The 228,498-nt window shown below is 73.7% G+C and carries 196 protein-coding genes, 1 tRNA gene, 1 other RNA gene, 5 pseudogenes and 3 riboswitches (2 of these 206 cut by a window edge); of the genes and pseudogenes, 110 read left to right on the top strand and 93 right to left on the bottom strand.

Annotated features, from left to right (window positions below):
• Both OIM89_RS23485 and OIM89_RS23480 read right to left on the bottom strand, forming a co-directional pair.
• Positions 1-1,286 carry the 5' portion of an NYN domain-containing protein gene (locus tag OIM89_RS23485; protein ID WP_030697056.1) on the bottom strand. Its footprint begins 94 nt before the window's first position, so 1,286 of the gene's 1,380 nt are visible here — the first part of the coding sequence; it begins with the start codon at positions 1,284-1,286; its stop codon lies beyond the left edge, outside the window.
• A 34-nt stretch (positions 1,287-1,320) separates the two neighbouring features.
• Positions 1,321-1,560: a hypothetical protein gene (locus OIM89_RS23480; RefSeq protein ID WP_003947634.1), complete on the bottom strand. Its 240-nt coding sequence runs from the start codon at positions 1,558-1,560 to the stop codon at positions 1,321-1,323.
• Between the two features lie 226 nt (positions 1,561-1,786).
• On the opposite strand from OIM89_RS23480, the gene OIM89_RS23475 reads away from it, so the two are divergent.
• The 7 genes from OIM89_RS23475 (at position 1,787) to OIM89_RS23445 (ending at position 8,158) form a co-directional block, all read left to right on the top strand.
• A complete protein-coding gene (locus OIM89_RS23475; RefSeq protein ID WP_151169743.1) occupies positions 1,787-2,524 on the top strand; it encodes a rhomboid family intramembrane serine protease in 738 nt (245 codons plus the stop codon).
• Entirely contained in the window at positions 2,521-2,802 is a 282-nt protein-coding gene (locus OIM89_RS23470; RefSeq protein WP_003947636.1) for an Lrp/AsnC family transcriptional regulator, read from the top strand. Before OIM89_RS23475 ends, OIM89_RS23470 begins: the two co-directional genes overlap by 4 nt.
• A 119-nt stretch (positions 2,803-2,921) precedes the next feature.
• Positions 2,922-3,266 (top strand): hypothetical protein, encoded by a 345-nt coding sequence (locus OIM89_RS23465; RefSeq protein WP_030697058.1) that lies wholly within the window; start codon positions 2,922-2,924, stop codon positions 3,264-3,266.
• Entirely contained in the window at positions 3,253-4,725 is a 1,473-nt protein-coding gene (locus tag OIM89_RS23460; protein ID WP_226965129.1) for a sensor histidine kinase, read from the top strand. Before OIM89_RS23465 ends, OIM89_RS23460 begins: the two co-directional genes overlap by 14 nt.
• Positions 4,722-5,387: a response regulator transcription factor gene (locus OIM89_RS23455; protein WP_030697060.1), complete on the top strand. Its 666-nt coding sequence runs from the start codon at positions 4,722-4,724 to the stop codon at positions 5,385-5,387. The genes OIM89_RS23460 and OIM89_RS23455 overlap by 4 nt, the downstream gene beginning before the upstream one ends.
• Positions 5,388-5,463: 76 nt before the next feature.
• The gene (locus OIM89_RS23450; protein ID WP_030697061.1) at positions 5,464-6,876 is read left to right on the top strand and encodes an SLC13 family permease; all 1,413 of its coding nucleotides are present in this window, start codon (positions 5,464-5,466) and stop codon (positions 6,874-6,876) included.
• Between the two features lie 55 nt (positions 6,877-6,931).
• Positions 6,932-8,158 carry a glycerate kinase gene (locus OIM89_RS23445; RefSeq protein ID WP_047470769.1) on the top strand — a complete coding sequence of 409 codons (1,227 nt, stop codon included), beginning with the start codon at positions 6,932-6,934 and terminating at the stop codon, positions 8,156-8,158.
• Here the strand turns inward: OIM89_RS23445 and OIM89_RS23440 are convergent.
• From OIM89_RS23440 to OIM89_RS23415, 6 genes are all read right to left on the bottom strand, one after another.
• Positions 8,119-9,483 carry an aminotransferase class V-fold PLP-dependent enzyme gene (locus OIM89_RS23440; protein WP_264491602.1) on the bottom strand — a complete coding sequence of 455 codons (1,365 nt, stop codon included), beginning with the start codon at positions 9,481-9,483 and terminating at the stop codon, positions 8,119-8,121. The genes OIM89_RS23445 and OIM89_RS23440 overlap by 40 nt on opposite strands.
• Positions 9,484-9,754: 271 nt before the next feature.
• Positions 9,755-9,871: riboswitch (SAM riboswitch) on the bottom strand.
• Positions 9,872-9,987: 116 nt separating this feature from the next.
• Entirely contained in the window at positions 9,988-11,052 is a 1,065-nt protein-coding gene (trpD, locus tag OIM89_RS23435) for an anthranilate phosphoribosyltransferase (RefSeq protein WP_030697064.1), read from the bottom strand.
• Between the two features lie 132 nt (positions 11,053-11,184).
• Positions 11,185-12,825 (bottom strand): cytochrome b, encoded by a 1,641-nt coding sequence (locus OIM89_RS23430; protein WP_030697065.1) that lies wholly within the window; start codon positions 12,823-12,825, stop codon positions 11,185-11,187.
• Positions 12,822-13,874 carry a ubiquinol-cytochrome c reductase iron-sulfur subunit gene (locus tag OIM89_RS23425; RefSeq protein WP_030697066.1) on the bottom strand — a complete coding sequence of 351 codons (1,053 nt, stop codon included), beginning with the start codon at positions 13,872-13,874 and terminating at the stop codon, positions 12,822-12,824. The genes OIM89_RS23430 and OIM89_RS23425 overlap by 4 nt, the downstream gene beginning before the upstream one ends.
• The gene (locus OIM89_RS23420) at positions 13,871-14,680 is read right to left on the bottom strand and encodes a c-type cytochrome (RefSeq protein ID WP_030697067.1); all 810 of its coding nucleotides are present in this window, start codon (positions 14,678-14,680) and stop codon (positions 13,871-13,873) included. Before OIM89_RS23420 ends, OIM89_RS23425 begins: the two co-directional genes overlap by 4 nt.
• Before the next feature lie 75 nt (positions 14,681-14,755).
• The gene (locus OIM89_RS23415) at positions 14,756-15,376 is read right to left on the bottom strand and encodes a heme-copper oxidase subunit III (protein WP_003947648.1); all 621 of its coding nucleotides are present in this window, start codon (positions 15,374-15,376) and stop codon (positions 14,756-14,758) included.
• 298 nt (positions 15,377-15,674) lie between these two features.
• Here OIM89_RS23415 and OIM89_RS23410 point away from each other — a divergent pair, with 298 nt between their 5' ends.
• Complete coding sequence (locus tag OIM89_RS23410) at positions 15,675-16,076, top strand: hypothetical protein (RefSeq protein WP_030697068.1); 402 nt, start codon at positions 15,675-15,677, stop codon at positions 16,074-16,076.
• A gap of 121 nt (positions 16,077-16,197) precedes the next feature.
• Here OIM89_RS23410 and OIM89_RS23405 read toward each other — a convergent pair whose 3' ends face one another.
• The 4 genes from OIM89_RS23405 to coxB form a co-directional block, all read right to left on the bottom strand.
• Positions 16,198-17,460: a L,D-transpeptidase gene (locus tag OIM89_RS23405; protein WP_264491601.1), complete on the bottom strand. Its 1,263-nt coding sequence runs from the start codon at positions 17,458-17,460 to the stop codon at positions 16,198-16,200.
• 140 nt (positions 17,461-17,600) lie between these two features.
• Positions 17,601-17,999, bottom strand: a complete 399-nt coding sequence (locus OIM89_RS23400; RefSeq protein WP_030697070.1) for a cytochrome c oxidase subunit 4 — start codon at positions 17,997-17,999, stop codon at positions 17,601-17,603.
• Positions 17,996-19,732: a cytochrome c oxidase subunit I gene (gene ctaD, locus OIM89_RS23395; protein ID WP_030697071.1), complete on the bottom strand. Its 1,737-nt coding sequence runs from the start codon at positions 19,730-19,732 to the stop codon at positions 17,996-17,998. Before ctaD ends, OIM89_RS23400 begins: the two co-directional genes overlap by 4 nt.
• A complete protein-coding gene (coxB, locus tag OIM89_RS23390; RefSeq protein WP_030697072.1) occupies positions 19,729-20,694 on the bottom strand; it encodes a cytochrome c oxidase subunit II in 966 nt (321 codons plus the stop codon). The genes ctaD and coxB overlap by 4 nt, the downstream gene beginning before the upstream one ends.
• A gap of 434 nt (positions 20,695-21,128) precedes the next feature.
• On the opposite strand from coxB, the gene OIM89_RS23385 reads away from it, so the two are divergent.
• Positions 21,129-22,505 (top strand): cysteine desulfurase/sulfurtransferase TusA family protein, encoded by a 1,377-nt coding sequence (locus tag OIM89_RS23385; protein WP_151169737.1) that lies wholly within the window; start codon positions 21,129-21,131, stop codon positions 22,503-22,505.
• Between the two features lie 46 nt (positions 22,506-22,551).
• Here the strand turns inward: OIM89_RS23385 and OIM89_RS23380 are convergent, their stop codons facing one another.
• Complete coding sequence (locus OIM89_RS23380; RefSeq protein ID WP_030697074.1) at positions 22,552-23,526, bottom strand: carbohydrate kinase family protein; 975 nt, start codon at positions 23,524-23,526, stop codon at positions 22,552-22,554.
• Positions 23,527-23,701: 175 nt separating this feature from the next.
• On the opposite strand from OIM89_RS23380, the gene OIM89_RS23375 reads away from it, so the two are divergent.
• From OIM89_RS23375 to OIM89_RS23365, 3 genes are all read left to right on the top strand, one after another.
• Positions 23,702-23,911, top strand: a complete 210-nt coding sequence (locus tag OIM89_RS23375) for a hypothetical protein (protein ID WP_030697075.1) — start codon at positions 23,702-23,704, stop codon at positions 23,909-23,911.
• A 154-nt stretch (positions 23,912-24,065) separates the two neighbouring features.
• Positions 24,066-25,511, top strand: a complete 1,446-nt coding sequence (locus tag OIM89_RS23370; RefSeq protein WP_226965130.1) for a hypothetical protein — start codon at positions 24,066-24,068, stop codon at positions 25,509-25,511.
• Between the two features lie 134 nt (positions 25,512-25,645).
• Positions 25,646-26,674, top strand: coding sequence for a sodium:calcium antiporter (locus tag OIM89_RS23365; RefSeq protein WP_030697077.1), 1,029 nt, complete (start codon positions 25,646-25,648; stop codon positions 26,672-26,674).
• A 590-nt stretch (positions 26,675-27,264) separates the two neighbouring features.
• On the opposite strand, the gene OIM89_RS23360 is transcribed toward OIM89_RS23365, so the two are convergent.
• A complete protein-coding gene (locus OIM89_RS23360) occupies positions 27,265-27,621 on the bottom strand; it encodes an iron-sulfur cluster assembly accessory protein (RefSeq protein WP_003947659.1) in 357 nt (118 codons plus the stop codon).
• A 314-nt stretch (positions 27,622-27,935) separates the two neighbouring features.
• On the opposite strand from OIM89_RS23360, the gene nadA reads away from it, so the two are divergent.
• Positions 27,936-29,138, top strand: a complete 1,203-nt coding sequence (gene nadA, locus OIM89_RS23355; protein ID WP_008406954.1) for a quinolinate synthase NadA — start codon at positions 27,936-27,938, stop codon at positions 29,136-29,138.
• 121 nt (positions 29,139-29,259) lie between these two features.
• Here the strand turns inward: nadA and OIM89_RS23350 are convergent, their stop codons facing one another.
• From OIM89_RS23350 to OIM89_RS23330, 5 genes are all read right to left on the bottom strand, one after another.
• Positions 29,260-32,442, bottom strand: a complete 3,183-nt coding sequence (locus tag OIM89_RS23350) for an efflux RND transporter permease subunit (RefSeq protein ID WP_151169735.1) — start codon at positions 32,440-32,442, stop codon at positions 29,260-29,262.
• A gap of 264 nt (positions 32,443-32,706) precedes the next feature.
• Positions 32,707-33,390, bottom strand: coding sequence for a response regulator (locus tag OIM89_RS23345; protein WP_030697080.1), 684 nt, complete (start codon positions 33,388-33,390; stop codon positions 32,707-32,709).
• Positions 33,387-34,715, bottom strand: a complete 1,329-nt coding sequence (locus OIM89_RS23340; protein ID WP_051727152.1) for a sensor histidine kinase — start codon at positions 34,713-34,715, stop codon at positions 33,387-33,389. The genes OIM89_RS23345 and OIM89_RS23340 overlap by 4 nt, the downstream gene beginning before the upstream one ends.
• 186 nt (positions 34,716-34,901) lie before the next feature.
• Positions 34,902-35,180 carry a PspA-associated protein PspAA gene (gene pspAA, locus OIM89_RS23335; protein ID WP_030697082.1) on the bottom strand — a complete coding sequence of 93 codons (279 nt, stop codon included), beginning with the start codon at positions 35,178-35,180 and terminating at the stop codon, positions 34,902-34,904.
• A gap of 17 nt (positions 35,181-35,197) precedes the next feature.
• The gene (locus tag OIM89_RS23330; protein ID WP_030697083.1) at positions 35,198-35,974 is read right to left on the bottom strand and encodes a PspA/IM30 family protein; all 777 of its coding nucleotides are present in this window, start codon (positions 35,972-35,974) and stop codon (positions 35,198-35,200) included.
• 285 nt (positions 35,975-36,259) lie between these two features.
• Here OIM89_RS23330 and OIM89_RS23325 point away from each other — a divergent pair, with 285 nt between their 5' ends.
• Together OIM89_RS23325 and OIM89_RS23320 are read left to right on the top strand one after the other, a co-directional pair.
• Positions 36,260-36,880 (top strand): DUF3043 domain-containing protein, encoded by a 621-nt coding sequence (locus tag OIM89_RS23325; RefSeq protein WP_264491600.1) that lies wholly within the window; start codon positions 36,260-36,262, stop codon positions 36,878-36,880.
• Positions 36,881-37,074: 194 nt separating this feature from the next.
• The gene (locus OIM89_RS23320) at positions 37,075-37,776 is read left to right on the top strand and encodes a class I SAM-dependent methyltransferase (protein ID WP_217467608.1); all 702 of its coding nucleotides are present in this window, start codon (positions 37,075-37,077) and stop codon (positions 37,774-37,776) included.
• Positions 37,777-37,854: 78 nt separating this feature from the next.
• Here OIM89_RS23320 and OIM89_RS23315 read toward each other — a convergent pair whose 3' ends face one another.
• Positions 37,855-38,070: a hypothetical protein gene (locus OIM89_RS23315; RefSeq protein WP_003947667.1), complete on the bottom strand. Its 216-nt coding sequence runs from the start codon at positions 38,068-38,070 to the stop codon at positions 37,855-37,857.
• Between the two features lie 153 nt (positions 38,071-38,223).
• On the opposite strand from OIM89_RS23315, the gene OIM89_RS23310 reads away from it, so the two are divergent.
• Positions 38,224-39,477, top strand: a complete 1,254-nt coding sequence (locus OIM89_RS23310) for a bifunctional adenosylcobinamide kinase/adenosylcobinamide-phosphate guanylyltransferase (RefSeq protein WP_030697086.1) — start codon at positions 38,224-38,226, stop codon at positions 39,475-39,477.
• Here OIM89_RS23310 and OIM89_RS23305 read toward each other — a convergent pair.
• On the bottom strand, positions 39,467-40,330 hold the full coding sequence (locus tag OIM89_RS23305; protein WP_229360127.1) for a methyltransferase domain-containing protein: 864 nt from the start codon (positions 40,328-40,330) through the stop codon (positions 39,467-39,469). The genes OIM89_RS23310 and OIM89_RS23305 overlap by 11 nt on opposite strands.
• A gap of 408 nt (positions 40,331-40,738) precedes the next feature.
• On the opposite strand from OIM89_RS23305, the gene cobT reads away from it, so the two are divergent.
• On the top strand, positions 40,739-41,872 hold the full coding sequence (gene cobT, locus OIM89_RS23300; RefSeq protein ID WP_151169733.1) for a nicotinate-nucleotide--dimethylbenzimidazole phosphoribosyltransferase: 1,134 nt from the start codon (positions 40,739-40,741) through the stop codon (positions 41,870-41,872).
• 249 nt (positions 41,873-42,121) lie between these two features.
• Here the strand turns inward: cobT and OIM89_RS23295 are convergent, their stop codons facing one another.
• Positions 42,122-42,892 carry a hypothetical protein gene (locus tag OIM89_RS23295; RefSeq protein WP_030697089.1) on the bottom strand — a complete coding sequence of 257 codons (771 nt, stop codon included), beginning with the start codon at positions 42,890-42,892 and terminating at the stop codon, positions 42,122-42,124.
• A gap of 86 nt (positions 42,893-42,978) precedes the next feature.
• Between OIM89_RS23295 and OIM89_RS23290 the strand changes: the two genes are divergently transcribed.
• The 8 genes from OIM89_RS23290 (at position 42,979) to OIM89_RS23255 (ending at position 54,956) form a co-directional block, all read left to right on the top strand.
• A complete protein-coding gene (locus OIM89_RS23290; protein ID WP_264491599.1) occupies positions 42,979-43,797 on the top strand; it encodes an adenosylcobinamide-GDP ribazoletransferase in 819 nt (272 codons plus the stop codon).
• 193 nt (positions 43,798-43,990) lie between these two features.
• Positions 43,991-45,532, top strand: coding sequence for a leucyl aminopeptidase (locus OIM89_RS23285; RefSeq protein WP_030697091.1), 1,542 nt, complete (start codon positions 43,991-43,993; stop codon positions 45,530-45,532).
• A 303-nt stretch (positions 45,533-45,835) separates the two neighbouring features.
• Positions 45,836-47,224 (top strand): dihydrolipoyl dehydrogenase, encoded by a 1,389-nt coding sequence (gene lpdA / locus OIM89_RS23280; RefSeq protein WP_264491598.1) that lies wholly within the window; start codon positions 45,836-45,838, stop codon positions 47,222-47,224.
• Between the two features lie 60 nt (positions 47,225-47,284).
• Positions 47,285-49,057 (top strand): 2-oxoglutarate dehydrogenase, E2 component, dihydrolipoamide succinyltransferase, encoded by a 1,773-nt coding sequence (gene sucB, locus OIM89_RS23275; protein ID WP_030697092.1) that lies wholly within the window; start codon positions 47,285-47,287, stop codon positions 49,055-49,057.
• A gap of 204 nt (positions 49,058-49,261) precedes the next feature.
• On the top strand, positions 49,262-49,885 hold the full coding sequence (locus tag OIM89_RS23270; RefSeq protein WP_003947677.1) for a GntR family transcriptional regulator: 624 nt from the start codon (positions 49,262-49,264) through the stop codon (positions 49,883-49,885).
• A 398-nt stretch (positions 49,886-50,283) separates the two neighbouring features.
• The gene (gene aceE, locus OIM89_RS23265; RefSeq protein WP_030697093.1) at positions 50,284-52,989 is read left to right on the top strand and encodes a pyruvate dehydrogenase (acetyl-transferring), homodimeric type; all 2,706 of its coding nucleotides are present in this window, start codon (positions 50,284-50,286) and stop codon (positions 52,987-52,989) included.
• A gap of 159 nt (positions 52,990-53,148) precedes the next feature.
• Entirely contained in the window at positions 53,149-53,979 is an 831-nt protein-coding gene (locus OIM89_RS23260; protein WP_030697094.1) for a VOC family protein, read from the top strand.
• Entirely contained in the window at positions 53,979-54,956 is a 978-nt protein-coding gene (locus tag OIM89_RS23255; protein ID WP_030697095.1) for a helix-turn-helix transcriptional regulator, read from the top strand. The genes OIM89_RS23260 and OIM89_RS23255 overlap by 1 nt, the downstream gene beginning before the upstream one ends.
• A 16-nt stretch (positions 54,957-54,972) precedes the next feature.
• Here the strand turns inward: OIM89_RS23255 and OIM89_RS23250 are convergent.
• A pseudogene (locus OIM89_RS23250) lies at positions 54,973-55,875 on the bottom strand (SDR family oxidoreductase); the annotation flags it as partial.
• 392 nt (positions 55,876-56,267) lie between these two features.
• Here OIM89_RS23250 and OIM89_RS23245 point away from each other — a divergent pair.
• Positions 56,268-56,786 (top strand): DUF4240 domain-containing protein, encoded by a 519-nt coding sequence (locus tag OIM89_RS23245; protein ID WP_010637399.1) that lies wholly within the window; start codon positions 56,268-56,270, stop codon positions 56,784-56,786.
• Positions 56,787-56,817: 31 nt separating this feature from the next.
• Here OIM89_RS23245 and OIM89_RS23240 read toward each other — a convergent pair whose 3' ends face one another.
• The 3 genes from OIM89_RS23240 to OIM89_RS23230 form a co-directional block, all read right to left on the bottom strand.
• Positions 56,818-58,038 (bottom strand): PP2C family protein-serine/threonine phosphatase, encoded by a 1,221-nt coding sequence (locus OIM89_RS23240; RefSeq protein WP_030697097.1) that lies wholly within the window; start codon positions 58,036-58,038, stop codon positions 56,818-56,820.
• Positions 58,039-58,188: 150 nt separating this feature from the next.
• A complete protein-coding gene (locus OIM89_RS23235; protein WP_030697098.1) occupies positions 58,189-59,517 on the bottom strand; it encodes an NAD(P)/FAD-dependent oxidoreductase in 1,329 nt (442 codons plus the stop codon).
• A 196-nt stretch (positions 59,518-59,713) separates the two neighbouring features.
• Entirely contained in the window at positions 59,714-60,604 is an 891-nt protein-coding gene (locus OIM89_RS23230) for a TIGR01777 family oxidoreductase (protein ID WP_175457184.1), read from the bottom strand.
• A gap of 59 nt (positions 60,605-60,663) precedes the next feature.
• Here OIM89_RS23230 and OIM89_RS23225 point away from each other — a divergent pair, with 59 nt between their 5' ends.
• Positions 60,664-61,149 (top strand): GNAT family N-acetyltransferase, encoded by a 486-nt coding sequence (locus tag OIM89_RS23225; protein WP_030697100.1) that lies wholly within the window; start codon positions 60,664-60,666, stop codon positions 61,147-61,149.
• A 43-nt stretch (positions 61,150-61,192) separates the two neighbouring features.
• Here OIM89_RS23225 and OIM89_RS23220 read toward each other — a convergent pair whose 3' ends face one another.
• Positions 61,193-62,671 carry a hypothetical protein gene (locus OIM89_RS23220; protein ID WP_030697101.1) on the bottom strand — a complete coding sequence of 493 codons (1,479 nt, stop codon included), beginning with the start codon at positions 62,669-62,671 and terminating at the stop codon, positions 61,193-61,195.
• A 204-nt stretch (positions 62,672-62,875) separates the two neighbouring features.
• On the opposite strand from OIM89_RS23220, the gene lipB reads away from it, so the two are divergent.
• The 4 genes from lipB to OIM89_RS23200 all read left to right on the top strand — a co-directional run bounded on the left by lipB (position 62,876) and on the right by OIM89_RS23200 (position 66,220).
• Positions 62,876-63,706 (top strand): lipoyl(octanoyl) transferase LipB, encoded by an 831-nt coding sequence (gene lipB, locus OIM89_RS23215; RefSeq protein ID WP_047470747.1) that lies wholly within the window; start codon positions 62,876-62,878, stop codon positions 63,704-63,706.
• A gap of 172 nt (positions 63,707-63,878) precedes the next feature.
• The gene (locus tag OIM89_RS23210; RefSeq protein WP_003947689.1) at positions 63,879-64,859 is read left to right on the top strand and encodes a lipoyl synthase; all 981 of its coding nucleotides are present in this window, start codon (positions 63,879-63,881) and stop codon (positions 64,857-64,859) included.
• 325 nt (positions 64,860-65,184) lie between these two features.
• Positions 65,185-65,418 (top strand): hypothetical protein, encoded by a 234-nt coding sequence (locus tag OIM89_RS23205; RefSeq protein WP_023419772.1) that lies wholly within the window; start codon positions 65,185-65,187, stop codon positions 65,416-65,418.
• A 103-nt stretch (positions 65,419-65,521) separates the two neighbouring features.
• Positions 65,522-66,220, top strand: coding sequence for a DUF4191 domain-containing protein (locus tag OIM89_RS23200; RefSeq protein ID WP_023419771.1), 699 nt, complete (start codon positions 65,522-65,524; stop codon positions 66,218-66,220).
• A gap of 102 nt (positions 66,221-66,322) precedes the next feature.
• Here the strand turns inward: OIM89_RS23200 and OIM89_RS23195 are convergent, their stop codons facing one another.
• The gene (locus OIM89_RS23195; protein WP_078858221.1) at positions 66,323-66,790 is read right to left on the bottom strand and encodes an RDD family protein; all 468 of its coding nucleotides are present in this window, start codon (positions 66,788-66,790) and stop codon (positions 66,323-66,325) included.
• Positions 66,791-67,022: 232 nt separating this feature from the next.
• Between OIM89_RS23195 and glnA (OIM89_RS23190) the strand changes: the two genes are divergently transcribed.
• A complete protein-coding gene (gene glnA, locus OIM89_RS23190) occupies positions 67,023-68,432 on the top strand; it encodes a type I glutamate--ammonia ligase (protein WP_023419769.1) in 1,410 nt (469 codons plus the stop codon).
• Positions 68,433-68,596: 164 nt separating this feature from the next.
• Complete coding sequence (locus tag OIM89_RS23185; RefSeq protein WP_030697106.1) at positions 68,597-70,039, top strand: hypothetical protein; 1,443 nt, start codon at positions 68,597-68,599, stop codon at positions 70,037-70,039.
• Between the two features lie 224 nt (positions 70,040-70,263).
• Here OIM89_RS23185 and OIM89_RS23180 read toward each other — a convergent pair whose 3' ends face one another.
• Positions 70,264-70,944, bottom strand: coding sequence for a ScbR family autoregulator-binding transcription factor (locus OIM89_RS23180; RefSeq protein ID WP_030697107.1), 681 nt, complete (start codon positions 70,942-70,944; stop codon positions 70,264-70,266).
• A gap of 526 nt (positions 70,945-71,470) precedes the next feature.
• Here OIM89_RS23180 and OIM89_RS23175 point away from each other — a divergent pair.
• Complete coding sequence (locus tag OIM89_RS23175) at positions 71,471-72,208, top strand: HAD family hydrolase (protein ID WP_047470741.1); 738 nt, start codon at positions 71,471-71,473, stop codon at positions 72,206-72,208.
• A gap of 48 nt (positions 72,209-72,256) precedes the next feature.
• On the opposite strand, the gene dhaL is transcribed toward OIM89_RS23175, so the two are convergent.
• Together dhaL and OIM89_RS23165 are read right to left on the bottom strand one after the other, a co-directional pair.
• Positions 72,257-72,919: a dihydroxyacetone kinase subunit DhaL gene (gene dhaL / locus OIM89_RS23170; RefSeq protein WP_030697109.1), complete on the bottom strand. Its 663-nt coding sequence runs from the start codon at positions 72,917-72,919 to the stop codon at positions 72,257-72,259.
• A gap of 58 nt (positions 72,920-72,977) precedes the next feature.
• Positions 72,978-73,970: a dihydroxyacetone kinase subunit DhaK gene (locus OIM89_RS23165; protein ID WP_247860982.1), complete on the bottom strand. Its 993-nt coding sequence runs from the start codon at positions 73,968-73,970 to the stop codon at positions 72,978-72,980.
• A 359-nt stretch (positions 73,971-74,329) separates the two neighbouring features.
• On the opposite strand from OIM89_RS23165, the gene OIM89_RS23160 reads away from it, so the two are divergent.
• Together OIM89_RS23160 and OIM89_RS23155 are read left to right on the top strand one after the other, a co-directional pair.
• The gene (locus tag OIM89_RS23160) at positions 74,330-75,187 is read left to right on the top strand and encodes a hypothetical protein (RefSeq protein WP_175457190.1); all 858 of its coding nucleotides are present in this window, start codon (positions 74,330-74,332) and stop codon (positions 75,185-75,187) included.
• A 382-nt stretch (positions 75,188-75,569) separates the two neighbouring features.
• Positions 75,570-75,821, top strand: coding sequence for a hypothetical protein (locus OIM89_RS23155; RefSeq protein WP_037665261.1), 252 nt, complete (start codon positions 75,570-75,572; stop codon positions 75,819-75,821).
• Positions 75,822-76,132: 311 nt separating this feature from the next.
• Here the strand turns inward: OIM89_RS23155 and ppk2 are convergent, their stop codons facing one another.
• Positions 76,133-77,131 (bottom strand): polyphosphate kinase 2, encoded by a 999-nt coding sequence (ppk2, locus tag OIM89_RS23150; protein ID WP_030697112.1) that lies wholly within the window; start codon positions 77,129-77,131, stop codon positions 76,133-76,135.
• 233 nt (positions 77,132-77,364) lie between these two features.
• Here ppk2 and OIM89_RS23145 point away from each other — a divergent pair, with 233 nt between their 5' ends.
• From OIM89_RS23145 to OIM89_RS23125, 5 genes are all read left to right on the top strand, one after another.
• Positions 77,365-78,576, top strand: coding sequence for a phospholipase D-like domain-containing protein (locus tag OIM89_RS23145; protein ID WP_030697113.1), 1,212 nt, complete (start codon positions 77,365-77,367; stop codon positions 78,574-78,576).
• A gap of 152 nt (positions 78,577-78,728) precedes the next feature.
• Positions 78,729-79,397, top strand: coding sequence for a DoxX family membrane protein (locus OIM89_RS23140; protein ID WP_030697114.1), 669 nt, complete (start codon positions 78,729-78,731; stop codon positions 79,395-79,397).
• A gap of 144 nt (positions 79,398-79,541) precedes the next feature.
• Positions 79,542-80,780, top strand: coding sequence for a bifunctional cobalt-precorrin-7 (C(5))-methyltransferase/cobalt-precorrin-6B (C(15))-methyltransferase (locus OIM89_RS23135; RefSeq protein ID WP_047470730.1), 1,239 nt, complete (start codon positions 79,542-79,544; stop codon positions 80,778-80,780).
• 66 nt (positions 80,781-80,846) lie between these two features.
• Positions 80,847-81,599, top strand: a complete 753-nt coding sequence (gene cobM, locus OIM89_RS23130) for a precorrin-4 C(11)-methyltransferase (RefSeq protein WP_030697116.1) — start codon at positions 80,847-80,849, stop codon at positions 81,597-81,599.
• Positions 81,583-82,353, top strand: coding sequence for a cobalt-precorrin-6A reductase (locus tag OIM89_RS23125; RefSeq protein WP_030697117.1), 771 nt, complete (start codon positions 81,583-81,585; stop codon positions 82,351-82,353). Before cobM ends, OIM89_RS23125 begins: the two co-directional genes overlap by 17 nt.
• Positions 82,354-82,485: 132 nt before the next feature.
• On the opposite strand, the gene OIM89_RS23120 is transcribed toward OIM89_RS23125, so the two are convergent.
• The 3 genes and pseudogenes from OIM89_RS23120 to cobG all read right to left on the bottom strand — a co-directional run.
• Complete coding sequence (locus OIM89_RS23120) at positions 82,486-84,051, bottom strand: precorrin-2 C(20)-methyltransferase (RefSeq protein ID WP_047470728.1); 1,566 nt, start codon at positions 84,049-84,051, stop codon at positions 82,486-82,488.
• Complete coding sequence (locus tag OIM89_RS23115) at positions 84,048-84,674, bottom strand: precorrin-8X methylmutase (RefSeq protein ID WP_030697119.1); 627 nt, start codon at positions 84,672-84,674, stop codon at positions 84,048-84,050. Before OIM89_RS23115 ends, OIM89_RS23120 begins: the two co-directional genes overlap by 4 nt.
• A 222-nt stretch (positions 84,675-84,896) precedes the next feature.
• Positions 84,897-86,003, bottom strand: a pseudogene (gene cobG, locus OIM89_RS23110) (precorrin-3B synthase); the annotation flags it as partial.
• 421 nt (positions 86,004-86,424) lie between these two features.
• Positions 86,425-86,502: riboswitch (cobalamin riboswitch) on the top strand.
• A gap of 54 nt (positions 86,503-86,556) precedes the next feature.
• Here cobG and cobN point away from each other — a divergent pair.
• The 5 genes from cobN to OIM89_RS23085 all read left to right on the top strand — a co-directional run bounded on the left by cobN (position 86,557) and on the right by OIM89_RS23085 (position 96,924).
• Positions 86,557-90,165, top strand: a complete 3,609-nt coding sequence (gene cobN / locus OIM89_RS23105) for a cobaltochelatase subunit CobN (RefSeq protein WP_030697121.1) — start codon at positions 86,557-86,559, stop codon at positions 90,163-90,165.
• Between the two features lie 156 nt (positions 90,166-90,321).
• Entirely contained in the window at positions 90,322-92,166 is a 1,845-nt protein-coding gene (locus OIM89_RS23100; protein WP_151169715.1) for a methylmalonyl-CoA mutase family protein, read from the top strand.
• Positions 92,166-94,376 (top strand): methylmalonyl-CoA mutase, encoded by a 2,211-nt coding sequence (gene scpA / locus OIM89_RS23095; RefSeq protein ID WP_030697123.1) that lies wholly within the window; start codon positions 92,166-92,168, stop codon positions 94,374-94,376. Before OIM89_RS23100 ends, scpA begins: the two co-directional genes overlap by 1 nt.
• Before the next feature lie 11 nt (positions 94,377-94,387).
• On the top strand, positions 94,388-95,386 hold the full coding sequence (meaB, locus tag OIM89_RS23090) for a methylmalonyl Co-A mutase-associated GTPase MeaB (protein WP_030697124.1): 999 nt from the start codon (positions 94,388-94,390) through the stop codon (positions 95,384-95,386).
• A gap of 161 nt (positions 95,387-95,547) precedes the next feature.
• Entirely contained in the window at positions 95,548-96,924 is a 1,377-nt protein-coding gene (locus OIM89_RS23085; protein ID WP_030697125.1) for an NAD-dependent succinate-semialdehyde dehydrogenase, read from the top strand.
• Positions 96,925-96,992: 68 nt separating this feature from the next.
• On the opposite strand, the gene OIM89_RS23080 is transcribed toward OIM89_RS23085, so the two are convergent.
• Complete coding sequence (locus OIM89_RS23080; protein WP_264491597.1) at positions 96,993-97,298, bottom strand: hypothetical protein; 306 nt, start codon at positions 97,296-97,298, stop codon at positions 96,993-96,995.
• A gap of 188 nt (positions 97,299-97,486) precedes the next feature.
• Between OIM89_RS23080 and OIM89_RS23075 the strand changes: the two genes are divergently transcribed.
• Positions 97,487-97,861 carry an arsenate reductase family protein gene (locus OIM89_RS23075; protein ID WP_047470721.1) on the top strand — a complete coding sequence of 125 codons (375 nt, stop codon included), beginning with the start codon at positions 97,487-97,489 and terminating at the stop codon, positions 97,859-97,861.
• A gap of 21 nt (positions 97,862-97,882) precedes the next feature.
• Here OIM89_RS23075 and OIM89_RS23070 read toward each other — a convergent pair whose 3' ends face one another.
• Positions 97,883-98,800 (bottom strand): Gfo/Idh/MocA family protein, encoded by a 918-nt coding sequence (locus tag OIM89_RS23070; RefSeq protein ID WP_151169711.1) that lies wholly within the window; start codon positions 98,798-98,800, stop codon positions 97,883-97,885.
• Between the two features lie 98 nt (positions 98,801-98,898).
• Here OIM89_RS23070 and OIM89_RS23065 point away from each other — a divergent pair, with 98 nt between their 5' ends.
• The 6 genes from OIM89_RS23065 (at position 98,899) to OIM89_RS23040 (ending at position 106,523) form a co-directional block, all read left to right on the top strand.
• Positions 98,899-100,188, top strand: a complete 1,290-nt coding sequence (locus tag OIM89_RS23065; protein WP_264491596.1) for an NB-ARC domain-containing protein — start codon at positions 98,899-98,901, stop codon at positions 100,186-100,188.
• A 20-nt stretch (positions 100,189-100,208) separates the two neighbouring features.
• A complete protein-coding gene (locus OIM89_RS23060) occupies positions 100,209-102,431 on the top strand; it encodes a hypothetical protein (RefSeq protein ID WP_264491595.1) in 2,223 nt (740 codons plus the stop codon).
• Between the two features lie 109 nt (positions 102,432-102,540).
• Complete coding sequence (locus OIM89_RS23055; RefSeq protein WP_238469708.1) at positions 102,541-103,257, top strand: DUF4333 domain-containing protein; 717 nt, start codon at positions 102,541-102,543, stop codon at positions 103,255-103,257.
• A 142-nt stretch (positions 103,258-103,399) separates the two neighbouring features.
• Positions 103,400-104,419 (top strand): glutamine synthetase, encoded by a 1,020-nt coding sequence (gene glnII / locus OIM89_RS23050; protein ID WP_030699708.1) that lies wholly within the window; start codon positions 103,400-103,402, stop codon positions 104,417-104,419.
• Between the two features lie 396 nt (positions 104,420-104,815).
• The gene (locus OIM89_RS23045; RefSeq protein WP_030699707.1) at positions 104,816-105,451 is read left to right on the top strand and encodes a winged helix-turn-helix domain-containing protein; all 636 of its coding nucleotides are present in this window, start codon (positions 104,816-104,818) and stop codon (positions 105,449-105,451) included.
• A gap of 61 nt (positions 105,452-105,512) precedes the next feature.
• Positions 105,513-106,523, top strand: a complete 1,011-nt coding sequence (locus tag OIM89_RS23040; RefSeq protein ID WP_030699706.1) for an NAD-dependent epimerase/dehydratase family protein — start codon at positions 105,513-105,515, stop codon at positions 106,521-106,523.
• 408 nt (positions 106,524-106,931) lie between these two features.
• Here OIM89_RS23040 and OIM89_RS23035 read toward each other — a convergent pair whose 3' ends face one another.
• Positions 106,932-107,330, bottom strand: coding sequence for a hypothetical protein (locus OIM89_RS23035; RefSeq protein ID WP_175458425.1), 399 nt, complete (start codon positions 107,328-107,330; stop codon positions 106,932-106,934).
• Positions 107,331-107,580: 250 nt separating this feature from the next.
• Between OIM89_RS23035 and OIM89_RS23030 the strand changes: the two are divergent.
• Positions 107,581-107,793: pseudogene (locus OIM89_RS23030) on the top strand (helix-turn-helix domain-containing protein); the annotation flags it as partial.
• A 98-nt stretch (positions 107,794-107,891) separates the two neighbouring features.
• Here OIM89_RS23030 and OIM89_RS30070 read toward each other — a convergent pair.
• Entirely contained in the window at positions 107,892-108,278 is a 387-nt protein-coding gene (locus tag OIM89_RS30070; protein ID WP_413747420.1) for an IS5 family transposase, read from the bottom strand.
• 54 nt (positions 108,279-108,332) lie between these two features.
• Positions 108,333-108,818, bottom strand: a complete 486-nt coding sequence (locus tag OIM89_RS23025) for a GNAT family N-acetyltransferase (RefSeq protein WP_264491594.1) — start codon at positions 108,816-108,818, stop codon at positions 108,333-108,335.
• Positions 108,819-108,957: 139 nt separating this feature from the next.
• On the opposite strand from OIM89_RS23025, the gene OIM89_RS23020 reads away from it, so the two are divergent.
• The 3 genes from OIM89_RS23020 (at position 108,958) to OIM89_RS23010 (ending at position 111,903) form a co-directional block, all read left to right on the top strand.
• Positions 108,958-109,884, top strand: coding sequence for a metal-dependent hydrolase (locus tag OIM89_RS23020; protein ID WP_030699703.1), 927 nt, complete (start codon positions 108,958-108,960; stop codon positions 109,882-109,884).
• A complete protein-coding gene (locus OIM89_RS23015) occupies positions 109,884-110,966 on the top strand; it encodes a PDR/VanB family oxidoreductase (RefSeq protein WP_264491593.1) in 1,083 nt (360 codons plus the stop codon). Before OIM89_RS23020 ends, OIM89_RS23015 begins: the two co-directional genes overlap by 1 nt.
• Positions 110,967-111,150: 184 nt before the next feature.
• Complete coding sequence (locus OIM89_RS23010; protein ID WP_107070019.1) at positions 111,151-111,903, top strand: TetR/AcrR family transcriptional regulator; 753 nt, start codon at positions 111,151-111,153, stop codon at positions 111,901-111,903.
• A gap of 4 nt (positions 111,904-111,907) precedes the next feature.
• Here the strand turns inward: OIM89_RS23010 and OIM89_RS23005 are convergent, their stop codons facing one another.
• The 8 genes from OIM89_RS23005 to OIM89_RS22970 form a co-directional block, all read right to left on the bottom strand.
• Positions 111,908-112,099: a GNAT family N-acetyltransferase gene (locus tag OIM89_RS23005; RefSeq protein ID WP_238469712.1), complete on the bottom strand. Its 192-nt coding sequence runs from the start codon at positions 112,097-112,099 to the stop codon at positions 111,908-111,910.
• Between the two features lie 74 nt (positions 112,100-112,173).
• Positions 112,174-114,849, bottom strand: a complete 2,676-nt coding sequence (locus tag OIM89_RS23000) for an alpha-1,6-glucosidase domain-containing protein (RefSeq protein ID WP_264491592.1) — start codon at positions 114,847-114,849, stop codon at positions 112,174-112,176.
• Positions 114,850-114,959: 110 nt separating this feature from the next.
• Positions 114,960-116,660, bottom strand: coding sequence for a carbohydrate-binding module family 20 domain-containing protein (locus OIM89_RS22995; RefSeq protein ID WP_030699699.1), 1,701 nt, complete (start codon positions 116,658-116,660; stop codon positions 114,960-114,962).
• 196 nt (positions 116,661-116,856) lie between these two features.
• Positions 116,857-117,951 (bottom strand): LacI family DNA-binding transcriptional regulator, encoded by a 1,095-nt coding sequence (locus OIM89_RS22990; RefSeq protein WP_264491591.1) that lies wholly within the window; start codon positions 117,949-117,951, stop codon positions 116,857-116,859.
• Positions 117,936-119,597, bottom strand: a complete 1,662-nt coding sequence (locus tag OIM89_RS22985) for a glycoside hydrolase family 13 protein (protein WP_030699697.1) — start codon at positions 119,595-119,597, stop codon at positions 117,936-117,938. Before OIM89_RS22985 ends, OIM89_RS22990 begins: the two co-directional genes overlap by 16 nt.
• A 43-nt stretch (positions 119,598-119,640) precedes the next feature.
• Positions 119,641-120,477, bottom strand: coding sequence for a sugar ABC transporter permease (locus OIM89_RS22980; RefSeq protein WP_181844024.1), 837 nt, complete (start codon positions 120,475-120,477; stop codon positions 119,641-119,643).
• A gap of 2 nt (positions 120,478-120,479) precedes the next feature.
• Positions 120,480-121,490 carry a carbohydrate ABC transporter permease gene (locus OIM89_RS22975; RefSeq protein WP_003947731.1) on the bottom strand — a complete coding sequence of 337 codons (1,011 nt, stop codon included), beginning with the start codon at positions 121,488-121,490 and terminating at the stop codon, positions 120,480-120,482.
• A gap of 83 nt (positions 121,491-121,573) precedes the next feature.
• A complete protein-coding gene (locus tag OIM89_RS22970) occupies positions 121,574-122,857 on the bottom strand; it encodes an extracellular solute-binding protein (RefSeq protein WP_030699694.1) in 1,284 nt (427 codons plus the stop codon).
• Between the two features lie 328 nt (positions 122,858-123,185).
• On the opposite strand from OIM89_RS22970, the gene OIM89_RS22965 reads away from it, so the two are divergent.
• From OIM89_RS22965 to OIM89_RS22955, 3 genes are all read left to right on the top strand, one after another.
• A complete protein-coding gene (locus OIM89_RS22965) occupies positions 123,186-124,259 on the top strand; it encodes a LacI family DNA-binding transcriptional regulator (RefSeq protein ID WP_030699693.1) in 1,074 nt (357 codons plus the stop codon).
• 68 nt (positions 124,260-124,327) lie between these two features.
• On the top strand, positions 124,328-125,350 hold the full coding sequence (locus tag OIM89_RS22960; protein WP_226965141.1) for a phosphatase PAP2 family protein: 1,023 nt from the start codon (positions 124,328-124,330) through the stop codon (positions 125,348-125,350).
• 216 nt (positions 125,351-125,566) lie between these two features.
• Positions 125,567-125,980: a hypothetical protein gene (locus tag OIM89_RS22955; RefSeq protein ID WP_030699076.1), complete on the top strand. Its 414-nt coding sequence runs from the start codon at positions 125,567-125,569 to the stop codon at positions 125,978-125,980.
• Between the two features lie 17 nt (positions 125,981-125,997).
• Here OIM89_RS22955 and OIM89_RS22950 read toward each other — a convergent pair whose 3' ends face one another.
• A complete protein-coding gene (locus OIM89_RS22950) occupies positions 125,998-127,578 on the bottom strand; it encodes an amidohydrolase (protein ID WP_264491590.1) in 1,581 nt (526 codons plus the stop codon).
• 31 nt (positions 127,579-127,609) lie between these two features.
• Positions 127,610-129,093: pseudogene (locus OIM89_RS22945) on the bottom strand (APC family permease).
• Positions 129,094-129,271: 178 nt separating this feature from the next.
• Here OIM89_RS22945 and OIM89_RS22940 point away from each other — a divergent pair.
• Entirely contained in the window at positions 129,272-129,886 is a 615-nt protein-coding gene (locus OIM89_RS22940; protein ID WP_030699078.1) for a TetR/AcrR family transcriptional regulator, read from the top strand.
• A gap of 158 nt (positions 129,887-130,044) precedes the next feature.
• Here OIM89_RS22940 and OIM89_RS22935 read toward each other — a convergent pair whose 3' ends face one another.
• Positions 130,045-130,344 (bottom strand): hypothetical protein, encoded by a 300-nt coding sequence (locus tag OIM89_RS22935; RefSeq protein ID WP_226965143.1) that lies wholly within the window; start codon positions 130,342-130,344, stop codon positions 130,045-130,047.
• 450 nt (positions 130,345-130,794) lie between these two features.
• Positions 130,795-133,800: a bifunctional [glutamine synthetase] adenylyltransferase/[glutamine synthetase]-adenylyl-L-tyrosine phosphorylase gene (locus OIM89_RS22930; RefSeq protein ID WP_030699079.1), complete on the bottom strand. Its 3,006-nt coding sequence runs from the start codon at positions 133,798-133,800 to the stop codon at positions 130,795-130,797.
• Positions 133,801-134,080: 280 nt separating this feature from the next.
• Between OIM89_RS22930 and OIM89_RS22925 the strand changes: the two genes are divergently transcribed.
• Positions 134,081-134,671 (top strand): pyridoxamine 5'-phosphate oxidase family protein, encoded by a 591-nt coding sequence (locus OIM89_RS22925; RefSeq protein WP_195731115.1) that lies wholly within the window; start codon positions 134,081-134,083, stop codon positions 134,669-134,671.
• A 239-nt stretch (positions 134,672-134,910) separates the two neighbouring features.
• Here OIM89_RS22925 and OIM89_RS22920 read toward each other — a convergent pair whose 3' ends face one another.
• Entirely contained in the window at positions 134,911-136,500 is a 1,590-nt protein-coding gene (locus tag OIM89_RS22920; RefSeq protein WP_030699081.1) for an MDR family MFS transporter, read from the bottom strand.
• Positions 136,501-136,619: 119 nt separating this feature from the next.
• Between OIM89_RS22920 and OIM89_RS22915 the strand changes: the two genes are divergently transcribed.
• Positions 136,620-137,243 (top strand): TetR/AcrR family transcriptional regulator, encoded by a 624-nt coding sequence (locus tag OIM89_RS22915; RefSeq protein WP_030699082.1) that lies wholly within the window; start codon positions 136,620-136,622, stop codon positions 137,241-137,243.
• A 73-nt stretch (positions 137,244-137,316) separates the two neighbouring features.
• Here the strand turns inward: OIM89_RS22915 and OIM89_RS22910 are convergent, their stop codons facing one another.
• From OIM89_RS22910 to glnA (OIM89_RS22900), 3 genes are all read right to left on the bottom strand, one after another.
• The gene (locus OIM89_RS22910; protein WP_030699083.1) at positions 137,317-137,688 is read right to left on the bottom strand and encodes a hypothetical protein; all 372 of its coding nucleotides are present in this window, start codon (positions 137,686-137,688) and stop codon (positions 137,317-137,319) included.
• Positions 137,689-137,702: 14 nt separating this feature from the next.
• Positions 137,703-138,956, bottom strand: a complete 1,254-nt coding sequence (locus OIM89_RS22905; protein ID WP_078951743.1) for a transcriptional regulator — start codon at positions 138,954-138,956, stop codon at positions 137,703-137,705.
• A 732-nt stretch (positions 138,957-139,688) separates the two neighbouring features.
• Positions 139,689-141,050 (bottom strand): type I glutamate--ammonia ligase, encoded by a 1,362-nt coding sequence (gene glnA, locus OIM89_RS22900; protein WP_003947745.1) that lies wholly within the window; start codon positions 141,048-141,050, stop codon positions 139,689-139,691.
• A 176-nt stretch (positions 141,051-141,226) separates the two neighbouring features.
• Here glnA (OIM89_RS22900) and OIM89_RS22895 point away from each other — a divergent pair, with 176 nt between their 5' ends.
• The 5 genes from OIM89_RS22895 to OIM89_RS22875 all read left to right on the top strand — a co-directional run bounded on the left by OIM89_RS22895 (position 141,227) and on the right by OIM89_RS22875 (position 146,596).
• Entirely contained in the window at positions 141,227-141,895 is a 669-nt protein-coding gene (locus OIM89_RS22895) for a DUF3105 domain-containing protein (RefSeq protein WP_195731113.1), read from the top strand.
• Entirely contained in the window at positions 141,892-142,515 is a 624-nt protein-coding gene (locus OIM89_RS22890) for a DUF305 domain-containing protein (protein ID WP_030699086.1), read from the top strand. The genes OIM89_RS22895 and OIM89_RS22890 overlap by 4 nt, the downstream gene beginning before the upstream one ends.
• Before the next feature lie 51 nt (positions 142,516-142,566).
• Complete coding sequence (locus OIM89_RS22885; protein WP_030699087.1) at positions 142,567-143,025, top strand: DUF6153 family protein; 459 nt, start codon at positions 142,567-142,569, stop codon at positions 143,023-143,025.
• A gap of 98 nt (positions 143,026-143,123) precedes the next feature.
• A complete protein-coding gene (locus OIM89_RS22880; RefSeq protein ID WP_047471058.1) occupies positions 143,124-144,734 on the top strand; it encodes a multicopper oxidase family protein in 1,611 nt (536 codons plus the stop codon).
• A gap of 104 nt (positions 144,735-144,838) precedes the next feature.
• On the top strand, positions 144,839-146,596 hold the full coding sequence (locus OIM89_RS22875) for an NAD+ synthase (RefSeq protein WP_047471055.1): 1,758 nt from the start codon (positions 144,839-144,841) through the stop codon (positions 146,594-146,596).
• 81 nt (positions 146,597-146,677) lie between these two features.
• Here the strand turns inward: OIM89_RS22875 and OIM89_RS22870 are convergent, their stop codons facing one another.
• A complete protein-coding gene (locus OIM89_RS22870; RefSeq protein ID WP_030699090.1) occupies positions 146,678-147,406 on the bottom strand; it encodes a C39 family peptidase in 729 nt (242 codons plus the stop codon).
• 137 nt (positions 147,407-147,543) lie between these two features.
• Positions 147,544-148,569 carry an endonuclease/exonuclease/phosphatase family protein gene (locus OIM89_RS22865; RefSeq protein WP_047471053.1) on the bottom strand — a complete coding sequence of 342 codons (1,026 nt, stop codon included), beginning with the start codon at positions 148,567-148,569 and terminating at the stop codon, positions 147,544-147,546.
• A gap of 338 nt (positions 148,570-148,907) precedes the next feature.
• On the opposite strand from OIM89_RS22865, the gene panB reads away from it, so the two are divergent.
• Positions 148,908-149,774, top strand: coding sequence for a 3-methyl-2-oxobutanoate hydroxymethyltransferase (gene panB / locus OIM89_RS22860; protein ID WP_030699092.1), 867 nt, complete (start codon positions 148,908-148,910; stop codon positions 149,772-149,774).
• Positions 149,775-149,998: 224 nt separating this feature from the next.
• Complete coding sequence (locus OIM89_RS22855; RefSeq protein ID WP_226965144.1) at positions 149,999-150,799, top strand: site-2 protease family protein; 801 nt, start codon at positions 149,999-150,001, stop codon at positions 150,797-150,799.
• 6 nt (positions 150,800-150,805) lie between these two features.
• On the opposite strand, the gene OIM89_RS22850 is transcribed toward OIM89_RS22855, so the two are convergent.
• The 3 genes from OIM89_RS22850 to OIM89_RS22840 form a co-directional block, all read right to left on the bottom strand.
• A complete protein-coding gene (locus OIM89_RS22850; RefSeq protein ID WP_030699094.1) occupies positions 150,806-151,000 on the bottom strand; it encodes a hypothetical protein in 195 nt (64 codons plus the stop codon).
• Positions 151,001-151,096: 96 nt separating this feature from the next.
• Positions 151,097-151,813: an NADPH-dependent F420 reductase gene (npdG, locus tag OIM89_RS22845; protein ID WP_151169684.1), complete on the bottom strand. Its 717-nt coding sequence runs from the start codon at positions 151,811-151,813 to the stop codon at positions 151,097-151,099.
• Between the two features lie 90 nt (positions 151,814-151,903).
• Entirely contained in the window at positions 151,904-152,158 is a 255-nt protein-coding gene (locus OIM89_RS22840) for a hypothetical protein (RefSeq protein ID WP_151169682.1), read from the bottom strand.
• A gap of 80 nt (positions 152,159-152,238) precedes the next feature.
• Between OIM89_RS22840 and map the strand changes: the two genes are divergently transcribed.
• Both map and OIM89_RS22830 read left to right on the top strand, forming a co-directional pair.
• Positions 152,239-153,096, top strand: a complete 858-nt coding sequence (map, locus tag OIM89_RS22835; RefSeq protein WP_030699097.1) for a type I methionyl aminopeptidase — start codon at positions 152,239-152,241, stop codon at positions 153,094-153,096.
• A 217-nt stretch (positions 153,097-153,313) separates the two neighbouring features.
• Positions 153,314-153,976 (top strand): heme oxygenase (biliverdin-producing), encoded by a 663-nt coding sequence (locus OIM89_RS22830; protein ID WP_030699098.1) that lies wholly within the window; start codon positions 153,314-153,316, stop codon positions 153,974-153,976.
• A gap of 90 nt (positions 153,977-154,066) precedes the next feature.
• Here OIM89_RS22830 and OIM89_RS22825 read toward each other — a convergent pair whose 3' ends face one another.
• From OIM89_RS22825 to OIM89_RS22815, 3 genes are all read right to left on the bottom strand, one after another.
• On the bottom strand, positions 154,067-154,723 hold the full coding sequence (locus tag OIM89_RS22825) for a PhzF family phenazine biosynthesis protein (RefSeq protein ID WP_030699099.1): 657 nt from the start codon (positions 154,721-154,723) through the stop codon (positions 154,067-154,069).
• A gap of 173 nt (positions 154,724-154,896) precedes the next feature.
• Entirely contained in the window at positions 154,897-156,444 is a 1,548-nt protein-coding gene (locus tag OIM89_RS22820; RefSeq protein ID WP_226965145.1) for an HtaA domain-containing protein, read from the bottom strand.
• A 128-nt stretch (positions 156,445-156,572) separates the two neighbouring features.
• The gene (locus OIM89_RS22815) at positions 156,573-158,015 is read right to left on the bottom strand and encodes an HtaA domain-containing protein (RefSeq protein WP_264491589.1); all 1,443 of its coding nucleotides are present in this window, start codon (positions 158,013-158,015) and stop codon (positions 156,573-156,575) included.
• Between the two features lie 101 nt (positions 158,016-158,116).
• Here OIM89_RS22815 and OIM89_RS22810 point away from each other — a divergent pair, with 101 nt between their 5' ends.
• From OIM89_RS22810 to OIM89_RS22795, 4 genes are all read left to right on the top strand, one after another.
• The gene (locus OIM89_RS22810; RefSeq protein ID WP_175457930.1) at positions 158,117-159,151 is read left to right on the top strand and encodes a heme/hemin ABC transporter substrate-binding protein; all 1,035 of its coding nucleotides are present in this window, start codon (positions 158,117-158,119) and stop codon (positions 159,149-159,151) included.
• Complete coding sequence (locus tag OIM89_RS22805) at positions 159,148-160,263, top strand: FecCD family ABC transporter permease (RefSeq protein ID WP_257204281.1); 1,116 nt, start codon at positions 159,148-159,150, stop codon at positions 160,261-160,263. Before OIM89_RS22810 ends, OIM89_RS22805 begins: the two co-directional genes overlap by 4 nt.
• Positions 160,260-161,105, top strand: coding sequence for a heme ABC transporter ATP-binding protein (locus tag OIM89_RS22800; protein ID WP_264491588.1), 846 nt, complete (start codon positions 160,260-160,262; stop codon positions 161,103-161,105). Before OIM89_RS22805 ends, OIM89_RS22800 begins: the two co-directional genes overlap by 4 nt.
• Before the next feature lie 143 nt (positions 161,106-161,248).
• The gene (locus OIM89_RS22795) at positions 161,249-162,223 is read left to right on the top strand and encodes a hypothetical protein (RefSeq protein ID WP_151170468.1); all 975 of its coding nucleotides are present in this window, start codon (positions 161,249-161,251) and stop codon (positions 162,221-162,223) included.
• Between the two features lie 86 nt (positions 162,224-162,309).
• Here OIM89_RS22795 and OIM89_RS22790 read toward each other — a convergent pair whose 3' ends face one another.
• Both OIM89_RS22790 and OIM89_RS22785 read right to left on the bottom strand, forming a co-directional pair.
• On the bottom strand, positions 162,310-163,038 hold the full coding sequence (locus OIM89_RS22790) for a bifunctional DNA primase/polymerase (protein ID WP_175457928.1): 729 nt from the start codon (positions 163,036-163,038) through the stop codon (positions 162,310-162,312).
• A gap of 163 nt (positions 163,039-163,201) precedes the next feature.
• A complete protein-coding gene (locus OIM89_RS22785; protein WP_030699107.1) occupies positions 163,202-163,834 on the bottom strand; it encodes a TetR/AcrR family transcriptional regulator in 633 nt (210 codons plus the stop codon).
• Between the two features lie 176 nt (positions 163,835-164,010).
• Between OIM89_RS22785 and ddaH the strand changes: the two genes are divergently transcribed.
• Positions 164,011-164,826 (top strand): dimethylargininase, encoded by an 816-nt coding sequence (gene ddaH, locus OIM89_RS22780; RefSeq protein ID WP_151169669.1) that lies wholly within the window; start codon positions 164,011-164,013, stop codon positions 164,824-164,826.
• Between the two features lie 22 nt (positions 164,827-164,848).
• On the opposite strand, the gene OIM89_RS22775 is transcribed toward ddaH, so the two are convergent.
• The 3 genes from OIM89_RS22775 to OIM89_RS22765 form a co-directional block, all read right to left on the bottom strand.
• Entirely contained in the window at positions 164,849-165,880 is a 1,032-nt protein-coding gene (locus OIM89_RS22775; RefSeq protein ID WP_030699109.1) for a small ribosomal subunit Rsm22 family protein, read from the bottom strand.
• A gap of 49 nt (positions 165,881-165,929) precedes the next feature.
• Positions 165,930-166,943, bottom strand: coding sequence for a serine hydrolase domain-containing protein (locus OIM89_RS22770; RefSeq protein ID WP_264491587.1), 1,014 nt, complete (start codon positions 166,941-166,943; stop codon positions 165,930-165,932).
• Positions 166,944-167,068: 125 nt separating this feature from the next.
• Entirely contained in the window at positions 167,069-168,406 is a 1,338-nt protein-coding gene (locus OIM89_RS22765; protein ID WP_030699111.1) for a multidrug effflux MFS transporter, read from the bottom strand.
• Positions 168,407-168,638: 232 nt separating this feature from the next.
• On the opposite strand from OIM89_RS22765, the gene OIM89_RS22760 reads away from it, so the two are divergent.
• From OIM89_RS22760 to OIM89_RS22725, 8 genes are all read left to right on the top strand, one after another.
• On the top strand, positions 168,639-169,637 hold the full coding sequence (locus OIM89_RS22760) for a Gfo/Idh/MocA family protein (protein ID WP_047471033.1): 999 nt from the start codon (positions 168,639-168,641) through the stop codon (positions 169,635-169,637).
• Between the two features lie 120 nt (positions 169,638-169,757).
• On the top strand, positions 169,758-171,170 hold the full coding sequence (locus tag OIM89_RS22755; protein WP_030699113.1) for a glutamate decarboxylase: 1,413 nt from the start codon (positions 169,758-169,760) through the stop codon (positions 171,168-171,170).
• A 133-nt stretch (positions 171,171-171,303) separates the two neighbouring features.
• Positions 171,304-173,115, top strand: coding sequence for a hypothetical protein (locus tag OIM89_RS22750; RefSeq protein ID WP_257204280.1), 1,812 nt, complete (start codon positions 171,304-171,306; stop codon positions 173,113-173,115).
• 31 nt (positions 173,116-173,146) lie between these two features.
• On the top strand, positions 173,147-173,926 hold the full coding sequence (locus OIM89_RS22745) for an SDR family oxidoreductase (protein ID WP_151169659.1): 780 nt from the start codon (positions 173,147-173,149) through the stop codon (positions 173,924-173,926).
• A gap of 133 nt (positions 173,927-174,059) precedes the next feature.
• Positions 174,060-174,524, top strand: coding sequence for a lamin tail domain-containing protein (locus OIM89_RS22740; protein ID WP_030698470.1), 465 nt, complete (start codon positions 174,060-174,062; stop codon positions 174,522-174,524).
• An 85-nt stretch (positions 174,525-174,609) separates the two neighbouring features.
• Entirely contained in the window at positions 174,610-175,524 is a 915-nt protein-coding gene (locus tag OIM89_RS22735) for a PhzF family phenazine biosynthesis protein (protein ID WP_175457924.1), read from the top strand.
• A gap of 61 nt (positions 175,525-175,585) precedes the next feature.
• Positions 175,586-176,359: a methyltransferase gene (locus OIM89_RS22730; RefSeq protein ID WP_257204277.1), complete on the top strand. Its 774-nt coding sequence runs from the start codon at positions 175,586-175,588 to the stop codon at positions 176,357-176,359.
• A 46-nt stretch (positions 176,360-176,405) separates the two neighbouring features.
• The gene (locus tag OIM89_RS22725; protein ID WP_264491586.1) at positions 176,406-178,466 is read left to right on the top strand and encodes a propionyl-CoA synthetase; all 2,061 of its coding nucleotides are present in this window, start codon (positions 176,406-176,408) and stop codon (positions 178,464-178,466) included.
• Here OIM89_RS22725 and OIM89_RS22720 read toward each other — a convergent pair.
• The 5 genes from OIM89_RS22720 to OIM89_RS22700 all read right to left on the bottom strand — a co-directional run bounded on the left by OIM89_RS22720 (position 178,463) and on the right by OIM89_RS22700 (position 181,675).
• Complete coding sequence (locus OIM89_RS22720; RefSeq protein WP_229360120.1) at positions 178,463-178,693, bottom strand: hypothetical protein; 231 nt, start codon at positions 178,691-178,693, stop codon at positions 178,463-178,465. The two genes, OIM89_RS22725 and OIM89_RS22720, sit on opposite strands and share 4 nt — an antisense overlap.
• A gap of 73 nt (positions 178,694-178,766) precedes the next feature.
• A complete protein-coding gene (locus OIM89_RS22715) occupies positions 178,767-179,762 on the bottom strand; it encodes an Acg family FMN-binding oxidoreductase (protein ID WP_047471082.1) in 996 nt (331 codons plus the stop codon).
• 71 nt (positions 179,763-179,833) lie between these two features.
• Positions 179,834-180,175 carry a winged helix-turn-helix transcriptional regulator gene (locus OIM89_RS22710; protein WP_030698464.1) on the bottom strand — a complete coding sequence of 114 codons (342 nt, stop codon included), beginning with the start codon at positions 180,173-180,175 and terminating at the stop codon, positions 179,834-179,836.
• Positions 180,176-180,178: 3 nt separating this feature from the next.
• Positions 180,179-180,745 carry an NADPH-dependent FMN reductase gene (locus OIM89_RS22705; protein WP_030698463.1) on the bottom strand — a complete coding sequence of 189 codons (567 nt, stop codon included), beginning with the start codon at positions 180,743-180,745 and terminating at the stop codon, positions 180,179-180,181.
• Between the two features lie 96 nt (positions 180,746-180,841).
• Positions 180,842-181,675 carry a hypothetical protein gene (locus tag OIM89_RS22700; protein ID WP_195731099.1) on the bottom strand — a complete coding sequence of 278 codons (834 nt, stop codon included), beginning with the start codon at positions 181,673-181,675 and terminating at the stop codon, positions 180,842-180,844.
• 117 nt (positions 181,676-181,792) lie between these two features.
• Here OIM89_RS22700 and OIM89_RS22695 point away from each other — a divergent pair, with 117 nt between their 5' ends.
• Complete coding sequence (locus tag OIM89_RS22695; RefSeq protein ID WP_229360119.1) at positions 181,793-182,128, top strand: hypothetical protein; 336 nt, start codon at positions 181,793-181,795, stop codon at positions 182,126-182,128.
• Between the two features lie 55 nt (positions 182,129-182,183).
• Here the strand turns inward: OIM89_RS22695 and OIM89_RS22690 are convergent, their stop codons facing one another.
• Positions 182,184-182,525: an RICIN domain-containing protein gene (locus tag OIM89_RS22690; RefSeq protein WP_078858014.1), complete on the bottom strand. Its 342-nt coding sequence runs from the start codon at positions 182,523-182,525 to the stop codon at positions 182,184-182,186.
• A 1,254-nt stretch (positions 182,526-183,779) separates the two neighbouring features.
• Positions 183,780-184,181, bottom strand: an RNA gene (rnpB, locus tag OIM89_RS22685) — RNase P RNA component class A.
• Between the two features lie 134 nt (positions 184,182-184,315).
• Here rnpB and yaaA point away from each other — a divergent pair.
• The 3 genes from yaaA (at position 184,316) to OIM89_RS22670 (ending at position 186,079) form a co-directional block, all read left to right on the top strand.
• Positions 184,316-185,122: a peroxide stress protein YaaA gene (gene yaaA / locus OIM89_RS22680; protein WP_030698459.1), complete on the top strand. Its 807-nt coding sequence runs from the start codon at positions 184,316-184,318 to the stop codon at positions 185,120-185,122.
• 79 nt (positions 185,123-185,201) lie between these two features.
• Positions 185,202-185,852 carry a bifunctional 4-hydroxy-2-oxoglutarate aldolase/2-dehydro-3-deoxy-phosphogluconate aldolase gene (gene eda / locus OIM89_RS22675; RefSeq protein WP_264491585.1) on the top strand — a complete coding sequence of 217 codons (651 nt, stop codon included), beginning with the start codon at positions 185,202-185,204 and terminating at the stop codon, positions 185,850-185,852.
• Between the two features lie 98 nt (positions 185,853-185,950).
• The gene (locus OIM89_RS22670) at positions 185,951-186,079 is read left to right on the top strand and encodes an LPFR motif small protein (RefSeq protein WP_023419677.1); all 129 of its coding nucleotides are present in this window, start codon (positions 185,951-185,953) and stop codon (positions 186,077-186,079) included.
• A gap of 67 nt (positions 186,080-186,146) precedes the next feature.
• Here OIM89_RS22670 and OIM89_RS22665 read toward each other — a convergent pair whose 3' ends face one another.
• Genes OIM89_RS22665 through OIM89_RS22655 form a run of 3 tightly spaced genes read right to left on the bottom strand, consistent with a single transcriptional unit; the run spans position 186,147 to position 188,862 of the window.
• Positions 186,147-187,256 carry a bifunctional RNase H/acid phosphatase gene (locus OIM89_RS22665; RefSeq protein ID WP_030698457.1) on the bottom strand — a complete coding sequence of 370 codons (1,110 nt, stop codon included), beginning with the start codon at positions 187,254-187,256 and terminating at the stop codon, positions 186,147-186,149.
• Entirely contained in the window at positions 187,256-187,999 is a 744-nt protein-coding gene (locus OIM89_RS22660) for a zinc ribbon domain-containing protein (RefSeq protein WP_225930555.1), read from the bottom strand. Before OIM89_RS22660 ends, OIM89_RS22665 begins: the two co-directional genes overlap by 1 nt.
• Positions 187,996-188,862 (bottom strand): Nif3-like dinuclear metal center hexameric protein, encoded by an 867-nt coding sequence (locus OIM89_RS22655; protein ID WP_078858013.1) that lies wholly within the window; start codon positions 188,860-188,862, stop codon positions 187,996-187,998. The genes OIM89_RS22660 and OIM89_RS22655 overlap by 4 nt, the downstream gene beginning before the upstream one ends.
• Before the next feature lie 263 nt (positions 188,863-189,125).
• Here OIM89_RS22655 and OIM89_RS22650 point away from each other — a divergent pair, with 263 nt between their 5' ends.
• Entirely contained in the window at positions 189,126-190,235 is a 1,110-nt protein-coding gene (locus OIM89_RS22650) for a hypothetical protein (protein ID WP_030698454.1), read from the top strand.
• Positions 190,236-190,281: 46 nt separating this feature from the next.
• The gene (locus OIM89_RS22645; protein ID WP_175510532.1) at positions 190,282-190,446 is read left to right on the top strand and encodes a hypothetical protein; all 165 of its coding nucleotides are present in this window, start codon (positions 190,282-190,284) and stop codon (positions 190,444-190,446) included.
• A gap of 252 nt (positions 190,447-190,698) precedes the next feature.
• Here OIM89_RS22645 and OIM89_RS22640 read toward each other — a convergent pair whose 3' ends face one another.
• The 4 genes from OIM89_RS22640 to OIM89_RS22625 form a co-directional block, all read right to left on the bottom strand.
• Positions 190,699-192,252, bottom strand: coding sequence for an MFS transporter (locus tag OIM89_RS22640; RefSeq protein ID WP_264491584.1), 1,554 nt, complete (start codon positions 192,250-192,252; stop codon positions 190,699-190,701).
• A gap of 324 nt (positions 192,253-192,576) precedes the next feature.
• Positions 192,577-193,743 carry a hypothetical protein gene (locus OIM89_RS22635; protein WP_264491583.1) on the bottom strand — a complete coding sequence of 389 codons (1,167 nt, stop codon included), beginning with the start codon at positions 193,741-193,743 and terminating at the stop codon, positions 192,577-192,579.
• A gap of 194 nt (positions 193,744-193,937) precedes the next feature.
• Positions 193,938-195,131 carry an acyl-CoA dehydrogenase family protein gene (locus tag OIM89_RS22630; RefSeq protein ID WP_030698451.1) on the bottom strand — a complete coding sequence of 398 codons (1,194 nt, stop codon included), beginning with the start codon at positions 195,129-195,131 and terminating at the stop codon, positions 193,938-193,940.
• A 65-nt stretch (positions 195,132-195,196) separates the two neighbouring features.
• On the bottom strand, positions 195,197-196,420 hold the full coding sequence (locus OIM89_RS22625; protein WP_217466966.1) for a CaiB/BaiF CoA transferase family protein: 1,224 nt from the start codon (positions 196,418-196,420) through the stop codon (positions 195,197-195,199).
• A 324-nt stretch (positions 196,421-196,744) separates the two neighbouring features.
• On the opposite strand from OIM89_RS22625, the gene OIM89_RS22620 reads away from it, so the two are divergent.
• The 4 genes from OIM89_RS22620 (at position 196,745) to OIM89_RS22605 (ending at position 201,303) form a co-directional block, all read left to right on the top strand.
• Entirely contained in the window at positions 196,745-198,511 is a 1,767-nt protein-coding gene (locus OIM89_RS22620; protein WP_264491582.1) for an MFS transporter, read from the top strand.
• 92 nt (positions 198,512-198,603) lie between these two features.
• On the top strand, positions 198,604-199,269 hold the full coding sequence (locus OIM89_RS22615; RefSeq protein WP_030698448.1) for a class I SAM-dependent methyltransferase: 666 nt from the start codon (positions 198,604-198,606) through the stop codon (positions 199,267-199,269).
• A 70-nt stretch (positions 199,270-199,339) separates the two neighbouring features.
• Positions 199,340-200,245, top strand: coding sequence for an N-acetylmuramoyl-L-alanine amidase (locus OIM89_RS22610; RefSeq protein WP_030698447.1), 906 nt, complete (start codon positions 199,340-199,342; stop codon positions 200,243-200,245).
• A gap of 191 nt (positions 200,246-200,436) precedes the next feature.
• Positions 200,437-201,303 (top strand): hypothetical protein, encoded by an 867-nt coding sequence (locus OIM89_RS22605; protein ID WP_030698446.1) that lies wholly within the window; start codon positions 200,437-200,439, stop codon positions 201,301-201,303.
• Between the two features lie 82 nt (positions 201,304-201,385).
• Here OIM89_RS22605 and OIM89_RS22600 read toward each other — a convergent pair whose 3' ends face one another.
• From OIM89_RS22600 to OIM89_RS22590, 3 genes are read right to left on the bottom strand one after another with little or no spacing between them, the layout of a single operon-like run.
• On the bottom strand, positions 201,386-202,453 hold the full coding sequence (locus tag OIM89_RS22600) for a prenyltransferase (protein ID WP_030698445.1): 1,068 nt from the start codon (positions 202,451-202,453) through the stop codon (positions 201,386-201,388).
• Positions 202,450-203,184, bottom strand: coding sequence for a class I SAM-dependent methyltransferase (locus OIM89_RS22595; RefSeq protein WP_018894467.1), 735 nt, complete (start codon positions 203,182-203,184; stop codon positions 202,450-202,452). The genes OIM89_RS22600 and OIM89_RS22595 overlap by 4 nt, the downstream gene beginning before the upstream one ends.
• Positions 203,178-204,572, bottom strand: coding sequence for a glycosyltransferase family 4 protein (locus OIM89_RS22590; RefSeq protein ID WP_030698444.1), 1,395 nt, complete (start codon positions 204,570-204,572; stop codon positions 203,178-203,180). Before OIM89_RS22590 ends, OIM89_RS22595 begins: the two co-directional genes overlap by 7 nt.
• Positions 204,573-204,807: 235 nt before the next feature.
• Positions 204,808-204,947: riboswitch (cobalamin riboswitch) on the top strand.
• A 108-nt stretch (positions 204,948-205,055) separates the two neighbouring features.
• On the opposite strand from OIM89_RS22590, the gene OIM89_RS22585 reads away from it, so the two are divergent.
• From OIM89_RS22585 to OIM89_RS22560, 6 genes and pseudogenes are all read left to right on the top strand, one after another.
• A complete protein-coding gene (locus OIM89_RS22585; protein ID WP_030698443.1) occupies positions 205,056-206,291 on the top strand; it encodes a prenyltransferase/squalene oxidase repeat-containing protein in 1,236 nt (411 codons plus the stop codon).
• On the top strand, positions 206,288-207,001 hold the full coding sequence (locus tag OIM89_RS22580; protein ID WP_030698442.1) for an SCO2322 family protein: 714 nt from the start codon (positions 206,288-206,290) through the stop codon (positions 206,999-207,001). The genes OIM89_RS22585 and OIM89_RS22580 overlap by 4 nt, the downstream gene beginning before the upstream one ends.
• 13 nt (positions 207,002-207,014) lie before the next feature.
• On the top strand, positions 207,015-208,148 hold the full coding sequence (locus OIM89_RS22575; RefSeq protein WP_030698441.1) for a CbiQ family ECF transporter T component: 1,134 nt from the start codon (positions 207,015-207,017) through the stop codon (positions 208,146-208,148).
• Between the two features lie 64 nt (positions 208,149-208,212).
• Positions 208,213-209,928: pseudogene (locus tag OIM89_RS22570) on the top strand (ABC transporter ATP-binding protein); the annotation flags it as partial.
• Positions 209,929-210,479: 551 nt separating this feature from the next.
• The gene (locus tag OIM89_RS22565) at positions 210,480-211,436 is read left to right on the top strand and encodes an ECF transporter S component (protein WP_226965618.1); all 957 of its coding nucleotides are present in this window, start codon (positions 210,480-210,482) and stop codon (positions 211,434-211,436) included.
• A 334-nt stretch (positions 211,437-211,770) separates the two neighbouring features.
• Positions 211,771-212,163, top strand: a complete 393-nt coding sequence (locus tag OIM89_RS22560; protein ID WP_372587984.1) for a transglycosylase SLT domain-containing protein — start codon at positions 211,771-211,773, stop codon at positions 212,161-212,163.
• Between the two features lie 169 nt (positions 212,164-212,332).
• On the opposite strand, the gene OIM89_RS22555 is transcribed toward OIM89_RS22560, so the two are convergent.
• Entirely contained in the window at positions 212,333-214,426 is a 2,094-nt protein-coding gene (locus OIM89_RS22555; protein ID WP_226965619.1) for a bifunctional glycosyltransferase 87/phosphatase PAP2 family protein, read from the bottom strand.
• 151 nt (positions 214,427-214,577) lie between these two features.
• Positions 214,578-215,669, bottom strand: a complete 1,092-nt coding sequence (locus OIM89_RS22550) for a serpin family protein (protein ID WP_264491802.1) — start codon at positions 215,667-215,669, stop codon at positions 214,578-214,580.
• Between the two features lie 377 nt (positions 215,670-216,046).
• On the opposite strand from OIM89_RS22550, the gene OIM89_RS22545 reads away from it, so the two are divergent.
• Entirely contained in the window at positions 216,047-216,403 is a 357-nt protein-coding gene (locus OIM89_RS22545) for an antibiotic biosynthesis monooxygenase family protein (protein WP_003947822.1), read from the top strand.
• 134 nt (positions 216,404-216,537) lie between these two features.
• On the top strand, positions 216,538-217,086 hold the full coding sequence (locus OIM89_RS22540; RefSeq protein ID WP_195731094.1) for a GNAT family N-acetyltransferase: 549 nt from the start codon (positions 216,538-216,540) through the stop codon (positions 217,084-217,086).
• Between the two features lie 16 nt (positions 217,087-217,102).
• Here OIM89_RS22540 and OIM89_RS22535 read toward each other — a convergent pair whose 3' ends face one another.
• Positions 217,103-219,163, bottom strand: coding sequence for an MDR family MFS transporter (locus tag OIM89_RS22535; protein ID WP_047465551.1), 2,061 nt, complete (start codon positions 219,161-219,163; stop codon positions 217,103-217,105).
• A gap of 208 nt (positions 219,164-219,371) precedes the next feature.
• On the opposite strand from OIM89_RS22535, the gene OIM89_RS22530 reads away from it, so the two are divergent.
• Positions 219,372-220,457, top strand: coding sequence for a peptidoglycan-binding domain-containing protein (locus OIM89_RS22530; protein WP_047465549.1), 1,086 nt, complete (start codon positions 219,372-219,374; stop codon positions 220,455-220,457).
• A gap of 51 nt (positions 220,458-220,508) precedes the next feature.
• Here the strand turns inward: OIM89_RS22530 and OIM89_RS22525 are convergent, their stop codons facing one another.
• Both OIM89_RS22525 and OIM89_RS22520 read right to left on the bottom strand, forming a co-directional pair.
• A complete protein-coding gene (locus OIM89_RS22525) occupies positions 220,509-221,174 on the bottom strand; it encodes an HAD-IA family hydrolase (RefSeq protein WP_047465547.1) in 666 nt (221 codons plus the stop codon).
• Between the two features lie 179 nt (positions 221,175-221,353).
• Positions 221,354-221,767 (bottom strand): SgcJ/EcaC family oxidoreductase, encoded by a 414-nt coding sequence (locus OIM89_RS22520; protein ID WP_030698432.1) that lies wholly within the window; start codon positions 221,765-221,767, stop codon positions 221,354-221,356.
• A 382-nt stretch (positions 221,768-222,149) separates the two neighbouring features.
• Between OIM89_RS22520 and OIM89_RS22515 the strand changes: the two genes are divergently transcribed.
• The 3 genes from OIM89_RS22515 to OIM89_RS22505 all read left to right on the top strand — a co-directional run bounded on the left by OIM89_RS22515 (position 222,150) and on the right by OIM89_RS22505 (position 225,708).
• A complete protein-coding gene (locus OIM89_RS22515) occupies positions 222,150-222,803 on the top strand; it encodes an HNH endonuclease family protein (RefSeq protein ID WP_264491581.1) in 654 nt (217 codons plus the stop codon).
• Between the two features lie 135 nt (positions 222,804-222,938).
• The gene (locus OIM89_RS22510; protein ID WP_030698430.1) at positions 222,939-224,606 is read left to right on the top strand and encodes an alkaline phosphatase D family protein; all 1,668 of its coding nucleotides are present in this window, start codon (positions 222,939-222,941) and stop codon (positions 224,604-224,606) included.
• Positions 224,607-225,258: 652 nt separating this feature from the next.
• The gene (locus OIM89_RS22505; RefSeq protein WP_030698429.1) at positions 225,259-225,708 is read left to right on the top strand and encodes a DoxX family protein; all 450 of its coding nucleotides are present in this window, start codon (positions 225,259-225,261) and stop codon (positions 225,706-225,708) included.
• A 68-nt stretch (positions 225,709-225,776) separates the two neighbouring features.
• Here the strand turns inward: OIM89_RS22505 and OIM89_RS22500 are convergent, their stop codons facing one another.
• Entirely contained in the window at positions 225,777-226,418 is a 642-nt protein-coding gene (locus OIM89_RS22500) for a superoxide dismutase family protein (RefSeq protein ID WP_030698428.1), read from the bottom strand.
• A 256-nt stretch (positions 226,419-226,674) separates the two neighbouring features.
• Between OIM89_RS22500 and OIM89_RS22495 the strand changes: the two genes are divergently transcribed.
• Positions 226,675-227,289: a DedA family protein gene (locus OIM89_RS22495; protein ID WP_030698427.1), complete on the top strand. Its 615-nt coding sequence runs from the start codon at positions 226,675-226,677 to the stop codon at positions 227,287-227,289.
• A gap of 53 nt (positions 227,290-227,342) precedes the next feature.
• The gene (locus tag OIM89_RS22490; protein ID WP_030698426.1) at positions 227,343-227,579 is read left to right on the top strand and encodes a DUF2277 domain-containing protein; all 237 of its coding nucleotides are present in this window, start codon (positions 227,343-227,345) and stop codon (positions 227,577-227,579) included.
• 127 nt (positions 227,580-227,706) lie between these two features.
• Here the strand turns inward: OIM89_RS22490 and OIM89_RS22485 are convergent.
• Positions 227,707-227,781 (bottom strand) — tRNA-Val (locus tag OIM89_RS22485).
• A 276-nt stretch (positions 227,782-228,057) separates the two neighbouring features.
• Here OIM89_RS22485 and OIM89_RS22480 point away from each other — a divergent pair.
• Positions 228,058-228,498, top strand: partial view of a DUF4097 family beta strand repeat-containing protein gene (locus OIM89_RS22480; protein ID WP_030698425.1) — the 5' portion only. It continues 339 nt past the right edge of the window; the window shows 441 of its 780 coding nt (coding positions 1-441); it begins with the start codon at positions 228,058-228,060; the stop codon falls past the right edge of the window.

The following is a 228,498-nucleotide window of genomic DNA, read 5'->3' as shown; positions in this document are numbered from 1 at the left end:
ACCACGGTCACCGGACGCCCCTCCGGCTCGGCCCGCACCAGCTGGCGGATCAGCTCGTCGGCGGTCACCCCCGGCTTGCTGAAGAGGACCCGCACCCCGCGCGGCGGCGCCAGCAGCACCGGCGCGGCCAGTTCGGCGCCGTCGAAGACGCAGGTGACCTCGGCGCCGGTCTGCGCGGCGAGCGTCGAGAGGCCGCCGAGCAACCGCAGCCGCTGCTTCTCCAGCGGCATCGTGGGATAGCCGGTCTTGGTCACGTTGTAGCCGTCGACCACCAGATGGGCCTGGGGCAGCGCCAGCAACTGGTCGAGGACGGCCGGGTCGTGCTCGGAGAGGGCGCGGGCCGCGATGTCCTTCGGTGTCATCCGGCCCGGCTCCACCGCGTCCACGGTGTCGGCCGGGTGGATGCCGGCGGGCGGCAGCGCCAGTTCCCTGCGCAGCCCCTGGGAGGCCTCCAGCACGGTGTCCAGGAGGAGCCGCACCCGCATGTCCTCGATGCTGCGCCCCTCGCGGGCCGCCTTGCGGCTGGCCTCCAGCGCCGCCTCGGACTCGGCCAGCCGGGCCTTGAGCCGGCGGCTCTCGCTGTCGGCGGCGGAGAGCTGGGCGGCGGTCTCGGCCCGTACCTCCTCGGTGCGGGCCTCGGCCTTGCGGACGGCGGCCTCGCCGCGCTTGATGTCGCTGTGGGCGCTGCGCAGCTTGCGGTGGAGCGCGTCGGCCTGCTTGCGCGCCTGGTCGAGTTCGGCGCGCAGCCGCTCGGTCTCGGTACGGACCTGGGCGCGGGCCGCGTCGCGCTCCTCGCGGAGCCGGGCCACCTCGGCGCGGGCGCGCTCGCCGCCGCGCTCGGCGTCGGCGCGCTGCGCCTCCTCGCCGCCGGCGGTGACCAGCTTGACCCAGCCGGCCGGGCGCAGCACGTAGGCGGCGGCCGCCACGTCGAGCGGGTCGGCGGCGGGCGGCGCGGTACCGGCCTCCAGGGCGGCGGCCAGCTCGGCCTGGTTCTCCCGCAGCCGCTCGCCGACCCGCTGGCGGAAGAGCGGCTCGTGCTCCAGGGCTGCGGCCAGCGCGTTCCCGGCGAACTTGACGCGGCGGCTGGGGGTGAACCGGGCGTACTGCCGCAGCGGCGCCGGGAGTTCGCTCGGGGTGAGGGAGCCGAACCCCTCGGAGGCGAGGGCGATGACCCGGTGGCGTACGGGCTCCGGCAGGGGGCGGTCGAGGCATTCGTCCGCCGTCTCGCCGCCTTCGGGGCCGTCCGCTCCCGAGGTGGAGCCGGCGGGCCGCGCACCGTCCGTCATCGAGTCACCCCATCGCCGTGCGGGTGCCGCTCCCTCAGGAGCCGGCGCCCGGCCTGTCCACCAGTTCGATCTGGTCCACCGCGTTGCACCAGCGGCAGCGGACCGAGTCGATCGTCTCACTGACGACCTCGGTCTCCTCGACGTTCGGCACTCCGGCCAGGTCGAGGTGGACGTACTCGACGACCTTGGAGGAGCGGGTCACGTCGAAGCGCGTGAGGTTGCCGCAGAGCGTGCAGCGCCAGCGGGTCTCGGTGGTGGGCTGGGGAACCGTCATCGTGGCTGTCCTTGGTGTCACTCGGTGTCGCTACTGCTTCTGCCGCGACCACGCTGTCGCCTGCGCTGGTGTCGTCGCCACCACGTGGCGCCACCGCGACCGGGTCGCGGTACGTCCGTGCCGCCTGACGCCGCAACCCTACGGCCTGCCCGGGCCCCCCGCGGGCCGCCCCGGGCACCGGCGAGGCGGTATGCGTGGTTTGCGACGGTTACGCCATGATCTGATCATGATCGTGACACGGTTCGGCTCCCTGCGGACGGCGGCCCGGCGGCTGACGGGGCGCGGCCACCCCGTCACGTACGGCCTGATCGCCCTCTGCGCGATCGTCTTCCTGCTCGGGCCGGTCTCCGGGTTCACCACCGCGTACGGCACGGGCGAGCGGCTGGTCGCGGCGCAGTACGCCTACTACGACCGCTGGGGGGTGATCCCCGCCGAGCTGTTCCGGGGCCGGGCCGAGGAGGCGCTGACCCCGCTGACCGCGCTCTTCGTGCACGGGGGCTGGCTGCACCTGCTCGGCAACCTGCTCTTCCTGCACGTCTTCGGCGGCATGCTGGAGGAGCGGATGGGCCCGGTCCGCTACCTGCTCTTCTACCTCGGCTGCGGCTACCTGGCCCTGCTCGGCTACGCGGCCGCCTTCGCCGACTCCGCCCAGCCCCTGGTGGGGGCCTCCGGGGCGATCTCGGCGGTGCTCGGCGCCTTCCTCCACGTCCTGCCCAAGGCACGGGTCACCACGCTGCTGCCCTTCCTCCTCTTCCTCCCCGTGCGGGTGCCGGCCTGGGTGGTGCTGCCGTTCTGGGCGGCGCTCCAGTGGATCGCGGCCGGGCGCGGCGGCGAGGGCCCGGGCGTGGCCTACCTGGCACACCTCATCGGATTCGCGCTGGGGTTCCTGTATGCGTGGACCCGTTCGGGGTCGCTTAGAGTGAGGACCCCAGCGACGGCCACCGAGGGAGACAGCAAACCGTGATCACCGCGATCGTGCTCATCAAGACCAGCGTGGACCGCATTCCCGAGATCGCCGAGGCCATCGCCGCGCTGGACAACGTCAGCGAGGTGTTCTCGGTGACCGGCACCTACGACCTGATCGCCATGGTGCGGGTACCCCGCCACGACGACCTGGCCGACGTGATCCCCGGCCGGATCAGCAAGATCGAGGGCGTCGAGGGCACCGACACCCACGTGGCCTTCCGCACCTACTCCCAGCACGACCTCGAGGCCGCCTTCGCCATCGGCCTCGACAGCTGACCTCGGACGCGGCGGCCGGCACACCGCCGGCCGCGCGCACCAGCACGTGACGGCGAAGATGAAGAAACCCTCATCCGGCCTTCATCCCCACCGCAGGGTGGCCCCGGCAGGCTGCGGGCATGGCCTTCTCCCACCGGGTGGCGACCCTCGCCGCCGTCGTCGCGATACCGCTGGCCATCGCGGCGACCAGCTTCGCGCTCACCGACAGCCCCGACCCGCCCGCACCGCCGGCCCGGGTGGAGATGGAGAGCGGCTCGCCCTCCCCCGCCCCCTCGGGCACGCAGGAGAGCGGCGGCCCGTCACCCTCCGCCGAGGACGGCCGCGATGACGGCCGCGACCCCTCCGCCCGGCCCTCCGGCTCCCCCTCCCCGAGCGGCTCGGACGACGACGGGGACGACGACCGGGACGACAACGGCCCCGACCGCGACGACGACCGGGACGACCGCGACGGTGACGACGGCTGACTCCGTCCCGCACCGGATATCCGCCCGGGTCCGCATCCTGCTCTGGCTGCTGGTCGTCATGGCCGTCGCCCTGGCGGCGGTGGCCGCGACGACCCGGTCCATCCTGCTGCGGGACGTCGACCACCGGGTGGAGCGGCTCCTCGCCCAGGAGACGGGCGAGTTCACCGCCTTCTTCGAACGCGGCGTGGACCCCTCCACCGGCACCCGCTTCCGCGACCCGGAACGCCTGCTGCGGGTCTTCCTGGAACGCCAGTACGCCGACCCGGGCGAGGAGTTGATCGGCCTGGTCGGCCGCACCGGCGGCCGGGGACCCGCCCAGCTCACCCAGGGCCGCGAGATACCCGTCCGGCTGCCCCTGCACCGGGACGCCGACGCGCGGGCCGCCGTCCTCGCCTCCCCGCACCGCTCCGGCACGCTGGACCGCCCCGAGGGCGAGATCCGCTGGGCCAAGGTGCGGGTGGTCCCCGGCGGCGGCGCCCCGGAGGCTGCCTTCGTCGTCGCCTTCCACCCCGAGCGGGAGCGGGAGGAGGCGAACACCGTCTTCCAGATCCTGCTCGCCATCTCGGCCGTCGCCCTGCTGCTGACCTGCGGCATCGGCTGGGCCGTCGCCGGTCGCATCCTGGCCCCGGTCCGGCTGGTGACCACGACAGCGGCCCAGCTCACCGAACAGGACCTGACCCGGCGCATCCCGGTCCGCGGTCACGACGACATCGCGGCGCTGGCGGGCACCTTCAACGCCATGCTGGACCGGCTGGAGCGGGCCTTCGCCGCCCAGCGCCAGTTCGTCGACGACGCCGGGCACGAGCTGCGCACCCCCATCACCATCGTCCGGGGCCACCTGGAACTGATGGGCGACGACCCGGCCGAGCGCGAGGAGACGGTCCGCCTGGTCACCGACGAACTCGACCGGATGAGCCGGATCGTGGAGGACCTGCTGCTCCTCGCCAAGTCCGAACGCCCCGACTTCGTCACCCCCGGCCCGGTCCGCCTCGCCGAGCTCACCGCCGACGTCTACGTCAAGGCCCGCACCCTGGGCGAGCGCGACTGGGTCCTCGACGGCCACACCGACCTGCGCCCGGACCGCCCCGACGACGACCTCGTCCACCTCGACGAGCAGCGCGTCACCCAGGCCATGGTCCAGCTCGCCCAGAACGCCGTACAGCACACCGTGCAGGGCGCCCGGATCACCGTCGGCTCCCGCACCCTCGCCAACTCCACGACGGAGCTGTACGTCGCCGACACCGGGCCCGGCGTCCAGCCGCAGGACGCCGAGGTCATCTTCGAACGGTTCCGGCGCGGCACCGCCCGGCGCGGCGCCCGGGGCAGCGGGGCCGGGCTCGGCCTCGCCATCGTCCGGGCCATCGCCGAGGGCCACCCCGGCGGCCGGGTCGAACTGCGCTCGCCCGAGTCGGGCGGCGCCACCTTCGTCCTCGTACTGGAAAGGGCCACCACGCCGTGAACCGGATACTCATCGTCGAGGACGAGGAGCGCATCGCCTCCTTCATCGAGAAGGGGCTGCGCGCCAACGGCTTCACCACCACGGTCGCCGCCGACGGGGAGAGCGCCCACGACTACGCCCTCACCGGCGGCTTCGACCTGGTCCTGCTGGACATCGGGCTGCCCGGCCGGGACGGCTTCACCGTCCTGCGCGACCTGCGCGAGGCCCGGGTGACGGCGCCGGTGATCGTGCTGACCGCCCGGGACTCCGTACGGGACACGGTGGCCGGGCTGGAGGGCGGGGCCGACGACTGGATGACCAAGCCGTTCCGGTTCGAGGAGCTGCTGGCCCGGGTGCGGCTGCGGCTGCGCACCGCCGCCCGGGCGCCGGAGGTGACGGTGCTGCGGTGCGGCGAGGTCACCCTCGACCTGCGCACCCGGCGGGCCCGTTCCGGCGAGGAGACGGTCGACCTGACGGCCCGCGAGTTCGTCCTGCTGGAGCTGTTCCTGCGCCATCCCGGCCAGGTCCTGGCCCGCGAGCAGATCCTCTCCCAGGTCTGGGGGTACGACTTCGACCCGGGCTCCAACATCGTCGACGTCTACGTACGCGCCCTGCGCCGCAAGCTCGGCGCCCACCGGATCGAGACGGTGCGCGGAATGGGGTACCGGCTGCCGCAGGGGTGACCGGGGCCGGGGCCGCATGAGACTTCCTTCATGACGGCCTCATGGGCGGCTCACCCCCGCCGCCCAGGCTGAACGGGTGACCCTGACTCTCCGCCAGGCCGCGCTGTGGTGCGCGGCGCTGAGCGTCTGCGCCCTGCTCCTCGTCCCCGGCCAGTTCCCCGGCCTGACCGGCGAGGGGCGGCTGACGCTCGGCGTCTTCGTCCTCGCCACCGCCGCCTGGATCGCCGGCCCGGTGGACGACACCTACGTCGCGCTCGGCGCCGGGCTCGCCCTCACCGTGACCGGCGTGATCAGCAGCGACGCCCTCTTCGGCACCCTCGGCGACGACACCGTCTGGCTGCTGATCTGCGCCTTCGTGCTGGCCGCCGCGGTGGGCAGGACCGGGCTCGCGGGCCGGGCGGCGGCTTTCCTGGTGAGCGGTGCCCGCTCGGTGCGCCAACTGGTCCACCTGACCACCGCCGCGCTGGTCGTCACCGCCTTCGCCGTCCCGGCCACCTCGGGCCGGGCCGCCCTCGCCCTGCCGGTCTTCCTGGCGCTCGCCAAGGTGCTGAGCGACCGGCGCCGGGTGGTGGTGATGCTGGCGCTGCTCTTCCCCACCGTCATCCTGCTGTCGGCGGTGGCCACGCTGATCGGTGCCGGCGCCCACCTCATCACCGTCTCGGTGCTCTGGGAGGCCACCGGGGAGCGGATCGGCTTCACCGAGTGGCTGCTGCTGGGGCTCCCCCTCGCCATCGCCTCCTCCCACCTCGCCGCCGAGGCGGTCCTGCTGACCACCACCCGGCGCGCCGACCGCAAGGGCCCGGTGCGGATCGGCGCGGACGACATCCAGCAGCACAGCGACTCCCCGGTGACCGGTCCCCTCTCCCCCGCCGAGGCCCGCTGCGCCCTGCTGCTCACCACCGTGGTGGTGCTCTGGTGCAGCGAGCCCCTGCACCGGGTGCCCCCGGCGGTGGTCGCGCTGATCGGCGCGGTGGTCGCCGCCTCCCCGGCGCTGGGCACGGTCCGGATGAAGGACGCGCTGCGCACCGTGCCCTGGTCGCTGCTGCTCTTCATGGCCGCGACGATGGCGATGGGCATCGCGCTGGCCGACTCGGGCGCGGCCCGCTGGCTGGTCGGCGGGGTGCCGCTGGACGTACCGCCGTGGGCCTTCCTCGCCGTGGTGATCGGGGTCAGCACGGCGGCCCACCTGGTCCTCCAGTCCCGCTCGGCCCGGTCCAGCGTGCTGGTCCCGCTGGTGGTGGCCGCCGCCGCGGGCGCCGGGGTCAACCCGGTCGCGGCCGCCCTCGCCTCCACCGCCGCAGCGGGCTTCTGCCACACCCTGCCCGCCTCCGCGAAGCCGGTGACGCTCTTCGCCGGGATACCGGACACCCCCACGTACACCCCGCGCGACCTGCTGCGGCTCTCGGCGCTGCTCGCGCCGCTGACCGCCCTGCTGGTGCTGGCCTTCGCCCTCGCGGTGTGGCCGCTGCTCGGCGTGCCCGTCTCCTGACGGCCGCGCGCCTCTCCCCCACACCGTCCTGTCCGCCCGATCCCCGGGAGTCACCGTGCCGCAGTACCCGACCCGTTTCGCCGTCGCCCCCAGCGGATTCAAGGAGTCCCTCTCCGCTCCGGAGGCGGCCCGCGCCATCGCCGCCGGCATCCACCGGGTGGTCCCCGACGCCGAGGTGGACCTGATCCCGCTGGTCGACGGCGGCGAGGGCACCGCCGAGGCACTGGCCGAGGCGGCGGGCGGCCGGCTCCTCCACCGCACCGCCACCGGCCCCGTGGGCGCCCCGGTGCCGACTCACTTCGCTCTGCTCCCCGACTCCACGGCGGTGGTGGAGATGGCCGCCGTCGCGGGCCTCGCCCTGGTCCCCCGCACCGCCCGCGACCCCGGCCGCACCACCACCCGCGGCGTCGGCGAACTGATCACCGCCGCCCTCGACGCCGGCGCCACCCGCGTCCTGGTCGGCTGCGGCGACTCCGGTACGTCCGACGGGGGCGCCGGCGCGCTCCAGGCTCTGGGCGCCCGCCTCCTGGACGCCGAGGGGCGCGAACTGGGACCGGGCGGCGTGGAGTTGTCACGCCTGGCACGGATCGACACGGCCGGGCTCGACCCCCGGCTGGCCCGCGCCGGGATCAAGGTGGCCTGCAACCCGTACAACGTGCTCTGCGGGGAGCGGGGCGTGGCGCGGGTCTTCGGTCCGCAGAAGGGGGCCTCGCCCGAGCGGGTCGAGCAGCTGGCGGCCGGTCTGGAGCGGTGGGCGGCGGTGCTGGCCCGGGATGTGGCACCGGGCCGCTGCCGCCTCGCCGACCTCCGGCTGGACGCCGGTACGGGCGCCTCCGGCGGGCTCGGGGCGGGGCTCGCCGCCCTCGGGGCCGAGCTGCGGCCCCGCTTCGAGGTGCTGCTCGGGCGGCTCGACCTGGACGTCCGGCTGGCCCGGGCCGACCTGGTGGTGACCGCCGAGGGCGCCCTCGACGCGCAGACCCCGCGCGGCAAGGTGCCCGCCGAGGTGGCCCGCCGCGCCAAGCTCTCCGGCCGCCCGGTGCTGGCGCTGGCCGGAACCCTCGGCGAGGGCCACGGCCAGGTACCCGGCGTGGACGCCTGCAGCGGCATCCTGCCCGCGCCGGTGGGGCTGGCGGAGGCGCTGGGCCGGGGCGCGGAGTTCCTCACCGACGCCACCGAGCGGGCCCTGCGGATGGTTTTGCTCGGGGCACGGCTCGGCCCGGTCGCGGCGGCCGCCGCCGTCGTTCAGACGGCCGGGACCCAGCGCCCGTCGACGGTGCGGTAGTCCAGGCGGGCGCCGGTGGTGACCAGTTCGCGGACGGCGCCGAGGAACCGCTCGACGTGCTCCTCGGGCGTCCCCGCCCCGAAGCTGACCCGGACCGCGCTGAGCGCCTGCCCGTCGGTCTCCTGGGGCGCACCGCACTCGCCGGGCTCGGTCCGCTCCGCCTCCAGCAGGGTGCGCACCAGCGGGTGGGCGCAGAAGAGGCCGTCGCGGACGCCGATGCCGTACTCGGCGGAGAGGGCGGCGGCCAGGTGCGAGCTGTGCCAGCCCTCGGCCGTGAAGGAGACCACGCCCACCCGGTCGGCGCCGGCCCCGAAGAGGTTCAGGACGCGGATGCCGGGCAGTTCCGCGAGGCCGGTCAGCAGCCGCTCCAGCAGCGCCTCCTCGCGGACGGCCAGCTGCTCCTGCCCCGCTTCGGTGAGCGCGGTGCAGGCGGCGGCGACGGCGTAGGCGCCGATGACGTTGGGCGAGCCGGCCTCGTGCCGGGCCGCGCCGGTGTGCCAGGAGACCTCCACCCCGCCGTCCTCGGCGCGGGTGACGGTCCGGCTGGCCCCGCCCCCGGCGAGGTACGGCTCGGCGGCGCGCAGCCAGTCGGCGCGTCCGGCCAGCACCCCGGAGCCGAACGGCGCGTACAGCTTGTGACCGGAGAAGGCGACCCAGTCGACGTCCAGCTCGGTCAGCGAGACGGGCCGGTGCGGGGCGAGCTGGGCGGCGTCCAGGACGATGCGGGCGCCGTGCGCGTGGGTGGCGGCGGCCAGTTCGCGGACCGGCCAGATCTCCCCGGTGACGTTGGAGGCGCCGGTGACGCAGACCAGCGCCGGGCCGTACGGGTCGCGGGCGGCGAGGGCCCGCTCCAGGGTGCGGACGGCCTCGTCGTGGCTGCGGGGCGCGTCGAGGACGGTGAGGCGGGCGGAGCGCCAGGGCAGCAGTGCGGCGTGGTGCTCGGTCTCGAAGACGAAGACCTCGCACCCCTCGGGAAGGGCGCCGGCCAGCAGGTTGAGGGAGTCGGTGGTGGAGCGGGTGAAGAGGAGTTCGTCGTCGGGGCGGCAGCCGAGGAAGGCGGCGACGGTGGCCCTGCTCTTCTCGAAGAGGTCGGTGGAGAGCTGGGAGAGGTGCCCGGCCCCCCGGTGGACGCTGCCGTAGTAGGGGGCGTAGGCGGCCACGTCGTCCCAGACCCGCTGGAGGGCGGGGGCGCTGGCGGCGTAGTCGAGGGCGGCGTAGGTGCGCTCCCCGCCGGTGGCGAGGGGGACGGTCACGTCAGCGCCCAGAACGGGCAGCGGGGCACAAATCGTCGGTTCGGCGACGGCGTGGACGGCGGTGGCGGTCATGGGTACTCCCGGAGCGGTGCGCGGCGGGGCGCGTGGCGACGCCCGGCGGCGAGGACGGAGAAGGGGGTGCGAGGTGGGGGGCAACCGCGGCCCGGGTCCCGGGAGTCACCCGGGAAGTACGGCGTCACTGCCCTCGCGGCCGAAGGCCGCGGGGAGAAAAGAAGAGAGGGACGCCGTCGGGCCGGCCGGCCCTAACGCATTCGCTTGCTCACGAGAACCGCTCCCTCGAAGGACCAGGACCCCTGGACACTCGCCCCGACGGGGCGCGAGGGGTCCGCGCTTGCCGCGGACGGTCTGACCGCGGCCTGGTCTTCACCCGGGGCACCCCGCCACGGACGGAGGGTTGCCGGACAGCGGGCCGGGGCCGTAGTCGCTGTCACTCATGACCTGCCAGCATCTTGCCACACCGGGCGGAACACGCAAGGCGCGGTCCGTCATGCGGACCGCGCCTCGGCGGTGCGGATACTCAACGGCCGCCTGCGGGCCGCGACTTGGGGTGCGGCCTCACCGGTGGGAGGCCGCCACCCAGCGCTCCAGGGCCGCCTGGGCGCGGCCGGAGTCCAGCGACTCGGCGGCCAGCCGCATCCCGTCGGCGATGCGCTCGGTCAGCGGCGCGGCCGAGGGGCGCAGGGCCGCGAGGGCCGCGGCGGAGTTGAGCAGGACGGCGTCCCGGACGGGGCCCTTCTCGCCCGCCAGGAGTCTGCGCGCCACATCGGCGTTGTACGAGGCGTCGGCGCCGCGCAGCGCCTCCACCGGCACCAGTTCGATGCCGACGTCGCGCGGGTCGAAGGTCTCCTCGCGCACCTCGCCGCCGCCGACCAGCCAGACCCGGGAGGTGGCGGTGGTGGTCAGCTCGTCGAGCCCGTCGTCGCCCCGGAAGACCAGCGCCGAGGAGCCGCGTTCGGCGAGGACGCCGGCGATGATCGGCGCCATCCGCGCGTCGGCGACCCCGGTGGCCTGGGCGCGGACCCGGGCCGGGTTGGTGAGCGGTCCCAGGAAGTTGAAGACCGTGCGGATGCCCAGTTCCTTGCGGGCCGGGGCGACGTGCCGCAGCGCCGGGTGGAAGCGGACCGCGAAACAGAAGGTGATCCCGGCCTCCTCCGCGACCTCGGCGACCCGGCCGGGGGCCAGCTCCAGATTGACGCCGAGCTTCTCCAGCACGTCGGAGGCGCCCGAGGCCGAGGAGGCGGCCCGGTTGCCGTGCTTGACGACCTTGGCGCCCGTCCCCGCGATCACGATGGCGGACATGGTGGAGATGTTGACCGTACGGGCGCCGTCGCCGCCGGTGCCGACGATGTCGACGCTCTCGCCGGGCACCTCGATGGTGCGGGCGTGCGCGTACATCCCGTGGACCAGGCCGCTGATCTCCTGGACCGTCTCGCCCTTGGCCCGCAGCGCGACCGCGAAGCCGGCGATCTGGGCGTCGGTGGCCTCGCCGCGCATGATGCGGTCCATCGCCCAGGCGGTGGCGTCGGCGCTCTGGTCACGTCCCTCCAGCAGGCCGTTGAGCACCTCCGGCCAGGAACGGACCGCCGTGGTGTCGCCTCCAGCGGGTTGCGCAGCGCTCATGGTCGCTCCTGGTTCGTCTCGAACTGCGGGATGGTCCATACCCTAACCAAGCCCGGCAACGGCCTGGGGCCCCGTCCAGCGAATGGACGGGGCCCCAGGCGTGGCGATCAGTCGGTCAGGGTGGCGCGGAGATCAGTGGTGGCCGTGGCCTTCCTGGATCTCCTTGTACTCCTCGGCGGTCGGCTTGGGGATCTGGGTCCCCTCGCCGAAGTACGCCTGGGAGAGCTTGGCCCTGAGCTTCTCGCCGCCCTTGACCTTGCGCTCGACACCGTTCTCGTCGACCGTCGGGCCGATCTCGACCGGCTTGTACTGCTCGTGCTGGGTGAGGGTGTGCAGCTGCTCCTGGCTGAGCGGCTCGTGGACCTCGATGAACTCACCGTGCGGAAGCCGCTTGATGATGCCGGACTCGCGTCCGTGCAGCACCTTCTCGGCGTCGCGCCGCTGGAGACCCAGGCAGATCCGCTTGGTCACGATGAAGGCGATGACCGGTCCGGCGAAGAAGCCGATCCGGACGAACCAGGTGATCGCGTTGATCGAGAGGTGGAAGTGGGTCGCCCAGAGGTCGTTTCCACCACCCACCAGCGTGATCATGTACATCGTGATCCAGGCGACGCCGAGCGCGGTACGCGTCGGTGCGTTGCGCGGGCGGTCCAGCAGGTGGTGCTCGCGCTTGTCACCGGTGATCCAGGACTCGATGAACGGATAGACCGCCATCGCGCCCAGCACCAGACCGAAGACCACCAGCGGGATGAAGACACCCAGGACCAGCGTGTGGCCCCAGAGGTTGATCTCCCAGCCAGGCATCACGCGGACCAGGCCCTCGGCGAAGCCCATGTACCAGTCCGGCTGGGCGCCGGTACCCACCATGTCCGGCCGGTACGGGCCGATCGTCCAGATCGGGTTGATCGTCGCGATGGCGGCGACCGCCGCGATGACACCGAAGACCAGGAAGAAGAAGCCTCCGGCCTTCGCCATGTAGACCGGCATGAGCGGCATGCCCACGACGTTCTTCTCGGTCCGGCCGGGACCGGGGAACTGCGTGTGCTTGTGGTAGAAGACCAGGATCAGGTGGGCCACCACGAGGCCGAGCATGATGCCCGGCAGCAGCAGGATGTGGATCGAGTAGAACCTGGCCACGAAGTCCGTGCCGGGGAACTCGCCGCCGAACAGGAACATCGAGATGTAGGTACCGACGATCGGCACCGACAGGATCGCGCCCTGGGTGAACCGGACACCGGTGCCCGACAGCAGGTCGTCCGGGAGCGAGTAGCCGGTGAAACCGGTGAACATGCCGAGGACGAAGAGCAGGAAGCCGAACAGCCAGTTGATCTCACGCGGCTTGCGGAAGGCGCCCGTGAAGAAGACGCGCATCATGTGCACGAACATGCCGGCGAGGAAGATCAGCGCGGCCCAGTGGTGGATCTGCCGGATGAGCAGACCACCGCGGACCTCGAAGCTGATGTCGAGCGTCGAGGCGTACGCCTCGGACATCAGCACGCCCTGCATCGGCGCGTAGACGCCGTGGTACTCCACCTCGTTCATCGACGGGTGGAAGAACAGCGTCAGGTACACACCCGTGAGGATGATGATGATGAAGCTGTAGAGGCAGATCTCGCCGAGCATGAAGGACCAGTGGTCCGGGAAGACCTTGCGCAGGTTGGCCTTGGCGAGGGAGTAGATCCCCAGCCGGCCGTCTGCCCAGTCCGCCACCCGCTCGCCCGCGGGAGCCTTGCCCCGCTGCTCATTGGCAGGCGCTGTGGTCGTGTTACTCATCCGCGCTCCCAGAAGGCAGGACCGACGGGCTCATCGAAGTCGCCGAGGGCTTCAAGGTAGCCCTCGTCGTTCACGCCGATGTGCAGCTGCGGCAGGGCATGTCCGGCGGGGCCGAAGATCACCCGGGCACCGTCGGAGAGGTCGAAGGTGGACTGGTGGCACGGGCAGAGCGCGTGGTGCGTCTGCTGCTCGTAGAGGCTGATGGGGCAGCCGACGTGCGTGCAGATCTTGGAGAAGGCCACGATGCCCTCGTGCGACCAGTCGAGCTCGCGCTTGTCCTTGATGTCCTCCGGCTGGAGCCGGACGATCATCAGGGCGGCCTTGGCGATCTCGTTCATGAAGCCGTGGTCGTGCTCCTCCAGGCCCTCGGGCTTGGCGAAGGTCAGCGAGCCGACCGCGATGTCCTCGGGACGCAGCGGCTCACCCGTGTTCATGTTGACCAGGGCCTTGCCCTTGCCCCACAGGGTGTGGCGCAGCTTGTCCTCGGGGAGCGGACCGAGGTCGCGCAGGAGGACGACGCCGGAGAGCGGCACCATGGCCAGCGCGCCGAACATGGTGTTGCGGATGAGCTTGCGACGGCCCAGGACCGAATCCTCGGCGCCCTGCTTGAAGTCGTTGAGGACCTTGGCCTTGACCTCGGGCTCGGCCGAGATCGGGTGCCGGTCGTCGGCGATCTCCACGTCCGACATCAGGGTGCGCGCCCAGTGGACGGCGCCCGCGCCGATGCAGAACAGCGCCACGGCGAGGGTCAGGCCCAGGGAGAAGTTGAGGGCGCTGACCTTGCCGATGGGCCAGATGTGGACGATCTTGTCGACCGGGAAGATCACGAAGCACGCGATGAACCCGATGGTCGCCAGCATCGACACCGTGAAGAGCAGGGCGACGGTCCGCTCGGACCGCTTGGCGGTCCGCTCGTCCAGGTCCTGCTGCCGGGCCTCGTGAGGGGGCAGGCCGGGGTCGGCGAACGGGTCGTCCGCCACGGCCACCGCGCCGTGCGCGGAGTCCTGCTTCGTCGGCAGGTTCTCTTCAGAATTCTCTTGGCTGCTCATGACTTCTTGGCCTTTGCGGTCCGGGCGGCGACCCAGATGGCCACGGCGATCAGGGTGCCGAGGCCGAAGATCCACGCGAAGAGTCCTTCGGCCACCGGGCCGATACCGCCCAGCTTCAGACCGCCGGGGTTCTCGGACTTGTCGCTGTTGACCGTCTGGAGGTACGCGACGACGTCCTTCTTCTCCTGCTCGGGCAGGACCGTGTCCGGGAAGGACGGCATGTTCTGCGGGCCGGTCTGCATGGCCTCGTAGATGTGCTTGGGGCTCACGTCCGTGAGGTCGGGCGCGTACTTGCCGTTGGTGAGCGCACCGCCCTCGCCGGTGAAGTTGTGGCACTGCGCGCAGTTGTTGCGGAACAGTGTGCCGCCGTTGGCGATGTCGGCGCCCTCGGGGCTGTACTGCTTGGCGGTCGGCGTCGTGGGGCCGGCGCCGAGCGAGGCGATGTAGGCCGCCATCTGGTCGATCTCGGCCTGGGTGTAGATCGCCGGCTTGGCCGGTGCCTGGGCGCCGGGCTGCTGGAGCGGCATCCGGCCGGTGCCGACCTGGAAGTCGACCGCGGCCGATCCCACGCCGACCAGGCTCGGACCGTCAGAGCTGCCCTGACCGCCGGTGCCGTGGCAGCTGGAGCAGCCCACGGCGTAGAGCTTCTTGCCCTCCTCGATGGCGAGGGACTGGGCGGTTTCTTCGGCCTGCGCCTTGTCCGCGGGTGCGAACGCGGTGTACAGCCCCCCGGTGGCCGCCAGCGCGAGGAGTAGGACGACGAACGCCGCCAGCGGATGGCGTCGTCGTGCGGAGAGCTTTTTCACGGATTACCCCGGTGTCAGGATCTTCTGCGTCGATGCTTCTGGGCAGTGGGACTTCGTACGAAGTACGAGACCTAATTACTTGATCATGTAGATCGTGGCGAAGAGGCCGATCCAGACGACATCGACGAAGTGCCAGTAGTAGGACACGACGATGGCGGACGTGGCCTGTTCGTGGGTGAACCTCCTGGCCGCGTAGGTGCGGCCGAGGACGGCAAGGAAGGCGAACAAACCGCCCAGCACGTGCAGTCCGTGGAAGCCGGTGGTCAGGTAGAACACGGAGCCGTACGGGTCCGAGGAGATGGTGAGCCCCTCGTGCTTGACCAGCTCGGTGTACTCGAGTACCTGACCGCCGATGAAGATCGCACCCATGATGAAGGTCACGATGAACCACATCCGGAGCTTCTTCACGTCCCCGCGCTCGGCGGCGAAGACGCCGAGCTGGCAGGTGACTGAGGAGAGCACCAGGATGGAGGTGTTGGTGAGCGAGAACGGGAAGTTCAGGCTGTCCGCCATTTCCTTCCAGTGATCCGGCCCGGTCACCGATCGCAGGGTGAAGTACATCGCGAAGAGGGCCGCGAAGAACATCAGCTCGGAACTCAGCCAGATGATGGTGCCCACACTGGTGAGGTTCGGCCGATTGACCGTCGGGTGCGCGTGCCCTGTTTCTACTGTCGTTGCTGTCGCCACGACCGACATTATGTCGGTCCCTTATCCCGCCCTCACTCCGGGGGGTGCCGTTCGGAGTGTCAGCCCTCCCTGCCCAGCTCGAACGGCCCATCGCCGAGGCTGTCGGACCGGTGTTGACGGGGTGTCGGACGGAGTAGCATCCGCGCATCGGCCCCGCCCGCAGGGCGGCCCCCGGGAGACCCCGGTGCGGCCCAGGGGTGGGCCGGTGCCGCACGGCCTCCGGCACGGCCGCGTACGCCCCGTGGGGCGGGTCCGCCGGGGGTGGCAAGACCGCAGGGCCCGAAGACACCGACGTCACGGAGGAACCATGCAGGCGACCGCCACGGTGCTGGTCTACAGCGACAATTCCGCCACCCGCGAGCAGGTCCGGCTGGCGGCGGGCCGCAGGCCGGCGGCGGACGTCCCCCCGGTGCGGTTCGTGGAGTGCGCGACCCTCCCGGCCGTCCTCAAGGAGCTGGAGCACGGCGGCGTGGACGCCTGCGTGCTGGACGGCGAGACCGCCCCGATCGGGGGCATGGGCGTGTGCAGGCAGCTCAAGGACGAGATCTTCCAGTGCCCGCCGGTGCTGCTGCTCATGGGCCGCCCGCAGGACGCCTGGCTGGCCACCTGGAGCCGCGCCGACGCGGCCGTGACGCTGCCGGTGGAGCCGGTGGAGTTCGCCGAGGCGCTGGCGGCCCTGCTGCGGCCGCGCAAGCCCGTCACGGCCTGAGTCCGGGCGCGGGGCCACTCGTAAGAGTGATCTTCCTCGCTTCTGGAGCCGTACGACCGCCGCGAGGGGCGGCCCGGGAGATCCGGGCCGCCCCTCGCGGCGTGTCGGGCGCGTCACGCGCTCAGATCCGGGGACTGAGGCGGTCGGCGGGCCCGGGGGCCTTGCCGGGCGGCGCCTCGGGGGCGTTGGCGCTGCCGGCCTTCCACTCCGCCCAGTCGACGTTCCAGTCGCCGAAGCCGTTGCCGAACGGGTCCATGTCCTCGCCGATGCTGTTGACGACGTGGACCAGGTCGCCCTCGCGGACCGTCTCGAAGAACCAGGCGGCGTTCTTCGTGCTCATCCCGACGCAGCCGTGGCTGACGTTGGCCGAGCCGTGCGAGCCCACCGACCAGGGCGCGGCGTGCACGTACTCGCCGCTCCAGGTGACCCGGGTCGCGTAGTACACCGGCAGGTCGTACGACTCGGAGCTGCCCGCGGCGATGCCCACCGAGGTGCCGCGCATCCGGACGAAGTACTCCTTGCCGAGCACCACCTTGACGCCGTTGCGGGTGGCGAAGCCGGGCTTGCCGGTGGTGACCGGGAGGGTGGTCAGCTCCTCGCCGTCCTTGAAGACCGTCATGGCGTGCCGGGAGGCGTCGACGACGGCCTCTATCTTGCTGCCCGTGCGGATCGTCAGGGGCTTGCCCGCGGCCCCGCGGACCTTGTCGGTGACCCGGACGCCGCCGAGTTCGCTGCGGGCCGTCACGGTGGCGTTGGCGGGCCAGTACTCCTTGGGCCGGTAGTGCAGCGTCTTGCTGTCCACCCAGTACCAGCCGCCGGTCTCCACGGCCGGTTTCGAGGTGACCTTCAGGGAGTTCTCGACCACCGCGCGGGCCTTGCGGTCCTCGACGGGGGCGTTGAGCTCGGCCACGATCGGCTGCCCGACGCCGTAGGTGCCCTTCTCGGGGCCGAAGGTGACCTTGAGGCGCTTGTCCTTGCCCTTGCCCTGCGCGGCGGTGTCGAAGGTCATCGTGCGCCGCCCTGGGCCCCCGTCGCCGTTCTCGGTGGAGGCGGTGACGGTGTAGCGGGCGGCGGCGGCCAGCGGGCCGGTGGTACGCCAGCGGGTGCCGTCGGCGGAGAGTTCGCCGGCGACCCGGCGTCCGGAGGCGTCGACGGCGACGACGTCGGTCAGCCGCCCCTTGCCGGTGGCGGTGACCTCCAGGGGCTTGTCCGGGTCGGCCTTGGCGCGGCCGCCGGCGCTGATGGCGACGTCCTGGGCCGCGTCGTACGGCGCGGCCGCGAGCGGGTGGGTCTCGGAGCTCCCGCATGCCGTGGCCCCGGCCCCGAGGGCGACCACCAGCACGGTGCAGCTCAGAACCGTACGGATTCGCGGAGTGTGGCTCATGTCCACACCGTAGGAACGGACAGGGCGCCCGGCCCGGCGGGTTGGGCCGTTCGGGTGCGGGAACGCCGTCAGGCCCGGCCCCTCCGCGAGGGAGGTGCCGGGCCTGACGGGCCGCCGGGGCGGCGGGGTTCAGCGAGGTGTCACTGGTTCTGGTTCTCGCCTCGGTAGTACTCGTAGATCCATCCCCAGAGTCCGATGAGGAGCATCGGGGCGGAGAAGAACATGAGCCACCAGTCGAAGACGACGCCCAGGAAGAGCAGGGAACCGCCGATGCCGAGGGAGAGCGGCTGCCAGCTGTGCGGGCTGAAGAAGCCCACTTCGCCGGCCTCGTCCGCGACCTCCGCCTCCTTGTCGTCCTGCGCCATCGCGTCGACCCGCCGGGCGGTGAACGCCAGGTAGAAGCCGACCATGATGGAGAGGCCGAAGGCGAGGAAGAGTGCCGTCGTCCCGGCGGGCTCCCGCGACCAGAGGCCGTAGACCACGGCCACGAGCAGGATGAAGGCGCTCAGCCAGATGAACATCTTGCCCTGGATCTTCACTTGCCTGCCTCCTTGGTGCCCGCGACGGCCTTGGGCTGCGGGTCGTGGTCCTCAAGGTGGTCGATGGCGGCGATCTCAGGGTGGTGCAGGTCGAACGCCGGGGATTCCGAACGGATACGCGGCAGCGTGAGGAAGTTGTGCCGCGGCGGCGGGCAGGAGGTCGCCCACTCCAGCGAACGGCCGTAGCCCCACGGGTCGTCCACCTCGATCTTCTTGCCGTACTTGGCGGTCTTCCAGACGTTGTAGAAGAACGGCAGCAGCGACAGGCCGAGCAGGAACGAGCTGATCGTCGAGACCGTGTTCAGGGCGGTGAAGCCGTCGGCGGCCAGGTAGTCCGGGTACCGGCGGGGCATGCCCTCGGCACCCAGCCAGTGCTGGACCAGGAAGGTGCCGTGGAAGCCGATGAACAGCGTCCAGAAGGTGATCTTGCCGAGCCGCTCGTCCAGCATCTTGCCGGTGAACTTCGGCCACCAGAAGTGGAATCCGGCGAACATCGCGAAGACCACGGTGCCGAAGACGACGTAGTGGAAGTGCGCGACGACGAAGTACGAGTCCGAGACGTGGAAGTCCAGCGGCGGGGAGGCCAGGATGACGCCGGTCAGGCCACCGAAGAGGAAGGTGACCAGGAAGCCGACCGACCACAGCATCGGGTTCTCGAAGGACAAGGAGCCCTTCCACATGGTGCCGATCCAGTTGAAGAACTTCACACCGGTCGGTACCGCGATCAGGAAGGTCATGAAGGAGAAGAACGGCAACAGAACGCCGCCGGTGACGTACATGTGGTGCGCCCACACCGTCACGGAGAGACCGGCGATCGCGATCGTCGCGCCGACCAGACCCATGTAGCCGAAGATCGGCTTCCGCGAGAACACCGGGATGATCTCGGAGACGATGCCGAAGAACGGCAGGGCGATGATGTACACCTCTGGATGCCCGAAGAACCAGAAGAGGTGTTGCCAGAGCAGTGCTCCGCCGTTCTCCGGGCTGAAGATCTGCGCCCCGAACTTGCGGTCCGCCTCCAGGGCGAACAGCGCGGCGGCCAGGACCGGGAAGGCCAGCAGCACCAGGACACCGGTGAGCAGGACGTTCCAGGTGAAGATCGGCATGCGGAACATCGTCATGCCGGGCGCGCGCATGCAGATGATCGTGGTGATGAAGTTGACCGAACCGAGGATCGTGCCGAAGCCCGAGAGGGCCAGACCCATGATCCACATGTCGGCGCCGACACCCGGCGAGCGGACGGCGTCCGACAGCGGGGAGTAGGCGAACCAGCCGAAGTCGGCCGCACCCTGCGGGGTGAGGAAGCCGGCCACCGCGATCAGCGAGCCGAAGAGGTAGAGCCAGTAGGCGAACATGTTCAGCCGCGGGAACGCCACGTCGGGCGCACCGATCTGGAGCGGCATGATCCAGTTCGCGAAACCGTTGAAGAGGGGCGTCGCGAACATCAGCAGCATGATCGTGCCGTGCATCGTGAACGCCTGGTTGAACTGCTCGTTCGAGATGATCTGCGTGCCGGGCCTGGCCAGCTCGGCGCGCATCACCAGGGCCATCAGGCCGCCGATGCAGAAGAAGGCGAACGAGGTGACCAGGTACAGCGTGCCGATCGTCTTGTGGTCGGTGGTGGTCAGCCACTTCACGACGACATTGCCCGGCTGCTTGCGGCGAACCGGCAGCTCGTTCTCGTACGAGTCGTCAGCTGCGGCGTCACCCTGGGGTTCGTTGAGGATGCTCACAGTTGGTTCTTCTCCGAGTTCCTGGCCGGGTCCGTCTGCTCGATGCCGGCCGGGACGAACCCGGTCTGGCCCTTCTCCCGGAGCTCCTCAAGGTGCTGCTGGTAGCGCTCGGGAGACACGACCTTGACATTGAAGAGCATGCGGGAGTGGTCGACGCCGCAGAGCTCGGCGCACTTGCCCATGAAGGTGCCCTCCTTGTTGGGGGTCACCTCGAAGGAGTTGGTGTGGCCGGGGATGACGTCCTGCTTCATCAGGAACGGGACCACCCAGAAGGAGTGGATGACGTCCCGCGAGGTCAGCACGAAGCGGACCTTCTCGCCCTTGGGGAGCCACAGGGTCGGGCCCGGGTTGCCGTTCTGCGGGTTGCGCTCGCCGGGGGTACCGACGGCGTGGACGCCCTCGGCTCCCTCGGGGAACGCGCCCTTGAAGCGGTCCGGGATGGCCTTGAGGTCCTTGTCCTTGGCCGCGTCACCGGTGGACGGGTCGCCGTCCACGTCCTCGACGTAGTTGAAGGCCCAGCTCCACTGGAAGCCGACCACGTTGATGGTGTGGGCGGGCTCGTCGGAGAGCTCGAGCAGCTTCGACTCGTCGCGGGCGGTGAAGAAGAAGAACACCGAGACGATGAGGACGGGAACCACGGTGTACAGCGCCTCGAGCGGCATGTTGTACCGGGTCTGCGGGGGTACCTCGATCTTGGTGCGCGTCCGCCGGTAGGCGAAGCAGGCCCAGAGGATCAACGCCCACACGAGGACACCCGTGACGAGCGCAGCCGCCCAGGAGCCCTGCCAGAGGGAGAGGATGATCGGTGCCTCTTCGGTCACCGGAGTGGGCATACCAAGACGGGGGAAGTCCTCGTATGTGCAACCGGTGGCGGTTGCCAGGATCAGGCCCGCAGTCAGCACCTGCGGCAGCTTCCGCCGCATCGGGCGCCGCGACGAGCGGTCGGAGCCGTTGGGACTCACGTAGCGCCTTCCCGAGAGTCTCGCCCGCGCGGTCGGGTGCGGCCTCCACGCTGGTCGGTCGCCGGCCCTGCGGCGGGCAGGGGATTGGATGTTTATGCGGACCAAACCCTACTGGACTCGATTTGGGGCCGCGCGGGGAGGGTGCCCAACGCGCCGTGCCGCACCCCGAAGGGGTGGAATCCGTACGGAATCCCGGCGCCTTTCTCCCATCTGACACCCCTTCCGCCCAACACCACCGCTCCCTCCACTCCCCTGGCCCACCTTGTTCTCCCGCGGGCGCGCGCGAGGACACCGGGCCCCCTGTGAAGCTGTGAAGCCCGGCCGGCGACTGAGGCCACCCCACCCCGGGCCCACGGGACGGCCACGTGAGAACCGGCGAGCCACACTCTTCCCCCCGGGGCGCCGGCCCCATCCCGCGGGGTTAGCGTGACGCCGTGCCCTACTTCGACGCGGCGTCGGCCGCCCCCCTGCATCCGACGGCCCGCCAGGCCCTCCTGGCCTCCCTCGACGAGGGCTGGGCCGACCCGGCCCGCCTCTACCGGGAGGGCCGCCGCGCCCGCCTCCTCCTGGACGCCGCCCGCGAGAGCGCGGCCGAGTCGGTGGGCTGCCGCCCGGACGAGCTGGTTTTCACTCCTTCGGGGACACAGGCCGTCCACTCCGGCATGGCCGGCGCCCTGGCGGGCCGCCGCCGCGTCGGCCGCCACCTCGTCGTCTCCGAGGTCGAACACTCCTCGGTCCTGCACACGGCCGAGTCCTTCGAGGCCGAGGGCGGCGAGGTCGACCGGGTCGGCGTGGAGAGCACCGGCCGCGTCCCGGCCCAGGCCTTCGCCGCCGCCCTGCGCGCCGACACCGCGCTGGCCTGCCTCCAGTCGGCCAACCACGAGGTGGGCACCGCCCAGCCGGTGGAGGAGGTGGCCGAAGCCTGCCGGGCGGCCACGGTCCCGCTGCTGGTGGACGCCGCCCAGTCGCTCCCCTGGGGCCCGGTCCCCGGCCCGTGGTCCCTGCTGACCGGCAGCGCCCACAAGTGGGGCGGCCCGCCCGGGGTGGGACTGCTGGCGGTGCGCAAGGGGACGCGGTTCGCGCCGCGGGGTCCGGCGGACGAGCGGGAGTCGGGCCGCGCCCCCGGCTTCGGCAACCTCCCGGCGGTGGTCGCGGCGGCGGCCTCGCTCCGGGCGGTACGCGCCGAGGCGGAGGCCGAAGGGGTGCGGCTGCGGGAGCTGGTGGACCGGATCAGGCTGCGGCTGCCGGAGCTGGTGGACGACATGGAGGTGGTCGGCGACCCGGTGCACCGGCTGCCGCACCTGGTCACCTTCTCCTGCCTCTACGTCGACGGCGAGGCCCTCCTGCACGAGCTGGACCGGGCCGGCTTCGCCGTCTCCTCGGGCTCGTCCTGCACCTCCTCGACACTGACGCCCAGCCATGTGCTGCGGGCGATGGGCGTACTGAGCGAGGGGAACGTCCGGGTGTCGCTGCCGCACGGGACGCCCGCCACCGACGTGGACCACTTCCTCACGGTGCTGCCGGAGGCGGTCCGCGCGGTCCGGGCCCGGCTGGGGGCGCCCGGCGCCGAACCGCCGGCCGTCGAGGAGGCCCTGGTGGTGGACGCGCTCGGACGCCGCTGCCCGATCCCGGTGATCGAGCTGGCCAAGGTGATCGACCGGGTCCCGGTGGGCGGCACCGTCACCGTGCTGAGCGACGACGAGGCGGCCCGGCTCGACATCCCCGCCTGGTGCAGGATGCGCGAGCAGGAGTACGTCGGCGAGGAGCCGGCCGTCCGGGGCACCGCCTACCAGGTGCGGCGGCGGGTCTGAGCCGGGGCCGGGCGGCGGGTGCGAGCCGCCGCCCGGCCGGTGCGGCTCAGACCAGGTGGGCCTGGACCTCGGCGGCGGCGTCGTGGCCGTACGCCTTGGTGAAGCGGTCCATGAAGGGGACCCGGCCGAGGGTGTACTCCTGGGTGCCGACGGTCTCGATGACCAGGGTGGCGAGCATGCAGCCGACCTGGGCGGCGCGCTCCAGGGAGACGCCCCAGGACAGGCCGGAGAGGAAGCCGGCGCGGAAGGCGTCGCCGACGCCGGTCGGGTCGGCCTTGGTCTCCTCCTCGGGCACGCCGACCTCGACCGGGTCGGTACCGGCGCGCTCGATGCGTACGCCGCGCGAGCCGAGGGTGGTGACGCGGTGGCCGACACGGCCCAGGATCTCCTCGTCGCTCCAGCCGGTCTTCGACTCGATGAGGCCCTTCTCGTACTCGTTGGAGAAGAGGTAGGTGGCGCCGTCGAGGAGGGTGCGGATCTCCGCGCCGTCCATCCGCGCGATCTGCTGGGAGAAGTCGGCGGCGAACGGGATGTTCCGGCTGCGGCACTCCTCGGTGTGGCGGAGCATCGCCTCGGGGTCGTCGGCGCCGATGAGGACGAGGTCGAGGCCGCCGACCCGCTCGGCGACGGCCTGGAGCTCGATGAGGCGGGCCTCGCTCATGGCACCGGTGTAGAAGGAGCCGATCTGGTTGTGGTCGGCGTCGGTGGTGCAGACGAAGCGCGCGGTGTGCAGCACCTCGGAGATGCGGACCGAGCCGGTGTCGACGCCGTGCCGGTCGAGCCAGGCCCGGTACTCGTCGAAGTCGGCCCCCGCCGCGCCGACCAGGACGGGCGCGGTGCCGAGCTGGCCCATGCCGAAGCAGATGTTGGCCGCGACCCCGCCACGCCGGACGTCGAGCTGGTCGACGAGGAAGGAGAGCGAGACCGTGTGGAGCTGGTCGGCGACGAGCTGGTCGGCGAAGCGGCCGGGGAAGGTCATCAGGTGGTCGGTGGCGATGGAGCCGGTGACAGCGATACGCACGGCGGGTCTGCTCCCTGCGAGGGGTGGGGGGCGGCGGGCGCCCGGGCGGGTGACGCGGAGTTCGGTCGGTTCACGCTATCCGCTGGCCCCTGCCGGGCCCAAGGCGACGCGAATCGACGAAACTACCCGATAGTAGGGCTTTCCTCTCCGGAGAGGACATGCCTACGGTGCAGATATGTCGAACCAGAGCGTCAAGGACGCCGGCCCCCTCGAGCTGGACCACGGTTTCGAAGTACTGCGTGGCGACTGCGCCCGCATGTCCAAGGACTGGCCCGCCCCGCACGGCGCGCCCCGCACCACGGTCCCCCTCTCCGCGATCCACGGCGTCCGCGTGACCCCGGCCTCGGTGCGCCTGATCGACGGCATGTCGGAGTACGGCGACTAGACCGGCACGCGCTCCCGCCTCCCTCTTCCGGCCCCACGGGAACCGACTTCCGCTCCGCCCCGTCCCACCGGCGTCCCCAACAGGGGGACACCGGTGACGGCCGGCCCTTCCCCGGGGAAGGCCGTACGGACAGTCCAGGCGAAGGAGCGATGCGGTGAGCACCGAGCGATCCGACCAGGAGCAGGAACGGCCCAGGCGGCGTTCCCCGATGGCCGTTGCCTCGGTGGCGGCAGCCGTCCTGATCGTGGGCGGCGGAGGAGCCTACCTGGTGACCGCGGCCGCCTCCGGCGACGCGAAGGACGGCGGGCAGCCGGCCGGCGCGGACGCGGGCGGCACCCCTCCCCCGCTGGAGCTGGACGGCCACACCCGGGGCGTGGCCCCCGGTGAACCGGACCCGGGAGGCGGCCTCTACCAGGCGAAGGGGAAGCTGCCCGAGGGCCCGGGCGAGGCGGCCGTCCAGCGGTTCGAGGGACCGCGCGAGGCAGACGTGGCGAAGCTGGCGAAGGCGCTCGGCGTCTCCGGCGAGCCGCGCACCGAGGGCGGCAGCTGGCTGGTGGGCACGGCCAAGGACGGCCAGGGCCCGCTGCTGCGGGTCAACAAGCAGGCGCCCGGCACCTGGAGCTTCCAGGGCCACACCGTGCCGCACGGTGACGACTGCCCCCAGGGCAAGATGTGCGCCAACTCCTCCGACGGCGGCAAGGAAGACGACCCGGTCGGCGAGAAGGCGGCGAAGAGCGCGGCCGTCCCCGTACTGAAGGCACTCGGTCAGGACGACGCCAAGCTCGACGCCGGCCAGGTCTCGGGCGGGGTCCGGGTGGTCAACGCCCAGCCGGTGGTGGACGGCCTGCCGACGTACGGCTGGAGCACCGGCGTACGCGTGGCCCCGGACGGCTCCCTGGTCGGCGGCAGCGGGCAGCTCTCCGAGCCGGTGAAGGGCGACACCTATCCGGTGCTGACCGCGAAGCAGGCGCTCGCCCAGCTCAACGGCGCCTCGAAGGGCGACGGCAAGGTCGGCATCGGCGGCTGCGCCAGCGCGGCCCCGCTCGACGGCGACGGGTCGGCCGACGGTTCCGCTCCCCCGAAGGACCCGTGCACGCCGGGCGGTGACGCGCCGGAGCGCGAGCCGGTGGCGGTGCGCGGGGCGGTCTTCGGCCTCTCCGCCCAGTTCGTCTCCGGCCGCCAGGCGCTGGTCCCGTCCTGGCTCTTCGAGGTACGCCCCGAGGGCCACGACCGCTCGCACACGGTGACCCGCCCGGCCGTCGTCCCCGAGTACCTGGCCCCGGCCCCGACGCCGGAGCAGCCGGGCACCGACCCCGGCGCCACCCCCGACCAGGACCGCAAGCTGTCCCAGGCCGAGTCCTACCGCGCCGACGGCAAGGAACTGACCGTCCGCTTCTGGGGCGGGGTCTGCGAGAAGTACACGGCCGAGGCCGAGGAGAAGTCCGGCAGCGTCACGGTCCGGATCACCGGCGAGCCGCAGGATCCCGGCAAGGTCTGCGTGAAGATGGCCAAGCAGCTCACGGCGAAGGTGACCCTGGACGAGCCCCTCGGCGACCGCAAGGTCATCGGCGAGGACGGCTCGGCGGTCCCGCGCGACTGAGACGTGCCAGACACCTCCTAGCCGTATTGACCCGCACCGGTGAACCCTCGTCCCTTCGGTGTGGCGCCCGCCCGGCACCGGGCACCCAGTGAGGAAACGGGCGTCGACCACCGGACGGGGCGAGGGTGCCGGACATGCTGGCCGGAGAGTGGCCACTGGGCTGGAGCGTCGTGGTGGTGTGCCTGGCCGGGGCCCTGACGGTGGCGTGCAGTGTGCGGCTGGCGGGGCTCGGGGACGTACTGGCCGACCGTACGGGCTGGGGCGAGGCGCTCTTCGGGGCGGTCCTCTTCGGCCTGGTGACCTCGCTCTCCGGCATCGTGATGACGGCGGTGAGCGCCGCCGACGGCCAGCCGGAGCTGGCGTACAGCAACGCGGTCGGCGGGATCGCGGCGCAGACGCTGGCGGTGGTCGCGGCCGACGCCTTCTACCGGCGGGTCAATCTGGAACACGCCGCCGCCTCGCTCCAGAACCTCCTCTTCGGCTGCCTGCTGACCGGGCTGCTGGGGCTGGCGCTGATGGCCTCGTTCAGCCCGGACGTGACGGTGGCCGGGGTGCACCCGGCCTCGTTCGTGCTGATCCTCTTCTACCTGGGCGGCCTGCACCTGATCCACAAGAACACCGAGCCGATGTGGCGAGCGGTACGCACCCGGGAGACCGTCTGGGACGTACCGCAGAGCGACGGCGCGTTCGCCCTCCGGTCCACCCCCCGCCTCTGGGCCGAGTTCGTGGTCATCGCCGGGATCGTGGTCGTCGCCGGATGGGCCGTCACCCAGGCCGCCGAGGGCATCCTGTCGGCGACCACCCTGCGCGCGGGCTTCGTCGGCGCGGTGATCCTGGGCGTCATCAACGGCCTCCCGGAAGCGGTCACCTCGATCGCCGCCGTCCGCCGCGGCGCCATCACCCTCGCCTTCGCCGCCATCATCGGCGGCAACTCCCTCGACGTCCTCAACCTGGCCGTAGGCGACTTCGCCTACCGCGCCGGCTCCCTCTACCACGCCGCCGGCAACGACGAACTCTTCCTCACCAGCGCCGCCCTGGTCATGACCACTGTCGTCCTCGGCGGCCTCCTCATCCGCCAGGAACGCGGCTGGTTCCGCCTGGGGTTCGACGGAGCGCTGCTGGTGGTGATCTACGCGGCTACGATCACGATCTTGGCGTTCTGAGGGGGCGGGGTCGGGCAGGGCAGAGCTGATTCTGGGTGGCCGTTGGTAGGCCCGCTGGCGCGGGGAGCACGGTCACGGTGCCCTCGGCGGTGCTGGTGAGCTGGGGACCACCCCCGCATACGCGGGGACCACTCTCCATGACCTGCGGCTTTACCTACCGACCCAGCCCATTCCTGCAAGCTTGCCAGATCGCGACGTTTGGCTCGAAAGCCACATAACACCCCCCTCGCCCACCTGACGCTCCACCCTCCCTCCCCCAGAGCCCTCAGCGCAACCAGCCTTCGCACTCACAGCCCGGAAGGAGCCACCCCGGTTCACCCCGAAGCCCCGTACGCCGCACACCGCACACACCGAAGACCAGGCCGCACCACCCTCACCCGGCAGCCGACCCGCTACCACCACATGCCCAGCAGAGAACCGCAAGGCAACACCCAGCCCCTCATCCACGACACGCAGGCCCAGCCGACCACGAAGCCCCCATACAAGCCCGGCCGGCGCTTGAGGCCACCGAGCCCGGCCGGCAAGTGAGGCCAGCCCAACAAAAAAGCGGTGCCCCACCGGAGTGGGGCACCGCCTCTTGGCGAAGCGACTCAGCTGAAGGAGTCACCGCAGGCGCAGGAGCCCGTGGCGTTGGGGTTGTCGATGGTGAACCCCTGCTTCTCGATGGTGTCGACGAAGTCGATGGAGGCGCCGCCGAGGTACGGGGCGCTCATCCGGTCGGTGACGACCTTGACTCCGCCGAAGTCCTTGACGACGTCCCCGTCGAGCGAACGCTCGTCGAAGAACAGCTGGTAGCGAAGGCCGGAGCACCCACCGGGCTGGACCGCCACGCGCAGCGCCAGATCCTCACGACCTTCCTGGTCGAGCAGGGCCTTGACCTTGGCCGCGGCGGCGTCGGACAGGAGAATGCCGTCACTCACGGTGGTCTTCTCGTCCTGAACGGACATCTACATCGCTCCCGGGTTGTACGGACTGCTTGCCGACTATGGGCAACTGCCGGTGAGGCCGGAACATTCCGCATCCGGCCTGTTTGTTTTCCGGCGCGTGCCGTGCGGGCCACTGGGCCCGGCCACGGCGGGGGTCCGGCCGGTCTCTTCATGCTCGCACACGGGGCGCCGGTACGGCACGGGGCAGGGGGCCGGGCAGCGGGGGATGCGTCACAGTGACGCGAGCGGCATCGTCAAAGTGACATTATGCGGTTATGATAGATAACGTCAATTAGACGAAAAGGCTCGTCTGCAGAACAGAAAGGGTGCGTGACGTGACCACCGCCCAGCCCCGCACCGACCTCGACGTGCAGCCGACGCCCCTCGCTCTGCTGCTGCTCGGCCGTGAGGCCGACCCCGCGAGCGAGCGCGGCGTCGACTGCCCCGGGGACCTGCCCTCCCCGTCCGACCCCGACCTGGTGGCGCGCGCCCGCGCGGCCAAGGAGAAGCTCGGGGACAAGGTCTTCGTCCTCGGTCACCACTACCAGCGCGACGAGGTCATCCAGTTCGCCGACGTCACGGGTGACTCCTTCAAGCTCGCCCGGGACGCCGCCGCGCGGCCCGAGGCGGAGTACATCGTCTTCTGCGGCGTGCACTTCATGGCCGAGTCGGCGGACATCCTCACCTCCGACGAGCAGAAGGTGGTCCTCCCCGACCTGGCGGCGGGCTGCTCGATGGCCGACATGGCCACGGCCGAGCAGGTCGCCGAGTGCTGGGACGTGCTGAGCGAGGCGGGCGTCGCGGACCAGGTGGTCCCGGTCGCGTACATGAACTCCTCGGCGGACATCAAGGCGTTCACCGGCAAGCACGGCGGCACCATCTGCACGTCGTCCAACGCCAAGCGGGCGCTGGAGTGGGCCTTCGAGCAGGGCCAGGACCCGGCCACCACCAAGATCCTCTTCCTGCCCGACCAGCACCTCGGGCGCAACACCGCCGTCCGCGACCTCGGCATGTCCCTGGAGGACTGCGTCGTCTACAACCCGCACAAGCCCAACGGCGGCCTCACCGCCGAGCAGCTGCGGGACGCGCGGATGATCCTGTGGCGCGGCCACTGCTCGGTGCACGGCCGGTTCTCGCTGGAGTCGGTCGAGGACGTACGCGCCCGGGTCCCCGGGGTCAACGTCCTGGTGCACCCGGAGTGCAAGCACGAGGTGGTGGCCGCCGCCGACCTGGTCGGGTCGACGGAGTACATCATCAAGACGCTGGAGGCGGCGCCGCGCGGCTCGAAGTGGGCGATCGGTACCGAACTGAACCTGGTCCGGCGGCTGGCGAACCGTTTCGCCGAGGAGGACAAGGAGATCGTCTTCCTCGACCGCACGGTCTGCTTCTGCTCGACCATGAACCGGATCGACCTGCCGCACCTGGTGTGGACCCTGGAGTCGCTGGCCGAGGGCACCCTGGTCAACCGCATCGAGGTCGACAAGGAGACCGAGGACTTCGCCAAGCTGGCGCTGGAGCGGATGCTGGCGCTGCCGTAGGGACGCCTGAGTCCCGGAGTGCCGGAGCCCCCCTCGCCCATGAGGCGAGGGGGGCTCCGGCTTGCGTCTCGAGGGCGCCCCGGTGCGGGGACGCCCTCGGTCCGGTCGGTGCGGGCAGAGGTCAGGACCTGGCGGGTTCCGGGGTCTGTTCCTCGGCCGGGGCCTCGCCCTGCTCGGGCACGTTCGCCTGGCCGCCGCGCTTGGCGGCCTTCTTCGCCGCGCGGCGCTCCTTGCGGAGTTCGACCATGGCGTAGAGCGTCGGGACCAGGACCAGGGTGAGGACCGTGGAGGTGATGAGGCCGCCGATGACCACGACGGCGAGGGGCTGGGCGATGAAGCCGCCTTCGCCGGTGACGCCGAGGGCCATCGGGATCAGGGCGAAGATCGTCGCCAGGGCGGTCATGAGGATGGGGCGGAAGCGGTGCCGGCCGCCCTCGATGACGGCCTCGATGATGCCGTAGCCCTTGTCGCGGTACTGGTTGATCAGGTCGATCAGCACGATCGCGTTGGTGACCACGATGCCGATCAGCATCAGCATGCCGATCATCGCCGGGACGCCCATCGGGGTGCCGGTGGCGATGAGCAGACCGACCGCGCCGGTCGCCGCGAACGGGATGGAGACCAGCAGGATCAGCGGCTGCACCAGGGAGCGGAAGGTCGCGACCAGGAGCATGAAGACGATCGCGATGGCCGCGAGCATCGCCAGGCCCAGCTGGCCGAAGGCCTCGTCCTGGTCGGCGGAGACGCCGCCGATGGTGGCGGTGGCGCCCTCCGGGAGCTCCAGCGCGTTGATCTTCGTCTGGAGTTCCGCGGTGACCGCGCCGGTGTTGTCGGCGGTCGGGCGGGCGGTGACGGTGGCGGCCCGGGAGCCGTCGATCCGGGTCATCGAGACCGGGCCGTCGACCAGCGCCACGTCGGCGATCTGGCCGAGCTTCACCGGGCCGAGCGGCAGGGCGCGCAGTGCGGCGAGGGTCTCGGCGGGCTTCGCCGACTTCACCACGATGTCGCGCTCGGCGTCGTCCAGGACGACCTGCCCGGCGGTGGTGCCGCGGACCGACTGGGCGACGACCTGGCCGAGGCTGGCGTCGGTGAACCCGGCCGCGGCGGCCTTCTCGTTGGCGCGCACGGAGATCCGCGGGACGCTCTGGGAGAGGTCGCTCTGCACGTCGGTCACGTCGTCCAGCTTGGCGACCTCCTCGCGGACCTGCTCGGAGGCCTTGGCGAGGACGTCGGCCTCGGAGGCCTTGACGACGACGCTCAGGTCCTGGCTGGCGAAGCCGTCGCCGGCCGCCACACGGGTGTCGCCGATGCCGTCGAGGCCGGCGAGGCCCTTGTCGAGGGCCTTCTGCACGGTCTCCGAGGAGGCGGAGTCGGCGAGCTTGATCTGGTACGACGCCTGGTTGGTGTCGGTGCCGCCGCCGAAGGCCGCCATGAAGCCGGAGGAGCCGATGGTGACCTGGTAGTCCTCGACGCCCTCGGTCTCCTTCAGCAGCGCCTCGACCTTCTTGGCGGCCTCGTCGGTCGCCGCGAGGCTGGTGCCGGGGGCCAGCTCCTGCTTGACGGAGAGGACCTCCTGCTCGCCCTGGTCGAAGAAGTTGGTCTTCAGCAGCGGGGCCATGCCGAAGGTGCCGAGCAGCACCGCGACGGCGATGGCGAGGCTGGTGAGCCGGCGCCGGGTGGCGAACTTCAGGATCGGTACGTAGAGGCGCTGGAGGCGGCTCTTGGCCTCCTTCTCCTCGGCGGCGGCGCGGGCCGCCTCGGCGTCCTCGGGGGTGCCCTTGGGGGCGCGCAGGAACCAGAAGGAGAGGACCGGGACCACGGTCAGCGAGACCAGCAGCGAGGCGAGCAGCGCGGCGGTGACGGTGAGCGAGAACGAACCGAACAGCTCGCCGACCATGCCTCCGACGAGGCCGATCGGCAGGAAGACGGCGACCGTGGTGAGGGTCGCGGAGGTGACCGCTCCGGCGACCTCCTTGACGGCGGTGAGGATCGCCTCCTTGCGCTCCTCGCCGTAGCCGAGGTGCCGCTTGATGTTCTCCAGGACCACGATCGAGTCGTCGACGACGCGGCCGATGGCGATGGTGAGCGCGCCCAGCGTCAGCATGTTGAGCGACAGGTCGCGGGTCCACAGCACGATCAGCGCGAGCACCACGGAGAGCGGGATGGAGACCGCGGTGACCAGGGTGGAGCGGACCGAGGCGAGGAAGATCAGGATGATCACGACGGCGAAGACCAGGCCGAGGGCGCCTTCGGTGGTCAGCCCCTCGATGGACTTGGCGACCGCCGGGCCCTGGTCGCTGACGACGGTCAGCTCGGAGGAGCCGCCGAGGTCGGCGCGGAGCTCGGGGAGCTTCTCGGCGACCGCGTCGGAGATGGCGACGGCGCTGCCGTCCCGGTCCATGGTGACGACGACGGCGAGGCTGGGCTCGCCGTTGGTGCGGGTCAGCGAGGTGGCCGTGGCCTGCTGCTGCTCGACCTTGGCGACCGAGCCGAGGCGGACCGGCGCGGGGGCCTTGCCGGTGTCGCCGGGGCCCGCCTGGGCACCCGGGCCGCCGCCCGCGGCGGGGGCGATCCGCAGGTCCTCGATCTGCTTCACCGAGGTGAAGCCGCCGCCGACCTGGACGGTGCGGTTCTCGCCCTTCTCGTCGAAGGAGCCGGCCGGTACGGTCGCGCCGGCGGCCTGGAGGGCCTGGACGAGGTCGGCGCTGCTCAGGCCGGCCTTGGCGAGGTCGGCGTCGTCGGGGGTGACGGCGATCTGGAGGTCGCGGACGCCGTCCACGGAGACCTGGCCGACGCCGTCGATCGATTCGAGGGAGGGGATGACGGTCCGCTCCAGCTGTCCGGCGAGGGCCTGCTGGTCCTTCTCGGAGGTGACGGCGAGCACCACGGTCGGGATGTCGTCGGTGGAACCGGCGATGACCTGCGGGTCGACGTCGTCCGGCAGCATCGCGCGGGAGCGGTTGACGGCCTGCTGGATGTCGGCGACGAGTTGCTGGGAGTCGGCGGAGCCGAAGTCGAACTGGGCCATGAGGACGGCGTTGCCCTCGCTGGCGGTGGCGGTGATGCCGGTGATGCCCTCGACGGCGTCGATGGACTTCTCCAGCGGTTCCACGACCTGCTTCTCGACCACGTCGGGCGAGGCGCCGGGGTAGGGCGCGAGGACGGACACCATGGGCAGTTCGATGGAGGGGAGCAGCTGCTGTTTGAGCTGCGGGATGGCTATCGCGCCGAAGAGCAGCGCGATGATCGACATCAGACCTATCAGGGCCCGTTGCGCGAGGCTGAACCGGGACAGCCAGGACATGGTGGTGTCGCTCCTCAAGTGGCGTGCTGGGCAACGGCGTCGGCCGCACAGGGCCGTCCGTGAGCGGCCTCGCGGACCCGCCGGTGAGGGCCGCGACCGCGCCCCCCGCTCCACGATGGGCGACGGTGGCGGATGGTGGGGCCGCTTCCGGGCGGATTTCTCGGCCGCCCCGTACTGCGGGCGCAGTAGGAGTGGTACACCTCGGGGTTTATCCCACGCCCTGGTGCGTCCCGGAGGCGGGGTGGGGGACGGCGGGCGGCCGGTTCAGGCGGTGCGGGGGCGTACGAGGCCCGTCTCGTAGGCGGTGACGACGAGTTGGGCGCGGTCCCGGGCGCCGAGTTTGGCCATGGCCCGGTTGACGTGGGTCTTGACGGTGAGTGGGCTGACCTGGAGGCGGCCGGCTATCTCGTCGTTGGAGAGGCCGCCCGCGACGTGGACGAGGACCTCGCGTTCGCGGCCGGTGAGGGCGGCGAGCCGCTCCTCGCTCGCGCCGGGACGCTCGTCGGCGGCGTGGCCGGACTGGGCGAGGAACGAGGCGATGAGGCCCTTGGTGGCGGCCGGGGAGAGCAGGGCCTCGCCCGCGTGGGCGACGCGGATGGCGCCGAGCAGCTCGGCGGGCTCGGAGCCCTTGCCGAGGAAGCCGGAGGCCCCGGCGCGCAGGGCGCGGACCACGTACTCGTCGACCTCGAAGGTGGTCAGCATGACCACCCGGACGCTGTCGAGGGCCGGGTCGGCGCTGATCAGCCGGGTGGCGGCGAGGCCGTCGGTGCCGGGCATCCGGATGTCCATGAGGACGACGTCCGGGCGGGCGGTGCGGGCCAGTTCGAGGGCCTGGGCGCCGTCGGCGGCCTCGCCGACGACCTCCATGTCGGGTTCGGAGTCGACGAGCACCCGGAAGGCGCTGCGCAGCAGGGCCTGGTCGTCGGCGAGCAGCACCCTGATGGTCATCGGCCGTCCTTCGGTGCGTGGTTCCGCGCCGGAGGTACGGACGCGGGCGGGCGGTTCGCGGGGGCGGCGCCCTGGGCGGGCAGGATCGCATGGACCCGGAAGCCCCCGCCGAAGCGGGGCCCGGCCGTGCAGGTGCCGCCGAGCGCGGTGACGCGTTCGCGCATGCCGAGCAGGCCGTGGCCGCCGCCGGGGGGCGGTTCGGCGGGGGCGGCGCCCAGGGTGGGCGCGGCGGTGGGGCCGCCGTCCAGGACGGTGATCTCGACCTGCCCGTCCACGGGGACGATGCTGACCTCGGCGCGGGCGCCGGGCCCGGCGTGCTTGTGGACGTTGGTCAGCGCCTCCTGCACCACCCGGTACGCGGCGAGGTCGACGGCGGCCGGCAGCGGGTCGCCCCGGTCGGGGCAGGCGATCTCGACCGGCAGGCCGGCGTTGCGGAACCGTTCGGCCAGGTCGTCGAGGCGGGCGAGGCCGGGCGCCGGTTCGGTGGGGGCCTCGGGGTCGCCGCTCTGGCGGAGCAGGCCGACGGTGGCCCGGAGTTCGTCGAGCGCGGAGCGGCTGGCCTCGCGGACGTGGGCCAGGGCCTCCTTGGCCTGGTCGGGCCTGCGGTCCATGACGTGGGCGGCGACGCCTGCCTGGACGTTGACCAGGGCGATGTGGTGGGCGACGACGTCGTGCAGGTCGCGGGCGATCCGCAGCCGCTCCTCGGCGACCCGCCGGCGGGCCTCCTCCTCGCGGGTGCGTTCGGCCCGGTCGGCCCGCTCGTGGATGGCGCTGATGTACGCCCGCCTGCTGCGCACGGCGTCCCCCGCGGCGGCGGCGAGGCCCAGCCAGGCGAAGACACCGAAGTTCTCCTGGGCGTACCAGGGCAGGTTGCCGCAGAGCATGGCCCCGGCGGTGAGGCCGGCCGAGGTGAGCAGGCCGATCCGCCAGGTGGTGGGGCGGTCGGTGCGGGCGGCGACGGTGTAGAGGGCGACGGCGGCGCTCATCACGACGGGGGTGCGCGGGTCGCTGGAGACCAGGACCGCGAGCGAGGCGGCGGAGGTCGCGGCGAGCACCGTGCGGGGGGCCCGGCGGCGCAGGACGAGGGCGGCGGCGCCGAGGGCCATCAGGGTGAAACCGGTGGCGCCGGGCGGTGCGGCCTGCCAGGTGGGGCCGTCCGGGTGGTGCGGGTCGGTCAGCGAGGACGCCAGCATGCAGAGGAGGACGCCCGCGGCGAGGACCGCGTCGACCAGCCGGGGGTGGGCGCGGGCCTTCCGGCGCAGGCGGGCGTAGGCGCGGCGCGGGGGTGCGGCGGGGGTGGTGAGGGTGGTGGGGGTCGGGCTCACGGGCCCCTCCGGGGTGCGCTGGCGGTACCGCTCGGCCCGGCCGGGCCGTCTCGCAGCCCTGGTGCGGCGGTGTGCGCACGCCGTGCCGGGGGTGGTGTCATTCTGCCTGAACGCAGGGCGCCCCCCGGCCGTCGGGCCGGGGGGCGTCGCGCGCTGCGGGTCCGCGGTGCGGGTCCGTGGTGGTGTTCAGCCGGGGATGAGGCCGTCGTCGCTGAGGAGTGCGCGGACCTCTTCGAGGCTGGCCTCGGGGGCCGGGAGGATCAACTCGGACGGCTCCAGGGAGTCGTCGGGGAGCGGGGTGCCCAGCTCGCGGACCTTGTCCAGGAGTGCGGTGAGGGTGGCGCGGAAGCCCGGTCCGTCGCCGCTCTCCATCTCGGTGAGCAGTTCGTCGTCCAACGCGTTCAGCTCGGCGAAGTGGCTGTCGGCCAGCTTCACCTGTCCCTCGCCCATGATCCGTACGATCACGACGCCCTCCTCGGCGCTCAGTTCTTCTCGAAGCGGGGGGTGTCCTCCGGCTGCTGCCGGTCCTTCTCGCCCTCGGCACCGCCCTCGATGGCCTGCTGGCCGCCCGACGGACCGCCGGCCAGCTCGGCCTTCATCCGCTGGAGTTCCAGCTCCACATCACTACCACCGGAGAGGCGGTCCAGCTCCAGCTGGATGTCGTCCTTCTGGAGGCCGGACTGGTCGTCGAGGGCGCCGGAGGCGAGCAGCTCGTCGATGGCGCCGGAGCGGGCCTGGAGCTGGGCGGTCTTGTCCTCGGCGCGCTGGATGGCCACGCCGACGTCGCTCATCTCCTCGGAGATGCCGGAGAAGGACTCCGCGATCCGGGTCTGCGCCTGGGCCGCGGTGTAGGTGGCCTTGATCGTCTCCTTCTTGGTGCGGAAGGCGTCGACCTTGGCCTGGAGCCGCTGGGCCGCCAGGGTGAGCTTCTCCTCCTCGCCCTGGAGCGTCTGGTGCTGCGTCTCCAGGTCGGAGATCTGCCCCTGGAGCGCGGCGCGGCGGGAGAGGGCCTCGCGGGCGAGGTCCTCCCGGCCCAGCGCCAGCGCCTTGCGGCCCTGGCCCTCCAGGTCGGAGGACTTCTTCTGGAGCTGGTTGAGCTGAAGCTCCAGGCGCTTGCGCGAGGTCGCCACGTCGGCGACGCCCCGGCGGACCTTCTGGAGCAGCTCCAGCTGCTTCTGGTACGAGTAGTCGAGGGTCTCGCGCGGGTCCTCGGCCCGGTCAAGGGCCTTGTTCGCCTTCGCGCGGAAGATCATCCCCATACGCTTCATGACACCGCTCATGGGCTTCGCGCGCCCCCTTCTGACGGACTCCAGCTCAGAACACCAACAGAACCCACCCTACGGGCCCTGCCTCCATTACCGCACTGTCCGAGCGCCGATGCGCTCCTCCGCAAGGACGAGTGCGGGCCGCGCCGCTCCGGCGCGAGGAGTAGCGGCGGGCTCCCGCACCCGGGCAAAGCACCGGTAAACCACCGGCACGTCCCCGTACGCCCCGGAATCGGGACGTGGTGTGTTGCGGGATCGTTCCCCGCGGCCCTGGGGTCCATGCGCCCGCACACCGTACGCTTGGGTTTTGTGTTCCGTAGCCGTGCGAATAGCGAGAAGGCGCCCGCCGCGCAGGCGGCCCCTTCCACAGAGCCCCGTGACCCGCAGGCCCCCAAGGGCCGCCCGACCCCCAAGCGTGCGCAGGCCCAGTCCCAGCGGCGCAGCGTGACCAACACGCAGATGTCCCGCAAGGAGGCGTCGCGCAAGCAGCGTGACGCCCGGCGGGCCGAGATGGCACGCCAGCGCGAGGCGCTGAACAACGGCGACGATCGGTACCTGCCCGCTCGCGACAAGGGGCCGGTGCGCAAGTTCGCCCGGAACTACGTCGACTCGCGGTTCGCGGTCGCCGAGTTCTTCCTGCCGTTCGCGGTGGTCATCCTGATCCTCAGCATGATCCGGGTGCCGCAGCTCCAGAACATCGCGCTGCTGCTGTGGATGGCGCTGATCGTGCTGATCGTGATCGACTCCGTCGTCACCGGCATGAAGCTGAAGCGCGCCCTGCGCGAGCGGTTCGAGGGCCAGCCGATGAAGGGCGCCGTGATGTACGCCCTGATGCGCACCCTCCAGATGCGCCGTCTGCGCCTGCCGAAGCCGATGGTCAAGCGCGGGGAGCAGCCCTGAGCACCCACACCGCGGAGCCGCCCGCCGGCGGTCCCGGTGTGCCGCCGCCGGCCCCCGCCTCCGCCGCGCACGAGGACCCGCGCCGCGTCCTGGCGCGGCTGGCGGCCGTTCCGGCGCAGGCGGGTCCCGAGCGGCTGGGCGACGTGCTCGTGCCGCCCGCCGGGGAGGGCCTGCGGGAGCGGGTCCGGTGTGAGCTGGTCGCGCGCCAGCTCGACGAGCAGCTGGCGGCGCGGTTCGCCGTGGGCCGCCGGCTGCGGGTGCTCGACGTCGGCATGGGCGAGGGCCGCCAGGCGCTGCGCCTCGCCCGCCTGGGCCACCAGGTGACCGGGGTGGAGTCGGACCCGGCGCTGGTCGCGGCGGCCGAGGAGGCGCTGGCGAGGGAGCCCGAGGGCATCCGGGAACGGTTCCGCCCGGTGGTGGGCGACGGGCACGAGACCGGGGTGCACTTCCTGCCGGGCAGTTTCGACGTGGTGCTCTGCCACGGCGTGCTGATGCGGGTCGAGTCGCCGGACGCGCTCCTCGCGGGCCTCGGCCGGATGCTCGCCCCCGGCGGCCTGCTCTCGCTGCTGGTGCGCAACGCGGACGCGCTCGCCCTGTGCGCCGGCCTCGCCGGTGACTGGCGCGGGGCGCTGGACGCCTTCGGCGCGGAGTCCACCGCCGAGGGCCCGGTCCGCGCGGACCGGCTCGCCCCGCTGACCGCGGCGCTGGCCGGGATCGGCGCGCCGCTGGAGCGGTGGTACGGGGTGCGGGTGCTGTCCGGCCGGGCCTCGGACGGGCCCGTTCCGGTGAACGAGGCCGAGTTCCAGGCGCTGCTGGCCGCCGAGGAGCGGGCGGGGCGCACGGACCCGTACCGCTCGGTGGCGGCCCTGCTGCACCTCTGCGGGGTGCGCGGCTGACGCCGTCCCGCCCGCGTACGCCCGCGGCCCGCCGCCCCTTTCCGGGGAGGCGGGCCGCGGGCGTACGCCCCGGGGCGGTCAGGCCGTCTGGGCCTCGCTGAGGCTCATCGGGCCGTAGATCTCGGTGGTGTCCTCGAAGAGGCGGACCTGTTCGACGCCGCCTTCGAGGAGTTCCTTCCAGTACTCGCCGAGCCAGGACTCGGCGTCACCCTGCGTGCTGAACTCGTCGGGCTCCACGGAGGGGCTGACCTCCGTCCCGTCGGCCTTCTCGAACCGCCATGTCCACGGCACCATGTTCTGCCTCCCGAGCGTCCGGTTGTCCGGGCAGCGTAGACGAGCGGGAGCGGGCGCGGGGGGTGTACGCACGGCGTACGCCCCGCCGAGACGTCGTCCACGTCACACGGGCGGGACATGCGGCCCGGCGGCGGACACGGCAGGATCGGGGCCGTGGAACTGACTCTGCTCGGCACCGGGGCACCCGAGGGCCTGCCCCGCCCGGACTGCCCGTGCGCCGCGTGCGCGACCGCTCTCGGCGACGAGGCCCGCGCGGCGACCGCGCTGCTGGTCGACGGGTCGCTGCTGCTGGACCTCACCCCGGGCATCGCCTTCGCCGCCGCCCGCGCCGGGCAGAACCTCGGCCAGGTCCGGCAGGTGCTCCTCTCCCACCCGCACGACGGGCCCGCGATGGAGATCCCGGCCGGGCTGCCGCAGCCCGCCCGGGTGCCGGACGGGCGGGAGCTGACGCTGATCAGCGGGCAGCGGGTGCGGGCGGTGGCCACGGACGCGCCCGGCACCGGCTACGAGGTGACGGGCCACGACGGCGAGCGGCTCCTGTACCTGCCGCCGGGGGCGGCCGCCGCGGGGACCAGCGGCCCGGAGGCGACGGCCGCGCCGTACGACACCGTGCTGATGGACGTCCTGGGCCGGCCGGACGCGTTGGCGCGGCTGCGGGAGGCCGGGGCGGTCACCCCCGACACCGACGTGCTCGCCGTCCACCTCGGCCACGACGTCCCGGCGGGCCGCGAGACGGTACGCCGGCTGACGGCGGCCGGGGCCCGCGCGGTCCCCGACGGCACCCGGATCACCGTCGGCCCGCCCCCCGCTCCCGGCGTACGCGGACTCGCCGCCGGCACCGGCCCCGCCCCGGCCCGGCCCCCGCTCCCCCGCCGCACCCTGGTCCTCGGCGGCGCCCGCTCCGGCAAGTCCCTGGAGGCCGAACGGCGGCTGGCCGCCTGGCCGGAGGTGCTGTACGTGGCGACCGGCGGCACCCGCGACGGGGACCGGGAGTGGGCCGCCCGCGTCTCCCTCCACCGGGAGCGGCGGCCCGCCTCGTGGCGTACGGCCGAGACCTGCGACCTGGTGCCGCTGCTCGCCGAGGAGGGTCCGCCGCTGCTGCTGGACTGCCTCTCGCTCTGGCTGACGGACGCCATGGACCGGGCCGACGCCTGGGACGACGCGGCCTGGGCGGGCGGTGGGGAGCGTGAACTGCGCGAGCGGTGCGCCGAGTTGGCCGACGCCGTCCGTACCACCCGGCGGACCGTGGTCGCCGTCTCCAACGAGGTCGGCTCCGGCATCGTCCCGGCGACCGCGGCCGGGCGCCGCTACCGCGACGAACTGGGCCGCCTCAACGCCGCCGTGGCCGCCGAGTGCGAGCACGTCCTGCTGGTCGTCGCGGGCCAGCCCCTCCCGCTCAAGGGCTGAGCGGCGGCCGCCGGGCCACGATCCGCCAGGCGTTGGCGAGGCCGGTACGGCGCAGCAGGGGCGCGAGCAGACGGTCGGCACCCCGTGCGGCCCGCGCCCCGGGCAGCCCGGCCGCCGCCCGCAGCGCGTCGAGGGTGCGCGGCACGTGCCCGGCGACCCGGTCGACCGCGAGGACGTCGAACTTCAGCCCCGCGAGCAGCTCCCGCACCGCCTCGACGGTGGGCTGGGGGCGGGCCGCGCAGTGCGGCAGGCACCAGGGGCCGAGCAGCCTCGCCGTACGGCAGCCGGGGTCGGGCGCCTCCACCAGCAGCAGCCCGCCGGGACGCAACACCCGCCGGGCCGCCGCGAGTTCGGCCGCCCGGTCGGGGCAGTCGCCCAGCTGGTGCAGCAGCCCCACCACGTCGTACCGCCCGGCCAGCTCCCCCGCGAGCAGCGGCAGCGTCCCCCGGTACGCCTCGTCGAGCGCCCCGTCCGCGCGGGCCCGCTCCACCTCCTCGCCGAGCCCGGTCCCGTCGAACGCCGTGTAGGGCAGGAGGGGACGGGCGGCCGCCGCGAACCGGCCGTCGCCCGCGCCCACGTCGAGCCAGCTCTCGGGCTCCCCGTACGCCGTCATGGACCGGACCAGCTGCCGCACCCGCCCCGCCTCGCGCACCGCCGCCCAGCCGCGCCGGGCGCACTCCGGGTGCGGGGGTCTGCGCTGCTCGGCCTCCCAGGCCAGGCCGTCGGTGGAGACGGGCTCCCCGGAGGGCGGCTCGTCGGCCGGGACCACCTGGTGGGCGGGGAGCAGGAGCGCCAACGGGTCACCGAGGGCGCCGGAGTCGGTGGGGGCGCCGGCGGGAGGAGGCGCCGTCACCTGAGTTCCGGTGGCCGGAGTCTGACCGCGCGTGCCCCTCGGAGCCGCCGGGGGCACCGCTCCTTCGGGCCCCCACGGCGCCTCCCCTGCCGGGCCCAGCAGACCCACCAGGTCGCCCCAGTCGTCGTCGGGGCGGCGAGCCGGCGCGGGCTCGCGGGGTGCGGAGGCGGGGGGCTGGGGAAGCGACATGGGCGGGTGCCTTCCGTGGGCGGGGCGGTGGGGCGCGTCCCCGTGCCGGAGACCCGGGGCGCGAACACCCGCATTCCGGCGCGAAAGGGGCACCGCCGCCCAGCCTTCCGCGCCCGGCGGCCCGGTGCAACGACCGGCCGTGCGAGGGTCGCGGGGAGTCGTCCGGGCGGGGGCTCCCGGGCGAGGGCACCGGGGCACGCTGCCGGTACTGTTCGGCGAATGAGCGCGCTGAATCTCGACGACTTCTCCGACCTGATCAAGCGTCCCGACAGCACGGTCCGCCGCGCCGCCGAGGAGCGCCGGGAGCGGCTGGCGGTGCCGCCCGGAGCCCTGGGGCGCCTGGACGAACTGGGCGAGTGGCTGGCGGCGGCCCGCGCCGAGGTGCCGGTGGCGCCGGTCGAGCGGCCCCGCGTGGTGCTGTTCGCCGCCGACCACGGGGTGGCCGGGCTGGAGGTCTCCGCGCGCCCTGCGGGTACCGCCGAGGCGCTGGTCCGGGCGGTGCTGGCGGGCGAGGCCCCGGTGGCGGTCCTCGCCGACCGGCTGGGGGTGCCGGTCCGGGTGGTGGACGTGGCGGTGGACTGCGATCCCGGCACCCTCCCCGCCGAGGTGGTGCGCCACCGGGTCCGCCGGGGCTCGGGCGTGATCGACCGCGAGGACGCGCTGACCGCCGGGGAGGCCGAACGCGCCTTCCGCGCGGGGATGGCCGTCGCCGACGAGGAGGCCGACGCCGGCACCGACCTGGTGGTCCTCGGTGACCTGAGCGTCGGCGGCACGACCGTCGCCGCGACCCTGATCGCGGCGCTCTGCGGCACGGACGCCTCCGTGGTCACCGGCCGGGGCGGGCTGCCCATCGACGACCTGGCCTGGATGCGCAAGTGCGCCGCGATCCGGGACGCGCTGCGCCGGGCCCGCCCGGTCCTCGGTGACCAGCTCGAACTGCTGGCCGCGGTGGGCGGCGCCGACCTCGCCGCGCTCACCGGCTTCCTGCTCCAGAGCGCGGTCCGCCGTACGCCGGTGATCCTGGACGGCGTCGTCACCTCGGCGGCCGCCCTGGTCGCCCAGCGGGTCGCCTTCCGCGCCCCCGACTGGTGGGTCTGCGGCCAGGTCTCCGGCGAGCCCGGCCAGGCCAAGGCCCTGGACCGCCTCGCCATGGAGCCCCTTCTCGACCAGGGCGTACGCGTCGGCGAGGGCCTGGGCGCCCTCCTGGCCCTCCCCCTCGTCCAGGCCGCGGCAGCCCTGTCCGGCACCCTGCCCGAGCAGCAGCCGGCGCCCGAGGGCGAGGCCGGCCCGGCGCCGGAGGCCGCCGACGAGCCGGCCGGGGAGAGCGGGCTGCTGAAGAAGGCGGAGGGCTGAGCGGGGCCTCCGAGGGGCACTGACCCCGGGTCAGCGCCCCGCCCCGCCCCGTACAGCCCCGCCAGGTCCCCCGAGCGCGCCGGCGCGGACCAGCGGGTCTATCCGGAGTCGGTGGTGGAGCGGGGGGAGGCGGGCCGGCGGCTCGACGTGCTGATCGGGCCCGCAGCCCACCCGGAGGGGGCCGCCTGCCCGGCCTCGCCGGACCGGGGCGCGCCCCGGCGGCCGGCCTCCGTCTGAGGAGCCCGCAGGTCACTTCCGCGCGCGTCTCCCCGCCCCCGAGGCCGTCGGGTCCGGGGCCCCGCCGATGAGGTTCTCCAGGCGGTGGCGCGGCCCCGCCCAGCGGCGGTCGCGGCGGTAGTACCGCAGGGTGGCGCGGGCCCGGGTGCGGTGGCGGTCGCGGTAGAGGCGGCGGGCCCAGAAGGAGTCGGGGCGGGCCAGGCGGACGGCGCCGACGAGGGCCAGCAGCGGGACGAGGACGCCGAGTACCGCCATCCGGGGCTTGCCCTTGAGCAGGGCGAGGACGACGAAGCAGAAGTTGACCAGGGTCCCGACGAGGACGCCGGTGCGGCCGTCGTGCTCCTCGGGCCCGACGTCGGCGACGCCCAGCGGCGAGAACCCGGCCAGCACCAGCACGCCGAGGGCCGCGGCCATCACCACCACCTCGACGCTCTGCCGCCCCTGCTCGGTCCAGTACACGTCCGAGAGGTGCAGGATGAGCGCGAACTCGTCCAGGACGAGACCGGCGCCGACGCCGAAGACGACGGCGGCGATCCCCGCGCCGACGCCGTGCCGGCCGCTGCCGACCGCGCAGAAGCCGCCGGCCACCATGAGCAGGACCCCGGGCACCGCGTGGTGGATGTGCAGCCCGCCGGGGGTGAGGTTGTGGAAGGGGCCTTTGCCCGCGCGGATCAGCCGGGTGATGCCGCGCACCACGACGAAGGCCAGGATGAAGGCGGCCAGCGCCAGCAGCAGCGGCAGCTTGCCCGGGTCGATGATGTTCCGGTCCCACCAGGCCCCCATGCCGCTCCCTTCCGGCCGGCGGCCCCGCGCGGGCGGCGGCCGAGCGCCTGTTCCTCGGTCTACCGCACCCCGCTACGCTTCGCGCGATGAGCGAGACGCCTTTGCCCCCGCCCCCCGGCCACCCGCCGCGCGCCTCCGTCGCCGACGGGCTGCGCTTCGCCTTCGGCACGCTCACCGCGCTGCCGGTCCGGGCCGGCCGCTGGGACCGGGCCGCCGCCCGGGCCGGGATGGCCGCGGCGCCGCTGGCCGGGCTGGTCCTGGCGCTGGCGGGGGCCGCGCTCGCCTGGCCGCTGCTGCGGCTGGGGGCGGGCCCGCTGCTGGTCGCCGTGGTGAGCGTGGCCGTACCCGCCGCGCTCACCCGGGGGCTGCACCTGGACGGCCTCGCCGACACCGCCGACGGGCTGGGCAGCGGCCGGCCGCCCGAGGGGGCGCTGGCGGTCATGAAGCGCTCGGACATCGGCCCGTTCGGCGTGGTCACGCTGGTGCTGGTGGTGCTGGCGCAGGTGGCGGCGGTGGCGCAGCTGTACGGGCACGGCTGGGCGGCCGGGGCGACCGGCACGGCCGTCGCCGCGGTGACCGGCCGCCTCGCCCTCACCCTCGCCTCCCGGCCCTCGGTGCCCCCGGCCCGCCCCGAGGGGCTGGGCGCGGCCGTCGCCGGTACGGTCCCGGCCGGCCTGGCCACCACCGTCGCCGGGGCGGTGCTGGTGGCGGCGGTCCTCGCCGGGCTGCAGGACGGGGTGCTGGGCGCGGTGCGGGCGGGGCTGGCGGTGGCGGTGGGGCTCGCGGCGGCCGAGGTGCTGCTGCGGCACACGGTGCGGCGGTTCGGGGGCGTGACGGGCGACGTGTTCGGCGCGTTGGAGGAGACGGCGCTGACCGCCGCGCTCCTGGTCCTGACCTTCGGCTGACCCGGGCCGGGACCGGCCGGGGCGGCCTCCGTCGAATCAGGTCGATATGCCGCCTGTCGCGAGCTTCGTCACGGAGCGTAGGCTCGGGCCCGGGCCGTGGCCGGTCCGCCTGGACGCCGGGCGGGGGCCCCTGGGCTCCGCCCGAACCGGCCTCATCGGCACTGGAACTCAACGGAAGCGAGATTTCACCACCGTGACTGCTCTCACTCTCAGCTCCTCCGACGCGGCGACCCTGCGCGCCGACGTCCTCGTCGTGGGTGTGGCCAAGGGCCCCGACGGTCCCGTCCCCGCCTCCGGTTCGGAGGCCGTCGCCGAGGCGTTCGACGGCGGGCTCGCCACCGTGCTGGAGACCCTGGGCGCGACCGGCGCCGAGGGCGAGACCACCAAGCTCCCCGTCTCGGGCCTGAAGGCCCCGCTGGTCCTCGCGGTGGGCCTCGGCCCGGTGCCCGCGAACGGCGAGGAGTACGACGCCGAGGCGCTGCGTCGTGCCGCCGGCACCGCCGCCCGCACCCTGAACGGGACCAAGAAGGCCGGGTTCGCCCTGCCGCTCGCCTCCGCCGAGGCGGTCGCCGCGGTGGCCGAGGGCGCGCTGCTCGGCGCGTACGCCTTCACCGCGTACAAGAGCGACGACGCCAAGGCCGGCAAGGGCAAGGGCGCGAAGAAGGGCGCCGGCAAGGGTCCGCTGGGCGAGGTGGCGCTGCTCGGCGCCAAGGCGCTCGGCAAGGCGGCCAAGACGGCCGTGGAGCGCGCGGTCGCCCTCGCCGAGGAGATGAACCGCGCCCGCGACCTGGTCAACACCCCGCCGAACGACCTGTACCCGGAGTCCTTCGCCGCCGTGGCCACCGCCGCAGGCAAGGAGCACGGCGTCAAGGTCACGGTCACCGACGACAAGGCGCTCCTCAAGGGCGGCTTCGGCGGCCTGACCGGCGTCGGCCAGGGCGCGGCCCACGGCCCTCGCCTGGTGAAGCTCGCCTACACCCACCCGAAGGCGGAGAAGAGCCTCGCCTTCGTCGGCAAGGGCATCACCTACGACTCGGGCGGCATCTCGCTCAAGCCGGCCGGCCACAACGAGACGATGAAGTGCGACATGGCCGGCGCGGCCGCCGTCTTCGCCGCCGTGATCACCGCGGCCCGGCTCGGCCTGAAGGTCAACGTCACCGGCTGGCTGGCGCTGGCCGAGAACATGCCCTCGGGCACCGCCACCCGCCCCGGCGACGTGCTGCGGATGTACGGCGGCAAGACCGTCGAGGTGCTCAACACCGACGCCGAGGGCCGCCTGGTGCTGGCCGACGCGATCGTCAAGGCCTCCGAGGAGAAGCCGGACGCGATCGTGGACGTGGCGACGCTGACCGGCGCCATGGTGGTGGCGCTCGGCAACCGCACCTTCGGCGTGATGGGCAACGACGACGCCTTCCGCACCGCCGTCCACGAGCTGGCCGAGGAGGCGGGCGAGCCGGCCTGGCCGATGCCGTTCCCGGAGGAACTGCGCAAGGGACTGGACTCCTCGGTGGCCGACATGGCCAACGTCGGCGGCCGGATGGGCGGCGGCATGGCGGCCGGCGTCTTCCTCAACGAGTTCGTCGGCGAGGGCATCACCTGGGCCCACCTCGACATCGCGGGCCCCGCCTTCAACGAGGCCGGCCCCTTCGGCTACACGCCCAAGGGCGCCACCGGCTCGGCCGTCCGCACCCTGGTGTCGCTGGCCGAGCGGACCGCCGCCGGCGAGCTGGGCTGACCCGCGCCGGGGCCGGGCGCGCCGCCCGGCCCCGGCGGCGCCGCCTCCCTCCCGGCCCGCCCGCCGGATTGCGGACGGTCCGGGAGGGAAGGGGCGTACGGGGCGGACGTGAGACGCGCGACAACCGGGCCCGAGGCCGGGCCCCGCGTCCCGCCGCCCCTCAACAAGTGCGAAGATGGGTTCTCGGCAGGACAGGGCCCCACCACAGGGCCGTCAGACAAGCGGCCGAACACGAGCCGGGCCGCCGGTTCACACCCCGGGCACGGGGACCGGCACACGGCGCATATGCATGGAGGACGTGACGTGGCGAACGACGCCAGCACCGTTTTCGACCTAGTGATCCTCGGCGGCGGTAGCGGCGGTTACGCCGCGGCTCTGCGCGCCTCCCAGCTGGGTCTTGACGTCGCCCTGATCGAGAAGGGCAAGGTCGGCGGCACCTGCCTGCACAACGGCTGCATCCCCACGAAGGCCCTGCTGCACGCCGGCGAGGTCGCCGACCAGACCCGTGAGTCGGCGCAGTTCGGCGTGAAGGCCACCTTCGAGGGCATCGACATCGAGGCCGTCCACAAGTACAAAAACGATGTGATCTCGGGCCTGTACAAGGGCCTTCAGGGACTCATCGCCTCGCGGAAGGTCACCTACATCGAGGGCGAGGGCCGGCTCTCCTCGCCGACCTCGGTCGACGTGGACGGCCGCCGTGTCGAGGGCCGCCACGTGCTGCTCGCGACGGGCTCCGTCCCGAAGTCGGTGCCGGGCCTGGACATCGACGGCGACCGCATCATCTCCTCGGACCACGCGCTGAAGCTGAACCGCGTGCCGAAGTCGGCGATCATCCTGGGCGGCGGCGTCATCGGCGTCGAGTTCGCCTCGGCGTGGAAGTCGTTCGGCACCGAGATCACCGTGATCGAGGGCCTGAAGCACCTGGTCCCGGCCGAGGACGAGAACAGCTCGAAGCTGCTGGAGCGGGCGTTCCGCAAGCGGGGCATCAAGTTCAACCTCGGCACCTTCTTCGACAAGGCCGAGTACACCCAGGACGGCGTGCGGGTCACCCTCGCCGACGGCAAGACCTTCGAGGCGGAGGTCCTGCTGGTCGCCATCGGCCGCGGCCCGGTCTCGCAGGGTCTGGGCTACGAGGAGGCCGGCGTCGCCATGGACCGCGGCTACGTCCTGGTCGACGAGTACATGCGCACCAACGTCGAGACCGTCTCGGCCGTCGGTGACCTGGTCCCCACCCTCCAGCTCGCGCACGTCGGCTTCGCCGAGGGCATCCTGGTGGCGGAGCGGCTCGCGGGCGAGCGGCCCGTGCCGATCGACTACGACGGTGTGCCGCGCGTGACGTACTGCCACCCCGAGGTCGCCTCCGTGGGCATCTCCGAGGCCAAGGCCAAGGAGATCTACGGCGCGGACAAGGTCGTCGCCCTCAAGTACAACCTCGCGGGCAACGGCAAGAGCAAGATCCTGAAGACCGCGGGCGAGATCAAGCTCGTCCAGGTCAAGGACGGTGCCGTGGTCGGCGTCCACATGGTCGGCGACCGCATGGGCGAGCAGGTCGGCGAGGCCCAGCTCATCTACAACTGGGAGGCGCTCCCCGCCGAGGTCGCCCAGCTCATCCACGCCCACCCGACGCAGAACGAGGCGCTCGGCGAAGCGCACCTGGCCCTCGCGGGCAAGCCGCTGCACTCGCACGACTGACCGTGCCCGGGCGCGAGACGACCACAGACTTCCGCACATTCGTAAGGAGCACCTGAAACCATGGCGGTTTCCGTAACCCTTCCGGCGCTCGGCGAGAGCGTCACCGAGGGCACTGTCACCCGCTGGCTCAAGGCCGAGGGCGAGCGCGTCGAGGTCGACGAGCCGCTGCTGGAGGTCTCGACCGACAAGGTCGACACCGAGATCCCCTCGCCCTCCGCCGGCGTCCTCTCCTCCATCAAGGTCGCCGAGGACGAGACGGTCGAGGTCGGCGCCGAGCTGGCCGTCATCGACGACGGCTCCGGTGACACCGAGGCCGGCCAGGAGCCCGCTCCGGCCCAGCAGGAGGCGCCGGCTCCCGAGCCGCAGGAGCCGGCCGCTGCCGCTCCCTCCACCGAGTCCGAGGCCCCGGCCCCCGCCCCCACCGCCGACTCCGCCCAGGGCGGCGGCTCGGCCGAGGGCACCGACGTGACCCTGCCGGCGCTCGGCGAGTCCGTCACCGAGGGCACCGTCACCCGCTGGCTCAAGGAGGTCGGCGACTCCGTCGAGGTCGACGAGCCGCTGCTGGAGGTCTCGACCGACAAGGTCGACACCGAGATCCCCGCCCCCGTCGCCGGTGTCCTCCTGGAGATCACCGTCGGTGAGGACGAGACCGCCGAGGTCGGCGCCAAGCTCGCCGTCATCGGCGCTCCCGGCGCCTCCGCCCCGGCCGCCCCGAAGGCCGAGGAGAAGCCCGCCGAGGCCCCCGCCCCGGCCGCCGAGGAGAAGCCGGCTCCGGCGCAGCCCGCGGCCCCGGCCGCGCCCACCGAGGCGCCGGCCGAGACCGAGAAGCCCGCCCCCGCCCCGGCGAAGCCCGCCCCGGCTCCGGCCCAGCCCGCCGCCTCCGCTCCCGTCCCGGCCTCCGGTGGCGAGGGCGCGTACGTGACGCCGCTGGTGCGCAAGCTGGCCTCGGAGAACAACGTCGACCTGGGCTCGGTCAAGGGCACCGGCGTCGGCGGCCGTATCCGCAAGCAGGACGTGCTCGCCGCCGCGGAGGCCGCCAAGGCTCCCGCCCCGGCCGCCGCCCCCGCCGCTCCGGCCGCCGCCAAGGCGCCGAAGCTGGAGGCGTCCCCGCTGCGCGGCCAGACGGTCAAGATGACCCGCATGCGCAAGGTCATCGGCGACAACATGATGAAGGCCCTGCACTCGCAGGCGCAGCTCACCACGGTGGTCGAGGTCGACATCACCCGCCTGATGAAGCTGCGCGGCCAGGCCAAGGACGCCTTCGCCGCCCGTGAGGGCGTCAAGCTGTCCCCGATGCCGTTCTTCGTCAAGGCCGCCGCCCAGGCGCTGAAGGCCCACCCGGTCGTCAACGCCCGGATCAACGACGACGAAGGCACCATCACGTACTTCGACTCGGAGAACATCGGCATCGCCGTGGACGCCGAGAAGGGTCTGATGACGCCGGTCATCAAGGGTGCGGGCGACCTGAACATCGCCGGTATCGCGAAGAAGACCGCCGAGCTGGCCGGCAAGGCCCGCTCCGGCGGCCTGACCCCGGACGACATGTCCGGTGCCACCTTCACGATCAGCAACACCGGCTCGCGCGGTGCCCTGTTCGACACGGTCATCGTGCCGCCGAACCAGGCCGCCATCCTGGGCATCGGTGCCACCGTCAAGCGCCCCGTGGTCATCGACCACCCGGAGCTGGGCGAGACCATCGCGGTGCGCAACATGACGTACCTGTCGCTCTCCTACGACCACCGTCTGGTGGACGGCGCCGACGCCGCCCGCTACCTGACCTCGGTCAAGGCGATCCTGGAGGCCGGCGAGTTCGAGGTCGACCTGGGTCTGTGACCCCCGGGACCCCTGCGGTCCCATCAGGTGGACAACGGGTGTAAGGCTCGTCTCACCTGCGCGTACGCCCCCGTCCGGAGCCTTCCGGGCGGGGGCGCCGCCGTATTGTCATAGGGTCAACGCCCCTTGGGGCCGTGTCCGCGAGGGGACTCGTGCGCGACACCGTCCCCCGGGGACGGCACACCTTGCCGAAGGAGTCCCCCCATGACCGCACCCGTCGTCCACAGCTTGCGCGAGCAGATCCGCGAGCACATCGTCGACGGGATCGTCAGTGGCCGCTGGAAGCCCGGCGAGCGCATCGTGGAACGCCGTATCGCGGTCGAGCTGGAGGTCAGCCAGACGCCGGTACGCGAGGCGCTGCGCGAGCTGGAGACGCTGCGGCTCATCGAGTCGGCGCCGAACAAAGGCGTCCGGGTCCGCGACCTGACCGCCGCCGACCTGGAGGAGATCTACCCGGTGCGGGCGGGCCTGGAGCAGATCGCGGCGGAGCTGGCGGCGCCCCGGCTGGCGGCGGACGTCTCGGTGCTGGAGCCCTCGGTGGCGGCGCTGTACGAGGCGGACCGGCTGGCCGACGGGGAGAGCCAGGTGCGGCACACCGTCGCCTTCCACCGGGAACTGGTGCGGGCGGCGGGCAACAGCGTGCTGCTGCACACCTGGGAGGGGCTGGGCATCGAGGTCTTCACCGCCCTCTCCATCCGCTGGCTCGGCACCCACCAGCAGGCGTACGCCGAGGAGCACCAGGCACTGGTGGACGCGTTCCGCGCGCAGGACCCGGACATCGGGCATCTGGTGAAGTCGCACGTCCTGGGCTGCGCGCCCCGGGCCTGATCCGCCCCCTTCGAAAAGCAGCTCCCCGACGAGAACGGCCCCCTCCCGCGGGGCCGTTCTCGCGTTCGGCACCCGCTCGCCGGGGGCTCCCCCGCCCGTTCGCGCTGGAGCGGCGCCCGGAGCCGGCCGCGCGCCCCCATTCCGGCCCCCACCTGCGAAAACAAGGCACGCGGTGCCTTGAACATGGGCACTCGATGCCAATTTCTTGGTTCTGAGAAGTTTTTCCCTTCAACCCTTTGATCGATCATCGATCAGCGGATTACAGTTCCCTCGGACTCCCACCCGGAATCCACTCGCCCTGTCCTGCCAAAGACCTTGGGCACCCCCACCCAACCCCTTACCGACAAGGGACCCTCCTGCCCCCGCGGGAGCGCCCTTCGACTCCGGAAGGCGGCGACATGACCGACCCCCGCACCCTCCAGCCGAGCGAGCTCGACCAGCTCCCGGACCGCGACCCGCAGGAGACCACCGAGTGGCTGGACTCCCTGAAGGCGGTCACCGACGCCGCCGGACCGCACCGCGCCGCGTACCTGATGCGGCGCACCCTGGAGGGCGCCGAGGGCGCGGGCGTCTCGCTGCCCAAGCTCCTGGAGACGGACTACGTCAACACCATCCCCACCTCGGCCGAGCCGGAGTTCGCTCCCGGCACGGACGAGACGATGGAGCGCCGCATCGCCGCCTGGAACCGGTGGAACGCGGCCGCGATGGTCACCCGCGGCTCGAAGTACGGCGTCGGCGGCCACATCGCCACCTTCGCCTCCGCCGCCTGGCTCTACGAGACCGGGTTCAACCACTTCTTCCGCGGCAAGGAGGGTGACGGCTCCGGCGACCAGCTCTACATCCAGGGCCACGCCTCCCCCGGCATCTACGCCCGCGCCTTCCTCGACGGCCGGATCGGAGAGGACCAGCTCGACCACTTCCGGCGCGAGTCCGGCGGCAACGGCCTCCCCTCGTACCCGCACCCGCGCCGTCTGCCGTGGCTCTGGGAGTTCCCGACCGTCTCGATGGGGCTCGGCCCGCTCTCCGCGATCTACCAGGCGCGATTCAACCGCTACCTGACCAGCCGCGGCATCAAGGACGTCTCCGACTCCCACGTGTGGGCCTTCCTCGGTGACGGCGAGATGGACGAGCCCGAGTCGACGGCGGCCCTGGGGCTCGCCTCCCGCGAGGGCCTGGACAACCTCACCTTCGTCATCAACTGCAACCTGCAGCGCCTCGACGGCCCGGTCCGCGCCAACTTCAAGATCGTCCAGGAGCTGGAGGCCCAGTTCCGCGGCGCCGGCTGGAACGTCGTGAAGTCGCTGTGGGGCTCCGCCTGGGACGAGCTGTTCCAGCTCGACGTCACCGGCGCGCTCGTCCGCCGCCTGCGCGAGGTGCCGGACGCCCAGTTCCAGACGTACCAGACGCGGGACGCGGCCTACATCCGCGAGCACTTCTTCGGCGCCGAGCCGGCCCTCGTCGAGCTGGCCAAGCTGATCAGCGACGACAAGATCAGCGAGTGTTTCCACCGCTCGCGCGGCGGCCACGAGCCCCGCAAGGTCTACGCGGCGTACCGCGCGGCCCTCGCCCACAAGGGCGCGCCGACGGTGATCCTCGCCCAGACCGTCAAGGGCTTCACCCTCGGCAAGGGCTTCGAGTCCAAGAACGCCAACCACCAGATGAAGAAGCTGACGGTGGACGAGTTCAAGGACATGCGGGACCTGCTGGAGCTGCCGATCCCGGACAGCGCCTTCGCCGACGGCCAGGTGCCCTACGGCCACCCGGGCGCCGACTCCCCCGAGGTCCGCTACCTCACCGAGCGCCGCGCCGCCCTCGGCGGCCCCGCCCCGGCCCGCCGCACGCAGCCGGTCGCGCCGCTGCCCGCCCCGGCCGACAAGGCGTTCGCCGCCTTCGACAAGGGCTCCGGCTCGCAGTCGGTCGCCACCACCATGGCCTTCGTCCGCCTCGTCAAGGACCTGGTCCGCGACAAGGAGACCGGCAAGCGCTGGGTGCCGATCGTCCCCGACGAGGCGCGCACCTTCGGCATGGAGTCGCTCTTCCCCTCCCTCGGCATCTACTCGCCGAAGGGCCAGACGTACGAGCCGGTCGACCGCGACCAGCTCATGTACTACAAGGAAGCCGTCAACGGCCAGATCCTCAACGAGGGCATCACCGAGGCCGGCTCGATGGCCGACTTCATCGCCGCCGCCTCCGCGTACTCCACGCACGGCGAGCCGATGATCCCCTTCTACATCTTCTACTCGATGTTCGGCTGGCAGCGGACCGCCGACCAGATGTGGCAGCTCGCCGACCAGCTCGGCCGCGGCTTCCTCGTCGGTGCCACCGCCGGACGCACCACCCTGACCGGTGAGGGGCTCCAGCACGCCGACGGCCACTCGCCGGTGATCGCCGCGACCAACCCGGCCGCGCTCAGCTACGACCCGGCCTTCGCCTACGAGGTCGCCGCGATCGTCAAGGAGGGGCTGCGCCGCATGTACGGCGAGGCCACCCCCGAGGAGGACCGCGACGTCTTCTACTACCTCACGGTCTACAACGAGCCGATGCCGCAGCCGGCCAAGCCCGCCGGTGTCGACGAGGGCATCCTGCGCGGCCTGTACCGCTTCAACACGGCCGAGTCGGCCGGCGTCGAGGTGGCCGCCGCAGGCGCCCCGCGCATCCAGCTGCTCGGCTCCGGCACCGCCATCCACTGGGCGCTCCAGGCCCAGAAGATGCTGGCCGAGGAGTGGGGCGTGGCCGCCGACGTGTGGTCCGCGACCTCCTTCACGGAGCTGCGCCGCGACGCCCTGGAGGCCGACGAGGCCCTGCTCCGCGGCGAGCAGCGGGAGCCGTACGTCCGCCAGGTGCTGGCCGACGCCGAGGGCCCGGTCCTCGCGGTCACCGACTACATGCGCCAGGTACCGGACCAGATCGCGCAGTGGGTCGAGCAGGACTGGTCCTCGCTGGGCGCGGACGGCTTCGGCCTCTCCGACACCCGTGAGGGTGCCCGCCGCCACTTCGGCGTCGACGCCGAGTCGGTCGTGGTCGCCGCGCTGGCCCAGCTGGCCCGCCGCGGCGAGGTCCCGGCCCGCTCGGTCAAGGAGGCCCGCGAGCGGTACGGTCTCTGACCTGCGTGAACACTGAGGGGCGGGGCTCCGGGATCTCCCGGGGTGCCGCCCTTCGGCGTGCTCGGCCGCTCGCGTAGATCCTTTTGCCGGTCGGCGCGGCGCGTGCGTGAATGAACCTCTGACCACGCCACGGCACCCGGACCGTACGGGGGTTCACCCATGAAGACCTGGAACGTCCCGTCGGCCCCGTGCTGGGCCGACCTCTCCGCGGCGGACCCCCGGGCCGCCGCCGGTTTCTACGCGCGGCTCTTCGGCTGGGAGCTGGGCGAGGTGCCCGGCCTCGACGGCTACCGGGCCTTCCTCAGCGAGGGCGCGCCCGTCGGCGGGCTCGGGCCGCGCCGCCCCGGGCGCCGCCCCTCCGTCTGGCGCCCGTACTTCGTGGCCGGCCCGGACGGCACCGGCGAGAGCCCGGCCGAACGGGTGGCCCTGGCCCGGGGGAAGGTGCTGGGCGAGCCGGTCGAGGTGCCCGGCGTCTGCCGCGCGACGCTCTGCGCGGACAGCTCCGGCGCGGTCTTCGGGCTGTGGGAGCCGGACGGGCACCAGGGGTTCGGCCGGGTCAACGCCCCCGGCTCCCCCGCCTGGCTCGACCTGGCCACCACCGACCCGGACGGTTCGCGCGGCTTCTACACCGAGGTCTTCGGCTGGCAGGCCCGCCGGGCGGCGCCGGGCGCGGGCTTCCCGTACACCGAGTGGAGCCTCGGCGGTCAGCCGTTCGGCGGCATGACGCCGATCACGGAGGCGTTCCCGGCGGGGACGGTGCCGCGCTGGCTGGTCTACGTCGCGGTCCGCGACTGCGACGCGGCCGCCGCACGGGGGGCCAGGCTCGGCGCCAACGTGCTGCTCCCCCCGACCACCATCGAGCCGGGCCGCTTCAGCGTGCTGGCCGATCCGCAGGGCGCGATGTTCGCGGTGATCGCGCTGGCCCGGGAGGAGTCCGGCGAGGGGCGCCCGGCGACGGGCGGGGAGCGGGCGGCGGCCATCATGGGCTGATGCGTGCCGCCCGTCTGATCCGTATGGTCCTGCTGCTCCAGTCCCGCCCCCGGATGACCGCCGCCGAGCTGGCCGGGGAGCTGGAGGTGAGCGAGCGGACGGTCGCGCGGGACGCGGAGGCGCTCTCCGAGGCGGGCATCCCGGTCTACGCGGAGCGGGGGCGGGCGGGGGGGTACGCGCTGGTCGGCGGGTACCGGACGGGACTGACCGGGCTGGCGCCCGAGGAGGCGCAGGCGCTGTTCCTGTCCGGGGTGCCGGGGGCGCTGCGGGAGATGGGGCTCGGCGAGGCGGCGTCGGCCGCGCGGCTGAAGGTGTCGGCGGCGCTGGCCCCGCCGGTGCGGGAGGCGTCGCGGGCGGTGGGCGGGCGGTTCCATCTCGACGCGCCGGCCTGGTACACCCGCCCCGAGGCGCCGGAGCTGCTGGCCCCGCTGGCCGAGGCGGTCTGGGACGACCGGCGGGTGGCGGCCACGTACCGGCGCGGGGACCGTGAGGTGAGCCGGGAGCTGGAGCCGTACGGCCTGGTCCTGAAGGCGGGTGTCTGGTACCTGTGCGCGCGGGCCGACGGGGCGGGGCAGGCGCGGGTCTACCGGGTGGACCGGTTCACCGGGGTGCGCGAGGCGGGGACGCGGTTCGCGCGGGACACCGGGTTCGACCTGGCGGAGTTCTGGCGGGCGCGGGCCGAGGAGTTCGCCCTCTCACTGCTGCGGGAGGAGATCCGCCTGCGGCTCAGCCCGGCCGGGGCCAGGAAGCTGCCCCGGGTGACCGATCCGCGCGCGGCCCGGGAGGCGCTGGAGGCCGCCGGGTGGCGGGAGGACACGGCCGGCTGGGTGGAGGACGTGGTGCTGCCGGTGGAGTCGCTGGAGGTGGCGTTCGACCAGCTGCTGGGGCTCGGCCCGGAGGCGGAGGTGGTGGCCCCGCCCGCGCTGCGGGAGCGCCTCGGGGAGGCGGCGCGGCGGATGGCGGGGCTGTACGGGTAGCGCGGCTGCCGCCGGCTCAGCGGTAGCTCTCCGGGTCGGCCTCCTTGCCGCCGAAGACGACCTCCTCGAAGTAGCGCCAGCCGTCGGGCGAGGAGCCGTCGGTGTCGGTGAAGCCGTACTCCTTGGCGAGGGTGCCGCTGGTGACCGACTGCCCGTTCCAGCGGGCGCGGTCGGGGTCGGCGGCGAGGGCGGTGACGCCCCGGGCGACGTAGGCGGGTGACTCGGCGACGGCGAAGTGGGGCTGTTCGGTGAGGGCGTCGCGCCAGTTCTCCTCGGTCACGCCGAAGCCGTCGAGCATCTGCTCGGAGCGGAGGAAGCCCGGGGTGACGCAGACGGCGGTGGAGCCGTGCGGTTCCAGGTCGCGGGCGAGGCCGAGGGCCATACGGATGGGGGCGTACTTGGCGAGGTCGAAGAAGACGTTCTCGCGGAAGCGCCGGTTGGTCTCGGCGCTTCCGTCGGTGACCTCGACGTGCAGGCCGCCGGGGTGGCGGATGAGGAGGGGCAGCAGCAGGGAGGCGGTGATGAGGTGGGAGCGGACCCCGAGGTCCAGCATCCGCAGCCCTTCGTCGAGCGGGGTGTCCCACAGGGCGCGGCCGAAGGGGATGAGGTGTTCGCCGCCCCAGGTGTTGTTGACCAGGATGTCGAGCCGCCCGTGGTCCTCCTCGATCCGCGCGGCGAGCCGGCGGACCTGCTCGGGGTCGAGGTGGTCGGTGGGGACGGCGATGCCCTCGCCGCCGGCCTCGGTGACCAGGGCGGCGGTCTCCTCGACGGTCTCGGTGGCGCGGCCGACCTCGGAGACCTTGTCGCGGGTGGTGCGCCCGGTGACGTAGACGGTGGCCCCGGCGGAGCCGAGTTCCACGGCGAAGGCGCGGCCGGCGCCCCGGGTGGCTCCGGCGACGAGGGCGACGCGGCCGGCTAGGGGGTGCCCGACAAATCCTGTGCGGTGTCCGCGGTGTTCGGTGCGTGCTCTCGGCGTGCCGGACGAAGGTCCTCGGTTGGGGCCTCCCCTGCTCGAACGAAGCTGAGAGCTTGGGGAAGGAGCTACTTGGGCCTTTGGCTGGTGCGGCGAGAGTGCGTGCCGGGCGCCGTGGGCACCGTGCGGGATTTGTCGGGCACCCGCTGGGGCGGTGGGCGAGGCGGCGGGGACGGATGCGGAGTGGGTCATGGGTCCGACCCTGGCACGCAAAGGCGACACCTTCCGTCGGGTTTTCGCCCGTACGGCGGTGCGTCGCGCCTCTGTTCACCACGGGCGGGGGAACCGCGCCGTCCGGACGTGCGGCGACGGGCGCCAGGAACGATGCTGGAGCCGTGATGGACGAGACGGAGTTCTGGGAGATCATCGACACGACGCGGGAGCGCGCCGGCGGCGATCCGCAGGCCCACGCGGAGCTGCTGGTGGAACGGCTGCTCGACGCGGACCCGGAGGCCGTCCTGGACTTCGCGCGGCACTTCGAGGCCCGCTACAACCGCGCCTACACCTGGGAGCTGTGGGGCGCGGCCTGGGTGCTGCTGGACGGCGCGAGCGACGACGCCTTCGACTACTTCCGGTGCTGGCTGATCGGCCAGGGCCGGGAGGTCTTCGAGGGCGCCCTGCACGAGCCGGACGACCTGGCGGACCTGCTGGGCCCCTTCGACGACGAGATCGACGGGGACGGCGAGGAGCTGGGGTACGCGGCCGACGAGGCGTACGAGCAGCTGACCGGCGCCGACACCCCGGACCTGGGGATCGCGCCGGCGCCGGTCGATCCCTCGGGCACGCCGATCGATCTGGAGGACGACGACGCGCTGGCGGTCCGCTTCCCCCGCCTCTGGGACCGCTTCACGGCGTGAGGGGGCGCTGCCCCAAGGCCCGCGGCGGGCGTCACCCCTCGCCGCGGGCCTCTTTGTTCGTGCCCTCCCGGGTGTCCAGCACCTCGCCGGTGACGGTGCCCGTGTCGGGCTCCTCGCCCTCGGGGTCGGGGGCGAAGACCAGCAGGGCCACGTCGTCGTCGATGGTGCGGGCGTAGGCGACGAGGTCGCGCCAGATGGCGGCGATCAGTTCGGCGGGGTCCTCGGCGGCGAGCTGGGCGGCCCGGTCGACCAGCGGGTAGAAGGCGTCGGCGTCGTTGCGTGCCTCGGTGACGCCGTCGGTGACGGCGAGGACGCGGTCGCCCGGCTGGAGGGGGACCCCGCGCTCGACGGGCCGGGCGACGCCGGCGATGCCGAGGCCGAGCGGGGGCGAGGGCTGCACCTCGATCTCGTGGGCGGTGGTGCCGCGCAGCAGGACCGGCGCGGGGTGGCCGCAGGAGACCACGCGGACCTCGGCGGAGTGCGGGCGGAACTCCAGCAGCAGGGCGGTGGCGAAGAGTTCGCCGGAGGTCGGGTCGGAGCGCTGTCCCGCGGGCGGCTCGCCCACGACGCTGTCGGGGTCGCCCTCGGGGACCCGGGCGACGGTGATGGCCCCGGCCGCCGCGTCCTCGGCGTCCACCACCAGCCGGCGGTCGAGCCGGGCCGCCACCCCGGCCAGGTCCTCCTCGTCGAGGACGGCCTCGCGGAAGGCGCCGAGGATCGAGGTGACGGTGCCGACGGCGGCGATGCCGTGGCCCTGCACGTCGCCGACGAGGGCGCGGACGCCGTAGGGGCCGCGCCGTACGTCGAAGAGGTCGCCGCCGACCAGCGTGCCGCGCTGCGCCGGGCGGTACAGGCCCGCGCAGCGCACCCCGTCGACGCGGGGTGGCAGCGGGGGCAGAACGGCGAGCTGGGCGGCCTCGGCGACGGTGCGGATGGTGGTGAGCTGGGCGGCGCGGCGTTGGCGCATCCAGGAGATGGCGATGCTGAGCACCGCCACGAAGGTGACGACGACGAGGTCGGCCTGGCCGGGCCGGTCCAGGTTGACCTCGGAGATGTTGAGCAGCACCAGCACGGCGGTGGAGAAGAGGGTGGTGCCCAGCGGCCCGTAGCCGAGGGTGGCGAGTGGCGGGATGGCGCCGAGCAGGAAGCCGAGGTCGACCGGCCGTTCCACCAGGATCTGGAGCAGCGGGATGAGGACCAGCAGCCCCACCGGCAGCCACCGCAGCCAGGCGGGCGCGGGGGCACCGCTCATCCAGCGGGGTTCGTCACCCCGTCGGCTCCACACGGCGCTCCTCGCCACTCCGGCACTCCCCGGCTCCGGCCCATCGGGCCAGACGGCCCGGCCTCCAGCGTTCTACGCGGAGGGCCGGGCCGCAAACGGCGGGCGTGCCGGGGTGGTGTCTCAGGCCACCGCGTGGGTGACGTCGGGAGCGGGCGGCAGGAGGCCGAAGTCGGTGAGGATCTCGCGGGCGGCCCGGTGGGCGGAGGTCAGGGCGCCGTGCACCGAACTGGTGTCGCGGTGGTCGCCGCAGACGTAGAGGCCGTCCAGGACGCGGACGGGCCGGCGGGCGTCGTGCGGCGGGGTCATCGCGGGGACCGCCTCGGGGTCGTGGTGGGCGGCGAGCAGTTCCCAGCCGGCGGTGGAGGTGCCGTACATGCGGGCGAGCTGGGCGCGGACCTCCGCGTCGAGGCCGTCCGGGGGCGCGTCCAGCACGGTCGAGGAGATCAGCGCGCGCCCGCGCGGGGCGCGCGAGGGGTCGACCTCGCTGAGCGCCGCCGACCAGGCGACGGGCCCGCTCCGGTCGGCGTCCAGGACGAGGGCGCTGCCGGTGGACGGCGGGGCGGGCGCGGCGTGGTGGAGCACGGTGACCGCGTGGAAGCGGGGCACCCGCAGCCCGGGGAGGAGTTCGGCGGCGGCGCGGGCGCCGGTGGCGAGCAGCAGGGCGCGGCAGCCGAAGGTGCCGTGCTCCTTGGTGGTGACGGAGTCGATGGAGGCGGCGGTGACGTGCACGCCGGTGCGGACGGTGCCGGCCGGCAGGGCGTCGGCGAGGTACTGGGGCAGCGCGGCGGCGCCGCCGGCGGGCACACCGAGGCTGCCGCGGGCGTAGCCGCGCAGGGTGAGGTCGGCGATCCGGCTGGAGGTGGTCAGCTCCGGGTCGCCGAGGAGGGCGGTGAGCAGGGGCCGTACGAAGCCGTCGACGGTACGGGCGGAGAGGCCGCGCAGGGCGAGGGCCTCGGCGGCGGTGCGCTCGGGCCGCGCGGCGAGGCGCTCCTCGGAGGTGGCGGCGAGGCGGGCGAGGGCGGAGCCGAGCCGGGCGCCGTCGACGGCGGTGGTGACCCGGGGCCGTTCGGAGCCGCCCTGCCGCGGCACCCGCCGGGGGGCGCTCGCCCGGGCGCGCGCGGCACTGAGTGCGCCCCTCGCACTCCCGGGTTCGCCGGTGCGGGTCCGCCGTCCCTGGCTGTGGACCAGCACGCCGGGGGCGAACTCGCACATCTCCAGGCCGTCGAGGAGCGGGGCCGCCGCCTCGGGCCAGGTGGTGAGGAGCGGCTGCCCGAACCGGTCCAGCCGGTAGCCGTCCAGGGTTTCGGTGGCCATCCTGCCGCCCACCCGTGTGGCGGCCTCCAGCACCGTGACGCCGACTCCGGCGCTGGTCAGCGCATGAGCCGCGGCGAGTCCCGCGACCCCCGCGCCCACGATCACGACGTCCGCTTCCTGTCCGGGCTCACTCACGTGCCCTCCCCGAGATTGGGCGATCCGTGGGGGGCTCATGCCCCCGGCGCGCGTGGGGGATTCCCGCGTGCGAGGTTCGAGCGTAGAAGCGGTCCGGGGACGCGGGCAGAGGCGCACAAGGCGAGCACGGTCGTACGCCGGTCGCACACCGCGCGCCATGAGCGCCCCCGGGTGGGGGCGAGGGCACGCCCTGCGGTCAGCGGAGGGCGGCCCTCAGCGTGTCGTCGATCCCCGGGTACCGGAAGTCGAACCCGGACTCCAGCAGCCGGGCCGGGACCACGCGCTGGCTGCCGAGCACGTCGCCGGCGAGTTCGCCGAGGACCACTTTCAGCACGGCGGCCGGGACGGGGAAGGGCGTGGGGCGGCGCAGCACCCGGCCCATGGCGGCCGTCACCTCGCGGTTGGTGAGCGGGCGGGGCGCGGTGAGGTTGACCGGGCCGGTCAGTTCCTCGGTGTCGATGAGGTGGCGCAGGGCCGCGACGTGGTCCTGGAGCGCGATGTAGCTCCAGTACTGGCGGCCGTCGCCGACCCGGCCGCCGAGCCCGGCCCGGAAGAGCGGGAAGAGCTTGGCCCAGGCGCCGCCCTTCGCCGAGACCACCAGCCCGGTGCGGGGGAAGACGGTGCGCACCCCGGCCTCCTCGGCCGCGGCGGCCGCCTCCTCCCACTCCACGCAGACGGTGGGCAGGAAGCCGTACCCGGGCGGGGCGCTCTCGTCGACGGCCCGGTCGCCGGTGTCGCCGTAGAAGCCGATGGCGCTGGCGTTGACGAAGACGTCGGGCGGGGTGTCCAGGGAGGCGATCGCCTCGGCGAGGGTGGCGGTGCCCCAGACGCGGCTGTCGCGGATCTCGCGCTTGTAGGAGTCGGTCCAGCGGTGGTCGGCGATGCCGGCGCCCGCGAGGTTGACCACGGCCGAGCAGCCGACGAGCCCCGCCGTCTCGACCCGGCCCTCCTTCGGGTCCCACTGGACCTCGTCGGCGTCCCGGGCGGGGCGGCGGACCAGCCGCACCACCTCGTGGCCGTCCGTCCGCAGGGAGTGGGTGAGCGCTGTTCCGATGAGGCCGGAGGAGCCGGCGACCGCGATCCGCATACGGCTCATCATGACCACCCCGACCGCCCGCCACACCGGTGACATGGCAGAGTGCCGCCATGCGGCCACTCATACGCCCCGCCAGGTCCGAGGACGGTGCGGCGCTCGCCCGGATCGACTTCGCCACCTGGTCCCCTCTGCACGCCGTCACCGAGCGGCCCAACGCGCCCGCGGACCCCTTCTTCGACGGCCACCGCGACCCGCGCGAGCACCTGGTCGCCGAGGAGGCCGGCGAACTCCTCGGCTACGCCGTCGTCCGCTGCCCCGTCCCCCTGCCTGCCTTCGCCCACGTCCGCCAGATCCAGGGGCTCGCGGTCCGCGAGGAGGCACGCGGCCGAGGCGTCGCCCGCGCCCTGCTCCGCGCCTGCGTCGCCGAGGCCCGCGCCCAGGGAGCCCGCCGCCTGACCCTGCGCGTCCTCGGCCACAACGCCCCCGCCCGCGCCCTCTACGCCTCCGAGGGCTTCCGCATCGAGGGCGTGCTGCCCGGCGAGGTCCTCGTCGCCGGAACGTACGTGGACGACGTGCTGATGGGGATGGCGCTCTGAGGCCGGCCGGGCGGGGGACGGTGCTCCCCCGCCCGGCCGCCGCTCAGTGCAGCGCCGCCACCCGGTCCCGGTAGCCGCGCACCGCCGCCGCGTCCCGGTAGGGCTCCAGGCGGCGTTCGAAGTCGCGGACGTACTCGACGGCGCGGGCCGAGCGCATCTCCGCCGCGTGCTGCGCCGCCTCCGCGCCGAGGGCGCACGCCTGGTCCAGCTCACCGAGGCCCAGGCGGGCCGAGGCGAGGACGACGCGGCAGAAGAGGCGGCTGCGGGCGTACCCGTGCGGGCGGAGCTGGAGCGAGCGCTCCGCGTGCTGGGCGCTGTGCCGGTACTGCTGGAGATCGCGGTAGCAGTGCGCGAACTCGTCGGCGAGCTGTGCCTCGTCGAAGAACTGCGCCCAGTGCGGCACGTCGTCCCCCGGCCGCGCCGCCTCCAGCGCCCGCTCGGCCCGCCCCAGCGAGGTCTGGCAGGCCCTGCCCTCCCCGAGCACCCCGTGGCCACGCGCCTCGACGGCGTGCAGCAGCGCCTGCACCACCGGCGGCGCCGTCGTCCCGACGCCCTGCTGGGCGACCCGGGCCAGCTGCACCGCCTCCCGCCCGTGGTGCAGGTAGACCGCCTGCCGGCTCATGGTGATCAGCACGTAACTGCCGTACGCCCGGTCACCCGCCGCCTGCGAGAGCCGCAGCGCCTGCACGAAGTACCGCTGGGCCAGCCCGTGCGCCCCGATGTCGTACGAGGTCCAGCCGGCCAGCCGGGTCAGGTCGGCGGCGGCGGCGAAGAGGCGGCGGCCCGTGGCCTCGCCGTACCGGCCACGGAGCATCGGCTCGGCCTCGTGCTCCAGGTAGCGGACGAGGGCCTGGCGGGCGTGGCCGCCGCCGTAGGCGTGGTCCAGGGAACGGAAGAGGTCGGCGACCGAGCGGAGCGCCGCCACGTCGCCGGCCGAGACGCGCTGGCCCGGGCCGCGTTCGGTCTGGTGCCGGGGGCGCGGAGCGACGGTGACCGCCCGGGGCCCGGCCTGCACGGGCCGGCCCTGCGCGGGGATGCGCACGGTGGCCGGGACCGGGGTGGGGTCGCCGCGGCCGACCCGGTCGTCGGCCCGGCCGATCAGCCAGTCGCGGCTGGGGACGACCAGCCCCGCCGGGGTGAAGGCGATCTTGCGCAGTTCGGTGTGGCTGCCGGAGTCCTTGCGCCACAGGCCGCTGACGATGTCGACGGCCTCCTCGGGGGTGGCCGCGAACTCCAGCCCGGCGTAGACCGGCGCGCACGCGTCGAGGCCGAGGTCCTGGGCGGTCAGCCGCCGCCCCAGCCGCCGGGTGAAGACCTCGGCGATCAGGGCCGGGGTGGTCCCTCTGGGCTGCTGTCCGCGCAGCCAGCGGGTCACCGAGGTCTTGTCGTATCTGAGGTCGAGCCCGTGTTCGAGACCGAGCTGGTCGACGCGGCGGGCCAGCCCCGCATGGGAGAACCCGGCCTCCGCGATGAGCGCGGCTAGCTGGCGGTTGGGGGTGCGCTGAGGGGGTCGGTCCGTCATCTGCTGTGCGGTCTCCTGCCTTCCGGGCCCGTGGAGCAGCCCTCATGGAACGGCGTGAATGTAACGGCCCGCGCGGCCCGGGCAGTGAGGTGCGCCACACATTCATCCGATCGTGTGAGTATCGGGCGGACGCCTGACTTCCGGCGGCGGGTCGTACAGTGGCCCGAAGGCGCGAGGGCGCCGTCGAACGAGGAGGTGCGGGCCGTGGGTGACGTGCAGTTCGTCCGGCTGGGATTCGGTGCGGACGCGGTGGAGTACCAGCAGGCGTGGGACGAGCAGCGCCGGGTGCACGCGGCCCGGTTCGCCGACGAGATCCCGGACACCTGCCTGCTCCTGGAGCACCCGCCCGTCTACACCGCCGGGCGGCGCACCGAGGAGAGCGAGCGTCCGCTCGACGGCACCCCCGTCATCGACGTGGACCGCGGCGGCAAGATCACCTGGCACGGCCCGGGCCAGCTCGTCGGCTACCCGATCCTCAAGCTCCCCCGCCCGGTCGACGTGGTCGCCCACGTCCGCCGCCTGGAGGAGGCCCTGATCCGCGCCTGCGCCGAACTGGGCCTGGCCACCACCCGCGTCGAGGGCCGCAGCGGCGTCTGGGTGCTGGGCGCCCCGAAGGAGGAGCGCGCCGCGCTCGGCGGGCTCTCCCTCGACCTCGACCCGCGCCTCGGCGGCGACGACGAGTTCGACCCGCGCCTGGCCGGTCCGGAGTACGCCCCCTCCAACGCGGGCCAGCGCCACGAGGACCGCAAGCTCGCCGCGATCGGCATCCGGGTCGCCAAGGGCGTCACCATGCACGGCTTCTCGCTCAACGTGAACCCGGACAACACCTGGTTCGACCGGATCGTCCCCTGCGGCATCCGGGACGCGGGCGTCGCCTCGCTCACCCAGGAGCTGGGCCGAGAGGTCGCCATCGCCGAGGTCCTCCCGGTCGTCGAGCGGCATCTCGCCGAGGTGCTGGGCGAGGCTCTGCCGCTCCCCCGCGAGCGCGAGGCGGAACCTGTCGCACCGCCCCCCGCCGAGCCCGCCACGGCCTGACCGAGGGCCTTCACGGGCCCTTGCCCGACTGGGCCGAACGGGCGAAGGAGCCACGGTCCCGGAGGCTGACCGGGGTAGCCACCCCGCACTTCGCGGGGCGTACCCTGATGTACGCCGAAGAATCGACGTCGCACCCCGTGACGCGAGCCACGCAAACCAACAGGGAGCCGGTGTGTCCGCAGTCGCACCCGACGGACGCAAGATGCTGCGCCTGGAGGTCCGCAACAGCCAGACCCCCATCGAGCGCAAGCCCGAGTGGATCAAGACCCGCGCCAAAATGGGTCCCGAGTACAACGAGCTCCAGAAGCTGGTCAAGAGCGAGGGCCTGCACACGGTCTGCCAGGAGGCCGGCTGCCCCAACATCTACGAGTGCTGGGAGGACCGCGAGGCCACCTTCCTCATCGGCGGCGACCAGTGCACCCGGCGCTGCGACTTCTGCCAGATCGACACCGGCAAGCCGCAGGCGCTCGACCGCGACGAGCCCCGCCGCGTCGGCGAGTCCGTCGTCACGATGGACCTGAACTACGCCACGATCACCGGCGTCGCCCGCGACGACCTGGAGGACGGCGGCGCCTGGCTGTACGCCGAGACGGTCCGCCAGATCCACGCGATGACCTCGGAGCGCGAGGGCGGCCACACCAAGGTCGAGCTGCTCATCCCCGACTTCAACGCCGACCCCGACCAGCTCGCCGAGGTCTTCTCCTCGCGTCCCGAGGTCCTGGCGCACAACGTCGAGACGGTGCCGCGCATCTTCAAGCGCATCCGCCCCGGCTTCCGCTTCGAGCGCTCGCTCGAGGTCATCACCCGCGCCCGCGAGGCCGGCCTGATCACCAAGTCCAACCTCATCCTGGGCATGGGCGAGGAGCGCGCCGAGGTCAGCGAGGCCCTCCAGCGGCTGTACGACGCCGGCTGCGAGCTGATCACCATCACGCAGTACCTGCGCCCCTCGGTGCGCCACCACCCCGTGGAGCGCTGGGTCAAGCCCCACGAGTTCGTGGAGCTGAAGGAGGAGGCCGAGGAGATGGGCTACTCCGGCGTCATGTCGGGCCCGCTGGTCCGCTCCTCGTACCGCGCCGGCCGTCTCTTCCAGCAGGCGATGGACCGCCGCTCCGGCGTCCCCGCCGAGTCCGCCCCGGCGGCCCGCGCGCTCTGACGCCTCCGGTGGCGGGACTGTGAATCCCCGCACACCCGGACCGGGCCCGCACCCCGGCCTCCTGGCGGCCCTCGTACGAATCCGCAGCTCGCGGCCGTACGGGGGCCGCTTCGCGCGTCCCGGGGTGCGGGCTCGGCGCCGCGAGGGTTTCATGGGTGTTTGACCCACAGGTCACGCCCTGGTAACACCAGTCGGTGACGCTGTACGTACGCCGTGCTCCAGGGCCGGGGCGGATCTCCCCCCGACCGGCGGGCACGGGCGACGCGTTCCCGGCACCGCGCCACTTCGCCGTTCTCCGTTCGCCGTTCTCCGAGGGGATCTCCAGATGCAGGCCGCGCCCGTCACCCCGCTCCGCACCTCCACGACCCGTCCCGCCGCCTGGCCCTCGGTCACCGGCGCGCTGCGCGCCGTCGAGTCGGTGCTGATGCGCTCGGGCCAGCGCACCGCCCGCCGCAACGCCTGGGCCTCGGTCCTGGAGGACCGCCGCCGCGCGCAGGACCGGGTGGAGACCCAGGCGGTCCTGGAGGCCGCGGCCACGCCCGGTTCGCAGACCTCCTGACCCGCGCCCCGGCGAGGCCCCGCCGAATCGTTACGGCAGCGGGCGGCGACTGATACCCCGCCCGCACGACGCCGACGCATCAGGGACACGTAAACTTCGATACATGGCGAGCAAGGACAACGCAGCGAGTTCTGCGAACCCGGGGCGGATCAAGCAGATCGCCCAGACGTACAAGATGGCAAAGCGCGTCGATCCGAAGATCGGCTGGGTCATCGCCGCCGTGGGGATCGTCACCTTCGGGGTCTTCCTTGCGATCGGCTTCCTCGTCGGCCACCCGGTCTACCTCGGCATCCTCGGCTTCGTGCTCGCCTTCCTCGCGATGGCGATCATCTTCGGCCGCCGCGCCGAGAAGGCCGCGTTCAGCCAGATGGAGGGCCAGCCCGGAGCGGCGGCGGCAGTCCTGGACAACATCGGGCGCGGCTGGACCACGACTCCCGCGGTGGCGGTCAACCGCAGCCAGGACGTCGTGCACCGCGCCGTCGGCAAGGCGGGCATCGTCCTCGTCGCCGAGGGCAACCCGAACCGCGTGAAGGGCCTGCTGGCGGCCGAGAAGAAGAAGATGGCGCGGATCGTCGTGGACGTCCCCGTGCACGACATCGTGGTGGGCACCGGCGAGGGCCAGACCCCGCTGAAGAAGGTCCGCACCACGATGCTCAAGTACCCGCGCGTCCTCACCGGCCCGCAGGTCACCGCGACCAACGACCGCCTCCGCGCCCTCGGCGACCTGATGAGCAACATGCCCGTGCCGAAGGGGCCGATGCCGAAGGGCGCTCGCATGCCGCGCGGCCCGAAGATGCGCTGAACATCTGACCCGTACGCGAGGAGGGCGGCACCGGAACCTGGTTCCGGTGCCGCCCTCCTCGCGTACGGGTGTTTCTCGGGGCTTTCTCCGGGCCTACGGCAGTCAGACCCGGATCTGGACGGCGCGGCCGAGCCGGTCGTGGAGGCCGCGGGAGTCGCGGTCCCAGATCAGGGCCGGCACGCCCAGGCAGAGCAGCGCGCTGCGGGCCACGACCCAGCCGAAGCCGAGCCGGCCGCCCTTCTCCGAGACCACCCGCAGGCGCAGCAGGAGCTTGCCCGGGGTGCAGCCGACGGTGCCGACGGTGAGGATGTTCATCACCAGCAGGATGCCGAGGGCCCAGTTCCCCGTGGACTGGGCGTCACCACCGGAGAACAGGCCGTATGCGATGAGCATGCACAGAGCCCAGTCCACGGCGAGGGCCCCGAACCGGCGCCCCACCGGGGCCACCGAACCGGGACCGTGCTCGGGCAGTCCGAGCCGCTCCCCCCGGTAGCCGAAGTCGGCACCCATCTCCTCCGCGGCCGCGCGCGGGCCGGAGAGCCACGATCCGATTGCTTGCCTGTTGTCCACGGAAACACGGTACTGCGGCGGGGTACCCGAGGGGCGACCGGGTGAGGGGGCAGGCGATGAGGCCCAGGTCACACGGTTCGCGCGGGTCCGTCCGATTAACGTCGGTGAAACAAATGGGTCATGCTTGAGAAATCCCCTGTCCCTAGGGTCAGGTCCACCGTGTGCCACCGCACTGGCCGCACGACCGAGCTACCACCCCGCCCCTCCCCGGGTCGGGAGTAGGAGGAGTTGGATGTTCCAGAACGCCGACGACGCGAAGAAGTTCATCGCCGACGAGGACGTCAAGTTCGTTGACGTCCGCTTCTGCGACCTCCCGGGTGTGATGCAGCACTTCACGATCCCGGCGAAGGCGTTCGACGCGGACGAGGAGCTGGCCTTCGACGGATCGTCGATCCGCGGCTTCCAGGCCATCCACGAGTCCGACATGTCGCTCCGCCCGGACCTGTCGACCGCGCGCGTGGACCCCTTCCGCCGCGACAAGACGCTGAACATCAACTTCTTCATCCACGACCCGATCACCGGCGAGCAGTACAGCCGCGACCCGCGCAACATCGCGAAGAAGGCCGAGGCGTACCTCACGTCCACCGGCATCGCCGACACCGCGTACTTCGGCCCCGAGGCCGAGTTCTACGTCTTCGACTCGGTGCGCTTCGAGACCTCCGCGAACCAGGGCTTCTACCACATCGACTCCGAGGCCGGCGCCTGGAACACCGGCTCCGAGGTCGAGAACCGCGGTTACAAGGTCCGCTACAAGGGCGGCTACTTCCCGGCCCCGCCGGTCGACCACTTCGCCGACCTGCGGGCCGAGATCTCCCTGGAGCTGGAGCGGGCGGGCCTCGAGGTCGAGCGCCAGCACCACGAGGTGGGCACCGCCGGCCAGGCCGAGATCAACTACAAGTTCAACACGCTGCTCGCCGCCGCCGACGACCTGATGCTCTTCAAGTACATCGTGAAGAACGTCGCCTGGCGCAACGGCAAGACCGCGACCTTCATGCCCAAGCCGATCTTCGGCGACAACGGCTCCGGCATGCACGTCCACCAGTCCCTGTGGACCGGCGGCACCCCCCTCTTCTACGACGAGCAGGGCTACGCGGGCCTCTCGGACACCGCCCGCTACTACATCGGCGGCATCCTCAAGCACGCCCCCTCGCTCCTCGCCTTCACCAACCCGACGGTGAACTCCTACCACCGCCTGGTCCCCGGCTTCGAGGCCCCGGTCAACCTGGTGTACTCGCAGCGGAACCGTTCCGCCGCGATGCGCATCCCGATCACCGGCTCCAACCCGAAGGCCAAGCGCGTCGAGTTCCGCGCCCCGGACCCGTCCTCCAACCCGTACCTGGCCTTCTCGGCCCTCCTCCTCGCGGGCCTGGACGGCGTCAAGAACAAGATCGAGCCCGCCGAGCCGATCGACAAGGACCTCTACGAGCTGGCCCCCGAGGAGCACGCCGGCGTCCCCCAGGTCCCGACCTCCCTCCCCGCCGTCCTCGACGCCCTCGAGGCCGACAACGAGTACCTCCAGGCCGGCGGCGTCTTCACCCCCGACCTCATCGACACCTGGATCGACTACAAGCGCACCCAGGAAATCGCCCCCATCCAGCTCCGCCCGCACCCGCACGAGTTCGAGCTTTACTTCGATCTGTAAGGGGCGCGGTCGGGGACCTTGGCCGACGCCGGCGATTCCCTGACCTGATGTCACACAGCAGCGAGGGCCGCACCCCCATCAGGGGCGCGGCCCTCGCTGCTCATCCGGACTCTGCGCACACAGCGGTCATCACCGGGCAATGCCTGTGACGGCAGAATTCACCTATGAGCACGACGACTTCCGCACCGGGCGCGGCCCGGCAGAGTTCTGCCCCACAGCCGGACCCGGGCCCTGCGGGCCCAGCTGGGCCCCCCTTCAACCGTCGCGTTCACATCGTCGCGGAGGTCCTGGACCGCCCTGAGGAGCTGGACCTGCTCCAGCAGGTGTGCGATGCGATGAACTGGCCCATACGCGAGCCGTTGGCCGGGGAGACCACTGTGGCCACGGAAGCAGACTGGACGCCGCGCGTGATCGAGGTGCGTATTCGCGGGATTCGTGAGACAGCGGTCGAACAGGCGGTCGCCACCCTGGACACTCTTGCCCAGAACGCCGAACTCTCCCTGCACTGCCGCGATGCCACTCTTGTCGAGCGCGCCCAACGCCCGCGGATCGAGTGGCACCTGCGAGGCAAGCGGAGGCCGCTGAGTCGACGCATCGGCCACGCGCTGCACCTGGCCGCCCGCACTGGCGAGCACGATCCGCACGCCGGCACTGTCAGGCTGGTCCGCGTACCGACCGGGCTCGACGAATCTCGGCCGCGCCGCCTGGCACGTACCCGACGAGCGGCTCGGGCCGAGCTCTCGCACCACCCATTGGCGCTGCGACGTCTTGACCCAGAAGTCCACGAGGTCGGCAGGCCCTCGGTGTCCCGGGGCTGGCACGTTCTGACCCTCCTGGCGCTCGTCTTCACCGGCACAGCCATCTGCTTGCTCGGCGCCGGGCTCTGGCCCGCCATCGGCGCGGACGACCCCCGGGTTGGCGCTCCACTCGTGGTCCTGGCGGGAGGCTATCTGCTGAGCGGAACACTTCTGGCGATTCGGCGCACGCCCACGCATCGCGCAGTTCCGTGGCTCGTCCCGCTGGCCGTGCCCTTGGCGGTTCCCCTGGTCCCCTGGCTCGGAACACTCGTCCAGCGAGCGTACCTGTCGCCGTTCGGCGTGCGCCCCACTCTGGGAAGTGACGGGCTGGGCAACATCCAGGCGGGACTCTGGGTGCTGTGCGTGTTCGTCGCAACGGCGCTGCTGCCGGTGGCGTTTCTGGGATGGATGCGCTTCCTCGCCCCTTCCCTGCGAGTTCAGGGGCCTTGGCTTTCCTGGGCGCCCACGGTGACCGTAGGCCTGGCCGTGGGCGTGGCGTTCAGCCTGCTCATCCTTCACACTGCGGCGACCAGCGGCGTGGAGAACCGCATGCTCGCGGCGGCCGGCTACGACATCCCGGAGTACTTCGGGGTCAGCGCTGAATACGCGTGCGTGGAGCCGATCTCCCGCGAAGCCCCGTACTACGGAGCCCCGCCTCCCCACGGTCCAGTGGTGATGTTCGGGCAGTCCGGTGACCGGCTCGAGTTCTGGGACCCGTCCGCCGGCCAGAACACCAGCGTCCGCCTGGAGGACGCTCGCATCAGGGTGGTTCCCGACAGCGACTCACCCTGCGTCGAGGCCGCCCGGTAGAAGAGTCGGAGATCTCAGTCGGCCGGGGTCACGGAAGACGCGGGAGGCACGACCATGCCTGTCCCGGGTCACGCTCGACGACAGCCCTGAAGCCTGCTTTCGGTGCCGAAGGGGAGGCAGCCCTGAGCTTGCGTCGGGCAGGGGGAAATCCACAAGGCCAGCGTCTCCAAGCCGGTGGCCATGGTTCCCGCCCCCGCGCCCCGACCCGGAGCACGGTCGTGCAGTCACTCCCCGCTCGCCGCCCCCACTATCCGCTCCCCCGTTCGAGACGTCGACCTCCGTAGTGCCCGCTCCAACACCCCGAGCGCATCCGGCCGTTGCTGCAACGACCCCAGTGTGAGTAACCACCAGTCCGTCAGCCGGGCCGTGACCGCCGCGCGGCCCTCCAGGGCCTCCGTCAGCATGCAGAGGCCGAAGAAGGCGCGGACGAGGGAGCGGGCCGTGGGGGCCGGGCGGATGTGGGGGGCGAGGTGGCCGGCGGTGCGGGCCTGTGCGAGGAGGCGGGTGGTGGCGGTGGTCCACAGGGCGAAGGGGTCGGGGAGGGGGGCGTCGATGGTGTCGCGTTCGGCCCACAGGCGTGCGCCCGCGCGGGCGAGGGGGTCCTCGGCGAGGGCGTGGGCGATGTCGAAGCTGAGGGCGACCAGTTTCTCCAGCGGGGGTTCGGCGCGGTCGGTGTAGCGGGCGGCCAGCCCGGGCCAGGTGGCGAAGTGGTGCTGGACGACGGCGAGGGCGAGGCCCTCCTTGCTGGCGTAGTGGAAGTAGACGGCGCCGCTGGTCCGGCCGGATCTGGCGCTTATGTCGTTGACGCTGGTGCCTGCGTAACCCTGTTCCGCGAAGAGGAGGGCGGCCGCCTCCAGGAGTGATCTGCGGGTTGCCCTCGCCCGTTCCTGCAACGTGCTGTCCACCTTCGTTCAACGTTTCCGTGACGACGGCAATGTAGTGCGCCCGCGCACGCCGGTAGCAAAACAACCTCCCCGTGCGCGGATATTGTTCAATTCTTTCGAATGTGCACGCGTGCGGGTGATTTCCCGCGAATTCCGGCGCGGTTGCTGGCCATTCGAGTGAATCACCTCCCCCGCTTTCAGCCGTTCCGCGGTGCCGGGCGAACATGCCTCAACTTGGCAGCCCGTGAGCGGGATTGACGGCCTGTGAGGTTGACGGCGGAGGCGGTGTCGGGAGAGCCCCTTTACACCCCCCGCCCACCCCCCGTCGAGCACTCGAAGTAGTGATTGCGTGACGCTTCGTCGCGTAAATAACGTAGCCGTCGTGATGTTTCGCGGTTTGGACGGGATTGCACCTTTGCGCTCCCGTGCCCCGCATGAGACCGGCGGACGTACGACGTCCCGGTGGCCGGCTCAGGGAAACGCACGACCCCACGAATCCGCGGTTGCGCGACAAGCCCGACCGCCCCCCTCCCCCAGGAGGTACACCATGACCACCAAGGCACACCCGCTCCTCAGCTGGTCCCCCGAGGCCGTCGTCTTCGACTGCGACGGCACCCTGATGGACACCGAACGGCATTGGCAGGACGCCCGGAGCCAGGTCTTCCGGCAGTTCGGGCTGCGGCCCCTGCCGGGGTTCGCCGAGCGGGCCAAGGGAGTGCACTACACCGACTGCGGGCGGCTGATGGCCGAGGAGTCCGACAAGCCGCACCTGGCGGGGGAGCTGACCGAATCGCTCCTGACCCACTTCATGGAGCTGGTCGCCGACGACCCGGTGACCATGCCCGGCGCCGCGGAGTTCGTCCGCCGGCTCTCCGGGCGGCTGCCGCTGGCGGTGGCGAGCAACTGCCCGCTGGAGGTCGTGGAGATGAGCCTCGAACGGGCGGGACTGCTGCACCACTTCCGCCACGTCGTGGTCCCCGACGAGCCGTCGACGAGGGCGGCCCCGGGCAGCGCCACCGTACGTCCGAAGCCGTGGCCGGACGTCTACGCGCGGGCGGCGTGGCTCTGCGGCGCGGACCCGGACAGCACGCTGGCCGTCGAGGACTCGCTGACCGGTATCGAGTCGGCGCGGCGGGCGGGGCTGCGGGTGCTGGGGGTGGGCCCGCGGCCCGGTGAGGAGGACGCCTCGCGGGCCGATCTGTGGGTGACCACCCTGCACTCGCCGGTGCTGCTGGCGTGGGTGCGGGCGCACGTGCCGCAGCAGGGCAGGAGCGCCGAGGGGTAGGGCTGCCCGGGAGTCGGGGCTGCCCCGGTGGGTACGGCTGCCGGGGCCTCAGCCCAGGTGCGTGTCGAGGTCGGTGACGACGCCCTGGGCTGAGGCGAAGAGCAGGCCGACGCCGACCGCGCCCGGGTCGGGGATGCCTTCCGCGCGCTCGCCCAGGTAGCTGGAGCGGCCCATGCGGGCGCGCAGCCGGGCCGTGGAGCGGACGCCTTCCCAGGCCGCGTCGGCCGCGGCGGCGAGGGCCTGGTCGGGCGGGGTGCCCGCGGGGGTGGCGCGCAGCACCTCGGCCGCCGGGGTGAGGGCGTCGACGAGGGTCTTGTCGCCGGGGGCGGCGTCGCCGACCCGGCGGATCGCGGCGAGGCCGTCGGTGACGCCCTCGGCGTAGGCGGCGGTGGTGGGGCCGGAGCCGGCGACGGCGGCGGCCAGCGACTGGAGCAGCAGGCCGAAGAGAGGACCGCTCGTCCCGCCGACCTCGTCGAGGAAGGCGGTGGCGGCGGCCTCCAGCGGGGCGGCCGGGTCGGTGTCGCCGTCGGAGAGCTGGTCGAGGCGGCGGAGGGCGGCGTCGGCGCCGGCGGTGAGGTTGGTGCCGAAGTCGCCGTCGCCGACCCGCTGGTCCAGGGCGGTGAGGCGGGTCTCGGTGGCGTGGGCGGACTCGGCGAACCGGCGCATCCAGCCGTCGGTGGCGGTGGCGTCGTGGGAGGTGCTCGTCGTCATGGCGTGGCTCCCGCTCTCGGTGGCCGGTGGGATGGGGGGACGTCGGTGCGGGCGGCGCTCACCAGCGGAGCGCGGCGGTGTACACCGGGGCGTCGTAGAGGCGGAGGATCTCCTCGTCGGCCGCGAGCAGCGTGACGGAGAAGCCGCGCATGTCCAGGGCGGTGATGTAGTCGCCGACGAGGGCGCGGGCCAGGTCGGTGCCGCGGGCGTCGAGGAGGGCGGCGAGTTCACCGTGGACGGCGTAGAGCTCCAGCGGGGTGACCGCGCCCAGGCCGTTGACCAGGGCGATCACCGGGCCGTCCGGGGCGAGGGCGTCGAGGAGCGCGGTGGTCATGCGCTCCACCAGGCCGGTGAGCGGCTCCCTGGGGACGGTCTGCTGGGCGCGCTCGCCGTGGATGCCGACGCCGTACTCCAGCTCGCCGGCGGCGAGGGGGAAGGCCGGCTCGCCGGTGGTGGGCGCGGTGTGCGCGGCCGAGGCGACGGCGAGCGTACGGCACCTCGCGGCGAGGCGGGTGCCGAGTTCCTGGAGCTCGGACAGGCCGAGACCGGTGTCGGCGGCGGCGCCGAGGATCTTCTCGATGAGGACCGTGCCGCCGGTGCCGCGGCGCCCTGAGGCGATGTCGGCCGAGTCGGAGGCGAGGTCGTCGTCGATCAGCACCCGCGCGCAGGGGATGCCCCGGTGGGCGAGGCGCTCGGCGGCGATGCCGAAGTTGATCCGGTCGCCGGTGTAGTTCTTGACGATGTGCAGCACGCCCTCCGCGCGGGCGGCGGCGAGGGAGCCCGCGTAGACCTGGCGGTTGTGCGGGGAGGCGAAGACGCGGCCGGGGCAGGCGGCGTCGAGCATGCCCCGGCCCACGTACCCGGCGTGCAGGGGCTCGTGGCCCGCGCCGCCGCCGGAGAGCAGGGCGACGCGCCGCGAGGGGGCGGCGGTCCGGCTGAGCAGGAAGCCGTGCTCGGGGTCGAGGGTGACCAGCTCGGCATGGGCCCGCGCGAAGCCCTTGAGGGCGTCTGGCACGAGGGCGTCGCTGCTGTTCTCGAAGTACGAGGCCATGCGAGTCCTCCGTCGTCGAGGGCCGCGAGCGGCTTCCGTCGGAAGGCTGGGCCTCCCGGGGCTCCGCGGGCCGGCCGCCAGGTAGTTCTTCATGCTGGGCGCGGTGGTCGCCCGGGGCAAGTCATGTGTCAGGTCGCTCGTCCTTTCGAGTACGACTTCCCGAAGCGAGTTTCGGGGAAACACCAGGCCACGGGCGACGTACGGGGCACGCGCCCCGAGGGGAGCGCAAGGAGCGAGCACGGCGCACGAGAGGGCGCACGCGCCCTGCGCTCCTCCCGCACCCGGCGCCTTCCCGCCCCCGCTCCCTCCACCGCCCCACCCGGCACGCCGTCCGCCCGCTCCCGTGCTCGGCTGGCCCCATGCCGAAGCAGCCCCCGGACGGGAACCAGGAGCACGAGGACGGCCGGGCCGAGCGCGCACACCACTCGCGGGTGTCGGAACGGCCCTCGCAGCACGAGATCACCGAGGCGGACCGCAAGGGCGGGCCCGGGCACACCGTGCTGCTGGCGGTGGCGCTGGCGATCCCCGCGGTGAAGGTCGCCTACACGCTGGGCGGCGGGGGCGCCGCGACCGACGCCCTGATGGGGATGGGGCCCGGCAACTGGTGGGACGTACTGCTCGGCATGGTCCTGACCACGCCGCTGCTGGGGTGCGTGCTCGGCGTGGTCGCCTCGCGGGTGGTGTTCGCGCTCTTCGCCGCGCGGGGGGCCGTTCCCGGGGGCAACGACCCGGCGGCGCGGCTGCGGCGTGCCGGGCTCACCGTGCTCAACCCGGTGGCCACCGGGATCGTCGTCGCCTGCTTCATCGGGCCCTGGTGGGGGCTCGGGACCGCCGTGGCGGCGTATCTGCTGCGGCGCGGGGTGGTCATCGAGTACCGGACGGGGCGGCGGGGCCGGCGCCACCACGACCCGCACTTCGCCCCGCCGGCCTGGCAGCGGCGGCTGGCGACCGGGGAGCAGTTGGTCGCGCTGACGCTCAGTGTGGTGGTGCTTCCTCTGCTGGGGGTGGTGTCCGCGCTGGACGGGCAGGCGTGGACCTCGGTGGTGCGGTGCCAAGTGGCTGACGGGGGGCGGGTCTACTCGGCTCGGCTCATCGAGTTGCAGCGGCAGGGCAACGGGGTCGTCGGGTGGGACCTCGACCGGGCCGAGGTGTCCAACGGGGTCGGTTGCACCGGGCTCGCGTCCCGTACGGTGCGGGAACCTTGGTGGCGGGGATGATCCCCGCCTGCCCTGGCCGGGCGTACCGGTCCGGGCTCCCATTCGGCTCGGGGCGCCCGTGCCGACCGTGCCGGTCGAAGGGTGGCCTCAAGCGCCGGCCGGGCTGGGATTGGCTGCGCTTCGTCCCGACCGTGCCGGTCAAAGATGGCCTCAACCGCCGGCCGGGCTGGGATTCGCCAGGCTGAGATTGGCCACGGCCGGGGTCGGTGGTCGGCCCGGGATCGGGGAGCGTGGCTGTGCGAGTCGGCGGTCGACGGTCGGCTGCCGACCGCCGGCTGCCGGCTGCCCGCTGCCGGCCTCGGACGCGGGCCCGGTGCTTCGCCGATCGCCTGGCTCGGTTGCTGCCGAGGGGCGCCCTGGTCTCCGCTGAGATCATGGTGCCGTGACCGAGATGCCTTCCTGGTCGGCCGAGAACTGGGCGATAGCACCGCCTTCGGAGGCGGACTGGCTGCACGACCTGTGCGGCGAGGGCACCACCGGGTCCATGCCGCCCGCCCTTCCGGATGCGGCGTGGGTCCTGCACGCCCTGTACGAGCACGTATCGGGACCGGTGGAGGCGACCTACGACGACCTGGACAAGGCCCTCCTGGAAGACGCCGGGATCGAGGCCGTACGCATCCCCTGGAAACACTGACCCACGCGGACAGCCCCTCTCTCCCACCCCCGGCGGAACGACGCCGGCGAAACGGAAGGGCGGGGACGGGTCGGGGTGCCCCCGCAGCACACTGCACACACGGCCGCCTTGAAGCGACTGACCCCGCACCCTGCAGTTTGTGAGGAGGTACCCCGACCCGGCCCCGCCCGCCCCACACGGCGAACGAACCGCGAACCCCACAGCCCGGCCGGCGCTTGAGGCCAATCAGTGACCGGCACGGGCAGGACCCGCAGACGACCGAAGAGAGCCCAGCCGGGCCACAGGCCGACAAAAGCAGCCGGCGAGCAAGGCTAGGACTCGGGGTGGCTCCCCCGCCCCTCCCCATGCTCGGCCAGGGGCGTCGGAGACAGCGAGCTAGGCTCCTCACCAGGCTCCAAGAGGGTGTCGGCCGGCCCGACGATGAGCGGATCGGCCTCCCCCAGAGCCTCGCCGTCCTTGGCGGCGTAATCCACGCGAAGCAGAAGACTGCGCATCGCCTCGAGCCGCCCGCGCCGCTTGTCGTTGGTCTTGACCACGGTCCAGGGCGCCCAGGAGGTGTCGGTGGCCCGGAACATCTCGATCTTGGCCCGGGTGTAGGCGTCCCAGAGGTCGAGCGAGGCAAGGTCCGTCGGAGACAGCTTCCACTGCCGGACCGGGTCGACCTGCCGGATGGCGAACCGCGTCCGCTGCTCGGCCCGCGAGACGGAGAACCAGAACTTCACCAGCAGAATCCCGTCCGAGGTGAGCATCTTCTCGAACAGCGGCGCCTGGACGAGGAACTGCTGGTACTGCTCCTCGGTGCAGAACCCCATGACCCGCTCGACCCCGGCCCGGTTGTACCAGGACCGGTCGAAGAAGACGATCTCCCCCGGCGAGGGAAGGTGGGCGATGTAGCGCTGGAAGTACCACTGGCCCGCCTCCTTCCCGGTGGGCTTGTCCAGCGCCACCACCCGGGCCCCACGCGGGTTGAGCCGCTCGGTGAACCGCTTGATGGTGCCGCCCTTCCCGGCGGCGTCGCGCCCCTCGCAGACGATCACGATGCGCGCCCCGGTCTCCTTGACCCAGCTCTGCATCTTCAGCAGCTCGATCTGGAGGACCCGCTTGCGCCGCTCGTACTCCCGGCGGCGCAGCTTCCGGTCGTAGGGGTAGTTCTCCCGCCAGGTGCGAACGGGGGTGCCGTCGGCCTCACGCAGGAGCGGCTGTTCGGGGCGGCTGGCGTCGACGCTGAGCCCTTCCAGCAGGGAGTCGTCGGCCTCGTGGATGCCGGGTCCGGTCCGGTCGGCTCCGTGCTGCTCGGCTGCGCTCTCCACCTGCGGCCTCCCTCTCGCCTCGTCCGAGCGGCCAAGGCGGCGCCGGAGCCTGCGGGCAGGGCCAGGATAGGCGGGTGCGGCCGCCCGCGCCCGGGCCGGTGGGACACGCTCCCCAAGCGTAAAGATGTGCGAACCGGGCAGATGAGGTGACGCCGGAGCGGAAGCGGGGGCACCCTCCGGGCACAGGACGCCGGGTCTCCGGCGCCCTTTTCGATCAAAGGGCGGGAGAGCTCATGACGATGACCGAAGTGGCCGAGGACGACGCCGGAGCGAGCGACGGCGAGGTGCTGGAGGCGCGCGCACGACGGCTGCGCAGGCGGCTGGAGCGCCTGATCGGCGTCGCCGCCACCGAGGGGAACGAGCTGACGGCCCTGCGCAACGGCGACGAGATCTTCACCGCCATGCTGTCCGCGATACGCGCGGCCGAGCACACCGTCGACCTCATGACCTTCGTCTACTGGAAGGGCGAGATCGCCCGCGACTTCGCCGCCGCCCTGTGCGACCGGGCGCGGGCGGGGGTGCGGGTGCGGCTGCTCCTCGACGGCTTCGGCAGCCGGCTGATCGAGCGGCACCTGCTGGAGGAGATGGACGAGGCGGGCGTGCACGTCTCGTGGTTCCGCAAGCCGGTCCTCCTCTCGCCGTTCAAGCAGAACCACCGGTGCCACCGGAAGGTCCTGGTGGTGGACGAGAAGGTCGCCTTCACGGGCGGCGTGGGCATCGCCGAGGAGTGGTGCGGCGACGCCCGGAACGAGAACGAGTGGCGCGACACCCATGTGCGGCTGCGCGGCCCGGCCGTGGACGGCGTGGCGGCCGCCTTCGCGCAGAACTGGGCGGAGTGCTGCGACGACCTCTTCGACGAGCGGGACCGGTTCACCGCGCAGGAGTCCTCCGGCGGCGCGGTGGTGCAGGTGGTGCGCGGTTCGGCCAGTTTCGGCTGGCAGGACATGCAGACGCTGCTGCGGGTGGTCCTCCAGTCCGCCGAGGAGCGGGTACGGATCGCCACCGCCTACTTCGCGCCCGACGCGTACTTCATCGACCTGCTCTGCGAGACGGCGGCGCGCGGGGTGGAGGTGGAGATCCTGCTGCCGGGGCCGCACACCGACAAGCGGGTCTGCCAGCTGGCAGGGCAGTGGCACTACGACCAGCTGCTCGGCTGCGGGGTCCGCATCCACCAGTACCAGCCGACGATGATGCACGCGAAGGTCATCACGGTGGACCGGGTGGCGGCGCTGACCGGGTCGACCAACATCAACCGGCGCTCGCTCGACCACGACGAGGAGGTCATGCTCGCCGTGATCGACGAGGAGTTCACGGCCGTCCTCGACCGGCACTTCGACGAGGACACCGAGGTGAGCGTGGAGATGCGGGCCGCGCGGTACCGGCGCCGCTCCTGGCTCCAGCGGGGGCGCGAGGCGCTGGTGGTGCCGATCCGCCGCTTCCTGTGAGGCCGCGCCTCCCGTGAGGCCCCAGTTCCCGTGACGGGCCGGCGCCCAGGTGCCGACCATCCGGTTTCGTCGGAGAATGGCGGAAATGTCCGTGTCGCCGTGGTCACCATCACCGCGGTCCGCGATTCCATGGTCTGCGGGAGGAGTTCGGTATGAGCGGGTGCGGCAAGGTCAAGGCGTGGCAGGTGCCGCTCAGGCTGGTCACTGGTGCCTTCATCCTGCACTCGGGGATGGAGAAGTGGGACGGGCCCGACGAACAGGCGCAGGGCGTCCACGGGATGGCGCGGCAGACCTTCCCGTTCCTGGAGAACATCGACGCGCCCCGGTTCCTCAAGCTCCTCGCCGCCGGGGAGATCGCGCTCGGCGCGGCCCTGCTGACCCCGATGGTCCCGACCCGGCTCGCGGGCGCGGCGCTGACCGGGTTCGCGGGCAGTCTGATGGCGGTGTACGCGCAGACCCCAGGCCTGCGCAAGGAGGGCAGCGTGTGGCCCACGCCCGACGGGATCGGCGTCAGCAAGGACAGCTGGCTGCTGGCCATCGGCCTGGCCCTGACCCTCAGCCCGCACCAGAAGCACCACAAGCACCTCAAGCACCTCAAGGGCCACGGTGGCCGTCACCAGCACCACTGCCACCATGAGCAGGGCGGGCGCCCCGGGCGCCACGGGCATCTCCAGCAGGCCAAGCAGGTGGCCCAGGAGGCGAAGGAGGCCAGGCGGCTGGCCAAGCGCGTCAAGGGCCTCTCGCAGGACGGGCACAGCCACCAGCACTCCCACCGGCACGGTCCCGGCCACACCCGGAAGGGCTGCCCGGCGCACGACTGAGCGGTGGGCGGGGCCGTGGGGGCGTGAGCAACCCCACCGCCTTGCCGCAGGTGGGGGCCGGTGCGGCGCGCGTTAGAGTGCGAGGCGACTTCCCCGCAGCCGGGCCGCCGCCCGGGCCCCCAGCCCCGTACGAGGTATCCGCACGTGACCCCGACATCCGACCAGCCCGCCGTGACCGTCGTCGGGATCGGGGCCGACGGCTGGGCCGGGCTCGGTCCGGCCGGGCGGGAGGCGCTGGCCGCCGCCGAGGTCGTGGTCGGGGGGCCGCGCCAGCTCGACCTGCTGCCGCCGGAGTGCGCGGGCGTGCGGGTCGCGTGGCCCTCGCCGTTGCGGCCCGCCGTGCCGAAGCTGCTCGCCGAGCACGCGGGACGGCGCCTGGCGGTGCTGGCCAGCGGCGACCCGATGTTCTACGGGATCGGACGGGCCCTCGCCGAGGAGGCGGGGCCCGCCGCCCTGCACGTCCTCCCCCACCCGTCCTCGGTCTCCTACGCCTGCGCGCGGATGGGCTGGGCGATGCAGGACGTGGACGTGGTGTCGGCGGTCGGCCGGGACCAGGCGGCGCTGGCCGGGGCGTTGCACGACGGACGCCGGGTGCTGGTGCTCGCTCCGGACGCCGCGACCCCGGCCAAGGTGGCGGAACTGCTGCGGGAGCGCGGGTACGGACCGAGCCGGATGACCGTCCTCGAACAGCTCGGCGGGCCCGCGGAGCACCGGGTGGACGGTGTGGCCGACACGTGGTCCGCGCCGGAGGGCGACCCGCTCAACGTGGTCGCGGTGGAGTGCGTACGGGCGGCCGGCGCGCCCCGGCTGCCGGTGGTCCCCGGGCTGCCGGACGACGCGTACGAGCACGACGGGCAGCTCACCAAGAAGTACGTGCGGGCGGCGACGCTGGCCGCGCTGGCGCCCGCCCCCGGGGAGCTGCTGTGGGACGTGGGCGGCGGCTCCGGGTCGATCGCCGTGGAGTGGCTGCGCGCCCACCGGGCCTGCCGCGCGGTGAGCGTGGAGCGCGATCCGGTGCGGGCCGAGCGGATCACCCGTAACGCGCGGGCGCTGGGCGTGCCCCGGCTCAAGGTCGTCACGGGGGCCGCGCCGGGCGCGCTGGCCGGACTGCCGGTACCGGACGCGGTGTTCATCGGTGGCGGGCTGACCGGGGCCGGGCTGCTGGAGACGTGCTGGGCGGCGCTGCCCGCGGGCGGGCGGCTGGTCGCCAACACGGTGACGCTGGAGTCGGAGGCGCTGCTCACCGAGTGGTACCGCCGCCATGGCGGAGAGCTGACCCGGCTGGCGGTGGCGCAGGCCGTACCGGTCGGCTCGTTCACCGGCTGGCGGCAGGCGATGCCGGTCACCCAGTGGTCCGTGACGAAGCCCCCCGAGCGCGCGTGAACCCGCCTGTCACGCAAGGTTCCTGACACCCCGTTCGCCCTCCTCCCCCCTCTACCGGAGACCCCTATGACCGTGTACTTCATCGGAGCGGGCCCCGGTGCCGCCGACCTCATCACCCTGCGGGGCGCGCGCACCCTCGCCGCCTGCCAGGTCTGCCTCTACGCGGGCAGCCTCGTCCCCACCGAACTCCTCGCCGAGTGCCCGCCGGACGCCCGGCTGATCGACACCGCCCAGCTCGACCTGGACCGGATCACCGCCGAGCTGGTCCGCGCCCACGAGGAGGGGCACGACGTGGCGCGGCTGCACTCGGGCGACACCTCGGTGTTCAGCGCGGTGGCCGAGCAGATGCGGCGGCTCGACGCGGCCGGGGTGCCGTACGAAGTCGTCCCGGGCGTACCGGCGTTCGCGGCGGCCGCGGCCGCGCTCAAGCGGGAGCTGACGGTGCCGACCGTCGGGCAGACCGTGATCCTGACCCGCGTGGCGCAGCGGGCCACCCCGATGCCCGAGGGCGAGGACCTGGCGACGCTGGGCCGCAGCGGGGCCCTGCTGGTGCTGCACCTGGCCACCGGATACGCGGACCGGGTCGTCGCCGAGCTGGAGCCGCACTACGGGGCCGACTGCCCGGCCGCGGTGGTGGCGTTCGCGAGCAGGCCCGAGGAGCTGGTGCTGCGCGGCACCCTCGCCGACATCGCGGACCAGGTGCGCGAGGCCGGGATCAGGCGGACCGCGGTCATCCTGGTCGGGCGCACGCTGGGCGCCGAGCAGTTCCGCGACAGCCATCTCTACTCGCCGGACCGCGACCGTGACCACGTCTGCTGACTCCGCCCCTGCCCTCGTCCTGATCCTGGGCGGCACCAGCGAGTCCCGCCGACTCGCCGCGCTGCTCACGCGGGGCGCGGCCGGTCCGCTGCGGGTGGTCAGTTCGCTGGCGGGGCGGGTGGCACGACCCGTGCTGCCCGAGGGCGAGGTACGGATCGGCGGCTTCGGCGGGGTGGCGGGGCTGACCGCGTACCTGCGCGAGGAGCGGGTGGCCGCCGTGGTGGACGCCACCCATCCGTTCGCCGGGGTGATGAGCTTCCACGCCGCCGAGGCGGCGGCCGGGGCGGGCGTCCCGCTGCTGGCGCTGCGCCGCCCGTCGTGGCGGCAGGGCCCGGGCGACCGCTGGTACCCGGTGGCCTCCCTGGAGGAGGCCGCCGCGCTGCTGCCCTCGCTGGGCCGGCGGGTCTTTCTGACCACGGGGCGGACGGGGCTCGGGGCGTTCGCGGACGCCGCGCCCGGGCTGTGGTTCCTGCTGCGGTCGGTCGACCCGCCGGTGGGCCCGGGGCCCGGGGAGTGCGAAGTCCTTCTGGACCGGGGCCCGTTCACCCTGGAGGGCGAGCGGGAGCTGCTGCGGACGTACGGCGTGGAGGTGCTGGTCACCAAGGACAGCGGCGGCGAGGCCACCGCGCCGAAGCTGACCGCCGCCAGGGAGGCGGGGATTCCGGTGGTGGTGGTCCGGCGTCCGCCGGTGCCCGAGGGGGTGCCGGTGGTGGGCACGCCGGAGGAGGCGGTGGCGTGGCTGGGCGGTGGGTGAGCCGCCGGGCGGCCGGGGTCAGGGGCGCGGGAGGGCGGCCCGGCGGCCCCGGCGTGCGGCACGGACCGAGCTTCGGCGAACACCCCCGTGCCTGCGGGGGTGTTCGCCGGTGACGGAGTGGCGTGGTGGCCCTCAGGCCCCGGTGGTCGGCTCCGGGTAGCGGCGTGGGGTCCAGACCGTCTCGGGGGCGTCCGGGGTGCGGCGGACCGTGCGGGTCTGGGAGGAGCCGATGATCAGCAGGGTGCGCATGTCGACCTCGGCCGGGTCCAGGTCGGCGAGGCGGACGGTGCGGACGCGTTCGCCGGGGCCGCCGACGTCGCGGGCGAGGACCACCGGGGTGTCGGGGCTGCGGTGCTCCAGGAGCAGGTCTCGGGCCTTGCCGACCTGCCAGGTGCGGCTGCGGGAGCCCGGGTTGTACAGGGCGAGGGCGAGGTCGGCGCGGGCGGCGGCGGCGAGCCGTTCGGCGATGACCTCCCAGGGCTTGAGCCGGTCGGAGAGGGAGATCACCGCGTAGTCGTGGCCGAGCGGCGCCCCGGCGCGGGCGGCGGCGGCGTTGGCGGCGGTGACCCCGGGCAGCACGCGGACCGGCACGTCCCGGTACGGGCCCTCGGCGGCGGCCTCCAGGACGGCGGTGGCCATGGCGAAGACCCCGGGGTCGCCGCCGGAGACGACCGCGACGCGGCGGCCGCGGCGGGCCAGGTCGAGGGCGAACTCGGCGCGTTCGGCCTCGACCTTGTTGTCGGAGCCGTGCCGGATCTGGCCGGGGCGGTGCGGCACCCGGTCGAGGTAGGTGGTGTAGCCGACGAGGTCCTGGGCGGCGGCGAGCGCGCCCCGGGTCTCCGGGGTGAGCCAGAGCGGACCGGCCGGGCCGGTGCCGACCACGACGACCTCGCCGGTCGGCACCGCGGCGGCCTCCTCCTCGGCGGGCACGGCCGCCTGCCCGGCGGCGGGGGCGTCGACGGGGAGGGCGGCGACACGGCTGGGTACCACCGCGACGGCGAAGTACGGCACCGACTCCGGGTCGGTGTCGGCGAGGTGCCCGGTGCGCTCGCCCTCCATCGTGGCGCGCTCCACGTAACGGGCCTCGGCCAGCCGCCCGCTCGTCTCCAGGGCGCCGCGTACGGCCGGGAAGGTGCGGCCGAGCTTCATCACCACGGCCGAGTCGGTGGCGGCGAGCCGGGCGGTCAGCTCCTCCTCGGGCAGGGTGCCGGGGAGGATGGTCAGCACCTCCTCGCCCTCGACCAGGGGCGCGCCGAGCCGCGCGGAGGCGGCGCTGACCGAGGTGACGCCGGGGATGACCTCGGTCGGGTAGCGGTGGGCCAGCCTCTTGTGCATGTGCATGTACGAGCCGTAGAAGAGCGGGTCGCCCTCGGAGATGACGGCGACGGTCCGGCCGGCGTCGAGGTGGGCGGCGAGCCGTTCGGCGCAGGCCGCGTAGAAGTCGTCCATGGCGCCCTGGTAGCCGCCCGGGTGGTCGGTGGTGCCGGTGGTGACCGGGTAGACCAGGGCTTCCTCGATGTGGTCGGGGCGCAGGTGGGCGGCGGCGATCGAGCGGGCGATGGAGCGGCCGTGGCGGGCGCTGTGGTACGCGACGACGTCGGCGTCCGCGATGACCTGGACGGCGCGCAGCGTCATCAGGTTCGGGTCGCCGGGGCCGAGTCCGACGCCGTAGAGACGGCCGGGGGCGGGGGTGCTCATTCGGTTTCGCTCGCGATCGCGTTGAGGGCGGCGGCGGCCATGGCGCTGCCGCCGCGCCGGCCGCGCACGATCAGGTGGTCCAGGCCCGAGGGGTGGGCGGCCAGTGCGTCCTTGGACTCGGCGGCGCCGACGAAGCCGACCGGGACGCCGATGACGGCGGCCGGGCGGGGCGCGCCCTCCTCGATCATCTCCAGGAGGCGGAAGAGGGCGGTGGGGGCGTTGCCGACGGCGACCACGGCGCCGTCCAGGCGGTCGCGCCAGAGTTCGAGGGCGGCGGCGCTGCGGGTGGTGCCCAGCCGCGCGGCCAGCTCCGGCACGGAGGGGTCGGCGAGGGTGCAGATCACCTCGTTGTCGGCGGGGAGCCGCTTGCGGGTGACGCCGCTGGCGACCATGTTGGCGTCGCAGAGGATCGGTGCCCCGGCGCGCAGCGCCTCGCGGGCACGGGCCACGACCTGCGGGGTGTGGCCGAGGTCGCGGGGCAGGTCGGTCATGCCGCAGGCGTGGATCATGCGGACCGCCACCTGGGCGACGTCCGGGGGCAGCCCGGTGAGGTCGGCCTCGGCACGGATCGTGGCAAAGGACTCGCGGTAGATGGCCGCGCCGTCCTTCTCGTACTCAAACACTCTGCTCTCGCTCTTTCCTGACGGCGCCGTGCCGCGTGGGCCGGGGGTCGGTGGGGTCCGGCGGGCGGCCGCGAGCGCCTCGGGCAGCCGGTGCGCCGGTACGTCCCGTCCGGCGGGCCGGGGCTTTGCCGCCGGGTCGGCCGGGCGGTGGGCCAGGTCGTAGCCGGTGCCGGTCGCCACGGCGTCCACCCAGGCCGTCCCCCGGGGGTGGCCGCAGCGGCGCTCGCAACCGGACCAGTAGACAGGAAGGCCGCCCGGTGCCGCATCCAGGGCGGCGCGGGCGTCGGCCCGTACGTCGGCCAGGGACTTGACACAGCCGGGCCTGCCGGTGCAGGCGCCGACGCCTTCCCAGGGCGAGCCCTCGCCGGTGACCAGGCCCGTGCGGGCCAGCCCGGCCGCGGCCTCGGCGGCGCGGGCCGGGGTCAGGCCCGGGACGACGATCCCGCGCCAGGGCGTGGCCCGCAGCGTGCCCGCGCCGTGGCGGGCGGCCAGCTCCGCCAACTCCCGCCACTGGTCCGCGGTGAGGCGGCCCAGCGGGGCCAGCGCGTGCAGCGCCGACCGGCCCTCGCGGGGCGGGGTCGGGCCCGGGCGCGGGCCGCCGTACGGGGCCGGGAGCTCGGGGGCCGGGGCGGTACGGGTACCGGGGACGCGGGCCGCCAGTTCGGTGAGGGTGGCGGTGGACAGGGCCTGTCCGGGCGGGAGTTCGGCGACGCGCCAGGCGCGGGTCCCGCTCGCGCGGGCGGCGGCCAGGAAGAGCAGGGCTGCCGCGTGGGCGGCGGCCGGGGCCTGGTCCGGGGGGAGGCGGAGGCTGCCCGGGACGCCCGGCAGGGTCAGGGCCAGGTCGCCGTCGGGCGTTGCGAGCATTGTCACATCGGCGTCGAGGGCGGCGGTGTCGCCGCGGCCGTCGTCAAGGGCGAGGAGGAAGCGGCCCGAGAGGGCGGTGGTGGCCGGGTCCGCGAGGAGCGCCGCGTCCACCGCGGGGACCAGGGGGGTCACGTCCGCGTGGCCTTCGCCGTCCAGGCCCGACAGGGGGGACGCGACGAGATTGCGTATCCGCTCGTGCGCGGGCGACGGGAGCAGGGCCGCCTCGGCGAGGCGTGCCGCCAGTTCCTGGCCCGCGTCGGCGGGGAGGGCGCGGAGCTGGACGTTGCCGCGCGAGGTCAGGTCGAGGTGGGCGTCGCCCAGGTCTTCGGCTGCCCTCGCCAGGGCGGTGGCCTGGGGTGCCTGGAGCAGGCCGCCCGGGATGCGGATGCGGGCCAGGTGGCCGTCTGCGGCCTCGTGGAGGCGGAGCGCGCCGGGGCAGGCGTCGCCCCTGGCGGGAGTGGGCATGGCCGCGATGATACGAGGGGCGTCGCGGCCACTGGGCCGAGGGGCGGGGCCGTCTGCGCCAGGCGGGCCGAGTTTTCGTGCGGTCCGGCTCCCACGCGCCCGTTCAAGATGGCCTCAAGCGCCGGCCGGGCTATTGATAGCCCGGCCGGCGCTTGAGGCCACCAGCCTGGCCGGCGCTTGAGGCCGCTTGAGCCCGGCCGGCGCTTTAGGCCAGCTCTGACCGGCGGGGGCTCCCCCCCCCCCGCAGCCCGGAGTCATCGGCCCAGGTGGAGCCAGGGGCGGCGTACCCCGAACTGCCAGGTGGCCCTTACTATGCTCCCGGCGGGCCGTTCGGCCCGTCATCGCCAGAACGGCGCGCCCAGTGCGCCGAGGACTTGGCCCGGGCCGGTACCGGGGCGGGCCCTCGCCGCACTCGGCAGGGGAGGAAGCCCGGTGTGAATCCGGCGCGGTCCCGCCACTGTGAACCCCGCCCCGCAAGGGGCGGGCGAGCCAGGAACTCCCGCCGTTGTGTCCCACCCCGAGGCGCGGACCTCGGAGGAAGGCTTGACGCCGCATGATCCTGCTCCTGTCGACGTCCGACACCGACCTGCTGAGCGCCCGCAGCGCCGGCGGCCCGGTCCCGTACCGCTTCGCCAACCCCTCGCGGCTGCCGCTGGACGACCTGCCGGAGCTGCTGGACGGCGCCGACCTGGTCGTGGTGCGGCTGCTGGGCGGGGTGCGCGCCTGGCAGGAGGGGATCGACGCGCTGCTGGCGCAGGACCGCCCCGTGGTGGTCCTCACCGGTGAACAGGCCCCGGACGCCCAGCTGATGGAGGCGTCCACGGTCCCGATCGGGGTGGCGGCCGAGGCCCACGCCTACCTGGCCCACGGCGGCCCGGCCAACCTGGAGCAGCTGGCCCGTTTCCTCTCCGACACCGTGCTGCTGACCGGCCACGGCTTCGAGGCGCCGGCGCCCGCCCCCTCCTGGGGCCCGCTGGAGCGCACCCCGGCCCCGGACGCCGCGGGCCCGCTGATCGCGGTGCTCTACTACCGCGCCCACCACATGAGCGGCAACACCGGTTTCGTCGACACGCTCTGCGGGGCGATCGAGGAGGCGGGGGGCCGCGCCCTGCCGCTCTACGTGGCCTCGCTGCGCTCCCCCGAGCCGGAGCTGCTGGCCGAACTGGGCCGCGCGGACGCGCTGGTGACCACGGTGCTGGCGGCGGGCGGCACCAAGCCGGCCGGGGCCTCGGCCGGGGGCGATGACGAGTCGTGGGACGCGGGGGCGCTGGCCGCGCTGGACGTGCCGATCCTCCAGGCGCTCTGCCTGACCAGTTCGCGCGCCGACTGGGAGGGAAACGACGAGGGACTCTCACCGCTGGACGCGGCGAGCCAGATCGCCGTCCCGGAGTTCGACGGCCGCCTGATCACGGTGCCGTTCTCCTTCAAGGAGCTGGACGCGGACGGCCTGCCGGTCTACGTCGCGGACACCGAGCGCGCCGCCCGGGTGGCCGGCACCGCGGTGCGCCACGCCCGCCTGCGCCACCTCCCCAACGCCGAGAAGCGCTTGGCCCTGGTCCTCTCCGCGTACCCGACGAAGCACTCCCGGATCGGCAACGCGGTGGGGCTCGACACCCCGGCGAGCGCGGTGGCGCTGCTGCGGCGGCTGATCGCCGAGGGGTACGACTTCGGGGCCGAGGCCATCCCCGGGCTGGAGTCCGGCGACGGCGACGAGCTGATCTACGCGCTGATCGAGGCGGGCGGCCACGACCAGGACTGGCTGACCGAGGAGCAGCTGGCCCGCAACCCGGTGCGTATCCCGGCGGCCGACTACCGCCGCTGGTACGGCACGCTCCCCGCCGAGCTGCGCGAGCAGGTCGAGGAGCACTGGGGGCCGCCGCCCGGCGAGATGTTCGTGGACCGCAGCCACAACCCGGAGGGCGACATCGTCCTGGCGGCGCTGCGGTTCGGGCGGCTGCTGATCCTGATCCAGCCGCCGCGCGGCTTCGGCGAGAACCCGATCGCGATCTACCACGACCCGGACCTGCCGCCTTCCCACCACTACCTGGCCGCCTACCGCTGGATACAGGCGCGCGCCGAGGACGGCGGTTTCGGCGCCGACGCCATGGTGCACCTGGGCAAGCACGGCAACCTGGAGTGGCTGCCCGGCAAGAACGCGGGCCTCTCGGCGGCCTGCGGCCCCGACGCGGCCCTCGGGGACCTGCCGCTGGTCTACCCGTTCCTGGTCAACGACCCGGGCGAGGGCACCCAGGCCAAGCGCCGGGTGCACGCCACCCTCGTCGACCACCTGGTGCCGCCGATGGCCCGCGCGGAGAGCTACGGCGACATCGCGCGCCTGGAGCAGCTGCTCGACGAGTACGCGGCGATCTCCTCGATGGACCCCGCCAAGCTCCCGGCGATCCGGGCGCAGATCTGGACGCTGATCCAGGCCGCCAAGCTCGACCACGACCTGGGCCTGGAAGCCCGGCCGGACGACGACGGGTTCGACGACTTCCTGCTCCACGTCGACGGCTGGCTCTGCGAGGTGAAGGACGCGCAGATCCGCGACGGGCTGCACGTGCTGGGCTCGGCCCCGGCCGCCGAGGCCCGGGTGAGCCTGGTCCTCGCCATCCTGCGGGCCCGCCAGATCTGGGGCGGCACCACGGCGCTGCCCGGACTGCGCGAGGCGCTGGGCCTGGACGAGTCGGCCGCCACCCGCACCACCGCCGACGAGGCCGAGGAGCGGGCCCGGGCGCTGGTCCAGGCGATGGACGACGCGGGCTGGGACCCGGAGGCGGCGGCGCGGGTCGCCGAGGGGCACGGGCAGGCGGTCGCGGACATCCTGGCGTTCGCCGCCCGCGAGGTGGTGCCGCGGCTGGCGGCGACCACGGACGAGCTGGACCACGCGGTGCACGCGCTGAACGGCGGCTTCGTCCCGGCCGGGCCTTCGGGCTCGCCGCTGCGCGGTCTGGTCAACGTCCTGCCGACCGGCCGCAACTTCTACTCCGTCGACCCGAAGGCGGTGCCCAGCCGGCTCGCCTGGGAGACGGGGCAGGCGCTCGCCGACTCGCTGCTTGAGCGGTACCGGGCCGACCACGGCGACTGGCCGGTCTCGGTGGGCCTCTCGCTCTGGGGCACCAGCGCGATGCGGACCTCCGGAGACGACGTGGCCGAGGCGCTGGCGCTGCTCGGGGTCCGCCCTGTCTGGGACGACGCCTCGCGGCGCGTCACCGGGCTGGAGGCGGTGCCGCTGGAGGAACTGGGCCGCCCGCGCGTCGACGTGACGCTCAGGATCTCCGGTTTCTTCCGGGACGCCTTCCCGCACACCATCGGGCTGCTGGACGACGCGGTACGGCTGGTGGCCGGGCTGGACGAGCCGGACAAGGACAACCACGTGGCGGCGCACGCCCGCGCCGACCTGGCCGAACACGGCGACGAACGCCGCGCCACCACCCGCATCTTCGGCTCCCGCCCGGGCACCTACGGCGCGGGCCTGCTCCAGCTCATCGACTCCCGCGACTGGCGCACCGACGCCGACCTCGCCGAGGTCTACACGGTGTGGGGCGGCTACGCGTACGGCCGCGAGCTGGAGGGGCGCGAGGCGCGGGCCGAGATGGAGAGCGCCTACCGGCGGATCGCGGTGGCGGCGAAGAACACCGACACGCGTGAGCACGACATCGCGGACTCGGACGACTACTTCCAGTACCACGGCGGCATGGTCGCGGCGGTCCGCGCGCTCAAGGGCACCGCGCCCGAGGCGTACATCGGGGACTCGACACGCCCGGAGACGGTGCGGACCCGGACGCTGGTCGAGGAGACCTCGCGGGTCTTCCGGGCGCGGGTGGTCAACCCGAAGTGGATCGAGGCGATGCGCCGCCACGGCTACAAGGGCGCCTTCGAGCTGGCGGCCACCGTCGACTACCTCTTCGGCTACGACGCGACGACCGGCGTGGTCGCCGACTGGATGTACGACAAGCTCACCGAGACGTACGTCCTGGACCCGGAGAACCGGGCGTTCCTGAAGGAGGCCAACCCCTGGGCGCTGCACGGCATCGCCGAGCGGCTGCTGGAGGCCGAGTCGCGCGGCCTGTGGGCCGAGCCGGACCCCGAGGTGCTCGCCGCGCTGAAGCAGGCCTATCTGGAGACTGAAGGCGACCTGGAGAGCGGCCAGGACGACGACTGAGGCGCGGCACGGCTCCCGCCTCCCTGGCGGGAGCCCCGCACGCCCCTGAGGTGCGGATACGTCACTGCCTGTACCGGATCAGCAGCGTTGCGGAGAGGGCAAGGTCACAGGCGCGGGTACTGCTGCACGCCTGCCGCGCTGTCCTAGCATCTGAGCATGACGGTCCTGCCTGACGACGGGCTCTCTCTGGCCGCCGAGTTCCCTGATGCAACCCACGACGAGTGGCAGCGCCTGGTGTCGGGCGTACTGCGCAAAGCGGGCAAGGACATCAGCGGGACGGCGGCCGAGGACGCGCTGTCCACGACGTTCGACGACGGGCTCCACGCCCGCCCGCTCTACACGGCCGACGCCGTACCCGACCGGGGCCTGCCCGGCTTCGCCCCCTTCGTACGGGGTGCGCGGGCCGAGGGCAACACCCCGGGCGGCTGGGACGTACGCCAGCGGCACACCGGGAGCGACGCGGAGGCCCTGCGCGACGCGGTCCTCGCCGACCTGGAGAACGGGGTCACCTCGCTCTGGCTCCCGCTCGGCGAGGGCGGCCTGCCCGTCGCCGGGCTGGACCGCGCGCTGGAGGGCGTCTACCTCGACCTGGCACCCGTCGCCCTGGACGCGGGCGCCGAGACCGCCGAGGCGGCCGACGCCTGGCTGAGGATCGCCGAGGAGCGCGGGGTCGCCGCCGACGCCCTGCGCGGCACCTTCGGCGCCGACCCGCTCGGGTACGAGGCGCGCACCGGCACCGCCGGGGACACCGCCGCCGCCGTGGCACTGGCCCGCCGGGCCGCCGACGGCTACCCGGGCGTCCGGGCGCTGACCGTCGACGCGCTCCCCTTCCACGAGGCGGGCGGCTCGGCCGCGCAGGAGCTGGGCGCCTCGCTCGCCACCGGGCTCGCCTACGTCCGCGAACTGACCGCCGCCGGGCTGACCCTGGCCGAGGCGTTCGGGCAGATCGCGTTCCGCTACGCCGCCGTCGCCGACCAGTTCCTCACCATCGCCAAACTGCGCGCGGCCCGCCGGGTCTGGGCGCGGGTCGCCGAGGTGTGCGGGGTGCCGGAGGCGGGCGCGCAGCGCCAGCACGCGGTCACCTCGCCGGTGATGATGACCCGTCGGGACCCGTGGGTGAACATGCTGCGGACCACGGTCGCGGCGCTGGGCGCCGGGGTCGGCGGGGCCGACGCGGTGACGGTGCTCCCGTTCGACCAGGAGCTGGGCGTGCCCGACGCGTTCGCCCGGCGGATCGCGCGGAACACCTCCACCATCCTCATCGAGGAGTCGCACCTGGCCCGGGTCACCGACCCGGCGGGCGGCTCGTACTACGTGGAGTCCCTGACCGACCAGGTGGCCGAGGCGGCCTGGGCGTTCTTCCAGGAGATCGAGCGGGCCGGCGGCCAGGCGAAGGCGCTGCGCGCGGGCCTGGTCGGCGAGCGGCTGGCGGCGACCTGGGCGGAGCGCAGCGCGAAGCTGGCGCGCCGCAAGGAACCGGTGACCGGGGTGAGCGAGTTCCCGAACCTCGCGGAGAAGCTGCCCGAGCGGACGCCCGCTCCCGTGCCGCCGGCCGGGGGCCTGCCCCGGGTGCGGCGCGACGAGGCGTTCGAGGCGCTGCGGGCCCGCTCGGACACGCACCTGGCGGCGACCGGGTCGCGGCCGAAGGTGTTCCTGGCGGCGCTGGGTCCGGCCGCCGCGCACACCGCGCGGGTGACCTTCGCGGCCAACCTCTTCCAGGCGGGCGGCATCGAGCCGGTGCACGACCCGGTGACGGTCACCGCCGAGACGGTGGCGGAGGCGTTCGCGGCGAGCGGCGCGTCCGTGGCCTGCCTCTGCTCCAGCGACGCGCTCTACGCCGAGGAGGCCGAGCCGGTGGCCGCCGCGCTGAAGGCGGCCGGCGCCGGGCAGGTACTCCTGGCGGGCAAGGGCGAGTTCGGCGGTGTCGACCGGCAGGTCTACGCCGGCTGTGCCGCCGTGGACCTGCTCACCTCTCTTCTCGACCACATGGGGGTGGCGTGATGTCCCAGCCCGAGATCCCGGACTTCTCCACCGTCGGCCTCACCTCCGGGGCGGGCGCGGCGGCCGGTGAGGAGCAGTGGCGCAGCGCCGTCAAGGAGGCGTCCGGCAGCGACGTCGCCGACCTGCGCTGGGAGACGCCGGAGGGCATCGGCGTGAAGCCGCTGTACACCGGCCGGGACGTGGAGGGGCTGGACTTCCTCGGCACGTACCCGGGGATCGCGCCGTACCTGCGCGGCCCCTACCCGACGATGTACGTGAACCAGCCGTGGACCATCCGGCAGTACGCCGGGTTCTCGACGGCCGAGGAGTCCAACGCCTTCTACCGGCGGAACCTGGCGGCCGGTCAGAAGGGTCTGTCCGTCGCCTTCGACCTGCCGACCCACCGCGGGTACGACTCCGACCACCCGCGGGTCACCGGCGACGTCGGCATGGCGGGCGTGGCGATCGACTCGATCTACGACATGCGCCAGCTGTTCGACGGGATTCCGCTGGACAGGATGTCGGTGTCGATGACGATGAACGGCGCGGTGCTGCCCGTGCTGGCGCTGTACATCGTGGCGGCCGAGGAGCAGGGGGTGTCGCCCGAGAAGCTGGCGGGGACCATCCAGAACGACATCCTCAAGGAGTTCATGGTCCGCAACACCTACATCTACCCGCCGTCGCCCTCGATGCGGATCATCTCGGACATCTTCGCGTACACCTCGCAGAAGATGCCGCGCTACAACTCGATCTCCATCTCGGGCTACCACATCCAGGAGGCCGGGGCCACGGCCGACCTGGAGCTGGCGTACACGCTGGCGGACGGCGTGGAGTACCTGCGGGCCGGGCAGCAGGCCGGGCTGGACGTGGACGCGTTCGCGCCCCGGCTGTCGTTCTTCTGGGCGATCGGCATGAACTTCTTCATGGAGGTCGCCAAGCTCCGCGCGGCCCGCCTGCTCTGGGCCAAGCTGGTCAGGCAGTTCGACCCGAAGAACGCCAAGTCGCTCTCGCTGCGCACCCATTCGCAGACCTCGGGCTGGTCGCTGACGGCGCAGGACGTCTTCAACAACGTGACCCGCACCTGCGTGGAGGCGATGGCCGCCACCCAGGGCCACACCCAGTCGCTGCACACCAACGCCCTGGACGAGGCGCTGGCGCTGCCCACCGACTTCTCGGCGCGGATCGCCCGCAACACCCAGCTGCTGCTCCAGCAGGAGTCGGGGACCACCCGGTCGATCGACCCGTGGGGCGGCAGCGCGTACGTGGAGAAGCTCACCTACGACCTGGCGCGGCGGGCCTGGCAGCACATCGAGGAGGTCGAGGCGGCCGGCGGCATGGCCAAGGCCATCGACGCGGGCATCCCGAAGCTGCGCGTCGAGGAGGCGGCGGCGCGTACCCAGGCCCGGATCGACTCGGGGCGCCAGCCGGTGATCGGCGTCAACAAGTACCGGGTGGACAGCGACGAGCAGATCGAGGTGCTGAAGGTCGACAACTCCTCCGTCCGCACCCAGCAGATCGCCAAGTTGCGGCGGCTGCGCGAGGAGCGCGACGAGGCGGCCTGCCAGGACGCGCTGCGCGCGCTGACCGCCTCGGCGGAGCGCGGCTCCGGCCAGGGCCTGGAGGGCAACCTGCTGGCCCTCGCGGTCGACGCGGCCCGCGCCAAGGCGACCGTCGGCGAGATCTCCGACGCGCTGGAGAAGGTGTACGGCAGGCACGCCGGGCAGATCCGTACGATCTCCGGGGTGTACCGGAACGAGGCTGGGGAGTCGCCCTCGGTGGAGCGGACCCGCGCACTGGTGGAGAAGTTCGACGAGGAGGAGGGCCGCCGGCCCCGCATCCTCGTCGCCAAGATGGGCCAGGACGGCCACGACCGGGGGCAGAAGGTCATCGCGACGGCCTTCGCCGACCTCGGTTTCGACGTGGACGTCGGCCCGCTGTTCCAGACGCCGGAGGAGGTCGCCCGGCAGGCGGTGGAGGCCGACGTGCACGTGGTCGGCGTCTCCTCGCTGGCCGCCGGTCACCTCACCCTCGTCCCGGCGCTGCGCGAGCAGCTGGCCGCCGAGGGCCGGGAGGACATCATGATCGTGGTCGGCGGCGTCATCCCGCCGCAGGACGTCGAGGCGCTGCACGAGGCGGGCGCCACGGCGGTCTTCCCGCCCGGCACGGTCATCCCGGACGCGGCGTACGACCTGGTGAAGCGGCTGGCCGCGTCGCTCGGCCACGAGCTGTGAGCCGCTGACGGATGGCGGCGACGATCGATCTCGACAGCTACGTGAAGGGCGTGCTCGACGGGCGGCGCGCGCAGATCGCGCGCGCCATCACCCTGGTGGAGTCCACCCGCCCCGCCCACCGGGTGGCGGCCCAGCAACTGCTGACCGAGCTGCTGCCGCACTCCGGGCGGGCCCGCAGAATCGGCATCAGCGGGGTGCCGGGGGTCGGCAAGTCCACCTTCATCGACGCCTTCGGCACCCTGCTGACGGGGCTCGGGCACCGGGTGGCGGTGCTCGCCGTCGACCCGTCCTCGGGGCGTACCGGCGGCTCGATCCTGGGTGACAAGACCCGGATGGAGCGCCTCGCGGTCGACCCGGCGGCGTTCGTGCGGCCCTCGCCCTCGGCGGGGACGCTCGGCGGGGTGGCGAAGGCGACCCGGGAGTCGATGGTGGTGATGGAGGCCGCCGGGTACGACGTGGTGCTGGTGGAGACGGTCGGCGTGGGCCAGTCGGAGACGGCGGTCGCGCAGATGGTCGACACCTTCCTGCTGCTGACCCTGGCCCGCACCGGTGACCAGCTCCAGGGCATCAAGAAGGGTGTGCTGGAGCTGGCCGACGTGATCGCGGTCAACAAGGCCGACGGCCCGCACGAGCGGGACGCCCGGTCGGCGGCGCGGGAACTGGCGGGGGCGCTCCGGCTGATGCACCCGGCGGACGCCGCGTGGACGCCGCCGGTGCTGCACTGCTCGGCGCGCGAGGGCTCCGGCCTGGAGACGGTCTGGGAGCGGCTGGAGCAGCACCGCACGCTCCTGGACTCCACCGGACGGCTCGCGGCCAAACGCCGTGACCAGCAGGTCGAGTGGGTGTGGGCCATGGTGCACGACACACTGCTGGACCGTTTGCACGCCGACCCACGGGTACGCGAGGTGGCACCGGAACTGGAGGCCCGGGTCCGGGCCGGGGAGCTGACGGCGACGCTGGCCGCCGAGTCGGTGCTCGCCGCGTTCGGCCGGAACGCCCCCGACGAGTGAGGCCTTCTTCGCCCGGCCGCCTTCGGGTGAGACGGTGGCGGGGTGACTTCCGCGCGGCCCGGTTCCCCGTCCCTGCGGCGGGGGGCCGGGCCGCGTGCCGGACGACCGGGACCGAGCAGCACCGCCCGCGTACGCGCGGGCCGATCTGATGGGGAGACCGCATGACCACGTACAAGATCGTCAATCCCGCGACGGGCAAGACCGAGCGGGAGTTCCCCGAGGCCACCGACGCCGAGATCCAGGCGGCGGTCGGCCGCGCCCACCAGGCGTTCGGCGGCTGGCGGGCGAGCCCGCAGGAGGACCGGGTCGCGCTGCTGAACCGGGTCGCCGAGCTGTACGCGGAGCGCAAGGACGAGCTGGCGGCGATCATCACCCGGGAGATGGGCAAGCCGGTCGCCCAGGCCCGCGGCGAGATCGACATCGTCGTCTCCATCTACCGCTACTACGCCGCCAACGGCCCCAAGTTCCTGGTGGACGAGGAGCTGGAGGTGGCCGGCGGCGGCAGCGCCGTGGTCCGCAAGGAGGGCATCGGCGCGCTGCTCGGGATCATGCCGTGGAACTTCCCGTACTACCAGGTGGCGCGGTTCGCGGCGCCCAACCTGATGCTCGGCAACACCATCCTGCTGAAGCACGCCCCGCAGTGTCCCGAGTCGGCGCTGGCGATGGAGCGGATCTTCGCGGAGGCGGGCGCCCCCGACGGCACGTACGTCAACCTCTTCGCCACCAACGAGCAGGTCTCCACGATCATCGCGGACCCGCGCGTCCAGGGCGTCTCGCTGACCGGCTCGGAGCGGGCCGGGTCGGCCGTCGCGGAGCAGGCGGGGCGCCACCTGAAGAAGGTGGTGCTGGAGCTGGGCGGCTCGGACCCGTTCCTGGTGCTCCAGCCGGAGGACCTGGACAAGACGGTGAAGTACGCGGTCACGGGCCGGTTCGGCAACGCCGGGCAGGCGTGCAACGCGGCCAAGCGCATCATCGTCCTCGACGAGCACTACGACGCCTTCGTCGACAAGTTCACCGCGGCGGTCGGCACGGTCGTGCCGGGTGACCCCTCGGACCCGTCGACCTTCATGGGCCCGCTCTCCTCGGCGGGCGCCGTCGAGACGCTCGCCGCGCAGATCGAGGACGCCGTCGCCAAGGGCGCCACGGTGCTGGCCGGCGGCCGCCGCATCGACCGGGAGGGCGCCTGGTACGAGCCGACCGTGCTGACCGGCGTGGAGCCGGGGATGCGCGCCTTCGAGGAGGAGCTGTTCGGCCCGGCCGCGGTCATCTACCGGGTCTCCTCGGAGGACGAGGCGGTGGAGCTGGCCAACAACACGCCCTACGGCCTCGGCGCCGCCATCCAGTGCGCCGACGAGGACCGGGCGCTGGAGATCGCCTCCCGGCTGGACACCGGCATGGTCTACATCAACCAGGCCGAGGGAAGCGCGGCCGAACTGCCCTTCGGCGGCGTGAAGCGCTCGGGCATCGGCCGGGAGCTGGGCAAGTACGGCATGGAGGAGTTCGTCAACAAGAAGCTGGTCCGCGTCAAGCGCCGCTGACAGCGGGCGGGCGTACGGCCGGGGCCCGGCGCGGGGAGTCTCCCGCGCCGGGCCCCGCCGCGTCCGCGTCAGCGCGGGTAGTGCATGAGCTGGCGGACCATCCGGCAGGTGGCGGTGGACGGCGGGTGGATGCCCAGGCGCACGGCGGCGGCCCGGATGGTGCGGTCGTGGACGAATCCCGGGCCGTGGGCGCCCGCGTCGAGCAGGGCGATGGCCAGGCGCATGGCCTTGAGGCGGCGGTTGTGCCGGACGTACCACTCGCGGGGCCGGCCGGCGGGCAGCCGGCGCTTGGCGAGCGGGGCGTACGGCTGCTGGGCGGACGGGTCGGCGGGCGCGATGGTCGGCAGGGGTTCGGTTGCGTGGAGCACGGCCACGGGCATCCTCCTGTCGGTTCGGGAAACCCCCCGGCTTCCCTCGAACACTGGGTCAATTCTACTGCGGGGGACTGACAGTCAGCCCTGGCCAGACCGGGTTCCGCGGGGGTCGGCGGAGGTTGGCCGGATTCGAACAGACGGGCGGTGCGGGAGGTTTGGGAGGGGGTGGCGCGGCTACCGTGTGGCCCATGGAGATCTGGATCAACCCGGCCTGTTCGAAGTGCCGCAGCGCCCTGTCCCTGCTCGACGCCGAAGGAGCCTCGTACACCGTGCGCAGGTACCTGGAGGACGTGCCCACCGAGGCGGAGATCCGCGCCGTGCTGGGCCGGCTCGGCCTGGAGCCCTGGGACATCACCCGGACCGGCGAGCCGGAGGCGAAGGAGCTGGGCCTCGCCTCCTGGCCGCGCGAGGAGGGCGCCCGGGACCGCTGGGTCACCGCGCTCGCGGCCCGCCCCCGCCTCATCCAGCGGCCCCTGATCACCGCCGACGACGGCTCGGCCGTGGTGGGCCGCAGCGAGGAGGCGGTCCGCGAGGCGCTGGGGCGGGGGCGGGAGGCTAGCTGACCGGGCCCGGCCCGCCTCCGCTCAGGCGAGCTGGGCCTCCGCCTCCGCGAGGATCTCGGTGAGGCGGGCCCCGAACGCGGCGTCGCAGGGGTGCGGGCGGCCCGTGCGGGCCGCTTCCAGCAGGGCGTCGAGGGCCGCGCCGTAGGCGGTCACCGACTCGCCCCAGCGCGGCGGTTCGGCGGTGCCGTGCTCGCCGTACAGGGCGATCTCGACGCCGCCGGCGGCGGGCGGGGCGCCGAGGCCGAGGGTGGCGGTGGAGGAGGCGCCCGAGGCGTGGCGCAGCACGAGGTGGGCGGTGCCGTTCGGGCCGTGGGCGGCGGTGACGGCGGTGACGTCACCGAGGACCGGGATCAGCACGGACAGGGCGTGGGGGCCCACGTCCCACAGGGCGCCCTTCTCCTTGCGCCAGGGCGAGGCGTACTCGTGGCTGGAGCCCGGCGCGAAGAGCGGCGCGAGCCACTGGGCGCGGGCGGTGAACCAGTCGCCGCGCCCGGCCTGTTCGGCGATCCAGGCGGCGGTGGGCGGGGCGAACCGCAGGGTGCAGAAGACCACCGAGGCGACCCGCGCGGCCTCGGCCGCCGCCGCCACCTCGCGGGCCGCCGCGGGCGTGGTCGCCACCGGCTTGTCCAGGAGCAGGTGGCACCCGGCCTCGGCGGCCCGGACCGCGAGGGGCGCCTGCACGTCCGGCGGCAGCGCGATCGCCACCGCGTCGGCCTCGGCGAGGAGTTCCCCGAGCCCGTCCTCCCCGGTGTACGCGGGCACGCCGTACTCCCCCGCCAGTGCGGCCGCCGCCTCGGCGCGGCGGCCCCAGACGCCGGCGAGTCCGGCTCCGGGCTGCGCGGCGATCGCGGGGGCGTGCGTGGACCGCGCCCAGGGACCGGTGCCGAGCAGGGCGACCTTGGTCCTGGCGGGGGGCGTGGGGCTGTTGTCTGCGCTCATGGGGCCAGTGTGCCCGGCGGGAGGTCCCGGCCTGTGCGTGTCCGGTTACGCTCGCCCCGACACACGGGGCGGGCAACGTGGTGGGGGGGGAACGGGCGATGCGGGCGCGGGAGGCCGTCGGGGCGGCGGTCGGGGTGGTGCTGGCGGCGGCGATTCCACTGGCCGCCTCGCTCGCCGGGAACGCCGCGACCGAGGCGGCACGCTGGCCCGGGGTGCTGGACGTGCTGCGGCGCCACCCGTGGGCGTCCCTCGCCGTCATGCTGGTGCTGACGGGGGCGCTGCTCGCCTTCGACCGGCGGCGCGAGGCGGCCTCCGCGCGCCCCGCTGCCCCGCCCAGCGTCGTACCGCCGCCTCCGAGCTGGCTGGTGGACCGGGAGGAGACCGAACGGGCCGTCGAAGCTGTCCTCGCGGGCAACGCGGGCACGGTCGGCCTGACCACCGGCCTCCAGGGTGCGGGTGGCTTCGGGAAGACCACCCTGGCCAAAGCGGTCTGCGCGGACGAGCGGGTACGGCGCCGCTTCTCCACCGTCGTCTTCGTCACGCTCGGCGGCGACCTGCGCGGCGGCCCGAGGATCGCCGCCAAGGCGGCCGAGGTGGTCCGCCTGGTCACCGGCGAGGAGGCGCTGTTCCACGAGGACCCGGCGCTGGCGGGGGCGCAGCTCGGCCGCGCCCTGGACGGCGTGGACGGACGGCTCCTGCTCGTCCTGGACGACGTGTGGAGCGAGGCCCAGCTCGCGCCCTTCCTGGTGGGCGGCCGGAACTGCGTCCGCCTGGTCACCACCCGCATCCCCACCGTCCTCCCGGACACCGCCTCCCGCGTCCTCGTGGACCGCATGACCGACGACCAGGCCCGCGCCGTCCTCACTGCCGGCCTGAACCTCACCGACGGCCAGGTGGCGGCCCTTCTCTCCGTCACCGGCGGCTGGCCGCTCCTCCTCCGCCTGGTCAACCGTCTCCTCGCCGCCGAGACCACCACCGGCCTCACCACCGCCGACGCCTGCACCCAGACCCTGGCCCTGCTGCGCGCGGCCGGCCCCACCGGGGCCGACCTCGGCAGCGGCGCCCACACCCTCGACCTGGACGACCCGGCCGAGCGGGAGAAGGCCGTACGCGCCACGGTCGAGGCGTCGGTACGCCTGCTCTCCGAGTCGGCGGGCGAGCGCCGGCGCCTTCTCGAACTGGGCGTGTTCGCCGAGGACGAGGTGATCCCGGTGGAGCTGGTCTGCGCCCTGTGGCGGGAGTCGGCCGGGTACGAGCCGGTCCGCTCGCGGGCGCTCTGCCGCCGTCTGCGGGACGTGGCCCTGGTCGGGCTGACCGACTCCGGGGGCCTGGTCCTGCACGACGTCATCCGCGACTACCTGCGGGCGGAGCTGGGGGGGAGCCGCTGACGGCCGCCCACGCCGATCTGGTGGCCGGGGTCCGGCCCGCCCCGGCTCCGACGCCCTGGTGGGAGCTGCCCCAGGGGTACCTGCATGACCACCTGGTACGGCATCTGGTCGAGGCCGGCCTGACGGACGAGGCGGAGGCTCTGGTCGGCGATCTGCGCTGGGTGGAGCTGCGGCTGCGGCACGGGGACGCGAGCGCGCCGTTCAACGACGCGCGGCTGGTGCCGACGGTGGCGGCGGCGCGGCGGGCGAGCGAACTGTCGGCGGTGGGCCATCTGATGGCGCCCGAGGACGGCTGGGCCGGGCGCGCGGCCGTGCTGTACAGCCGGCTGGGCGGGCAGCGGCACTGGGCGGAACAGGCCGAGGAGCGGGCCGCCCGGCTCCCGGGCCCGGTCCTCGTCAACCACGGCTCACCGCCCGACCTGTTGGGCTCGTCGGTCGTCCGGGTGCTGCCCACCGAGGGCCCGGCCATGGAGATCGGCCTCTCGCCGGACGGCCGGACCGTCACGACCGTGGACGGCCGGTACGTCCGGCAACGGGACGTGGAGTCCGGGAGGGTGTTGTGGGAGCGGGAGTTCGTGTCGCTGTACACCCTCCAGGAAGAATCGGACCAGATCGGCAGGAACTACGCCCTCAGCGCGGACGGGCGCTGGTTCGTCCACGTCCGCCGTGGCCGGGCCCTGGTGTGGGAGGTGGCGACGGAGAACGAGCGCGTGGCGACGTGTCCCGACGACGGCCTGATCTCGGTGGCGGTCTCGCCGGACGGGGAATGGGTCGCCTGCTGCTTCGAGGACGAAGTGGCGGTGTGCCCCGTCGAGGGCGCCGGCGCCCCGGACCGGGCACCCCGCCGAGCGGCACGGGCCGAGGGGTGGGTGCGCTGCCTGGCGGTCTCCTCGGGCGGAGCCGTCACCGTGGTCCATGTCGGCCGCGACCTGGTGCTCCACGACTGGCGGACGACGGAGGAGGACGGAACGCCGACGGTTCTCGGCGTGGAGGACGTGCGCCTCTCCGGGGCCGCGGGGGACTTCCTCGCCTACGCCGTCGGGGGCGAAGCCCGCCTCCGCGACCTGCTGACCGGGGAGGAAGACGACCGGCCCTGCGACCCCTCGGCCGACAGCCTGGCGGTCTCCCCGGACGGGACCGCGCTCTACGCCCGCCTGGCCTCCGCCGGCCACGGCTGGCGGGAGATCCGGGCGGACGACGCTCCCGCCGCGTTCCACAACGGCGAGGGACAGACCGTGCTGGCCGCGGTCGACGGCGGCGGCCGGATGGCCCGCAGCGTGCGGAGCGGGGTGGCCGTCTCCGACCCCGGGCAGGAGCACGGCGAGGTGGCCCCGCGCGAGCTGACCAGGGTCCACGCGGTCGAGCTGGCCGGCGGAACGGTCCTGGTGGTCTGGGCGCCGTGGCGTTGCGACCGCTGGGTGCCCGGGGCGAGGTCCGCCGGACGGGACCGGGACTTCGGAGTCGCGACCCCGCTGGCCGTCGAGGACCTGCCGCTCCACTGGCAGCGGCCGGTCGCCCAGGTGGGTCTCGTCCACCCCGGCGCCGAGGCGGCCGTACCCCTCGTGGAGTTCGGTTCCGTCTTCGGCAGCGTCAGCTGGACCGACGACGGCACCCTGTTCGCCCTGGCGTACGACGACGTCGTGGAGGTACGGGAGACGGCCACCGGTGACGTGGTCTTCGGCGGGCGGGCCGAGGTGCGTCCGTCGGACGCGGCACTCCTGGCCGTGGCGCCGGACGGCTCCTGGGTCGCCTCGGTGCGGCGCCGCACCGTGTCGCTCGTCGAGAGGCACTTCGGCGACACGGTGGTGGGCGTCCTGTACCGCGAGGGCCGCACCCGCACGCTCAGGACACCGGCCAGGACGGGGCGCCCGAACGCCTACGAGCGGGCCACCTGCGCCGCCGCCCTCCCGGACGCGGACCGCCTCCTGGTGGGCTGGTCGGACACCCTCGCCCTGCACGACCTCACCACCGGCACCGCCCTGGCGACCCGCCGCGTCCTCGACCCCGCCGACCTCGCCGTCTCCCCCGACGGCACCTGGTGCTGCGTGGTCACCTCCGAGGGCCTGGTCGAGATCCTCACCCTGCCCGGCCTGACCCTCCTGACCCGCCTCCGCACCCCCTCCCGCTTCACCGCCTGCTCCCTCACCCCCGCCCCCGACGGCTTCCTCGTCCACGCCGATTCCGACCGGGGCATCCACACGTACCTCTTCCGCCCGGGCCCACCGGCGTCCCACCCTTCGTAACGAAGACGCCACAGCCCGCCCCCGGTCCCACCCGCCTCGCCCCGCTCCACCCCGAATTGCCCACCGGGACCCGGCCCTTGGCGCCCCGCCGCCCTCCTACTCTTTGCCCATGCTTTACACGAAGAAGCTCATCGGACTGGCCGCCGTCGGTGTTCTCCTGGCCGGCTGCGGCTCCTCGGACTCGGACTCGGCGGGCGCGGCGGAGGGCGCACCGGCGAAGGGGGCGGGACAGGAGTCGCCGGCGGCCGGGCAGAAGGTGCTGCCGGTCGCCCTCGACGGGTCCCGGGGGAAGGTGCTCGAACGGGGCGCGGAGGAACTGAAGGTCACGCCGAAGCCGGAGAACGGGGCGCCCTTCGCCGAGCAGGTCGAGCACAAGCTGCGCGAGACGGTCCTCGGCACCGCGAAGGTGCCGGGGAAGACCTCGGCGACGTGCCCGGACGGTGTCACGCTGAAGGCGGGGGCCGTCTCGTCCTGCGAGGCGACGTACGAGGGCGCCACGATCCCCTACGAGGTGAAGATCAGCGACTCGTACAAGGAGGGCGGTTTCCTGACCATGTACAACACCAAGGCCGGGAAGGGGCTGCTGGTCGCGGAGGCGGTCTACGAGGAGTTCTGGCAGCGGTTCGGGGGGCCTGAGTCGGCCTATCCGGAGGCGTCGAAGCTCGCCTGCGACGCGTTGCCGGCGGCCGAGGCGGTGGAGCTCGACACCGACACCGGGCACCGGTGTCAGGTGTGGAACGAGCACGGGAACCAGGGCAAGGGCGGCTACGCCACGTACGAGGTGCGGATCGGCGGGTACGGTCCGGGCTTCCGGCCGGCGAGCTGAGGCGGGCGGCTCCTCCGGCCGTAGCCGGCGGCCGGAGGAGCCGGCGCGGGTAACACGGGATTCACACTCGGGCAACGGACGCGACATCGGGCGTTGGCAAGCTGCCCGCTATACCCCGCAGCACCCGCAAAGGATGGCGTTCGTGACCTTCAAGGCTGAGTACATCTGGATCGACGGCACCGAGCCGACCGCCAAGCTGCGGTCCAAGACCAAGATCCTCGCGGACGGTGCCGAGCCGGGCATCTGGGGCTTCGACGGCTCCAGCACCAACCAGGCCGAGGGCCACGCCTCGGACCGCGTGCTGAAGCCGGTCTTCCAGTGTCCGGACCCGATCCGCGGTGGCGACGACATCCTCGTGCTCTGCGAGGTCTTCCACATCGACATGACCCCGCACGAGTCGAACACCCGCGCCCTGCTGCGCCCGGTCGCCGAGCAGTTCGCGGGCCAGGAGCCCGTCTTCGGCATCGAGCAGGAGTACACCTTCTTCGACGGGCAGCGCCCGCTCGGATTCCCCGAGGGCGGCTTCCCGGCCGCGCAGGGCGGCTACTACTGCGGTGTCGGAGCCGACGAGATCTTCGGCCGCGAGATCGTCGAGAAGCACCTCGACCACTGCCTCGCCGCCGGTCTCGGCATCTCCGGCATCAACGCCGAGGTCATGCCCGGCCAGTGGGAGTTCCAGGTCGGCCCGCTCTCGCCGCTGGAGGTCTCCGACCAGATGTGGGTGGCCCGCTGGCTGCTCTACCGCACGGCCGAGGAGTTCGGCATCTCCGCGACCCTCGACCCGAAGCCGGTCAAGGGCGACTGGAACGGCGCCGGCGCGCACACCAACTTCTCCACCAAGGCGATGCGCGAGGGGTACGAGGCGATCATCACCGCCTGCGAGTCGCTCGGCGAGGGCTCGAAGCCGATGGACCACGTCAAGCACTACGGCGCCGGCATCGACGACCGCCTCACCGGCCTGCACGAGACCGCCCCGTGGAACGAGTACAGCTACGGCGTCTCCGACCGCGGCGCCTCGGTCCGCATCCCGTGGCAGGTCGAGCAGGACCAGAAGGGGTACATCGAGGACCGCCGCCCCAACGCCAACGTCGACCCGTACGTGGTGACCCGCCTCATCGTGGACACCTGCTGCACCGCGCTGGAGAAGGCCGGCCAGGTCTGAGCCCGGCCCGCGCCACGACCGCCCGTCCGGGGGCGTCCGCCGAACGGCGGGCGTCCCCGGCGGCGTTCGGCGGCCCGGACGGTCGGCGTATCAAGGAGTGGACAAGGTGTCCAGGAAGGCTGCTGCGCGGAGCGGGCCCGTGCTTCAATGGCTCCATGGCCGGCTACCAGTACACCACCACGGGGCGATGCGACCTCGAACCGTTCTGGCCGTCCCGTCAGCACCACGACTTCGACCGGGTGTGTTGCCGCGCGTGACCGCGCAGGCCCTCTGAACACCGCTCACCCGGTCTTCGGCCCGCGCACGGACATCCCGTCAGGCCCCGGCCCGTCCTCCCGGACGGCTCCCGCCGCGACGGTCCCGATCTCCCCTCCGCGCGAAAGAGCTGACCCCACCATGGCGAACACCCGTACGTTCACCGCGTCCACCGCTCCCATCCTCACCCCCGCCGGCGGGGCCGAGGGGCGCCCGCCGCTCGCCCGCCACCGCCTGCGCGCCGTCGACCGCGACGAGACCGTGCCGCCGGCCGGGGTCGCCGCGCTGCTGCCGCCCGGCGCCACCTGGCTGCCCGCTCCCCCGCACACCCTCCCCTCGCTGCCGGGCCGCCCGCCGATGATCGGCTACCTGGTGCTGGTCCCGGCCGGCGAGGCGCCGCTCGCCGCGCCCGCCACCGCCCCGCCCGTCCCCGAGCCCGCCCCGGCCGCGCCCGCCGAGGAGGCGGCCCCGGAGGGCGAGGGGCATCCGGTGCGGGTCGACCCCCAGCGGCGCACCGCCTTCGTGGACGGCCGCCCGCTGGAGCTGACCTACCTGGAGTTCGAGCTCCTGGCCCACCTGGTCCGCCACCCGCACCGGGTGCACACCCGCGACCAGCTCGTCACCACCGTCTGGGGGTACGGGCACGTCGGCGACGGGCGGACCGTGGACGTCCACATCGCCCGGCTCCGCCGCAAGCTGGGCGCCGAGTACCGCCGCTCCATCCAGACGGTGCGCCGGGTCGGCTACAAGTACACCCCGTCCACCGCCCGCGACTAACCGGATCTTCCCGTAGCAGAACCCGGCCCGCGCCGGACCCACCGTGGCGCAGAGTGGCCCCATGAGACTTCTGGTGCTGGGCGGTACGGAGTTCGTGGGGCGCGCGGTCGTCGAGGCGGCGCGGGCCGGGGGCTGGGAGGTGGACCTCCTCCACCGGGGCCGTCATCCGGCGCCCGAGGGGGCCCGGGCCCTGCTCGGGGACCGGACGGCGCCGGGCGGGCTCGACGCGCTGGCCCGGGCCGCCGCCGAGGGGCCCGGCTGGGACCTGGTGGTGGACACCTGGTCGGGGGCGCCCTCGGTGGTCCGGGACAGCGCCGCGCTGCTCGCCGCGTACGCCGGGCGGTACGCGTACGTCTCCAGCCGCTCGGTGTACGGGCCGCCGGTGGCACGCGGCGCCGACGAGAGCGCGCCGGTCGTCGCGGGCGACCCGGACGCGGCGGCGCGAGGCTACGCCGAGGACAAGCGGGGCGGCGAACTCGCGGCGTCCCGCGCCTTCGGCGAGGAGCGCACGCTGTGGGCGCGGGCCGGGCTGATCCTCGGCCCGTGGGAGAACATCGGCCGCCTGCCGTGGTGGCTCAGCCGCATCGCCCGGGGCGGCGAGGTACCGGCGCCGGGCCCCCGCGACCTGCCCCTCCAGTACATCGACGCCCGCGACCTCGCCGCCTGGCTGCTCGCGGCCGGGCGGTCCGGCCTCCACGGGGCGTACGACCTGGTGAGCCCGCCCGGCTTCACCACCATGGGCGAACTCCTCGACACCTGCGTGACGGTGACCGGCTCCACCGCCGAACTGCGCTGGCTCACCCCGGAAGCAGTGCTGGCGGCGGGTGCCGAACCGTGGCGGGAGCTGCCGGTGTGGATTCCGCCGGACACCCCGGACCACGCGGCCCTGCACGGCAGCGACGTCTCGAAGGCCCTGGCGGCCGGGTTGCGGTGCCGCCCGGCGGCCGAGACGGTACGGGACACCTGGGCGTGGCTCACCACCCTGCCCGGCCGGGTGGCACCGCAGCGCCCCGACCGGCCGGTGGTGGGGCTGCCCGAGGAGAAGGAGGCGGCGCTGCTGGGGCGGGGCTAGGCCGTTTCGTTCGGATCACCGGGCATCTTCCTCTGGTCCGCCCGATGATCCGAACGAAACGGCCTAGACGCCCGGCATCAGCGTCCCGTTCGCCATGCTCCGCGACGGAACCTTCTACGAGCCGAGAAGCCCCCGACTCGCTTGACGAAGGGCATGGAGGCACCCCCCAGGAGGCACATTGAGGGCGCCGGCAGCATCAGGTGTGCGGGCCCCGGCCCCCGTTCCGGGCCCCGCGCACCTCGCTTGCTCACAGGCCGTTGCTGGGCGTCCGGCGATGGTGAACTCCACCGTGGCTGCTGTGTGCCGGGCGGACCCTCGCGGGTCAGTCTCGCGGGCACGCTGAGTGCCCGGGTGCCGTGCGTTGCGTCCGCAGGTGTCTGGTCTCGTGGTCGGACGGGCAGTCCCGGTTCACGCGACGCCGTCGTACGAGTGGGACTCGTAGACGGTGCCACCCTTGACGACCATGAACTTGACGCGTACGAGGGTGCCTTCCTTCAGGTTGCCGGTCTTCCACGGCGAGCAGTAGCCGGCGTTGTATCCGCGTGTGGTCGCCACGCGGTCGATCGATCCGTCGCGATGGATGTCCAGCGTCACCTCGACGCCCTTTCCGTCGGTGGTGTTGTCGCACGCCCTGATCGCGTCACCCGGATCCCCGTTCCACGGGTCGGGGGCCCAGTAACCGGTTCCTCCACGCATGAACTGGATGACCTGGCCCTCCGCGGCGTGCACCTGCGAGGGCCCGCCCAGCAGCAGCGCGACAGCTCCGGCGAGAATGCCGGTCGTTCTGACTCTGCCGAATGTACGCATAAGCAATTCACCTTACGGAAAGAGTGATTCGGGAAACCCGCCGACGGTCGCGAGCTCTCGGTGGTGGCGCGTTGGTTCGGCGCGCTGCCCCGGTTGTCCTCGCCTCGCACATCCTGCCGAGGGGGGAAGAGGCGAACAAGACGAGATCGCTAAACGCTTGTTTAGGCAACGCGCCAGGTGAAGACACTGCCGAGAGCCCGGAAACCCTCCGTACCGCCCATCGGCCACCCCGCCTCGACAAGGGAGACGCCTGCCGGAACGGCTCGGGCTCGAAGCCTTCCTCGTGCTCGCCGAAGAGCTTCACTTCAGGCGTACCGCGGAGCGGCTGCACGTCACGACCGGCCGCATCGGCCAGGTCCTGAAGAAGCCCGAAGCTCGCGTGGGCGCGCCCCTCTTCGCACGCGACGGCCGCATCGTCACCCTCACGGGGATCGGCGGCCAACCGCGCGAAGACCGGCAGAGCGACCTCGGGGAAGGCAGGTGCGTCACCGGCCTGTCCGGCGGTGAGGACGAACGCGAGGGGCCGGCAGCGGGCATCGGCGGCGAGGTGGATCTTCGTGGTCAGTCCGCCGCGGAAACGGCCGATGGCGTGGTCACCGGGTTCGCCGGCCGGCGAACCTTCTTACGGGCCCCGGCCGCGTGCTGACGGGCCCGCACGATCGTGGAGTCGACCGAGACGGCCCGGCCGAGATCCCCGTCCGCATCTGCCTGGGCCACCAGCGCGGTGAAAACCCGCTCCCAGGTACCGTCGACCGCCCACATCCGCAGCCGGTTGTAGACACCCCGCCAGTTGCCGTACCTCTCCGGAAGGTGCACCCACCGCGTACCGGTCCGGAACTTGTAGGCAATCGCGTCGACCACCTCATGATGGTCACGCCAGCGGCCACCCCGCTTCGGCGTCCGATCCGGGAGCAACGGCTCGATCCGCGCCCACTGCGCATCAGTCAACGGCCCACCCGGACCAACGACCGACCTGATCCGAACGAAACGGCCCAGGGCGGGTCAGGGCGTCCAGACGTACCGCACGTCCGGCTCGCGTTCCTCGTTGCGGGTGCCGTCGGTGCGCTCGGTCTCGGTGAAGCCGTGGCGTTCGTAGAAGCGGTGGGCGGGGGTGTTGACCTGGAAGGTCCACAGGACGAGCCCGGCGGGGCGGCGTTCCTTGGCGAGGGTGACGAGGCGGTCACCGAGGCCCTGGCCGCGCCGGTCGGGGGCGAGGTAGAGCTGCTCCAGCTCGTCGCCGTCGAGCACCAGGAGGCCGACGGCGCGCTCCCCGTCGAAGGCGCCCCAGGTCTCGCACCCGGTGACGAGGTGGGCGAACCAGTCGCGTACCGCCTCGTCCCCGTGGGCCCGGCGGACCGTCGGCAGGGCGGCGGCGAAGGAGCGCAGCCAGACCTCGGCGAGGGCGGGGGCGTCGGCGGGCAGGGCGCGGCGCAGGAGTACGGCCGGTCCGCCGGTGCGGACGTCGCTGGTGTCGGTGTCGGTGTCCACGGCGGAGGACTGTCGCACACGGCGGGGGCGGGCGCAGCCGCTTTTCGCCTGGTCGCCGTGCGGGAGCGGGGAGTTGGCCGGTGCAGAAAGGCGGTGCAGGGGGCTGGGCAGTGGATGTGCCCGAACGTACATTGACGCCATGCCTAATACGACGAAGGGCGTGGGGCCGGTCGCCTCGGAGCACACCCCGCTCACCGCGCGGAAGGTCTCCTTCGCCTGGGAGGAAACACCGCTGCACTGGGTGCCCGGCGATCCGTTCACCACGCACACCATCAACGTGCTGCACCTGCTGCTGCCCGCCGGTGAGCGCTGGTTCGTCCACGTCTACCAGCAGGTCCTGCCGTACATCCGGGACGAGAAGCTGCGCGAGGACGTCATCGGCTTCATCGGCCAGGAGGCGATGCACGCGCAGGCCCACGACGAGGTGCTGCCGCACCTGCGGGAACAGGGGCTCGACCCGACGCCGTACACCGCGCAGGTGGACTGGCTGTTCGAGAAGATGCTCGGCGACCGGACGCTGCCGCCCGGTCGGGCGCGCCGCTGGTGGCTGATGGAGCGGGTGGCGCTGATCGCCGCCATCGAGCACTACACCGCCTTCCTCGGCGACTGGGTGCTCAACGCCGAGCGGCTGGACGCGGTGGGGGCCGACCCGACCATGCTCGACCTGCTGCGCTGGCACGGCGCCGAGGAGGTCGAGCACCGCTCGGTCGCCTTCGACCTCTTCCAGCACGTCGACGGCGGCTACCGGCGCCGGGCCCGCACCTGGGCCACCGCGTTCGGCGCGCTGCTCTTCCTCTGGCAGCGCGGGGTGCGCTTCTTCCTGGAGAACGACCCGACGCTGCTGGAGGGCAAGGGCAGCTTCACGGAGTTCTACCGCAAGGGCCGGGCCGGGATGCTGCCGAGCACCCCGGCGATCCTCAAGTCCGTGCCGACCTATCTGCGGCGCGACTACCACCCCTCGCAGGAGGGCAGCACGGCACAGGCCGTCGCCTACCTGGCCTCCTCCCCGGCCGCGCTCGCCGCCGAGGCCGCCACCGCACCCGACGCCCCGAAGGACGCCCGCTGATGGCCCGTCTGCGTACCGTCGTCCTCGCGGCCGGCGCCGCCGTCCTGGTGCGGCGCGCGCTGCGGACCCGTATCCGCCGCTCGCCGCTGTGGCCGCTGCCCGCCCTGGAGGAGCCGGTGTCGGGGCGGCCGCGCAGCCGGGCGGCGATCCTGCGCGTCGTGCGGCGCGACACCCCGGCCGACGGGGTGGTGCGGCTGCGGCTGGAGGGTACGGGCGAGCTGCCGGCCTGGGAGCCGGGCGCCCACCTCGACCTGGTGCTCCCCTCCGGCACGGTCCGGCAGTACTCGCTCTGCGGCGACCCGGCCGACCGGTCGGCGTACACCGTGGCGACCCGGGTGATCGAGCTGGCCGAGGGCGGCCGGGGCGGTTCGCTGGAGCTCCACCGGGAGCTGCGCGAGGGCACGGAGGTGACGGTCCGCGGACCGCGCAACCGCTTCCGGCTCACCCCGGCCCCCGCCTACCTCTTCGTCGCCGGCGGCATCGGCATCACCCCGCTGCTGCCGATGGTGCGGGCGGCCCAGGCGGCCGGCGCCGACTGGAAGCTTCTCTACGGCGGCCGGACCCGGGCCTCGATGCCCTTCGCCGACGAGCTGGAGAGGCTGGGCGGCCCCGAGCGGGTCACCCTGGCCGCCGAGGACGAGAGCGGCCGGCCCGACCTGGCGGCGGCACTGGCCGGCACCCCTGAGGGCACCACCGTCTACTGCTGCGGCCCCGAGGGGCTGATGGCGGCGGTCGAGGCGGCCCTGCCCGAGGGCTGCGTCCTGCGCACCGAACGCTTCGCGGGCGGCCCGGCAGGCCGCCCCTCGGCCGCCCGCGGCGACCTCCCCTTCGAGGTCGAACTGCGCCGCACCGGCCGGACGGTGACCGTCCCGGCCGACCGCACGGCCCTGGAGGCGGTACGCGAGGAGCTGCCGGACACCCCGTACTCCTGCACGCAGGGATTCTGCGGGACCTGCCGGCAGCGGGTGGTCTCCGGCGAGGTCGACCACCGCGACGAGCTGCTGACCGACGGCGAGCGGGACGAGGCGATGCTGCTCTGCGTCTCCCGCTCCCGGGGCGGGCGGATCGTGCTGGATCTCTGAACGCGCCCGGCCACACCCCTGGTTCAGGTAGGTGAGGACGGCGCGGACGCGGCGGTGGGTGTCGGCGTCGTCGGTGATGCCCAGCTCGCCGAACAGGCGGTGGCGCCCTCGCCTACGGCACTCGCCGTTCTCACCGGGAGCACAGGGGCACCCCCGACTCCCGCAGGTCGGTAGTCTGTTCGGTATGACGACCGGGACGCGCCGCAGAATGGGTGTCGAGGAGCGGCGGCAGCAGCTCATCGGTGTTGCGCTGGAGCTGTTCAGCAACCGCTCCCCCGACGAGGTCTCCATCGACGAGATAGCCGCGGCCGCCGGCATCTCGCGCCCCCTCGTCTACCACTACTTCCCGGGCAAGACGAGCCTGTACGAGGCGGCGCTGCGCCGGGCCGCCGAAGACCTGGCCCAGCGCTTCGACGAGCCGCGCGAAGGCCCGCTGGGGGCCCGGCTTCAGCGCGTGATGGGCCGGTTCTTCGACTTCGTGGACGAACACGGCCCCGGTTTCTCGGCGTTGATGCGCGGCGGCCCCGCCCAGTCGGTCAGCGGCGACCCCGGCTCCTCCTCGGCGGCCACGGCGCTGATCGACTCCGTGCGGCAGGCGGCGTACGAGCAGATCGTCTCCCACCTGGACCTGGTCGCGGTGCCGCCCCGGCTGGAGCTGGTGGTGCGGTCCTGGGTCTCGCTGGCGGAGTCGACGGCGCTGCTCTGGCTCGACGGCCGCAGGACCGAACGGGCCGCGCTGGAACTCCAGCTGGTGCACGACTTCGGCGCCCTGGTGGCGGTGGCCGGCGCCTACGACGAGGAGATCGCCGGGGTGGTCCGCCGCATCCTCGCCCAGGAACCCCCGGACGGCCCGTTCACCGACCTCGCGGTACGCCTGCTCACCCTCCTCCCGGCCGAGGCCGAGGTACCGGCGCAGGCTCCGGCCCCGGCGGAGTGAGGGCTCACCTCGCGCGGCCCTGCCGAAGGTCCACCTGGAGCAGGTACGGGGAGCCGGCGAAGCCCCGCCGCGCGCAGGCGGGTACGGCACGCTCGCTGGAGTGCACGGTGACCCGCTCGGCCCCGAGCCCCGCCGCCCGCTCCAGCACCGCGTCGATCAGCACCCCGCCCAGCCCACGGCCCCGCTCCTCCGGCACGACGTACGTGCACTGCGCCTGGTGGGCGGGAGCGCCCGCGCGGGATCTCGCGGGCGCTCCCTGGCCGCTGGGGCTCAGCCCGCGCGGAAGACCGCGACGGTGCGGGCCGGGACGGTGAAGGTGCCGGTGCGGCGGTCGTAGGCGGAGTCCTTGACGACCGGGTCCGCGCCCCGGGCCTGGACGGGGTGGAGGGCGTAGCGGGTGCCGGCGGCCGAGGTCAGGCGCTGGTCCTGGGTGTCGGGGGTGGCGTTGAGGACGACGACCAGGTCGGCGAGGCGCATGGTGAGGACGCCCGGGGTCTCGTCGGGGCCGGAGAGCGGGAAGCTCAGGGCGCGCTGGACCTCGGCGGTGGTGCGCAGGGAGAAGGAGGGTTCGGTGGCGCGCAGGGTGAGCAGGTCGCGGTGGGCGGCGGCGCTCGCCTCGATCTCGGCGCAGCCGACGGAGACGGTGGTGAGCAGCGGCTTGGCGTACTCCCACTTGTCCTGGTTGTCGGCGGCGGGCGGCAGACCCCGGCCGAAGCCGTTGCCCTGGCGGCAGTCCCAGTGCAGGGCGTTGAACCAGTCGCCGCTGTCGTAGGAGTTGCGGTCCAGGGACTTGGAGCGGAGCCGGTCGGTGCCGGCCTGGGAGAGGGCGGGGCCCTGGGAGAGGGTGGCGGTGGCCATCGCCAGGATCTGCATGCGGGCCCGGTCGGCGGCCGGGGTGCCGGCGGGCAGTTTGAAGGCGAGGGCGTCGAAGAGGGTCTCGTTGTCGTGGGCGTCGGCGTAGGCGAGGGCGTCGCCGGGGCGTTCGGCGTAGCCGGCGGGGGCGCCGTTGTAGTCGACCCCGGCGCCGGTGGTGCGGCGGCCGGTGGAGTCGGTGAGCCGGTAGTCCGCGAGGTTGCCGGTGAGGCCGACCTTGATCAGGTCCTGGTAGTGCAGGAGCCGGGCGCGCTGTTCGGCGCGGGTGCCGTTGGCGGGCGAGTCGTTGGGGTCGGTGTACAGGCCGGAGGCGAAGCCCTGGACGCCGGGGTCCTCGTCGAAGGGGCCGCCGCCGCGGACCGCGTCGCGGGCCCGGTCGGAGAAGGTGGCGATGCCGGTGCCGGCCATGTTGGCCTGGCCGGCCTGGACGAAGCGGGCGTCGTCGGCGACCTCGCCGAAGGTCCACCCCTCGCCGTAGAGGATGATCCGCTTGCCGTCGACGCCGTCGCGGGCCGGGGTGAGCGCGTCGAGGGCCTTGCGGACGGCGACCATGTTGGCCTTGGGGTGGTGGCCCATGAGGTCGAAGCGGAAGCCGTCGACCTTGTACTGCTTGGCCCAGGTGACGACGGAGTCGACGACGAGGCGGCCCATCATGGCGTTCTCGGGGGCGGTGCCCGCGCAGCAGGTGGAGTTCGCGACGGAGCCGTCGGCCAGCAGGCGCTGGTAGTAGCCGGGGACGATCCGGTCGAGGACGGAGGTGTCGGCCTGGCCGGAGGCGGCGGTGTGGTTGTAGACGACGTCCATGACGACGCCGAGCCCGTCCCGGTTGAGGGAGCCGACCATCTCGCGGAACTCGCGGGTGCGACCGGGCCCTTCGGGGTCGGTGGCGTACGAGCCCTCGGGCACGGTGTAGTGCAGCGGGTCGTACCCCCAGTTGTAGGCGTCCCCGGCGGCGCTCGCGGTGACGCACTCCTGCTGGCGCGGGGAGTCGGCGGGGAGCGCGGGCAGGTCGCAGTCGGGGGTCTTCGCGTCCTTCTCCGGGATGGTGGCGATGTCGAAGACGGGGAGGAGGTGGACGTGGGTGGTGCCGGCGTCGGCGAGGCGGCGCAGGTGGCGGGCGCCGTCGCTGTCGCGGTCGGTGAAGGCGCGGTAGGTGCCGGGGTGGGCGTTGGTCGGGTCGGAGGCGGAGAAGTCGCGGACGTGGAGTTCCTGGATCTGGGCGTCGCGCAGCGGGACGGCCTTCGGCTTGCGGAGGTTCTTCCAGCCGGGCGGGGCGAGCTCCGGGTCGTCCAGGTCGGTGACGAGGCTGCGGCGGGAGTCGGTGGTGAGCGCGACGGCGTAGGGGTCGGTCACGGTGTTGGTGACGGTGCGGCCGGCCTCGGGGGCGTAGACGGTGACGTCGTAGGCGTACTCCCGGTCCTTCCAGCCGCGTTCGCCGGTGACCGTCCAGACGCCGGAGGCGGCGTCTCGGCGCATCGGGACGGTGCGTCCGTCGAGGTCGAGGGCGACGCGGCGGGCGGTCGGGGCCCAGACGGAGAGGGTGGGGCGGCCGGTGCGGTCGAAGGTGGCGCCGAGCGCGCGGCGCTGGGCGGCGTCGGCGTACAGGTCGTCGAGGACGCCGGCGGTCTGCACGGCGGTGGCGGCGGTGACGGTGCCGTCGGAAGCCAGTTGCTGGGCGACGAGCCGGCCGCGCAGCGCCTCGGCGGCGAAGCGCCGGTCGCGGGGGTCGACGCGCCAGGCGTCGTACGCGGCGAGGTGCGGGAACTTCTTGAGCTGGGCGGGGGTGAGCTTGCCCGGGGCGAGCCGCAGTGCGCGCGTGCCGGAGCCGGGGCGCATCTCCGCCGCCTCCTGCCGCTCGGCCTCCTGGGCCGGGGCGAGGAGGCGGGCGCTCGTGGTCTTCGCGGCGCGCGGCCAGGCGACGGTGCGGGCGTCGAGCCAGACGGCCTCGGCGGTGTCCTCGGCGGCGGCGGCCCGCGGAGCCGGGGCGTCGGGGGTGTCGGCAGTGGCCGGGAGGGTGGCGGTGAGGGCGGCGCACAGGCCGAGACTCACCGCGAGGATGGTGGTCCGTCGCACGGGGACGGGTCTCCTTCGAGGGCGGGGGCCGCCGGGCGGGGTTCGCGGGGCGGGTGCGGCAGCGGCCCGGCGTCCGCGGGGAGGCGGGCGCCGGGCCGAAGGGGGCGGGGTCAGCCGCGCCAGGTGTCGTGGAGAGTGAGGGCGCCGGTGGAGCCGACGGTCGCCGTGCGGTTGGCGCCGGACTCCCAGACGGCCTTCCCTGCGGCGTCCTTGCGCAGGTACTTGTACTGGAAGGAGGTTCCGGCGGGCAGCGGCACGTCGAGCTTCCACACCGGGTAGGCGGCCGGGTCGAGCTTGAGGGCGCGGGCCGGGTCCCAGTTGCCGAGGGCGGCCTGGTCACCGGTGACGTAGATGTTCTCGCCCCAGGCGGTGGAGGCGTTGACGTGGAAGGAGGCGGAGGTCTGCCCGGTGCCGGGGCCGGTGCCCCCGCCGGAGCAGGTACGGGCGCCGGTGTGCAGGGCCAGGGCGGTGCCGGGGGCGACGGTGGCGGTGAAGGTGCCGTCGGAGGCGACGGTGACCGGCTTGCGGCTCTGGACGTCGCAGTAGGCCCCGCCGGGCAGGCCGCTCTGGAAGGTGCGGTTCAGCGCGGAGCCCTCGTGGTTGATGGCGACGTACGCCTTGTCGCCGCGGCCGAAGGCGATCTGGTCGCCGCCGTTGTCCCACCAGTGGGTGACAGGCTGCCCGGAGGCGGTGTTGCGCAGGCCGACCATGGAGGAGAGCTCGGGCCAGGCGTGCTGGCACTTCCAGCCGTCGCTGTAGCAGGAGTTGACGGTGCCGCCGTCCGGCGGACCGGCGTCGTGGTCGGTGAACTCGTAGCCGGAGTGGACGTCCGGGGAGCCGTAGGGCCAGGCCAGCATGAAGACGCCGGCGAGGGTGTAGGCGGAGCCGTTCTTGTAGTTGAGGGTGTCGCCGCCGCGCTCGGTGTCGTGGTTGTCGACGAAGACGGCGGACTTGCCGCTCGCCATGTAGCCCCAGTCCTCGCCGAAGTTCTTCAGGTGGGCGAGGTTCTCGTTCTGGAAGACCCGCTTGAGGTCGCGGGCGTAGCGGAACTCCTGGACGTCGCCCGTGCCGAGATACTCGCTGGGCTGGACGGCCTCGCCCGCGCCGTGGATGGCCTCCTGCTTCCAGTACGTGCTCCCGTTGCCGACCTTGGCCTTGATGGCGGCGAGGTCGGCGGCGGGCATGTGCTTGGCGGCGTCGATGCGGAAGCCGTCGACGCCGAGCGAGAGCAGGTCGTTGAGGTAGGCGGCGATGCGGTCGCGGACGTACGGCTCACCGGTGTCGAGGTCGGCGAGGCCGACCAGTTCGCAGTTCTGGACGTTGGCGCGGTTGCCGTAGTCGTTGATCTCGCTGCGGCAGTCGTCCATGTCGGCGCCGGACCAGATGCCCGGGTAGTCGTACTTCTGGTACGCGGTGCCGCCGGTGCCGGTGCCGGAGCCCGCGGCCATGTGGTTGATGACCGAGTCGGCGACGACTTTGACGCCGGCCGCGTGGCAGGTGTCGACCATGGACTTGAAGGCGGCCCGGTCGCCGAGCCGTCCGGCGATCTTGTAGCTGACGGGCTGGTAGGAGGTCCACCACTGGGCGCCCTGGATGTGCTCCTGGGGCGGGGAGACCTGGACGTAGCCGTAGCCGGCCGGGCCGAGGCTGTCGGTGCAGGCGCGGGCTACGGAGGCGAACTTCCACTCGAAGAGGACGGCGGTGACGTCCTTCGCCCCGGGCGGGGCGGCAGCGGCGGGGGTGGGGGCGGTGAGGGCGGTGGCGGCTGCCGCCAGCACGGCTAGGGACGCGGTGGCGAGTCTGCGGGCCATGTGGTGCCTCCTGATCGGGGGGCGGAGGGCTGAATTCTCTTGCAGCAAAACTGCAAGGAGCGTCGCGAAGCAGACCGTAGAGCGAGTGGTACCCGCGGTCAACCCTTTGGACACGAACCCGAAACACCACGGACATCAAAGGGGTTGGGCGCCAGAGAGCAGGCCCCGCAAGCCTCTGCAAGAGGTTGCGGGCGGCTCAGGACGAAGCGCCCCGTACGTCCCATCCGTCACCCGGCACCCACTGGGCGGTGGAGCCGCGCACCACCAGCTCCGGCTGGAAGACGAACTCGGTGCGCTGCACGGTCTGGTGGGTGATCTCCTCCAGCAGGGCGCCGACGGCGGCGGTGGCCATCGCGTGGACCGGCTGGCGGACCGTGGTCAGCGGCGGGTCGGTGAAGGCGACCAGCTGCGAGTCGTCGAAGCCGACCACCGAGAGGTCGGCGGGGACGTCGAGCCCCCGCTCCCGGGCGGCCCGGACGGCGCCGAGCGCCATCAGGTCGCTGCCGCAGACCAGCCCCGTGCACCCCTGCTCCAGCAGCGACCCGGCCGCCGCGTGGCCGCCCTCGACGCTGAACAGGGTGCGGCGGACGCGCTGTTCGGCCTCCTCCCGCGGAGTCCCGAGGATCTCGGCGAGGGCGTCGGCGAATCCTTCCGCCTTGCGGCGCGAGGGCACGTACCGGTCGGGCCCTATGGCGAGACCGATCCGCCGGTGGCCGAGGTCGGCGAGGTGGCGCACCGCCATCCGGACCGCCGAGCGGTCGTCCGGGGAGACGAAGGGGGCGCGGATGCGCTCGTTGTAGCCGTTGATGAGGACGAAGGGGACGCCGCGCTCGGTCAGCCGGGCGTAGCGGCGCGGGTCGGCGGTGGTGTCGGCGTGCAGGCCGGAGAGGAAGACGATGCCGTTGACGCCGCGCTCCTCCAGCTGCTCGACCAGTTCGTCCTCGGTGGCGCCGCCGGGGATCTGGGTGCAGAGCACCGGGGTGTAGCCGTAGCCGGCCAGCGCCTGTTCGACGACCTGGGCGAAGGCCGGGAAGATCGGGTTGGTCAGCTCGGGGGTGATCAGGCCGATGAGCCCGGCGCTGCGGCGGCGCAGCCGGGTGGGCCGCTCGTAGCCGAGCAGGTCGAGGGCGGCGAGGACGCGCTGCCGGGTGGAGTGGGCGACGCCGGGGCGGCCGTTGAGGACACGGCTGGCGGTCGCCTCGCTGACCTGGGCCTGCGCGGCGATGTCCGCGAGCCGCGGGACGGCCGGGGAGCCGTCCCGCGGGGCGGGCAGGGTCACACCGTCCACCACACCGTGGTGTCGGCGGGCAGCTCGAAGGTCCCGTCCTCGGCGACGGCCGGGGCCGCGCCCTGGGAGGCGAGCAGCGGGCGGCCGGGGGCGGGGAGCCGGACCGGGGCGCCGGTGGTGTTGGCGGTGCAGGCGAACTCGGGGCGGGCGAAGGCGAGGACGCCCTCGGGCGCCTCCAGCCAGCTGATCTCCTGGCCGGCGCCGAGCCCGGGGTGTTCCCGGCGGACGGCGAGCGCGGCCCGGTACAGCTCCAGGGTGGAACTGGGGTCGCCGGTCTGCGCCTCGACGCTCAGCTCGCCCCAGCCCGCGGGCTGCGGGAGCCAGCTGCCGCCGGGCCCGAAGCCGGCCGAGGGCCCCTCGACGGTCCACGGGATCGGCACCCGGCAGCCGTCGCGGAAGCCGTCCTGTCCGGCGGCCCGGAAGTACGAGGGGTCCTGGCGGACCTCGTCGGGCAGGTCGGTGACGTCGGGCAGGCCCAGTTCCTCGCCCTGGTAGACGTAGGCGGAGCCGGGCAGGGCGAGCATCAGCAGGGTGGCGGCGCGGGCCCGGCGCAGGCCCAGGGCGCGGTCGCCGGGGGTGCGCAGCTGGGTGCCGCCGGGCGGGTTGGCGAAGCGGGTGGCGTGCCGGGTCACGTCGTGGTTGGAGAGGACCCAGGTGGTGGGGGCGCCGACCGGGCGCATCGCGGCGAGCGAGGCGTCGATGACCTCGCGCAGCGCCTCGGCGTCCCAGTAGGTGCTCAGGTACTGGAAGTTGAACGCCTGGTGCATCTCGTCGGGGCGGACGTAGTGGGCGGTCCGCTCGACGGTCGGGGTCCAGGCCTCGGCGACCAGGACGCGGTCGTCGCCGTACTCGGCGAGCAGCGCGCGCCAGTCGCGGTAGACCGCGTGGACGCCGTCCTGGTCGAAGAAGGGCATGACCTCGTTGCCGAGCAGCTTGACCTGCTCGCCGGCGCCGATGTCGGGCAGCCCCTCGGCCTTGATGAGGCCGTGCGCCACGTCGACGCGGAAGCCGTCGACCCCGATGTCGAGCCAGAACCGCAGGATGGAGCGGAACTCGTCACGGACGGCCGGGTGCTCCCAGTTGAAGTCGGGCTGTTCGGGCGCGAAGAGGTGCAGGTACCACTCGCCGTCGTCCGTGCGGGTCCAGGCGGGCCCGCCGAAGATGGACTCCCAGTCGTTGGGCGGGAGTTCGCCGTCGGTGCCCTTGCCGGGGCGGAAGTGGTAGCGCTCCCGCAGCGGCGAGCCGGGGCCCTCGGCCAGCGCCTGGCGGAACCAGGCGTGCTGGTCGGAGGAGTGGTTGGGGACGAGGTCGACGATGGTGCGCAGCCCCAGCGCCCGGGCGTCGGCGATGAGCGCCTCGGCGTCGGCGAGGGTGCCGAACATCGGGTCGATGGCCCGGTAGTCGGCGACGTCGTACCCGGCGTCGGCCTGCGGGGAGGCGTAGAAGGGGCTGAGCCAGACGGCGTCGACGCCCAGTTCCTTGAGGTAGGGCAGGCGGTGGCGGATGCCGGGCAGGTCGCCCATGCCGTCGCCGTCGGCGTCGGCGAAGCTGCGGGGGTAGACCTGGTAGATCACCGCGTCGCGCCACCAGCCGGGAGCGGTGTCGGCGGCCGGGGCGGTGGGGGCGGGGGCAGTGAGGTGCTGGGTCATGTCTTCCCTGGTGTCATGAGGGGTGGCCTGGAGTGCGGCTTCTCTAGCCCTTTGTCGCGCCGGCGGTCATGCCGGTGACCAGGTGGCGCTGGACGAGGACGAAGACGATGACGGCCGGGACGGCGATCAGCACGGAGGCGGCGGTCATCGGTCCCCACTGGGCCGTGTACTGGTTGACGAAGGTCTGGAGTCCTCCGGCGAGCGTCATGTTGTCCTCGCCGACCATGAAGGCGGAGGCGTACGCGACCTCGCCCCAGGCGGTGATGAACGAGTAGAAGCCGGTGACAGCGAGGCCCGGGCGGGCCAGCGGCAGGATGAGCCGCCAGAAGGTGCCGAAGGGGTTGAGCCCGTCGACGCGTCCGGACTCGTCGATCTCGACGGGTATCGCGTCGAAGAAGCCCTTCATCATCCAGGCGCAGAACGGCACGGCGATCGTCAGGTAGGTGATGACCAGGCCGACCGGCTGGTTGAGCAGCCCCATCGAGGAGAAGAGGTTGTACAGCGGCACGATGAGGATCGCCATCGGAAACATCTGGGTGATGAGCAGCACCCACATCAGCGGCCGCATCCCGGGGAAGCGGAAGCGGCTGACCGCGTAACCGGTGGTGGCGGCGAGGAAGACGCCGATCACGGTGGTGGTGGCGGCGACGACCACCGAGTTGCCGAACCAGGTGAGGAACTTGGTGTCCCCCAGCAGGTGCGTGTAGTTGGCGAGGGTGGTGTCGCGGAAGAAGTCGGTGGTGGTGGCGAACTTCGCCGGCTTGAGCGAGGTCAGCAGTACCCACAGGGCGGGGAAGACGGCGACGACGGTGGCGATCAGCAGTGTGCCGTGCAGGCCGATCGAGGCGAGCGGGCTGCGACTGCGGCGGGTGTTGGGCATGGTCACCACACCTCTCCCTGCTTCTTGAGGACGCGGCGGTAGAAGAAGGCGAACACCAGCAGCAGGAGCAGGATGATGACGCCCCAGGTCGCCGAGGTGGAGAAGTTGCGCGGGCTGTCGACGAAGGTCATCCGGAACGCCTGGGTGACCAGGATCTCGGTGGCGTCGCCGGGCCCGCCCCGGGTGAGCAGGAAGATCACCGGGAACATGTTGAAGGTCCAGATGGTGGAGAGCAGGATCACCGTGGTGGAGACGGGCCGCAGCCCGGGGAGGGTGATGTGCCGGAACCGCTGCCAGGCGCTGGCGCCGTCCATCTCGGCCGCCTCGTAGAGGTCGCCGGGGATGGACTGGAGGCCGCCGAGGAGGGCCACCATCATGAAGGGGACACCGAGCCAGACGTTGACCGCGATCACCGAGAGCTTGGCGATGGTCGGGTCGTTGAGCCACGGCACGGCGTCGATGCCGCCGCCCACCAGGATCTTGTTGAGCAGGCCGTGCTTCTCGTTGTAGAGGAAGTTCCAGGAGAAGACGGAGACGAAGCCGGGGATGGCCCACGGCACGACCAGCGCCATGCGGTAGAAACCGCGCCCGGCGACCTGCCGGTTGAGCAGGGTGGCCAGCGCGAGGCCCAGGCTGTACGTGATGGAGACGCAGGCGACGGTCCACACGATCGTCCAGACCAGGCGCTGGAGGAAGACCGGGTCGCCGAAGGCGTCCACGTAGTTCTGGAGCCCGGTGAACTCGTAGGTGGCCGGGATGTGGTTGACGCCGATGGTCCGCTCGACGTTGGCCTCGGTGGCGTCGGTGAGCGAGAGCCAGATACCCCGGCCCAGCGGGTAGCCGACGATGATCGCGAGGACGATGACGACGGGCGCCACCATGGTCCAGGCGTACCAGTGCGTGGAGAGGGCGCGGCGTACTCCGCTCTCCCGCGTTCTGGCCGGGCGGCGCGGCCCGGGGACGGTTGCCTTCCCCGGCGCCTTGGCCACCGACGGGCCCGTGTGCACAGCCATCGGTCGGCCGGCCTCCTTCTTCTCCGTACGGGTGGGGCGTGCCGCCGCGCGCGGGGCGCGGCGGCGGCACGCGGCCGGGTCGGTTACTTGTAGTCCTTCAGGAGCTTGCGGTACGAGTCACCGGTGGACTTGGCGGCCTGCTCGGGCGTGGCCTGGCCGGTGAGGACCTTGGTGTACTGGGTCTGGAGCGGGGCGAAGAGGCTGCCGCCCTCGGGGACCCAGGGGCGCTCGACGGCGGTCTCGACGACCGGCTTGAAGAACTGCACGATCTCGTTGTCCGCGACCTTCGGGTCGCCGTAGACCGAGGAGCGGGTCGGCAGCAGGCTGAGCTTCTGGGTGACTTCGGCCTGGACCTTGGCGGAGCTCATGTACTTGACGAACTCGTAGGAGGCGTCGAGGTTCTTCGACCCGGCGTAGACGGCGTAGTTGTGGCCGCCCTGCGGGGAGCCGGCGGTCTTGGAGCCGGCCGGGACCGGGGCGACGCCGAAGTTGGCCTTGTCCTTGAAGGCGTCACCGGCGAGGGTGTCGGTCACGGCCCAGGGGCCGTTGATCGCCATGGCGACCTCGCCGTCCTTGATGGCCTTCTGCATGTTGTCCCAGCCGTTGGTGGCGTCGGTGACGGCCACCTTGGAGTCGACCAGTTCCTTGACGGCCTTGAAGGCGTCGACGGCGGGCTTGTCGTCGATGGTGACCGACTTGTCCTTGGTGTTGATCATGTCGCCGCCCTCGCCGTAGAGGAACGACAGGAACCAGTACGCGTCGTCGCCGCGCAGGTACAGGGCGGTCTTGCCGGTCTTCGACTTGATCGCCTTGGCGGCCTCGGTCAGCTCGTCGAGGGTCTTGGGCACCTCGACGCCGGCCTCCTTGAGCAGCTTCTTGTTGTAGAAGACGCCGACGGAGTCGATGACCTGCGGGACGCCGAAGGTCTTGCCGTCGTACTGGGTGGAGGCGGCGGCCTGCTTGAGGTAGTCGTCCTGCTTGTCGAGGGCGGCGGTGCCGTCGAGCGGGGCGAGGTAGCCGAGCGAGGCGAAGTCCGGGGTCCAGGCGACCTCGGAGCGGATCACGTCGGGGGCGCCGGAGCCGGAGGAGGCGGCGTTCTTGAACTTGTTCTGCGCGTCCGCGAAGGGCACGTTGACGTAGTTGACCTTGACCTTGGGGTGCTCCTTCTCGAAGCCCTCGGCCAGCGCCTTGAAGACCTTGTCCTCACTGCCGACGGTCGAGGTGTCCCACCAGGTGACCGTGCCGGCCAGTTCCCCGCCGCTCTTGCCGCCCTTGGCGCCGCTCTCGTCGGTGGTGTCCCCGCCGCAGGCCGTCGCCGCGAGCGCCAGGCTCGCCACGAGCGCGGTAGCCGCTATGCCACGTCGCATGTGTACTCCTTCAAGCACGGTCCCGATCCGGCGAGGGCTGAGGGCAGCCGTGCCTGCCGCTCCTTCGCGGCTTCGGGTCGGCAGGAACGTAACAGTCCTGAAATCTGTCCGAAAGAGCTTGCGAGAAATTTCTGCAAGGCGAGCCGATTGTTACCTCCACGTGTCCATTCGGTGCACCGTTCCCGACCAGGACGGTGATCTTCGTGGTTGAAAGGTCTTGCAAGGCGTTGCCGCCGTGGCCGGGAGCCAGCTCCTGACATCTCCGGAAACCGGCCCGCCTCCCCCGGCCGATGGGCAAGCGCGGACCCGGCCGGTACAGTCCCGTGTCATGACCGCGCGACTCGCTGACATCGCAGCCCAGGCGGGGGTCAGCGAAGCGACCGTGAGCCGGGTCCTCAACGGCAAGCAGGGCGTCGCCGCGGCCACCCGCGAATCCGTCCTCGCCGCGCTCGACGTCCTCGGCTACGAACGCCCGGTGCGGCTGCGCCGCCGCAGCGCCGGACTGGTCGGCCTGATCACCCCGGAGCTGGAGAACCCGATCTTCCCGGCGCTGGCCCAGGTCATCGGGCAGGCCCTGACCCGGCAGGGGTACACGCCGGTGCTGGCCACCCAGACCCCCGGCGGCTCCACCGAGGACGAGCTGACCGAGATGCTGGTCGACCGGGGCGTCTCCGGCATCATCTTCGTCTCCGGGCTGCACGCCGACACCACCGCCGACATGACGCGGTACGACCGGCTGCGCGGCCAGGGCGTCCCGTTCGTCCTCATCGACGGCTTCACCGACCAGGTGCGCGCCCCGTTCATCTCCCCCGACGACCGTGCGGCGATGCGGCTGGCCGTCACCCACCTCGCCTCACTGGGCCACACCCGGATCGGGCTGGCCCTCGGCCCGAAACGGTTCGTCCCGGTGGTCCGCAAGACGGAGGGGTTCACCCGGGCGCTGCACGACACCTTCGGGATCGACGCGGCCGAGGCCGAGCGGGAGTTCGTCCGGCACTCCCTGTACACACTGGAGGGCGGCCAGGCCGCCGCCGACTCCCTGCTGGACGGCGGATGCACGGCGGTGGTGTGCGCCAGCGACATGATGGCGCTCGGCGCCATCCGCGCGGTCCGCCGCCGGGGCCTCGACGTCCCCGCCGACGCCTCCGTGGTCGGCTTCGACGACTCCCCGCTGATCGCCTTCACCGACCCGCCGCTCACCACCGTCCGCAAGCCGGTCACGGCGATGGGGCAGGCGGCGGTCCGCGCCCTGCTGGAGGAGATCGGCGGGACGCCCGCGCCGCCCAGCGAGTTCGTCTTCATGCCGGAGCTGGTGGTGCGCGGTTCGACCGCCTCGGCACCCCCTCCCGACGCCTCCGGCCTGGGTGAGGTCCCCCAGAGGGAGATCGTCCGTAAGGCGTAGAGAATGCGGGACTGACCCGTCCGAGGGATGATCGGTCGGTAGGCGCGATTCTGACAGAATCCCTCCCTATGGGTGAGACCACTGTGACGACTTCTGAAGGCCGCCGACCGGCCCCCGATTCCTCGCCCATGGGCCCGGCAGGGCGCTCCACGCGGCCCGCGGGCCCATTCGGCCGCCTGCGCACCCCGCGGCGGCCCCGGATCTGGTTCGAGATCCTGCTCATCGCCGTCAGTTACTGGGTGTACTCCCTCATCCGCAACGCGGTGCCGGAGCAGAAGGCCCAGGCGATGGCCAACGCCGACTGGATCTGGGAGGTCGAGCAGCGGCTCGGCATCGCGGTGGAGCACGGCGTCAACCACGCGGTCAACTCGGTGACCTGGCTGATCGTGGGGATGAACTACTACTACGCCACGCTGCACTTCGTCGTCACCCTCGGCGTGCTGGTCTGGCTCTACCGCCGCCATCCAGGGCGCTACGCGGCCGCCCGCACCGTCCTCTTCGCCACCACCGCCGTCGCCCTGGTCGGCTACTACCTCTACCCGCTGGCGCCACCCCGCCTGATGAACGGGCAGCACTTCATCGACACCGTCCTGGTCCACCAGACCTGGGGCTCGATGGCTTCCGGCGACCTGAAGAACATGTCGAACCAGTACGCGGCGATGCCCTCGATGCACATCGGCTGGTCGCTCTGGTGCGGCCTGACCATCTTCGCCCTCGCCTCGGTGCCCTGGGCCAAGGTGCTCGGCCTGCTCTACCCGACGCTCACCCTGGTCGTCATCGTGGCCACCGCCAACCACTTCTGGCTCGACGCGGTCGGCGGCCTCGCCTGCCTCCTCTTCGGCTACCTGGTCGCCCGCCTCTGCTACGGGGCACTCCCGCAGGGCCTGCCCCGGCAGGTCCCGGACGACCGGCGCAGAGCCACGGCTCCCCCGGCCGCCGCCCCCACCCCCCCGGCCCCCGAACCGGCGCACTCCACCGAGCAGCCCCCGGCCGAGGAACGCCCGCTGCCCTCCCCCACCGGCCCCGGCCCGAGGGGCGCCACCGCCCTGACCCGCGCCTCCCCGGAACCGGCCCCCGCCCCCGAGTCCTGACGCCGGGGCCGACAGCCCGGCAGCAGCCCAACCAGCCCAGAACAGCCCGGCCGGCGCTTGAGGCCATCTTGAACCGGCACGCAAGGCCGGACCTCAGCCACAGAAACAGCCCGGCCGGCGGCCAGGCCACCCGGACGCCCGGCCAGTCGGGCGAGGCTCGCCGAAAGCGCGCCGCCCAGGCGATACGCACCCGACCTCGCCGGGCACACGCCAGACATGACCAAGGACCACGACGACGGGCGGCCGGACCCCGCGCACCGGCGCCCCGAGCCCATGAGCGACACGGCCGTCGAGGCGCTGGGGGCGCTCTCCAAGGCCCTGGAGACCACCGAGCGGGCCCGCGGCCACCTCTACTCCTTCCACCAGCTGACCGGCACCGCCGACTTCCAGCTCGACGAGGCGGTCCGCCTGCTGCGGGAGGCCGGCCACCCCGAGGAGGCGGAGCGGGTCCGCACGGAACTGGTGGGGCGCAACGTCACCCCGGGGCACTGGACGTTCCAGCTGATCGAGGAGTACGACGACGGCTACTACCGCCCCTTCGCCGCCCTGGAGGCCGAGCTGACCGGCCGGCTCGCCGGAGGCCGCCGCCACCTCTACGAGGCGGAGCTGAAGCGGCGGCGGCGCTCCTGACCAACTCCCCGCACGCCTCAGACGGCGCGGTGCCGGATGGAGCCGCCCACGACGGTGAGCGCGATCGGCGTCTCGGGCAGTTCGCCGGCGGGGGTGGTGAGCGGGTCGGCGGCGAAGGCGGTGAGGTCGGCGCGGTGACCGGGGGCGATCCGCCCGGCCACGGCCGCCTCGCCCGCCGCGGCGGCCGCGTGGCTGGTGACGCCCTCCTGCGCCATCAGGGCGCTCAGCCCGCCGCCCCGGCTCGCGGCGCCGCGCGGTTCCTGGGCCAGGGCCAGCACCTGGCGGGCGCCGTGGTGGGCGATGGGCCAGTCCGAGCCGAGCGCCACGTACGCCCCGGCCTCGCGCAGCTCCCGGATGCGCCAGGCGCGCCCGGCCCGCTCGGGTCCGAGCCTTCGGGACCAGGCGTCACTGTGGTCGGCGCGGGTGTAGGCGGTGTGCGGTGGCTGCATGGAGGCGGCGACGCCCAGCTCGGCGAAGCGCGGCAGCTGGTCGTCGGGGACGGTCTCGATGTGCTCGATCCGGTGCCGTCCCCGGGCACCGGGGCCGAGCGCGGCCACGGTGTCGAGCACGTGCCGCACCGCGGCGTCGCCGATGGCGTGGGTGGCGGTGCCGACCCCGGCCGCGTCCAGGGTGCGGACGGCCGCGCTGTACGCCTCGGGGTCCGGCCAGAAGGCGTCGGCACCCTGACCGTGGCAGTCGGCGTGTTCGAGCCAGGCGGTGCCGCCCTCCACGGTGCCGTCCATGAAGAACTTGACCCCGCCGACCCGCCACAGCCGCCCGGCGCGCGACTGGAGGGCGATCAGCTCGGCGAGGTCGGCCGGGGTGGAGCCGGGCATGCACCAGGGGGCGAGCCGCAGCCGCAGCGGCAGCTCCCCCTCGGCCTCGAAGGCGGTGAGCAGCTCGGGCACGGTGCCGTCGCCGAGGTCCATCACGTGGGCGCCGGTCAGTCCGGTGGCGGCCATCTCGCCGAGCAGGGTGCGCAGCCGGGCGATCCGCTCGGTGTCGGAGGGAGTGGGCAGGTGGGGCTGGACCAGGTCCATGGCGGCGTGCTCGATCAGGTGGCCGGTGGGGCGCCCGTCCGGGTCGCAGACGACGCTGGCGCGCTGGCCGAAGGTGCGCGGGCCGGTGATCCCGGTGCGGTCGAGGGCGGCGCCGTTGACCAGGGCGGAGTGGCCGTCGTAGAGGCGGAGGAAGACGGGGACGCCGGGGTGGACGTCCTCGATCAGGCTCCGGTCCAGGGGCTGGTCGCCGAAGGCGTTGTGGTCCAGGCCCCAGCCGAGGAGCCAGCCGCCTTCGGGGGCGGCGGCGTGCAGGGTGGCGCGGAGTCCGGCGAGGTCGGTGACGGCGGTGAGGTCGGTGCCGGCCGACATCTCCAGGCCCCATACGGGGTGGCTGTGGGCGTCGACGAGGCCGGGGGTGAGGGTGGCGCCGCCGAGGTCGACGGTCTCGGTGCCGGGTCCGGTCCAGCCGGCGGTGTCGGTGCGGTCGCCGACGGCCACGATCGTGCCGTCCTTGACCGCGACGGCTTCGGCACGGGGTCCGGCCGGGTCGAGGGTGTGGACGCGGGCGGCGGTGAGGACGAGGTCGGCTGCGGGCACGGGGGCGGCTCCTTGCGGGGTGGGGCGGTGGTCAGAGGGCGGCGGGTTCACGGGGAGCCGGTGTCTCCCCTCCCGGTTCGGCGGCGAACCCTGCGTAGACCTCGGGCCGGGTGCGGCGCAGGCGCGGCGCGAGGGCGACGCCGACGACGAAGACGGCCGGGACGAGGGAGACGAGGAGGATGGCGGTGCCGGTCCCGGCGCCGGAGAAGAGCTCGACATGGGCGGTGACCAGGGCGACGGCGGCGCCGAGCAGCACGGCGGCGACCGGCGCGACCACCGTCCGCCAGCCCCCTTCCCGGTGCCGGACGCGCCGGAAGTAGCAGAGGACGGCCGCGGCGGCGAGCAGCTGGAGCGCCATGAGCCCGATCATGCCGGGCGTGTTCACCCAGAGCAGCAGTTGCGTGTACGGGTCGGCGCCGGCCAGTGCGAACCCGGCGACCACGACGGCGCCCACGGCGGTCTGCGCGGCGCCCGCGAGGTACGGCGAGCGGTGGCGCGGGTGGATGCGCCCGAGCACCGGCGGCAGCAGCCCTTCCTCGGTGAGCGAGAGGGTGTAGCGGTTGATGGCGTTGTGGAAGGCGAGCAGCGAGGCGACGACGCTGCTGACGATGAGCACGTGCATCAGGTCGGCCGCCCAGGCGCCGACGTACGTCGTGATGGCGGCGAAGAAGAGCCCGCCCGCGTCGTCGGTGGCGGCCTGGACGACCTTGTCGGAGCCGTACGCCTGGATGACGGTCCAGACGATGAAGGCGTAGAAGAGGCCGAGGAAGGCGACGGCGATGAAGGTGGCGCGCGGGATGGTGCGGTGGGGGTCGCGGGCCTCGCGGCGGTAGATGGCGGTGGACTCGAAGCCGGTGAAGGCGGCGAAGGCACAGGCGATGACGGCGGCCATGCCGGGGACGGCGACGTTGGCCGGGGTGAGGGAGTCGAGGGTGAGGCCGCTCGCGCCGCCGTCGAGGAGGACGCCCCCGGTGAGCAGCAGCAGGATGCCGGTCTCGGCGACGAGGAGCACGCCGAGCACCTTGCCGCCGAAGTCGATGGAGCGGTAGCCGAGGTACCAGATGAGGACGAGCCCGGCGAGCGAGACGGGCAGCCAGGGGATCTCCGCGCCGAACAGGGCGAGCGCGGTGTCCTGGCTGGCGCTGCCGAGCAGCCCGTAGACGCCGGTCTCCATGCCGTTGTACCCGAGCATCGCGAGCAGGGCCGCGCCCATCCCGGCGGGGCGGCCGAGGCCGCGGGTGATGTACGCGGAGAAGCCGCCGCCGTGGCCGACGTGGCGGCTCATGGTGGTGAAGCCGACGGCGAAGACGGTGAGGGTGAGGCCGGCGAGGAGGTAGCCGGCGGGGGCGCCGATGCCGCCGAGCATGATGGCGATCGGGGCGACGCCGGCCATGACGGTGAGCGGGCGGCGGCCGAGACCACGAAGAAGGAGATGTCGGCGGTGGTGAGGGTGCCGGTGCGCCGTCCGGGGGCGGCGGGGTGCGGGGGCGGCGGGGGCTGCGGTGGTACGGACATGCGGAGGCAGAGCCCTCCTGACGGCATGACGGCAGGACGACAGGAGAGGAGGGGCCGGATCGCGAGCCGGGAAGCAGAATCTGAAGGCTTTCGGTTTTCGCCATGTAACCTCCGGTTCAGGCTCCGGGGAAGACCCTTTCTCCGCCGGGCCCGACCGACGCCGAGCAGCCGGAGAACCATGGGACGCCCACGCACACCGCTGATCGACCGCCCGCGCATCGCCACCGTCGCGCTCGAACTCGTGGACGCGAACGGCGAGTTCAGCGTCCCGGCGATCGCCAGGCGGCTCGGGGTGCAGACCGGTTCGCTCTACCACCACGTGGACGGCCGGGACGGCGTCATCGAGCTGATCCGCGAACGCGTCACCCAGGCCATCGATGTCTCCACCCTCTCCGCCCCCGCCTGGGACACCGCCCTCCAGGACTGGGCCCGCTCCTACCGCGCGGCCTTCGCCGCCCACCCCAAGGTCATCCCGCTGCTGACCACCCACCCGGTCCGCGCCCCCGGCATGCTCGACCAGTACGAACGGGTGGTCCGCGTCCTGACGGACGCCGGCTTCGCCACGGTCGACGTGATGCCCCTGATCACCGCCCTGGAGAACACCGTCCTCGGCTCCGCCCTCGACCTCGCCGCCCCCGAGACCATGTGGGAACCGGCCGACACCACCTCCACCCCCCGCCTCAGCCAGGCCCTCGCCGCCATCGGCGAGGGCCGCGCGGACGCGGCGTTCGAGATCGCGCTGGCGGGGTTCATGGGGTATGCGCGGGGGGTGCTGGAGGGGTACGAGGGGTGACGTCCCCCACCGAAGGCTGTGTGTGCCGCGTGTCCGGCGATCCTGCCCGCGCGGACCAGTCGTACGGCTGGCGGCCGCCCGCTGACCGCCGTGGAGGCTGACCGGGTCCGGAAGTCGGTCACCTGGCGTGAACGGGGCTGAGCGGCTCCGTCGGCAGCTCACTCCGTGATGACCGGCGCCAGCCCGATGAGGTCGCGGGCGCGGGCGATCTCGCCGCCCGCCGAATGCGCCAACTCCGCCTCGGTCACCGCCTTCTCGTGGTCCTCCGGCTCCTTGGCCGCGGCCGCCTCCCGCCAGTACGGGAGCTGCGCGGTCAGCGCGTCCGCCAGGTCCGCCCCGGCTTCGGGACCGAGGCGGCGCAGCTCCGGCTTGCCCCTCAGCAGCCAGGCGGCCTCCTCGATGCCCCGCCCAGGCCCGGGTGTACGGCACCAGTGCGCGCCGGAACGCCTCCTGGTCATCGGTCAGCTTCGTCTCGCAGACGAGGCAGTACTCGGGCAGCCCGCGCGCGGACACCCAGCAGGCGGCCGACGGCCGGGCCGCCCACTCCTCGGGAGACGCGGGATGGATGACCCGCACGATGAAGTCGTGACTGTAGGGGTCGGCCATCTCCTCGGCGAACTCCTCGGCGCAGGCGGCCCGGGCGGCGTCCTCCGCCTGGGCCTCGCCACGGAAGGTGCCGTCCTCGTTCTCGGCGGCGGTCTCCACGAGGCTCACCCGGCTGAGGACCTCCCCACCGTGCGGGCCCCCGCAGTCGGCGACGGTGACCGCCGCGACCGTCCTGGCGTTGCGCGGCTGAGGCCCCGCCTGCCCGGAAGCGACGGACGGCACCGTTCCCCTAACGGAACGATCACGCCCGCGTCCGGCATCGGCGCAGCTCAGCGGCGGCTCAGGGGGTGGTCTCGGAGGGCTCAGTGGGCGGCGGCCCCGTAGAACACCTCGTCCACCACGGCGCGGGCCCGTCGGGTCGTGCGGCGGTAGTCGTCCAGCATGTCGCCGACGTGGCCCGGTTCGTACCCCAGGTAGCGGGCGACGGCGGCCAGTTCGCGGCCGTCGGAGGGGAAGGTGTCGCCCGGGCGGCCCCGGACCAGCATGACGGCGTTGCGGACCCGGGTGGCGAGCACCCACGCCTCGTCGAGCATGGCGGCCTCCTCGGCGGGGAGCAGCCCGGCGGCGACGGCGGCGGCCAGCGCGGGGCGGGTGCTGGTGGTGCGCAGACCCGGTTCGGCCCAGCCGTGCCGCATCTGGAGGAGCTGGACGGTCCACTCGACGTCGGAGAGGCCGCCCCGGCCCAGCTTGGTGTGGAGGGTCGGGTCGGCGCCGCGCGGCAGCCGCTCGGACTCCATCCGGGCCTTCAGGCGGCGGATCTCGCGGGCTCCGTCCTCGCCGAGCCCTTCCGCCGGGTAGCGCAGCGGGTCGACCAGCTCGATGAAGCGCGCCCCGAGTTCGGCGTCGCCCGCGACGGGCTCGGCCCTCAGCAGCGCCTGCGCCTCCCACACCTGCGACCAGCGGCGGTAGTACGCGGCGTAGGAGGCGAGCGTGCGGACCAGCGGCCCGGTCTTGCCCTCGGGCCGCAGGTCCGGGTCGATGACCAGCGGCGGGTCGGCGCTGGGGATCTCCAGCAGGCGGCGCAGTTCGGCGACGACCCGGTTGGCCGCCTTGGCCGCCTCCTGCTCGTCGGCGCCTTCGCGCGGCTCGTGGACGAAGAGCACGTCGGCGTCGGAGCCGTACCCCTGCTCGTGCCCGCCGAAGCGGCCCATGCCGATGACGGTGAACCGGGTCGGCAGGGTGTCGCCCCAGCCGTCGCGGACCACGGCGCGCAGCGTCCCGGCGAGGGTGGCGGCGTTGAGGTCGGAGAGGGCGGAGCCGACCCGGTCGACCAGGGCGCCCGGGTCGGCCTCGGCGGGGCTCTCCTCGGTGCCGTACGAGCCGATGAGGTCCCCTGCGGCGGTGCGGAAGAGTTCGCGGCGGCGTACCCCGCGCGCGACGGCCACGGCGTGTTCGGCGTTGTCGGAGCGGCGGACGGCGGCCAGCACCTCCTGTTCCAGCTGCGCGCGGCCGCGCGGCTCCAGGCCGCGTACGTCGCCGAGGAGGGCGACCGCCTCGGGGGCGCGCATCAGCAGGTCGGGGGCGAGCCGGCCGGCCGACAGGACGCGGGCCAGGTTCTCGGCTGCGGCCCCCTCGTCGCGCAGCAGCCGCAGGTACCACGGGGTCTGGCCGAGGGCGTCGGAGACCTTGCGGAAGTTGAGCAGGCCCGCGTCCGGGTCGGCGGAGTCGGCGAACCACCCCAGTAGCACCGGCAGCAGGGTGCGCTGGATGGCGGCCTTGCGGCTGACGCCGGAGGCGAGGGCCTCCAGGTGGCGCAGGGCGTCGCTGGGGTCGTCGTAGCCGAGCGCGACGAGCCGTTCGCGGGCCGCCTCGGTGGACAACCGTGCCTCGCCCGGAGCGAGTTGGGCGACGGCGTCGAGCAGCGGCCGGTAGAAAAGCTTCTCGTGCAGGCGCCGGACGACCCCGGCGTGGCGGCGCCAGGCCCGGGTGAGCGCGACCACCGGTTCGGTCCGCAGCCCCAGCGACCGCCCCAGCCGCCGCAGGTCCGCCTCGCCCTCGGGGACGAGGTGGGTGCGGCGCAGCCGGTAGAGCTGGATGCGGTGCTCCATGGAGCGCAGGAAGCGGTACGCGTCGTCGAGCTGGGCGGCGTCGGTCCGCCCGACGTAGCCGCCGGCGGCCAGCGCGGCGAGCGCGTCGAGGGTGGTGCCGGAGCGCAGGGACGGGTCGCTGCGGCCGTGCACGAGCTGGAGGAGCTGCACGGCGAACTCCACGTCCCGCAACCCGCCCGGGCCGAGCTTCAGCTCCCGCTCGATCTCGTGCGCCGGGATGGTGTCGACCACCCGGCGGCGCATCTTCTGCACGTCCGGCACGAAGTTGTCCCGCTCCGCCGCCTGCCAGACCAGCGGCCCGATCGTCTCGATGTACGAGGCGCCCAGCTCGGCGTCGCCGGCGACCGGGCGGGCCTTCAGCAGCGCCTGGAACTCCCAGGTCTTGGCCCACCGCTGGTAGTAGGCGAGGTGGCTGGAGAGGGTGCGGACCAGCGGGCCGTTGCGGCCCTCGGGGCGGAGGTTGGCGTCGACCGGCCAGATGGTGCCCTCGACGGTGGTCTCGGAGCAGATCCGCATCAGGTGGGCGGCGAGCCGGTTGGCGGCCTGGAGGGCGGGCGCCTCGTCGGACTCGCCGGGGTCGGCCGGTTCGGCGACGAAGATGACGTCGACGTCCGAGACGTAGTTCAGCTCGTGGCCGCCGCACTTGCCCATGGCGATGACGGCGAGCCGGCAGCGGGCGGCGTCCTCGGGCGCGGCCGCCTCGGCGATGCCCAGGGCGGCGCGGAGGGTGGCGGTGGCGAGGTCGGCCAGCTCGGCGGCGGTCTCGGCGACGTCGATGGTGCCGCAGACGTCACGGGCGGCGATGGAGAGCAGGCAGCGGCGGTAGGCGACGCGCAGCGAGTCCGGATCGGTGGCATCCGCGAGCCCCCGGGTGAACTCCTCGACGCCCGGGTGGAGATCGGCCGACTCGTAGATGGCCAGCGCCCGCCAGTCCTGCGGATGGCGGGCGAGATGGTCGCCGAGCGCCTCGGAGGCGCCGAGCACGCCGAGCAGCCGGTCGCGCAGCGGCTTGGCGGTGACCACGGTGGAGAGCAGCCGCTGCCGTTCCTCCTCCGGTTCGGCCTCGGCAAGGCGGACCAGGCCCAGGAGGGCGAGGTCGGGGTCGGCGGTGGCGGCGAGCGCGTCGAGCAGGACGGTGTCCTCGGCGACCGGGGCGAGCACCTCGGAGCCGAGCAGCCGCTCGGCGGTGGAGGGGTCGGTGAAACCGTGCCGCAGCAGCCGGGTGAAGGTACTGCTCCGTCGTCCCTGCGGGATGGTCATGCGCCCGTCTCCCTGCCTGCCCGCGTGCCGGAAATGTGCTGGTCGGGACGGGTCCTCGGGGTCGGACACGCCCGGCAGCTCCCGAGCCTAGCGCCTCGCCCTCCCGCCCCCGGGGGCCGCCGGGCCAGGCGTCGCGCAAAGAAGGCCGACGGACACCGATGAGTTCCGCGCGCCCCCGCGGTCGTAAGGATGACGGTCCCCGCCCCGCCACCCGGTTCGCCCGGGCCGGGCGGCGGGCGGGGCCGTTCCTGACAGCGGGGGTTCAAGGAGAGTGGGACCGATGGGCACACACCCGGACACTGACGCGAACACGAACAGCACGGCGGCGGCTGCGCCCACCGGTCACGGCGGCCCGGCACAGGGCGGCCCGGTGTCGACGACACTCGACCCGCGCTACAGCACCCCCGACGCCGAAGCCGTCCCGTGGTCCGCCGCCGAGGACCTGCTGAACCGCTCGGAGGTCTTCTGGCTGACGACGGTACGCCCGGACGGCCGCCCGCACGTCACCCCGCTCCTGGCCGTCTGGCAGCACGGCGCCCTGCACTTCGCCACCGGCGCCGAGGAACGCAAGGCCCGCAACCTCGCCCAGAACCAGCAGGTCATCCTGACCACCGGCACCAACTCCCTCTCCACCGGCCTCGACCTGGTCCTGGAGGGCGAAGCCTCCCTGGTCAGCGACACCGACCGCCTGACCTCCCTGGCCACCGCCTGGTCCACCAAGTACGGCCCCGACTGGACCTTCCACGTGTCCGACGGCACCTTCCACCACCCCGACGGCGCCAGCGCCCTCGTCTTCGCCGTCCCCCCACACCGAGCCTTCGGCTTCACCAAGGGCACCCCGTTCAGCCAGACCCGCTGGGACTTCGGCTGAGCCGGCACCAGCCCCGCCGGGCCCGGCCCAGCCCAACCTGGCCGACGCTTGAGGCCGAACCTCAGCCCAAATTCAGCCCGGCACAACCCAGCCCGGCCGGCGCTTGAGGCCAAATTCAGCCCGGCCGGCAATTGAGGCCACCCCACCCCAGCCCCGCCCCGCCCCGGGGCAAACCCCACCGCCCCCAGCGGGCGAACCCAGCAGGGGCGGCAAGGCCCGACCTCAGCACCCCGAAGGGCTCACCCCGCAGCAGCGGGAACCCGCTCCTCGGCCTCCCCGGCGCCCCCGGCGAGGTCCACGCTGTCCCGCAGCCGAGTAGGAGTGAGGAAGAGCGTGGCCACAACCCCGACGAGCGCGATCCCCGCAGAGATCAGGAAGATGTGCCCGGTCGCCTCCCCGTAGGCCGCCCGCACGATCTCCTGGATCTGCGGCGGCATGGCAGCGATGTTGAGCGTCCCGCTCCCGGACCCCCCGGCCGCCGGATCAACCCCGATCCGGCTGAGCCCGTCGGCGATCTTCGCCGACACCTGGTTGGCGAGAACCGCCCCGAGCACGGAGACCCCGACGGTCCCCCCGAGCGACCGGAAGAAGGTGATCGACCCACTGGCCGCCCCCAGCTCGGAGAGCGGCACGGTGTTCTGGAGGACCAGCACCAGGTTCTGCATCGACATACCGACACCGGCGCCCACGGCGAGCATCCCGAGCGAGACCCCGACCAGCGAGGTCTTGTGGTCGATCAGCGAGAGCCCGAGGAAGCCCACGGTCAACAGCACCACACCGGCGATGATGTACGGCTTGACCTTGCCGGACTTGGAGACCAGCCGCCCGGCGACGGTGGAGGAGATGAGCACGCCCGCCATCATCGGGATGGTGAGCAGCCCCGCCTCGGTCGGCGAGTAGCCGCGCCCGATCTGGAAGTACTGCCCGAGGAAGACGGCCCCGCCGAACATCGCCATGCCCACCGCGAGGGAGGCGATGATGGCGAGCGCGGGGTCACGGCGCCGCACCACGTGCAGCGGCACGATCGGCTCGGCCACCTTGGCCTCGACCGTGACGGCGGCCCCCAGCAGCAGCACGCTGCCCGCGACCATGGCGAGGGTCTGCCAGGAGATCCAGTCGAAGTTGTTGCCGACGAAGGTGACCCAGAGCAGGAGCAGCGAGACACCGGCGGCGATCAGCGCGGCACCGAGGTAGTCGACCTTGGTGTCGGGGCGCTTGATCTCGTCCAGGTGCAGGGTGCGGGCCAGCATCACCAGGGCGATCAGGGTGAAGGGCACCGCGACGAAGAAGCACCAGCGCCAGCCGAGCCAGGAGGTGTCGGTGATGAACCCGCCGAGCAGCGGCCCGCCGACGGTGGCGACGGCCATGACGCCGCCGAGGTAACCGTTGTACCGGCCGCGCTCCTTGGGGCTGATCATCGCGGCGATGATCACCTGAACCAGCACCTGGAGGGCGCCCATACCGAGGCCCTGGATGACGCGGAAGCCGATGAGCTGGCCGGTGTTCTGGGCGAAGCCGCAGGCCAGCGAGGCGACGATGAACAGGCCGATGGCGATCTGGAGCAGCAACTTCTTGCTGAACAGGTCGGCGAGCTTGCCCCAGATGGGCGTCGAGGCCGTGGAGGCCAGCAGCGTCGCGGTGACGACCCAGGTGTATTGCGACTGGGTTCCGTCGAGCGAGCCGATGATCTGGGGCAGCGCGACGGAGACCACGGTGCCGCTGATCATCGCCACGAACAGGACGACCAGCAGACCGCTGAAGGCGCGCATGACGTGCCGGTGGTCCATCGGGGCGGCTGCCGTCGGCGCGGCGGCCGAGTGTGCGCTCACGCGCAACCTCCGGAGGTGATGAGCAGATGAGGTGACTGATTCACCATACATGCACACTGGGCAAGTTTGCTCACCCTGCAATAATGCCCACTGGGTAATGAGTGAGTAATATCTGTCCCATGGACAGCACCGAGGAGACCCCGGCGGCCACCCCCGACGCACCACTTGGCCTGCGCGAACGCAAGAAGGCCGCCACCCGTCAGGCCGTCCACGAGGCGGCGATGCGGCTCACCCGCGAGCACGGCCTGGACCACGTCACGGTGGAGGCCATCGCCGACGCCGCCGGCATCTCCCGGCGCACCTTCTCCAACTACTTCGCCGGCAAGGAGGACGCCGTCCTCTACGGCAAGGAGCAGTACATCCAGCGCCTCCTCGACGCGGTACGCGACCGCCCCGCCGAGGAGACCCACTGGCAGGCCCTGCGCGCCGCCACCCAGGTGCTCCGCGACCCCCGCCTCGACCCCCCGCGCCGCGAATGGGCCCAGCAGACCCGCCTCGCGATGAGCCACCCCTCCCTCCTCGGCCGCCAGCTCAGCACCCTCGCCACCCTCGAACGCGACCTGGCCGCCACCCTCACCGCCCGCAGCCCCACCGACCCGGTCCGCGCCCGCGTCATGGCCGCCGCCTTCCTCGTGGCCCTCCGCATCGCCATGCAACTCTGGATCGAGGAGAACGAACAGGCCGAGGACCCCACGGAACTGATGATGATCACCATGGACCAGATGGGCGCACGGTTCGTCTGACCGCACACGAAAGGGGTGTGGGGCACGCGATCACGCACCCCACACCCCTTCGGCCTTCCGCCGGAAGCCCCGCTCAACTCAGCGGGAATCGCCTCTCGATCGCCTCGAAAATGTCGGCGTCGGTCTCCCGCTGCCACTCCGGAAGCTCGGACCAGTCGGCCACATATCCGGGCTTCGGCTCCTCGAAATGCTTGTACATCTGAGCCGTCCAGCACGTGGCGACGAACCGCCCCTTCTGCTCCCGCGAAAGCCGCCCCGCCTTCCCCGCACTCACCTCCACGAACTGCCTCACCTGCGCACACACGGCCCCGGCAGCCTCCCGCTCCCACTCCGGAGTCCCCTCCCACGGCGTGACATAACCCGCCTTCGGCTCCCCAGGAAAATGCCGCCGCACGCCGGCGATCCAGCTCTCCCGGAACAACCGCGCCCCTTCAACCTCCGACATACCTGCCCCTTTCGTCACGACATCCCCAGCACGGCAATCTCCGCACCCAGTCCGGCCACCCGACGATCCTCCTCCAGGGAGCCCAACTCGCCACGCAGAGCCTGGAGTCTGCGAACCACGTAGCCCGAACCCGTAGCCCGAGCCAGCCCCACAGCCTCGCCCCCGTACGCCACCACCTGCTCCGCATCACCCCGCCGCACGCCGACGACCGCGAGATCGGTGAGGACCGCACCCCGCCTCCGGTACGAGTGCCCGGCCGCCAGATCCGTCTGCTTCAACGCGCCCGTCAGGGTCTCTTCCGCCAGGTCGAACCGCCCGAGCTGCACGTAGCGCGCTCCCCGCTCCTCCGAGAGCCGCGCCCCGTCGAACCGCAGCCACCCACCGTTGGCGCTGTCCCCGCCCAGCTCACGCACGGTCTCAGCCTCGTCCATCGCTCGTTCGCAGGCCGTCAGATCACCGAGTCCCGCGTACGCCTCCGCCTGCACGGACGCGACCCACTGCCGGGTCGACAGAGCACTGTCACCCTGGCGGGCCAGCCGCGCCGCCGCCCCGAGCAACTGCACCGCCTCACGGTGGCGCCCTTCCGACATCTCCACGTAGGCATGGCGTACCAGGGCGCAGGCCCACAAGTCATAAGCGTCGGCTTCTCTTCCGACCGAGGCCGCGAGGGCGTACGAGGAGGCTGCCTCGGAGTAGCGATTGCCGTCGAAGGCGACCTCCCCGGCCAGTTGAAAGAGGTCGGCAGCGGCGCTCAACAGGGGGCGGGTGGGTCCCCGCCCGCTCGCCAGGGCCTCGTTCAGCGTCGTCAGCTGATCACGAACGACAGAGTGTACGGCTCTCTTGGAACGGGCCAGTTGGTAGACCTGCCAGAGATGGCCGTTCATCCGGTCGAAGTCGGCCGGAGCACCCAGACCGGCCCCTTCCTCGAGGGCCTCGGCCTCGTCGACGGGCAGAACCGCCAACGCACCGCTGACGCTCAGCACGCGAAGAAAAGCGCGACGCATCATCTCGTCGGAGTCTCCCGGTGTCGGGGATTCCTCGGTCTGGCACCGAGCGGTCTCCTGGACCCTAACGGCAGGCATCGCCCAGAGGCAGTCCAACTCGTCCAGGCTGAGTCCGAGAGCGTTGGCGAGCCCTCTCCGCTGCGGTGGCTGAGGGGAGACCCTGCCGCTCTCCCAACGCCCCACGGTCGTGCGGTCCACACCGAGCAAGTGAGCCAGCGTCTCCTGGCTGTAGCCCACGGCCCTACGTCGCTCCGCCAGTCCCATGCGCCCATCCTTCCCCCGAATCCGGCGCTCTCGGGCGGCATGCACGGATCTGCGTCAAGAATGCCGCAGAAGTGCCGTGGCCGTCCGGCACACCGGGCTATTTCCTGATCACAGGCCAGGAAGGGCCCAGGAAACGAAAGGGAACCGCCTTGACCATGAGAAAGCGGACTGCCATGACACTGAAGGTCTCCCGGGACTCCGGCCGGACATGGGGGCCGGTGACGGTGGTGCAGGTCGAAGCAGATGATCCTGTCCCGGTTGTCACCGGCAAGTTCCCGCCCTGCACGTGCAGCCGGTGCACCGTGCATGCGGAACCGAAGGCCACCCCTGTCCGAGGCTCGGCGTCATGACGAGGTGTCCGCACTGGCGCCGCGTGCCGCCAGGCTCGGCCGACGAAGCCCGGACGAGGGCCGCGTCAGGGTGCGTCGATGTGGCCGTACAGTGCCAGCTCACCGCTTTACACGCGGGCAGCGAGCAATACGGCTTCCTGGACGACGGATCGCTGCACCGCCCTGGGGCTGCGCTGGACCGGAGCCGACCAGGTCGCCCTGGCCGCCCACACCGACCGCCCCGACACCGGTCCGCCTCCCCACGGAGACGCGTGCTACCTGTTCGCAGGACACCCCGGCCGCCACACCTGGCAGGACGATCCTCCGGCCGAGCCGCCCACACATCTCTGAGGCCCGTGCTCGGCAGGCACGGGCCTCGTCCAGGATCGGGGCTGACGCACCCCTACAGCACCGGCAGCAAATTCTTCAGCTCGAAAGCCGTCACCTCGGAGCGGTACTCCTCCCACTCCTGCTTCTTGTTGCGGAGGAAGAAGTCGTACACGTGCTCGCCCAGGGTTTCGGCGACGAGTTCGCTGCGTTCCATGAGGGAGATGGCTTCGCCGAGGTTCTGCGGGAGGGGTTCGATGCCCATGGCCCGGCGTTCGGCGTCGGAGAGGGCCCAGACGTCGTCGTCGGCGCCCGGGGGGAGTTCGTAGCCCTCCTCGATGCCCTTGAGGCCGGCGGCGAGGAGGACGGCGTAGGAGAGGTACGGGTTGGCGCCGGAGTCGAGGGAGCGGACCTCCACGCGGGCCGAGCCGGTCTTGCCGGGCTTGTACATGGGGACGCGGATCAGGGCCGAGCGGTTGTTGTGGCCCCAGCAGATGTACGAGGGGGCCTCGCCGCCGGCGCCGGCCGAGCGGGCGGAGCCGCCCCAGATGCGCTTGTAGCTGTTGACCCACTGGTTGGTGACGGCGGAGATCTCGGCGGCGTGGCGGAGCAGGCCGGCGATGAAGGAGCGGCCGACCTTGGAGAGCTGGTACTCGGCGCCGGACTCGTAGAAGGCGTTGCGGTCGCCCTCGAAGAGGGAGAGGTGGGTGTGCATGCCGGAACCCGGGTACTCCGAGAAGGGCTTGGGCATGAAGGACGCCTGCACGCCCTGTTCCAGCGCGACCTGCTTCATGACGAGGCGGAAGGTCATGATGTTGTCGGCGGTGGAGAGGGCGTCGGCGTAGCGGAGGTCGATCTCCTGCTGGCCGGGGGCGCCCTCGTGGTGGCTGAACTCGACGGAGATGCCCATCGATTCGAGCATGGTGATCGCCTGGCGGCGGAAGTCCATGCCGACGTTCTGCGGGGTGTGGTCGAAGTAGCCGGAGCTGTCGGCGGGGACCGGGCGGGAGCCGTCCACCGGCTTGTTCTTCAGCAGGAAGAACTCGATCTCCGGGTGGGTGTAGAAGGTGAAGCCCAGGTCGGAGGTCTTGGCCAGGGCGCGCTTGAGGACGTAGCGCGGGTCGGCGAAGGAGGGTGAGCCGTCGGGCATGAGGATGTCGCAGAACATGCGGGCGGTGCCGGGGGCCTCCGCGCGCCACGGCAGCACCTGGAAGGTGGCGGGGTCGGGCTTGGCGATCATGTCGGACTCGTAGACGCGGGCGAAGCCCTCGATGGCGGAGCCGTCGAAGCCGATGCCCTCGTCGAACGCCTGCTCCAGCTCGGCCGGGGCCACGGCAACCGACTTGAGGAAGCCGAGGACGTCGGTGAACCACAGGCGCACGAACCGGATGTCGCGCTCCTCCAGCGTACGAAGCACGAACTCCTGCTGCTTGTCCATAGCTACATCCTTGCAGTTCAGACGGTCTGTGCGCCACCGCCCAGCGTGTGGGTGCCCCACCAGTATCACGGCCAGGGGTTTCGGCCAGATTACGGGCAGCGGTATGGCCCTGGACACCCCGCTCCCCATTACGATCAGCGGGCCCGCCCGCCCCAAGACTGCGCAAAGGACACACCATGGGTTCGACCAGGAACACCCCCGGGTCCGCGGAGGACCGCCGTGCTCGTATCCAGCGCATGCGCGCGGGCGAGCAGGCGCGCGAGCGCCGCAACCGCCTGCTGTTCATAGGGGTCAGCACGCTCGTCGTGGTGGGGCTGATAGGCGGGGGCGGGTACCTCTACCTCCAGAAGGCCGACGAGAAGGAGCAGACCCAGGCGGCGGAGAAGGCGCAGGCCGAGAAGCCGGTCAAGGGCGAGAAGTCCTGGAAGGCCGAGGAGCTGGGCCGCGACCACGTCTCGACCCCGGTCTCCTACCCGATGACCCCGCCGGTGGGCGGTGACCACAACCAGGTCTGGATGAACTGCGACGGCGACGTCTACGAGAAGGCGATACCGGACGTCAACGCCGTCCACTCGCTGGAGCACGGCGCCGTCTGGGTGACCCACAACGGCGACGCCGACCCGGCCGACGTCGACAAGCTCACCGAGCGCGTCAGGTCCACCCCGTACTCGCTGATGAGCCCGGTGGAGAAGCAGGAGGGCGCGCTGATGCTGAGCGCCTGGGGCAAGCAGGTGACCGTGGACAGCGCGGACGACCCGCGCGTGGCGCAGTTCTTCACCAAGTACGTGCAGGGACCGCAGACGCCCGAGCCGGGTGCCGCCTGCACCGGGGGCCTCTCCTCGTGAGGACGCGTACGGCGCTCGCGGCGGGCGCGGCGGCGGTGCTGATCGCTCTCGGGTCGGTGGTCACCGTGGCCGCCGCCGGGGGCGAGGAGCCGCCGCCCGCGCCCGCCGTCCCGGCGTCGGACTCCGCCGACGCCGGGTTCGCGCGGGACATGGCCGTCCACCACCAGCAGGCGGTGGAGATGTCGTTCCTCGTCCGGGACAGCACGGACGGCGAGGAGATCCGCACCCTCGCCTACGACATCGCCAACACCCAGGCCAACCAGCGCGGCATGATGCTGGGCTGGCTCGACCTGTGGGGGCTGCCGAAGGTCACCGAGGAGCCGCCGATGGCCTGGATGGGGATGCGGCACGAGCCGGGCAAGGACGGCGCGCTGATGCCCGGGATGGCGACCAGGGCCGAGCTGGACCGCCTGCGGAAGACCAAGGGTGAGGCGGCCGAGATCCTCTACCTGCGGCTGATGACCGACCACCACAAGGGCGGCATCCACATGGCCGAGGGGTGCGTCAGCGCCTGCGCGGTGCCGGCCGAGAAGCGGCTGGCCCAGGGCATGGTGGACGCCCAGCAGTCGGAGATCGACCTGATGGCGGAGCTGCTGCGCAAGCGGGGCGTCCGCGACTAGGGCACCGGCCCGCCGCCCGGCCGTATACCCGGGAGGGGTAGGCTGCCGCCCATGAGGACGAGGACGGGCACGGTGGCCGGGCGGGCGGGCCGCCTGCTGCTGCTCGCCGCCCTGCTCCTCGGCGTCCTCACCATGCACACCCTGGGGCACCCGGCGGGGGACCACGGCAGCGCGCACGACGCCGTCCACGGGGCGGGAACGGTCGCGGCGGCCCCGGCGGCAGCAACCGGGACCGCCGCGGCGGAGCACCACTCCCCCGGCGCCGGCGCCACCGCCGGTACGCCCGATTCCTCCGACCCCCTGCCCGGCACCGACCCCCTGTCGGTCTGCCTGGCCGTCCTCGCGGCCCTCACCCTCGGCCTCCTGCTGCGCGCGGGCGGCCTGCTGTGGCGCGGCGCCGACCCGGGTTCCGCCGCGCGCGTGCTCCTCACCGGCCGCCGGGGCGCCCAGTGGCCGATAGCGCCGCCGACCCGTCTCGCCCTCGCCCGTCTGTCGGTCCTGCGGATCTAGGCCGCCGGAACCGCCGCCTCCGCGCCCCTCGCGCGGCAGGCGCGTCTCCGCATGCCTTGCCCCACCGCACCTCCACCGACGACAAAGGTGACTTCCCCATGCGTACACCCACGCGCCGCTCCCTCCTCGGCGCCGGACTCGGCCTGGCCGGGACCGGGCTGCTGGCCGCCTGTTCCTCCTCCGGGGGCACCAGCTCCGACCACGGCTCCGGGTCCGGGTCCACGACCGGTGCCGGTGACTGGATCGACCCGGCCGGCCGCGAGGTCGCGGAGGCCGAGAAGGCGCGGGCCGGCGGCGGCCGGGTCCGCGAGCTCCGGCTGACCGCCACCGAGACCCGGCTCGACCTCGGCCCCGTCACCGTCCCGACCTGGGCCTACGGCGACCGGCTGCCCGGCCGCGAGGTACGGGTCACCGCCGGGGACACCCTGGCGCTCACCCTCGCCAACCACCTGCCCGAGCCGACCTCGCTCCACTGGCACGGCCTCGCCCTGCGCAACGACATGGACGGCGTCCCGGGCCTGACCCAGAAGGAAGTGCGCCCCGGCGCCGGCTTCTCGTACCGCTTCAAGGTGCCACACCCGGGCACGTACTGGTTCCACCCGCACAGCGGGACGCAGCAGGACCGGGGGCTGTACGCCCCGCTGATCGTGGAGGACCCGAAGGAGCCGCTCGCCTACGACCACGAGTGGGTCGTGGTCGTCGACGACTGGGTCGACGGGGTGGAGGGGTCCACCCCGGACGGTGTGCTGGCGGAGCTGGGCCGGGGGATGGCGTCCGGGATGGACCACGGTTCCGGTGGCGGCGGGGACGAGGGCGGTGGTCACAGCGGGCACGGCATGTCGGCGCAGGGGGCGCGGACGGAGGAGCCGGACGGGCCCTCGCGCATGATGATGGGCGCCCGCAGCGAGCTGCTCGGCGGGGACGCCGGGGACGTGAAGTACCCGTACCACCTGGTCAACGGGCGGACGGCGGAGGACCCCGAGGTGTTCCGGGCGAAGCCGGGTGACCGGATCAGGGTGCGGCTGGTCAACGCGGGCGGGGACACCGCGTACCGGGTGGCGCTGGGCGGGCACCGGATGACGGTGACGCACACCGACGGGTTCGCGGTGGAGCACGCGGAGACGGACGCGCTGCTGCTCGGGATGGGTGAGCGGTACGACGTGCTGGTGACGGCGGGCGACGGGGTCTTCCCGCTGACGGCGCTGGCCGAGGGGAAGGACGCCACCGCCCGGGCCCTGCTGCGGACCGGCGGCGGGGTGGCGCCGAAGGCCGGGGCGCGGCCGAATGAGCTGGACGGGAGGGTGCTGACCGCCGACCAACTGGTGGCGGCGGAGCCGGTGGCGCTGCCCGCCCGTACGCCGGACCGGACGGTGCGGTTCCAGCTGACCGGCGGGATGGCCAAGTACGACTGGGCGTTCAACGGGCGGCCGTACAAGGCGTCCGAGCGGTACCCGGTGCGGGCCGGGGAGCGGGTGCGGCTGGTCTTCAGCAACGCGACCGACATGTGGCACCCGCTCCACCTGCACGGCCACACCTTCGCGCTCTCCTCGGCCAAGGGCGCGCCGCGCAAGGACACCGCGGTGATCCTGCCGCACCGGACCCTGACCGCCGACTTCGACGCGGACAACCCGGGGCTGTGGATGCTGCACTGCCACAACGTCTACCACGCGGAGGCCGGGATGATGACGGTCCTCGGATACCGCCGCTGACCTGCCACGATCCCGTCCCCAGACGGCTCCCCGCGCCCTCCGCGTGCGGGGAGCCGCCTGGCTCGCCGCGACATCGCGTCGTTGTGACGATTACACTGGCGGACGTGCATCGACTACGACTCGCCCTGAACCAGATCGACGCCACCGTCGGCGACCTCCACGGCAACGCCGACGCCGTCGTCCACCGGACCCGTGAGGCGGCCGAGCGGGGCGCGCACCTCGTGGCCTTCCCCGAGATGGTCCTCACCGGCTACCCGGTCGAGGACCTCGCGCTGCGCTCGTCGTTCGTCGAAGCCTCCCGGTCGGCGCTGGTGGCGCTCGCCGCGCGCCTCGCCGACGAGGGCCTCGGCGACGTACCCGTGGTCGTCGGCTACCTCGACCGCTCCAGCACCGCCCAGCCCCGCTACGGCCAGCCCGCCGGCGCCCCGCAGAACGCGGCGGCGGTGCTGCACGGCGGCGAGGTGGTCCTCTCCTTCGCCAAGCACCACCTGCCGAACTACGGCGTCTTCGACGAGTTCCGCTACTTCGTGCCCGGCGACACCATGCCGGTGATCCGGGTGCGCGGCGTCGACGTCGCCCTCGCCATCTGCGAGGACCTCTGGCAGGAGGGCGGCCGCGTCCCGGCGGCCCGGGCGGCCGGCGCGGGGCTGCTGCTCTCGGTCAACGCCTCGCCCTACGAGCGGGAGAAGGACGACACCCGCCTGGAGCTGGTCCGCAAGCGCGCCCAGGAGGCCGGCTGCGCCACCGCCTACGTGGCGATGACCGGCGGCCAGGACGAGCTGGTCTTCGACGGCGACACGATCGTGGTGGACGCCTCCGGCGCCGTGCTGGCCCGCGCCCCGCAGTTCACGGAGACCCAGCTCGTCCTCGACCTGGACCTCCCCGCCGCCGCGGCCGACGCCCCCGAGGGGACGGTCGACGACGGGCTGCGGATCGACCGCGTCGTCCTCTCCGGCGAGCCGGTGGCGGACCCGGGCCCCGCGGAGTACCCGGGCACGACCGTCCCGCCGCTCGACGACGACGAGGAGGTCTACCGGGCCCTCGTCACCGGTCTGCGCGCCTACGTCCGCAAGAACGGCTTCCGCTCCGTGCTGATCGGGCTCTCCGGCGGCATCGACTCGGCGCTCACCGCCGCCCTCGCGGTGGACGCGATCGGCGCAGAGCACGTGTACGGCGTCTCGATGCCCTCGAAGTACTCCTCGGAGCACTCCAAGAACGACGCGGCCGAGCTGGCCCGGCGCACCGGGCTGCACTACCGGACCGTCTCCATCGCCCCGATGTTCGACGCGTACATGGGCGAGCTGGGGCTGACCGGCCTCGCGGAGGAGAACCTCCAGTCGCGCCTGCGCGGCACCACGCTGATGGCCATCTCCAACCAGGAGGGCCAGATCGTGCTGGCCCCGGGCAACAAGTCGGAGCTGGCGGTCGGCTACTCGACTCTCTACGGGGACTCGGTCGGGGCGTACGGCCCGATCAAGGACGTCTACAAGTCGACCGTCTTCCGGCTGGCCCGCTGGCGCAACGAGGTGGCGGCGGAGCGCGGCGAGACCCCGCCGATCCCGGAGAACTCCGTCACCAAGCCGCCCAGCGCCGAGCTGCGCCCCGGCCAGGTCGACACCGACTCGCTGCCCGACTACGACGTGCTCGACGCGATCCTCGCCCGCTACGTCGACCAGGACGAGGGGCGCGACGAGATCCTGGCGGCGGGCTTCGACCCGGAGACCGTCACGCGGGTGCTGAAGCTGGTCGACAACGCCGAGTACAAGCGGCGGCAGTACCCGCCGGGGACCAAGATCTCCGCCAAGGGCTTCGGCAAGGACCGCCGGCTGCCCATCACCAGCCGCTGGCGCGAGTCGGGCTGACGGCGCCGGTGGGTGCCGAGGGGCCGCGAGGAGATCCGTTCTCCTCGCGGCCCCTCGGCCGTTTCCGGACGGGACCGGACCTCAGGCCGCGTAGCCCTTCGGCGGGATCAGCGAGGCGAGCTGGGAGAAGTCCAGCCAGTAGATCTGCCAGCCGTTGAAGGAGGCCGAGTCCGCGATCAGGACGGTGTGGTGGTCGGTGTCGTAGCCGATGACGGTGAAGTAGTGGTACACCGTCTGGTCCGCCGGGTAGCCGGGCGGCTGGTTGCCGGGCGGAGCCACGATGTTGGCGACGATCGCGTAGCCGTGGTCGATGTCGTCGACCACGTCCGACCAGAGCAGGTCCACCTGGGCCTGGGTGGGCGGGTCGTTCGGCATCTCGCGGGTGACGTACTGGCCGGCGTCGATGCGGGAGTTGAGCACCGCGGTGACCTGGCCTATGTGGTCGGTGCCGCCGGTGTGGGTGCCGAGTTCGGCGGCGAGGGTGGCCTGGCTGGGGGCGGCGACCCGGGCCGAGAGGGCGCAGCGGGTGGCGGCGGGACCGCACCAGTAGCCGGTCTCCTGGACCTGGTACTCCACCGAGAGGACGTGCTCGCCCCGGGTGCGCACCTCCTTGGTCCGCAGGGTCGGGAAGGCGCTCCGGGTCCGGCCCACGACCTCGGTCGCGACCTGGATGCCGTTCGGGTGGGCGGGGCTCGGCGGCAGCGGGGCGACCTGGCTGCCGCCGGGGGCCGCGGCGCGTGCGGTGCCGGTGTGGAGGAGGGCGCCGGTGGCGCCGAGGGCGAGGGCGGTGGCGAAAGATCTTCTCCGCATGGGAGGTCCTTCCGGTGTGGGGGGACGTCCGTGGGGGGACGCGAAAGTCATGAGCATGACACGCGTAGACCCCCGGCGGAAGGCCGCGTACGGCCGCCCGGCGCGGGGCCGGACGGCCGCACCGCCACCGGCACGCCCTACCCGAAGCTGATCCGTGCCGCTATCGGCAGGTGGTCGCTGGCAGTGCGCGGCAGGGTCCAGGAGGAGACGGGCTCGACGCCCTGGACCATGATCTGGTCGATCCGGGCCATCGGGAAGGAGGCCGGCCAGCTGAAGCCGAAGCCGTTCCCGGCGGCGCCCTGGGTGGAGCGCATCTGGGAGGTCACCGGGGAGAGGGCCCGGTCGTTCATGGTGCCGTTGAGGTCGCCGAGGAGGACCACGCGGTCCAGCTCCTCCCCGCGGATGGCCAGGCCCAGCGCCTCGGCGCTGTTGTCGCGCTGGCCGGCGGTGAAGCCGGCGTCGACCTTGACCCGTACCGAGGGCAGGTGGGCGACGTAGACGGCGAGCGGGCCCGAGGGGGTGTCGACGGTGGAGCGCAGGGCGCGGGTCCAGCCGAGTTTGATGTCGACCGGGGCGGTGGCGCTCAGCGGGTACTTGCTCCACAGGCCGACGGTGCCCTCGACGGCGTGGTGCGGGTAGGTGGCGGCGAGCGCCTCGCGGAAGGCGGGGACCGCCTCGGGGCTCAGCTCCTCCAGGGCGACCACGTCGGCCCCGGAGGCGGCCACGTCGCGGGCGGTGGCGGCCGGGTCGGGGTTGTCGGCGTTGACGTTGTGGGTGGCGACGGTGAGGTCGCCGCCGGTGGCGGACTTGTCGGTGACCAGGCCGCCGAAGAGGTTGAGCCAGACCATCGCGGGCAGCAGGAGCGCGACCAGCGCGGTGGCCGAGCGGCGCACCAGACCGGCCACCAGCAGCACCGGCAGGGCGAGCCCGAGCCAGGGCAGGAAGGTCTCGCCGAGGCTGCCCAGGCTGCCGACCGAGTTGGGGATGCGGGCGTGGCCGGCCATGACCAGGGCGAGGAGGACCGCGAGACCGGCGAGGACCAGCCCGCGCCGCCAGGGTCCCCGGTGGGTCCGGAGCCGGCGGGCGAAGGAGCGGAGCCGGGGTTCGGGGCGCCCGTGCTCGTGGCCGTCACTGTCCGGTTCCGTCCTGTACGCCTGCGCCATGCCGTCGTCGCCTCGCTGCCTGTTCCACGCCGTCTCGAACCCCGACCCTAGGGGATGAGCGGCGCCCTTCCGTGCCGTCCACGACGGCGGTTTCCTCCCCGGACGACGGACGGCACCGCCCCCGCAGTTCCGGGTGCCCGCACAGGGCGGACGGCTGTGACAGAACGGGCACAGTTACCCCCGGTAGCAGGGGGAACGCCGGCTCCGCGCGCTGTCTGGCACGTCACGTCCCCCGCCCGGCCTCCACGTCTTCCCGTCCACCCCGGTCGGGTGCCACCATGGAGGAGAGTCCGGGGACGCCGTCAGGGCGCCTCGAGATGACAGAAGGAGCCGTTGCGATGACGCAGCTTCCGGCTGCCCCCACGCAGTCCACCGCCGACCCCAAGGCGCTCTACGGCGGGACCTCCACCCGCCGGGTCACCGTCCACGACATCGCCCGCGCCAAGGACCGCGGCGAGAAGTGGCCCATGCTCACCGCCTACGACGCGATGACCGCGTCGGTCTTCGACGAGGCGGGCATCCCCGTCCTCCTCGTCGGCGACTCGATGGGCAACTGCCACCTCGGGTACGACACCACGGTGCCGGTCACCCTCGACGAGATGGCCTTCCTCTCCGCGGCCGTCGTCCGCGGCACCAGCCGCGCCATGATCGTCGCCGACCTGACCTTCGGGTCCTACCAGGAGGGACCCGTCCAGGCCCTGCGCTCCGCGACCCGGCTGGTCAAGGAGGCCGGCGTGGGCGCGGTGAAGCTGGAGGGCGGCGAGCGCTCGCACGAGCAGATCCGGATGCTGGTGGAGGCCGGCATCCCGGTGATGGCCCACATCGGCCTCACCCCGCAGTCCGTCAACGCCATGGGGTACCGCGTGCAGGGCCGCGGCGAGGAGGCCGCGCAGCAGCTGATGCGGGACGCCAAGGCGGTGCAGGACGCGGGCGCCTTCGCGGTCGTGCTGGAGGCGGTACCGGCCGAGCTGGCCGCCGAGGTGACCGGCATGCTCCAGATCCCGACCGTCGGCATCGGCGCGGGCGCCGGGACCGACGCGCAGGTGCTGGTGTGGACCGACGCCTTCGGGCTCACCCCCGGCAAGGCGCCCCGGTTCAGCAAGAAGTACACCGATCTGCGGGCGATCATGACGGCGGCCACCAAGGAGTTCGCCGACGAGGTCGTGGGCGGTGCCTTCCCGGCGGAGGAGCACACCTTCCACTGACCCGTTACCTCCGCCCGGCCCCGGTGTCCCCCCGCCGGTGCCGGGCGGTCCCGGTGCCGCAGCCGGCGGGCCCCGCCCACGCGCCCGCCCGGCCGCGCGGCCCCGGCGCCGGCCCGACTCCTCCCCCGGTGTCGGGCCGGTGTCGTTCCGTGGGCCGGGGCGCGGCCCGTACGGTGGGGCGCCCGGGCGGCTGCCGCGTCCGGGCAGCCGAGAAGGAGTGCCGCGTGCCGACATCCGCGCCGTCCCCCGCCCGCTCCGCCGACCGCCGGATCAGCCCGGTCTTCCTCGCGATCACGGCCGTGACGGCGGTCGCGGGGTGGGGGGTGTGGGCGGATGTCCCGGCGGTGGGGCTCGCCGTCTTCCTCTTCGTGACCGGCGCCTGGGTGGTCTCGCTCTGCCTCCACGAGTACGCGCACGCCCGGACCGCGCTGCACAGCGGGGACATCTCGGTGGGCGCCAAGGGCTACCTCACGCTCAATCCGCTGAAGTACACCCACGCCCTGCTCAGCATCGTGCTGCCGGTGCTCTTCGTGATCCTCGGCGGCATCGGGCTGCCCGGCGGGGCGGTCTTCATCGAGCGGCGCCGCATCCGGGGCCGCTGGCGCCACTCGCTGATCTCGGCGGCGGGGCCGCTGACCAACGTGGTCTTCGCGGTGGTCTGCGCGGCCCCGTTCTGGCTGGGCGCGCTGGACGGGGTGCCGCCCTACTTCCGGTACGCGCTCGGCTTCCTGGCGCTGCTCCAGGTGACGGCGGCGATCCTGAACTTCCTTCCGGTACCGGGGCTGGACGGGTACGGCGTGGTGGAGCCCTGGCTGTCGCAGAAGGTGCGCCGCCAGGTCGAGCCCTTCGCGCCGTACGGGCTGCTCGCGGTCTTCGCGCTGCTGTGGGTTCCGGAGGTCAACCGGGCCTTCTTCGGCCTGGTGGACGCGGTCCTCGGCGGGCTCGGGGTGAGCGAGTGGGACACGTACTGTGGGCGGCGGCTCTACCAGTTCTGGCTGGGCACCGACGAGGTGCCGGCCGGCTGAGCGGGGTCAGACGCCGGCGGTCTGCTGCTGCCGCTGCCGCTCGGCCTTGGCGCGGCGGAAGTAGAACCAGGCCATGTTGGAGGAGAGGCCGGCCATGAGCACCCAGACGACGCCGATCCACTGGCCCTGGACGAAGGAGACGACGGCGGCGACCGCGGCGAGGACGCAGACGGCGAGGGCGTACAGAGCGAGGCGGGGCATGGGGGCGGCTCCTGTCGGGCGGCGCGGTACGGGCGCCCTCCAGTGTCCCCCATGCCCTCTGTGCCCCGTTCGCCGGACCCGCCGACGGGGCCCCGGTCAGATGTCGGTGACGCGGACCCCGGCGTGCGCCTTGTAGCGGCGGTTGACCGAGATGAGGTTGGCGACCAGCGACTCGACCTGGTGGGCGTTGCGCAGGCGGCCGGCGAAGACGCCGCGCATGCCGGGGATGCGCCCGGCGAGGGCCTGGACGAGGTCGGTGTCGGCCCGGGACTCGCCCAGCACCATCACGTCGGTGTCGATGGAGGCGACCTCCGGGTCCTGGAGGAGGACGGCCGAGAGGTGGTGGAAGGCGGCGGTGACCCGGGAGTCGGGGAGCAGGGCGGCGGCCTGCTCGGCGGCGCTGCCCTCCTCGGGGGTGAGGGCGTAGGCGCCCTTCTTGTCGAAGCCGAGCGGGTTGACGCAGTCGACGACGAGCTTGCCCGCCAGCTCCTCGCGGAGCCCTTCCAGGGTCTTGGCGTGGCCGTCCCACGGCACGGCGACGATGACGATGTCGCTGCGGCGGGCGCACTCGGCGTTGTCGGCACCCTCGACGCCGTGGCCGAGTTCGGCGGCGGCGGACTGGGCGCGCTCGGCGGCCCGGGAGCCGATGATCACGCGCTGGCCGGCCTGGGCGAGGCGGTAGGCGAGGCCGCGCCCCTGGTCGCCGGTGCCGCCGAGCACGCCGACGACGAGCGAGGAGACGTCGGGGAGGTCCCAGGGGTCCTTGGCGGGGGCCTTCTTGGGGGCGTCGCCCGCGGAGTCAGGAGTAGTCATGGGAGCGACCCTACTTGCTGGTAGGAGGGGGGCGGCGGAACGCCCCGGACCTCGCGTCCGGGGCCGCGCGCCGGGGCTCGCGGGGCCGCGTCAGGCGGCTGCCGGGCCCTTGCCGCCGTCGTCCCCTTCGCCGCCCTCGCCCTTGTCGTGCCAGCGCGGGTCGTTCTCCCAGCTCTGGTTGCGCTCGGCGGCGGTGTTCATGGCGTTCTCCGCCTCCTGCCGGCTGGGGTAGGGGCCGAGGCGGTTCTTGGCCGGGCACTGCGGGCCCTCCTCGACCGTGCCGTGTTCGAGGCAGTAGTACCACTCGCCGGGCCTGCCTGCCGCGCGCTTCCTGAACAGTGCCATGGGGGCTCCCTCGCTTCCGCCGCCGCTGCGGCCTCCGTGAGGGCCATGTTGCCCGAGTCGGGCTGGCTACACTCGTCGGCATGTCTGGCCAGTCGACGCTCGTACCAGGGGAGCTCTCTCCCACCCGCACCGTGCCCGGGAACATCCGGCGCCCCGAGTACGTGGGCCGGCCCGCGCCCACCCCGTACACCGGTCCCGAACGGCAGAGTCCCGAGACGATCGAGGCGATGCGGACGGCGGGCCGGATCGCCGCGCAGGCGATGGCGGCCGCGGCCGAGGCCATCGCGCCGGGGGTGACCACCGACGAGCTGGACCGGATCGCCCACGCCTACATGGTCGACCACGGCGCCTACCCCTCGACGCTCGGTTACCGGGGCTTCCCCAAGTCGCTCTGCACCTCGGTCAACGAGGTGATCTGCCACGGCATCCCGGACTCCACGGTGCTGCGCGACGGCGACATCATCAACCTGGACGTGACCGCGTACATCGGCGGGGTGCACGGCGACACCAACGCGACCTACCTGGTCGGCGACGTGGACGAGGAGTCGCGGCTGCTGGTGGAGCGGACCCGGGAGTCGTTGAACCGCGCCATCAAGGCGGTCCGCCCGGGCCGCCAGATCAACGTCATCGGCCGCGTCATCGAGTCCTACGCCAAGCGGTTCGGCTACGGGGTGGTGCGTGACTTCACCGGTCACGGCATCAACACCTCGTTCCACTCCGGCCTGATCATCCCGCACTACGACTCCCCCAACGCGACCACCGTGATCGAGCCGGGGATGACCTTCACCATCGAGCCGATGCTGACGCTGGGCACCCACACCTACGACATGTGGGACGACGGCTGGACCGTGGTGACCAAGGACCGCAAGCGGACGGCCCAGTTCGAGCACACCCTGGTGGTCACGGACTCCGGCGCGGAGATCCTGACGCTGCCCTGAGCACGCGGCGCACACGCCTGAGGGGCGGTTCCGGCGAGGCCGGGGCCGCCCCTTCGGCGTGTACGGGACGGACAGCCCGGGGAGGTTTTTCTCGACCAGGTGTCGGGAACCTTACCGACGAGCAGTCGGCAAGCTGTTGACTTAGGCAAGCCTAAGCTAAATGATGGGCGCAGTTTCCACCCTTACTTCACGTACTTCACGCCTCCGGAGGTCCGTTGTGGACACCCCGCCCGTCCCCTTCTCGACACTCATCCGCACCGCCTCGCACGAGCAGCACACCGAGGCGGAGACCAGCACCTTCATGAGCGACATGCTCGGCGGCCGGCTCGGCGTGGAGGCGTACGCCCGGTACACCGAGCAGCTCTGGTTCGTGTACCGCGCCCTGGAGGAGGGCGTCGCCGCCCTGGCCGGCGACCCGGTGGCGGGCCCCTTCCTCCAGCCGGAGCTGGAGCGCACCGCGGAGCTGGAGCGGGACCTGGCCCATCTGCGCGGCGAGGGCTGGCAGCAGCGGGCCACCGCCCTGCCCGCCACCGAGGCGTACGCCGAACGGGTGAGGGAGTGCGTGCGCACCTGGCCCGGCGGCTTCGTCGCCCACCACTACACGCGCTACCTCGGCGACCTCTCCGGCGGCCAGATCATCCGCGGCACCGCCGAGAAGACCTGGGGCTTCGCCCGCAAGGGCGACGGCGTGCGGTTCTACGTCTTCGAGGGCATAAGCAACCCGGCCGCCTTCAAGCGCAGCTACCGCGAACTGCTCGACGCGCTGCCCGTCGACGACCTCGAGAAGCAGCGCGTGGTCGACGAGTGCAAGCGCGCCTTCGCCCTCAACACGGCCCTCTTCCGCGAGCTGGGCCGGGAGTTCCCGCTCAGCGCCGCCTGACCGGCGCGCGTCCCCGGACCCCCTTCGGGCCCTCTCCACCCTCCCGGGGAGCGGGCCCGAAGGCGGGTCCGCGTACGAGTCCGGGGCGGATCAGGGCCGTACGGTGCCGGCCATCTCGACGCGGCCGCCGACCTCCACCGTGCCGTCGCGCTGGGGGGCGGTCAGGAGCTGGGAGCCTCGGCCCTGGCTGATGTTGAGGGCGCGGCCGAGCTGGGCGGTGAGGAGCAGGGCGGCGGCGCCGGTGGCCTCGTCCTCGTCCACGCCGTCGCCCCGGCCGGGGAAGGCGCGGGCGCGGACGCGGCCCGCCGCCTCCTCGCTCCACGCCCAGGCGTAGACCCACTCCCCCGGCGGGGGGACCTGGAGCTTGTCGACGACGTCCGGGTCGTCGTAGGCGCGCAGGGCGCGCGGCGGGGCCCACTCGGGGCGCGCCTCGATCCAGGTGAACTCGCCGTCCTGGCGGGCCGCCACCACCCCGGCGCCGGTGACGAGTTCGGGGACGTCCAGGAGCCAGGCGGTGCCCACGCAGGGGTGTCCGGCGAAGGGCAGGCGCAGGCTCGGGGTCCAGATGTCGACGAGGCCGCGTTCGGGGTCGTCGACGAAGACCGTCTCGCTGTAGCCGAGCCGGGCGGCCAGCGCGCGCCGCTCCTCGTCCCCCGGGAACCGGGAGCCGTCGCGGACCACGCCCAGCCGGTTGCCGTGCCGGCCGTCGGGGCCGCAGAAGACCCTCAGTACGTCGATGTGCGTCACCCGGAAATTGAAACACCGCCGGGCCCCGGCTCCGTGCGGCACCCCGGGGCGCACGGAGGACCGCCGCCCGTTCCCTGGCGCACCCCGGGAGTGCGGGGCGCGGGGGCACGGTTCAGGGGCGCGCGGCGGTCCCGGGAGGGTCCACCGCGCGCCCCTGGCCGGGCTGCGCGGGGTCAGCCGGCGGCGTCGCCCGCGGCGTTGCGGCGGCGGGCCGCGACGACCATGCCCGCGCCCGCGGCCACGACCAGGGCGGCGGCGCCGGCGAGGGCGCCCGCGTTCACCTCGGCGCCGGTGGAGGCCAGCGCGCCGGTGCCACCGGTCCCGCCCACGGTGCCGGAGCCGACCGCGCCGGTGCCGCCGGTACCCGAACCGCCGTTGCCGGAGCCTCCGTTGCCGCCGGAGCCGCCGGGCAGCTGGGCGTCGTCGGTGAGGCCGAGGGCGAGGGTGACCGGGTCGATGGCCTCGCCCTCCTCGTACACGGAGCCGGTGGTGTCGTTGGCGAAGACCGCGGCGCCGTCGGCGGTGAAGGCGGCCGGGACCTCCTCCAGGCGGACCACGTCGTCCTTGGCCTCGTAGGAGACGCCGGACAGGTCGAGCGTGGCGAACGCGACGTCGTCCTCGGTGCCCTGAGGCGTGGTGACGTCGACGGAGAGGGTGCCCTTGTTCCCGGCGGCCTCGACCTTGACGTCGCTGAACTTCATGTCGATGCCGTGCGAGGGGTAGGTGAAGCGGACGCTGCCACCGAAGGAGGCGGAGAGCTTGCGGGCGTCGGCGTCCAGGTCGGCCTTGGCGTACGGGAAGTCGTAGCCGTTGCCGTTGTCCTTGGCGCCGCCCGCGACGGCGGCGGAGCCTCCGGTCGCTATGTACCGGCGGAAGGACTCCTTGACGCCCCAGGCGAGGGTGCCCTTGGCGACCTGGCCGGGCTCCTGGCCGGCACCCGGGGAGGGCTTCTCGGTGGGCTCGGTGGTGGGCTTGCCGGTGGGCTCCTCGGTGGGCTTCTCCGTCGGCTTCCCGGTCGGCTGCTCGGTGGGCTTCTCCGAGGGATCGTCCGTGGGCTCGTCGGTCGGGCCGTCCGTGGGCTCGCCGGTGGGCGGGGCGGTCGTCGCGGGGGCCGCCTTGACGGAGAGGGTGGCCGGGTCGAGGGCGTCGCCCGCCTTGTACATGCCGTTGAACGCCTTGGCGCCGTCGGCGGTCAGCGTGGTGGGGATGTCCTTGTAGACCAGCTCCGTGCGGCTGTCGCCCTTGGTGGCCGCGGCGAGGTCGACGGTGGCGAGGTCGATGTCGTCCTGGGTGTCGTCGTCGAGGGTCACGTCGGCCTTGATGAAGCCGGTGTTCCCCACGGTGACGACCTTCAGGTCGTCGATGGTGACGGTGAAGTGGTGTGCCGGATAGGCGAACTTGACGGAACCGTCGAGGGCGACGTTCACCCCGTGGTCGCCGGCCTCGTTGTACTTGCCGGTGCCGCCCACGAAGGTGAAGGGACCGTTGCCCTCGGCCTGCGTGGCGCCGCCGGAGGTGGTGATGGTGCCGCCGCCGTTGACGTACCGGCGGAAGGACTCCTTCACGCCCCAGTTCAGGGTGCCGTCGGTCAGGTCCATCACGGGGGCGCCGGCGCGCGGCGCCTCGGCGGCGACGGCGGGCAGCGTCAGGGCGGTCGCGCCCAGTCCCAGCGCGGTCGCGACGGCGGCGGCCAGGACGACGGGGCGGCGGTTGGGGGTCATGACGGGAGATCTCCTGAGGTGAGGACCGGGGGCACTGGTCGTGCGCCCCCGGAGAGAGGAAGGGGAGCCGTGCATGGGGGGAGGTGGTGAGGTACTGCGTGGGGGGCGCGGGACGGTTCCGACGGGGGTCAGTCGTCCCGCGGGGAGGGGTGGTCTGCGGGGGTGGCCGTACGGCGCCTGCGGGCGATCATCAACCCGCCGGCCGCGGCGGCCAGGACGACGACTCCGGCGCCGACGGCCGGCGGCAGCGCCGGGGAAGAGCTCTCGGCGGCGGCCGGTTCGGTCTTCTCCTGCGCGGCGGCCTTCTTCGGCTCGGGCGAGGCGGTCGGGGTGCCGGCGGAGCCGAGGTCGGGCAGGGGCGGCAGTTCGGCCTTCTCGTCGAGGGTGACGGCGAGGGAGACGGGGTCCATCGCGGTGCCCTTCTTGTAGAGCGAGCCGAAGGCGTCGGCGCCCTTCGCGGTGAGCGCGGCGGGCACCTCGGTGAGGGTGATCAGGCCGTCCTCGGCCTGGAGTTCCTTCACGGCGAAGGTGACGAGCGGGACGCCCTTCGTCACCTCGTCCGCGTCACGGACGTCGGCGCGCAGGGTGCCCTTGCCGTCCTCGACGGCGACGGCGACCTTGCTGAGCTCGAGGTCCAGGCCGTGGTCGCCGGTGAAGCGGACGCTGCCGTCGAAGGAGGCGTCGAGCCGCTGGTCCTCCTTGTCGAAGGTGCCCGCGCCGGAGGTGAAGCGGAAGAGGGCCCCGCCGTCCTCGGCGCCGTCGGCGAGCTTCCACTCGCCCTGGGCGAGGGAGCCGGTGACGTACTCGCGGAAGGTGCGGCGTACGCCCCAGTCGAGGGCGGCGTCCTCGATGCGGGCGGCCTTCTTCTCCTTCTCCGCCTTCTTCTTCCCGCCGTCGTCCTTCTTCTTCTCCTCGCCCCCGGGGGAGTTGGAGGGCTGCTGGGCGGCGGCGAGGAGGTCGGCGGAGAGGCTGACCGGGTCGAGGGCGGTGCCGGCGGTGTAGTACCCGGCGAAGGCGCGGGCGCCCTGGGAGGTGAGGGTGGCGGGGAGGTTGCTGAGGCCGATCGGACCGCCGCCGCCGCGCATCTCGATGCCGGAGACGTTGAGCGTGGCCAGCGGGACCTGGGCGGAGGTGGTGACCTGGCCGGTGCCCTTGGCCTTGCTGGTCATGTCGGCGTAGAGGGTGCCGCTGCCGCCGGAGATGCGGACGGTGGGGCGGGCGATGGTGAGGTCGAGTTCGTGGCCGCCGTTCTTCGGGTGGCCGAGGAAGCGGACGCCGCCGGAGAAGCCGGCCGAGAAGGCGCCGGTGTCCGGGTTGTACGAGCCGGTCGCCGAGTGGAACCGGAACTGGCTGGCGCCGACCGTGGCCGCGCCGCCCTGGAGGGTGTAACTCCCCTGCGCGATGGGCCCGGTGACGTACGACTGGAACGAGGACTTGACCCCCCAGTCCAGCCGGCCGCCCTGCACGGTGCGGTCGGCGGCGTGGGCGGTGGTGGCGGGAAGCAGCGCCCCCAGGGATGCCGCGAGAACGGTGACGGTGACCGCTCTGGCGGTACGTCTGGCAGACAGCATGGAACTTCCCTTTCGGGCAGGCTGGCGATTTTAGGTAAGGCTAACCTAAGCTACCTCCTGTCTCTCCGGAACCCCCGGAACCTCAACAGCACGACAGGACGGTGGACTCGGTGCGTATCCCAGTTCGGGCCGGTGCACTGGCGGCGGGACTCGCGCTCGCCCTCACGGCATGCGGCGGACCGGCAGAAGGCGGTGACACCGGGCACAAGGGCGCCGCCCCGGCCGCCGAGGAGCGGACCGACCGGATCGAGCCGCTCGCCGGACCGGCCCCCGAGCCGAAGCTCCCCGCCGAGGTCGCCTCGGCCGACGGCCACACCGTGTCCGTCGAGGACACCAGCCGCGTCGTCCCGCTCACCGGCAGCCTCAACGAGATCGTCTTCACCCTCGGCCTCGGTGAGCAGGTGGTCGCCCGGGACATCACCGCCACCTTCGAACAGGCCGCCGATCTCCCCGTGGTGACGCGGGCCCACGACGTCTCCGCCGAGAGCGTGCTCTCGCTGAAGCCGACCGTCGTCCTCGCCGACACCACCACCGGGCCAGCCGAGGCCATCAGCCAGCTCCGCGACGCGGGCATCCCGCTGGTCGTCCTGGACCCGCCGAAGAGCCTCGACGACATCGGCCCCCGGATCGAGGCCGTGGCCGGCGCCCTCGGCGTGGCCGAGGCGGGCAAGGCCCTGGTGGACCGTACCGAGCAGCGCATCGAGAAGGTCCGCGCCGACGTGCCCGACCTGCCCGCCGCCGACCGGCCCCGGGTCGCCTTCCTCTACCTGCGCGGCTCCGCCTCCGTCTACCTGCTCGGCGGCCGTGAGTCGGGCGCCGGCTCGCTCCTGGAGGCGGCCGGGGCGCTGGACGCGGGGAAGGAGTCCGGGCTGCGCAAGGACTTCACCGCCATCACCAGCGAGGCGCTGGCCAAGGCCGCCCCCGACGCGATCCTCGTCATGGCCAAGGGGCTGAAGTCGGTCGACGGGATCGACGGCCTGGTCAAGATCCCGGGCGTCGCCGAGACCCCCGCCGGGATGGACCGCCGCGTCGTCTCCATCGACGACGGCGTCCTCCTCAACTACGGCCCGCGCACCGACCAGGTCCTCGCCGACCTGGTCGACCAGCTCTACGCCGGGCAGGACGGCGCCAAGTGACCACCACCGCGCCCCGCGCCGACCTCACCAAAGGCGGCCCGCAGGACGAGGGTTCGGCCCGGCAGTCCACCGGCCGCGCCCGCCGCCTCTCCCTCACCGCCGGCCTCACCCTCGGCCTGATCGCCGCCCTGGTCCTGCTCTGCCTGCTCTCCGCCGGCATCGGCGCCTACCGCATACCCATCGGCGATGTCCTCGGCTCGCTCCTGCACCGCACCGGCCTCGGCGGGGCGGAGCTGGACCGGGTCGGCGAGAGCGTGCTGTGGAACATCCGGCTCCCCCGGGTCGTCCTCGCCCTGCTGGTCGGCGCCTCGCTCGGCTGCGCGGGCGCCCTCATGCAGGGTGTCTTCGGCAACCCGCTGGCCGAGCCGGGCGTCATCGGCATCTCCTCGGGCGCCGCCGTCGGCGCGGTCGCCTCCATCGCCCTCGGCCTGACCTTCTTCGGCGACTGGACGGTGACGGTCTTCGCCTTCCTCGCCGGCCTCGCCACCGTCCTCCTCGTCTACGTCATGTCCCGCTCGGGCGGCCGGACCGAGGTGGTCACGCTGATCCTCACCGGCATCGCGGTCAACGCCTTCGCCGGAGCCCTGATCGGCCTCTTCGTCTTCTTCGCCGACAACGCCCAGGTCAGCCAGATCACCTTCTGGCAGCTCGGCTCACTGGCCCAGGCCACCTGGCCCAAGGTGCTCGCCGTCCTGCCCTGCGCGCTGGCCGGACTGATCGCCGCCCCGCTCCACGCCCGCCAGCTCGACCTGCTCGCCCTCGGCGAGCGCCCGGCCCGGCACCTCGGGGTCGACGTGGAGCGGTTGCGGATCGTCCTCGTGCTGGTCGTCGCGCTGCTGACCGCCGCCGCCGTGGCGGTGGCCGGGATCATCACCTTCGTCGGCCTGCTCGTCCCGCACCTGCTGCGGATGGCGGCCGGACCCGGACACCGCTTCCTCGTCCCGGGCAGCGCGCTCGGCGGCGCCCTCGTCCTGGTCGCCGCCGACCTCGCCGCCCGTACCGTGGCGGCCCCCGCCGAACTCCCGCTGGGCGTCCTCACCGCCCTGTTCGGCAGTCCGTTCTTCTTCTGGCTCCTGCGCCGCACCCGGCGCAAGCAGGGAGGCTGGGCATGAGCCTGACGGCCAGACTCCTCGGCACCGCGCGCACCGTCCGCGACCTGCCCGCCGCGCCCGCGCCCGGCACCGTCCTCGCCGAGGCCGAGCGGCTACGGGTCCGCCTCGGCGACCGCACCGTCCTCGACGGGGCCGACCTCACCGTCCGCGCCGGGCAGGTCCTCGCCCTGGTCGGCCCGAACGGCGCCGGCAAGTCCACCCTGCTCGCCGCCCTGGCCGCCGACACCCCGGCGGCCGAGGGCATAGTACGCGTCGCGGGCCGCCCGGCCGGGGAGTGGAGCGCGGCCGAACTGGCCCTGCGCCGGGCGGTGCTGCCGCAGGCGGCCACGCTCTCCTTCCCGTTCCCCGTGGAGGAGGTGGTCCGGATGGGCCGTGCCCCCTGGGCCGGGACCGAGCGGGAGGACGAGGACGAGGAGGCGGTCCGCGCGGCGATGGCCGTGACCGAGGTGACGGAGTTCGCCGGGCGCCCCTTCTCCGCGCTCTCCGGCGGCGAACGCGCCCGCGTCGCCCTCGCCCGGGTCCTCGCCCAGCGCGCCCCGCTGCTGCTGCTCGACGAACCCACCGCCGCCCTCGACCTGCGCCACCAGGAACTGGTGCTGCGGATCTGCCGCGAGCGGGCCGCGGCCGGGGACGCCGTCGTCGTCGTCCTCCACGACCTCCAGCTGGCCGCCGCCTACGCCGACCGGGCCGCCGTCCTGCACGGCGGCCGGATCGCCGCCGAGGGCCCGCCCGCCGAGGTCTTCACCGCCGGGCTGATCGGCGAGGTCTACCGCCAGCCCGTCGAGGTCCTCCCGCATCCGGCGGGCGGCTCCCCTCTGGTCGTCCCGGTGCGCCCACGCTGACCCTGGCACCGGGATTCCGGGCGCGCCTCCCTGCCGGGGAGGCGCGCCCGGCCTGTACGCCGGGCGGGCACGGGGCCGATAGGGTTCGGGCCCGGACGTGGAGCAGGGAAGGGCGGTCGCAAGGGATGAGCAGGCGGCGGGGGTTGGCGCTGTCGGCGGCGGTTTCGGCACTGGCGCTGGCGGCGAGCGGATGCGTCACCGTCCACGGTGAGCTGGAGGTCGTACCCGCCGCCACGAAGGGCGAGGCCGCCCGGGCGCTGGCGGAGTTCACCGAGGCGTACAACGCCGGCGACAAGGCGTACGACCCGGAGCTGAGCGCCGGCCGGGTGACCGGGGCGCTCGGCCAGATCAACCAGGCCAGCCTGCGGGCCAAGGGGAAGACCACCCCGGGCGGCAATCCGCGCCACAGCCCGCTGAAGCTGACCGACGCCCGTTTCCTCATCCCCGCCAAGGCCGGGTGGCCGCGGTGGTTCCTCGCGGACACCGACAGCAACCGGGACGTGGACGACGATCCCCGGCTGGACACCCGCTGGTTCGTCGCCTTCGTCAAGAGCGGGCCCGACGCGCAGTGGAAGGCGGCCTACCTCTCCATCCTCACCCCGGACGAGATACCGGAGTTCTCCGAGGACGCGAAGGGGAACGCGGTGCCGGTGACGGACGGAGCCGAGGGACTCGCCGTCGCGCCGGGGCGGCTGAGCAAGGAGTACGCCGACTTCCTCGGCAAGGGCGGGGAGTTGTTCGCCGACGGGCAGCACACCTCCTCCTGGCGGGCGCAGCGTGAGGAGAACGCCGACCGGCCCGGGCGCACCACCCAGTGGGTCGACCAGCCGCTCGACAAGGGGGACTTCGCGCCGCTCGCGCTGCGGACCGAGGACGGTGGGGCGATGGTGCTCTTCGCCACGCGGCACTTCGAGAAGCAGACGGCGGCGCGGGGGGTACCGCTGACCGTGCGCCCCGAGGTGGGGGCGTTGCTCAAGGGGGAGATCAAGCGGGCGGTGACTCTGGAGCGGGTCTCCAACCAGGTCGTCACCGTGCCCGGGCCGGAGGGGTCCGGCTCCGGCGGGAAGGTGGTTTTCCTCAACCGGATCGAGGGGTTGACCGGGGCGGTCGGGGAGTAGCGCCTGCGGCGGGCCGGGGTGAGGTGGGGCGGGGGCTCGTCGTGCGTGCCGGTCACAGATGGCCTCAAACGCCGGCCGGGCTGTCCTTAGCGGCCCAAGGGCCAGGCCGTCGTGGGGTCGTGTTCGCCGGTGTGGCGGGCGCTGGCGTCGGTGAGGTGGGGGAGGAGAGTCAGGGGGTCGGGGAGGGGGTGTTCCGGGCCGCGTAGCCAGGAGACGCCGGGGCCCTCGCCCGGGAGGCGGGCCGGGGGGACGAGGACGTAGCTGCCGCGGCAGTGCCAGCGCAGGCCGGGCGAGTCGTCGTCGGTGTCGGGGTGGGCGTCCAGTTCGCAGGGCCACCACTCGTCCTCGTCCTCGGGGGTGCCCCGGGTCATGGCGAAGAAGAGCATGCGGCCGTCGCCGGTCTCGGCGACCGGGCCGACCTCGACCCCGGCGGCCTCCAGCGCCTGAAGCGCCTCGCGGCCCGCCTGGAGGGGGACGTCCAGGACGTCGTGGACCATGCCGGTGGCGGTGATGAAGTTGGCCTCGGGCTGGTGCCGGGCCCAGCGCTCGACCTGCCCCTTGTCGGTGGTCGACTGGGTCTGCCAGGCGAAGGAGACCGGGTGGCGGGCGGGGGTCGGACACCCCATGCGCGCGCACGAACAGAGGTATCCCTCGGGGTGGGCGGCGGGGGCCAGGGGCAGTCCCGCCCCGGCGGCGGCCAGCAGCAGCTCCTCGCGCCGGGCGGCCTCGTCACCCGGGTCCTGTTTCGGCCGGCGGTGCAGCCACTGGGAAAACCTGCTCTGCCCGCCGGAGCGGCGGCCGAACTCCGCGCCCATCAATCCCCTCACCTCGACGTCGTGCGCTCCATGGTGCCACTTCCCGGAGCAGGGAGAGGCCGGTGGGACGCCCGGGGGGTACCGGGCACGGAGGCTCGGGGGGCGCACGACGGCGCAAGTACGGCTCGGGGAGGCGCGCGGGCAGCGCACCCCCTGGCCGGGGTCAGGCGCCCCGCAGGCCGGTGAGGACGTGGTCGACGAGGGCGTCGGCGTAGGCGTGGTCGAGCGGGCCCGTGCCCATCAGCCAGCGGTAGGTGAGCGGCGCCACCAGCAGGTCGGTGGCGATCGCCACCTCGGTCTCCGGGCGGATCTCGCCGCGCTCGCGGGCGGCGGTCAGCCGGGTCGCGTAGAGGCGGAGGCCGGGGGCGAGGACATGTTCCAGGAAGCGGGCGCCGAGCTGCGGGTTGAGGATGCCCTCGGCCGACAGGGCGCGGGCGGGGTCGGCGTACGCGGGCTCGTTCAGCTCGTCCACGGTGGCCTGGAGGACCAGTTTCAGGTCGGCGGCGAGGTCGCCGCTGTCGGGGAAGGCGGCGGCGCCGGGGTCGTCCTCGGGGGTGACGGCGGAGCGCTGGGCCAGGTCGAGGAAGGCTTCGAGGACGACGTCGCCCTTGGAGGGCCACCAGCGGTAGATGGTCTGCTTGCCGACTCCGGCGCGGGCGGCGATGGCCTCGATGGTGAGCTTGGCGTACCCGGTCTCGGAGACCAGGGCGAGGGCCGCCTCGTAGATCGCGCGTCGGGAGCGGTCGCTGCGGCGGCCGGCGTCGGGCATCGCGGTGGGGGTGGCCTTCTCAGACATACCCGCCAATGTAACAGCGGAGGCGAGGCGCAACGTACCGTCTCGCAATCCCGGCGCGCCCCCGCAAAGAGCGGGTGATTCCCGCGCGTTGGGTACGAGGAGGGAGATTACGGGCAGACCATGGCGACAGGGGCCGCCACCGGGCGGGCCCTTCGCCCGTGAGGAGAGGAGTCCCCTTGCCTCGTCATGCCGCGGCCCGCCGCTACCTGATGTGCCGGCCTCAGTACTTCACCGTCGCCTACGCGATCAACCCCTGGATGAACCCGGCCAAGCCGGTCGACGTCCCGCTGGCCGTGGCCCAGTGGGAGGACCTGCGCGACCGCTACCGCGCCTTCGGCCACACCGTGGAGGAGCTGGAGCCGCACCCCGCCCTGCCCGACATGGTCTTCGCCGCCAACGGCGCGACGATGGTGGACGGCCGGGTCCTCGGCGCCCGCTTCGCCCATCCGGAGCGGGAGGCGGAGGCGGCGGCGCACGCGGCCTGGTTCCGCGCCCACGGCTTCGGGGAGCCGGTGGAGCCGCTCCATGTCAACGAGGGCGAGGGCGACTTCGCCGTCACCCGGAACTGGCTGCTGGCCGGCCGCGGCTTCCGCACCAGCCCGCTGGCGCACGCCCAGGCCCAGGAGGTGCTGAGACGCCCGGTGATCGGGCTCGACCTGGTCGACCCGCGCTACTACCACCTGGACACCGCGCTGGCCGTCCTGGACGACCGGACCGACGAGATCATGTACTACCCGGACGCCTTCTCCCCCGGCAGCCGGGCGGTGCTGCGGCGGCTCTTCCCCGACGCGCTGATCGCCCAGGAACGGGACGCGGCCGCCCTCGGGCTCAACGCGGTCTCCGACGGGGCACGGGTCTTCCTGCCCCAGGCGGCGCAGGGGCTCTTCGGGCCGTTGCGGGAGCGCGGGTTCGAGCCGGTCGGCCTGGACCTGAGCGAGCTGCTCAAGGGCGGCGGCAGCGTGAAGTGCTGCACGCAGGAGCTGCGGGGCTGAGCGACGCGGGACCCCGCCCTCGTCAGGGGGCGGGGTCCTCGCGCGGAGGCCACGGGTCGCCCCAGGCGGTGTCGCGGGCGGCGCGGTAGAGGGGGCCCTGCCGTTTGGTGACGGTCTCCCGGCTCAGCTCCTCGGTGTCGCGGCAGAGGTCGAGGAGGACCTGGCCCTTGCGGGTCTGCGGCCGGCGGACGACCCGGGCGGTGGCGGGGGCGGGCGGGAAGCGGGTGGCGGCGACGTAGCTGAACTTCTCGTCCTCCCAGGCCAGGGAGGCGCCCTTGACCTGGCGGTGGAGGGAGGAGCGGCTGACCCGGGCGGCGAAGTGGCACCAGTCGGTGCCCTCCTCGATCGGGCAGGCGGCGCTGTGCGGGCAGGGCGCGGCGACGTGGAACCCGGCGGCGACCAGCCGGTCGCGGGCCTCGATGATCCGCCGGTAGCCGTCCGGGGTGCCGGGCTCGACGACGGCGACCGCCTCGGCGGCGACCGCGGCGGCGTCCACCACGGCGGTGCGGTCGGCGGGGGTCAGCTCCCCGAGCACGTAGGAGACGGTGACCAGGCCGGTGGGCGGGACGTCGAGGGCGGCGTCGATCCGGGCCCGGCGCCACCGGGCGTCGCGGAGCGCGGCGGAGGGGGCGCGGGCGGCCAGTTCGCGGCCGAGGGCGAGGGCGGGTTCGGCCCAGTCGAGCACGGTGACGGGCCGGGGGGCGGAGCCGTCGGCCGGGTCGGGCCAGATGTCGGCGGCGGCCCAGACGGCGGCGCCGGTGCCGCCGCCGATGTCGGTGTGGCCCGAGGGCGTCCACTCCGGCACGGCATCGGCGAGCGCTCCGAGCGCGGCCCGGTCGGCCTCGAAGGTTGCGGGCATCCGGTACGCGGCGTAGGCGACCACGTCGGAGCGGTCGCGCAGGACGGGGGCGTCGGTGGGGGTGGCGCCCCGGTAGTTGGCGATGAGCCGCGCGGTGGCCTGGGCGGCCTGCCGGGGCGGCAGCCCGTCGACGAGTTCCGCGAGGGTGGCGCGGAGCGCTTCGGCGGGGGCCTGGGGGGAGAGTGGGGCGTGCACCGGGGAAGTGTACGAGGCGGGCGGGCCCGCACCGGAAACCGCGGCCCGGTCAGACCCCCGGGCCCGGGGTACGGGCGGCGCGGGCGAGCAGGGTCGCGGCGGCCGCGCGGGGTGCGGAGTCGGCGGGGCGGCGGCGGGGGTGGACGGTGTTGGCGAGGAGGACGAGGAAGGTGTCGGTGGCGGGATCCAGGACCAGGGAGGTGCCGGTGAAGCCGGTGTGCCCGGCGGCGCCGCGTCCGGCGAGGCCGCCCATGAACCAGGGCTGGTCGATGCCGAAGCCGAGGCCGAGGCGGAGCATCAGGTCGACGTAGTCGGGGCCGAGGATGCGGGCCTGCCCGTGGGCGCCCCCGGCCAGCAAAGCGCGGGCGAAGACGGCGAGGTCTCCGGCGGTGGCGAAGAGCCCGGCGTGCCCGGCGACGCCGCCGAGCGCCCAGGCGTTCTCGTCATGGACGGTGCCGCGCACCATGCCCCGGTCGGCCTTGGCCCAGGGCAGCCGCTGGTCCTCGGTGGCGGCGGCCTCGGGGCGCGGGCCGAAGGAGGTGGCGGTCATGCCGAGCGGGCGGGTGATGCCGTCGTGGACGAGGCGGTCGAGCCCGCGCCCGGTGATCCGTTCCAGGACGAGCTGGACGAGGAGGAGGTTGAGGTCGGAGTAGCGGGGCGGGCCGCCGGGGGCGACGAGCGGCTTCTCGTGGCGGAGCGCGTCGAGTCGCGCGGTGTGGTCCGGCAGCTCGTAGAGCGGCAGTTCGGGGCGGAGGCCCGAGGTGTGGGTGAGCAGGTGGCGCAGGGTGAGCCCGGCGTCGTCGGCGGCGGTCAGCTCGGGGACGTAAGCGGCGACGCGGGCGTCGATGCCGAGGGGGCCGCGCTCCATCTGCTGGACGGCGGCGACGGTGGTGAACAGCTTGGTGAGGGAGGCGAGGTCGAAGGGGGTGTCGAGGGTGACCGGGACCCGCTGCTCCTCCGGGAGTTCGCGGGGCGCGTCGGCCTCGGTGTCCCATGCCTCGTACCGGACGGCCCAGCCGGTGGCCTCCTCGACGGCGACGTAGGGGCCGCGTCCGGCGACCACGACGGCCCCGGCGCACCAGGGGCGGCGGCCCTGCGGCAGGCGGCGGACGCCACGGACGAGCTTGCGCAGCTCGCGGGGGTCGAGTCCGGCTCTCTCAGGGGTGCCGGGGCGCAGGCGGGGGGCGCTCAGCTGTCCGCTCCTCCCGTGTGCGGCGCGCCCGCCGGGGCGCGGCCGGGCCGGGCGAGCAGGGCCCAGCAGGCGGCGGCGAGCAGGGCGCAGGTCAGCTGGAGGACCGCCATGGGGACGGCGGTGTGCTCGCCCGCGACGCCGACCAGCGGGGAGGCGACGGCGCCGACCAGGAAGGAGGAGGTGCCGAGGAGCGCGGAGGCGGAGCCGGCCGCGTTCCGGGTGCGCATCAGGGCGAGGGTGGTGGTGTTGGGGGTGACCAGGCCGAGCGCCGAGACCAGGACGAAGAGTCCGGCGGCGACGGGGACCAGGCCGACCTCGCCGAAGACACCGAGGGTCATCAGGAGCAGGGCGAGGGCGGCGGCGGTCATCAGGGCGAGGCCGGTGGCGAGGACCTTGTCGAGGCTGACGCGGCCGACGAGGACCTTGCCGTTGAGCTGCCCGGCGCCGACCAGCCCGACCGAGTTGAGGCCGAAGAGCAGGCTGAAGGTCTGCGGGGAGGCACCGTAGATCTCCTGGACCACGAAAGGCGAGGCGCTGATGTAGGCGAAGAGGGCGGCCGAGGCGAAGCCGGCGGCGAGCAGGTAGCCGGCGAAGGGGCGGTCGGCGAGCAGCGAGCGCATCGTGGTGAGGGTGGCGCGGAAGCCGCCGGAGTGGCGCTCCTCGGGGGCGAGGGTCTCGGGCAGCACCCGGTGGACGAGGACGAGCAGGCCGAGGCCGATCAGGGTGAGGACGGCGAAGACGCCGCGCCAGTCGGTGAACCGCAGCAGCTGGCCGCCGATGAGCGGGGCGACGATCGGCGCGGCCCCGGAGATCAGCATCAGGGTGGAGAAGAAGCGGGCCATGGCGAGGCCGTCGTAGAGGTCGCGGACGACGGCACGGGCGATGACGATGCCGGCCGCCCCGGCGAGCCCCTGGACCAGCCGGAAGGTGACCAGCAGCGCGGCGTTGGGGGCGACGACGCACAGCGCGGTGGCGAGGACGTAGAGGACCATGCCGGTCAGGAGCGGGCGGCGCCGCCCCCACTTGTCGCTCATCGGGCCGACCACGAGCTGGCCGAGCGCCATGCCGGCGAGGCAGGCGGTGAGGGTGAGCTGGACGGTGGCGGCCGAGGCGCCGTAGCTGTCGGTGACCGCGGGCAGCGCCGGGAGGTACATGTCCATGGCCAGCGGCGGTGTGGCGGTGAGTCCGCCGAGGACCAGGGTGACCAGGAAGCCGGTGCGGCGCAGCGCGGGGGTGGCGACTGCGCGTGGCGGCGGGACGGCTTCGGGGGTCGTCCGCGTGGGGGCGGTCGGGGGGTGCTGCTCCCCGTGGGTGGTCGGGCCGCCGTCCGGCATGCTGCCTCTCCTGTGCTGGGCCACGGGCCGGGGCTGTCGCCAGGCCGTCGCGGTCCTCCGGTCGTTCGGGGCGTTCGGTCTCCTTATGCTCTCAGCTCGGCGAGGATGGTCGAGACCTTTTCGGCCGGGGCTGGCCGGAGGCGGTACGGCGGTGGGCGGGCGTTGTCCGGATCTGTCCGCCGGAGGCGAGTAGGCGGCGCCGTGAGAGGCGTCCTGACGTGAGGGGTGGGGCATGGCGGATACGAAGACGGCGCCGGTGCGGTGGGGGGTGCTGGCGACCGGGGCGATGGCGGCCGCGTTCACCGAGGATCTGCGGCAACTGCCGGACGCCGAGGTGGTGGCGGTCGGTTCACGGTCGGCGGCCCCGGCCCGGAGCTTCGCGGACCGGTTCGGGATACCCCGGGCGCACGGGAGCTGGGCGGAGTTCGCCGACGACGACCAGGTGGACGTGGTCTACGTGGCGGCGCCGCACAGCGAGCACCTGCGGGCGGCCGGGATGTGCCTGGAGGCGGGCCGGGCGGTGCTCTGCGAGAAGCCGCTGGCGCTCAGTGCGCGACAGGCCGGGGAGCTGGTGGCGCTCGCCCGGAAGCGGGACGTCTTCCTGATGGAGGGCATGTGGATGTGGTGCAACCCGCTGGTGCGGCGGCTGGCGGCGCTGGTCGCCGACGGCGCGGTCGGCGAGGTGCGCACGGTCGCCGCGGACTTCGGGCTGCCGGGCCCGTTCCCGCCCGGCCACCGGCTGCTGGACCCGGCGCGCGGCGGCGGGGCCCTGCTGGACCTCGGCGTCTACCCGGTGGCGTTCGCCCAGTTGCTGCTGGGCGAGCCGGAGCGGGTGACGGCGCGCGCCACGCTCTCGGCCGAGGGCGTCGACACCCACACCTCGCTGCTGCTGGAGTGGGCGGGCGGCGCACAGGGGCTGCTGCACTGCTCGGTGACGGCGGACACCCCTCGGGCGGCCTCGGTCTCGGGGACCGGCGGGTGGATCGAGGTGCCGGAGAGTTTCTTCCGCCCGGACCACTTCGTGCTGCACCGTCCGGGTCGCGAGCCGGAGGTGTTCCGCAGCGCGGGCGGCCCGGACGACACCTGGGCCCCGCAGGCCGCCGAGGTGATGCGCTGTCTGCGGGCCGGTGAGCGCCAGTCGCCGCTGGTGCCGCTGGAGGCGACGCTCGGGGTGCTGCGGACGGTGGACGCGGCGCGGGCGGAGGTGGGGGTGCGCTACCCGGGTGAGTAGCCGGGTGCTGGGCGCGCGTCCCCCGGTTGCCCCGCTGCTGGTGCGGAGCGGGGGCGCGCGGCCTACGTTCGAGCCGCGGGGCGCGCGCCCGGCCGCCCCTTCCCCTCCAGGAGGAGCACCGTGGCGCTGCATCAGGTGGGCCGGCCGGAGCCCGGGCAGGCGCCGGAGCCGAACGGCGGCGCCGACGCCGGCATCGAGGACGTGTACAGCACGCGGCTGAGCCGCCGGACGCTGCCCAAGCGGCAGGTGCCCGAGCGGGAGGCCGATCCGGTGGCGGTGCTGGAGCTGATCCGCTCCGAGCTGGCGATGGACGGCAACTCCTCGCAGAACCTCGCGACGTTCTGCACCACCTGGGCGGAGCCCGAGGTGCACGCGCTGATGGACGAGTGCCTCGACAAGAACATGATCGACAAGGACGAGTACCCGCAGACCGCCGCCATCGAGGAGCGGTGTGTGCGGATGCTGGCCGAGCTGTGGCACAGCCCGTCCGGCGGCGAGGCGATGGGCTGTTCGACCACCGGGTCGAGCGAGGCCGCGATGCTCGGCGGACTGGCGCTGAAGTGGCGGTGGCGCAAGGCACGCGAGGCGGCGGGCCGGCCGGCGGACCGGCCGAACCTGGTCTGCGGCCCGGTCCAGGTCTGCTGGGAGAAGTTCGCCCGCTACTTCGACGTGGAGCTGCGCCAGGTCCCGCTGGAGGAGGGGGCGACGGGGCTGCGCCCGCACCAGCTCCGCGCCCACCTCGACGAGAACACCATCGGCGTGGTGGCGATCCTCGGCGTCACCTTCACCTGCGACTACGAGCCGGTGGCCGAGCTGGCCGCCGAACTGGACGCGGTGCAGCGCGACACGGGTCTTGACGTGCCGCTGCACGTGGACGCGGCGAGCGGCGGGTTCGTCGCGCCCTTCGTCCACCCGGACGTGGTGTGGGACTTCCGGCTGGAGCGGGTCGCCTCGATCAACGCCTCCGGCCACAAGTACGGCATGGCGCCGCTCGGCGTGGGCTGGGTGGTCTGGCGCCTCCGGGACCTGCTCCCGGAGGAACTCGTCTTCGACGTGGACTACCTCGGCGGGAAGATGCCGACCTTCGCGCTGAACTTCTCCCGGCCCGGCGGCGAGGTCGTCGCCCAGTACTACAACCTGCTGCGGCTGGGCCGCGAGGGCTACCGGGCAATCCTCGACTCCTGCGGCCGCACCGCCCGCGCCCTCGCCGCGAAGGTGGCCGAGCTGGGGCCGTTCACCCTGCTGTACGACGGGCAGGGCGCGCTGCCCGCCGTCTCCTGGACGCTGACCGACCCCGAGTCCGCCGGCTTCACCCTGTACGACGTCACCGAGCTGCTGCGGCTGCGCGGCTGGCAGGTGCCCGCCTATCCACTCCCCGCCGACCGGCAGGAGACCGTGGTGCAGCGGGTCCTGGTCCGGCACGGGATCGGGTACGACAAGATCATGCTCCTCGCCGAGGACCTGCGGGAGGCGGTGGAACGGCTGAGCCACGGCGACCGCCGCGCGGCCGAGCAGCCGGGCTTCCACCACTGACCCGGAGGCCGCACCCCCAGGAAGCGGCGGCGCCCCTCATCTCCTCCTGACGTGTCATTGACACGCTTCGCGCAGGACCGGAAGGTTTCCGTAACCGGCGTGCTGTCCCGCGCCGGACGGAACGGGGGAAGACGTGGCACAGGAGAACGAACACAGAGACGGCGGCCCGGAGCCGCAGGACGCGGCCGAGCGGGCGGCCCGGTCAGGCCACCAGCCCCCCGATCCACGCTCGGCTCCCTACGGCGGCCCGCCCCCGGCCTCTCCTCCCCCGCCGCCGCCGGTCTCCCCTCCCCCGCCCCCGGCCGCCCCGCCGCCGCCCGCCGGGCCGTGGCCGCCGGGCAACGCCTGGCCTCCGCCGCCCCCGCCGGGCGCCGCTCCCCCGCCCCCGCCAGGCCCTCCGCCGGGTCCCCCGGACGCCCTGCGCGCGGTCGGCGCCGGGCTCCTCAACCTGAGCGGGCTCGGCCTCGGTTACCTGGCGCTGCGTCAGTGGCTGCTGGCCGGTGTGTGCGTGGTGGCGACGGGAGGGCTGCTCCTGGCCGCCCTCCCGGCGAGCCCGGACGGGGTGCCCGGCGTCTTCGTCGCGGCCTGGGTGGCGGTCGCGGTGCTGGCCGCCGCCGACGCGGCGCGCCGCGCGCTGCGCCGCCCGCTGCCCGGGTGGCCCCGCCCGGCGCTGGCCCTCGTACTCGGCCTGGTCCTGCTGGCGGTCCCGGCCGGCGGCGCGGTGGCGTACGAGAGCGCCCGGGACGAGGCGGTCGAGGAGATGCTGCTGGAGCGGCTGGCCAGGACCGACGCGCTGGCCGAACGGGCCGCCGGGCGGGCCGGGTTCGCCGCCGGGAAGAAGGAGTACACCAAGGCGGTCGAGGGGTACGCGGGCCTCGCGGCGGACCATCCGGAGCGGCGGGCGGCGAAGAAGGTGCCGGCGAAGCTGGAGGCGCTCTACGAGTCGGTGGCCACCCCGTACCGCGAGGACGACCACTGCGAGGCGATCGAGCCGCTGACCTATCTGCGCGGTCTGCCGGACTCGGTGGGCGAGAAGGCGCTCGGCAAGCTGGCCACCTGGCCGGACAAGCCGCTGGCGGACGCCCTCTACACCTGCGGCATGGACCTGGTCGGCCAGGGCCAGGCCGGTACGGGTGGCGACCATCTCACCGCGCTCTTCGCGGAGTTCCCCGAGTCGAAGGAGGCCGGGCAGGTCGGCCCGGCGCTGCTGACCGAGGTCTCCGAACGGTCCGGCGCCCTCCCGGACGACGCCTGCGACAACACCTCGCGGCTGCGGGCCCTGGACTCGCTCGCCGAGAAGCTGCCCGAGGAGTCGGTCTCCGGCGTCTCGGACAAGGCCCGCTCGGGGGTGGAGAAGGGCACGTACTCCTGCGGGGTCGAGGAGTTCGAGGACGGGAAGTTCAGCGAGGCCGCCAAGACCTTCACCGACTTCGCCGACACCTACAAGGGCAACAAGAACCGCGACAAGGCCCGCAAGGCGGCGATCGCGGCCGAGATCGCCGAGGAACGCCCGGCGGCCGGGCGGAAGCTGCCGCCGGCCAAGTCCCCGGGCGGCGCCCGCATGGAGCTGGTCGTCTCCAACGGCGGGCCCGGCACGGTGGAGATCCTCTACACCGGCCCGGTCACCGGCCGCCTCACCCTGAAGGCGTGCGAGGGGTGCAAGGCGTACGACAGCGTGGCGGCGGGCAAGGCGGGGGCCTGCAAGGACAAGAGCAAGTCGTACCCGAAGCAGCGGCTCTCGCTCCCGGCGGGCCAGTACCACTTCCTGTACAAGCGGGGCGCGTCCTCCGAGACGGTGCGCAGCCACTCCTCGGGGGCCAGGATCGAGCCCGGCTACACGTACACGGACTGCGCGTACACGGTGAAGGGGCTCGGCGGGCTGATCCCGCCGCCGGTGGACGGGGCGGCCTGGACGCCACCGCCGGGCACCGGGCGCGACCGGTGAGCGGAGGGGCCGTGGCTCTACGCTGCGGCCCATGACTGACGCACAGCAGAACGCAGAGCCGGGCCGGAACGCCGTCGTGACGGGTGGCGGTTCCGGCATCGGCCGGGCCGTCGCCCTCGAACTCCTCGCCCAGGGCTGGACGGTGACGCTGGCGGGGCGGCACGGGGGACGGCTGGAGGAGACCGTGGCGCTGGCGGGCGAGGCCGCCGGGCGCGCCCTGGTGGTGCCCACCGACGTGACCCGCCCCGAGGAGGTGCGCGCCCTCTTCGCCTCCGCCGCCGAGCGGTTCGGCCCGCTCGGGCTGCTCTTCAACAACGCCGGGATCTTCGGCGGCGGGGGCGTCCCGGTGGAGGAACTGGCGTACGAGACGTGGCGCGAGGTGGTCGAGGTGAACCTCAACGGCGCCTTCCTCTGCGCGCAGGCGGCCTTCCGGGAGTTCAAGGAGCAGCGGCCGCAGGGCGGGCGGATCATCAACAACGGCTCGATCTCCGCGCACACCCCGCGCCCGCACTCGATCGCGTACACCGCGACCAAGCACGCGATGACCGGGCTGACCAAGTCCCTCTCGCTGGACGGGCGTCCGTACCGGATCGCCTGCGGGCAGATCGACATCGGCAACGCCGCCACCGACATGACCGACCGGATGCAGGCCGGAATTCTCCAGGCGGACGGGTCGGTGCGCAGTGAGCCGGTGATGGACGTGGCCGACGTGGCGCGGACCGTACGCCACATGGCGGAGCTGCCGCTCGACGCCAACGTGCAGTTCGCCACGGTCATGGCGAGCGGGATGCCGTACATCGGACGGGGCTGATGCGGGCGGGGCCCGGCATCGCCCGGGTCCCCGGCCGTCCACACAAGCGGAACGTTCCATACCGGGGACAAGCACGCCTCAACAGGCTCTATGCTCAGCCTCCTTCACAGGAACTTCACGCACGGAGCACATCATGCGCATACGTCCCACCGCCGCCTGGGCCCTGGTCACCGCGACCGCCCTCACCGCGCCCCTCCTCGCGGCGGGCCCGGCCGCCGCCGCCCACCAGGGCGGGCTGCACCTCGCCAAGATCCAGTACGACAGCCCGGGCAAGGACACCCGCTCCAACACCTCGCTCAACGCCGAGTGGGTCAACCTCCACAACAACACCCGCTCGGCGATCCAGCTCAAGGGCTACAAGCTGAAGGACAACACCGGCTACACCTACACCTTCGGCAGCTACAAGATCGGCGCGGGCAAGACCGTCAAGGTCCGCACCGGCACCGGCAAGAACGTCTCGGGCACGGTGTACTGGAACCGCAAGAGCTACGTCTGGAACAACGACGGCGACAAGGCCCGCCTGATCAAGCCCAGCGGCTCCCTCCTCGACTCCTGCGCGTGGACGAAGAAGGACAAGGGCACCAAGAACTGCCACTGAGCCGGTCGCGAGGCCGGGTGGGCCGCTCCGGCGCGGGCCCGCCCGGTCCGGGAATAGCGGCCCACGGGGCCCGGTTGGCACGGCCATGAGCCTCGCCGACACGCCCGCCCCGCCCACCGCCGAGCCCGCCGTCCTGCGGTACGCCGCCTTCACCCGCGACCCGGCCGGGGGCAACCCCGCCGGGGTCGTCCTGGACGCCGCCGGGCTCGACGAGGCCACGATGCTGGCCGTCGCCGCCCGCCTCGGCTACAGCGAGACCGCCTTCCTCACCCCGCCGCCGGCCGGCAGCGAGACCCCCGAGGGCGTCCGCGCCTACCGCGCGCGGTACTTCAGCCCGCAGGCCGAGGTGCCCTTCTGCGGCCACGCCACGGTGGCCACCGCCGTAGCCCTCGGCGAGCGGCACGGCACCGGGGAGTACCTCTTCCACACCCAGGCGGGCCCGGTCCCGGTCACCGTCGACGAGCGGGACGGCGCCCTGCGCGCCACCCTCACCGGCGTCCCCCCGCACACCGAGGAGTACGGCGAGGCCGACCTGACCGAGGCGCTGGCCGCCCTCGGCTGGGACCGCGCCGACCTCGATACGGCCCTCGCCCCGCGCGTCGCCTACGCGGGCGCCCGCCACCTGGTGCTGGCCGCCGCCACCCGCGACCGCCTGGCCCGGCTCGACTACGACTTCGAGCGGCTGCGCACGCTGATGCTCCGCACCGACCTCACCACCGTGCAGCTGGTCTGGCGCGACACCACCGACCCCCTGGCCTTCCACGTCCGCGACCCGTTCCCGGTCGGCGGCGTGGTCGAGGACCCGGCCACCGGCGCCGCCGCCCTCGCCTTCGGCGCCTACGCCCGCGAGGCGGGGCTCGTCCCCGAGGACGCCGAACTCACCCTCCGCCAGGGCGAGGACATGGGCCGCCCCGGCGTCCTGACCGTCACCCTGGTCCCCGGCGACCCCCGCGTCCGCGTCAGCGGCACGGGCGTCCCGCTGCCGGAGCCGGCCGCCTGACGGGACGGGGCGGGGCGGAAAATGAGGCGCGGCACCCGCCTCCCCCGACTACCGTGCGCCCATGACCTCCCCCGACGCCGCCTCCGGCCCGCCCCGACCCCGCGCCCTCACCTTCCACGGCCCGCTGGGCGAGCCGCGCGCGGCGGAGCTGACCGCCCGCCTCGCCGCGCACCGGCCCGCCACGGTGCTGGACATCGGCTGCGGCTGGGGCGAGTTGCTGCTCCGGGTGCTCGCGGCAGTGCCGGGGGCGACGGGGACCGGGCTGGACCTGGACGAGGAGGACCTCGCGCGCGGGCGGGCGCTGGCGGCCGAACGGGGCCTCGCCGGCCGGGTGGAGTTCCTCGCCGAGTCGGCCACCGGGACCCGGCGCGGCCCGGCCGACCTGGTGCTCTGCCTCGGCGCCTCGCAGGCGCTGACCGGCGCCGCACCGCCCCGCCTGGTCCCCGAGGCGCTGCGGGAGTTGCGGCGGCTGGTGCGGCCCGGCGGGCGGGTGCTGCTGGGCGAGGGCTTCTGGGAGCGGCCGCCCTCCCCCGGCGAGCTGGCCGGGATGTGGCCGGACGCCGCCGCGAGCGACCACCCGAGCCTCGCGGAGCTGGTGGACGAGGCGGTCGCCGCCGGGTTCCGCCCGGCCCGGATCGAGACGGCGACGCCCGCCGAGTGGGAGGAGTTCGAGTCGGGGTACCGCGAGGACGTGGAGGTGTGGCTCGCCGCCCACCCCGGCCACCCGGAGGCCGCCGCGACCCGCGAGCGGACCGACCGGCAGCGCGCCGCCTGGCTCTCCGGCTACCGGAACGTCCTCGGCCTCGCCTATCTGACGCTGGTGCCGCAGGAATGACGGCCACCGCCCGGCCGCACACGCCGCATACGCGGCCGCCTCCGGGGTGACCGCCGATCACGCGGAGCACGGGAGGGCGGGGCCTGACGCCCCCGAACTGGGGCATCGGTGCAGATCAGGGCCGTTCAGGGTCTTCCCCCGACCGGCGTCGCCCCCTACCATCGCGCCCCATCCGACCACCCCGGTCCGGCGCCCGCCGCCCGGGCTCCCCGAAAGGCCACGGTGCCCGATGAGCACGTACCGCGAGGCGTATGAGCTGAGCCTCACCGACCCCGAGCGCTTCTGGGGCGAGGCCGCCCGGGAGGTGACCTGGTCCCGGGAGCCGGAGCGGGTGCTGGACGCGGAGGCGGCGCCGCTGTACCGCTGGTTCTCCGGGGGCGAGATGAACACCTGCGCCAACGCCCTGGACCGGCACGTGGCGCTGGGCCGGGGCGAGCAGCCGGCGCTGATCCACGACTCGCCGGTGACCGGCTCCCGGCGGACCCTGACCTACGCCGAACTCCTCGACGAGACCGCACGGTTCGCCGGGGTGCTGCGCGGGCTGGGGGTGGAGAAGGGCGACCGTGTGGTGATCTACCTGCCGATGGTGCCCGAGGCAGTGGTGGCGATGCTGGCCTGTGCGCGGCTCGGCGCCGTCCACTCGGTGGTGTTCGGCGGGTTCGCCGCCTCCGAACTGGCGGTGCGGATCGACGACGTACGGCCGAAGGTGGTCGTCGCCGCCTCCTGCGGCATCGAGCCCTCCCGGGTCGTCGCCTACCACCCGATCCTCGACCGCGCCCTGGAACTGGCCGCGCACGCCCCCGAGCGGTGCGTCGTGCTCCAGCGCGAGCGACTCACCGCGGACCTGGTGGCCGGGCGGGACCTGGACTGGGCGGAGCTGATGGCCGACGCGCTCCCCGCCGGCCCGGTGCCGGTCGCCGCCACCGACCCGCTCTACGTGCTGTACACCTCGGGCACCACCGGCCGCCCCAAGGGCATCGTCCGCGACAACGGCGGCCACGCGGTGGCCCTGCTCTGGTCGATGCGGAACATCTACGACGCCTCCCCCGGCGACGTCTTCTGGACCGCCTCGGACGTCGGCTGGGTGGTCGGCCACTCCTACATCGTCTACGGCCCGCTGCTCCTCGGCGCCACCACCGTGCTGTACGAGGGCAAGCCGGTCGGCACCCCGGACGCGGGCGCGTTCTGGCGGGTGGTCGCCGACCACCGGGTGTCGACCCTCTTCACGGCGCCCACCGCCTTCCGCGCCATCCGCAAGGCCGACCCGGAGGCCGCGCTGCTCGACGCGTACGACACCTCCTCGCTGCGCCACCTCTTCCTCGCCGGGGAGCGGCTCGACCCGGACACCTACCACTGGGCGGGCGGGAAGCTCGGCGTGCCGGTGATCGACCACTGGTGGCAGACCGAGACCGGGTGGCCGGTCGCGGCCGACCCGATGGGGCTGGAGCCGCTGCCGCTGAAGCCGGGCTCGCCGACGGTACCCGTCCCGGGCTACGACGTACGGGTGCTGCGGGCCGACGGCGAGGAGTGCGCGGCGGGCGAGGAGGGCGCCCTCGCGATCCGGCTGCCGCTGCCGCCGGGGACGCTGCCCACGGTCTGGGGCGACGACGACCGGTACGTGGCCTCGTACCTCTCCGCCTTCCCCGGGTACTACCTGACCGGGGACGGCGGCTACCTCGACGAGGACGGCTACCTCTTCGTGATGGGACGGACCGACGACGTGATCAACGTGGCGGGGCACCGGCTGTCGACCGGCGCCATCGAAGCGGTCCTCGCCGGGCACCCGGAGGTGGCCGAGTGCGCGGTGATCGGCGCCGCCGACCCGCTCAAGGGCCAGCTGCCGCGCGGCCTGGTGGTGCCGAAGGCCGGCGCGGGCGAGGACCCGGAGCGGCTGGCGTCCGAGCTGGTGGCGCGGGTGCGCGAGGAGATCGGCGCGGTGGCCGCCTTCCGCCGGGTCGACATCGTTCCGGCCCTGCCCAAGACCCGCTCGGGCAAGATCCTCCGCAAGACGATGCGCTCACTGGCCGACGGCCGCGACGAGCCGGCCCCCTCCACCATCGAGGACCCGGCGGTCCTGGACGCGCTCCGCGGCGTCCTGCGCGGCTAGTAGGGCAGCGGGCCCCGCCCGGCGCCCGCCAGCAGATAGGAGACGACCAGCACGATCGCCACGATGACCGCGAAGACGTAGAGGGGCCGCAGCCGGTACGCGCTCCGCTTCACCGCGAGCAGGCGCTGCCCGCGCGCGGGGGCGGGGCGGCGCGGCCCGGGGGCCGGGCGAACGGAGCGGCCGAGGCGGCGTCTCCAGTACACGAAGCGGTAGTACAGCTTGGTCATCGCGGTCATCGTCGCCCCCCGGCGGTCGGCTGCTGCTCCCTCCATCGTGCACGAACAGGCGTACGAGCCGAATTCAGTCGCGGAAGGTGAGGACCTCGTCGGGGGTGCGGCGGCCGGTGCTCAGCGGCACCGAGGGGCCGTATCCCATCCGCAGCACCATCTGGACGTGGCCGGGGCCCTCGGACGGGTCGCGGAGCAGCCAGCGCAGCGAGGGGTGTTCCAGGGCCCGGGTGACGGGAGCGGCGCTGAGCCCGGCACGGGTCGCGGTGAGCAGGACCCGCTGGAGCGCCTGGCCGGCGGCGAGCCAGTCGGCCGGCTCGTCGCGCTGGGTGAGGAGCAGGGCGAGCTGCGGCTCCCGCTCGAAGTCGGCCCACGGCCCGTCGGGGCGCTCGCCGAACTCCCGCACCGAGGCTTCGCCCTCGCGCTTCCGGGGACCGAGCGCGCTACGGGGGATGCCGTCGGCCGCCGCCTCCTCGGCGCGCAGCCACGCCTCCTCCTCGGCGCGGTGGACGGTGGTCTCTCCGGCCTCGGCGTCGGCGAGGACGTCGAGCACCATGCGGTAGTGCCAGCCCTCGGGGAAGACCAGCCGGGCCCGCTCGAAGGCGGCGGCGCGGCCGAGCTGCTCGCGGACGACCCCGGGGATGCGGGTCTCCTCGTACGGCTCCCGGTTGGTGCGGCGTTCGGCGACGGCCGGGTGGAGGGTCGCGGCCTCCCGCTCGACCTCGCCGGCCCGCAGCCGTACGGCGGCGAGCACGTCACCGCCGGTGGCGGGCGGCAGCGGCGAGACCCAGGCGTGCAGCCCGGCGCGGGCGGCGGCGACCCGGAGGTTGAAGAGGGCGGCGCCGCAGCCGATGTGCAGGGCTCGGCGGCGCGGGTCCTCCTCGGGAAGGGTCCGCGCGGCGTCGGCCAGCAGCTCCAGGACGCCGGAGCGCCGGTGGAAGACGTACGCCCAGGGCTGGGTGTTGTGCATGGAGGGCGCGGCACAGGCGTCGCGCACCATCTCCTCCAGCCGCTCGTCGGTGACCGCGGCGGCGTCGGTGGCTTCGGTGGCGTGCGGGCTCGGGGTCATCGTCATCGCCTCCCGCTTTCCACGGTAGGACAGCCCCGGCAGGGCTTCCAGGGGCGAAGGTCCCGGTCCGCTCACTCCTCGGGAGCGGCCTCACCGGGCACCGGGACCCACCGGTGGGACCAGGCGATGACCGCCTCCAGGACCGGTTCGAGGGCGCGGCCCTTCTCGGTCAGCGCGTACTCGACGCGCACCGGTGAGGAGGCGGTCACCTCGCGGGTGACCAGCCCCTCGGTCTCCAGCGTGCGCAGCCGCTGCGTGAGCATGGCGTCGCTGATGCCCGGGACCGAGGCGCGGAGCTGCGAGAACTGCCGGTGTCCGGCGAACAGGCCGCGCAGGATGGCCCCCGTCCACCGGGCGCCGATCAGCTCGATGGCGAGGTGGAACCGTGCGCAGACGGGCCGGACGTCGTCCATGGCTCAGCTCTGCCGCAGCGGTCGCAGGGCCTCGGTGACCCGGACCAGCTCGTCGAACATGGCCTTGGCGCCGGCGTCCATGGCGTCGTTGCCCTCCAGCGCGCCGTCCTTGACGAGCTGCATGGCGAACGGGATGGACACGGCCTCGCTCAGCGGGGTCATCTTCAGCGTGGTCACCACCTGCTTGATCATCTGCGCGGCGCGCGTACCGGCCGAGACACCGCCGTAGCTGACCAGGCCGACCGGCTTGTACGCCCACTCGGAGTGCAGGAAGTCGATGGCGTTCTTCAGCTCGGCGTTGAAGCCGTAGTTGTACTCCGGCATGACGAAGACGAAGGCGTCCGCCTCGGAGACCTTGGCGCTCCAGCGGCGGGTGTGCTCGTGGGTGTACTGACCCAGGCGCGGGTGGTTCGGCTCGTCCATGAAGGGCAGCCCGACCTCGGCGAGGTCCACCACCTCGATCTCGTCGAACCCGCCGTGACGCTGGGCGTACTCCTCCACCCAGGCGGCGACGGTGGGGCCGATCCGGCCGGGGCGGGTGCTGGCGATGATGATCTCGAGCTTCGACATGCGCGGGGGTTCTCCTCGGACGAACGGGAGTCGGGTGGCGCGGGCACGGCTGAGCACCGCACCCCACGAGGGTACTAAAGAAACTAAAGCGACTCGTTATTCCTGAGCGATGAACTTCTGGAGCGACCGCGTCAGCGCCGCCACGAACCCCTCCCGCTCCCCCTCTCCGAGCAGGTCCAGGGAGAGGTACGGGTTGAGGTCCTCCAGCTCGACGAGGAGCAGCTCCCCCTCGCGGGTGCGGCAGGCGTCGACTCGTGTCACCCCGTGCGCGAGGCCGTTCCACTCGACGAAACGGCCGGCGAAGGCCAGGTCGGCGGGGGTCGCCTCGTAGGGCACCAGCTCCCAGCGGCGCCCGGGGCCCGGGGCGTGCAGCGCGTACCGGAACTCCCGGTCGACGTAGAAGAACGACACCTCGTACCGGAAGTCGACGCGCGGCTGGGCCAGCACGCTGCCGTCCAGCCGGGCGGCCACCTCCTCGCGGGGCAGGAACTCCAGCCCTGTCGAGTCGGCCCCGGCGACCGGCTTGACCACGTACGAGGGCGCCTCGGGCAGCCGGTGCAGCTCCTCCGCCCGGTCGACGGTGGGGATGACCGGGTAGCCGGCGGCGGTCAGGTCGAGGAGGTACCCCTTACCCGCCATGTCCCCCTTGCCGGTCAGCGGGTTGTAGACGCGCAGGCCGGTGGTGAGGGCGTGGGCGCGGAAGGCGTCCCACGCCTCCTGGTGGGGCAGGACCGGCCCGCTGTTGCGGACCAGGACCGCGTCGAAGGAGCCGGCCAGCGCCCGCGCGTCCAGCGGGTGGCAGAGGGCGAGGTCGAACTCCTCCCGCAGCCGGGCGGCGAGCCAGGTGTCCTCGTCGCCGTACCGGCGGCCGCGCGCCGGGTAGCTGAGGTCGGTGACGAGCAGGAGGCGGGGGCGGGCGGGCTGCGGCACGGGAACTCCCGGAGCGGTGCGGGGCGGTGGTGAGGCGTCAACCTACCGGCGCGCGGAGCCGGCCCCTCCGCCGGGGGCGGGCCGCCCGCTGTCACCGGGACGCGGCATCCTGGGCCCATGTCCTACCGCCACCCGCGCCAGACCTGCCCCGTCTGCCACCGCTCGGTCGCCACCCCGGCCGGCAAGTTCGCCCGCCACGACCCGCCGGACTCCTCCGGTGTCCCCGGCTTCCTGATCAGCTGCACCGGCAGCCTCCGCCAGGCCCCGCCCGACGGGGAGCAGCCGCTGCTCTTCGAGGTGGGGGCGGGCGCGGCGGGGGCGGGGCAGCTGGACCTGTTCGGGGCGGGGGTCGACATGGACGAGGCGGCAGTCCGCCTCGTCGGTGTGCGGACGACCGGTCACCGTCCCGGCCGCGGTGACCTCACGGACACCGGCGGGGCCGGACAGCCGTGACGGGGCACCATGGCCCGCCGTCACGCGATGACGTCAGAACCCTGAGTCAGCGGCCTCAGTAGAGGGGCGTGATGGACCACCGCTGCTTGGCGATGTTCGTGTCCGGCTCCAGGACCACCCTCTCGTAGGTGTGGTTGCCACGGAGGGGAGCCAGCGCCTGCCGCGAGGCAACCGAGGTGATCTTCCACGTGCCGAAGCCGCTGGGCGTCAGCCGCCACTGGAACTCCGGGGTGTAGTTGCAGGTCCACTGCTCCACGGAGGTCTTACCGCCGTACGGCTTGCCCGGCTTGAGGCACTTCCCGGTCTTCGTGTTGCGAATGATCTTGGAGCCTCCCCCGACAGACTCGAACGTCCAGTGATCGCCACCGCGCGTACGGGACGGATCGTAGGTGACGATGTGAAGGCCGTCACGGGGGTGTTTCCGAAGTTGTACGGCATCAGACTACCGCCGGTCTGATAATTGACAATGCGCTGCGGGGGGGTCGTCGGCGGCGGTGGCGGGGCCCGCAGTCAATCCCCCGAGTAGCGCCGTGATCAGGCCGAGCACGAGAAGAAGCCGGTTGGTCGAGCGTTTCACGGGAAAGGTTCCTCGTTTCTGTACGTACATGACCCATCGGACGCACAGCGCGTCAGGGAATAATCGGCGCGGTGCGGACACAAAGTTGCGTTCCGGCCGGCCTCGCAACTGTCATTCGCGTCACCTTTCACTCGATCAGGTCGACCTGAACACGGGGGATGACGCGTGGCGATGACGGTCGGCGCAATGGCCCGGCTCCGCAGCACACCGCCGGAGCGAAGCCCTCTTCACCGCGGCGTACCAGAAGCCCGCCTCGCGCTCCTTCCCTTCGCGTCCCGGACAAGGGTGGCCGACGGCGCGCCGGCTACCTCGACACAGTGGTCCGATATCGACAATCCGACACCTTTCCCATACCTCCGACTTCCGGCCGCCATACTGAATGGCGGCGAAAAGCAGACCTCGCGCGGCTCTTCCGGGAACGGCGGCGCACCGCGAGCGAGAACACACTCTGAGGCACAGTTCGATTCGCGGGAATGGGTGATCGCAAATTCGGTAGAGTATGCCCTGGCCAGCACGGGCTGCCATCAAGCATCGAAAACGGACTACCCGGACAGACGTGCTTCACCGACCGGCCTGGAAACGAGTCTCGAGTTGATGCGGTGGAAGCACATAACGGCCCGTAATTCGATCGAGTTGCCCCTCGCCACCCGCGCCCCTCCGAAGTCGACGTAGGGGGCCGGCCCCACCGGCAGGACGTCGAGATCCCGCATTCCCTTGCTGCAAGTGTTGTTGGCCTTCTAACCGATTGGCGGTCGCGGTATCGACACCGCCCGGGATGTCTCAGAAATCGCGGACAGACTTGAACGTCTCCGCCGCGCATTCAGCATGCCTGAAGCGTCCCGCACGACGTCCCCCTCCGAAGGGCCGGGTGCCACGTCCGGAACACCTGATTTCTGGAGTGCGCAGGAATGCCGGCTGGCTGTCTTCTCCGCCTCGCCCTCCAACTGGCGGCGCCACTCAAGCCGAAGGACGTGCAGACTCCGGCCCGGATCTCGCAGTCGGGCATCCGCATCTGCCCGCGCGCTTCGGCATCGTGCGTCCCCGGGGAGGCCAAAGGACTCAAGAGAGAGGCGGCAGACGAGTCGGGCTGTACGCCGGGTTCTGTCGCCCGGGGGCCTCGCGGCCTCCGGGGAGACGGCCATCCATCTAGGACCGGCATTGCTGCCGGCCTCGAGCGGTCTACCCGCGGACTCGGGCGAGCAGCCCTCGAACGTCCGCGCAGGGCCGCCTCGCGGCGGCCCCTCTTGACCTTGCTCCGGGTGGGGTTTACCTAGCCGCCTGAGTCACCTCAGGCGCTGGTGGTCTCTTACACCACCGTTTCACCCTTACCGAGGGCCGAGGCCCCCGGCGGTCTGTTTTCTGTGGCACTGTCCCGCGGGTCACCCCGGGTGGGCGTTACCCACCACCCTGCTCTGTGGAGCCCGGACGTTCCTCGGGGAGATCCGGGGATCTCCACGCGGCCGTCCGCCCGGCTCGTCTGCCGTGCGTTCATGGTACCCGCAGGCCGTGGCGGTGAGCGCGGCGCGGCCCGTGCGAGCGGCCCATTACGCTGGCCGGGGCGGCCCTGGCGGGCCGCGCCTGGGGTCTGTCGTCGCCGAAGGAGTCACATCGTGCTCGTGCTGCTGCCGCCGTCCGAGGGGAAGGCCGCCTCGGGGCAGGGCTCGCCGCTGAAGCTGGAGGAACTGTCGCTGCCGGAGCTCACCGCGGCCCGGGAAGCGGTCCTGGGTGAGCTGGTGGAGCTGTGCGCCGCCGACGAGGAGAGGGCGCGGACCGTCCTCGGGCTCAGCGAGGGGCTGCGCGGCGAGATCGGCAAGAACGTGGAGCTGCGGACCGCCGGAACCCGCCCGGCCGGGGAGATCTACACCGGAGTGCTCTACGACGCGCTGGGCCTGGCCACCCTCGACGAGGCGGCGGCGCGGCGGGCGCAGCGGTCGCTGCTGGTCTTCTCGGGGCTGTGGGGCGCGGTGCGGCCGGGCGACGCGATCCCCTCGTACCGCTGCTCGATGGGGGTGAAGCTGCCGGGGCTCGGGGCGCTGGCGGCGCACTGGCGCGGGGCGATGGCCGAGGTGCTGCCCGGCGTGGCCGGGTCGGGGCTGGTGCTGGACCTGCGTTCGGCGGCGTATGCGGGGGCGTGGAAGCCGAAGGGCGAGGTGGCGGAGCGTACGGCGACGGTGCGGGTGCTGCACGCGCGGATGGTCGGCGGCGTGGAGAAGCGGTCGGTGGTGAGCCACTTCAACAAGGCGACCAAGGGGCGGCTGACCCGCGACCTGCTGGCGTCCGGGGCGGAGCCGGAGGGTCCGTCGGAGCTGGTGGACGCGTTGCGGGAGCTGGGGTACGTGGTGGAGGCGCGCGAGCCGGAGAAGGCGGGGGCGGCGTGGGCGCTGGACGTGGTGGTGACCGACGTCCACGGGCGCTGAGCGCGCTCCCGGCACGCACGCGTTGCAGAGTACGCAACGGGCTTTGCGCAGTGTGCGTACGGCCCGTCATCATGGGCCCATGAGCCCTACGCCGTCGCCCTCCCCCACCCCCGTCACCGACTCCGTTCTGGAGCTGGCCCCCGTCCTTCCCGTGGTGGTCGTGGACGACCCGGCCGACGCGGTGCCGCTGGCGCGGGCGCTGGTGGCGGGCGGGCTGCGCGCGGTCGAGGTGACGCTGCGGACGGCCGGGGCGCTGGACGCCGTCCGCGCCATCGGCGCCGAGGTGCCGGAAGCCGTGGTGGGCGCCGGGACCGTGGTGTCGCCGGAGACGGTGGACGCGGCGGTCGCGGCGGGGGCCCGCTTCCTGGTCAGCCCGGCCTGCAGCGAGACGCTGCTGGCCTCGATGAAGGCGTCGGGGGTGCCGTTCCTGCCGGGGGTCTCGACGGCGTCGGAGGTGCTGGCGCTGCTGGAGCGCGGGGTGCGCGAGATGAAGTTCTTCCCGGCCGAGGCGGCGGGCGGCGCGGCCTATCTGAAGTCGCTGGCCGGGCCGCTGCCGCAGGCGCGGTTCTGCCCGACCGGCGGGGTGTCCCCCGCCAACGCCCCGGCCTACCTGGCGCTGCCCAACGTCGGCTGCGTCGGCGGTTCCTGGATGCTCCCGGCCGAGGCGGTCGCGGCGAAGGACTGGGACCGGGTGGAGCGGCTGGCGCGCGAGGCGTCCGGGCTGCGCTGAACGGTGCCCGTTTCGCTCCCCGGGGGCAGGGGTACGCGCCAGGTCCGGCGCTTTCCGGCGCCCCGGCCGCCAGTCGGAGACCGAACGGAGGAGCACGCATGCTGAAGGCCATCGGAGACGTTTTCCGTCAGATCGGCGGTGCGGTCGCCACCGTCGTCACCCTGCCGTTCCGCGCGGTCGCCCGCCTCTTCGGCGGTGCCTCACGCACGGCCCACGGCCACCACTGAGCCGCACACGGCGCTGCCCCGGACCCCTTTCAGGAGGGGTCCGGGGCAGCGTCGTGTGCGGGGAGGATCAGCGCAGGTGACCGGTGTCGTTGAGGAGGCGGACGGAGGCGTTCCCGTCGGCGTAGCAGGCGATCTCCGAGAGCGAGGCGGCGGCCAGCTCCATGCGGAACAGGGCCTGCCAGGGCGCGCCGAGCGCCAGCCGTACCAGCGTCTTGACCGGGGTGACGTGGCTGACCAGCAGGACCGTACGCCCGGCGTGGGCGGCGCGGAGCCGGTCGCGGGTCTCGGCTACGCGGGCCGCCACCTCGGCGAAGGACTCGCCGCCGGCCGGGGCCACGTCGGGTGAGGCGAGCCAGGCGTTCAGCTCCTCGGGCCAGCTCTCGCGGACCTCGCCGAAGGTCAGCCCCTCCCAGGCACCGAACGCGGTTTCGCGCAGCCCCTCGTCCACGGCGACGGGCAGTCCGAGCCGGCCGGCGACGGCCTCGGCGGTCTGCCGGCACCGCAGCAGCGGGGAGCTGACGACGGCCTCGACGGTGCCGCGCGCGGCGAGCGCCTCGGCGGTACGGGCTGCCTGGCGGCGGCCCGCCTCGGAGAGCGCGGGATCGCTGCCGCCGCTGCCGGAGAACCGCTTCTCGGGGGTGAGCGCGGTCTCGCCGTGGCGCAGCAGCACGAAGGTGGTGGGGGTGGAGAGGTCCGGCGGGGCGGCGGCCGGGGGCGGCGCCGGCGCGGGGAGGTCGGCCGTGGAGGCGGCCGGGTTCCACCGCTCGCCGCGGACACCCGCGTCCATGGCCTCGTTGGCGAGGCGGTCGGCGTGCTGGTTCTCGGCCCGGGGAATCCAGGTGTAGGTGACCTGGTCCGGCGGCAGGATTCCGGCGGCCTCGGCGGCCAGTTCCCGCAGGCCGGGGTGTTTGATCCGCCAGCGGCCCGCCATCTGCTCGACGACGAGCCGGGAGTCCATGCGGACCTCGACCCGCGCCTCGGGGTCGAGGTCGCGGGCGGCGCGGAGTCCGGCGATCAGGCCGCGGTACTCGGCGGTGTTGTTGGTGACGGTGCCGAGGAACCCGGCGGTCTCGGTGAGGGTCTCGCCGGTGGCGGCGTCGACCACCACGGCGCCGTACCCCGCGGGCCCCGGGTTGCCCCGGGACCCGCCGTCCGCCTCGACGGCGAACTGCCGCATCAGACGCCCGAGTCGGCCGTACGGACGAGGATGCGGCGGCAGTTCTCGCAGCGCAGCACGGTGTCGGGGGCGGCCGCCTTCACCTCGTTGACCTCGGTGATGTTCAGCTCCAGGCGGCAGCCCTCGCAGCGGCGCTGGTAGAGGCGGGCCGCGCCCACGCCGCCCTGCTGGGCGCGGAGCTTGTCGTAGAGGGCGAGCAGGTCGGCCGGGACGGAACCGGCGACCACGGCGCGCTCCTTGGTGGCGGTGGCCACCTCGGCCTCCAGCTCGGCGGCGGCGGCGTCGCGGCGGGCGGTCGCCTCGTCGATGCGGGTCTGCACGGAGGCGGCGCGCTCGGTCAGCTCGCCGACGCGCTCCTGGGCGGCCTCGCGGCGCTCCATGATCTCCAGGACGATCTCCTCCAGGTCGCCCTGGCGCTTGGCGAGCGAGGCGATCTCGCTCTGCAGGCTCTCCAGGTCCTTCGGGGAGGAGACGGCGCCGGAGTCCAGGCGCTGCTGGTTGCGGGCGGCACGCTGGCGGACCTGGTCGACGTCCTGCTCGGCCTTGGTCTGCTCGCGTCCGCAGTCGCCCTCCTCGGTCTGGGAGGCGACGAGCAGGTCCCGGAGCTGGGCGAGGTCCTTGGTGAGCGACTCGATCTCGGCGTGCTCGGGCAGGCCCGACAGCTTGTGGGCGAGCTGGGCGAGGCGGGTGTCGAGTTCCTGGACGTCCAGGAGGCGGATCTGGTCGGCGGGCGCGGCGTTCAGTTGGGGGCTCCAGAGGATTCGTGGGAAACAGAGGGGGCGGACGCCGCGTGGGCGGTCCAGGGGTCGGTGACCGTCGCCGAGACGAAGGTCCGCAGGCCCCAGCCGTGGCGTTCGGAGACCGCGTCGAGCTGGGTGGCGGCCAGTTCGCACCAGGGCCATTCGGTGGCCCAGTGCGCCGCGTCGATCAGCGCGGGGGCGCCGGGCCGCTGGGCGGCCTCGGAGGCGGGGTGGTGGCGCAGGTCGGCGGTGAGGAAGGCGTCCACACCGGCGGCCCGGACGTCGTCGAAGAGGCTGTCGCCGGAGCCGCCGCTCACCGCGATCCGGGTGAGCGGGGCCTCGGGGTCGCCGGTGGCGCGGACGCCCTGCGCGGTGGCGGGCAGGCGCTCGGCGGCCAGCGCCGTGAACTCCGCCAGCGTCATGGGGTGGGCCGGCTCGCAGATCCGGCCGAGGCCGCGGCGGCCGTGCGGGTCCTCCGGGTCGGGGACCAGGGGGCCCACCACGCGCAGGCCGAGCGCGCCCGCCAGGGCGTCCGAGACGCCGGGGTCGGCGCGGTCGGCGTTGGTGTGGGCGACGTGCAGGGCGACGTCGTTCTTGATCAGGCTGTGGACGACGCGCCCCTTGAAGGTGTCGGCGGCCACCGTGGTGGTGCCCCGCAGGTACAGGGGGTGGTGGGTGACGAGGAGATCGGCGCCGAGACGGATCGCCTCGTCGGCGACCTCCTGCACGGGGTCGACGGCGAAGAGGACGCGGCTGATCTCGGCCTCCGGGTCTCCGCAGACCGTGCCGACCGCGTCCCACTGCTCGGCCAGGGAACGGGGCCAGAGGGCGTCCAGGGCGGTGAGGACTTCTGAGAGGCGGGGCACGGGGCCAAGGCTACCTGGGGGCCGGGCGCACTACGGCTGCCGGTGGGACTCTCCCCTCTCCGCCGGCTGTCGGCGGCCGCGCGGGACGCGGCCACTCTTTGGGGTGAATCGGGGAGATAAACGGTGCCCTCGGGGCGCACGGGGTCACTAGCTTCGTCGCCGGAGGTGACGGCCCGATGACTACGGGTGTTTGTGCCATCGACAGTGCTCCCCCTGATACCGGGGAGAGCGGTGCCACGGCGGAGGCGGGGACGGCGGTACGGGTGGGGGCCGACGCGGTCCCGGCCGGATGCGTGTTCGCCGCCGACGGCTCGTACGCGGCACGGCTGACCAGGGAGGGGCCCTCCTGGTACCCGGAGCGCTGGACGTTCGGCCCGGAGCCGTACGCCGTCGCCCTCGCCGGGAACCAGCCGGAGGAACCGGGCACGGAGGTGCTGCCGCTGGCCGACGGGCAGGTACTGATCCACCGGACGCCGGCGGGCCTGCACACGTTCTCGCTGCTCTATCCGACGGGCCCGGCGACCGGACCCGCGACCGGACGGCAGACCGGGGAGCGCCCGCTCGGCTCGGTGGAGTGCGACGCGCTGTCGCTGCTCCCGGCGGCGCCAGACGGGGCCACGGCCTACGCGCTGGCTCCCGGCGGGGCGAGCACCGCGGTGTGGCGGGTGGCCGGGGGCGCCTTCGGCCCGGAGCACGTGGCGGAGGTGCCGGGGTTCTGCGGGGGCGGGGCGTGGCTGGACACCTCGGGCCGGCTGCTGGCGCTGGACCAGGAGCGGGACGGGGTGACGAAGACCGTGGTGGTGGACCTGGAGCGGGGTGGAGAAACGACTCCCCTGCTCCAGATCGCCGAGCGCAGCAACGACCGGCTGCTCCTGGCCGATCCGGAGAGCGGGCTGCTGCTGGTCCGCTCCGACGCGGCGGGCGAGGACCGGATCGGCTGGGGGGTGCTCGGCAGCATGCTGCCGGTGCGTTTCCCCCGCTGTCTGCGCGCCCCCGACCTGCTGCTGACGCCGTTCGCGGTCCAGCCGGGGCAGCTCCTCACCCCGGAGGCGTGCGCGGTCGCGCTGCGGATGGACGGGCCGGGGGGAACCGGGATCGGCCTGTGGCGCCCGACCAGCCGGCACGTGGTGGGGCTGACGCCGCCGGAGGGGTGGCTGGCCGGCGCGGGCCGCTGGACACGCGCGGGCGTCCTGCGACTTCCGTACGCCACCCGGAACGTGCCGTGCGGCGTGGCCGATGTGCCCTTCCCCGCCTCGGCCTCGGAACCTGTGGAGGATCTGGCTCCCGAGGAGCCGGAAGCGGAATCCCCTCCGGCGGCGCGCCCGGTGCCGCTCCAGCACGCTCCGCTGACGGGGCGTGCGGCAGTTGGTTAAACTCGCCCGGCTGTAAAGATCAACCGCATTACGGGGTGAGTTGTCCATGACCAGGACCAGCACGGAGCACGAGGCCACGCCACCGCACGTCCAGGAGCCCGCACCGGGCGCCGGAAAGCACCGTGGCCCGGCCGCAGGGAACGACGAGGGTGCGGCCCCGAAGGGCCGTCACCGCAAGCCGTCCGCGAGCCAGGAGGCCGAGGCGGCCTGAGCCCGCCCGCGGGCGTCCTCGCGGAGACGCGTACGTGAAGTGCCCCGGCCGATTCGGCCGGGGCACTTCCGTCTGTCCAGGGGCACTTCCGTCCGCCGAGCAGGCGGGCGGTCGTCGGTGACATTTGTCCTGCCGGAGTCCGTACATGCGCCTCTGCCCCAGGGGTGGCTCTGAGGGCGGCCCGGGGCGGCGCCCGCCAGGACGCCGCCCCGGGCCGCTCGTGCGGACGGGATCGAGGGAACTCCCCAGCGGTCAGCCTTCCTGGCGCAGGGGCGCGGCTCCCGGGGTGTCGCCACGGGCCGCCGTGGGGTTGATGCCGGGCGGTTCCTCCTGGGTCGCCTGGTCCGTGGTGGGCGGGCCCGAGGCGGCGGGGGCCGTGGTGGAGGTCCGGCGGCGTTCGCGGGGGAGCCAGAGCAGGCCGAGGAGGAAGGCGCCGGCGAGCATGACGGCGGCGGTGCGGAAGGCGAGGGCGTAGCCGTCGGTGAGGGCCTCGGGGGCGTCGGCGCCCGCGGTGGCGGAGGCGGCGACGGTCGAGAGGATGGCGAGGCCCAGGGCCCCGCCCATGGTGCGGGAGGTGTTGATGAGGCCGGAGACCAGTCCGGCGTCGCGCGGGTCGGCGCCGGAGACGGCGAGGGAGGCGAGCGGGGTTCCGGCGAGGCCGGCGCCGGCCATCATGACGATGCCGGGGCCCAGGATGTCACCGAGGAAGGTGCCGTCCGCCCGCATCGTCGACTGCCAGCCGAACCCGGCGGCGGCCACGGCGGTACCGAGGAGGACCACCGGGCGGGCGCCCAGGGAGCGCATCAGCACGGGCGCGAGTTTGGCGCCGGAGACGACGGCGAGGGAGCTGGGGATCAGGGCCAGGCCGGCGAGGAGCGGGGAGTAGCCGAGTACGTTCTGGGCGTACAGGGTCATGAAGAACCACATGCCCATCATCGCGGCGCCGCTGATGATCATGACGGCGTTGGCGGCGGAGACCGAGCGGACGCGGAAGAGCTTCAGCGGCATCAGCGGGGCGCGGGAACGGGCCTCGACCAGAAGGAAACCGAGGATCAGCAGGACGGCGACCACGAGGGCGACCAGGGTGCCAGGGGCCTCCCAGCCCTGGGCCTCGGTCTCGGCGATGCCGTAGGCGAGGACGGCGAGGCCGGCCGTGACGAGGACGGCGCCGGGCAGGTCGAGGCGGCGGCCGGTGGTGGCGCGGCTCTCGGTGAGCCAGCGGGCCGCGGCGGCGAGGACGGCGATGCCGATGGGGACGTTGATGAGGAGGACCCAGCGCCAGGACAGGCCGTCGGTGAGCACCCCGCCGACCAGGCCGCCCGCCGCGCCGCCGCCGGCGCCCACCGCCGACCAGGTGCCGATGGCGCGGGCCCGGGCGGGGCCCTCCGGGACGGCGGAGGTGAGGAGGGTGAGCGTGGAGGGGGCGAGGACGGCGGCGCCCAGACCCTGGACGGCACGGGCGGCGAGGAGTTGCCAGCCCTCCTGGGCCACTCCCCCGGCCAGCGAGGCGGCGGTGAAGACGGCGAGGCCGACGAGGAACATCCGCTTGCGGCCGTACAGGTCCCCGGCCCGGCCGCCGAAGAGCATGAACCCGGCGAAGGCGATGGAGTAGGCGTTGACCACCCACTGGAGGCCCGTGGCGCTCAGCGCCAGGTCCTCGCGCATCGAGGGCAGCGCGACGTTGACGACGGAGACGTCGAGCACGACGAGGAACTGCCCGGCGCAGACGGCGAGGAGAACCGCCCAGGTCGGAGGGGTACGGCGGCCCGCGGCGCGCGCGGAATCGGGGAGAGGGTGGTCGGCCATGCCTGTCATGGTCGCAGGCCGGGCGTGGCCCGTACACCGAGAAAGAGGGAGACCGGGACAAGGGACCACGTGGTGGGCGGGGGGACGTAGGTCCACGGGCCGAGGCGGGGGGGCGGCGCCGAGGCGGGGCCGGGCGGGAGCCCGCCGGTCGCCGGTCGCCGGTCGCCGGTCGCCGGTCGCCGGTCGCCGGTCGCCGCAGAATTCCGTGCCGCCCCGAGCCTCGTGCGTGCGCCCGGGGCAAGACGGCCGCTGGGGCACCTCGGCCGGGGCGCGTGACGGGGCCGCCGTGCGGCGGCCCCGTCACGCGCCGGAGACCAGGTGGTCTCAGCCGCCCTGACCCGTCGCGGGCGGCGTCTGCGGTCCCGGAGCGCCCTGCCCCACTTCGCCGATCAGGGCGTCGGCCAGGCCCTCCTTGCGGATACGGAGGTCGACGTAGACGAGGGCGGCGGTGAGGTGGGTGAGGGTCATGGTGGCGATCTGGACCAGGGAGAGCACCACGAACCCGATCGCTGTGGCACCGAGGGCGTCGGCGAAGAGGGCGCGCACCTCCGCGCTGCCGAACCGCTCCGTGGCCGGGTCGACGACGAGCGGGTGGGTGGGGCTCTGGAACACCTCGGTGAGGATCTGCACGGCCAGGTTCAGCCCCATCGCCATGAGGCCGGCGAGCAGCAGCAGGCCGAAGGTGCGCCACCAGTTGTCACGGACCAGCCGGACGGAGCGGCGTAGCGCGCCGACGGGGCGCTGACCCTCGAACACGGCCGCGGGGGTGGCGAGGGCCAGCCTGATCAACAGCCAGACGGCGAGCGGGGTCGCGCAGAGGATCAGGAACGGCATCAGCACCAGCCAGGGGCCCATGTCCCCCTGGGAGAGCAGCGCGGCCATGGTCAAAACCAAGAAGAGAAACATCAGGCCGACCGGGATCGCCACGATCAACCCGCTCAGCAACTGGATGCCCACGACGGTCGGGAAGCGCTTGACCGACCTGAGGACCTGTCCGAACCGGGCGGGCCGGCCGAGCACCGCCTCACGGGTGACGGTGGTGCAGGCCACGGCGACAGCTGCGTTGACGACCAGGCCCAGCGCCACGACGAGGAACCAGATCAGGCCGAAGCTCAGCAGCACCGAGGTCAGTTCGGAGCCGCGCGGTGGCCTGGCGGCGGAGCTGTCGAGAAGCCGGTCGATCGTCTCCCGCTGGGTGAGATAGCCGGCGAACAGCGCTCCGGCCGCGACCACGAGGTACCCGCCGTGAAGCACGGCCGCCACCCCGAACAGGCCCCCCGGGTACCGGCGCATCGTCGCGAAGACGCCGCCGAAGATGTCGCCGGCCTGGAGCGGGCGCAGCGGGATGACGCCCGGCTTCGGCGCGGGCGGCGGCCATCCCCAGCCCCAGGGCGGCGGGGGCGGCGGCCCCCACCCGGGTCCGCCGGGCTGTCCCGGGCCCTGCCCGCCGCCCTGGCCACCCGGCCCCGGCCCTGGCTGTCCGTACGTCATGTGGGTCCCCCCCTGTCGACGGCGCGCGTCCCCTGACCGCGCCGGTGGTTGTCCGGCCGGCGGGCGCCCTGTGCCGCACTCCCCCGTCACGCTCCCCCGCGCCCCCCGGAGCTGCCAACGTATCCGCAGGTCAGGGGCGGGGGGGAGAGGGGAGCCCGGACCGTTACCAGCCCGATGCGGGGAGGGGGACGCGGTCAGCGGAAGGCGGCGTGGCCGGTGAGGGCCTGGCCGAGGGAGAGGGTGTGCATCTCGGTGGTGCCCTCGTAGGTGAGGACGGATTCCAGGTTGTTCATGTGGCGGATGACCGGGTACTCCAGGGAGATGCCGTTGGCGCCGAGGATGGTGCGGGCGGTGCGGCAGATCTCGATGGCCTCGCGGACGTTGTTGAGCTTGCCGAAGCTGATCTGCGCGGGGTGGACGCCGCTCTCGCTGTCCTTGAGGCGAGCGAGGTGCAGGGCGGTGAGGGTGCCCTTGTGGAGTTCGAGGGCCATGTCCACCAGCTTCTGCTGGGTGAGCTGGAAGGCGGCGATGGGCTTGCCGAACTGCTCGCGCTGGCCGGCGTAGTCGGCGGCGGCCTGCCAGGCGGAGCGGGCGGCTCCCAGCGCACCCCAGACGATGCCGTAGCGGGCCTCGTTGAGGCAGGTCAGGGGTGCGGAGACGCCCCGGGCGCCGGGGAGTTCGGCGGAGGCGGGCAGGCGGACCCCGTCCAGGACGAGTTCGCTGGTGACGCTGGCGCGCAGGGACATCTTCCGCTTGATCAGGGGGGCGGAGAAGCCGGGGGCGTCGGTGGGGACGGCGAAACCCCGGATGCCGTCGTCGGTCTGGGCCCAGACGACGGCGACGGCGGCCACAGCGCCGTTGGTGATCCACATCTTGCGGCCGTCGAGGACCCAGTCACCGCCGTCGCGCCGGGCGCGGGTCCGCATCGAGGCGGGGTCGGAGCCGTGGTCGGGCTCGGTCAGGCCGAAGCAGCCGATGGCCTCTCCGGCGGCCATCCGCGGCAGCCACTCCTGCTTCTGCTCCTCGGAGCCGAACCGGTGCAGGGCGTACATGGCGAGCGAGCCCTGCACGGAGACGAAGGAGCGCAGCCCGGAGTCGCACGCCTCCAGTTCGCGACAGGCGACGCCGTAGGCCAGCGCGCTGGTGCCCGCGCAGCCGTACCCCTCCAGGTGCATGCCGAGCAGCCCCATCGACCCGAAGTCGCGGGCGAGTTCGGGCAGGTCGGGGATCTCGCCGCGCTCGAACCAGTCCCCGATGTGCGGGGCGATCCTGTCGTCGCAGTACTGGCGGACGGTGTCGCGGACGGCCCGGTCCTCGTCACCGAGGAGCGCTTCGAGGCCCAGCGGGTCGACGGGGTCGAGCGGGGCGCGGCGGGTGCTGGCGGACATGCGGTCTCCCTGAGGGTCGGGGATGGGTGCGGCGGTGGTACGGGATGCGGCCGTTCGGGGGCGGGTCAGGTGCCGGGCCCGCCGAGGATGCGGGCCGACTCGGCCTCGTCGTAGCCGAGTTCGGTGAGGATCTCGGCGCTGTGCTCGCCCAGGGCGGGCGGTGCGGTGCGGACCGGTGGGCGGACGCCCTGGAAGCTGACCGGGAAGGCGACCTGGCGCAGGGGGCCGCCGGTGGCCGGGTGGTCGACGGTCTGGACCATGCCGAGTGCCTCGGTCTGCGGGGAGGCGTAGACCTCGTCGAGGTGGCGGACGGGGGCGGCGGGGACCCCGGCTCCCTGGAGGAGGGTGCTCCAGTGGGCGGTGGGGCGGGTGGCGAGGAGGGGTTCGAGGTGGGCGTTGAGGGCGTCGCGGTGGGTGACGCGGGCGCTGTTGGTGGTGAAGCGCGGGTCGTCGGCGAGGGCGGGGAGGCCGAGGGCTCCGGCGAGGGAGCGGAAGAGGGCGTCGTTGCCGACGGCGACGACGAGGTGGCCGTCGGCGGTGGCGTACGCCTGGTAGGGGACGAGGCTGGGGTGGCCCGAGCCGAGCCGGGTGGGGCGCTCGCCGGTGGCGAAGTGGGCGGTGGCCCAGTTGACGTGCAGGGCGAGCTGCGACTCGTAGAGGGAGGTGGTGAGGTACTGGCCCCTGCCGGTGCGGGCGCGCTCGACGAGGGCTGCGGTGACTCCGGCGAGGCCGAAGAGGGCGGCGCCGAGGTCGCCGATGGCGTAGCCGGCCTTCACCGGGGGGCCGTCGGGTTCGCCGGTGAGGGACATGAGGCCGGCGGCGGCCTGGGCGGTCATGTCGTAGCCGGGTTCCCCGGCGAGGGGGCCCTGCTCGCCGAAGGCGGAGAGGTGCAGGACGACCAGGTGGGGGTGGCGGGCGCTCAGTTCCTGGTAGGCGAAGGTGCGGGCGAGGGAGGAGCCGGGGCGGAAGTTCTCGACGGCGATGTCGGCGCGGGCGAGGAGGCGGTGGGCGGCCTCCTCGCCGCGCTCGGTGGTGAGGTCGAGGGTGAGGGAGCGTTTGTTCCGGTTGGCGGCGAGGTAATAGGTGGCGTCGTCGCCCTGGAAGGGCGGGCCCCAGCGGCGGGTGGGGTCGCCGCCGACGGGGTGTTCGACCTTGACGACCTCGGCGCCGAGGTCGGCGAGGGACATCGTCAGGTAGGGCCCGGCGAGGATCTTGGAGAGGTCGACGACGCGGATTCCGGCGAGCGGGCCGGGGCGCTCGGGGGCCGGCCCGGGGGCGGGCTGCTGCATGCGTCCTCCACTGGTGGGCGGCAGGGGTCTGTCCCGGCCGCGGCGGGTGGCGTGGTGCGTCGCGCGACGGGATCACTCTGCCCGAGCCGATCGGGCCAGGTCCATGACGGAGGCCAGGTCCGGGCACCGTCCGGGCTCGTCCGCGCTCCCCCGGTGCGCCCCCTGACGCGTCCCGTGCGGGGGCGCGTGCCTCCGGGGCGCCCACCCGGAGCGCGCGGCGAGGGGGAATAGTGGAGCCGTCAACCAGCTTCTCCGTACACGTAGTTGGTGCGCCGGGGTGATACCCCCTGCCCGCCCGTTCCCCAAGCTCACCAGGAGGTCCCCTTGCCGCAGGTCCCCGATCCGGCCCCCGCCCCGGAGGTTCCGTCCCCTTCTCCCGGCGGTGGCCGCGCCATCGTCGCCGTCCTCGCCTTCGCGGGGATCACGGTGGCGGTGATGCAGACCCTGCTGGTGCCGGTCATCAAGGATCTGCCGGTGCTGCTGGGGACCGGTGTCGCCGACGCGACCTGGGTGATGACGGCGACCCTGCTGGCGGGCGCGGTGGCGACGCCGGTCATGGGGCGGCTCGGCGACCTGTACGGCAAGAAGCGGCTGCTGCTGCTCTGCCTCGCCGTGATGGTGGGCGGCTCGGTGCTCTGCGCCCTCACCTCCGCGCTGGTGCCGATGATCGTGGGCCGGGCGCTCCAGGGGTTCGCGATGGGCGCCATCCCGCTGGGCATCGGCATCATGCGGGACGTGCTCCCGGCGGAGCGGCTGCCCTCGGCGATGGCGCTGATGAGTTCCTCCATAGGCGTCGGCGGCGGCCTCGCCCTGCCCGCCGCCGCGCTGATCGCCCAGCACGCCGACTGGCACGCCCTGTTCGTCGCCTCCGCCCTCCTCGGCACCGCCGCCTTCGCCCTGGCCTGGCGGATCTGCCCGGAGAGCCCGGTGCGCGCCGAGGGCCGCTTCGACCTGCCCGGGGCGCTGGGACTGGCGGCGGGCCTGATCTGCCTGCTGCTGCCGGTCACCAAGGGCACCGAGTGGGGGTGGACGGCCCCGGCGACGCTGGGCCTGTTCGGCGCGGGCGTGCTGGTGCTGACCGGCTGGGGGCTGTACCAGCTGCGCTCCCCCTCGCCCCTGGTCGACCTGCGCACCAGCGTCCGGCGCACGGTCCTGCTGACCAACCTCGCCTCGGTCATGCTCGGCGTCGCCTTCTACGCCGTCTCCCTGGTCCTGCCCCAACTGGTGCAGCTCCCCACCGCCACCGGCTACGGCCTGGGCGAGTCGATGATCGTGGCCGGCCTGTGCATGGCCCCCCTCGGCCTGACGATGATGCTGGTCTCCCCGCTCTACGCCCGCCTCTCCACCCGCTACGGGCCCCGCTCGACGCTGCTGCTGGGCATGGCGGTGATCATGCTGGGCTACGGCGGCGGGCAGGCGCTGCTCTCGGCGGCCTGGCAGACCGCGGTGATCGCGGCGGTCCTCGGCGCGGGGATCGGGCTGGCGTACTCCTCGCTGCCCGCGCTGATCATCGGCGCCGTCGACCCGCGCGAGACCGGTGCGGCCAACGGCCTGAACACGCTGATGCGGTCGGTCGGCACCTCCCTGTCCAGCGCCGTCATCGGCATGGTGCTGGCCGGTACGGCCGTCCCGTTCGGCGGGGTGGAGGTGCCGTCGATGACCGGGTTCCGGCTGGCCTTCCTGATCGCCACGGGGGCGGTCGCGGTCGGCGTGGTGCTTGCCTTCTTCCTCCCGGCGGGGCTGCCGGCCCGGCCGGAACAGGCCCTCACCCCGCCCCCCGGGGAGCCGGCCGCGCCGCGGGAGGACCCGTACGCGCTGACCGGACGGGTCCGCGACGCCGGCGGGGTGCCCGTTTCCCACGCCAACGTCACCCTGCTCACCCCGGGCGGCGTGCAGACCGCCCGGACCACCGCCGACGAGGCGGGGGCGTTCCGGCTGACCGCGCCGGGCCCCGGCCGGCACCTCCTGGTCGCCTCGGCGAGCGGGCACACCCCGCAGGCCGTACCGGTGCACACCGGCGGCGCCACCGCGCCGGCCCCCGTGGAACTGGTGACCGGGCAGGCCAGGACAGGAGCGGCACTGGCGCCCTGACCTGCGGCCGGGGCGCCCCGCCGGTCCGCGCGCCCGGGGCGTACGGCACGATGGGGCGGCCATCGCCCCCCTCGCGTACTGGAGCGTCCCGCATGGAACAGCAGGCCGTCGCCGCCCCCGACCCCGCCGTCCTCGCGGCGTTCGAGAACGCCAAGGGCTTCATGCCCGTCGATGAGGGGCTGGCGCTGTACGCGGCGGCCGTCGAGGCGGCCGGTCTGGGGCTGCCGCTGCTGGAGGTCGGCACCTACTGCGGGCGCTCCACGGTGCTGCTGGCCGACGCGGCCCGGCGGGCGGGCGTGCTCGCGCTCACCGTCGACCACCACCGGGGCAGCGAGGAGCAGCAGCCCGGCTGGGAGTACCACGACCCCGAGGTGGTGGACCCGGTGGTCGGGCGGATGGACACCCTGCCGACCTTCCGCAGGACGCTGCACGCGGCGGGCCTGGAGGAGCACGTGGTGGCGCTGGTCGGCCGGTCCCCGCAGGTGGCGGCGGTGTGGCAGGGCCCGCTCGGCCTGGTCTTCGTCGACGGCGGCCACACCGACGAGCACGCGAACGGCGACTACGAGGGCTGGGCGCCGAAGGTGGCGGACGGGGGCCTCCTGGTGATCCACGACGTCTTCCCCGACCCGGCCGACGGCGGCCAGGCCCCGTACCGGATCTGCCTGCGGGCGTTGGAGTCGGGCCTGTTCACCGAGGTCTCGGTGACAGGTTCGCTGCGGGTGCTCCGCAAGTCCGCGCCGGACACCGGGCGCCGATAGCATCGCGGGCGTGTCGTACGACGGGGAAGCAGACGAGGGACGCCGCCCGGCGGGCCGCCGGTGGGGGCTGGTGGCCGCGGCGGCCGTGGTGCCCGCCGCGCTGGCCTGCTGGCTGCTGTGGCAGGCGCTGGGCTCGGGCGGGGAGGACGGCGGGGACGGGCGGGGCGCGGCCGCGCCCTCGGTGAGCGCACCGGCCTCGCCCTCCGGGGAGCCGTCGCCGGATGCGGACGAGGAGTCGTCGGCGGAACCGTCCGGGAATCCCCCCTCCGGCACCGAGTCCTCCCGCAAGCCCGCCTCGGGCCCGCTGGCGGGGAAGACCGTGGTGGTCGACCCGGGCCACAACCCGGGGAACCGGAATCACACGGCCGAGATCAACCGGCAGGTCGACGTGGGGACACACCGCAAGGAGTGCGACACCACCGGGACCTCCACCAACGACGGGTACGCCGAGGCGGAGTTCACCCTCGACGTGGCGCACCGGCTGCGCGATCTGCTCGAAGAGCGGGGCGCCACCGTGAAGTTGACCCAGGACGGCGACCGGCCGTTCGGCCCGTGCGTCGACGAGCGGGCCCGGATCGGCAACGAGGCGAAGGCCGACGCCGTCGTCTCCGTGCACGCCGACGGCTCCACCGCGGCGGGCCACCGGGGCTTCCACGTGATCCTCCCGGCGGCGGTGCACGGCGGCGGAGCCGACACCCGGCCGATCGTCGCGGACTCCCGGCGCCTCGGGGAGCGCATCGCGGGCAAGCTGGTGCAGCGCACCGGCTCCGCGCCCTCCAACTACATCGGCGGGGGCACCGGCCTCGACGTCCGCGACGATCTCGGCGGACTCAACCTCTCCACGGTTCCGAAGGTCTTCGTGGAGTGCGGGAACATGCGCGACGCCCAGGACGCCGCCCTGCTGAAGGACGCGGACTGGCGTCAGAAGGCGGCGCTCGGGATGGCCGACGGCATCACGCTCCACCTGCGGGGGTAGGTGCTCCGCAGGCCGTTCGGGGGGAGGCTGTGCAGGTCTTGACAGACCTTCTTTCCCGGCAGACACCCCACGGGGACGGACGGTAGTGTCCTCCGTACGATGGGGGGTCGCCCCCACGCTTCGCACCGGCACTGCGCCAGGGCGACAGCGGACGCCCACTTGACCACGAGACGACTGACGAAGGACCTGAAGTGAATATCCGCTCTCTCACACGAGGCGACGGCGTGGTGATCGTGGCAGCGGTGCTGCTGTTCGTCGCCTCGTTCCTCTCCACCTGGAGCTGTGACGGCTCGGCCTGCGCGGGCGTGGAGCTCCCGATGGCGTGGGACAACGGAGCCCTCGTGATGGGTGTCTACCTCGCCGGCGTCATCGGGGCCGCGCTGATCGTGGTCGCCCGGATGCTCCCCAACCCCCTCAAGGTCGCCGGGATCGACCTCGGCCAGGCCGGCATCGTCATCTCGGTCTTCGCCGCGTGGAGCGCGCTCGGTGCCATCTTCGACCCGGGCGGCTCGCTGGACACCGGGAGCGCCGGTCCCGACGCGGGCGCCGGCCTCATCCTCGGCCTCATCGCCGCGCTGATCCTGGCGGGCGCCGCCGTCGCCACCCCGCTGGTCCCGGCCCTCAAGGGCGCCCTCATCGGCGCCCCCAAGCCGCAGACCCCGCAGCCGTACGGCGGCCAGCCGCAGGGCGGTTACGGCTACCCGGGCGCCCAGCAGCAGCCCTACGGCGCGCAGCCCGGCCAGCCCCAGTCGTACGGCGGCCAGCCCGGCCAGCCCTTCGACGCCCAGCAGGCGCAGGCCCAGCAGGCGCCGCAGCCGCAGCAGCAGGCCCAGCAGCCCCAGGCGCCTTCGCAGGGCGGGGAGTTCGCCCCGTTCTGGTTCGCGGTGCCGGTGGCCCGGCCGCTCTACGGCGAGGACGGCGCGCCGACGCCGATCGCCGAACTCGCCCCGGGCAACTGGTACCTGGCGGTCGAGCAGCGCGGCGCCGCGCTGATCGCGCAGACCCAGGAGGGCCGCCGCGGCGTCCTCCAGGACACCACGGGCATCCAGCGCGGCTGACCCTCGCGTACGCGCGAAGCGGCCCCGCCTCCGGAGGAATCCGGGAGCGGGGCCGCTTCGCGTGGACGGGTCCGGGTGCGGGTCAGCAGCACTCGGGGGCGAGGCCCGCCGGGAGCCGGGAGCCGGAGAAAACGGCGCAGGTCGGCTCGTCGCCGCCGAGCGCGGCGACCGCGAGGAGCAGCGAACCGGCGGTCCAGGTGGTGAGTTCGCGCGGCCAGATCGCCTCGTCCTCGAAGACGTACCCGGTCCAGTACAGGCCGCTCTCGGTGTCGCGCAGGTGCTGGACGGACTGGAGGATCTCCAGGGCGCGGTCGGACTCGCCCATCACCCAGAGGGTCAGGGCCAGTTCGCAGCTCTCGCCGCCGGTGACCCACGGGTTGGGCACGACGCAGCGCACGCCGAGCTTGGGGACGACGAAGCGGTCCCAGCCCTCGTCGATGCGGGCCTTGGCCTCGGCCCCGCTGACGGCGCCGCCGAGGACCGGGTAGTACCAGTCCATCGAGTAGCGGTTCTTGTCGAGGAACCGTTCGGGGTGGCGGCGGATCGCGTGGGCGAGGAGGCCGGTGGCGAGTTCCCAGTCGGGCTGGGGCTCCTCGCGCTGCTCGGCGATGGCCAGCGCGCAGCGCAGCGCCTGGTGGATGGAGGAGGAGCCGGTGAGGAGCGCGTCGGTGACGGGGGTGCCGTCGGCCTCGCGCTTCCAGCCGATCTGCCCGCCGGGCTGCTGGAGGGCGAGGACGTGCTCGACGGCGGCGACCACCACGGGCCACATCCGGTCGAGGAAGGCGTCGTCGCCGGTGGCGAGGTAGTGGTGCCAGACGCCGACCGCGACGTAGGCGGTGAAGTTGGACTCGCGCCCGAGGTCGGTGGGCTCCTCGGCGTCGCCGTCGGCGTAGGCGGCGTACCAGGAGCCGTCGGGCAGCTGGTGGCGGGCGAGCCAGGCGTAGGCGCGGGCGGCGGCCTCGTGCTCGCCGGCCGCGTCGAGGGCCATGGCGGCCTCGGTGTGGTCCCACGGGTCGAGGTGGTGGCCGCGGAACCACGGTATGGCGCCGTCGGCGCGCTGCACGGCGAGCAGGCCCGCGACGGTGGCGCGGGCCTGCTGCTCGGTCAGTACCCCGGGCAGGACCAGGTGTTCCGTCCGGGGAGCGGTCACTTGGCGGCCGCCGTCGGGGTGTGCGGCTTGGTGGCGTAGGCGACGAAGCTCTTGCCGACGACGGGGTTGAGCAGCTGCTCGGCGACCCGGGTCAGGGCGGGCTTCTTCATGATGTCCCAGACCAGCAGCTTGTGGTACGCGCGGACCGGCAGCGCCTTGTCGTTGTCGACGCCGAACGCGCACTTGAGCCACCAGTAGGGGCTGTGCAGGGCGTGCGCGTGGTGGGTGCCGTAGGGCTTGAGTCCGGCGCCGCGCATCTTGGCGAGGAGTTCGTCGGCCTTGTAGATGCGGATGTGGCCGCCCTCGACCTCGTGGTACGCGTCGGAGAGCGCCCAGCAGACCTTCTCGGGGCCGTAGCGGGGCACGGTGACGGCGATGCGGCCGCCGGGCTTGAGGACGCGGACCATCTCGGCGAGGACGCCCTTGTCGTCGGGGATGTGCTCCATCACCTCGGAGATGATGACGACGTCGAAGGACTCGTCGGGGAACGGCAGGTTGAGGGCGTCGCCCTCCATCGCGGTGGCGGTGGCGCCGGCCGGGGCCTCACCGGCCTCCTTCATCGCCGCGAACCAGGTGGCGACCTCGCGGATCTCCTCGCCGTTCTGGTCGAGGGCGACCACCTGCGCGCCGCGCCGGTAGCACTCGAAGGCGTGGCGTCCCGCTCCGCAGCCCAGATCGAGCACACGGTCGCCGGCGGCGAGCGGGAAGCGGGTGAAGTCGACGGTCAGCACGTGGACCTGCTTTCGCGGTCGGGTCGGGCGGTGGTGACCGGGGCGGCGGGGCGACCCGGGCTCCCGGCGATGGCCTGGCGGTAGTGGGCGACCGTGCCGAGGGCGGCCTGGCGCCAGGTGAACTTGGCGAGGACCCGGGCGCGGCCCGCGGTGCCGAGGCGGCGGCGCAGCTCCGGGTCGGCGAGGAGCTTGCCGAGCGCGGCGGCGAGCGCGCCGGCGTCGCCGGGCGGCACGGCGAGGCAGGTGTCGCCGTCGGTGCCCGCGACCTCGGGGATGGCGCCGCCGGTGGTGGCGACCAGGGGGGTGCCGGTGGCCATGGCCTCGGCGGCGGGCAGCGAGAAGCCTTCGTAGAGGGAGGGGACGCAGGCGATCTCGGCGGAGCGGATGAGGTCGACCAGTTCGGTGTCGCTGATGCCCTTGACGAACTGGATGGCGTCGGTGAGGCCGAACCGTTCGATGGCCTGGGCGACCGGTCCGTCCTCGGCGGGGCGGCCGACGACGACCAGGTGGGCGTCGGGGTTCTCGGTGCGGATCTTGGCGAGCGACTCCACCAGGTGGACGAGGCCCTTGAGCGGCACGTCGGCGCTGGAGGTGGTGACGATCCGGCCGGGCACCTCGGCGACGGACGGGTCGGGCGAGAAGAGGTCGGTGTCGGCACCGATGTGGACCACGTGGACGCGGTCGGGGCGGACGCCGAAGTGGTCGACGATCTCCTGGCGCGAGGTGCCGGAGACGGTGAGGACCGAGGGCAGCTTCCGGGCGACACGTTTCTGCATCCGGGTGAAGCCGTACCAGCGCCGGACCGAGAGGCGGCGCCTGAAGGAGCCGGCGGCGTCCAGCTCCAGTTGCCGGTCGACGGTGATGGGGTGGTGCACGGTGGTGACGAGCGGGGCGCCGAGGGCGCGGTCGCCGCCGAGCAGGCCGTAGCCGAGCGTCTGGTTGTCGTGGATCACGTCGAACCGCCCGGCGAGGGCCGCGAGGTGGCGGCGCGCGCGCAGGCTGAAGGTGAGCGGCTCGGGGAAGCCGCCGGTCCACATGGTGGCGACCTCCAGCGCGTCGACCCAGTCGCGGTACTCGCCCCGGCCGGGAGTGCGGAACGGGTCGGGCTGGCGGTAGAGGTCGAGGCTGGGCAGCTCGGTGAGGTGGACGCCCTCGTCGAGGACGGGGTAGGGCTGGGCGCCGATGACCTCGACGTGGTGGCCGAGGCGGGCCAGTTCGCGGGAGAGGTGGCGGACGTAGACGCCCTGGCCGCCGCAGAAGGGGTCGCCCTTGTAGGTGAGGAGGGCGATGCGCAGGGGCCTGGCGCCGTCGGCGAGGGGATCGCCCGAGGCCTGTTCCGGGGCGGCTTCCTCGCGTGCGGGGTCCGCCTCCATGGCCTCAGCGGTCACTGCCCGGTCCCCTTCTGCCAGCCCGATGGTCCCGGGAGGTTACGCCGGGACTCCGATCCGCAACAAGTTTCACCGCGGTCGGTCTTGATCGTTCACGAAGCATCGAATCTACCGGCAGGTAGCTCGTTCAGAACCTTCGGAACAGGTGATTCACACCACGGCCGGCCAGGGGCGGCCCTGCGGCTCCCGGCCCTTGGCACGGGGGCGGACGGCGGCCCCGGACCGCCCCGCGCCCGCACCGGTACAGTGACCGGGTCGTCGTCAGGACCGTGTGAGGGGAAGCCGGTGGGAATCCGGCGCTGACCCGCAGCCGTGAGCCGCCCGCGAGAGCGGGCCGGCGGAGCCGGAATGCCTCCTCGGACTCATGACCGGCTCACGCCGCCGGACCCCTCCGGCGGCCGGCACCGTCGAGGCATACGGAGCCGGAGCCCGGCGCCTTCGCGCGCCCGTGCCCGGCTTCCTTCAGGAGAGGGCACCCCACCCATGACCGTCCGTCGCAGCGCCCTGGCGCTCACCGCGCTGACCGCACTGACGGCGGCGTCGGCCGCCTTCGCTCCGGCCGCCGTCGCCGAGGACTCCCCCGCCCCCTCCGTCAAGAAGGTGCCCTCGGGCCTGTACGGCGACAGCGACCCGACCTACGACGGCGTCTACCGCCAGTCCCTCGCGCTGCTCGCGCAGCACACCGCCGGGGTCGAGCCGGCCGCGAAGGCCGTCGACTGGCTGACCGGCCAGCAGTGCGCGGACGGCTCGTTCGCCCCGTTCCGCGCCGAGCCGTCGGCCGACTGCGACACGAAGACTCCGGTCGACACCAACCAGACGGCCACGGCCGTGCAGGCGCTCGCCGCGCTCGGCGGCCACGACGAGGCGGTCGGCAAGGCCGTCGACTGGCTGAAGGCGGCGCAGAACGACGACGGCGGCTGGGGCTACACGCCCGGCGGCGACACCGACACCAACTCGACCTCGCTGGTGATAGGCGCCCTCGCCGCCACCGGCACCAAGGCCGGCGCGGTCACCTCGAAGAAGGGCAAGACCCCCGAGGACGCGCTGCTCGGCCTCAGCCTGACGTGCGCCGACGGCGGCGCCTTCGCCTTCCAGCCGGAGAAGAACGGCGACCTCACCGCCAACGAGGACGCCACCGCCGCCGGAGTCCTCGGCGGCCTCGGCTCCTCCCTCGTCGTCACCAAGGGCGAGTCCGCCGCGCAGACCGCCTGCGAGAAGCCGGCCGACGCCCGCGCGGCCGCCGCCAACGGCGCCGCCCACCTCGCCGACGTCCTCAAGAAGGACGGCCACCTGACCTCCGCCATGCCCGGCGCCGAGGACCAGCCCGACACCGGCAACACCGCCGACGCGGTCACCGCGCTGTACGCGGCCGGGCTGACCGACGCCGCGAAGAAGCCACTGGCCTGGCTGGAGAAGAACGGCCCCGCCTGGGCGGAGCAGTCCGGCCCGTCCGCCTGGGCCCAGCTCGTCCTGACCGCCCACGCCACCGGCACCGACCCGCGCGCCTTCGGCTCCACCGACCTGGTCGCCGGGCTGAACGCCACCGGCCCCGCGCCGAAGTCCGCGGAGGACACCCCCAGTGCCCAGGACTCCGCGAAGCAGGTGGTGGACGAGGACGGCTCGCAGATCAGCGTCTGGTGGATCGTCGGTGTCGGCGTGCTCGTCGGCGCGGGCATCGGCCTGATGATCAGCCTGCGCAACAAGTCCGGCCGCAAGTGACCCCCGGCCCCACCGCGTCCCGCCCCGCCCGCACCACCCTGCGGGCGGGGCTCGCGCTGCTCCTCGGCCTGCTGCTGGCCGTGCTCGTGGCGGCGCCCGCGCAGGCCGCCGGGTACCGCTACTGGTCGTTCTGGGAGCGCGAGGGCGCCACCTGGAGCTACGCCACCCAGGGACCGGCCCAGCTCCGCCCGGAGGACGGCTCGGTGCAGGGATTCCGGTTCGCGGTGAGCGCGGAGGCGGACGACTCCGCCGCGCCCCGCCCGAAGGCCGCCTTCGCGGAGATCTGCGCGGGCACCGAGGAGCGCGACGGGCGCAAGCGGATCGCGCTCGTCCTGGACTTCGGCACCACCGCCGACGCGCCCGGGGGCGAGCGCCCGCCGAAGGCCCGTACCGCCTGTGCCAGCGTGGCGGAGGACGCGAGTGCCGCCGACGCGCTGGCGGCGGTAGCCCCGCCGCTGCGGTACGACTCCTCGGCGATGCTCTGCGCCATCGACGGCTACCCGGAAACCGGGTGCGGCGAGCAGGTCTCGGGGGCGGGCGGACCGTCCGCCGAGGAGTCCTCCGACGCCGCCTCCCCCGGAAGCGAGGAGTCGGACTCCGGTTCCGCTTCGGGCGGGGGCGGTCCTTCGGCCGGGCTGCTCGTCGGGATTGGCGCGGTGGCCGTGCTGGGCGTGGCGGCCCTCTGGCAGTCCCGCCGCCGGCGCGGCTGAGCGGCTGGTCACGATGGCGCACGGCCCTCTCCAGCAGGCGCGCCGGGTACGCCCGGCGCTGCTCGCCCCGCTCGCGACGCGCTCCAACGCGCTGCACGCCGGGGCGTGGTGGCTGTGGGCGCTCGGGCTGGCCGCCGCCGCCTCGCGGACCCGCAACCCGCTGCTGCTCGCCCTGCTGATCGGCGTCGCCGGGTACGTGGTCGCGGCCCGCCGCACCAGCTCGCCGTGGGCCCGCAGCTACGGGGCCTTCGTCAAACTCGGCCTGGTCATCATCGCCATCCGGCTGCTCTTCGCCATGGTGCTGGGCTCACCGGTGCCGGGCACCCACGTCCTGTTCACCCTCCCCGAGGTCCCGCTGCCCGAGTGGGCACGCGGGGTACGGCTCGGCGGCCGGGTGACCGCCGAGGGCATGCTCTTCGCGCTCTACGACGCGCTGCGGCTGGCGACCCTGCTCATCTGCGTCGGCGCGGCCAACGCCCTGGCCAGCCCGGCACGGCTGCTGAAATCGCTGCCGGGCGCCCTGTACGAGGCGGGCGTCGCCGTGGTCGTCGCCATGACCTTCGCCCCGAACCTGGTCGCCGACGTCCGCCGGCTGCGCGCGGCCCGGCGGCTGCGCGGCCGCCCCGACCGGGGGCTGCGCGGCCTGTTCCAGGTCGGCCTGCCCGTACTGGAAGGGGCGCTGGAACGGTCGGTGGCACTGGCCGCCGCGATGGACGCGCGGGGCTACGGCCGGACCGCCGCCGTCCCGCCCGCCGTCCGCCGCACCACGGCCGCCCTCACGGTGGGCGGCCTGATCGGCGTCTGCCTCGGTACGTACGGTCTCCTCGCCGACCAGGGCGGCGGGTTCGGGGTGCCGGTGCTGGCGCTGGGTCTTGCCGCCGCGCTGGCCGGGCTGTGGCTCGGCGGGCGGCGGAGTGTGCGCAGCCGGTACCGGCCCGACCGGTGGGGGGTGCGGGCCTGGGTGGTCGCCGGCTCGGGGGTGGCGGTCGCCGCGCTCCTGATCCATCTCGGCTCACTGGCGCCGGCGCAGCTCAACCCGCCGACGGTGCCGCTGACCACTCCGGAGCTGCCACTCTGGCCGGCGGCGGCGGTGCTGCTCGGGCTGGTCCCGGCGTTCGTGGCGCCCCGGCCCCCGGAGTCCACGTGAGCGGCGGCGGAGTGGTGCGGGGCAGTGGGGTGGCGCGGTGGCAGGGCTCTCGTGGAGGTGCGGTGTGATCAGGTTCGAGGACGTGTCGGTGCGGTACGACGGCGCGCCGGAGCCGACGGTGCGTGGGGTCGACCTCACCGTCGAGGAGGGCGAGCTGATGCTGCTCGTCGGCCCGTCGGGGGTCGGCAAGTCGACTCTGCTGGGCGCGGTCAACGGCCTCGTCCCGCACTTCACCGGCGGCACCCTGCACGGCAGGGTCACCGTCGCGGGCCGCGACACCCGCTCCCACAAGCCGCGCGAACTCGCCGACGTGGTCGGCTCGGTCGGCCAGGACCCGCTGGCCCACTTCGTCACCGACACCGTCGAGGACGAACTCGCCTACGCCATGGAGTCGCTGGGCCTCGCCCCCGAGGTGATGCGGCGCCGCGTCGAGGAGACCCTCGACCTGCTCGGCCTCGCCGAGCTCCGCGACCGCCCGCTCGCCACCCTCTCCGGCGGCCAGCAGCAGCGCGTCGCGATCGGCTCGGTGCTCACCCCGCACCCCCGCGTCCTCGTCCTGGACGAGCCGACCTCCGCGCTCGACCCGGCCGCCGCCGAGGAGGTGCTGGCCGTGCTCCAGCGCCTCGTCCACGACCTGGGCACCACGGTGCTGCTGGCCGAGCACCGGCTGGAGCGTGTGATCCAGTACGCCGACCGGGTCGCCCTGCTGGCCGCCCCGGGCGCCGAACTGGTCACCGGGCTCCCGGCCGAGGTCATGGCCGTCTCACCGGTCCGGCCGCCCGTGGTGGCGCTGGGGGCGCTGGCCGGCTGGGACCCGCTGCCACTGACCGTCCGCGACGCCCGCCGCCGGGCGGCCGGGCTGCGCGAGCGGCTGGCCGAGGTGCCGGTGCCGCCGCCGGGCGGGGCCGCTCCGGCCGAGGCGCCGGGTGACCTGGCCGCGCCCCGGCGGGAACGCCGCCGGGGCCTGCTGCGCGGGCTCCTCGGCACGGGCCGCCACCAGCGCCCGGAGCCCGCAACCGACGAGCCGTACGCCCGGGTCTCCGGCCTGGCGGTGCGGCGGGGCCGGGTCGAGGCGCTGCGCGAGGTGTCGCTCTCGGTCGCCGCCGGGGAGACGGTGGCGCTGATGGGCCGCAACGGCGCCGGAAAGTCGACCCTGCTGGGCTCCCTGGTGGGCATGGTCGAGCCCTTCTCCGGCACGGTCCGAGTGGGTGGCCTCACCCCGCACCGGACCCGCCCGCAGGAACTGATCGGCCACGTCGGCCTGGTACCGCAGGACCCCCGGGACCTGCTCTCCGCCGACACGGTGGCCGCCGAGTGCGCCGCCGCCGACGCCGACGCGGCGGCCGAGCCGGGCACCTGCGGGGCACTCGTCGCCCGCCTGCTGCCGGGCATCGACGACGCCACCCACCCCCGCGACCTCTCCGAGGGCCAGCGCCTCACCCTCGCCCTGTCGATCGTCCTCACCGCCCGCCCGCCGCTGATCCTGCTGGACGAGCCGACCCGCGGTCTGGACTACGCGGCCAAGGCCCGCCTCGTCACCGTCCTGCGCGACCTGGTCGCCGAGGGCCACGCGGTGGTCCTCGCCACCCACGACGTGGAACTGGCCGCCGAACTCGCCCACCGCGTCGTCATTCTCGCCGAGGGCGAACCGGTCGCCGACGGCCCCACCGCCGACGTCGTCCGCTCCTCCCCCTCCTTCGCCCCCCAGGTCACCAAGATCATGTCCCCGCAGCCGTGGCTCACGGTCTCGCAGGTGGAGACGGCCCTGAGCAGGGCGGCGGCCGGTACGGGTGCCCTGGTCGTGGAACCGGGGCGTGCGGGGCCGGAGGGTGCGAGGCCGGAGATCGCGGGCTCAGCGGCCCCCGCACAGGCGGCCAGCCCCTCGGGGGCCACAACCCCGGAGGCCACGACCTCGGGCGCGCGGCTCCCCGCCCTCGGCTCCCCCGGGTCGGTGCCCCCGGGTGCCGGACCCGACGACCGAGCGACCACGGACCGCGCCCCGGCCGGGGAGAAGGACGCGGCGCGGTCCCCCCAGCCCACCGCCGACCGGAGCCCGACGCCGAACAACCGGCGGGTCGAGGAGAACAGCACGGCACGCACCCGCCCACGGACCGGCGAGGCACAGCCCCTGGGACAGGTTCACGAGGCCGCCTCGCCCGGGCGAGCCGATACGGGCCCGGCCCCAGAGGAGGAGGGCACGACCGCGGCCTCCGAGGACGACCAGGCAGGCCCAGCCGCCGAGGAACAGCGGTGAGCCGGCGCAGGGTGCCGGGCGGCCGGACCGGCCGGGACGCCGTGCTGGACGGTGCGGCGCTGGAAGGGGCGCGGCGCGTGCGGGGCGTCCGGAAGGCGTCGGCGGGCCACGCGACGGCCGACGGGGTGCAGCGGCAGGCGCGGGCGGTGCGGATCGGGCTCCGGTCGGCGCTGACGCTGGTGCTGGTCAGCGCCGTCGGTGTGGCGGCCTTCGGGTGGCCGTTGCTGGCCGCGCCGGACTCGGGGCTGGCGCACGCCCAGGACGCTCCGTGGCTCTTCGCCGCCCTGCTGCCGCTGCTGCTGGCGGTGGTGGTCGCGACCCTCTCGGACAACGGGGTCGACTCCAAGGCCATCGCCATGATCGGCGTGCTCGCGGCGGCGGGGGCGGCGCTGCGGCCGCTGGGCGCGGGGACGGCGGGCATCGAGCCGATGTTCTTCCTGATGGTGCTCTCGGGCCGGGTGCTCGGGCCGGGGTTCGGGTTCGTCCTGGGCGCGCTGTCGATGTTCGCCTCGGCGCTGCTGACCGGCGGGGTCGGCCCCTGGATGCCGTTCCAGATGCTCTCCATGGGCTGGGTCTGCATGGGCGCGGGTCTGCTGCCGGGCCGCGACACCCTGCGGGGCCGCGGCGAACTGCTGCTCATCGCGGCCTACGGGGCCGTCGCCTCCGTGCTGTACGGCACGGTCATGAACCTCCAGGGCTGGACCTACCTGGGCGGCCTGTCGACCGGCGTCTCCTTCGTTCCGGGCGACCCGGTCGCCGACAACCTGGGCCGCTTCCTCGTCTACTGCCTCGCCACCTCGCTGGGCTGGGACCTGCCGCGCGCCGCACTCACGGTGGTGCTGGCGCTGACACTGGGCCCCTCGGTCCTGCGCGCCCTGCGCCGGGCCACCCGCAGGGCCGCCTTCGACACCCCGGCACGGTTCGCCGGCCCCGGACCGGCGAGGGCGCCTCAGGGTGACGACGCGTCCGCGCAGAGCGGCGAAACGGCCGCCACTTCCCGGAGGAACCAGGACGAAACCCCCGGATCCTCGTAGTCGACACCCGACCCAGCGTGAGAACGCGGGGGTGCGCGGGTGAGCCGCCCCACGGCCCCTCCGGCCTCCCCTACGCCCCTTAGTAGCCAGACGGCCCGCCTGCACCCCCGGCCAGGCGCTCCCCACCTGCACAAATCCCCAAACTATCCGAAAGAGACTTTTCCCCCTCCTCCGAGAATCCGTAGTAAATGGGGGCATTGCCAGGCGAACGGCACCCCGGCTATCACTGGTGACGTCGCCGAACGCACCGGCCGGAACGCACTCCTGCGAACCGTTCCCGGGCAGCGGACGACAGCCCTGATCCCCGTTGGAAGGTTCTCCTTTGTCCTTCGTCATGATGCGTCGCCTGGCCACCCCGAAGAAGATCGCTGTGGGCACCGCCCTCGCCGCCTCCGCGGCCGGCCTCGCCTTCACCGCAGCTCCGGCCCAGGCCGCCGAAGGATCGCCGCAGGCCATCGCCCAGCAGATGATCGGGGACGATGCGCAGTACCAGGCGTTCAGCAACATCGTCGAGCGTGAGAGCGGCTGGGACCCGCACGCCACCAACGACTCGTCCGGCGCCTACGGCCTGGTCCAGGCCCTGCCGGCCAACAAGATGGCCTCCGCCGGCTCGGACTGGAAGTCCAACCCCGCCACCCAGATCGAGTGGGGCGTGAACTACATGAACGACCGCTACGGCAGCCCGGCCGCCGCCTGGGACTTCTGGCAGGCCAACGGCTGGTACTGAGCCGGCCCGCACTGAGCCATCCCCCTCCGGCTCCCGCGCCACCCCGGTGGCGCCCCGGTCCCCCACACCGGGTCCCCCACGCCGGACCCGAAGGGCGGTATCCCCCACCGAGGGATACCGCCCTTCGGCATGTCCGGGAACGGACTGCTCCCCCTCCTGCGTGTCACCCTCACCCCGGGCTCGGCACCCGGTCCCCCTCCCCCGCCGCCTCAGGTTCGGCGCCCCGGGCCCCTTCCTCCGCCACGACCTCAGCTCCCGGCCGCGGCCCGGTCGCCGCCTCGGGCGCGGAATCCGCCGACGGGCCCGCCTCCGTGCGCGGCCGGGCTCCCGCCAGGACGTGGACCAGGCCGAAGCCCGCGGCCACGACCGCCGCCCCGCCGACGGCGTCGAGCACCCAGTGGTTGGCCGTGCCGACGATCGCGCAGACGGTGAAGAAGGGATGCAGCAGCCCCAGCAGCTTCATCCAGAGTCTCGGGGCCAGCGCCACCACGACCACCCCGCACCACAGCGACCAGCCGAAGTGCAGCGAGGGCATCGCCGCGTACTGGTTGGTGAAGGCGGTCAGCGAGCCGTAGTCCGGCTGGCTGAAGTCCTGGACGCCGTGGACCGTGTCGACGAACCCCAGCTCCGGCATGAGCCGGGGCGGCGCCAGCGGGTAGAGCCAGAAGCCGAGCAGGGCCAGCACGGTGGCGAAGCCCAGCGCCGTCCGCGCCCACCGGTAGGCGTCGGGTCTGCGGACGTACAGCACGCCGAGCACGGTCAGCGGGATCAGGAAGTGGAAGGAGGTGTAGTAGAAGTTGAGGAAATCCTCCAGCCACCCGGTGCGCACCACGGCGTGGTTGACCCAGTGCTCGATGTCGAGGAAGAGGAACTGCTCGACGGCGTGGATCTGCTCGCCGTGCGCCTCGGCGGTGCTCCGGCTGCCGGCCGCGGCCATCCGCACCTGGGAGTACGCGGAGTAGCCGACCCGGATGAGCAGCAGCTCCAGGAGGAGGTTGGGCCGGGTCAGCACCCGTCTCCAGAAGGGCAGCAGCGGCACCCAGCTCAGCTTCGAGGGGCCGGGCGGGGCGTGGACAGCCGGGCGGGGCCGGGCGAACTCCTCCTCGGCACGGCTCAGGAAGGGCACGCAGCAGGCGGCCGCCACGGCGGTGAGCAGCAGGATGTTGTCCCGCACCGGGAAGAGCAGTTCCAGGTTGGGCAGGATCATCTTGGCGGGCAGGGTCATCACCAGGACCACGGCGACCGGCCAGACGTACCGGTCGGAGGCTCTGCGGCCCGCCCGTCCGGCCACGGTCAGCAGCACCCAGAGCAGTTGGTGCTGCCAGGAGACCGGGGCGACGGCCACGGCCACGCAGCCGGTGACGGCGACCGCGAGCAGCACCTGCCCGTCCCCGGCGTACCGCACCGCCCGCCGCAGTCCGGCGTAACCGACCACCCCGGCCAGGGCGAGCAGGAGCAGCAGGGCGACCGGGCCGCTCAGCCCGAGCCGCAGGACCAGCCCGTGCAGCGACTGATTGGCCACGTCCGCCGGGTCGCCGAGGCCGAACCCGGCCGGGTGCCGGAGCCAGTAGGCGGCGGAGTCCTGGGGCAGGGCGGCCCACGCCACGGCGGCGGCCACGGCGAAGGTGCCGAGGGTCCACCCCGCCTCGCGGCGGCGGCCGGTGCACCAGAGGAGCACGGCGAAGAGGAGCAGGGCAGGCTGGAAGGCGGCGGCCACGCCGATCAGCGCGCCCCGGGCACGGGGGTCCTGAGCCACGCAGCAGCCGAGGAGCACCAGCAGGACGGGCAGGACGCTGGTCTGGCCGAGGAAGAAGGTGTTGCGGACCGGCAGCGAGAGGAGGAGCAGCGCCACCGCGACCGGCACCGCGAGCAGCACCGTCCGCCCCTGCACGGGCCGGGGCAGCGCCCGGGCGGCGACCACGCCGACCGCCACGACCAGCAGCAGCGTCCCGCACGTCCAGCCGACTCCGAGCCCCTGCTCACCGGCGCGCTTCAGCGGGCTGAGCACCAGGGCGGCGAAGGGCGTGCCGGAGTAGCCGCCCTCCGCGTACAGCTCGCCGGGCTGCCGGGCGCCGCCGAAGGCCGCCCAGGCCCCCAGGTCGAGGAAGCGTTCACCGGGCGGCAGGCGCAGCAGCGTCACCAACTGCCGTACGCCGAGGACCGCCACGACCAGCCACAGCAGGAGCCGGGCGGTGCCCGCTCCGCCGCCTCCGGCCACGGGGCCCGCCCCGGCCGTCGCGAGGCCGCCGCCCGCTCTCTTCACGTCCACCACGCTCCGTCGCCTCTTCCGCCGCTCACCGCTCCGTAGGCTCGTCCGTCCCCGGCGCGTCCCGGTACCCCTCGGTCCCGCCTCACAGGACCGCGCAACCGGCGGGCGGGTTGTGCCGCTCCGCCCGTCCGCCCGGCATCGCGCCTCACCAGGGCCCCTGGTCGCCGTCGTCCTCCGCCCCGGAACCCGGGTCCTCGGGTATGCCGGACTGCCAGGCGGTGAAGAGGGGGAGCGTGCCGGAGCCGTCGAGCACCGTGAGGCCGAACGGGCGGTCGAAGACGAGAGGTTCGAGGCGGTCGGGCGGGGGCGCGCCGAGCCGCATGGCGACGGCGGTCACCGCGGCGGCCTCCACGCCCCGCTCGGCCACCCGCACCACGGCTTCCTGGACCACCTGCGACAGCGCGAGCGGGACGGGGGAGAGTCCGCCGAACTCCGCCGCGTCGGTCAGTGCCCTGGGGGCGCCGAGCGCGGCCACGTCCCCGGTGGCGTCGCGCGTCGTCCGGAGGGTCAGGCGCGGCAGGGCGACGGCCACCAGGTCGGCGTCGACCGGGGTCCGCCCGGCGGCGGGCGCCCAGGTGGCGGCCAGGACGTCGGCGGGCCGGGCGTCGCACGGGCCGAGGGCGAAACGGACCCGGGCGGGCCGCTGCCCTGGGTCCGGGGAGAGGCAGGCCAGGTCGAGGACGCGTACCCCGTCGGGGGTGGTCCAGGACTGGGTGGCCGGGAAGTTGCGGTGCATGGTGGGGACCGCGCGGGTCGTGCCGTCGGCGGCGGTGAACGGGCGGGAGTGCGTGGCCGAGCCGGAGAAGGGGTCGGCCCAGCGGGCCTTCAGCACCAGCGCGTCCGCCAGGACGAGCGGGGTCGCGTCGGTGATCTCCAGGGGCAGCCCCGGCACCATCCCGTCGGTGGCCTCACGCACCCAGGCGTCGACCGCTGCCGGGTCCATCGGGCCGCACTCGACGCCGGGCAGCGCGGCCACGTACTCCGGTTCCAGGGGGACCCGGCTCCAGATCCCGGTGGCGTGGCGCAGGGCGCCGGTGGCGTCCAGCGTGGCGGCGATCCGGGCCACCGCGCGGGCCGCCGTGGCCCGGTCGGCCCCGAGCAGACGCCCGAGTTCGGCCGCCGTGCTGCCGCGCGCGCCCACCGAGAATGCGGCCAGCGCCATCCAGAGGCCGACCGGGGAGAGGACGAAGTCGCCGTGGCCCGCCCGTGGCAGCCAGCGCTCGGCCAGCTCCCGCACCCCGCGCGCCCACCGCGTCGTCTCACTCTCGGGGCACCCCGGCGGCCGCTCCCCCGCCCGGGCCGCCCCGCCCGTCCCTCTCGCCGTCCACCTCATGCCGCTCCCCCTTCGCTCCGCCGGCCCGCGGACCCGTCCGCACACCGCCCGTGCCGCCTGGCGTCGCGGTCGGCCGATGCCGCCCGCGATCTGTGGACCAGTATGAGACCCGTCACTGACAGTCACCACCGTCGGCGCCGCCCGATGCCGTCCGGCCCGCCCTGCCGGCCCGTTCCGGACAGTACGGGCCAGGCTCTGTGAGCGCCCCCGCGCGGACCGCACCCGACGGCCGCACGGGCGCGGTGTCCGGCTTGTCGTGCCGGTGCGGCAGGATGGGCGTCATGAGTATCGTGAAGATCAATGTGCTCGAGGTCCCGGCCGAGCAGCGCGAGGTCCTGGAGAAGCGCTTCGCCTCCCGCGCGGGCGCGGTGGAGAACTCCGACGGTTTCGAGTGGTTCGAGCTGCTTCGTCCGGTCGAGGGGACCGACCAGTACCTCGTGTACACCCGCTGGCGTGACGAGGCCGCGTTCCAGGCGTGGATGGAGGGCCCGATGAAGGCGGCCCACCAGCAGGGCCGCCCCGGTGGCGACTCCGCGCAGGGCGAGGCGCCGCAGGGCGAGCGCCCGCGTCCGGCGGCCTCCGGTTCCACCCTGTGGTCCTTCGACGTGGTCCAGCAGGCGGCCCCGAAGCAGTCCTGACCCCCGGCCCGGGCTCCGGCGGGCGGCGGGCGGCGGGACCGCGACACCCGGCCCACCGCCCGCGGTGCCGGGCGGCGGCTCTCACGGGCGGAAAAGGCGGGGCGGTGTCCCGGCCCGCGCACCACAATGCCCCCATGACCGCACTCACCCCCTGGACCATGGCCCCGGTGGCCTCGGGCCCGTGGACCGTCGCTCCCGAACCGCCCGGCTCGCCCGACGCCCGAGCGCTCTGGACCGCGTACTACACAGAGGTGAGCGACCGGTGGTTCCGGCTCCACCGGGGGAGTGACACGCCGCCCGGCGAGCTGGCGCGTGGCATCGCGGCCGACGACGGGCCGGAGCAACTGGTGGCGCCGCGCGGCCTGCTGCTGGTGGCGCGGCTGGCGGGCAGGGCGTCCGGCATGGCCGGTCTGGCGCTGCTGGAGCCCGGGACCGCCGAGGTCCGGCGGGTCTTCGTCCACCCGTCGGCCCGGGGCCGGCGCGGCGGCTCCGCGCTGATGGCGGCGGTCGACGCGGCCGCCGGTGCCCTGGGCGCGGCCCGGCTGGTCCTGGACACCCGTCACGACCTGGTCGAGTCGCACCGCCTGTACGAACGGCACGGCTTCACCCGCACCGAGGCGTACAACGAGGGTCCGTACGCGGAACGCTGGTACACCAAGCGGCTGGCCCCCGCAGCGGGCTGACCCGGCCTCGCCCCCCTCAGGCCCCTCCCCCTTCTTGCGCGGGCCGCGCCCCGTCGTGCGGCCGTTCGCCGTCGGAGCCGCAGAGTGCGGTGCTCAGCCGGTGCACGATCTCGGCCAGATCGGTGGGGCGTTCGGGGCCCCACCAGTCGCCGAGGAGTTCCGCCAGCGTCTCCTCCCTGGCCCGGGAGAGCCGTTCGGCGCTCTCCTCGCCCGCCGGGGTGAGGCTCAGTCCGAGTCCCTGCCGGTCGGCGAGGTGACGTTCCTCCAGCTGGCGGGCGGCGGCGCCGACGAGGTGGAGGGGGACGGCGTGGTGCTCGGCGAGGCGGGCCGGTTCCACGGAGCCGTGGCGCCGGATGCGCAGGAGGAGCCAGCTCGCGGCGGGCAGCAGGTCCTCCCCGGCCCGGGCGGTGATGTCGCGGTAGACCTCGCGGCGTCCCTCGCGGGTGCCCAGCAGGGAGAGGGCGCGTTCGGCCTCGTCGCGGGAGGTGCGCTCGACCGGGTTGCCGGCGTAGGTCTGGGACTGGTCGGGGGCGAGGACGGCGCCGCGCAGCGGGTCCTCGTGGAAGAACCAGGCGAGGACGAAGGCGACGAGGACGACCGGTGCCGCGTAGAGGAAGACATCGGTGATGGCGGTGGAGTAGGCGCCGAGGATCTCCTGGCGGAGCTGCGGGGGCAGGGCGGCGACGGTGCGCGGGTCGGCCTCCAGGGTGGCGGCGTCGACGCCGGGTGGCAGGGGGCGGCCGGCGAGGACGGCGGTGATCTTCGCGTCGAGGCGGCTGGTGAAGATCGTTCCGAACACGGCCACGCCGAAGGAGGCGCCGATGGAGCGGAAGAAGGTGGCGCCGGAGGTGGCGACGCCCAGGTCCTCGTAGGGGACGGCGTTCTGCACGACGAGGACGAGGACCTGGATGACCAGGCCGAGGCCGACGCCGAAGGTGAAGAAGTAGAGGCTCATCTCCAGGTCGCCGGTGTTCTGCCGCAGCCGGTGCAGCAGGAGCAGCCCGGCCGCCGTGATGCCGGTGCCCGCGACGGGGAAGACCTTCCAGTGGCCCGTGCGGGTGATGAGCTGGCCGGAGACGGTCGAGGCGAGCAGGACCCCCGCGACCATCGGCAGCATGTGGACGCCGGAGAGGGTGGGGGTGATGCCGCGCACGACCTGGAGGAAGGTCGGCAGGTAGGTCATCGCGCCGAACATGGCGAAACCGATGATGAAGCTGATCACCGCCGACAGGGTGAAGGTGTGGACGCGGAAGAGGCGCAGCGGCAGCACCGGTTCGGCGGCCCGGCGCTCCACCCTGACGAACCAGGCGCCGAGGACGACGGCGAGCACGGCGAGCCCGATGATCTGCGGGGAGCCCCAGGCCCAGGTGGTGCCGCCGAGGGAGGCGGCGAGCACCAGGCAGGCGGCGACGGCGGCGATCAGGAAGGTCCCCAGGTAGTCGATGACGTGCCGGGCCTGGCGGGTCGGGATGTGCAGGGCGGCGGCGATGACCACGAGGGCGATCGCGCCGAGCGGCACGTTGACGTAGAAGACCCAGCGCCAGCTGAGGTGCTCGGTGAAGATGCCGCCGAGCAGCGGTCCGAGGACGCTGGTGGCGCCGAAGACGGCGCCGAACAGCCCCTGGTAGCGGCCGCGCTCGCGGGGTGGCACGAGGTCGCCGACGATCGCCATGGAGAGCACCATCAGGCCGCCGCCGCCCAGTCCCTGCAGGGCGCGGAAGCCGATGAGCTGCGGCATGTCCTGGGCGATGCCGCAGAGGACCGACCCGGCGAGGAAGATCGCGATGGCGGTCTGGAACAGCTTCTTCCGCCCGTACTGGTCGCCGAGCTTGCCCCAGAGCGGGGTGGCCGCCGTGGCGGCGAGGAGGTAGGCGGTCACCACCCAGGAAAGGTGGTCGAGCCCGCCGAGGTCGCTCACGATGGTCGGCAGGGCGGTGGCGACGATGGTCTGGTCGAGGGCGGCCAGCAGCATGCCCAGCAGCAGGGCCCCGATGGAGACCAGGACGCCGGGCGGTGACTGCCCGTCGGCCGCGGCCCCGGGTCCGCCGGCCGCTCGCCCGGTCGCCTCCTGCGCCATCGTGTCCTCCCGGCTTCCTCGCGCGCGGCGACCCGCCCGGGCTCCGCGCCCGTCCGCCGCTCCGGCGACCGGCCGTCGCCTGCCTCCATCCTGGGCGTTGCGTCCCGTTACGGCCTGTCGGGACGTTCCGTTGCGCGGGGCACTGCGCGCGAACGGCGCTCGCGTCGGCATAATCGCGTCAGTCGGGGCGGCCGAGGAGGGGGCAGCGATGAGCCAACGGTGCACGGAGTGCGGCGGCGAGAGACCGGGGACGGGGCTGGGGCCCGCCTGCGGGTGCGCCCCCGAGAGCGGAAACGGCGCCGACGGCGGCCACCGGGAACGGGTCCGTCCGTATCTCGGTCCACAGGCGGCCGGCGCTCCGCCCGTCCCGCCGGGGCAGGCGTACGACCCCACCCCGGGTCAGGCCGACGAGGGGGCGGTCGGATACGGCCATGCCTCCCACCCGTCCGGGAGCGAACGTTTCCCCAGCGCCGAGCCCCAAGGCCCCACGCCCCCGCCGGTCATCGGCGCCGTCGCCGCCCCAGGTCAGGCCCACGACGCGACCGCGCCCCTGCCCAAGGTCTCCGACCTGGACCTCTTCCCTCCGGATCAGCGGGGTCAGGCCGCCGAGGACGAGTACGGCACGGACGCCCCCGACATCACGCCGCCCCCTTCCGCGCACCGGCCCAAGCGGACGGCGGCCCGCTCGGCGCGCAGGCGACGGGCGGCGATTCTCGGTGTGTCGGTGGGGGCCGTCGTGGTGGTGGCCCTGGCCGGCGCCGTCGCGACCGACTCCCTCCCGGACGACAAGCCCGAGGAACGCGCCCTTCCGACGCCCTCGGCGACCGCGCCCCACACGATCGCCCCCGGTCCGGCGACCCCCTCGGCCTCCGCCTCGGGTTCCCCGGAGTCCACCGCACCCTCGCCCACGGCTCCTTCGGCACTCCCGACCGCCTCCTCGGGCGACGGCAAGCCCGCCGGCTCCCCCACTCCGGCGGCGGGGCCCGACGGCCCGCCCGCCCCGAAGCCCTCGGCGCCCCGGACCCCGGCCGACCCCTCCGACGAGCCCTCCCCCGACCAGCCGCCCCAGGAGGACCCGGTGCTGCGCCGGGGCGACTCGGGCCCGCAGGTCCGCGAACTCCAGCAGCGCCTCCAGCAGCTCCACCTCTACCGCGGCCAGGCCGACGGCGACTTCGACCGGCGCCTGGAGGACTCGCTGCGGGTGTACCAGTGGGCGCGCGGCCTCCGTGACAACCTCGGCGTCTACGACGAGCCGACCCGCAGGCAGCTGGAGAGCGAGACCACGCGGCCGTGACGCGCGCGGGCACGCCTGTACCAGGGCGCGCCCTCGCTGCGTGACGGGCGGTCAGCCGCCCAGGTGGAGCCGGACCACTCCGTCGCCGCCGCTCTCCACACGCACCGCGCGCAGGTCGGCGACGTGCGCCGTCGGGCCGTGCGCGGCGGCGCGGGGCCCCACCCCGACCACGCGCATCCCGGCGGCGAGGCCGGCGGCGATCCCGGCGCCGGAGTCCTCGAAGACGACGGCGTCGGCCGGGTCGACGCCCAGCGCGGCGGCGCCCTTCAGGAATCCCTCGGGGTCGGGCTTGCTCGCGGAGACCTGCTCGGCGGTGATGAGCAGGTCGGGCAGGGCCAGCCGGGCGGCTCCCATCCGGCTGCGCATCAGGCCGTCGTCGGCCGAGGTGACGAGGGCGTGCGGGACACCGGTGAGGGAGGCGAGGAAGGCGGGTGCGCCGGGTACCGGGACGACGCCGTCGGTGTCGGCGGTCTCCTCGGCGAGCAGGACGCGGTTGTCCGCGTGGTTGAGCTCCATCGGCCGGTCCGGGAGGAGTTCGGCCATGGTGGCGTATCCCTGGCGGCCGTGGGCGACGGCGAGTACGTGCTCCTCGTCCAGGCCGTGCCGGGCGGCCCAGCGGCGCCAGCAGCGTTCCACCACGGCGTCGGAGTCGACGAGCGTGCCGTCCATGTCCAGCAGCAGGGCGCGGGCGGTCAGCACGGTACGGGTCGCTGTCATCGGGCAGCTCCAGAGGTCGGGCCCGCCCGACGGTCGCGGACGCCCCCGCAGCGTGGCTCGGTGAACAAGTGACCCCGTCCGCCGGTCAGGGAGTGCGGACGGGATCACTTTGTTTCTTCACCATACAAAACAAAACCGCCGGACGCCACCGGCGCCCCCTCCGGGCACCCGGCGCGCCGTCAGGACGTGGTCGGGGTGGTCTGCGCGAGCGAGATGCGCCAGGCCCCGTCCCCCTCCTCCACCAGCAGGTAGGTGAGCTGGCCCGAGGCGGCGGGGAGCGCCGGACCGCCTCCGTCCGGTTCCTCGCGGGCGTCGTGGACCCGCTTGACGGCGGCCACGACGGCGACGCCCTCGCGCGGGAAACGCACCCCGGTGATCTCCACGGCGGTGACGACGTCGGCCAGCGGCGAGGCGAGCGCGGCACGCATCGCCTCGCCCAGCGCCTCCCGCCCGGCCACGCGCCGGCCGCCGAAGTTGACGATCTCCACGTCCGCGGTGTGCAGCGGAAGGAAGCGGTCCGGGTCGCTCTGGTACTTCCCCGCGTCCGCGACGACCTCGCGGACGGCGGCCTCCTGTGCCGGTGTGCCGGGCATGCCGGTCCTCCTCTACGGGCGGGAGCAGCCGTCTGCACCGGCCGCCCTCCACCGCCCAGGCTCCGGCCTCAACTCCGCTTCAGGTCAAGCGCCGACGAGAGCCGGGCACCCACCGCACCCTCCGCGCGCCCCGTCGTACGCGCCGGGGCGCTCCCGGTCGCCACCGCGCGGAACCCACTCCCCCATGCCGGGACACACCACCACGTACGCCAATGACCCTGCTCCGAATGGGGGATGACCTTCCGCCAGACCTCTTGATGTGTCGTGCGCATGACGCAACTCTGTTACCTGGCACCCACCCTCACGAAACCCACGGGCGCCAGGATGGCCGGGCCCGACGGGCCGGTAGCGGCTGTCGTCCCCCACACCACAGGGAGTTCGCATGTCAGGAATCTACGCGCGTCGCCGGATGCGCCCCGCCGCTCTCGCCACGCTGACGGCGGTCGTCTCCTCCACCGTCCTGCTCACCGGCTCCCCGGCCCAGGCCGCTCCTCCCACCCCGGTGAGCGTCGCCACCGCCAAGACGTACCTCTCCGGCCTGACCGAGAAGGCGGAAGGTTCCTCCAGCGGCTACAGCCGGGACAAGTTCCCGCACTGGTCCACCCAGAGCGGGCAGTGCGACACCCGCGAGGTCGTCCTGAAGCGCGACGGCACCGGCGTCGAGCAGGACTCCGCGTGCAAGGCCGTCTCCGGCACCTGGAAGTCCGCCTACGACGGGGCCACCTGGACCCAGGCGTCCGACGTCGACATCGACCACGTCGTACCGCTCGCCGAGGCATGGCGCTCCGGCGCCAGCGGCTGGACCAACGCCCAGCGCGAACAGCTCGCCAACGACCTGACCCGCCCGCAGCTCATCGCCGTCACGGACAACGTCAACCAGTCCAAGGGCGACAAGGACCCGGCCGAGTGGATGCCGCCGCTCGCCTCGTACAAGTGCGTGTACGTGCGGATGTGGGTCCACGTGAAGCACCACTACGGGCTCTCGGTGGACTCCGCCGAGAAGTCCGCGCTCCAGTCAGCCCTCAACAGCTGCTGACCCTCGCGGCCTCCTCGTGGCCGGCGGCGCACTCCGCCGCCGGCCACGGCTCCCCGCCGACGCGGAAACGGAACCGGGAACACCGCACCGCCCCCGGGGCGTTCCGTACCCTGCGAGCTGACGAAGGGAGCCATCGTGGCCGGGCTGCGCCTGGGACCGGTACTGCGGTACGCCGACACCGACTCCGCCACCGTGTGGGTGGAGACGGACCGTCCGTGCACCGCCGAGGTCCGCTGCCCCGGCGGCGGGGGCGGCGGCTCCGCCCCGACCTTCTCCGTCGAGGGCCACCACTACGCCCTGATCCCGGTCACCGGCCTCCCCGAGGGGAGCGACACCCCCTACGAGGTGCACCTGGGCGGCGAGCTGGTCTGGCCCCCGCCGGGCTCCCCCTTCCCGCCCTCCACCATCAGGACCGCCCCGCGCGAGAGCGACGGGAACCGCCCCGTCCGCGTCACCTTCGGCTCCTGCCGCTGGTCCTCACCCCCGTCGGGCCAGGACAGCCCGGTGGGACCCGACGCGCTCGACGCCCTCGCGGCCCGGATCGCCGGGGACGCCGGCGCGGACCGCCCCGACCTGCTCCTCCTGCTCGGCGACCAGGTGTACGCCGACGAGACCTCCCCCCAGACCCGCAGCTGGCTCGCCTCCCGGCGCGACCTCGCCGAACCCCCGGGCGAGCAGGTCGCGGACTTCGAGGAGTACACCCGGCTCTACGACGAGTCCTGGACCGACCCCGAGGTCCGCTGGCTGCTCTCCACCGTGCCCAGCCTGATGATCTTCGACGACCACGACGTCATCGACGACTGGAACACCAGCGCCTCCTGGCTCGCCGAGATGCGCGAGACCCCCTGGTGGCAGGAGCGCATCGTCAGCGGCCTGATGTCGTACTGGATCTACCAGCACCTGGGGAACCTGGGCCCGGCGGAGCTCGCCACCGACCCCCTGTACAAGGCGGTCCGCTCGGCCCCGGACGGCACCGAGGCGCTGCGCGCCTTCGCCGCGCGGGCCGACGCCGACCGGCCGGGCACCCGCTGGAGCTACCGCCGCGACCTGGGGCGGGTCCGCCTGCTGATGGTCGACACCCGCATGGCCCGGGTCCTCGCCGAGGAGGAGCGCGCCATGCTCCACCCGGACGAGGAGGCGTGGCTGCGCGAGCAGGCGCTCACCGACCCGGGCGGCCACGACCACCTGCTGATCGGCAGCTCCCTGCCCTGGCTCCTCCCGGGACTGGTCCACGAGGCGGAGCGGTGGAACGCCGCGCTCTGCGGGGGCGAGCGCGGCCCCCGCTGGGCCCGCTTCGGCGAGTGGCTGCGGCGCGCCGCCGACCTGGAGCACTGGGCGGCCTTCCCCGCCTCCTTCGACCGGCTCGCCCACCTCACCGAGGAGGCCGCCACCGCCCCCGGCGGCCCCGCCACGGTCTGCGTCCTCTCCGGCGACGTCCACCACGCCTACGCCGCCGAGAGCCGCCCCGTCGGCACCGCCCGGAAATCCCTGCCCGTCGGCCGCGCCCGGGTCCACCAGCTGACCTGCTCGCCGGTCCACAACGCCATCCCGCTGCCGATACGGGCCGGGTTCCGGCTCGGCTGGAGCCGCGCGGGCGGCCTGCTCGGGAGGGTGTTCGCCCGGCACGGGCGCACCCGCCGGGCGCCGGTGACCTGGCGGCGCTCGGGCGGCCCCTGGTTCGGCAACCAGCTCATGACCCTCACCCTGCGCGGCCGCCGCGCCGACCTCCACCTGGACCAGGCCCGCCCCGGGCGGGGCCCGGCCCGCCTGAAGCGGGTGTGGGAGGGACGGCTGGACGGCTGAAGCGCCACCCGGCACCCCGCTCTCCGGCGTTCCCCGACCTGCTCCGGCGTTTCCCCGGCGGCTTTCCCCGCCGCTTCCCGACGGCGCTTTTCAGCCATGCGCGATCTCGCGGGGTCGCGCTCCCACGCGCCCGGCACGTCCCGGGCCACCGTCGGCACCGCCCGGCCCCGGGGACCGCGCCCCGGCGGGGAACCGCAGCTACCGGCCCCGGGCGGCCACCGGGCGCCGTGCCGGACGGCCGCCGGCCGTCCGGCCCGTGCAGAGGGCACGTGTCCACGCCACTCCGGATGCGGAGCGGCCGATGTCGGCCCCCGATGATTGACGGCTCTGCGGACTTGGTCTAGACAAATAACAGTCCCGCTGGTCAGCAGCGTTCCGTCCCCGCACCACCGCTCCGGCCCGCACTCCCGCACCCCGCCCCACCGCACGCCGTACCGGCGGCCCCCAGTGGCCCCGTCCGGCGCCCGTACGGCCGACGACGCCCGTACCCGCCCGGAATCCAGTCTTCCCCGCTTTCCGGTTCCCCCTGGTTCTCCAGTTCTTCCGGCGGCATCCGGCATCACAGCACGGGCCCGCTCCCGGGCCTCCGGCCCCGCCGCGCTCCTCCGCTCCTCCGCCCGGCTCCACCCCACCCCAGCCGAGGGAGTTCCCCATGACGTCCCGTCTCGACAGCGCCCAGCCCTATGCCCTGGGCCTCTACCGCATCGTGATCGGCCTGCTCTTCGCCTGCCACGGCGCCGCCTCCCTCTTCGGGGTGCTGGGCGGCGCACGGGGCGGCGGCACCCTGGAGGCCGGCGCCTGGCCAGGCTGGTACGCCGCCGTCATCCAGCTGGTCGGGGGCGGCCTCGTCGCCCTCGGCCTGGCCACCCGCGCCGCCGCCTTCGTCGGCTCGGGCTCGATGGCGTACGCCTACTTCGTGGTGCACCAGCCGGAGGCGCTCTGGCCGTTGCAGAACGGCGGCGAGCTGTCCGCGGTCTTCTGCTGGGCCCTGCTGCTCCTGGTCTTCACCGGCTCCGGTGCCCTCGGCCTGGACCGCGCGCTCGGCGGCCGGGCGGCGGTACCCGGACCGCGCCCCAGGGACCGCACCCCGAGCGTGGCCTGATCCCGCCCCCGCGCCCCGTCCCGGACCGTCCGTCCACCCCACGCCGACCGGACGGTCCGGGGCGGCCCTCAGCCCCGGCCGGGCGCGTCCTCGGGCGAGACGAACGGCACGCTGAAGCAGCCGAGCCGCGCCCCCGCCCCGCCCTGCTGGTCGTGGATCACCACGGAGGCGGCCTCCCCGGGCCGGAATCCCCAGCTGTGCCGGGCCACGGCCCGCCCCGCGCCCTCGGCGTCGGTGGTGAAGTCGAGCCAGACCTCGTTGTACGGGTTGACGTGGGCGGGGTCGGTGGAGGGCTGCACCGGGTCCACCTTGTGCTGGTAGTGGCCCTTGGCGGCCTGCGGGTCGGCGCCGCAGACACCGGTGTGGACGTGCGCCCCGTAGGCGCGTCCCGGGCGGAGGCCCCGTACCTCGGCGACGACCGTCGTCTCCGACCGCGAGACGGCCTGGCCGACCCTGATCCAGGCGGCCGCGGGCAGCAGGTCCAGGTCGTAGGTGACCGCCTCGGACGGCACGAAGGCGCCGACCGGCGCGAACCGCGCCTCGTCGCGCACCCAGCGCGCCCCCGGCGCCTCGCCCCCGGGGGCGGCCACCAGCCCGCCCGTCACCGGTGCCGCCGCCGGCGCGGGAGCACCGGCGGCGCCCGTCCCCGCAGCGGTCACCAGCGCGGCCAGCGCGGCTCCGGCCAGCAGTCCCGCGGTCCCAGCACCCATCGCGCTCACTCCTCGTGTCCGACCGTGCCCGCTGCGGACACGTACGCGTCGGGTTCACTGCTACGGGACTACCGGTCCGTACACCGCATCGGCTGACCCGGACGGGTGACGGCGGACGGGCGAAACCCCTGTGACGAACAACCGGGTGCCCCACGGCCCCCAGGAGTTCTCCGCGGCGTAACCTTGGCGGCCGAGGGACAGCCGCTCCTGCCGCTCCCCGCGACATCGCGGAGCTGTCCGTACCGGGGAGTTTCGGGTGTTCGAGAGCATGGGGCCGCTGACAGCCGGCCCGTGGATCTACGCGGTCGTGGCGGCCTCCGTGCTGCTGGACGTCTTCCTGCCGCTGCTGCCCAGCGGTGTCCTGGTGATCGCCGCGGCCACCGCCGCCGCGGCCGGGACCGGGGCCGCAGGGCAGATGAACACGGTGCCCGACATCGTCGCCCTCATCGCCATCGCCGCCACCGCCTCGGTCCTCGGCGACCTCGCCGCCTTCCGGCTGGCACGGCGTGGCGGCGTCCGCCTGGACCGCGCCCTCGCCCGCTCGCGCCGCCTGCGCGACAGCCAGGAGAGCCTCGGCCGCGCCCTGGCGCGCGGCGGCGGCCTGCTGGTGGTCCTCGCCCGGTTCGCCCCGGCCGGGCGCTCCCTGATGTCGCTCGGCGCGGGAGCCACCACCGACCGGCGCACCCGCGACTTCCTCCCCTGGTCCGCCGCGGCCGGCGTCGCCTGGGCCTGTTACAGCGTGGGCCTCGGCTACTTCGGCGGCCACTGGCTGGGCGCCAACTGGCTCGCCACCGGCGTCTCCGTCCTCGCCCTCTTCGCCGCCGGAGCGGGCGCCGCCTACCTGATACGCCGCCCCACGCCGGCCCGCTGAGACGTTTCCCCGAGGACCCCGCGGCGCGGGCGCTCGCGCGCGACACTGGAACCATGTGCCGCAGCATCAAGACCCTCCGCCCGCCCGCGCTCCCCGAGGAGGCGACCGAGGACGAGATCCGCGCAGCCGCCCTCCAGTACGTCCGCAAGGTCTCCGGTTTCCGGGCTCCGGCCGCGCACAACCAGGAGGTGTTCGACAGGGCCGTCGAGGCCGTCACCGACGCCACCCGCGCACTCCTCGCGGACCTGGAGGTACGGGGACCGGGGTCGTCCGCCCGCACCAGGGCGTAGCGCGCCGGCCCCGCAGGCCGCCCGGCGCGAACGTCCGGGATGTCCCGTCGGGCCGGCTCGCCCTACGGGAAAGGCCCGGCCCCTCCGGTGTCACACCGGGGAGCCGGGCCTTCTCGTTGCCTCGGGCTGGTGGGCGCGGACGGTTTCGAACCGCCGACATCTGCCTTGTAAGGGCAGCGCTCTACCCCTGAGCTACGCGCCCGGGACGAATCGACAGCCTACCCTGCCACCGCCGCCGCCCCGCAAACCCCTTCCGGCGGCGCCGGGGGGCCACCACCGACCGCGTACGGGGGTTGTCCCCACCTCGCGCGGGTGGCCCGCCGCAGCCCGGTCCGGTGGTCCGCCGGATGTCGGGGCGGACCGCCGCTTCCTAGGGTTCTGAACCATGAGGAAGCCCGGCCTTACCGGGTTCCGGGCAGCTCCGGGCGCGGACCGCCGGCGCCTGCCGAGACGCCGGTCCGACCTGGAGGAATGGCTCATGAGCGTACGGACGACGTCCCGGACCCGGCGGCTGGCGGCGATGGGCGCGGGTGCGGCGGCGCTCGCGCTGCTCACCACGGGCTGCGCCCAGGACGCCTCGGCCGACGGGGGTGCGGAGCCGGAGCACAAGAGCTTCGCCCTGGCCGGGCGCGCCCTCACCGTCGACTCCGACGACTCACGGATCGAGCTGGTGCCGGGGGACGGCGAGGAGGTGCGGGTGACCCGGTGGTTCAGCGGGCGGGCCCTGCTGGGGTCGACGCCCCGCGCCGAGTGGACGGTGGAGGGGGACGCGCTGAAGCTGCGCGTCCGCTGCGGGGGCCTTGTGGCGCACTGCGACGCCAAGCACCGGATCGAGGTGCCCGCCGACACCTCCGTGACCCTGCGGACCCAGGACGGCACGGTGACCGCGAAGGGCTTCAGCGCGCCGCTCACCCTGCAC

The organism is Streptomyces sp. BI87, from assembly GCF_025957665.1.
GTDB lineage: Bacteria > Actinomycetota > Actinomycetes > Streptomycetales > Streptomycetaceae > Streptomyces > Streptomyces albidoflavus.
This window is presented reverse-complemented; position numbering and strand designations above follow the sequence as displayed.

Coding starts and splice junctions, on each gene's coding strand:
- OIM89_RS23480 (WP_003947634.1), bottom strand. CDS start 1,560: ATGACGGTTCCCCAGCCCACCACCGAGACCCGCTGGCGCTGCACGCTC.
- OIM89_RS23475 (WP_151169743.1), top strand. CDS start 1,787: ATGATCGTGACACGGTTCGGCTCCCTGCGGACGGCGGCCCGGCGGCTG.
- OIM89_RS23465 (WP_030697058.1), top strand. CDS start 2,922: ATGGCCTTCTCCCACCGGGTGGCGACCCTCGCCGCCGTCGTCGCGATA.
- OIM89_RS23440 (WP_264491602.1), bottom strand. CDS start 9,483: ATGACCGCCACCGCCGTCCACGCCGTCGCCGAACCGACGATTTGTGCC.
- trpD (WP_030697064.1), bottom strand. CDS start 11,052: ATGAGCGCTGCGCAACCCGCTGGAGGCGACACCACGGCGGTCCGTTCC.
- OIM89_RS23430 (WP_030697065.1), bottom strand. CDS start 12,825: ATGAGTAACACGACCACAGCGCCTGCCAATGAGCAGCGGGGCAAGGCT.
- OIM89_RS23425 (WP_030697066.1), bottom strand. CDS start 13,874: ATGAGCAGCCAAGAGAATTCTGAAGAGAACCTGCCGACGAAGCAGGAC.
- OIM89_RS23415 (WP_003947648.1), bottom strand. CDS start 15,376: ATGTCGGTCGTGGCGACAGCAACGACAGTAGAAACAGGGCACGCGCAC.
- OIM89_RS23410 (WP_030697068.1), top strand. CDS start 15,675: ATGCAGGCGACCGCCACGGTGCTGGTCTACAGCGACAATTCCGCCACC.
- OIM89_RS23405 (WP_264491601.1), bottom strand. CDS start 17,460: ATGAGCCACACTCCGCGAATCCGTACGGTTCTGAGCTGCACCGTGCTG.
- OIM89_RS23375 (WP_030697075.1), top strand. CDS start 23,702: ATGTCGAACCAGAGCGTCAAGGACGCCGGCCCCCTCGAGCTGGACCAC.
- OIM89_RS23365 (WP_030697077.1), top strand. CDS start 25,646: ATGCTGGCCGGAGAGTGGCCACTGGGCTGGAGCGTCGTGGTGGTGTGC.
- OIM89_RS23360 (WP_003947659.1), bottom strand. CDS start 27,621: ATGTCCGTTCAGGACGAGAAGACCACCGTGAGTGACGGCATTCTCCTG.
- OIM89_RS23350 (WP_151169735.1), bottom strand. CDS start 32,442: ATGTCCTGGCTGTCCCGGTTCAGCCTCGCGCAACGGGCCCTGATAGGT.
- OIM89_RS23345 (WP_030697080.1), bottom strand. CDS start 33,390: ATGACCATCAGGGTGCTGCTCGCCGACGACCAGGCCCTGCTGCGCAGC.
- OIM89_RS23330 (WP_030697083.1), bottom strand. CDS start 35,974: ATGGGGATGATCTTCCGCGCGAAGGCGAACAAGGCCCTTGACCGGGCC.
- OIM89_RS23325 (WP_264491600.1), top strand. CDS start 36,260: ATGCGCCCGCACACCGTACGCTTGGGTTTTGTGTTCCGTAGCCGTGCG.
- OIM89_RS23315 (WP_003947667.1), bottom strand. CDS start 38,070: ATGGTGCCGTGGACATGGCGGTTCGAGAAGGCCGACGGGACGGAGGTC.
- cobT (WP_151169733.1), top strand. CDS start 40,739: ATGAGCGCGCTGAATCTCGACGACTTCTCCGACCTGATCAAGCGTCCC.
- OIM89_RS23295 (WP_030697089.1), bottom strand. CDS start 42,892: ATGGGGGCCTGGTGGGACCGGAACATCATCGACCCGGGCAAGCTGCCG.
- OIM89_RS23290 (WP_264491599.1), top strand. CDS start 42,979: ATGAGCGAGACGCCTTTGCCCCCGCCCCCCGGCCACCCGCCGCGCGCC.
- sucB (WP_030697092.1), top strand. CDS start 47,285: ATGGCGGTTTCCGTAACCCTTCCGGCGCTCGGCGAGAGCGTCACCGAG.
- OIM89_RS23270 (WP_003947677.1), top strand. CDS start 49,262: ATGACCGCACCCGTCGTCCACAGCTTGCGCGAGCAGATCCGCGAGCAC.
- aceE (WP_030697093.1), top strand. CDS start 50,284: ATGACCGACCCCCGCACCCTCCAGCCGAGCGAGCTCGACCAGCTCCCG.
- OIM89_RS23260 (WP_030697094.1), top strand. CDS start 53,149: ATGAAGACCTGGAACGTCCCGTCGGCCCCGTGCTGGGCCGACCTCTCC.
- OIM89_RS23255 (WP_030697095.1), top strand. CDS start 53,979: ATGCGTGCCGCCCGTCTGATCCGTATGGTCCTGCTGCTCCAGTCCCGC.
- OIM89_RS23245 (WP_010637399.1), top strand. CDS start 56,268: ATGGACGAGACGGAGTTCTGGGAGATCATCGACACGACGCGGGAGCGC.
- OIM89_RS23240 (WP_030697097.1), bottom strand. CDS start 58,038: ATGAGCGGTGCCCCCGCGCCCGCCTGGCTGCGGTGGCTGCCGGTGGGG.
- OIM89_RS23230 (WP_175457184.1), bottom strand. CDS start 60,604: ATGCGGATCGCGGTCGCCGGCTCCTCCGGCCTCATCGGAACAGCGCTC.
- OIM89_RS23225 (WP_030697100.1), top strand. CDS start 60,664: ATGCGGCCACTCATACGCCCCGCCAGGTCCGAGGACGGTGCGGCGCTC.
- OIM89_RS23220 (WP_030697101.1), bottom strand. CDS start 62,671: ATGACGGACCGACCCCCTCAGCGCACCCCCAACCGCCAGCTAGCCGCG.
- OIM89_RS23205 (WP_023419772.1), top strand. CDS start 65,185: ATGCAGGCCGCGCCCGTCACCCCGCTCCGCACCTCCACGACCCGTCCC.
- OIM89_RS23200 (WP_023419771.1), top strand. CDS start 65,522: ATGGCGAGCAAGGACAACGCAGCGAGTTCTGCGAACCCGGGGCGGATC.
- glnA (WP_023419769.1), top strand. CDS start 67,023: ATGTTCCAGAACGCCGACGACGCGAAGAAGTTCATCGCCGACGAGGAC.
- OIM89_RS23185 (WP_030697106.1), top strand. CDS start 68,597: ATGAGCACGACGACTTCCGCACCGGGCGCGGCCCGGCAGAGTTCTGCC.
- OIM89_RS23175 (WP_047470741.1), top strand. CDS start 71,471: ATGACCACCAAGGCACACCCGCTCCTCAGCTGGTCCCCCGAGGCCGTC.
- dhaL (WP_030697109.1), bottom strand. CDS start 72,919: ATGACGACGAGCACCTCCCACGACGCCACCGCCACCGACGGCTGGATG.
- OIM89_RS23165 (WP_247860982.1), bottom strand. CDS start 73,970: ATGGCCTCGTACTTCGAGAACAGCAGCGACGCCCTCGTGCCAGACGCC.
- OIM89_RS23160 (WP_175457190.1), top strand. CDS start 74,330: ATGCCGAAGCAGCCCCCGGACGGGAACCAGGAGCACGAGGACGGCCGG.
- OIM89_RS23145 (WP_030697113.1), top strand. CDS start 77,365: ATGACGATGACCGAAGTGGCCGAGGACGACGCCGGAGCGAGCGACGGC.
- OIM89_RS23140 (WP_030697114.1), top strand. CDS start 78,729: ATGAGCGGGTGCGGCAAGGTCAAGGCGTGGCAGGTGCCGCTCAGGCTG.
- cobM (WP_030697116.1), top strand. CDS start 80,847: ATGACCGTGTACTTCATCGGAGCGGGCCCCGGTGCCGCCGACCTCATC.
- OIM89_RS23120 (WP_047470728.1), bottom strand. CDS start 84,051: ATGAGCACCCCCGCCCCCGGCCGTCTCTACGGCGTCGGACTCGGCCCC.
- cobN (WP_030697121.1), top strand. CDS start 86,557: ATGATCCTGCTCCTGTCGACGTCCGACACCGACCTGCTGAGCGCCCGC.
- OIM89_RS23100 (WP_151169715.1), top strand. CDS start 90,322: ATGACGGTCCTGCCTGACGACGGGCTCTCTCTGGCCGCCGAGTTCCCT.
- scpA (WP_030697123.1), top strand. CDS start 92,166: ATGTCCCAGCCCGAGATCCCGGACTTCTCCACCGTCGGCCTCACCTCC.
- meaB (WP_030697124.1), top strand. CDS start 94,388: ATGGCGGCGACGATCGATCTCGACAGCTACGTGAAGGGCGTGCTCGAC.
- OIM89_RS23085 (WP_030697125.1), top strand. CDS start 95,548: ATGACCACGTACAAGATCGTCAATCCCGCGACGGGCAAGACCGAGCGG.
- OIM89_RS23075 (WP_047470721.1), top strand. CDS start 97,487: ATGGAGATCTGGATCAACCCGGCCTGTTCGAAGTGCCGCAGCGCCCTG.
- OIM89_RS23070 (WP_151169711.1), bottom strand. CDS start 98,800: ATGAGCGCAGACAACAGCCCCACGCCCCCCGCCAGGACCAAGGTCGCC.
- OIM89_RS23065 (WP_264491596.1), top strand. CDS start 98,899: ATGCGGGCGCGGGAGGCCGTCGGGGCGGCGGTCGGGGTGGTGCTGGCG.
- OIM89_RS23055 (WP_238469708.1), top strand. CDS start 102,541: ATGCTTTACACGAAGAAGCTCATCGGACTGGCCGCCGTCGGTGTTCTC.
- OIM89_RS23045 (WP_030699707.1), top strand. CDS start 104,816: ATGGCGAACACCCGTACGTTCACCGCGTCCACCGCTCCCATCCTCACC.
- OIM89_RS23040 (WP_030699706.1), top strand. CDS start 105,513: ATGAGACTTCTGGTGCTGGGCGGTACGGAGTTCGTGGGGCGCGCGGTC.
- OIM89_RS23035 (WP_175458425.1), bottom strand. CDS start 107,330: ATGCGTACATTCGGCAGAGTCAGAACGACCGGCATTCTCGCCGGAGCT.
- OIM89_RS23020 (WP_030699703.1), top strand. CDS start 108,958: ATGCCTAATACGACGAAGGGCGTGGGGCCGGTCGCCTCGGAGCACACC.
- OIM89_RS23015 (WP_264491593.1), top strand. CDS start 109,884: ATGGCCCGTCTGCGTACCGTCGTCCTCGCGGCCGGCGCCGCCGTCCTG.
- OIM89_RS23010 (WP_107070019.1), top strand. CDS start 111,151: ATGACGACCGGGACGCGCCGCAGAATGGGTGTCGAGGAGCGGCGGCAG.
- OIM89_RS22995 (WP_030699699.1), bottom strand. CDS start 116,660: ATGGCCCGCAGACTCGCCACCGCGTCCCTAGCCGTGCTGGCGGCAGCC.
- OIM89_RS22985 (WP_030699697.1), bottom strand. CDS start 119,597: ATGACCCAGCACCTCACTGCCCCCGCCCCCACCGCCCCGGCCGCCGAC.
- OIM89_RS22980 (WP_181844024.1), bottom strand. CDS start 120,477: ATGCCCAACACCCGCCGCAGTCGCAGCCCGCTCGCCTCGATCGGCCTG.
- OIM89_RS22975 (WP_003947731.1), bottom strand. CDS start 121,490: ATGGCTGTGCACACGGGCCCGTCGGTGGCCAAGGCGCCGGGGAAGGCA.
- OIM89_RS22970 (WP_030699694.1), bottom strand. CDS start 122,857: ATGCGACGTGGCATAGCGGCTACCGCGCTCGTGGCGAGCCTGGCGCTC.
- OIM89_RS22965 (WP_030699693.1), top strand. CDS start 123,186: ATGACCGCGCGACTCGCTGACATCGCAGCCCAGGCGGGGGTCAGCGAA.
- OIM89_RS22960 (WP_226965141.1), top strand. CDS start 124,328: ATGGGTGAGACCACTGTGACGACTTCTGAAGGCCGCCGACCGGCCCCC.
- OIM89_RS22955 (WP_030699076.1), top strand. CDS start 125,567: ATGACCAAGGACCACGACGACGGGCGGCCGGACCCCGCGCACCGGCGC.
- OIM89_RS22940 (WP_030699078.1), top strand. CDS start 129,272: ATGGGACGCCCACGCACACCGCTGATCGACCGCCCGCGCATCGCCACC.
- OIM89_RS22935 (WP_226965143.1), bottom strand. CDS start 130,344: ATGACCAGGAGGCGTTCCGGCGCGCACTGGTGCCGTACACCCGGGCCT.
- OIM89_RS22930 (WP_030699079.1), bottom strand. CDS start 133,800: ATGACCATCCCGCAGGGACGACGGAGCAGTACCTTCACCCGGCTGCTG.
- OIM89_RS22925 (WP_195731115.1), top strand. CDS start 134,081: ATGGGCACACACCCGGACACTGACGCGAACACGAACAGCACGGCGGCG.
- OIM89_RS22915 (WP_030699082.1), top strand. CDS start 136,620: ATGGACAGCACCGAGGAGACCCCGGCGGCCACCCCCGACGCACCACTT.
- OIM89_RS22910 (WP_030699083.1), bottom strand. CDS start 137,688: ATGTCGGAGGTTGAAGGGGCGCGGTTGTTCCGGGAGAGCTGGATCGCC.
- OIM89_RS22905 (WP_078951743.1), bottom strand. CDS start 138,956: ATGGGACTGGCGGAGCGACGTAGGGCCGTGGGCTACAGCCAGGAGACG.
- glnA (WP_003947745.1), bottom strand. CDS start 141,050: ATGGACAAGCAGCAGGAGTTCGTGCTTCGTACGCTGGAGGAGCGCGAC.
- OIM89_RS22895 (WP_195731113.1), top strand. CDS start 141,227: ATGGGTTCGACCAGGAACACCCCCGGGTCCGCGGAGGACCGCCGTGCT.
- OIM89_RS22885 (WP_030699087.1), top strand. CDS start 142,567: ATGAGGACGAGGACGGGCACGGTGGCCGGGCGGGCGGGCCGCCTGCTG.
- OIM89_RS22880 (WP_047471058.1), top strand. CDS start 143,124: ATGCGTACACCCACGCGCCGCTCCCTCCTCGGCGCCGGACTCGGCCTG.
- OIM89_RS22870 (WP_030699090.1), bottom strand. CDS start 147,406: ATGCGGAGAAGATCTTTCGCCACCGCCCTCGCCCTCGGCGCCACCGGC.
- OIM89_RS22865 (WP_047471053.1), bottom strand. CDS start 148,569: ATGGCGCAGGCGTACAGGACGGAACCGGACAGTGACGGCCACGAGCAC.
- panB (WP_030699092.1), top strand. CDS start 148,908: ATGACGCAGCTTCCGGCTGCCCCCACGCAGTCCACCGCCGACCCCAAG.
- OIM89_RS22850 (WP_030699094.1), bottom strand. CDS start 151,000: ATGCCCCGCCTCGCTCTGTACGCCCTCGCCGTCTGCGTCCTCGCCGCG.
- npdG (WP_151169684.1), bottom strand. CDS start 151,813: ATGACTACTCCTGACTCCGCGGGCGACGCCCCCAAGAAGGCCCCCGCC.
- OIM89_RS22840 (WP_151169682.1), bottom strand. CDS start 152,158: ATGGCACTGTTCAGGAAGCGCGCGGCAGGCAGGCCCGGCGAGTGGTAC.
- map (WP_030699097.1), top strand. CDS start 152,239: ATGTCTGGCCAGTCGACGCTCGTACCAGGGGAGCTCTCTCCCACCCGC.
- OIM89_RS22820 (WP_226965145.1), bottom strand. CDS start 156,444: ATGACCCCCAACCGCCGCCCCGTCGTCCTGGCCGCCGCCGTCGCGACC.
- OIM89_RS22815 (WP_264491589.1), bottom strand. CDS start 158,015: ATGCTGTCTGCCAGACGTACCGCCAGAGCGGTCACCGTCACCGTTCTC.
- OIM89_RS22800 (WP_264491588.1), top strand. CDS start 160,260: ATGAGCCTGACGGCCAGACTCCTCGGCACCGCGCGCACCGTCCGCGAC.
- OIM89_RS22790 (WP_175457928.1), bottom strand. CDS start 163,038: ATGGGCGCGGAGTTCGGCCGCCGCTCCGGCGGGCAGAGCAGGTTTTCC.
- OIM89_RS22785 (WP_030699107.1), bottom strand. CDS start 163,834: ATGTCTGAGAAGGCCACCCCCACCGCGATGCCCGACGCCGGCCGCCGC.
- OIM89_RS22765 (WP_030699111.1), bottom strand. CDS start 168,406: ATGCCGGACGGCGGCCCGACCACCCACGGGGAGCAGCACCCCCCGACC.
- OIM89_RS22760 (WP_047471033.1), top strand. CDS start 168,639: ATGGCGGATACGAAGACGGCGCCGGTGCGGTGGGGGGTGCTGGCGACC.
- OIM89_RS22745 (WP_151169659.1), top strand. CDS start 173,147: ATGACTGACGCACAGCAGAACGCAGAGCCGGGCCGGAACGCCGTCGTG.
- OIM89_RS22740 (WP_030698470.1), top strand. CDS start 174,060: ATGCGCATACGTCCCACCGCCGCCTGGGCCCTGGTCACCGCGACCGCC.
- OIM89_RS22735 (WP_175457924.1), top strand. CDS start 174,610: ATGAGCCTCGCCGACACGCCCGCCCCGCCCACCGCCGAGCCCGCCGTC.
- OIM89_RS22730 (WP_257204277.1), top strand. CDS start 175,586: ATGACCTCCCCCGACGCCGCCTCCGGCCCGCCCCGACCCCGCGCCCTC.
- OIM89_RS22720 (WP_229360120.1), bottom strand. CDS start 178,693: ATGACCAAGCTGTACTACCGCTTCGTGTACTGGAGACGCCGCCTCGGC.
- OIM89_RS22715 (WP_047471082.1), bottom strand. CDS start 179,762: ATGACCCCGAGCCCGCACGCCACCGAAGCCACCGACGCCGCCGCGGTC.
- OIM89_RS22710 (WP_030698464.1), bottom strand. CDS start 180,175: ATGGACGACGTCCGGCCCGTCTGCGCACGGTTCCACCTCGCCATCGAG.
- OIM89_RS22705 (WP_030698463.1), bottom strand. CDS start 180,745: ATGTCGAAGCTCGAGATCATCATCGCCAGCACCCGCCCCGGCCGGATC.
- OIM89_RS22695 (WP_229360119.1), top strand. CDS start 181,793: ATGTCCTACCGCCACCCGCGCCAGACCTGCCCCGTCTGCCACCGCTCG.
- eda (WP_264491585.1), top strand. CDS start 185,202: ATGAGCCCTACGCCGTCGCCCTCCCCCACCCCCGTCACCGACTCCGTT.
- OIM89_RS22670 (WP_023419677.1), top strand. CDS start 185,951: ATGCTGAAGGCCATCGGAGACGTTTTCCGTCAGATCGGCGGTGCGGTC.
- OIM89_RS22665 (WP_030698457.1), bottom strand. CDS start 187,256: ATGCGGCAGTTCGCCGTCGAGGCGGACGGCGGGTCCCGGGGCAACCCG.
- OIM89_RS22645 (WP_175510532.1), top strand. CDS start 190,282: ATGACCAGGACCAGCACGGAGCACGAGGCCACGCCACCGCACGTCCAG.
- OIM89_RS22640 (WP_264491584.1), bottom strand. CDS start 192,252: ATGGCCGACCACCCTCTCCCCGATTCCGCGCGCGCCGCGGGCCGCCGT.
- OIM89_RS22635 (WP_264491583.1), bottom strand. CDS start 193,743: ATGACGTACGGACAGCCAGGGCCGGGGCCGGGTGGCCAGGGCGGCGGG.
- OIM89_RS22630 (WP_030698451.1), bottom strand. CDS start 195,131: ATGTCCGCCAGCACCCGCCGCGCCCCGCTCGACCCCGTCGACCCGCTG.
- OIM89_RS22625 (WP_217466966.1), bottom strand. CDS start 196,420: ATGCAGCAGCCCGCCCCCGGGCCGGCCCCCGAGCGCCCCGGCCCGCTC.
- OIM89_RS22615 (WP_030698448.1), top strand. CDS start 198,604: ATGGAACAGCAGGCCGTCGCCGCCCCCGACCCCGCCGTCCTCGCGGCG.
- OIM89_RS22585 (WP_030698443.1), top strand. CDS start 205,056: ATGACCGTCCGTCGCAGCGCCCTGGCGCTCACCGCGCTGACCGCACTG.
- OIM89_RS22575 (WP_030698441.1), top strand. CDS start 207,015: ATGGCGCACGGCCCTCTCCAGCAGGCGCGCCGGGTACGCCCGGCGCTG.
- OIM89_RS22560 (WP_372587984.1), top strand. CDS start 211,771: ATGATGCGTCGCCTGGCCACCCCGAAGAAGATCGCTGTGGGCACCGCC.
- OIM89_RS22545 (WP_003947822.1), top strand. CDS start 216,047: ATGAGTATCGTGAAGATCAATGTGCTCGAGGTCCCGGCCGAGCAGCGC.
- OIM89_RS22540 (WP_195731094.1), top strand. CDS start 216,538: ATGACCGCACTCACCCCCTGGACCATGGCCCCGGTGGCCTCGGGCCCG.
- OIM89_RS22535 (WP_047465551.1), bottom strand. CDS start 219,163: ATGGCGCAGGAGGCGACCGGGCGAGCGGCCGGCGGACCCGGGGCCGCG.
- OIM89_RS22530 (WP_047465549.1), top strand. CDS start 219,372: ATGAGCCAACGGTGCACGGAGTGCGGCGGCGAGAGACCGGGGACGGGG.
- OIM89_RS22525 (WP_047465547.1), bottom strand. CDS start 221,174: ATGACAGCGACCCGTACCGTGCTGACCGCCCGCGCCCTGCTGCTGGAC.
- OIM89_RS22520 (WP_030698432.1), bottom strand. CDS start 221,767: ATGCCCGGCACACCGGCACAGGAGGCCGCCGTCCGCGAGGTCGTCGCG.
- OIM89_RS22515 (WP_264491581.1), top strand. CDS start 222,150: ATGTCAGGAATCTACGCGCGTCGCCGGATGCGCCCCGCCGCTCTCGCC.
- OIM89_RS22505 (WP_030698429.1), top strand. CDS start 225,259: ATGACGTCCCGTCTCGACAGCGCCCAGCCCTATGCCCTGGGCCTCTAC.
- OIM89_RS22500 (WP_030698428.1), bottom strand. CDS start 226,418: ATGGGTGCTGGGACCGCGGGACTGCTGGCCGGAGCCGCGCTGGCCGCG.
- OIM89_RS22490 (WP_030698426.1), top strand. CDS start 227,343: ATGTGCCGCAGCATCAAGACCCTCCGCCCGCCCGCGCTCCCCGAGGAG.